Here is a 230686-nt window from a genome sequence, read left to right on the forward strand (position 1 = left end):
CACTGCCATCATCTATTAATATAAGTTCTATATTTTCTTTAAATCCAATCGATTGGTTAATGACACTCTCTATTGAGTCCCTTAAATAATTCTCAGAATTATATATCGGCATTATGATAGAAAACATGTTATTACCTCTTTATTTAGAAGTTACAAGATCGTTTCAATTACTCTTTTAGAAGCCTTGCCATCTTCTAAATTGCAAAATTCTTTATAAAAATGCTCATAATTATCATCAATATGAGGATTATGTAGCAATTCCTTTACCGTCTTTATAAGTTCATCACTTGTTTGTACCAAGTTCCCTGGCGTTTTTTGCTGAAAGTTAAAGTAAAATCCTCTAATGGAGTCTCGATAAGCCGGGAGATCATATACAAAAAAGACAATGGGTTTTTTTAAATTCATATAATCAAAAAAGACAGAGGAATAATCCGTAATTAATAAATCACTAATTAAATATAGATCACGAATATCTTTATATAAAGAAACGTCTTTAACGAATTCTTTATATTTCCCTAAATTAAATTTTTCTGATACTAGATAATGCATTCTAAGAAGGATGACCGCAGAATCCCCTAGTTCTTTCTTCATTTCCTCTAAATCAAATTGAAGTTTAAATTTATATTGGCCAACTTTCTTAAATTCATTGTCCCTCCAAGTTGGTGCATATAAAATTATTTTTTTATCTTCACTAATTCCTAACTCTTGTTTTACCCTATTAATTAATGATTCTTTATTTGGTGAATATAGAATGTCATTTCGCGGATAACCTGTTTCTAAAATTTGTTTATTAAATTGAAACGCCCGTTTAAAGATTTCAGTTGAATAAGCATTAGGTGAAATCAAATAATCCCATTTGCTAGCTTCCTGCAGAAAATTCTGTTTATACTTTTCAGTTGTGGTTCCTGGCATGTGCACTTCATCCATGTCATTGGCAAGCTTTTTTAATGGAGTGCCGTGCCACGTCTGTACATACAATGTGTTTTTAGGTTTTGGAATCCATAAAGGCAGCCGGCTGTTTGTAATCCAATATTTCGCTGTAGCCATGTACCAAATCCACTTAAGAGAAAATCTTTTTATATATGCAGCATCAACACCATCTAATGCCGACAAATATCGTTTATCAATGCTCCATATCATCTTATAATCATATTGATCTTTATTTTCCTGTAAGTATTCATAGATTGCTCGTGGATTGCAGCTAAACTGTTTTCCTGAGTAGCTTTCAAATAAAATTAATTTATTGTTTCTTGGCAGAAGAGCAAAAATCTTAAAAAGAAGTGAATAGGACCTAACTAATAAACTTCTGCATTTTTGTAAAATAAAAGATTTCATCATGAACTCCTTAAAGAGTAAAAAATTTATATTTGCGCAAACAAGAAAAAAAGAAGCAACTGAATTACTTCAAGCCTCTTTAAGTTGGTGCTTCTATAAACTAGCCATGTCTTTTTTGATTTGGGTAGTTGAAATGCCTTCTGTTCTTGGAAGGTAAATGACCTCACAATATTCCTTTAAGAAGTCAAATTCTCCTTTCCAATCATCGCCGATGACAAATGTATCTATATCATACTTTTGAATATCTGAGATTTTTTGTTCCCAGTTTTTTTCAGGGATCACTTCATTCACAAAATCAATTGTTTCCAGAATGAATTTTCGATGTTCATAGGAATGATGCGATTTTTTTTGTTTTTGAAGATTAAATTCATCTGTTGATAATCCTACGATTAAGTAATCACCCAGATTCTTCGCTCTTTCCAGCAGCTTCATGTGTCCATAATGAAATAAATCAAATGTTCCGTACGTTATCACTTTCTTCATCAGATAACATCACCTTCCAACCGTTTTCAACTGAGAGTACCAGAAAAAAACCAAAAACCTTAACAGACTGTTTATAATTTCGACACATTTTTTACGTACCATTAATATTGAACAATAATAGCATAAGTTCCTATAAAAGTTAAGGCTCTTTAAAAATGTCAATCACCAGCATTTTTTGGTATCATCGTTGTATTGATGTATATTTTTTACAGGTCTAATGCCTCATTCTTACCCATTATAACAAGTTTTCTTTTTCGAAAAAATCGAATCTTTTGTCGTGTTTTTAAGTGAAACGATTTTCTTTCTGCTGCGTCATTTATTCTGTACGCCCTCCTCATATTAATTCATCGTCAAAACGTGAAGGAATTGTAATGTGAATGTTAAAAGTTCCTAAAGATTTTTGTGGTAAGATAGAGTAAAATGTTTTCAGGCAAAGAGTCTTTAATCAAACTATACGAATGACACGTGTTTTTTATAGACATATAGATGAAAAGGAGGGTTGATACGATGCAAACGAAACCCATTAATCAATTAGATTTTGTAGACAGTGAACTGACTTCATTTGTATCACATTTAGAAACGTCATATTTGGATCAGAACAAAGGTGCGTTCATCGTAACAGCGAATCCTGAAATCGGATTTGAAGCGATGCAGAATCCGCGTTATGAAGCGGTTCTTTCGTCTGCTGATTTTATTTTGCCGGATGGCATTGGTGTTGTATTGGTTTCCAAAATGATTGGAAAACCTCTTCAATCCAGAATCGCCGGTTATGATTTGTTTACGTCTCTGCTTGAGAAAGCCGATCAAAAGAAAAAACGGGTTTTCTTTTACGGTGCGGCTAAGCATGTGATTGCGGAAACAATTGAGCGAGTTAAACGTGATTTTCCCGGGATTGAAATTGCCGGATACTCTGACGGCTATGTGAAAGATCAGCGTGAGGTGGCAGACAAGATTGCGGCTGCAAATCCTGATATTGTATTTGTCGCGTTAGGTTATCCTAATCAGGAGTTCTTTATCCATAAATACCGACATTTATTCCCTCAGGCTGTTGCTGTGGGGCTTGGCGGAAGCTTTGATGTGTTCAGCGGCAATGTGAAAAGAGCGCCCTCATTTTTTATCCGTTTTCACCTTGAGTGGATGTACAGGCTGATCACAAACCCTTCACGCTGGAGAAGAATGCTGAGCATTCCTAAGTATGTTACAGCCGTGCTGAAACATGAACGAGCTTCAGCAAAGCCGCAATATACAGGACAGGTCAAGGATCAATCACGCCATCTGTAATCGGCCTTAAAGGAGCTATGGTATGTAATGAAATGTATGAATCTTTCGCTACGCCTACGGACAATCTGTGACAGCCATTTTGAGCTGATGACAGAATGAAATCCTGGTTTGCATTTTTTTATTATGTGTTCGTTAAAGTCATTGGCACATTGCTGTTTTGGGTCAAACCGGGAAGCCAAGTGACCCTTCTCGTTTCCTTTCCTGATAATGCCCGTTCAATATTAAAGGAATATCAGAAGGGACACTATTCCTTTCCCATTCATGTGCTGCTTACCCAGCATGCCAAATCGCTGGAAAAGGAATTTCCTTCGCTTACTGTTTCAGTTATTAACGAAAAACACCCGCTTCATATATGTAAAGCGGTCTTTTCTATGCTGAGCAGTAAATCGGTGATTGTTGATAATTATTTTGTTTTGACGACCGTTCTTACCAGCAGGTCTGATATCGAGTGTATCCAAGTGTGGCATGCGAACGGAGCGTTTAAGCGATTTGGGTTAAAGGATATCAACACACAGAACCGGTCACGGGCTGACGTAAGACGCTTTCGAAAAGTGTATGCTTCATTTGATCGGATTGTCGTCGGTTCTGAACATATGGCTGACATATTCAAGGAATTTTTCGACATAAAAGGTGATAAATTTCTTAGGTTTGGTGTGCCTTTAACCGATGCTTACTATGAGGCGCGGGAAAACAGCAATGACCTTAAAAGCAAATATCATCTGCCGGCAGATAAAAAAATCATTTTGTACGCGCCGACCTTTAGGGACGACCGGTTCGAAAGCTTTTCGCTGCCGTTTTCAGAAAAACACTTGCAGCAAGATTTAAAAGGAGAATATTTACTTGCAGTAAAACTGCATCCTGTTATGAAGCAATCTGCTGAATTACCTGAGGATAGTGCGTGGATAAAAGATGTTTCAGATCTCCCTCTTGCAGACCTTTTAAAAATGAGCGATCTGTTAATATCAGATTATTCTTCTGTCCCTTTTGAATTTGCGCTGCTGGACAAACCCATTTTGTTTTATACGTATGATATGGAGGCTTACAACAGAACCCGCGGTTTAATTCAGCATTATACTGAGGTGATACCCGGGGTGCCTTGCCATGATTCAGGAATGCTCTTGGACCAGCTGAAAGATATGGACAAGCTCCAATCTGAAGTGGAGCGCTTTTCACGCGAGTGGAATCTGTACTCGAGAGGGAATGCCAGTAAGCAGCTTTTAAGCTATGTACATGAGAAATCAAGCTGATCTTTATATATAATAGAGATCGGTATTGCAAATAATATGAAAACCCTTTATAAAACATTATGAGTTGTAGTAAGGAAGGAGTCATTTTATGATTTATGCTGAGATTTTAGCCGGTGGAAAAGGTTCCCGCATGGGGAACGTCAATATGCCAAAACAGTTTTTGCCGTTAAATAAACGCCCAATTATCATTCATACGGTTGAAAAGTTTTTATTAAATGACCGTTTCGATAAGATTTTAATCGTTTCACCTAAAGAGTGGATTAACCATACAAAAGACATTTTAAAGAAATTCATCGGGCAGGATGATCGCCTGATTGTCGTTGAAGGCGGCAGCGACCGTAATGAATCCATTATGAGCGGCATCCGCTATATTGAAAAAGAATTCGGCATACAAGAAGATGACGTGATCATCACTCACGACTCTGTGCGTCCGTTTCTGACTCATCGCATTATCGACGAAAACATTGATGCTGTTCTTCAATACGGCGCGGTCGATACTGTTATCTCAGCCATTGATACAATTATTGCTTCAGAAGACCAGGAATTTATTTCTGATATTCCTGTCCGAGATAACATGTATCAGGGGCAAACACCGCAAAGCTTCCGGATCAGCAAATTGGTCGAGCTTTATAATAAACTGTCCGATGAACAAAAAGCTGTCCTGACTGACGCTTGCAAGATCTGTTCGTTAGCAGGTGAAAAAGTGAAGCTGGTCCGCGGTGAAGTCTTTAATATTAAAGTAACGACACCATATGACTTAAAAGTGGCTAATGCCATTTTACAGGAGCGAATTTCACAATGATTAATCAAACGTATCGTTTAGTTTCTGCCCGACAATTTGAAGTGACGTATAAAGATAAAGTTGTCCATTCAGATAAGGTCGTCGTCCGTCCTACCCATTTATCGATCTGTGCTGCCGACCAGCGGTATTATACTGGCTCACGGGGCAAAGAAGCAATGGATAAAAAACTGCCGATGGCTCTGATTCATGAAGGAATCGGGAAAGTCATGTTTGATCCGACAGGCACATTTAAAGTCGGAACACGGGTTGTTATGGTTCCGAATACACCAGTTGAAGAGCATGAAGTCATTGCGGAGAATTACCTGCGTTCCAGCAGATTCCGTTCAAGCGGCTATGATGGATTTATGCAGGATTACATGTTCATGGCCCCGGATCGGCTCGTTGAACTTCCGGACAGCATTAATCCGCATGTCGCAGCCTTTACTGAGCTTATTACGATTGCAGTTCACGCGCTTTCCCGCTTTGAGCGAATGGCACACAAGAAGCGCGACACATTCGGTGTCTGGGGAGACGGGAATCTCGGATTTATCATGACGCTTCTCCTGAAGAAGAAATATCCGGACAGCAAAGTGTTTATCTTCGGAAAAACACCTTACAAGCTTGATCATTTTTCTTTTGTTGATGCAGCTTATCAAATTAACGACATTCCTGAGGATGTCAGAATCGATCATGCCTTTGAATGTGTGGGCGGTCGCGGCAGTGAAAGCGCAATTGAACAGATCATTGCCCATGTCCATCCTGAAGCGTGTGTAGCGCTCCTAGGCGTGTCTGAATACCCTGTTGAAATAGAAACAAGAATGGTGCTTGAAAAAGGGATTACGCTGATCGGCAGCAGCCGCAGCGGACGCGAGGATTTTGCCCGTACTGTAGACTTTTTAGCTCAATACCCTGAAGTCGTTGATTATTTAGAAACATTAGTTGGCGGACGCTTCCCGGTACGCAGTATTGAGGAAATTACAAACGCGTTTGAAGCAGATTTGACTTCATCTTGGGGAAAAACTGTTATTGAATGGGAAATTTAAACAGTGAAAACATTCCTTACGCGAATTGTAAAAGGAGTATTCGGCACTGCTTATAAACTATTGAGCGCTTTATTACCAGTACAGCACAACAAAATTGTCATAGCTTCCTATCGTGAGGATCATTTAAGTGATAATTTTAAAGGTGTCTATGAAAAGCTGAAGCAAGATCCGTCTCTTCGCATCACCCTGCTGTTCCGGAAGATGGATAAGGGGCTGATCGGACGAGCTTCATATTTGCTTCATCTTTTCAGCTCGTTATATCACCTTGCAACATGCCGCGTGCTTTTGTTGGATGATTATTATTTTCCTTTGTATGTAGTGCCAAAACGAAAGGAAACTGTTTCCATCCAGCTTTGGCATGCTTGCGGCGCGTTTAAAAAATTCGGCTACAGTATTGTGAACAAGCCGTTCGGCCCTTCTTCTGATTATTTGAAGATTGTTCCTGTGCATTCTAACTATGATTATGCCATTGTCAGTGCACCCGCTGCCGTGCCGCATTTTGCCGAAGCCTTTCAAATGGAGCAAAAGCAGATTTTGCCGCTCGGCATTCCAAGGACGGATTATTTTTATCATAAGGAACATATTCACACTGTACTGGATAAGTTTCATCAGGCTTATCCGGAATTTAAGCATAAAAAAAAGCTTTTGTATGCTCCTACTTTTCGAGGCAGCGGACATCATCAAGAGGGTGACGCTATACCGCTTGATCTGCTACAATTAAAATCGGCGCTAAACCATAAAGATTATGTCGTGATCCTCCATCTTCATCCGTATATGCGCAAGCATGCGCACACGGAAGAGGATGATTTTGTGCTGGATTTAACTGATTCGTACTCTTTGTACGATTTAATGGCAATCTCTGATGGGCTGATAACGGATTATTCTTCAGTTATTTTCGAATACAGCCTGCTGAAACGTCCGATGTATTTTTACTGCCCGGATTTAGAAGACTACTTGGAAGAACGTGATTTCTACTATCCATTTGAATCATTTGTACCCGGGCCGATCTCGAAAGACGTTCCATCGCTTGTACATGATATCGAGAGTGATCATGAGGCTGATACGAAACGAATTGAAGATTTTTCACAGACATTTATCACCCATCAGGACGGCAAATCTTCAGAGCGGGTGGCCGATTTTATTTCATCATTTTTAACATCTGGTGCCGATTAGGAGAAAGTGAGGTACAAAGTGAAGCTGGCAAGAAAGATTAAGAACAGACTTTTCAGATCAAAAAAGAAAACGCAAAAAGAAAATGCAGCTGTCATTGTCCATCCAGCTGATAATAGGGTTTTTTCTCTTTTTGATAAAACGAAGCGAATTGAAGAAAACCAGCAAGTCCCTGTCCGAAAGATTTCTGAGTTTTCTTGGAATGGGTCAATTCTAAAAATTGCGGGTTATATGTATATCAAGGGCCTGCCGCTTCAAAAAGAGGATCAGGTTCGAAAACGTTTATTATTGGTAAGTAACGGTGTTTTATTTACAGCTGTTTCACTGCGGGATGTTCCGGTAGATAAGCTGTCAATTGATACTTCAAATGTGCCTGGAGCCTATAAGTGGGCAGGATTTTCACAGCAGATTAACTTTTCTAAGCTGATGAATGACAAGCCTCTTCCGCAGGGCGAGTATAAGCTGTTTCTCGAAATTGAAGCTGTAGATGACCAAAATGTAAAACATCAGGAAGTGCATACAGTTGGAAACGTCAGCAATTTCCTTTCTAATGATGTGTATGCTACAAAAATGGAATTTCATTCTGCTAAAAAGCTGATGAAGTTCAATTTGATCGTTAATTATGATGAGGGCGAAAAGACGATTAATTTGTCTTGCAACAAACTGCAGGAAATTGATCCGAGCCTTTTGGAGCTGGATACTGGAAAAGAGGCAAACCGATTTTTGCGCAAGCTGAATACAAGCTTGTTCCATTTTGCATACGATGTGTTCCGACTGCTCCCAATTAAGTCTAATAAAATTGTCTTTGCTTCTGACAGCCGGCTTGATATGACAGGAAACTTCGAATTTGTTTATGAAGAACTGCTGAAACGTGAAGAAAACTTTGATTTCAAATTTTTCTTAAAGAGCAGCATCCGAGATAGAAAAAGCCTGTCTGAACTGATGTCTATGGCTTATCATTTTGCGACAAGCAAAATCATTTTTATAGACGATTTTTATCCGATTATTTATCCGTTAAAAATCCGTAAAAATGCAGACCTTGTCCAGCTGTGGCATGCTGTCGGCGCCTTTAAGACATTCGGCTACAGCCGAATCGGGCTGCCAGGAGGACCGTCGCCGCATTCGAAAAACCATAGAAACTACACGAAGGTTATTGTCAGTTCTGAAAATATACGGAAGCACTACGCAGAGGGCTTTGGCGTAGACATTGAGAACGTAATTGCTACGGGCGTACCGCGAACAGACTTTTTCTTTGATGAAGCGAAGAAGGCGTTTGTAAAAGAACGTCTTTATACGGAATATCCGTTTCTTAAGGACAAAAAGGTCATTCTTTTTGCACCTACCTTCCGCGGAAATGGTCAGCAATCAGCCCATTATCCTTTTGAAGTGCTTGATTTTGACCGTCTGTATCGTGAGTTAAAGGATGAATATATCTTCTTGTTCAAAATTCATCCATTCGTACGGAACGATGCCAATATTCCTTATCAGTACAGCGATTTCTTTTATGATTTTTCTTCGTTTAGGGAAATTAACGAGCTATTGCTCGTAACAGATGTTCTGATAACGGATTACTCTTCTGTTTGCTTTGAGTATGCTTTATTAAATAAACCAATGATCTTCTTTAGCTATGATGTAGATGATTATATTCGCAAACGTGATTTCTATTACGATTACTTTGACTTTATTCCCGGTCCGCTTGCGAAAACCTCTGAGCAAATGATTTCGATCATTAAAGAAGAGAAGTATAACTTTGAACAAATTGATTCATTTGTTCATTATTTCTTCGATGATCTTGATGGAAAAGCAAGTGAGCGTGTCGTTGATCAAATTGTTTTCCCTCAGGAAGAAGAGCCATCAGACAATAAAGTCATTAAGAGATAAACCAAAAACACCTTTTGCAGCCGCAAAAGGTGTTTTTTTTTATTGATATTCCGGAACATCAAAGTAAAGTGTGTAACCGTCCAGCAATGAATACAGGCTGTACATGCGGTTTACTTGTTTGTATGCCCAGCCGATGTCTGTTGCGTATTGGTGTGCCGCTGTAGCTGACCATCTCATTTTGTACAGTGTGTCCTGATTGTAGGCTGTGTTGTGAATATACGATGAGCCTATGAATTTGGCTCCGCCGATAATGGCCGCTTCTGGTGTGAACCAGCCTTGCTCGTACGCGTATTTAGCGCCGTAGTAATTCGGGTTGCTGTCGTACGCGCCAATTCCGTACATGTTATATACGGTTTTTCCGTTATAGGTTAAGCCATTGGCTAAATCAGATGTTCCGTTCCCTGTTTCAAGGAGAGCGTGTGAGATTAAATACAGCTCGTTGATGCCGTATTTATTAGCGGCATCGATAAATGCCTTTGCTTGTCCTGTCAGGATGCCTTTGCCTATAAGCACTTTCTGATTGACTTCAGTAGCGTTTAGCCCGGCTGTCTGTGACAGCTTGAGAAATTGGAAGTAGTATTTGCTGTCTCTAGAAAAGTTATTCGGGTCCACGTATTGAACCACTTCATCACTGCTTGCGTTTCGCCAGCCTAAATTAATTTTGGCCCAGCCGTTTGTTTGCCCGATGATTTTTACCTTATCGCCTTTTTTAAATTGGCCGATCACGTTCGTCGGGCTGACTTCCGGCGTTGACCTGATATTTAGTGCATCAGCCGTAACGGTTGATGTTGCTGTATTAATGTACGTGAGCGAGACGTAAGCCGCTCCGTCTGTTTGCGGACTTACTGTCATTTGTTTTTGGACCATATCACGAAGCGAGAGATTGTAATTTGTTTTCATGATTTGCGGGCCGTTTTTGACTTTCACGATAGATGATGCCCATCCGTATAATTGTTTTAGCTTCGATGATGCCGCAGCAGCTGTATCATTGCCTGTGAACTGTTCGTTTACGCTGATTTTATAAAGCGTATTGCTTTTCGTTGTGTAGCTCGGAGTTAAACCTTTTGATTTAAGATAGGTTAACCCATTGTTCAATGCAGTTTTGCTGCTGAGCTGGGCTGTCACGATTTTGTATTGTGTATATGCCGTTTCACTTGTTTTTGCTGTTGTGCCGGCGGTATTGTTTTGTTTAAAAAATGCTAAAACGCGGTCAATGTCTTCTTGACTGATGATGGCTTCAGTTGTGATTTGATAGCTGCTTGCTGCCGACTGGCCGGTTTTCTGGCTTGCTGCTGATATATGATTCGATTTAAAAAACGTGAGTGCCTGATTGACTTTTGTTTGATCAAGCAGAGATTCAGTTGTGATTTTGAATGTGTCAGCTATTTGTTTTTTGACGGATTTCGCAGAAGCACTCAGCTGGTTTTGCTTTAATAGGTTCAATCCCTTTGTGACTTTTGATTGATCTGATGTTTCTTCTGAGATGAGCTGATATTGATTTTCTGCTGTTGTTCCAGCTGCTGTTTTTGTGGCTTTTACTTTTTTCTGAGCAAAGAAGGCTGCTGCTTTGTTTGCTTGCTGCTCGCCTAACATCTTTGCCGTCGTGATTTGGTAAGCCGCAGAAGTTGTTGTTTTTTTGGCGCTGGATGACGTATAATGCCATTTTTTCTTTTTAAAGAAAGTATCTACTTTTTGGAGCTGCTGTTTTGTTATCCCCTTCATATTCACGGTATATGATGTGCTTTTTCCAACCTGTTGGTAACTGCCGGATACGCCGGTGTTTTTCTTGATCTGGCTGATGGCATCCTTTACTGTATTCAGGCCTTTGAAATAAGCTGATTGGACATTGTATGACTCAACGGTTGTTTTTTGATTGATTGACTTGTAGCTGCCTGTGATGCCAGTGCTCTGTTTCAGCTGCTGTAATAGCGTCTTGGCATTCGCTTCACCTGAAATGGCGGCAGTTGTGAACGTATAATAGGCTTGTCCTTTCACCGTTTCCTTTAATGATGCCTGCAGCCCCGATTCCTTTTGAAAGGCGCTTTTGATCTGCGCTGCTCTGCTGTCTCCCACGATTGTGCCTGACTGGATGGTTGTGACAGACACAGAGTGTGTGATGGGCTGATACGAGCTTTTAATCCCCGTTTGCTTAGCCAGGCTCTGGATAAGCGCCTTGACTTTTGTCTCATCAGCAATGTCTGATGTCATGACATTCATATAGGGCTGAGCTGCTCCGTACGCTTTTACAGCGCCAGCCACTCCCGTCTCCTGCTTCAGCTTTGCTAGGATTGTGTTGGCCTGTTTTTCTCCGGAAATGGCACCTGACGAGATGGTGACATATGGCTGTTTGCTTCCGACAGGACTTGACGTTCCGGTAATCGATGTCTGTTTGGTGAGTCCGCTCAGTATTGATTTCGCTTCTGATTCGCTATGAATGCCTGAAGCGGAAATTTGGTAGGCCGTTGTTGTGCCTGAAGCCTGATAGGATGCATCCCAGCCAGTATCTTTTTTCAGTTTGGCGACAGCTTGTGAGGCTTGGCTTTCTGTACTGAACGTATTCGACGGCTCTACCTTATATATGGAGTAGTCGGTATACGCGGCGGCCTGGGCGGAACCAGACATGGCAAAAAAGGCAAGAGACGCGGCGGATAGAAGCATAGGTGCGATTAATCTCTTTTTCATTCCTTCTCCTCTTTCTTCTTCTATGAGTATATAAAACTAGTTTATTTATCGGCACGCGCATGCTTCATTTATAGGTGAATCACTTCCATTTTCTAATAAAAAAACTTAATCTCGAAGTGAGATTAAGTTTAAATATGAGATACGATAAGTGTACAAGTTCCTTTCATAGTAAAATCGGGCATTTGAGCCGGCAAAATAAAGTGATCGCCTTTTTTGAGCGGACATGTTTCGCCCTCATACATCAGCAAACCGCTTCCTTCTGTCACGCTGCAAATCAGAAAGGATTCATCCTGAGCCATTTCCGCTTCGCCATTGATGTCCCATTTATATACCGAAAAATATTCCCCTTGAACAAACGTTTTAATGGTTATTCCTTTACTTGATTCGGTCGATTCATCTATATACCCATCCACATGGGGAACTGTGGCGGCATTAACCGCTTTGGCAAAATGAAGCTCTCTAGGATTCCCGTTGCTATCAAGACGGTCGTAATCGTACACCCGGTATGTGGCATCTGAATTTTGCTGAGTCTCTAAAACAAGTGCCCCCTTGCACAATGCGTGCAGCGTTCCGCTTGGCACATAATAGAAATCACCCGGTTTAATTTTGATTCTTCGCAGCAGGCCCTCCCAGTCACCGCTGTTGATCATTGTGACAAGTTCGGTTTTTGAGCGGGCCGTATGACCGTAAATGATTTCCGCGTTTTCCTTACAGTCGATAATGTACCAGCATTCCGTCTTGCCGAGTTCACCCTCCTCGTATTCTCCGGCATAGTAATCATCAGGGTGAACTTTAATTGACGTATCTTCCTTCACATCCAGCAGCTTTGTCAGAAGCGGAAACCGATCCCCCTCTACTCCGCCGAATAGTTCACGGTGCTCTTCCCAAAGCTCGATCAATGTCTTTCCTTTATACGGGCCATTCGCAACAGTGCTCGGTCCTTTTGGATGAGCGGAAATGGCCCAGCATTCTCCCGTTGATTCTGAAGGAATACCGTATCCAAATCTATCTCGTAAAGCGGTTCCGCCCCAGACTTTTTCTTTAAACACAGGCGTTAGAAAAATTGGTGATTGCGTCATGATCCGTACCCCTCCCCTGTAAATAACCTGATCATCTTTTTCCCGGTGCGCTCCCCTTACAAACGCCCATATGCCTGTCTGCTTTTCGATGACAACATATGTACAAAGCATTATGTATCAATGACCCCTTTTGAGAAAACGCTTCCTTTTTATTATATCACTTTCAAAAGAAGGTTTGTTTCAGCCTTTTCCTTATGAAGAATAATTCTCCTCTTTTGATACAAATTAAGAAAAACCGTCAATATGTTTTATAAAGGGGAGAGAAATTATGCAAATCGACTCTGATCTCCAGCACAATATAGAAACATTGAAAAAAAAGTTGGGGCAAAATGACGATATCATATTTTATACGTTTTCTTTCGGAGACAGCAGACAGAAGGCGTGCCTGCTGTATATTGACGGTTTGACAGAAAACAAACTTCTGGCGCAATACGTCATTTCTCCATTACAAAAAGAAGCGCCAGCCAAAAAAGAAGGCCTGATTGAAGATTTATCCGCTTTTTTTTTCGGCTATCGCCACAGTGTTGTTTCCTCGATAAACGAAATTCAGCAGCTCGTTTTTTCGGGCCAAGCGATTTTGCTCGCAGACGGTTACGACGGAGGGTTGGCATTTGATACAAAAACGATAATGACGCGCAACCTTGAAGAGCCTACATCTGAAGTCTTGGAACGCGGCCCAAAGGTTGGTTTTATTGAAAAACTGCGGACAAACACGGCGCTTTTGCGGGAGCGGTCTAGTGATCCTAATCTAGTCATTAAAGAAATGACCATCGGCAAAAGGACGAAAAAAAAGGTAGCTGTCGTTTATATTCAGGATATTGCTCCTGATTATGTCGTAAAAGAAGTGTTTAATCGGCTAAAATCTGTCATGACAGATGATGTGCCAGAATCAGGCTCACTTGAACAGCTGATTGAGGATGAACCTTTTTCGGTTTTTCCCACAATATTAAGCACAGAACGTCCTGATCGTGTAGAAAGCTCGTTGTTAGAAGGACGGGTTTCGATTTTAGTAGATGGTACGCCATTTGCATTGATTGTACCAGCAACGGTTGATGAATTTATTCATTCACCGGATGATTACAACCAGCGCTGGATTCCAATGTCTCTTATTCGTTTGATTCGCTATACGAGCATTCTGATTACCATCTATTTGCCTGGCCTGTATATTTCTCTGGTTTCTTTTCACACCGGGCTTTTGCCGACGAGAATGGCCATTTCGATTGCAGGCAGCAGGCTGAATGTACCTTTCCCGCCTTTTGTTGAAGCCTTTAATATGATATTCACGATAGAACTGATCAGGGAAGCCGGGTTAAGGCTCCCAAAGCCGATCGGACAGACGATTGGGTTTGTCGGAGGGGTTGTTATCGGACAAGTAGCCGTACAAGGCCAAATCGTCAGCGCACTAATGGTCATTGTTGTATCCATTACCGCATTGGCATCCTTTACCGTTCCATCATACGCTTATAACTTCCCGCTGCGGATTATTCGTATCGCGGCAATGATAAGTGCATCAGTGTTGGGCATGTATGGCGTCATCATGGTCTTTCTGTTAGTAATTGGCCATTTAATGCGTTTGAAAAGCTTTGGCCAGGATTACATTATTCCGATAATGGCACAGCCCGGACAAGACTTGAAAGACACAATTATTCGCGTTCCCACCCTATTTTTAAAAAGAAGACCTACCCGCAAAGGCACAAAAGATAAAATCAGACAAAGGTGATGGCTATGAGGCAATCAGAGGACAAGCTTACATTTATGCAGACACTTATTATGGTAAGCAGTACAATGATCGGTTCCGGTGTCTTAACCCTTCCCCGCTCAGCCGCTGAAACCGATAGTCCGATTGGATGGATCATGATCCTACTGCAGGGCGTTATTTTTATTATTTTTGCCCTGCTTTTTTTGCCTTTTCTTCAACGAAACAGTGAGAAAACGATTTTTGAGCTCAACAGCATTGCAGCGGGAAAATTGATCGGTTTCTTATTGAATTTATTTATTACCCTTTATTTTATCGGTATCGTATGCTATCAGACGCGGGTTTTGGGCGAGGTTGTCGGATTTTTTCTTTTGAAAAACACACCGATGGCGGTTGTTGTGATTACTTTTCTGGGGGTTGCCATTTATCATGTGGCTGGGGGCGTATACCCCATTGCGAAGGTATATGCATATATCTTTCCTATCACCATTATTATTTTTCTCATGCTTTTGATGTTTAGCTTTCGTTTGTTTCAATTAGATTTTATCCGGCCCGTTTTTGAGGGCGGCTTTCAAAGTTTTTTTCTTTATTTCCTAAAACTCTTTTATATTTTTCAGGATTTGAAGTCATATTTTATCTCGTACCCTTTATGAAGGATCCGAAGCAAGTAAAAAAAGCTGTCGCCTTTGGCATTACAACTTCGGCTGTTTTCTATAGTATTACTTTGTTTATGGTCATTGGCTGTATGAGTGTGGCTGAGGCAAAAACAGTGACGTGGCCGACCATTTCACTCATTCACGCATTAGAAATTCCAGGGATTTTTATTGAACGATTTGACCTGTTTTTACAGTTAACTTGGACAGCGCAGCAATTTACATGTATGCTTGGCTCCTTTAAAGGGGCGCATATTGGATTAACAGATATCCTTCACTTAAAAAATAAAAACAATCCATGGCTGCTTATTGCATTGCTGGCTGTTACATTTTTTCTTTCAATGTTTCCTGAAGATCTTAATGACGTGTTTTATTACGGTACACTTCTCGGTTATGTATTTCTAGTTGTGATTGCAATACCCTTTTTCATCTGGTTCTTAAGCTGGATACAGAAAAAACTGGGGAGGGGTCAGCTGCAATGAAGACAATGATGAAGCTTGCAGCAATGGTTCTGATGCTGCAGATGCTCTGCGGATGCTGGGATGTCAAAGATATTGAAAAACTGTCTTTTGCCAGAGGACTTGCGATCGATGAAACGGATGACCATCAGTATAAATTAACGTATCAAAACCTTCTTCCCCAAAGTGAAGACAGCCAATCAGCCGGAAAACCTGAATTTGTCAATGTGACGTCCTACGGGAAAACCATTTTAGAAGCAGTCAGTGATGTATCCATCAAGGACCCTCCTATCTATAGCGATCATTTAAAAGTCATTCTTTTGGGAGAAAAGCTAATGAGGAATCAAAACATTGATCAGGTCTTCAACCATTTCATACGGGATGATGAGCTGCGGCGCAGCAGCTATTTGATGGCTGCCAGAGGGAAAGCCGGAGATGTTTTTACGAAAGGAAGTCCGGAGCAGCAGCAGCCGATGCCTTCCGAAAAGCTGATTGAACTGACCAATAACAGCGGGTATAACGGGAAGATTATGATGCCGCTTCGTATCGGCAGAGCCTCCATCTATTGCCAAAATGGCTACAGTTTTCTCATCCAAGCCGTTAAAAACCAAAAGGGAAAAGCGAAGTATGATGGGGCAGGCATTATCAAGCGGCAGCAATAAACTTGTCGGATTTCTTTCAGCTGATGAACTTCAGACACTGACATGGGTTATGGGGACGATACGAGGCGGTGTTATGCCGACAACAGATAAAGGACATCCGATTACGTTTGAGATTAGAAAGTCGAAATCTAAAATTAAGGCGGCCATTGAAAATGGAAAGCCTGTCTTTCAGGTGTCTGTCAACACAAGGGGGATCCTGACAGAAGACCAAAATCCGAACGAAAATTCCTTTCATAAAAACTATTTGCACAGGCTTGAGAACATTTTTGAGAAAAAGCTTGAACGCGATGTAAAGCAGGTAATGGATAAACTGCAGCATGAGTATAAAATCGATCCAATCTTTTTATCTGATTACATCCGGATTCGCTACCCTGAATACTGGAATAACGTGAAAGGACATTGGGATGAAATATTTTCTGAGGCAGATTTCAAATATGATATTTCTTTCAAAATCATTAACTTCGGCACAGTCGGGAAGTAAACACTGAAAAAGGGTGCGATGATTACCACCCTTTTTTTATGTTCCGACAGTCTGCTGTTTTCCAGCAGACCCTCCCTGTCCGTTTTTATCCCGTAAATCCTGTTCAATTTCTTCAAGGCTTTTTCCCTTTGTCTCTGTCACTTTAAATCGGACAAATAAGAAGGCCATGATACCGATTGCGGCATAAATCAGGAATAAATAACTAATTCCGATCGCCTCCATTAACATTGGATAGGTTAGTGAAACAATAAGTGTCCCAACGTGCAGCATTAAGGTCGAAACACCAGTCCCGATTCCTCTGACGTGAAGCGGGAACAATTCAGGAAGCATCACCCAGACAACCGGGCCCCAGCTGACCGCAAAGACAACGATAAACACACCTAAACAAATGACGGTCGTCCATGAGGCAGCCGGAGTGTTATCGAAAAAGAGATTTACTAAAGCGAGAACGATCAAGCTGATTACCATCCCCGCATTCCCGAATAGCAATAACGGCTTTCTTCCGATCTTGTCGATGATTTTAATCGCTACTAATGTCATGAGAACATTGACTGTGCCGATTCCGACCGTTCCTAAAATTGAAGCGGAGTTTCCGAATCCGACGTTTGTAAAGGTTTTTGGCGCATAGTAAATGATCGTATTCGTTCCGATAAATTGCTGCAAAAATGCCAATCCCAAACCGGCAATCAGGGCTGGGCGCACCCATGGATCGAACAGCTCCTTCAGGCCGCCTTCATCCTGCTTTTCCGCTTCTTTTATATCATGTATTTCCTGGTCAATATCTGTTGTGCCACGCAACTTTTCAAGAATTTTCTTCGCTTTGTTTTCTTCGCCATTCGTGAACAGCCACCGCGGGCTCTCCGGCATAAACAAAATGCCAATGAGCAGGAGCAATGACGGCACAGCAGCCAATCCAAGCATCCAGCGCCACGCTTCAGCATCGGCAAATATGTAATTGACAATATAAGAAAGAAGGATGCCGACCGTGATCATCAGCTGATTCAGTGATGACAGCGCCCCACGCTTATGCTTTGGCGCCAGTTCAGATAAATAAAGCGGCACGATTGTTGTCGATGTTCCGACTGCGAGTCCCAAAATGATGCGAAACAGCACCATGACTCCCGTATTTGGGGCCAGTGCCACACCAAGACCGCCTATACAAAACAACAGCGCGGCCGCCATAATTGCTTTTTTTCTTCCGAAACGGTCAGTCAGCTTGCCGGCCGCTCCGGAGCCTAATATCGCTCCAACCAGTAAGGAGCTGACAACAAGACCTTCTGTAAACGCATTCAATCCTAGCTCCTTTTTCATAAATAAAATAGCTCCGGAAATCACTCCGGTATCATAGCCATATAACGCGCCTCCAAGAGCTCCGAAAAAATAAAGCCATATATTTGACTGCTTTTTCATAAAAATGACTCCCTTTCTCCATCAGCTGCAATGACATTGTCTGTGGGATTTTTTTAGAAATCTTTTAGCCTCTTTTTCCGGTCATTAAACCTTTTAATTTTGTTGATCATAAGTTTTCCAATCATTTACTTGTATTTTTTTCAATGTCACCGAAACATTTTGCCTGTTGCAGCGTCCAATATAAGGTGATTCAGCACATCATCGTTATCAATTTTCAAAAACAAGAAATTATAAATATAGGAATATTTATCGAAAAATGTCTTTCGAGGAGTTGCCCCATGGCAAAATGAATGGTACGCTTCAAATATTAAAGAAACGTGAGGTATTGATATATGGAAGAACGATCACAGCGCAGAAAGAAAAAGAGAAAACTGAGAAAATGGGTGAAAGTCGTTGCCGGTTTAATGGCTTTCTTAGTCATTGCGGCAGGCTCTGTCGGCGCCTATGCTTTTGTAAAGCTGAACAATGCTTCTAAAGAAGCGCACGTCAGCCTGGCACGCGGAGAACAATCAGTAAAACGGATTAAAGAATTTGATCCTGGAAAGGATTCTTTTTCTGTATTGCTCTTAGGGATTGATGCCAGAGAGAAAAACGGCGAGACCGTCGACCAGGCAAGAAGTGACGCGAATGTGCTGGTTACATTTAATCGGAAAGAAAAAACAGCTAAAATGCTGAGCATTCCGCGTGACGCCTATGTAAACATCCCAGGCCACGGGTATGATAAATTCACACATGCTCACGCCTACGGCGGCGTTGACCTGACTGTGAAAACAGTTGAAGAAATGCTGGATATTCCTGTGGATTATGTCGTAGAAAGCAATTTCACGGCTTTTGAAGACGTCGTAAACGAATTAAATGGCGTCAAAGTAACAGTAAAAAGCGATAAGGTCATTCAGCAAATCAAAAAAGATACAAAAGGTAAAGTCGTTCTTCAAAAAGGAACACATACGCTTGATGGGGAAGAAGCGCTCGCTTACGTAAGAACACGTAAAGCAGACAGTGACCTTTTACGCGGGCAAAGACAAATGGAAGTGCTGAGCGCTATTATAGATAAATCAAAATCATTGAGCTCAATTCCGGCATACGATGATATTGTGGATACGATGGGGCAAAATTTAAAAATGAACTTATCTCTTAAAGATGCCATCGGCCTGTTCCCGTTCATCACTTCATTGAAATCAGTTGAATCTATTCAGCTGACAGGTTATGATTATGAACCTGCTGGGGTCTATTATTTAAAATTGAATCAGCAAAAGCTGCAGGAAGTTAAAAAAGAGCTGCAAAATGATTTAGGTGTATAATGAATGGGATGGCGATTATGCCATCCCGTTTTACATATTTCCTTGTTGAAAATTTTCAAAGTAACGTTTAGCCTTGGTTTATATGGATTATGTTTCGCAGACAAGCTGAACATACTACACGAAGCAGCTTCATTTTTAAGGAGGTTCCCCCTACATATGAAATGTATTGCGATTGATTTAGACGGAACATTATTGAATAAAGAAAGCGTCATTTCTGCGGAAAACAGAGCGGCGATCAAGCGGGCCGTTGATGCCGGCATCCTCGTCACCATTTGCACGGGAAGAGCAACATTTGATGTAAAAGCGCTGCTGGATGACTTGGACATCCCTATCATTGCGGCTAATGGCGGCACGATACACGACACGGGTTACCGTTTGATCAGCCGGACATTAATGGATCAGGAAGCCGGCAAAGCGATTGCTGATTACTTACTGTCAAAAAACATTTACTTTGAGGTATATACAGATGACCATCTGCTTTCTCCTTTTGACGGCGAAGCTAAGCTGCACGCGGAGCTAGACATTCTAAAGAGCGCAAATCCAAACGAGCAGACAGATGAATTGTGGCAAGGAGCCATGACTCAATTCAAGCAGTTTGGCATTAAACCAATCCCTCATATCGAATCTGTTTTTGAGGGCGGTGAAAACATTTATAAGCTTCTTTGCTTCTCCTTTGATATGGATAAGCTGAAACAAGCGAAGGAAGAGCTGAAGCATCATAAAAAACTGGCGCAAACCTCTTCCGGAAAACATATTATCGAAATCCTGCCGGCCTCTTCAGGAAAAGGACGCGCGTTAACAAAGCTGGCTGACATATACGGAATTGAAACACAGGATATCTATGCGATCGGCGACAGTCCGAACGATTTGTCCATGTTTGAAGTCGCCGGACACCGTATCGCCATGGAAAATGCGATTGATGAATTAAAAGAAAAAAGCACCTTTGTCACAAAAAGCAATGACGAAAATGGTGTGGCCTACTTTATAGACCAGCTGCTTTCCGGCCAATATGCATAAAGAAAAGACTCCAGAGATTCTGGAGTCTTTGTCTTTTATTGCACCCGTATACTTCCTGCATATTTATCCTTCCAATACGTGCTCGTGTTCATATTGGTGATGGTCACGCCGTTTGATAATGTGACATGAACAACTTGTCCGTTTCCGATATAGATGGCGGGATTTAAGCTTGCTGATTGGAAGAACACAATGTCTCCCGGCTTCAGGTCCGCCTTCTCAATCTTAGTGCCTGCTGTGTACTGGCTTGGTGCGTATCGAGGCAGGGAAATACCGGCTGCTTTCTGGTATACATATTGGACAAATCCAGCTGTATCAAATCCTGTCTCTGGAGACACTCCGCCCTGTTTGTAAGGCACTTCTCCGACATAAAGCGTAGCTTCGGATACAATCGGATTTTCTTTCGGGATTGTCAGATTGTCAAATCGGCGAATGCCCGTCATCTTCGATTTCCAGTAATCCTCTGATAAATAGGAAATGGTTACTTTTTCTGATCGGCTTGCCTGGATAAACCTGCCCGCACCTGCATAAATGCCTGCATGTGAAATTCCTGTTTTATACGTATTGCTGAAATAGACGACATCACCTGGCTTTATGTTCTGAGGGGCTACCTTCTCGCCCACTGCCCACTGCTGTTCGGCTGATCGCGGCAGATAAATGCCAAGTGCCTGTTGAAACACATATTGCACAAGCCCCGAGCAATCAAAGCCCTCTGACGGCGTGCTACCGCCAAACACATATGGAACACCGATATATTTTTCGGCCTCCTGAACGACAGGAACATCAGCCGTTGCCGGATCGGCAGCGATTCGTCTCGCCCCGATATAAGACCCGCTCCAATAGCTGCTTTTTTGGTAATTGGTGATGATAACCCCTTTTGACTGTGTACTGTGAATCATTTGGCCGTCTCCGATATAGAGAGCGTCGTGTGTCGGAATAGTGCCGTCGCTTCCCTCTTTCTTGAAAAACAAAATATCGCCCGGCTTCAGGTCTTCCGGTTTTACAGCTGTTCCGATTTTATACTGGTCGTTTACAGATCTCGGCAGATGAATATCAGCCTTACTGAAAATATATTGTATCAATCCTGAAGGGTCGAAACCCTCTTTCGGCGATTCACCGCCGTATTTATACTGATAACCAAGCAGGCTTTTTGCTTCGCTGATGATCAATTCAGATGATGTATCAGCCTCCGCAATCTCCGCTTTTGTCATAATGGGAACCAAAAAACAAATGATAACCGCCACAAGCAAAAACTTCTTCCAGTTTGCTAGTGAGTTCACTTTTAGTATCTCCTCCTCTTTTTGCAGTTTTAACATCGGTATTTTTTTGAATATGTTAAGTAACATTTTGAAATTTTTACAGAATGAATATGCTGGGCAAATAAAAAGAGAGTGTCTCATCAGACACTCTCTTTTTTGACTTATTTATTGGCGTTTGCCGTTTCTTCCTGCTGTTGGATTTTATGCATCTCCGTATCAATCTTCTGTTTTTCCTGATCTGTCAGCTGATCATTAAATTTAAAAGCTGACATAAACATGAACACGATGGCTACGGCAACAAACGGCCAGATGGCTTTGACAAATTTCATCTTTATCACTCCGATTATTTAGATTTTAGTTTGTCACTATGATCAATATCAAACGTCAGTTTTCCGTCTTCTACTTTCCAAGCGAAATTAGAGTCTTTCGTCAGTTCGCGAATAATTGTTTTCTGTTTAAGGCTGTCTTTTTTCACAGGTGCAGGTGTCGCTTCATGGATGTCGATCGGTGTCACTTCAAAGCGGCCTGTTCCATTTTTCTTCAGGTGATACTGAACAAGTGCACTGTCTCTCGTTCTCGTCCAACCCTGGTCAAAGACAAAGTTTCCGAGGCTGTAGAAAATGACGGTTCCGTTATATACTTCAATCGGTTCTAAGACGTGCGGGTGATGGCCGACAATGATGTCAGCTCCCGCATCGGACATGGCTCTTGCAAGCTGGCGCTGGCGGTCGTTTGGATCATTATCATACTCTTGGCCCCAGTGTGACTGCACAACGACGATGTCCGCATATTTTTTTGCTTCTGAAATCATAGGGATGAAGATTTCAGGATCTGCGGGCAGCACGCCAGGTGTATTCTTTTTAGCTGCGAAGCCTTTCCCGGAAACATCGGTAAAGCCAAGCGTCGCAATCGTTACTCCATTGACTTTCTGGTACGAAATTTTCTTTTTCGCATCACTTAAGCTGTACCCAGCTCCAACGATATCAAGGTTTTGCTTCGCAAATTCTCCAAGGGTATCTTTCATGCCCTGAACGCCGTAATCCATGGCGTGGTTGTTTGCGCTGTTAAGAACCGTGAAATTCATATCCTTCAATACTTTCACCGATTCTTTATTCGTCTGCAGATGAATCTCTTTATCTGCTTGTTTATAATTCTTTTGATAGGTTACCGGGTTTTCAAAGTTTCCAGTTACATAATCCGAGGATTTAAAGATCGGTTCAACATATTGAAAAATACTGTCTGCCCCTTTTTGCTCCGTTACTTTTTCAACATAGCGGCCCATCATAATATCACCGACAAATGAGGCGGAGAGTACGTCGTCGGAATACGTTTTGACCTTCGGTGTTTCTGCTTGTCCCGCCCACATGAAAGCGAACATGAGGACAAAAACGATCGGAATGGCAATAAATACGTGCTTATTGGTTTTCTTTTTTTGCTGTTTTGTCAGCTTTAGCAGCTTTTCATGAAAGCTCAGTTCTTTTTTCATCGTTTGACACACCTTACATTAAATTAAGTAGTAAACAAACATGATAGCAAAGGTCGCTCCGCTCAATAGCAGCGTGCTTCCGAACGTAATGGTTAAACCTTGTTTCTGAATGGTATTGGCAATTAAACCGGGCACGATGATGCCGATTCCTCGAAATTCTGCGATTTCAAATGGTACAATCGGGTATAGAAAATCAAATGCGATTTTCAGTACGATCCCTGTTATCAGCATGGCAGCGAATTTTCTGCGTCCGTACAAAATCATAAATTTGGATAAACCGTATTTCACAATGACATACGTGAGCAAGCTCACTAGCAAAACAAGTAAAATAAAGACCGGCTGATTAAACACAAGTCCTAAATATCCCGGTACAACCAGTCCTGCCGGCACGATCCCTGTTTTTTCCGCGAAAATTAAACTGAGTAGTACACCTAAAATTAGTGCGATGTATAAATCTGATCCGAACATGTCTGCATTTCCCCCTAGCTTACGAGCTGCTTAACCTTGTATTCGTGGATTTTTTCAATTAAAGGCTCTGCGGCACCATGAATATTGCCGACGCCATATATGACACGATTGTGCATTCTTTTCTTTAACAATTCCATAATTTCATCTGTTGACTTATACTCTAGATCATGCAGTTTGTCTGCAGGAATTTTGCCTTCTTCATAGGCTTTTACGATCGGTTCTGTTGTTTCACCGATTAAGATCAGTTCACTTGCTTCAATATAAGGCAATACGTCATTTGCGAATTGCTGTGTCCGATCGACACGGTCTGCGCGGCAGTTCATGATGATGATCGGATCATCGGTCGGGTAACCGATTTCTTTTACACGTTTCCATATATTCAAAGTAGAAGAAGCGTCGTTTGCGGCAAACCCATTAACAAAGTGCCCAGGCTCGCTCGGACTGATCAACGGAAGAATTCTCATTGCTCCCGGATCTGGCGGCGCATTCAGCATTCCCTTAAATGCTGTTTCTTCGTCAATGCCGAGTGCTTGAGCCACGCCCAGCGCCAGAGAAGCGTTATCAGGGAATACCATGTATTCAAATTTACGTAAATATTCATCTGTAATTTTTGAGTTATCAGCAATGATGACTTTCGTGTTTCGTTCTTTTGCTTTTTGTTTAAAGAACTCGGTATATTCACTATCTGTAATGACAAGATGGCCATTATAAGGAATAGTAGCGGTAAACGCTTCTGCAATTTCATCAAGCGTCGGCCCCATGACATCCATATGATCCTCTAAAACGTTAACAATGACGCCGATATTAGCCTGCAGAAGTTCTTCCTGAAAGATGATTTGATAATCCGGGTTAACAGCCATGCACTCACTGACAATCGCGTTAGCCCCTCTTTCTACGGTTTCTCTCATGACCTCTTTTTGCTCTCCGATATTCGGCCCCTGAGGTTTCCGTTTAATCGGCTTTTCCTCCGGTGTGTCCCAGTAAATCATTCTTGCATCTGTTCCTGTTGTTTTTCCAACAGTCTTGTAACCGGCTTCTATTAATATTCCGGTTGTCAGCCTTGTCACAGTCGATTTTCCTCGGATGCCGTTAATATTCACCCGAACAGGGAGGGCATCAATGTTTTTCTGATGTCGTCGTTTTTCTAATATTCCGATGACCAGTATGACAGCACAGGCTATAATGAGTAACCACATTGCTTTTCGACATCTCCTTCTATATTGTTGTAAATTCATTCATCAGTATATAGAATCACTATGAATTCTCAATCGGCATTATGTAACATAATCTCCCCTAATCGACTAAGCCAAAATTCTCTTTTGAAAGAGATTTTATACCTACAAACTGTTTTCTATTTTTGGAAAACAGCAGGACTTACACCTTATCTCTTTTTTAAAAAATCAAAAGGAATGCGCTTTCATTTTTCTTCTGATATCCTTCTGGACGTATAGTCACACCCTGCTGTTTATATTTAATATGCATTTCAAATCAATCTTTTTTTCAGCCTGTGTTATCAAACTTCTCCTGCTCTCATGCGTGTTTCCGGTTCTTATGAACACAAAATGGTTTGATCCTGTTTCTTAAGGACAAGGTCATAATGTCATCCTTTCTGCATGGAATAAGCAATATGAGGCCCATTCCAAAATGACTAAGGAGGCCCGAGATGAAAACGCTAAATATACGAGTCCGAATTCTCTAACATAATTAAACATTTTCTGGGCTGATAGTCTTTCCTGTTTCTTTTCATTTACAGGTCTAAACGCATGACTTTGAAACAATTTTAATAAAACTTAATATTTGTTCAAGAAATCTTCATCCATATTTGTGAAGACTTTGTCAAAAAAAGAGTGAAAACCTTAAATTTCTCAATTATATATACAATTTACAATTAGATTTCTTTTGATATTTTTATTGCTAACTTCGGATTGTTCATGATAATCTATCTATGTAAACGGTTACATAAACAAGGAGGAGCTGTTTTGGCTACAATTAAAGATGTCGCCGGAGCGGCGGGCGTTTCAGTTGCGACGGTTTCCCGCGTCCTGAATGATAACGGCTATGTACACGAAGAAACACGAACGCGTGTCATAGCGGCGATGGAGAAGCTGAACTATTCCCCGAATGAAGTCGCCAGATCTCTATATAAAAGAGAATCCCGGCTGATCGGACTTTTGCTCCCGGATATCACAAACCCTTTCTTCCCCCAGCTTGCCCGCGGTGCGGAGGATGAATTGAACCAGGAGGGCTATCGCCTTATTTTCGGCAACAGTGACGAGGAATTGAAAAAAGAACTTGAGTACCTTCAAACATTTAAGCAGAACCATGTTGCAGGCATTATTGCCGCAACGAATTACCCGGATCTTGAGGAATACAGCGGCATGAATTATCCGGTCGTTTTTCTGGACAGAACACTCGATGGGGCCCCTTCCGTGTCCAGTGATGGCTATACAGGAGGAAAGTTAGCAGCCGAAGCTATCATTCACGGAAAAAGCCGACGCATTACGCTCTTGAGAGGCCCCGCTCACCTGCCGACAGCTCAAGACCGCTTTAACGGCGCTTTGGAAATCTTACAGCAGGCTGAAGTTGATTTTCAGGTCATTGAGACGGCTTCATTTTCTATTAAAGATGCACAATCGATGGCGAAGGAGCTGTTTGCCGCTTATCCAGCGACAGACGGTGTGATCGCGAGTAACGATATTCAAGCCGCTGCAGTTTTACATGAAGCATTGCGGCGCGGAAAAAATGTGCCGGAGGACATTCAAATTATCGGCTATGATGACATTCCGCAAAGCGAGCTGCTGTTCCCGCCACTGTCTACAATTAAACAGCCATCATATGATATGGGGAAAGAAGCAGCCAGACTGCTTTTGCGTATCATCAAAAAACAGCCGCTGGCAGAAACGGCAATTCAAATGCCGGTCACCTATATAGGAAGAAAGACGACAAGAAAGGAAGATGATGATGCGTAATATTTGTGTAATTGGAAGTTGTTCTATGGATTTAGTGGTCACCTCGGACAAACGCCCAAAAGCCGGTGAAACGGTTCTTGGCACGTCGTTTCAAACTGTGCCGGGCGGCAAAGGAGCAAATCAGGCGGTTGCCGCAGCCAGACTTGGGGCTCAAGTGTTTATGGTCGGGAAGGTTGGAGACGATCATTATGGAACAGCTATTTTGAATAACTTAAAAGCAAACGGTGTTCGCATTGACTATATGGAACCGGTTACACACAAAGAAAGCGGAACCGCCCACATTGTGCTTGCTGAAGGTGATAACAGCATTGTCGTTGTCAAAGGCGCGAACGATGACATCACCCCAGCGTATGCGATACACGCGCTCGAACAGATTGAAAAGGTTGATATGGTCCTGATTCAGCAGGAAATTCCAGAGGAAACGGTTGATGAGGTGTGCAAATACTGCCATTTCCACGATATCCCGATCATGCTAAACCCGGCACCGGCCCGCCCGCTGAAGCAGGAAACAATTGATCACGCCACCTATCTCACGCCAAATGAACACGAGGCTTCGATCTTATTCCCTGAGCTTGCCATTTCTGAAGCTCTGGCGCTTTATCCGGCAAAGCTCTTTATTACGGAAGGAAAACAAGGCGTCCGCTATTCAGCTGGCAGCAAAGAGGTGCTCATTCCGTCCTTCCCTGTTGAGCCCGTTGATACAACCGGAGCCGGTGATACGTTTAACGCAGCGTTTGCCGTGGCTCTGGCTGAAGGAAAAGACATTGAAGCTGCATTGCGGTTTGCCAATCGAGCGGCTTCCCTTTCTGTCTGTTCCTTCGGTGCCCAAGGCGGAATGCCGACAAGAAATGAAGTAGAGGAGCTGCTGTCATGAAAAAACACGGTATACTGAACAGCCATCTTGCCAAGCTTTTAGCTGACCTTGGCCACACTGATAAAATTGTCATCGCGGATGCAGGACTGCCGGTTCCTAACGGCGTTTTGAAAATTGATCTTTCATTAAAGCCGGGTCTCCCGGCTTTCCAAGATACAGCGGCAGTGATCGCTGACGAGATGGTCGTCGAAAAAGTCATTGCCGCAGCTGAAATAAAAACATCTAATCAGGAGAATGCGAGATTTTTAGAAAATCTTTTCTCTAAACAAAAGATTGAATACCTTTCTCACGAGGAGTTTAAGCTGCTGACAAAAGAAGCAAAAGCCATCATTAGAACGGGTGAATTCACACCATATGCCAACTGCATCCTGCAGGCGGGTGTGCTTTTCTAGAAAGGAGGAGAAAACATGCAGATTGAAATGAAAGACATTCATAAAGCATTCGGAAAAAACCAGGTGCTATCAGGCGTTTCCTTTCAGCTCTTACCTGGCGAGGTTCACGCGTTAATGGGAGAAAACGGCGCCGGCAAGTCCACGCTTATGAACATTCTGACAGGCCTGCACAAATCGGATCAAGGTCAAATCAGCATAAACGGAAACGAAACGTATTTTTCCAATCCAAAAGAAGCGGAACAGCATGGAATAGCCTTTATTCATCAGGAATTGAATATCTGGCCGGAAATGACTGTTCTGGAGAATCTATTTATCGGTAAGGAGATATCCTCCAAGCTGGGTGTTTTACAAACAAGAAAAATGAAAGCGCTAGCAAAAGAACAATTTGACAAACTCTCTGTCTCTCTTTCTCTCGATCAAGAAGCCGGCGAATGTTCTGTCGGACAGCAGCAAATGATTGAAATCGCAAAAGCGCTTATGACAAATGCCGAAGTGATCATTATGGATGAGCCGACCGCTGCTTTGACCGAACGAGAAATCAGCAAGCTCTTTGAGGTCATTACAGCATTAAAAAAGAACGGCGCCTCCATTGTCTATATTTCTCATCGCATGGAAGAAATTTTTGCGATTTGCGACAGAATTACCATCATGCGTGACGGAAAAACAGTGGATACAACAAACATCTCAGAAACTGATTTTGATGACGTCGTCAAAAAAATGGTCGGACGGGAGCTGACTGAACGATATCCAAAACGCACTCCTTCTCTCGGTGACAAAGTATTCGAGGTGAAAAATGCTTCCATAAAAGGGAGTTTTGAAGACGTCAGCTTTTATGTTCGTTCCGGTGAGATCGTCGGTGTTTCAGGATTAATGGGAGCCGGCCGGACAGAAATGATGAGAGCGCTGTTCGGCGTTGACAGGCTGGACACGGGTGAGATATGGATCGCTGGGAAAAAGACAGCGATTAAGAACCCGCAGGAAGCGGTGAAAAAAGGGCTCGGTTTTATTACAGAGAACCGCAAGGATGAAGGGCTCCTGCTCGACACCTCGATTCGCGAGAATATTGCCCTGCCCAATCTGTCCAGCTTTTCACCAAAGGGTCTCATTGATCACAAGCGGGAGGCTGAATTTGTCGATCTGTTAATCAAACGCCTGACTATCAAAACAGCATCACCGGAAACGCACGCACGCCATTTGTCAGGTGGAAACCAGCAAAAAGTGGTGATAGCCAAGTGGATCGGCATCGGACCGAAAGTGCTTATCTTGGATGAGCCAACCAGAGGTGTGGATGTTGGAGCCAAACGAGAGATTTATACGCTGATGAATGAGCTGACCGAACGCGGCGTCGCTATCATCATGGTGTCATCAGAGCTGCCGGAAATTCTCGGAATGAGCGATCGGATTATCGTTATCCATGAAGGCAGAATCAGCGGAGAAATCGATGCGCAAGAAGCAACACAAGAACGAATTATGACACTTGCCACGGGAGGGCGGTAATATGAAAACGGAACAACTGCAAACAGAACAAAAACGGATTCACTTCGACGGAGTCATGCAAAAACTCGGCCCGTTTCTAGGTTTATTTATTCTCGTTATCATTGTATCTATTTTAAATCCCAGCTTTCTTGAACCGCTGAATATTTTAAACCTGCTTCGCCAGGTCGCCATTAACGGATTAATCGCGTTCGGCATGACGTTTGTGATTTTGACAGGCGGCATTGATCTTTCTGTCGGCGCTATTCTTGCCCTGTCCAGTGCTTTAGTTGCGGGGATGATTGTGTCCGGTGTCGATCCGGTTCTCGCGATCATCCTTGGCTGTATCATTGGTGCCGTACTCGGCATGATCAACGGATTATTGATCACAAAAGGAAAAATGGCGCCCTTTATCGCCACACTTGCGACTATGACTGTGTTTCGCGGACTGACGCTTGTGTATACTGACGGAAATCCGATTACCGGACTTGGCACAAACTACGCTTTTCAGATGTTCGGACGCGGTTACTTTTTAGGCATTCCTGTACCGGCAATTACGATGGTTCTTGCCTTTGTCATCCTTTGGGTGCTTCTTCATAAAACACCATTTGGACGCCGAACATACGCTATCGGCGGTAATGAAAAAGCCGCGCTCATTTCAGGCATCAAAGTGACACGCGTGAAAGTGATGATCTATTCTTTAGCTGGACTTTTATCCGCTCTTGCAGGTGCCATATTGACTTCCCGCCTGCATTCGGCCCAGCCGACTGCGGGGGAATCGTACGAACTTGATGCTATCGCGGCAGTCGTCTTAGGCGGGACAAGTCTTTCCGGCGGCCGCGGACGCATTGTCGGCACGTTAATCGGGGTGCTGATCATCGGCACACTTAATAACGGGCTTAATCTGCTTGGCGTTTCATCATTTTATCAGCTGGTTGTCAAAGGGATTGTTATCTTAATTGCGGTATTATTAGACCGCAAGAAGTCAGCATAGGAGGGTTTTCACATGAAAAAGGCTGTATCCGTCATTTTAACGTTATCATTATTTTTGTTAACCGCCTGTTCGCTTGAGCCTCCCCAATGGGCAAAGCCATCAAACTCAGGGAACAAAAAGGAATTCACCATCGGCTTGTCCGTCTCAACGCTTAATAATCCTTTTTTTGTCTCATTAAAAAAGGGTATCGAAAAAGAAGCTGAAAAACGGGGAATGAAAGTCATCATTGTTGATGCACAAAATGATTCATCGAAACAGACGAGTGACGTGGAAGATTTAATTCAGCAAGGCGTTGATGCATTATTAATCAACCCGACTGATTCTTCGGCGATCTCAACGGCAGTAGAATCTGCAAACGCAGTCGGTGTGCCCGTCGTAACAATCGATCGATCTGCCGAACAAGGAAAAGTTGAAACTCTCGTTGCTTCCGATAATATAAAAGGCGGTGAAATGGCCGCGGCGTTTATTGCCGACAAACTTGGAAAAGGAGCAAAGGTAGCAGAGCTTGAAGGCGTGCCTGGCGCATCTGCCACACGGGAACGCGGCTCAGGCTTCCATAACATCGCAGACAAAAAGCTCAATGTCGTCACAAAACAATCAGCTGACTTTGACCGCACCAAAGGTCTGACAGTCATGGAAAATCTGCTGCAGGGGCATCCTGATATCCAAGCTGTTTTTGCTCACAATGATGAAATGGCGCTCGGTGCTCTCGAGGCAATTAACAGTTCGGGGAAAGACATATTGGTGATCGGTTTTGACGGCAATAAAGATGCGCTCGCTTCCATTAAAGACGGAAAGCTATCAGCCACCGTTGCTCAGCAGCCTGAATTAATCGGTAAATTGGCTACAGAAGCAGCAGATGATATTTTGCACGGAAAAAAAGTGAAAAAATCAATATCCGCGCCTCTCAAACTAGAAACACAAAAATAATAGTCAAGGATCAGATTTTTATCTGATCCTTTTTCATGTTTAGAAACCTGCGATAACGTGAATATGGATATAGAATGAATTATTTCTCTTACGTGAGGAGAGGAACGACATGAACAAACCAATAAAAATATTTTCGACTTTAGCACTTGCGGCTGGAATGACTGCAGCTACTGCAGGCGGCGCTAACACGATCCATGCTCAACAGCCAGAAACAACTGTAAGCATTGACGATTTATACAGTTATCCGATTGATTCTTATTTGGTGTCAGCAGAGGCTCTAAATGTCAGAACGAAGGCTTCCGCATCAAGCCAGAAAGCCGATACACTGCACTTAGGCGATAGCTTAAATCTGATTTCCTTCTCAAATGCTGACTGGGCAAAGGTTCATTATAAAAACGGAAAAACAGGCTTTGTCTCCACTCATTACATTGTAAAAGCAGCAACAACAGTAAAAACCAAAACAAAAACGAAAGTATACACATCTGCTGACGGAAAGGGCATCAAGACTCTCCCAGCAAACACAAGCGTTTCTTTTTTAGGCTGGAGTAAAACGAATAAAGGCGGTTTTGATTTTGATTGGGTATTCGTTGATTACGGCGGTGCGACAGGTTATTTGAAAACAAAGGATTTACACATGACAAAATAACTGAGAGGGATTCCGTATTTGTGCGGAATCTCTTTTATTATGAATTGATTTGTCACATTCCCTAGATATTTCTCAGGAAATATTGTCGTATGCTGTGTCGAAACCTTACATGATCAACGACATTTTTGTTCACGCTAAAAAGCGGAGGTGTAAATATGGATCAATTTGAAGCAGCATATGAATCGTATAAAACCCGGCAAACAACTGCCGATCAGGAAAATGTTCCATCTGGAAAAGAAGAAATTATTGCGGTTAGAAGAAATGAGGAAGACAATATTATCGCAGTGAAAACCAATACAGGAAGAGAGCTCGATTACCCTACAGCGCTGTCAGAAGCAAAAGCAGGAAAACTCGCTCATGTTGATGTCTTTCATAAATACGGACGTGACATTTTGCGAAGTGAACCGGACGGCACGAAGGAAAATAACCTGTCTGAACTGCCTGATTTTTAAACAAGTACAGCCCTGCCGTATGTTGGGCAGGGCTTTCTTTTAAACAAAAGGCTGCTGGATGTATTCGGCTAATCGTTTTGCACTGAGAGAAATATCCTCTGCAGTTGCATAATTCACGCCATAGAACACATATGGAGGCAGATACTTCATACCGATCAGATTACTCGTGGCCTGAAATGGTTTCAATAGCTCACTGATCGAGTAATGGTTTGCTCCGCCGGCTTGATATTTTTCCGCTTCGCTTCCTGTTGATACAGCCAGCATCAGCTCCTTGCCATGCAAAGCATTTCCTTCTGAACCAAAAGCCCAGCCGTAAGTCAGCACAAGATCCTGCCATTTTTTCAAGAGCGGCGGAGAGCTGTACCAATATAGCGGGAATTGAAAGACAATCCGATCGTATTGCTCGCACAGCTGCTGTTCCTTCGCAACATCTATCGCTTCGTCCGGGTATTCCTTATAAAGATCCCGCACCGTGATATTATCATGTTTGCTCAATTCCTCAGCCCACGCCTTATTAACAACTGAGGTCTCCATATGAGGATGAACTGCCAAAACCAATATTTTCATCAGACCACACCTTTACTGTTTTGATGTTATTTTATCTAAAATCAGGAAAAGAGCCAAATAAAAAGAAAGCCCTGCAAAAAGGGGCTTTCTTTTTTTCTATTATTCAGGGCTTCCTTCAGTTGTTTCGATATCTTTCGCAAAATCAGGGTTATCCAGATTCGCATTAAAGAAATCCGCTGTGTTCGGAAGTCTGAGATTCATGTTCATTTTTTGAGAAATCGTAACTTTGCAATCCTCTAGCACATAGTCAAAAACGTGTCCGCCTGAATTGCGTCCTTCGTCAATGAAGTGCAGGTGATAGCCAGAAACAGCGATTCCGTTTGCATAAGCTGGTGTCAAGAAACCTACGATCGTTCCTCTCACGTTGTCAAAGTTGAAAATCGGTTGTGTTTTGACCGCTTCAACCATTGGCACGTAAGGTTTTTCTTGCAATTCTACCGTCCTTGTCTGCACCTTTTTAAACAGTCCGTCAATACGGATTGCATAAAATAAGTTTCTGCTTGGCAGCATGCTGTTGATCTCTTTTTCAAAGTCTTCACGTGTCATTTTCGCATCAATTTTGTGCGTCATGTCCGGTGTAAAGAACGTAAATGAACAGAACGGTGAACGGTCCCCTTTTTGGACCGGTGTCGCGGTTCCGTCTGAGCGGAGACGGTAAAATTCGCCGTCAAACCCAATCAGCTCTCCGTCAAGCTTGTTAAAGGTTCCGATACCGAAGTCCCCATATTTCGGAATCTCTGACAGTTCAAAATCCCCGTCATATACTCCGTCTAATAGAGAAGTCATTGTTGATACTTGATAAATCTGGCTCACAGGCTGTTCTTTTTGGCCGCGGCTGAGCACTTGAATGTTGCTTTCGCGTTTCATATTTCCCCTCACTCCTTTTAATTAGTGCTGTTCATAAAACAGTGTCGTGATGCGCAGAGTGCTAGAGAGCTTTCGTTTTCATGAGTTCCCCGAATTCTTTCGGAAGCTTGTCACTTGCTAAATTAATGTTATCACTGTAGTCAACCGGGACATCAATGATGACAGGACCTTCAGCGTTCATGCCTTGACGCAGAACATCTGCCAGCTGGCCTGGTGATTCTACGCGCAAGCCAGTTGCTCCGAAGCTTTCCGCATACTTCACGATATCGATATTTCCGAAATCGACCGCAGATGTACGGTTATATTTTTTCAATTGCTGGAATGCAACCATGTCATATGTGCTGTCGTTCCATACAATGTGTACAATTGGTGCTTTTAGTCGAACTGCTGTCTCTAACTCCATTGCTGAGAATAAGAAACCGCCGTCACCAGAGACAGAAACCACTTTTTCTCCCGGTTTCACCAATGAAGCGCCGATTGCCCAAGGAAGCGCAACGCCGAGTGTTTGCATACCGTTACTGATCATTAATGTTAACGGCTCATAGCTGCGGAAATAACGTGACATCCAAATCGCGTGTGAACCGATGTCACAGGTCACTGTAACATGATCATCGACTGCATTACGCAATTCTTTAACGATTTCAAGAGGATGCACTCTGTCTGATTTCCAATCTGCAGGCACCTGCTCACCCTCATGCATATATTGTTTTAAATCAGAAAGGATTCTCTGCTCACGTTCTGCAAAGTCCACTTTTACAGCATCATGTTCGATATGATTGATCGTGGATGGAATGTCACCAATCAATTCAAGTTCCGGCTGATAAGCATGGTCAATGTCAGCAATAATCTCGTCTAAATGGATGATTGTCCGGTCTCCATTGACATTCCAGAATTTCGGATCATATTCAATTGGGTCATAGCCGATAGTCAGAACGACATCCGCCTGCTCAAGCAACAAATCGCCAGGCTGGTTGCGGAATAAACCGATCCGGCCGAAGTACTGATCCTCTAAATCTCTTGAAAGGGTACCGGCAGCCTGATATGTTTCAACAAATGGAAGCTGAACCTTTTTCAAAAGCTTGCGAACCGCTTTAATCGCTTCCGGTCTTCCGCCTTTCATGCCGACTAAAACGACAGGAAATTTTGCTGTTTGTATTTTTGCAATGGCCGCACTGATTGCATCATCTGCTGCAGGACCGAGTTTTGGCGCTGCAACAGCACGCACGTTTTTCGTATTTGTGACTTCATTCACAACATCTTGCGGAAAGCTGACAAAAGCGGCCCCAGCCTGCCCTGCTGACGCTATTCTAAAAGCATTTGTAACAGCTTCCGGTATATTTTTTACATCTTGAACCTCTACACTGTATTTTGTAATCGGCTGAAATAACGCCGCATTATCTAAAGATTGATGTGTCCGTTTTAAACGATCTGAACGGATCACGTTTCCAGCAAGCGCAACGACAGGGTCTCCTTCAGTGTTCGCTGTCAGCAAACCTGTTGCCAAGTTAGATGCACCCGGCCCTGATGTGACTAACACGACTCCCGGTTTTCCAGTTAAACGGCCGACTGCTTGCGCCATAAATGCTGCATTTTGTTCGTGCCGGGCAACGATAATTTCAGGTCCTCTATCTTGTAAAGCGTCGAATACCGCATCAATTTTTGCACCCGGAATGCCAAATACATGTGTGACACCTTGCTCCACTAAGCAATCAACAACAAGCTCCGCCCCTCTGTTTTTCACAAGGGATTTTTGTTCTTTTGTTGCTTTTGTCAACACCCTCACTCCTTATTATGCATTTTAACGTAAAATTTTAAATGTCTTGTGATACGTTTCACTATACACTCTTTGGAAATTGACCTCCAATATCGATTCGCCTTATGATTAATATGTAATACGAATTATTAACCTATGAAGGGAATGCATATTGAATGGAGCTTCGCCATCTTCAATACTTTATCGCGGTAGCTGAAGAGCTTCATTTCGGAAAGGCTGCCCGACGGCTGAACATGACGCAGCCTCCTCTCAGCCAGCAGATCAAACAGCTGGAGGAAGAAGTCGGGGTTACGCTTCTGAAAAGGACAAAACGATTTGTCGAGCTTACCGCAGCAGGAGAAATCTTTTTAAATCATTGCCGCATGGCCTTGATGCAAATCGGTCAAGGAATTGAACTGGCACAGCGGACGGCCCGAGGCGAGCACGGCCATCTCGTAATCGGTTTTGTCGGATCAGCTACATATGAATTTCTGCCGCCGATTGTCCGGGAATATCGCAAAAAATTCCCATCTGTAAAAATAGAGTTACGTGAAATATCCTCTTCTAGGCAGCAGGAGGAGCTACTAAAGGGCAATATTGATATTGGTATACTTCATCCTCCCTTACAGCATACAGCTTTGCATATCGAAACCGCCCAAAGCAGCCCTTGTGTTTTAGCTTTGCCTAAGCAACACCCATTGACTTCTAAGGAATCAATTACGATTGAGGATTTAAGAGATGAACCGATTATTACTGTAGCTAAAGAAGCATGGCCTACTCTATACATGGATTTTATTCAGTTCTGTGAGCAAGCGGGCTTCCACCCAAACATCGTCCAGGAAGCTACAGAATATCAAATGGTGATTGGTTTAGTCAGTGCTGGAATCGGTATTACATTTGTTCCTTCCTCAGCCAAAAAATTATTTAATTTGGATGTTACTTATCGAAATATGGACCAAATACAGCTTAATGCAGAATGGGTTATCGCTTACCGCAAAGACAATCATAATCCGCTTTTAAAGCACTTTATCCATATTTCAAATTGTCAACAGACAAGAACTAAAGAGAGTGATGCAGGTGCATGAACGATACTTGCAATCTCTTTTTTCTTTTGGGATTCTTATGGAATTTTTATCAATTTAATATAATCGCTTAGTACAACTTCATATCAGTATACGTATACATACAGTACAAATAGTTGGCAAGGACATTAGTAAGCGTATGACAATCGTTTGTTTAAAAATGAAAGATAGAGAGGTGAAGTAAATTATTGAGTTCACCAGCATATTAACATTGCTCGCTTTTTTTGTAACACTGATTTTTATTTACTGGAGGCCAAAAGGACTAAATGAAGCTATCCCCGCAACATTAGGCGCTTTAATGGTTTTATTGTGCGGAAGTGTTTCATTGGCAGACTTGGGGGAAATAGGAACAAAAGTCACGGGTGCATCGGTTACAATCCTTGCCACTATGATTATGGCCATTGCACTGGAAAGCTTTGGTTTCTTTTATTGGGTGGCTGCAAAACTGCTTCAGCAATCCAGGGGTTCTGGCATCAAGCTTTTTTGGCTAACCAATTTGCTCTGCTTTCTCATGACCATTTTCCTAAATAATGATGGGAGCGTATTGATCACAACCCCAATCCTTTTGCTTGTACTAAAATATTTAGGTTTAAAAAAACATCAAAAAACCCCATATTTATTAAGCGGTGTTTTAATAGCCACAGCCTCTAGCGCACCGATTGGCGTAAGTAATATTGTGAATTTAATTTCTCTCAAAATCATTGGAATGGATCTGTATCTTCACACCGCCATGATGTTTGTCCCTAGTATGATGGGACTCATTTTTATGACTTGTCTACTGTTTATGTTCTTTTATAAACGTCTTCCCAAAAGCCTGCCAGATATACCGGGACATTTTCAGTCTCTGCAGCATAGAAGGTACCATCCCCTTCATTCACCATCAGCTCCTTTACGAGAACGAAATCAAACAAAAATAATGTTGTTTGTGCTTGCATTTGTTTTTCTCGTCAGAATGAGTCTATTTGCAGCATCATATACCGGTATTTCTGTTCCTCTTGTCGCTGTCATCGGATCTTTTATTCTTTTGGGCTGGAGATGGATTTATTTCAAAACCTCCCCAAAAGACTTGTTATACAAATCTCCTTGGCACATTTTTATATTCGCTTTTACTATGTATGTCTTAATTTATGGTCTGCATAATATCGGGTTCACTGAGTTACTTGTGAGTTATTTTGAACCTGTGGTTTCTGGAAGCCTCGCCCATGCAACTTTCGCATCGGGTATCTCTACTTCAGTTTTTTCTAATCTATTTAACAACCATCCAGCTTTAATGATCAGTACTTTTACCTTAACTGAAATGCCACTGAATCCTTCAACAACAAAAATCATCTACTTGGCAAATATTATCGGCAGTGATATCGGTTCATTATTATTACCTATAGGAACCTTAGCAACGCTTATTTGGATGCATATATTAAAACAGCATGATGAAAGTATTTCATGGGGCGAATATATCAAAACGACCATTATCATCATTCCGCTGACTGTTCTTTTTACGTTGGCATGTTTATATTTTTGGATCAGTTGGCTATTTCTTTAGAACAGGATGAAACAAAAAACTGCCTTCCGCTATTCAAGAGGGCAGTTTTTATACACTAGGGAAGATGCATTGTCTTTAGATGATTTAACTTCCAAATGACCGGCTCTCCACTTGCGTTGATTAGCTCAATTATATTATTGGAAACATCCTTTAATAGACCGACTTTTTCTGGCACCTCTCCCATATCAAATATGACCAATTCACCAATATATTTTTTGATCTGCTCCTCAAAATTACGGACAAGAGGAACATTGGAAGGCACGACAGGCAATTGTGAGTTATCAAGAGTATACGGTGTTTGTTCAGTTGAATAGGGGGTAAACCATTTTAAATGATGCATAGATATAAAAAGTATTTTAAATACGGGTGAAAAAAATACAATATAATCATTTAAAACATTTGTAACATATCCATGTATCGATCGACCCCCAGTTACATAAACTTCAATAAACTGGCCTTTGACCTTGTTTAATGTATTTCTATATGAAAAAGCTTGAGTTTCTGCCTCTGTCATTGGATCTTCCGGATTTATCAAAATTGATTTCTCAGTGCTGGTCATTATTTTCGCCTTGTTCATTTGATGAAGATGCAACAATGGAATATAAAGATAATTGCAACCATCAAAAATAACAAAAATGTCCTGTCCGATATCTATGAGGGTGCCAACAAACCTTGTATCTCCTGAAATGACAACCTCAACATCTGTGTCAAGTAATTGATTCAAACGTTTCACCATTCTCCTCCTTTAACTGAAAAAGGGCATCACTTAATCTGATGCTCCTCGTTATCAATTAAAATTTACGTTTCCAGTGATAGTCTATCGTTCTGACAATCGTTTCATAGCTATAATCTTCTTTTTGTTTTCCTGAACTTTTTAAGGAACTTGAATAACCTGGTGATCTTGATGATTGATGATCTGAAGATTTTGATGATCGTTTAGATGATTTTGATGAACTCCTTGAACCTGATGAGCTGTAAGATTTTGAAGATTGATAATCTGAAGATTTTGATGACCGTTTAGATGATTTTGATGAACTTTTTGAACGTGACGAACGACCAGATTTGGATGATTGATAATCCGAAGATTTTAGTGATCGTTTAGATGACTTTGACGAACTTTTTGAACGTGACGAACGACCAGATTTGGATGATTGATAATCTGAAGATTTTAGTGATCGTTTAGATGATTTTGACGAACTTTTTGAACGTGACGAACGACCAGATTTGGATGATTGATAATCTGAAGATTTTAGTGATCGTTTAGATGATTTTGAAGAAATGAACGAACTGCTGTCTTTATCATTATTGTCTTCTTGGTTTTGCTCATTCTTTTGATCCTCTTTTTTGTGCGACCCTTTTGGACCTAAGCTGATGCTTTTTATGTGAAAAGGATAGATGCGAAGCACCTCTTGATTTTTTACTAAAGTATAATGACCGTCGGCATTATCTACAAGGATACCCTCAATGGCTTCCGGACCTCCACGATTAATGGAAACCCATTTATGAGTTAGGCTCTTAAAAACCTCGCTTAAATCATCAGCTTCCAGGACACCTGCTGGCGTCTGTTCTTCTGTTTTCAAATCGGGATCATGTTTACTTATACTTTTGATGTGATGAATATTAAAATACACTACCCCATCCTCACTTGTGTTTAACGCAGCGTAATCATCTCCCAGCCAGACCAATCTTCCTTTTTTAGATTCCGGACCCCCTTGATTAAATTGAACTGATTGGTTCATTAATTGTCCGATTAAGCTATGAAAATCATCAGCATCGGGCATTTCCTCGGTCTCAATTGTTGTGGCGCTATTATTGGTATCCTCAGTAATACTTTTCACATGATCCAACTGATAATAAATTATTTTTTTTTCAGCTTGTAAAGCAATATAATCTGATTTTACAGCAGCTAATTTTCCTTTTTTAGATTCCGGACCTCCACGATATACAGTAACAATTTTATCTTTCATTGAATGCAAAAAGTTATAATAAGATATTTCATCATTTGAATGATACTTCTTTCTCCTCTTGCTCATTCAAGTTCCTCCTAGTCACTTATACATAGATGATAAACATACTGCATATATACGTGTCACATTTATTTGTTGAACTAATTCAATAGCCTAATTGTCGCTTTTTCAGCAAGCAGAATACCTATTTTCATGCATTCATAAAATACTTAAATTATTTTTGAGGTATTGTGAACGGTTTTTAATATATTCACAAATCACATCCGGCTCACGGTCAAAACGCTCAACATCATTCTTTTTATATGGGTCCATCAGGATAAAAGGCCTAATCCGCTCATACATCGCCATGATTTTCGGTTCCATATATTCTATCGTAAAAAGAGATTGGAGCGTTTTTTCTAACAGGCGCTTGTAAGACCTGCGAAAATCGGGTTCATCCAATATCCGGGCGGTTAGTGTATTAAATCCTTGAATCCTTACATAATCGGCAGCCATCCGCTCTCCATGGATATCCCTGCCCCAGGTCGCATCATAATCCCAAGGAATTACCTCAAATAGTCCGGTTTCCCCGCTTCTGTATAATGCGTAGTTGTGGACAAACCCGTCATAGTTTGAGGTGAATACAATACCGGCAAGCCAGCGCAAATACTTATCGACATCCACGTGCTTTGTCACTTCTGACTTAAACTGGGCTTTAGGGACAGTATTAATTTTAAAAATCATATCCTGTAAATAAAAATCATCTTCCACAGTCCCTGTCTTCTTTTCATATCCAAGCTCCAGCGACGTCTTCGTCTCCTTTTCCAAATCGCTCATCAGAGAAAAGTTAGCATCATCATCCACCGCGTAAAAAATCGCACCATCCGCCAGCTTCCTTTTAGCTAAGTAATATTCATCAACGGATTCTAGTTCAAGATAAACCCCTTCATTCTTCCCATTCATCTTTACAAACACAAACTCTGCCTTTGGAGACAGCGTCCCTAGCTCTGAGAAAAAATCCAGAGACAATTTGTTTCTCATCAAGGAAGGATCTTTATACTCCGCATTTAGGTGAATCTCTCGTGCGCCGCGGAATAATTTAGGCTGATAAAAGGAAATATGGTATGACTTCTTTTTGAAGTCTCTGATATGTGATCCCCGATAAGCGATATCAATATCCAGCCTTTTTTGATTAACCTTCATCACAGCCGGCACCGGATCATCGTCCCATATATCCTTTTTTAATTCACGCAAATCTTTTGGATGAACAAACAGCTGATAAAGCGGTAAATTGGATTGATTCTTCATCCATAATCCCCCTTACAAATTTTAGGCTTTTATTTTTATAAGATCTCAGCGGAACACTTATACACTTTTTAAAACCGCGCGTACTATGAGGGTAGTAAGGATCTTCATCCTTAACATATTTATAAAAAGGAGGATTTCAAATTGGGCCACTATTCCCATTCTGACATCAAAGAAGCGGTGAAATCCGCAAAAAAAGAAGGTTTAAAGGATTATTTATATCAAGAGCCTCATGGAAAAAAACGCAGTCATAAAAAGTCGCACCGCACTCACAAAAAATCACGCAGCCACAAAAGATCATTCTGTTCTCACAAAAGATCTCGCAGCCATAAGAAATCATTCTGCTCTCACAAGAAATCTCGCAGCCACAAAAAATATTACTGTTCTCACAAAAAATCTCGCAGCTACAAAAAATCATACCGTTCTCACAGAAAATCTCGCAGCCACAAAAAATCTCGCAGCTTCAAAAGATCGTTCTGTTCTCACAAAAGATCTCGCAGCTTTAAAAAGTCATGCCGCACTCACAAAAGATCTCGCAGCTTTAAAAAGTCATGTCGCACACACAAAAGATCTCGCAGCTTTAAAAAATCATGCCGCACACACAAAAAATCATATCGTTCCCATAAGAAACACTGCAAAAAACACGATGATTATGACAGCAAAAAAGAATACTGGAAAGACGGCAATTGCTGGGTAGTCAAAAAGAAATACAAATAATCTAAGTTTCCATTGTTTCAATAGGCTGCCGGCGAAAGTACGGAAGCCTATTTTTTCATTTCCCCTGTATTAGATATATGTCATGACATAACATATGCAACCCGCATCATTTGGTTTCCTTGAAACCATTTCGTTATAATCAAGATATCCTAACAATAAAGGCGGTTGTTGCCATGTACATATTTCAAGCTGACCAGCTTAGTGCCAAAGACACATACAAGCTATTGTCAGGTACCGTTATTCCCCGCCCCATTGCATTTGTGACAACACTTTCTTCAGGAGGAACGGTAAATGCCGCGCCTTTCAGCTTTTATAACGTCGTCAGCTCAGATCCTCCGCTCCTCAGTATTTCTGTGAACAGGGCGGGTGGACGCCAAAAAGATACAGCCCGAAACGCAGTGGAAAACGGAGAGTTTGTCATTCATGTCAGTGATGAAGCCATCATTGAAGATATCAATGAAACGGCTGCAAACTTAGGGCCGGATGAAAGCGAGCTTACGCGCACCTCGCTTCACCCTGTTGAAAGCAAAGCTGTTTCGGTTCCCGGCATTCAGGAAGCACGTGTTCGCTTTGAGTGCACATTAGAGCGGCATATCACCTTTGACAATGATCAAGGAGTCACTACAGCAGATCTGCTCATTGGAAGAGTCGTCTGCTTCCACCTAGACGAAAAGGTGTATGATGCAGAAAAGGGATATATTTTAACAGATGAATTAAAGCCAGCCTCACGATTGGCGGGAAACCACTATGCCAAGCTCGGGGAAGAATTCACACTGATTCGTCCCAGCTGAACAGAAGGACTATTTAAATAGAAGAAACTAGTCAAAAAGACCTTGTGATTACAAAATGTTACCTATAAAAAAAGAACACCCAGAGAAAGCTTCGGGTGTTCTTTTATGAAACAATTTTCCTTTTTCTTCGTATAAAAGATAAAGAGGGGGGATTAGAATGGAAGGCACTCATTTTTTGATTGTGATACTGGTCATGTTATTTACCAATATTGCTTTTTATACCTATGCCCGAAAAAAACTTGGAATCCCTAAACCACCTCGGTGGTATAAACCTGTAAATAGCACACAAGGATTGCTGGACATCATCTTGCTCATTTTATTAAGTTTTTCTTTGTTTCACTTTCCTCCCGAGAAAATGCTTATTTTATTTCTACTCTTGTCGAATTGTTTACGTACATTTATGGAATGGAAATATAGGCAGGAAGAAAAACAATATGTACACTATTTATTTAGTGTCGCCCTACTTCTAGTTGTTCTTATTTATATTTGTATTTTCTTCTAATCTCAAATCCCCACAGCCGCTCCGTCTCCCCGAGGATCGGCTCCGCCTTGGAGAAACCCTTCTTCATCAACTTTGATTGCTGCCGCATGTCCCATCAGCGGATCATAGTCACCGACAACCTCCACGAGATGCCCGCTGTCTTTCAGTTTTTGGATTGTTTTTTCTGTGAATCTGCCCTCGACTCTGAGACCTTCGTATTCCTCTCCCCACGTTCTGCCCCATACCCAGCGTGGTTCGCTGATTGCCTGCTGTGGATTCATTCCGTAGTCCAACATTCGGGTAATGATGGCCGTCTGGGTCTGCGGCTGGCCTTCGCCGCCTTGTGTGCCGTACAGAATTTTTGGCTTTCCGCCTTTACAGACCATAGCCGGCATCAGTGTATGGAAGGTGCGCTTTCTCGGTTCAAGCGTGTTGATATGATTTTCATCCAGTGAGAAAAATGATCCGCGGTTTTGCAGTAATATGCCTGTATCACCGGCAGTGACTGCCGAGCCAAATTCAAAGTACAGGCTTTGAATGAATGACACTGCGTTGCCATCCGCATCGATTACGGCTGCATATGCCGTATCACTTCCCACCGGCCTGCTTTCTGCCGATACTGCAAGATAGCCGATTTCTTCTGCCAATTGTTTTGCATAACGTTTGTCCAAAAGCCTTTCAAGCGGAATGTCTGCAAACGCCGGATCAGTCAGGACGGCATCCCGATCTAGAAAACTCTTTTTCAATGCCTCCACAAGCACATGATAATACTCAAATGAACCGTGTTCGATTTGGGTGAAATCATAGTTTTCCAAAATGTTCAGTGTTAATAAACCGGTAAATCCCTGAGAATTCGGCGGCGCCTGATACACACTGTATCCTCGATAATCACTTGAGACAGGCTCCGTCCACTCGCCCCGGTGCGCTTTAAAATCATTGATTGTCATATAACTGCCGTTATTTTGTAAATACGAGACAATCCGCTGAGCGATATCTCCTTCATAAAATGCGCTTCTTCCTTTTTCAGCAATCACGTTCAGACTGTCTGCAAGCTCTTTTTGCACAAACCGCTCTCCCGGGACAGGTGCTTTGCCCTTTCTCGTGAAGATGCCAGCCGTGTAAGGCGTGGAGGCCAGCAGTTCAATATTCTTTTCTGTGTGACGGCACTGATCAGCTGATACAGGAAACCCCTTTTGGGCATAATCGCGTGCGGGCTCCAATACATCTGCAAGAGACAGACGCCCGTACTCCTTCAGGACCGCATCCCAGCTATCAACCATTCCCGGCACGGTAATGGCACTGTCAATTCCCCGAAGCGGAATCACGCTTTTTCCCTTATATACATCTCTCGTTACGTTTTTTCCTGAACGGCCGCTGCCATTGTAGACTTTTACTGACTTTGTGTCCTGGTGAAAGGTCAGCCAAAAGGCATCCCCGCCAAGTCCGGTCATATGCGGATACACAACCGCCAGGCAAGCACTCACCGCAACCGCGGCGTCAAATGCGTTACCTCCCTTGTCCAGTATCCGGTTTCCGGCCTGAGAAGCAAGATAATGCGGACTAACGATCATTTGCTTTGTACCGATGACAGATTTGTTCATCACAAGTCCCCTTTTTAAAAGATTTTCTTCAGTATAGGGAGCCTTATTTTTCACATCTACTGATCCGGCAGAAAAGCTGACGAACTTTCTTCTTTTCGAAAACAATAAGATATTTATTCATTCATTTCGAAAACAAATAAAAAATTTCTCGTTCGAAACGTAACTTTTTATGATAAAATGATGGCTAAAAGGCTACGAAAGCAGGTGGAGCAATTGAGTCATGAATATCAAATCCCCAACCTTGTACTTGATGAGACTGATAAACAAATTCTCACGATTTTGCATGAAGAAGGCAGAATTTCTTATACGGATCTTGGCAAAAGAGTCGATTTGTCCCGGGTCGCCGTCCAGGCTCGTATCAACCAATTAATTGAAGCAGGCGTTATTGAAAAATTCACCGCGGTCATCAATCCCGCTAAAATCGGCATCCATGTATCCGTGTTTTTCAATGTCGAGGTCGAACCGCAATTTTTAGAAGAAGTCGCTCTTAAGCTTGAGGAAGAGCCTGCGGTCACCAGTCTTTATCACATGACAGGTCCGAGCAAGCTGCATATGCATGGGATCTTTGCCAACGATCAGGAAATGGAAGAGTTTTTAACAAAACGGCTGTATCCATTGCGAGGCGTCGTCAGTGTTGATTGCCAGATGCTGATCAAACGATACAAAAGCCGTATGGGAATGAAGCTGTAAAGGAGAGAAACAAATGAAAAACCATCCTTATCGGGATATGACGGCCGCAATGGTACGCACCGGCATATTAGGATTCGGCGGCGGACCTTCCGTGATTCCGCTGATCCGCCATGAAGCGGTCAATAAATATAAATGGATTGACGATGATGAATTCGGAGAAATATTAGCAATCGCTAATGCGCTTCCCGGGCCGATTGCCACAAAAATGGCTGCGTATCTGGGCTTTAAGCTTAAAGGCACATTAGGTGCCATTGTGGCGACCCTCGCCCACATTCTGCCTACATGTCTTGCGATGGTGGGCTTGTTTGCGGCAGTAAATGTGTTAAGCCATTCAGCAATTGTTGCCGGCATGATAGGCGCCGTCACGCCGGTGATTGCAGTAATGCTCGGAATTATGGCGTACGAGTTTGGCCAAAAAGCCCTTAAAGGTTTCGGCTGGGTCACCGGCATTCTGTTTTTTATCATCGCTTTTATCGGCCTGCAAACGTTACAGATCAATCCCGGCCTTGTCATTATCATTTTCTTAGCGTACGGGGCGTTTCACTTTAAACTGAAAGACAAAGTCACAAATAAACATGATAAAGGAATGTCGGCCTCATGATATCTATCTATTTATTTATGGCGTTTTTTATCGCAAACCTACTGGGATATGGCGGCGGACCTGCGTCTATCCCGCTAATGTTTGAAGAAGTCGTAAACAGATACAACTGGCTTTCAAACGATCAATTCTCAAATATGCTCGCACTTGCGAATGCATTGCCGGGCCCCATCGCAACCAAAATCGCCGCATATGTCGGCTACAGTGCAGGCGGGTGGCCCGGCTTCCTGATTGCCCTGATCGCAACCGTTGTACCGTCGGCGCTCGCATTGATCGTCCTGCTGCGCATCATCCAGCGCTTCCGTCAATCCCCTGTTATCAAAGGCATGACACTGTCCGTTCAGCCTGTCATCGCGGTCATGATGCTCATTCTTACCTGGCAAATCGGCGCAGACGGCATCAAAGCGATCGGCTGGATTCAATCACTAGTGATTGCGGGGATCTCCCTCCTTGCCATGACAAAATTCAAAATGCATCCGGCATTTTTGATTATCGCGGCGTTTTTATATGGGGGCCTTGTGATCCCTCATTTATAGAAAAAAGCACCTGGACAGGTGCTTTTTTATTTTGGCCCAGAAATCCTGTTTGGTATATGGTTCCTCTCATTCTCACAGATTGCCCTGTATATAGGAGTCAATGAAAAAACTTGCAGATCCCGGCCTGCAAGTTTTACACGTGATTTTTCTGATAAAACGTTCGCAAAACATGTGTTTCAATGTCAACCAGGCGGACAGGGATCGGCAATCTGCTTTCTTGATTAAGCAGGCTCAACGTAATTTGATAACTGCTTTCTAAATCAATGTTATTTCCGCAAGACAAGAAAATAGGCTTCACATCCCGCCGCGTTCGCAGCGCCCGGCCATATACCTCGCCGTCAATGAGAATATCGGTGTATGCACCGACTTCATTTTCAGGCATCACGAAATCATAGCCTTTGATTTTGAGATAGGTTTTCGCAATCCCAATCGTCGGCTTACCCAGAAAAAAAGCCGCATGGGTGGCAACGCCCATATGGTTGTAATGCAGATATCCGTTGCCATCAAACAAGAAGACATCCGGATCCGTCTCCAGCTTTTTCGCCGCCTCGATGATCAAAGGCAGCTCACGAAACGCAAGAAAACCGGAAACATACGGCACGCTGATTCTCCCCATGCTGTGCACTTTTTCAATGACTTCTTTTGTATCAACGTCAATCACGAGAATACTGCACACTCCGTATGGTTCTCCGTTCTGCTCCCAATAGGCCAGGTCGACGCCTGCGCAGGTGTTGATGGAGTCTGGATGGATCGTGGGGGATAGGTTGATACGATTTTTAAGGGATTGTTGTGTTTGAACAAAATCCGATTCATCTTTTAGATGAAAATCGTGAATTTGATGTACTTTCATTTCACTAGTTTTCCTCTCTTTACTTCTTAAAAAAGACCGATTTCAGGATATTCATTAATAAATCTGATTCCATGTTCCATAAATAGTAACCATTCCATCCTTTAATCAAGAATCATTAAACCTACTTCCACCAAGTAGTTGTTACTTGATTTAAATGATATTCAATATATAAAATCACTTTTTTATAGTCATCTGATGAAAATTCTTTAATAGGATCTTCCCAATCATTATTTTGGGTATTAAAACCAGATAATTACCTTCAGGAGAAATGTCAGGAACCCAGCCTAAATCAAGTGTTATTGAAGATTGTTCATGATAAAGCTGCAACAAACTGTCTGTGAACAAAAACCAGGAATCATCATTCGGTTCTAAAGTTCTTGGGTCTATTTCAACAAAATGATTATAATTCACTTTCCATCCTTGTGTTATTCGTAGAGGGTGTATATTAGCTTTTGGAACATCTAACCTAACATGTTTTCTCACAATGATAACCTCTATAGTAACTAGTTAACTTCTATCTGATGGTATTAGCGAAGGCTCCTGTATCAATAATAATAGATGCCTCTTTGAAAAAAGCAGGTAATACAACCTGCTTTTTTATTAGTATTCATTTTTAATTTCTTTCATAAAAATATTATCCAATTGTTTAATTAATTCTTTAAGCTCAGTGCACACAATATCTTCTACCGGATTTTCCCAATCTTCGTTTTTTATAAGTTCAATACCGTAACTTCCAGTTGGATCCCCTTCTGGGTACCACCCTACGTCAAGCAACAAGTTTTTTGTCTTGTGAGAAATCTGTAGGAGATCTTGGTTAAAGTCAAATAACCAAGTATCATCATTTGCCTCTAGGTTCTTAGGATCAGTATCTTTTAATGTAATATAATCAACAGTCCAACCAGCCGGTATCTTTAGCCTTAAGAAATTTGGAATCTGTTGGCTTAGTGGCTGCAAACCCTCTAAAACCCCACTTCCCACACTCCAGATTTGATATTCTAACTCTTCTAATAATTGTTCTATCTCATTAAAAGACTCATCTTCATAAATCTTATCTGTTTTTAAGCCAGCTACTTTGATATGGTATTGATTATTTTCATAACTTACCTTAATAAAGGCCTTACGTTTTTCATTTTGTAGTATTAGTAATTCACATTTTTCTTGCATTCTTTTTTCTGAACATAAATTGTTCAGTACTACAGACCAGCCATTACAGATTTTTAATGGCTGCAGTTGAGAAATATGGTCTCTTTCCATCCCGCTTCTCCTTGTCCTTCATTGGCCAATCTTTAAAAAGCCTCATGATTGTAAAAAAACTTGCCGATAACAACACGGCAAGTTATAACTACAGCAATTCTAATACATCAGTAAACAAGGCATCTCCTAATGTTAATCTCCTGTTGAAAGGCTGTATATGCGGCAATTCACTCCACTCATACACAGTATCGTAGTAATCATATAAATAACTGAGTTCAATAAACCCTTTCTCTTGCATTATTTTATTAATATAGTTCGTTCCCTGAATGAATTCTAAAGATTCAGCGGTTCCTATAATGTCATAAGCGCCATCGATTAAATCGTGTCTTAGGGAATAACTATAATCTAATACATAAACAGGAACCAATTTAGATACTTTCATATTGATTTGCTGTTCTAAATGAAAACCATTTTCCCCAGAAAGATCTTGCAAATGGATATCAATTTCTCCTGAAGGATTGTTTAAATCTCTAACTTCAATTTTTTTCAAACCTTTTATTTGATTAAATTCATCAGGTACTTTTATTTTCTCTGCGCATTTGTTCTTGTACCATTCGTCTAATTCCCTATTCACAAATAGGCGATGAAGCAACTCACCAATTTCAGGATATTCATTAATAAATCTGATTCCATGTTCCATATTTTTTAACCATCCCATCTTCTTGAAGGCTCGCCTTTTTTCGTCTGCTTACCAGTTACAGGATCAAACTCTCCTAAATGCTCTGTTCTTCTGCGGTTCCACTTTTCTAATTTGCCATGCTGGGAATCCCATTGCCAATTAAATCCATCTCTATCTGTCCAAGACTTTCTTTTTAACCTCTCTTTTATTTGTACCATGCCTCTATCTTCCATCCACTTAGTTGGTTCCTTTAAACGATATCCATTGGAATTGTCTCCAACTATCTTCTCTCTGTCAGCTATCGCAGCATTGTATTCTTCAGTCCGTTTCTTCTTACTGTAGTTAGTACCATTATGAGCAACGTAATCATTTTGAGTCATCCCCTCAGGTTTTTCCAACCATTTAGGTTTTTTTGACTGGCTACTAACCATCTTCACAATCCCAAGATCCTTAACAGCCGTCTTTTCCACATCGACACGTACTGTCGGGATTCCGAATGTGAAGCCCTCCGGAGTTACTGGGCGTTCTGCGTACACGCGGACGTTTGTTGGGACTTTGAATTGTTTTACTTTCTCTAGTGTTTTGTTTGCTTTTTGGACTTTTGAATGGGTTGCAAGCGGTATGCCTTTGTCTATATGTTTCGCCAATGCACCGGCTCCGACCAAACTCAATGCCGCTTCCAGCACTCCTTGCTTCCGCTTCTCCTCAGACACTTTATTTCCAAACATATCCCGTCCCGTGACAGCTTCTGAGAATCCATTAGAAGCAACAAGGCCGTATGCGCCCATTTCAGATATTTTGAGAATATCTAAGGATTTGCCTGTTTTGTAGGCATCTAAAGCGTGTTCGGCCGCAATAGCCGCTTTTCCGGTTTTGTAGATGGCTTTTCCGCCTTTGAAGGCGCGGCCTGCCCAGCCGACGACCGGTATGAAGCCAGCTGCTGCCATAGCTCCTGCTGTCACACGTTCTGCGGTGGAGAGTTTTTCTCCGGTAACCGGATCAACACCTTCGGTTGCTCTTTTATAATCATAATAGCCAGTGACTTCTCCAGTAAAGTTGCAAACTCCATCCCATGTTTTCTCGTACCATGGTTTATTTGCTTCTTCTTCAGCCTTTTCCTGAAGCCGTCTTGCTTCTGCTTGCTGTTTTTTTGCATCGATATATGTTGTTCCCTGTTTTTCTACTTCAATGACGCTTTTGTAGACTTCATTGCTGTGGAATGCTTTTTTGTCATAGTACATAGGGGATGCGCTTTTCCCGTTACTGGTGGCCTGCATGAGAACGGAATATTTGCTGAGCACTGCGCTGTCCAGAGATTCTAAATTTTGATATTCAGTGGTCAGAGACTCGTCAAGCTTATCGACTGCTGTGATCGTGTCACGTCTGATTTTTTGAGCATCGCCCATCTTATCGGCATAGTCGTCAAGCGTGTACATGTCGAGATCAATAATATCGCTGATTCCTGACAAAATGGAATCGATTTCCTCTTTATGAGCGGAGACAATCCCTGAGGCTTTCAAATCTCCATTGGGCAGCTCATGATCCAAAAAAGAAGTTTCCACATATGAATCATTCAGTTCTTGATCTTTAATGTCTCCTGAAATGCCATTTAAAAACGCAATTTGAGCAGAAACAAGCGTCAGCCAGCTTTCGACGATTTCTGCCTGTCCCTGAAAGAAATCTTTAATATTGTCCGCGCCTTTTCCTTTAAAATTGTCGCCTAAATCCGCCACTTCCTGAAATGCTTTTTTCAGCGTATTCAGCTGCTCCTCAAGCGTCTCATATTGCTTTTTTCTGCTCTTCGCTTCTTCGATTAAAGATTTAGATTCAAATACTTTGCTCATCGCACTGCCCTTTCTTTTCTATTTTACAGCTATCGCCTCGTCCTGCTCTTTGAGTGAATCTACGTTGTCCTTTGTATCCTCGATATTTTTCTGCACCGCTTTTTTATAGTCTCCGAGCATGGTTTTGATGTTCTCCTCACGCTCATGATATTTTTTCGTGTAATCGAGGCTGTTTTTTCCATTTGATCCTGCTGCGCCGATTGATACGTCAGCCAGCGCGTCTTTGACAGAATCCAATGTTTTGATGACTGTGTCGTACTTCAGCTTAATTTCTGACATAAAAAAAGATCACCACCATTTTAGTTTGCTAATTTGTCTTCCCGCTTCTTCCACGAACTCTTCTCCTTTAGCAAGAAGGTCGCCTGCGGCATTCGCTGCGCTTTTTGTCAAATTCAGCTCGAATTTCTCTGTTTCAAGCCAAAATATTTTGCTTTGAATCGAAGCCATATACTCGTTATATTTATCATTCACAATCTTGGATGCCTCCGATTTTGCGTTTTCTCTGCCCTTGTCGAAATCATCCGCTTTTGTTCCCGTCCAGTGCTTGCCTAATTCCGGTTTCACAATGTCTTTGATTTCAGTAATTGCCTCTTCTTGCAGTGTGTCTATGTCCTTTTTTGCTTTTTTCAGCTTTTCGATCTTGTCTTCTACGTCGGAAATTTTTCCGTTGAGCGAACTTTTGATATCCGCTAACATACTTTCATAACCCATCTGATTCACCTCTTAATACTCAAAAAGTCGTATGGAGGGGCTGATGAAGATAGACTTTTCCATACTTTATTTCCATATATTATATTTTAAAATAGCCAGAAGGCGGCTTAAATAGGGTAAACGGCTTAATTTCGACGTATAATGCTCGCAATGTGTAGGTCTATAATCTTGTTTTTGTTCGTTATACAGCCAACGAAAGCGTTTTATAAGATGAAAACACCTAAAGTCGTAGTTATAAAGACACTTGAAAGAGACAGATGTTGATGATCTGTCTCTTGTCGTAAGAGCATATTTTGTTTTTTCACTTTAAACCGTAGTAGAAAAGAAAAAAACTGGCTTCCAGCCAGTTTTCTCTTTTCCATCTATTGAATTGCACCTGACGGCACAACCGCCTTTCGTCCGACAGAATAATACTCCACTCCTGCAGCCAAAGCTTCATCCAATGTGTAGCAGTTTCTGCCGTCAAATATGAGCGGCGTTTCCATCAAATCCTGATAAGCCTTTAACGGGAATTGTTTAATGTCAGCCCAGTCGGTTAAAATCATGACGGCATCGGACCCTTTAACAGCTTCCTCGATCGTCTCTTTATATTCAATAGCTTGCGGGAGAACATGCTTTGCATGGCTAACTGCAATGGGATCGTAAGCTCTAATACGGGCGTCGAGCGCAGCGAGACGGTCTGCAATGACAATTGACGGCGCTTCCCTCATATCGTCCGTATTTGGTTTAAATGACAGGCCTAAAAGGGCAATCGTTTTTCCCGTCACCCCACCGAGCCTGTTCAGCGCTTTATCAACCAGCATCGCCTGCTGATTGTTGTTGACTTTGATAACCGATTTCAGCAGTTCAAAATCATGCTCGACATTGCCGGCAATTTGCACGAGGGCGTTTGTGTCCTTTGGAAAACAAGAACCGCCGTAGCCAATGCCCGCTTTTAAAAACTGGCTGCCGATCCGCTTATCCTGTCCCATCCCGTAGGCGACCGCTTCGATATCGGCGCCGACCTTTTCACATATATTCGAAATTTCGTTTATAAAACTGATCTTAGTGGCCAGAAAAGCATTTGAGGCATATTTGATCATCTCGGCGCTTCTGATATCCGTTTTGTAAATCGGGATTTGAAACGGACGGAAGAGCTCCTCAAGCGTATCTGCTGTTTTCTTATCGGCTGTTCCGATCACGATCCTGTCTCCATGAAACGTGTCAAAGATCGCCGACCCCTCACGCAAAAATTCCGGATTGGATGCGACAGATATGCTAACAGGCTCCGCAAGATGTTTAGAGATCAGCCCCTCAATCAAATCGTTTGTCCCGACGGGCACTGTGCTTTTCGTTACCACGATGGCATCCCGTTTGATATGCCTGGCGATGCGTTTGGCCGCATCTGTAATATGCTCCAGGTTGGCGTGCCCATCGCTTTTCTGCGGTGTGCCGACCGCTATAAAAATAATGTCTGCCTGTGCCAAGCCTGTCTCATAGCTCGTTTCAAAGTTCAGCCGTCCATCAGCTGTATTTTTTCTCATCAGCTCTTCAAGACCAGGTTCAAATATGGGGGAAATGCCCTTTCTCATTTCATCAATCTTGTGAGCGTCAATATCAATGCAGGTTACATGATGTCCAATCTCAGAAAGAGAAACACCTGTCACAAGACCGACATAGCCTGTTCCGATGACTGTAATATTCATTGTTTCCCTCCAACAGTTAAATTGCTGCTTTGCAGCTTCCGTAATATCGTATGAGAACATCCTATCATGAATGCGAATGATCTCCCGCATAGCCTGTCGGGTACAGCCTGTACAGATTTCTGAAATGTGATTCAATCATACAAACACTATTATATCGCTCTCAAAAAGAAAGTGGTGAAATGAGAATCGGCTGTTAAAAGAGACCAAACAATTTTCTTCTTTTGACCGGCTGCGGAGGCTGTCTGAAGATGGTCTGATTCCGCAGGAGAAGCTCCGCATTTTCCGTCAGCATGTAAGGAAGGTCCGGGCCGAATTCTTTCTGTAAAACATAAAGGGCCTCTTGAGTGTGAAAATTTCTCGTTTTCACATTATGGGCATCTGAGGCTACGAAATGTATCAAATTGGCTTCAGCCAGCCGGAGAGAAAATGCTTTCACCTGCTTGCCGAAGGTCCCCGCAAGACTTCCTGACGTCATCTGAGATGCTGCTCCTTTTTCCACAAGATGATACAGCAAGGAGGGGTTTTCGCGAATTTCCCTGTTGCGTTCAGGATGGGCGATAACCGGAATATATCCTTTCAGCTGCAAATCATAAAAAAGCTGCTCCGCATATCGGGGAACCTGATCAAACGGAAACTCAATCAAGATGTATTTTGTGTCATTCAGCGAAAGAAGCTGCCGTTTCGCAAGGTCTCGTTCCACATCGCCGTAGATTCTGATCTCCTGTCCCGGAAGCACATGTAAAGGGATGTCTTCTTTGATTAAACGTTTGTTTAACAGATCTGCTGCTTCTCTGACTGCGGCTGGCTCGTTTTCATACACACCGTTTTTATGATGAGGTGTCGCAATGATCGTCCGGATTCCCTGACGAACAGCGGCCTTTGCCATTTCTATGCTGTCAGCTGAATCGCCTGCCCCGTCATCCATTGCCGAAAGAATGTGACAGTGAATATCGATCATGTCCTAGCCCCCTTTTTCACAAAAATAAATAACGGGCACGATGCACGTTATTTATTTTGCATGAAATTGTCTTTGTTTCCGTAATATCCGTATTCAGAGTGCTTTGAAAGCTTTTTGCCGTTCATAATCGCCCCAAGGAGCTTGCTATTGCACGATTCAAGCGCTTCTTTCGCTTTTGCGGCTTGTTCTTTTTCTGTTTTCCCGCTTGAAATAACCAGAACAGAACCGTCTGCCACGTTGCCTAAAATCTGTGCATCTGCTACGGCGAGAATAGGCGGCGTATCAAAAATCACCATATCATATGCCGCACTCGCTTCGTCAACAAGCTCCTTCATCCACTTCGAGGAGAGAAGCTCGGCCGGGTTTGGCGGGATCGGGCCGCTCGTCAGCACGTCAAGATGTTTTGCATTCGAGGCTTGCACAGCTTGCTCCAATGAGCGTTTCTTTAATAAAACAGATGTTAAGCCAACCGTGTTCTCAAGAAAAAAGGCCGTATGTACTGTTGGTTTCCGCAAATCAGCATCAATCAGGAGCACTTTTTTTCCCTGTTGGGCAAATACGACAGCCAAATTGGCGGCCGTTGTTGATTTCCCTTCCCCCGGACAAGCCGATGTTATCATGACTGATTTCATTTGCCGGTCCACTGAAGCAAATTCTATATTCGTGCGAATCGTCCGATATTGTTCAGAGTTCAAGGATTTCGGTTCTGTCATTGCAATGACATTCCTGCGCATCCAAGAGCCTCTGCTTTTTCTAAGCGCCAAAATGTCCACTCCCCGTTTTTTCAGATTGGAAACCCTGTATGGCCTTAGCTGTTTTCTGCTCATTCGCAATGGTGGAAACCGTCCCTAACACAGGTATGTCCAGCAGGGATTCGAGCTGCTCTTCCGATTTGATCGTATTATCCAAATGCTCAAGCAGGAAGGCCAGTCCGATGCTTCCCGCCAATCCGGCCGCAAACGCGATGGCGATGTTTAGAAGCGGCTTTGGCGATACTGGCGACGGCTGTTCTGAAACCTCGGCTTTTGACAAAATGCTGACATTATCAACATTCATAATGGATGTGATTTTGTCTTGAAAGACAGACGCGATGGTATTGGCAATATGAGCCGCTGTTTCCGCGTTTTCATCCCTGACCGATATGTTGACCACTTGGGAGTCCTGTTCGCTGGATACGGTAATTTTGTCATTCAGTTCTTGGGATGTCATCGACAGGCCCATTTCTTTAATGACTTCATCTAAGATGGCAGGACTCTTAATGATGACATTGTACGTATTGATTAACTGAAGATTGGTTTGAACATCGTTAAATTGGACTTCTTTTCGGTCGTTTTTCGATTGATTGACCAGAATCTGAGTTGAATTTTCATAGATGGGTGTAAGTGCGAAGAAACTAATGAGTCCGCCTGCAGCAGTGGCAGCTGCGGTTACAATCATAATCAAAAGTATGCGTTTTGTTAACGTTGATAATATCTCTTTTAAGCTAGTAGATTCTCCCATGATACCTCCAAATCTCTTATAACATCCTTTTCCATCTACGATTATACAACGTTGAAACCGCATTTCTCCAGCTTTTCACGTGACATAATTCGACATTTTTTTACAAAACGTTATGTTCCTTCTTTTTACGTAAGCGCTTTATTAACTGTCTTGACAATGCTGCCTCTTTTTCTCTTATTCGGGCAGTCATGTAATCTCGCATAAAAAAATCCCGCAAAAGGCGTGCGGGATTTTTATGTTGCATATCCATTTTTAATATGAGAAATCAAATTTTCAAGCATTTCCTTCGTCGTCATTTCAGATGACTGCTCACCAATTTCATGTGCATGCATCAAAATTTTCAGAAATTCTTCTTGATTCAATTTCTTTTCACTCATCTTTTTTTTCCTTTCAGCTTCCATAAGTTGAAAACACGATTATTATATGATGCCGGTTATCAATTTGCAATCTCTAATACATCATTCGACACATCCCATTTTTTATGTCCTTTTTTAGGAAAAACTTTTTAAGGCCGATGTGTTGCGATATAATAGAGAAATTGGATCTTTTTATTACGTGACTCGGTTAGGAGCGATAATCATGCTTCAGAATATGATTTCCAAAGACGATGTGCTGGCATCTGCTGAACAGTTAAAAGAACTTCTTCCTTACAATGAGGAAAATGTTCAGCTGATCAAAAAAGCCCTTATTTTATATCGGCAGGATTCAGTCTATCGTTTACAAGCAGTGAGTCCGACGGAAATTACGGCTTACGTGCAGGATGTTGTGCCTGTGCGGGTCACATTGAACTTGTTTGTCATAGTCAAAAGCGGCTGTTCATGTCCGTCCGGAAGAATCTGCCGCCATATGCTGGCTGTGTTTTTATATGTATATGCAATGTTCGAGCGAGTGGGTACTTTTACAGAGTATTGGCTGGAGAGGGAAAAGCTTGAGGAAAGCAAGGAGCTCGTTCGCCGCCAGTTTCAGGAAAAGGTGCTGCCTAATGAAGAATCGCTTTCAAGCTGGCTCACTTTTTTTGATTCAGAGTTTTCTCTCTGGCAGGCACGCACGCCCGAAGGCAGCCAAAACATGCAGGGCCTCTATTACGGCTACCTGTCCGCATTAAAAAAACATGCGCCGAACAAACCGGAGCTGAAAAGCCTGTATCAGATTCATTCCGCGATTGCGGTTTGGCTTCGCATGTTCACATTGATCGAAGCAGGCAAGCTGAACCCCGAACAAGATTTTTATTCCCTCAATCCGTACGTTGAACAGCTGATGGATACAATCTACAGCTCTATTGATAAATTAAAGACGTACGCACTGTCTTTTGCGCTCGATCCATTTTTGGATAAAACACCGGATGTTATCCGGCATTTGCTGTTGAAAGAAGAAATTTTCCAATATGAACGCATCCGAGTCTTTGGTGAAATTTGGAGTGCGCTGCTTTCGCGTCCAAAATGGGTGACACGCGAACTGGAGATGTTGAAAAAAGAAGCAGGAAGGCGTTTTTCTCCTGAATTGCAATTCGGGCGCCTGCATTTGGAATTCCTGCAAAAGAATGATGACGTTATTTTTGCGGAAGTTGATCAATTCCCGCCGGAAGCGCTCCCTTATACATTCCAATGGCTGAGTGAAATGACTGCCAAGAAGGACTGGAAGCGGCTTAAAACATGGTACCAGCAAATTGAACCGATTGCGATGGGTTATACGAAGCTGGATAAGCCGTTTAAAGAGATTCGCGATGTAATCGGCGAGCTGTTCCTTCTGCTGAATGCCTATGTGAAGCAAACCAATGATCAAGCGCTGTTTGAACGCTATGCCGCGGGCTGTCTGCCGTATACGTTCACAGAATACAGCCATCATTTATATGAGAAAAAACGCTATGCCGAGTGGATTGAAATTCACAGCCTTGTCGGCTTTTCCATCAATGAAATGGATAAAATGATGCTGAAGGAAATTGCAGCGAGCGACCCTGAGGCGCTTATACCCGCTTACCATAGAGAAGTGTCCTTTTTCATTGATCAGAAGAATCGCAGCTCGTACAAGGAAGCTGCCCGGTATTTGAAAAAACTGCGCACCCTGTACAAAAAAGCGAAGAAGCTGAAGGTGTGGGAGCGGTATATTCAGCAGCTGAGCTCACATTACAAGCGCCTGCGCGCGCTTCAAGAAGAACTGCAGAAAGGAAAGTTGATTGATGGCGAGTCTTAAAGAAATTCTCATCCACGTCGAACAAATGGAAGATGGATCATTTACGCTCTCGGCCTTTGATGGGAATGAGCAGCCTCTTCCCTACAGCCATATGAAAAAGCATTTGTTCCAATGGCATGAATCCTCATTTTACGGAACCTTTCTTGAGGATGTCAGCTTCATCGGGACGACTGCTGTTCTGCTATCTCCATGGATGACTGTAGAGCTTCTCGGCAAAAACTCGTTCAACTCATTCAGCTCCGTGCAGCTTACAAAAGAAACGGAGCCGCTGATCGAGGCGGCATCGACCATCTATGAATTTATCGCAGACGGCGATTTTATGCCTGACTATGAAGCATGGACAAACGGTGTTTTTCGATGGAAGGACCGCGACAATATATTGGAAGGCTTTACTGCGGAATGGTTTTCCGCTGCTGTTCAGGATTACATCCAATATGACGATGACTTGCGGGAGAAATGGGAACACATCAAGGAGAAATCGCCTGCGGTTACGACATTCCGCGGCCATTTTCTTGATGAAGAGGATTTTTTGGAGGGTATTGGCTGGATTGACGATCAATCTCCATTTACAGTCGGCTTGCGCTTAAATGAACCGGACTTTGACGGAGACGATTGGAAAATCGAAATGTTTTTACGTGATAAAAAGAGCGGTGCTGTAGAATTTTTTGACGGGCTGAAGAGCCTCAAAAAATCGTGGCAGGCGTACAGCGATAAAATTGCGCGTGAGCAGGACCGCTTTCACAGAACGGTTCCGTGGCTGTCATTTGATTCCGGTACGACCCTGATCTCTGAGGAAGAAGCCTGGATCTTCCTATCAGAAGCAAGTGAGACGCTTGTCGATATGGGCGTTGAAATTTTGCTCCCATCCTGGTGGCAGATCGTCAGAGACAGCAACATGATGCTGAAGGCAAAAGTGTCGTCCGCCCCGCGCGGCGAGTCATTTGTCGGCATGAATGCGCTGCTTGATTTCAACTGGCGGTTTGCGACAAATGGAATTGAGCTGACCGAGGCTGAATTTAATGAGCTCGTCGCCAGCAACAGGCGCCTCGTTAATATACGCGGGCAATGGGTAAAAATCGATCCGCAGTTTATCAAACAGATGAAACGCCTGATGGAAAAAGCGGAATCGGAAGGACTCCACATGTCTGATATTCTGGCGCGCGAACTAATGGATCAGGGGGAAGGCGGGCTTGAGGATTCAGATCTGATTGATACATCCGCTTTTGCCGGTATTCAATTTGATCTGTCCAAACAGCTCAGGTCACTGATTCGAAAGCTCACTGCCGCAGAAAACCTGCCGGAGCACGAAGTCAGCCCTTCTTTCCAAGGGACACTCCGCCCTTATCAGAAATACGGCATGAACTGGCTGCTGTTTCTGCGGGAAAGCGGTTTTGGCGCCTGTCTGGCTGACGATATGGGGCTCGGAAAAACGATTCAAATGATCGCCTATTTCCTGCACGTGAAGGAAAGCGGCCGGCAAAAAACGCCTCATTTGATTATCGCGCCGACATCCGTACTCGGCAACTGGCAGCGGGAGCTTCAAACCTTTGCCCCTGATCTGTCTGTCGCGCTCCATTATGGGCCGCGCCGTCCAAAGGGTGATGATTTCGCCGCGCATTACGAAAACGCAGACGTGGTGCTCACTTCATACGGGCTGTCACATGCCGATGCTGAAGAGCTTTCTTCTGTGACTTGGAACACGATTTGCCTTGATGAAGCGCAAAATATTAAAAACGCGCATACAAAGCAATCACGTGCAATCAGAAAGCTGAAGGGGCTTCATCATATCGCGCTGAGCGGCACGCCGATGGAAAACCGTCTGACTGAGCTGTGGTCCATTTTTGACTTCATGAATAAAGGCTACCTCGGCAGTTTGACAGGCTTCCATAAACGCTATGTGCTGCCGATTGAAAAAGACCGGGACGAAAAGAGAATCGGACAGCTTCAGCAGTTAATCCGGCCATTCCTTCTCCGACGGACGAAACGTGATGAAGAAGTCGCGCTTAATCTTCCTGAGAAGCTGGAAGAAAAAGAATTTATCCCGCTGTCAGCCGAACAGGCATCACTTTATGAGCAGCTTGTCAAAGACACTTTTGACCATATGACATCACTGACCGGCATGCAGCGAAAAGCGCTGATCCTCAGCATGCTCGGACGGCTTAAGCAAATATGCGATCATCCCGCGCTCTATTTAAAGGAAGAGCAAACCGAGCTGCTGGCTGGCAGATCAGTCAAGCTCGAAAAATTGCTGGAACTGATGACAGCGATCCGCGCCCAAAACGAAAGCTGCCTGATTTTCACGCAATACATTCAGATGGGGAACATGATGAAGCGGCTGCTTGAAAAAACGTTCGGGGAACCTGTGCAATTTTTAAACGGGAGTCTCTCCAAGCAAGAGCGGGATACACTCGTTGAGAAATTCCAGAGGAAAGAATATCCTACACTGATACTTTCACTCAAAGCTGGAGGCACGGGTCTTAATTTGACCGCCGCCAATCACGTCATCCATTATGACAGATGGTGGAATCCCGCGGTTGAAAATCAAGCGACTGACCGTGCATACCGCATAGGCCAAGAGCGCTTTGTCCACGTTCATAAAATGATCACGACTGGAACAATTGAAGAAAAAATTGATGCCATGCTCGAATCGAAGCAAACCCTGAACGATCAAATTATCCAAAGTGAAAACTGGATTACCGAGCTTTCCACACAGGAGCTCGAGGAACTGTTTACATTAAGCGCAACAGCGCAATGATCATGACAAAAAAAGCTGGCTCTGATAGAGCCAGCTTTTTTCCCGTTCATAGCCGTCACGCCGAATTTCCAAAGAATCCGTTACGCCGGTTATCAACAGGATGCACTTTTGGTGCAGCACATATACCTACAGCAAATGCTTAATCATATGTGCAACACCATGTTCGTCATTGGTCAAGGTGACAGCGTCGGCTATCGCTTTAATATCTTTCCGGGCATTGCCCATCGCTACCCCTTTTCCCGCAGCCTCAAGCATCGATTTGTCATTTAAACTGTCACCAACAGCCGCGGTTTCCTCGAGCGGAATGCTCAGCCGTTCCGCAAGCCTCTTCAGCGCCTGCCCCTTGGAAGCTTTGCGGGAAGAAAGCTCAAAGTTGTGCTCAGCCGAACTGACAAGCGTCAGATCTTCAGCGTGCTCATATCTTTTCCAGCCTGCCTCAAGCTTTTCTTTAAAGAAAGAAAAGCCGAGAATATTATAAAAATCGATTGGCTGATCCGCTTCAAACAGCTCTTGAAAGGAATTAATGTAAGCAAAGCCCGATTGGCTGTATTGCACCTCGGCCGCCTGCATAAGGACAGAAAGATCCGCTTCCGGATTTGCGCTTCTGAATCGGTCCAGTTCAATTTCTAAAAGTTCTCTGCCGTTTTGCGGTGTATAAATGGCTGAACCTGAGAATACCTCGTAATAATAGTTTTCTGATTCAAGCCATGAGAGAATGTCATACGCCCTTTGCTTATCAATGGTTTCGTGATGATAAAGCCTGCCGTCGGGATCGTGAATGACGGCGCCGTTTGCGCTGATGACCCACGTTTTGATCTCCAGCGGTTCAAAAATTGACCTGACATCAAAATGAGCGCGTCCAGTTGACACCACCACTTCAATGCCGTCCCGCTGCGCCTGCCGCAGTGCGTTTTCATTTTCCAAGCTCACCTGATGCCTGCTGTTGAGTAAGGTTCCATCTAAGTCAATCGCAATTAATTTCATGTTTGTCAGCCCTTTCCTTCATCCTGCTCTGTCACGAGAAGCTCCACGCCGTTGCGGTCAAGCAAGTCACAAAATGCCTGATTCGGCAGCCTGTCTGTGATCAAGAGGTCGATTTCATTCAGCTCCGCATACTGATAAAAACTGGTGCTGCCCAGCTTCGAATGGTCTGCAAGCGCGATTACCTGCTTTGCCTGCTGAATCATTTTCCGCTTCACCATGCCATCTTCTTCATGCGCAATTGTAATGCCATGGTCGGAAATACCGACCACACCGATCACCGCTTTATCGACGTGGTAGCTTGAGAGCTTTTCAATCACAGAGGCGCCGTACAAAAAGCGGTGCTCCTTTTCCAGCTTTCCTCCCAGCAGATAAATTTCAATTCCTTCTTTATCGGACAGCACATCCGCAAGATTAATTGAGTTGGTGATTACGGTACAATCAACCGCATTCAAATGCTTTGCACATGCCTGAACGGTTGTCGAAGCATCTAAAATCACCCGGTCACCATCATGAATAAGCGATGCTGCAAGCCTGCCGATCTTGTTTTTTTCCTCAGACACTGTTTTCAAGCGGCCGGAATAGCTTTGAATTTTCTGATGAACAGTCGGCAAAATGGCGCCGCCTCTAGTGCGGATGATGGCATTCTGTTCCTCCAGCTTTACTAGATCGCGTCTCGCTGTATCCCTTGACACTTTCAGGAGCGTACAGATTTGCTCTGTTGTAATTCGGTTATGCTGTTTTAAAAAATCCAAAATCGCTACTAATCTTTCTTCTTGGTACACGCCCTCATTCCTTTTCTTAGCAATCATCTTTAAGTAATTATAAGTTTTTGATTAATTTTATTCAATACAATTAAGTGCTTTTAAGCAAAAATGCATCATAGGAACCAATTTTTCCTAAGTAAACAAAAAGAAAGAACCAGTCTGGTCGACTGGTCATTTTTGAGGGGATGATGCGGAGATCCGAATGAGTGAATGGATAGAAAATGGGAGGAGCGGGGGATTGTCAATCAGCAGCTTTTTCCCGGGGTTTAGGGTCCATAAAACGAACAGTGTCAGCCAACACTTCTGTTACATACACGTTAACCCCTTCTGCGTTTTCATAGCTTCTTGTCTGAATCCGGCCGCTTACGCCGACGAGAGAACCTTTTTGGCAATACAACGCGGTGTTTTCAGCTGTCTTTCTCCAAAGTGTGCAATTGACGTAATCAGCTTCGATTTCACCTGAAGCATTTTTGAAGCTGCGGTTCACCGCGAGCGTAACATGTGCCACTGCCGCACCGGCGGAAGTGTAGCGAAGCTCGGGATCTTTTGTAAGACGTCCGACAAGCATGACCTGATTGAACATGCGATTCCTCCTCTCCTTGCGGTTGTATGTATTGTAAATGATGCAACAAGAAAAGAAAAACGCTTAAAAATGGCTTTCAGCCTCTGTTTTTATCTTTCGTTTTCATTTTCCCTTCAGCTAAAAACATCTTTTGCTTTTTCCCTTTAAAGAAATATGTACTTTTTAAAAATCGGAAAAAGATTTGCTTTGTCAGCCAATTTTGCGTATTCATGCGCACATAGGAAGAACCATCCCACGCAAACCACTGAAAGCTCAATTTTTTTTCCGGCATTGACAGCTTGATTTTATACTGCTCCATACCATCTTGTGTTTCGTATAAAAAACTTATCCTTCCTTTTTTGTTCAGATGGACCTCAAATACTTCCTTACGGCTTAACATATATGTTACTTCCTTTTGAATCAAATGGTTTTCAGAAGGAGCGCCGTCAATATAAATTTCCTTTAAACGAAATTGATTCATACCACATCTCTCCGTATTCCATAGTCAGTTACAGTATAATGAAAAAATAGAAATTATTAAATGTTTCGCTAATACTAAATTCTGTGGGACCATCATTACAGCATTTTTTCCTCGAAAACGTTTATGTTATAATGGAAGGCAAGAAATCTTTGGAAGTAATCGGGGTGAGAAGAAATGAAAACCTTTAAACTGGTTGACCTGAATGTGGAACGAGTGGACAAGGAAGAACAATCAATTGAACAGTTTCCTCTTATTGACGGACTGATTATCAATAAAGAAGACGGTGAAAATCACTGGCTGATTGAAGCGCTTGTACAGAAAGAACATCTGACTTTTTTTGAACAGCTTCAAAACAGCCAATCTGAAGCCAAAGTATTTGTAACGATTACGAAAAAAAGCAATCGCCCCGCCCAGCTGACAGCAGCAGTGAAAAATATCGTCAAGCTGGAAGAAAGCATACAGGTTTTACTCTACGGACAAATGGTCACAAGAAAACAGCAGGGCACTGAGACCATACTCGAATCCCTTGTAAAAGAGGGCTATACAGGAACAAAACTTATTGAGGCATTTAAGCAAAAAATATAAAAATGAGGGACCATGTCCCCTGAAACCGGAAAGAAGCGAAAAAGCTGCCGTTTGAGAACGGCAGCTTTTTTTCGTGCTTTCACTCTTGCATAATTAATTTGTATGGCCAAAAGAATCAACCAATTCCCCTTTCACAACGAGGCGCCCTTCGGTTTTGACCGCCTTGTCACATGTGATTAACGTAATCTCCTTTTTGTTTGCCTCCTCAATTATATCTGCATCCATTTCCGATACGATGTCTTTAGATGTCACAGAATAGATATAATCCTTTTTAAAATCCGTGATGACAATTTGGGCACCTGTTTTTACGTTTTCCAGAGGTCCGAACAGAAGACTCTTTTGCTTCAAATGATGGCCCGCCAACGGATAATTCCCCTCGCCCATTTTTTGATCCGGGCGCATTGTTGCCGCCCCTATCAATAGATTTTCGTTGGTTGTTCCTTTTACGATCGGAAGCTCCAGATCGACACTTTTAATTGTTATCCGCCCAATAACCGCTTTTTGATCGTGATCAAAGCCGGCCTTTACGGCATCCATCAACTCAGGCGGTTCGATTGAATCAAATTCAAATTCTGCTTCTCTCTCATTATTTTTTTTCAACTGCTCCACAGTTAAGGCCGATTCACTTTGGCTTTTGCTAAGATAGGCTATGATTCCTCCTTTGATATAGGGAGAAGAGATCAGCAGCAGTCCTAAAAGAATGAACACCGTAATGATCATTTTTTTGTACATGCAAAAAACCCTTTCTTATGCTTCCTTCTAAAAATGCGCCTTGTCAGTTTCACTTTTAAAAAAGCACCTGATCGGTTCTTCAATGATCAGGTGCCTTCCTATTTATCCTTTTCTTTGTTTCTTTCTTGAGGCAACAGCTAAGCCTCCGCCTGCCATAAGCAGCAGAATGCCAATCATGGCCGTCAGCATGCTGTCTGTATCTCCGGTTTTCGGAAGGGTTTTGTCTGTGTTCGTCTGACCATCCGAGCTGCCATCTGTACCATTGGTATTCGGATGATCTCCATCATCTTTTCCATTTCCGCCCGGTGTAGGTTTATCAGGATGATCATGCTTATCAGGCGTTGGTGTTTTCACTTTTTGATTAGAAACAACGATCTCAACAGCTTTAGACTGTCCTTTTTCAATTGTGAATTCAATCGGTGTTTCGTCAAGTTTATAACCTTCGGGAGCCTTCGTTTCAATCAACTGGTAGCTTCCCGGCGCAAGGCCTTTTACAGTGAACTGCCCATTTTGATCTGTTTTCCAGAGTTCAGAAAGCTCTTTTCCATACCCGTCAGTTTTTACAGGCTTGCCGCTTTCGTCCAATAACTTGAATTCAGCGCCCTCCAAAACGGTATTTTTATCGTCTTGATCCACTTTTTTCACATTTACGTCACCTGGTGCCAATATGTTTTCCGCGGTGATTTCGACTGGTTTCGTGTCTGTATTTGTGATCTTGAACGATATAGGAGTTTGGTCCAACTCATAATTCTTAGGCGCTTTTGTTTCGACAAACTGATATTCGCCAGCTTTAAGGCCGTGCACCGTGATCTGTCCTTGGTCATCCGTAACCAAACCGGACTTCAGCACTTTGCCGTTGGCGTCTGTCAAATTGAACTCTGCGCCTTGCAGAACTTTATGTTGATCATGCTGATCCACTTTTGTAAGGACAACCCGGTTCTTCGTATTAACCGCTGTCACTTCAATTTGTTTAGGTTTACCGCCGTTTTCTGCCTTAATGGTGAATGGCACAGGGGTGGCGGATAATAGATACCCGTCTGGCGCCTGTTTTTCGATAAATTGATAGCTTCCCGGCGCTAACCCGTCAACTTCAATTTTGCCGCCTTCTTTTGAGACTAAATCGTCTCTCACTGTTTTCCCATTGCTGTCAGTGATTTTGAATACCGCGCCTGCTAAGCCTTTTCCATCTTGGTCTTCCTTCGTCAGCTGAACCGATCCTTGATAGTTTACGATGATCCCGGCATCTGCGGCTTCAGGCTTTCCTGCTGCTGATTCAGAAATGATAAACTCTTTTTTCTCCGTGTTTAGCACATAACCGTCTGGCGCTTTCGTTTCAACAAAGGCGTAGCGTCCCGGCGCAAGGCCCGACGCCTTTACTTTTCCATCTTTATCGGAAGTCAGCTCTTCTTGAACCGTATTTCCTTTTTCGTCGACAATGTTGAAAACTGCACCTACAAGCTTCTTGCCTTCAGCATTTTCCTTCGTCAACTCAACGGAGCCTTTATGGTTAATGGCGATCCCGGCATCTATAGCTTCAGGCTTTCCTTCAGAGGAATCAGAGATCTCAAACTCAATTTTCTCTGTGTTCAGCACATAGCCGGCTGGCGCTTTCGTTTCAACAAAAGCGTATTGTCCCGGTGCAAGGCCTGAAGCTGCGACTTTCCCGTTTTTATCTGAGGTCAGTCCTTCTTGAACCGTATTTCCTTCCTTGTCGATAATCTTAAAGACGGCTCCTTCAAGCTTCTGGCCATCTGCATCTTCCTTCGTCAGCTCAACAGAGCCTTTATCGTTAACGGCGATCCCGGCATCTGCGGCTTCAGGCTTTCCTGCTGCTGATTTTGAGATGGTAAATTCTTTTTTCTTTGTATTCAGCACATAGCCGGCTGGCGCTTTTGTTTCCACAAAAGCGTAATGGCCCGGTGCAAGGCCCGAAGCCTCAATTTTTCCGTCTTTATCTGAAGTCAGCTTCTCTTGAACGACCTTTCCATCTTGATCGACAATGTTGAATACTGCGCCTTCAAGTTTCTGGCCTTCAGCATTTTCCTTCGTCAGTGAGACTTTCCCTTGATAGTTGGTCATTTTTCCTAAATTAACGTCAGACACTTGATTCTTTTCATTCTTTGCGATTGAGAAGTGAATCGCTTTTGTATTTACGATAAAGCCTGCAGGAGCTTGTGTTTCTGTCAAGCGATAGTAGCCCGCCGGCAAACCGTTCATTTCTACTTTTCCGTTTTTATCAGATTTTATATCTGTTCGTATAAGAGTATAGGTGCCGTCATTTGACTTTTTCTCCAGCTTGAAAACAGCACCCGCCAAAGGATTGTTTTGTTCGTCTTGTTTGATAAGCGTCACCTTGTTCTGTAGATTTACGACTTTGTACAGCGCTCCTGTCTTGGAGGAGTTGCTGTCTATCTTCACAGAGACTCCTTTTGCATAAGCATCACTGATGGTATATCCGTCAGGCGCTTTTACTTCTTTTAATACATAGGAACCGTAGCGAATATTTCCGAATGTAAGCTTCCCGCCGGCATCCGTCGTGCCAGTGCGGAGGAGCTGTTTGGAGTCCTCAGACCATAACTGGAATTCTGCTCCTTCAAGAGCTTTATCGTCCTCTCCAGTCTTAAAAATCGTCAGGCTTCCTTTTTCTCCAGATCCGGAACCGTCGCCGCTTGAAATGGCAACAAAGATCGAGCTGCTGTTTTCTTGAGTCTGCTCCTTCACATTTGTTCCTGAAATGGACACCTTATTTTTAACATGGCCGCTCGTGCCGGATATGTTAATCAGAGACCGGTATTTGATCACATAGGCGCGGTCGATTTGCTTATAGCTGCCTATGAATGTCAGGACAAACGATTGTTCACCTGTTGTATTGTCCGTTTTGATGTCTAACGTGTAGTCTTTATCTTTTTGAAGCTCGACATCTCCCGCGGTCAGATTTCCGCTGCTGTCTTTGACCACTCCGTTTTCATCGTATTTTGCTTGATATACTTTAAAAGAATCCGCATCTAAAATTTGATTTTCATCCGGCGTGTCAGTGACTTTTACATCATCCAGCGTTGATTGGCTGGCGTTGACATTGATGTTCCAATCGATGTAGTTTCCATTTTGTTTGCCGCCTTTGAAAACCAGGCTTCCTCCGTTCGTAACTGAAACAGAGCCCGTCAGCGTGCGGTCTGCATAGCCGTCATTATAGTAGGTTGCCTTGTTTGTGTATTGATTCTGATCAATGACCTGTCCTTTGAGTGATGTCTTAAACTCAATCAGATATGGTACAGAATCGCCTGTTTTAAGATGTACCGTCAGAGTGCGTTCATTATTCGCAGAAGGCTCTTCGACATCATACTTAGAAGGATCAAGCGCGTCTCCTTCTGTGATCGAGCCGTTTTTATTGATCGTATAGCTCTTAACGACAACGGAACCCGGCACAAATTGCTGAGGATCTGTTATGGCATCTTTGATATAAGGATTTTTCGTCGGCTCGCCGTTATAGTTGACGCCGATTTTCCACGTGATTTCCTTTGAAACCGCGTTGTATGAGCCGTTTTTGAAACCATTATTTGAAGTCTGATGATTCGGCGTAAAACCGCTTGATACTTTATTCGTGCGCTCATTGCCGTTTTGATCAGTCCATGTCGACTGAGCTGTATTCTTAACGCTTTCGTTAGAATAATCGGCATTGAATGTTGTCGTATAAGTGATCTTAAATTGACTGTCTGTTTTTGCATAATCCCCGATCAATGCCAAAGTATAGCCTTTATGATCCGGTTTTTTTGTAAACGTGTAGTCTTTGTCTTTCTGCAATGTTTTGTTGTTCGTTATGTCTTGAAGCTTGAACGATTCATCAAGCAGAACCATTCCGCCGCTTTCAAATTGATCATCCAAAGTCCAATTGTTCATCAAGTATTTATTTTTATTAACTGTAATCGTCCAATCAACCGTCTTCTTCTCATAATCTACGTTTGAATATCCTTTGATGAGATTCTGCTGAATGGCTATTCCGGAAGCTTCTTTTGAATCCCCTGTTCCGGTCACCACGCTATTGGTGTATGTTGTAGATTTATCAATGATCACTCCGCTGTTGACCTTTGTTTGATATGTGATTTTGTAAGCGCTGGTAATGGTTTTATTAAATTTGATTTCAAATCCGCTTCCATTATCGATCAGCGTGTAGTCTTCGCCTTCCTTTAAAGGCGTTCCCGCTTGCTCGCTGCCATTCTGTCCAAAGGTAATAGGAACAACCTTCAAGGAATCTTTTACAAGATGCAAATCGCCAGTTCCAAAAGAATCTTTAATGCTGGCCTTGGATTGGTCGATCTGTTTCTCACCGTAGTTGTATGCAAGAGCCCAGCTGAATGTTTGAGATTCTCCATCATAGCCTGTTGATGATTTCGCGATCATTTTTCCATATTTGGCTGCAACAGTGGCTTCTGCAGAAATGGGTTCCAGATGATCTCCGCTGAATGCTGCCTTGTTCGTCAGCGTTATATTTCCGCCTTCACTCGGCTTCGCACTATTGTCAATGTCGGTTTCATATACAAGGCGGTAGGCTGAATCAATTGTCCCGTCAAATGTGACATTTCCTTTTGAATCAACACTGTAGCCGGAAGAAATTTCATTTCCTCTGCTGACAGAACCATCAATGTTCACATTGAGTTCATACACTTTAACTGAACGGTAGTTTACGCCATCTGGAAGGCTTTCCGTGAGTTTGGCATTCTTGACTTGATCCAACTTTTTATTGACATCGACCGTCCATGTTACTTTACCAGGGTTGATGCCTTTATCCAGCACACCTGATTTATCAATGGTTTTACTCACATTGGGTTTAAAATAAACTGTTGTTTCAGGAGTATCGGCATTCACAGGGAATGGAATCTTTTGTGTTGTCGAACCCGTTATTTTTTTCTCGTTGAACTGCGTATTGATAACCAAAGTCCCTTTGACATTAGAACTTTCTTTTATCTCGCCGTTAAATGTCATCACCACATGTCCGTTCGTATCAATAGAAAATGTCCCGTAGGTGGTGTCTCCGGCGCTTAAAGGCAGGTTCACAAGGTCATTATGCATAATAAATTCTTTAGGCAAATCAAATTCGTATTTATCGCCGGCATTGATTGTTTTTCCTAAATCGTCGGGAATGGCCCAATCAATTGAAATTTTCACCGGAGAATTCGTATTGGCGCGATTGCCCTTGTCATATGGCTCTCCGTTTGCGTCGGTCAATGTCACGCCGGTTAAAATATTTTGCGTGATTTGTTTTTCTTCAGTTTGCAAGCTTTTGAAAGCTGATTGACTTGAGGATGACACTTTTTTTGAATCATCACTCTTAGAGGATTCGCCGCTCTTAGAGTCATCTGATGGCTGCTGTTCTTCCTCTTTTTGATCCTTGCTGACTGGAGGTGCAGATTTGTCATCTGTCTCTTCCTGATCACCCGCAGTATCAGAAGAGTCATTTTTTGGCTCTTCCGCCTCGGCATCTGGTGTCTCCTCTTTTTTAACTGGGATGATCACCTGCTGGGTTTTGCCTCCCCCTAGCTGAAAAAGGGCTGCTGCTGTATGTTCGTCGTCTTTTACATCTGCAGTAAACTTAGCTGGCAGTGTAATGGTACCCTTGGCATCAAGAGAATCCCCGGATGCAGTTGTTAATTTTACCGTCATGGTGCTGCTCCCCGCCGGCACTTGATAGCTGCCGATGACCTGATCAGCAGATTTGATCTCACCTTCTGCACCTTTATCAAATGTAAAGCTTTTAGGTATCTCCACATTGATATCCTGTTCGCTATCTGCTTTTTTGTCTTTTTTCAATGACCATTCATATGTCAGTGTCACTTCGTCCCCCGGTGTTAGTGCCGGTTCGTTTCCTTTTGATCCGTCAACAATCTGGCCCTTGGCGTCCTTAACTGTTACCGAATCGAAGAATTGACTGTCACTTGGCGTTACGCCTACAGCCTGTGCTGTAAGAGTATAGCTGGCGATCTGGCTGAAGAAGAAAAAGATGGCAAGGCTTATGATCATGACGATCCGCCCGCTTTTTTTCAGCCCTAAGGGAAAACTCCTCGTTCTCAACTTTTCATTCCTCCCTCTCATATCTATTTTTCACTTGCCGATTGATCCGCGAGACCATAAAATCATGTCTCATCCCCCAAAATGAACTGCTAATACCGAATGTGCTCCAAAACTAAGATTTGCCATCCGAACCAAACTACATTGTATGAAATGGAACTATACAATTTCTGTACAACTCAAAAATCATGTATGATTGAAGTGAATTGGAGAGTTGAAGATTCAACCAGGAGACATATGGCGAGGGTCTTCCCTTTAGCTGACATGTACAAAAAAAACCAGTGTGTATCGAAAGGCAATCGACACATACTGGTTTGGACTTCTTTAATTAATTTGATCCTTCATTTGTTTGTAACGCTGATATTCATTTATCGCCTCTTCTACCTTTCCGTTTTTGTTGAATAGCTGCAGCTTGTATTGCATAATTTTATGATCGCAAGGCTCAATTTTCTCCGCTTGCAGGCAAATGTCCATCGCTTGATGATCGTTCATTTCCTGAATATGATAATCGATCAGTTCATAGGCCTTTCCAAGCCAAAGCTGGGAAAGACGCGTCTTTTCCGGTTCTGCCCAGAGATAACCGTGCTCCATTAGGTAATGATTTTGATAGGACATGAAAATATCCATGTGCAGATGTAATGTAGCCGTATTGAGCGGCGGAGCCCCTTTTAGTGATTTTTCCCATTCCACAACATCGATTTTTGCGCCTGAAAGCTGAAGAATATATCCTGTATCAGTCTTCTCGATAGTTTGGCTGAAAGGGATCTGGCTGAATAATTTTCGTATTTGATAAATGGCGGAGTAAAGTTGGGTGCTTGCTTTTGAAACATCATAATGAGGCCAAAAAAGATCGATTAGCATGTCTTTACTGACCACACGGCCGTGATTGTGAAGTAAAAATAAGTATATTTCACGTGCTTTCGACGTTCTCCACTTGACTGGAATGTTTGTTTTGACACCCTTTAAGATTTGATGAAACTGCAGGCTTCCAAAGCATTGGATCGAAAAATGCGCCTCGATATTTTCTGCATTTTGTCTAAGCATATTATTCGTTTTGATTCGTTCAACAGTAGTCTCAAGCCGCTTGTATATGACAGGCTTCAGCAAATAATCAATGGCATTCAGCTCAAACGCTTTGATAGCAAACTCATTATAAGCCGTGATGAAAACGACTTGGATGTTTTCATTCATCGATTGAATGGCCTCAGCAAGCTCAATGCCATTTACCCCCGGCATTTCAATATCAAGAAACACCGCATCTACAGCAGGAGTCTCAGGATGCTCCAAGGCTTCAACCGGATCTTGATACGCCATAATAGATTGAAAGGCGTTTGTTCGTTCAAGCATTTTCTTAAAATGAAGCAATGCCAAGTGCTCATCATCAACAATTAACGCTTTCACAAAACATCCCACCCTATATGTAAAATCGAGATTTCAGTAAATAACTTCTATTATATCATGACAAATAACCCCTTTATCTGGATTCTTTTTCTTTCTATTGTAGTTTTTAAAATTTTGCACTTACAATATTTATAAAAAATAGGAATTTAGAATGATCCTATTTGAATAAAGGAGCCATGATATGAAAGAGAAATTCATCTTTACTTCGATTATTTTCGGTTACGCTGCATTCTTTATGGTTTTCATTGCCATTGACCATTTTTCCGGGTCAACGCATCCCGCGGCAAGGCATGGGGTCATGAACTTAGAGAATTGGGATTTTCAGAAGGATGGGAATGTACAGCTGAACGGAAAATGGGCATTGTATCCAAATCAGATTCTGTCACCAAAAGAGATCGCTTCAGCCAAAGGAAAAGATCCTCTCTTCGTTGATGTCCCCAGCAATGTAAAGCTGTCCAAACAAGATATTAATGTGGATTACGGAACATATAAGCTGACTATCAGATCAAAGCAAGACCATCAGGTATTTGGGATCAGCACGTCGTTTATTTACAGCGCCAATCGCATCTATTTTAATGGACAACGCATTGGCCAAAGCGGAAGCCCTTCAGATAATCCTGATTTTGCGGCACAAAACCGCCCCTATACGAGCTTTTTTACGCTTCACAAGGGTGACAATGAACTTGTTGTACAATTTTCGAACTTCGGAAAAACGCCGGGATGGGGAATCGCAAAGCCAATTACTTTTGGCACTCAGGACCAAATAGTGCGGGAAAACAAAATTTCCTTTCTTAATGATACGATCATGATTACAGCTTTTTTCATTACTGGATTATATTTTCTGGGCTTTTTCCTACAAAGAAAAAAAGATAAACATTTGTTGTTTTTTTCTGTTATGTGTCTTCTGTTTTCGTTCATTATTCTGATGATCGGAAAAGAGCGGATTATATTTCTCCTTTATCCGTCAATTTCATTTTCGTTGCTAAATTCATTGAGGGCGATCTCTACAGTGCTTGTCAGCATTGCGGTTTTTCTCTATCTCTATTTTGCTTACAGAGAGATTGTTTCAAAGCGTTTTATTCGCATAGCCACCGTTTCTTCCGGACTGGTCTTAGTCACAGATTTTTTAACCGTCGGTTTTATCGGCCATACCTCGTACATCTTACATTCTGTGCTAGCCGTCTCGACTCTGGTTTATATTACATATATTTTTACGATTGCTGCGATCCGCAAAATGGAAGGAAGTCTGTATCTGACCATCGCCTCTATATCAATGAGTGCTTTTGTCATTTTAACCACCATTTCAGCTTACAGCGGCAAAACAGCCTTTTCCTTTAATTCGATTTATTCATTGCCAACAGTTATCGCTTTGCTGGCGATCGTTCTGCTAATGGCACAGCAATTTGCCGGAGCATTCCGTGAAAATGAAGTGCTCTCGTGGAAATTGCTCAGAAGTGACCGTTTAAAAGATGAATTTATCGCCAAAACATCACATGAATTCAAAACACCGCTGAACAGCATCATTAATATATGCCAGACCCTGCTGGCCGGCAAAAGAAAAAGAACGATAGAAGAAGAGAAAGATAACATGCAGCTCGTCATCCGCATGGGCTACAGGCTGTCCAATCTGGTAAATGACATCCTGGATTTAGAAAAAATAAAGCAAGGCATGCTTCAAATCCACCCGGTTCCTGTTGATATTTATACTTTAGTTTGTTCGGAAATGAATTTCTACAACCTTTTATCGAGACATAAAAACTTAAATATCATGAACCATATCCCAGACGATCTTCCTTTGGTGCTCACAGATGAAAACCGCTTCCGCCAAATATTAACCAATTTAGTAGACAATGCAATCAAATATACAACAGAGGGCCAAATCACACTATCTGCTTCAAGACTGAACGACAACATGATCAAAGTGACAGTAACGGATACGGGAAGCGGCATTTCAAAAGCTGATCGCCAAACCATCTTTGAGTCTTTTCAGCAAGCCGAAACGAATAAAGACGATGGTGCCGGCCTTGGCCTCAGCATTGTCAAACAGCTGGTTCAGCTCCAAAACGGAGACATTTGGGTCGAATCGGATGAGGGAAAAGGTTCGGCATTCCATTTCACATTGCCAATCGCCCAAAATGAAGCTGTATCTGAAACAAAGAAACGTCTTCCCGAATTACAATCCGGGATAGATCTGTCGGATATCTCATTTAGCACGCCTTATTACTCTGAGCGTATTGATGCTCCAACTATTCTGATTGTCGATGATAACATTGACAGTTTAAAAATTTTGAGCGATATGCTTGAAGGTGTGCCCTACAATGTGATTGCTGCGAAGAACGGAAAGGAAGCATTAGAAATCATCTCTTGCACGAAGCTTGATTTGGTTATTTTGGACTTGATGATGCCGGATATGACTGGTTTTGAAGTCTGTATGAAAATTCGCGAACGATTCAGCATGGTTGATCTTCCGGTTCTGATCATTACAGCTGCCATTATCGGCCATGACAAATACAAGGCTTTTCATGCCGGAGCGAATGACATTTTGCAAAAACCTTATCATTACTCTGAGTTTATGGCGCGTATTCAAAACCTGATAATGATGAAACATACAGCAAATCAAGCCACAAGAATGGAAATGGCATTTCTCCAATCGCAAATCAAGCCTCATTTTCTATATAATGTCTTAAACACGATTATTTCTCTCACTCATTTGGATATTGAAAAGGCCCGGGAGGTAACAGAGGAATTTACCAACTATTTGAGAATGAGTTTTGACTTTCAAAATACATCAGCCATCAGTTCATTCAGACATGAGCTTTCGATTATCAATTCCTATCTTTCTATAGAAAAAACGCGATTCGGCAATCGGCTTGAGGTTCTTTTCGATATAGACGAAGACATTGACTTTATCCTTCCGCCTTTAATGATTCAGCCCTTGGTGGAAAATGCCGTTCTTCACGGTGTCAGCAAGAAAAGAGGCGGAGGATGGATCAAACTGACAGCTAAAAAACAAAGCAAAAATGAGTATTACATTAAAGTAGAGGACAACGGTGCAGGAATGACTCCAGAAAAACGAAAAGATCTCTTATCTGCGGATTTCGATCGAAGCGTTGGATTAAAGAATATCAATCAGCGGCTGAAACATTTTTGCGGAAGCGAGTTGATAATCAGCAGCATCCCGGATGCAGGCACCTCTGTTTCAATGCTCATTCATCTCGCTGAAACAACGGAAAGCCCCGCGGGACTGAAGGATATAGAACGAACCTAAACGAAAATTGAGATAAAAAAAGACGCCGTTTCTAACGGCATCTTTTTTATTCCGGCGACTTTGCTTGCTGCTTCAGCAGGTCTCTGATTTCTTTCAGCAGCTCCTCCTGCGCATCCACCGCTTCCTCTGCAGCCTCTTCTTCTGCTGCTTCTTTTTTGCGCCTTAACCCATTCAAAGTCCGAATGACGATAAAAATGGAGAACGATATAATTAAGAAGTTCACAATCGTCTGTATAAAGCTTCCATACTTCACTACAGCATCGCCAAATGTAAAAGACAGGCCTGAAAAGTCAAGCCCTCCCAGCAGCAAACCGACCAAAGGCATAATGATATCATTTACTAGAGATGTGACGATCTTGCCGAAAGCGCCGCCTATCACAACACCAATCGCAAGGTCTACGATATTTCCCCGCATGGCAAAGGCTTTAAATTCATTCCACATACAATCACCTGCTTTTCTATTTTTGTAAAGAAAAAAAGACAAATGTGCCGCTGGCCATCTGCCTTTTTTCATTTATTCTCCGAGGGCAAAAGTCAGTTCAACTTCGCAAACGACCTCGCCATCAACTGTGGCAACGCCTTTTCCGCGCCCGATTGTGCCGCGGGCACGAATGATTTCAACCTCAAGGTGAAGCTGGTCACCAGGCTTGACTTGTTTTTTAAAGCGGCAGTTATCAATGCCTGCAAAAAAAGCCAGTCTGCCGCGGTTTTCTTCTTTAATCAGCATCGCAACAGCTCCGACTTGAGCGAGCGCTTCTACGATTAATACGCCGGGCATAACCGGATACTGAGGAAAATGTCCGTTAAAGAACTCCTCATTTGCGGTTACATTTTTATAGCCTTTCGCCCGTTTGCCCTCTTCAACTTCCGTAATCCGATCCACAAGCAAAAACGGATAACGGTGAGGAATAATTTCTTTAATTTGCTGAGTATCAAGCATTGTCTTGACATCTCCTTCATCTGCATTAGTATGTATAGCTATCATCAAAGATCCAATCTGTACATTTGAAAAGTATATTATGAATTAATCTCAATTTCAACCGCGCTAAAATGTAACCAACTGTCAATGAGAGCCGTCAAAAGTTATGATATGATAATTATAGATTTTACCAATAGCAAAGAGGTAGGAAAATGATTTCGAAGTTTATTGAAAAAAGAATGCTAAACATGTTAGACGAGTGGTATTCCGCAATGAGCAAACGCAAAATGAATCACGTTTGCACACTGAAAGAGAAAATTGACCAGCACCTTCCGAAGATCAAAAAGAACACAAAACTTTGGATGCGTTATCAATTGTTTCAGGCCCGCCATCAGCTGCTTTTTGAAAACCAAAACGGACTCGATTCATTGTTCGATGACCTATATGGCCTGGAAGACAAAATGGATGATGAATTGAAGTATTATCTGTATTTTTTCTCTGGATTATATGAGATGGTAAAAACAGCTCCGAAACATGCAGTACATCATTTTAAAAAAGCTGAACAGTACCTGGCCGCCATTCAAAATACGTTTGAAGCCGCTGATTTATATTATCAAACCGCAGGCGCCTATTACTTGATGAAATCACCGCCGCTTTCCATCCAATACGTCAAAAAAGCATTACACATCTATTTGCACCAATTCGGCTATATCAAAAAGGTAATCACCTGTAAACTTTTGCTCGCCGTAAATTATATTGATCAAGAACGCTATGAAAAAGCTGAACAGCTTTTCAAAGAAATCATTAAGAAAACCCAGCAACTGCATGACGAAAACCTGCTATGCCACGCTTATTATAACCTTGGCTTTTTAAAAGCGACCGAGAAAAAAGACCAGGAAGCGCTTCTTCACTTTAGAAAAGTATTAAAGAATCAAGAATTTGAAATGAATTCACCAGTCTCATATCTTCATTGTGTGTACGAGTCTGTCAGAGCGCTTTTTAAAACTGGAAACATCACAGAAGCTAAAGCCGTCCTTCAAAAAGGAAAAGAATTATCTAAAAAGGTAGACATTCAAACCATTTATTTAAAATTAAAAACGCTTGAAGCCCTCTACACCTCAGTGGAAGATCCTTATGAGCAGCTGCTCGAATATGTGATTGAATTAGAAAAAATCGAGGCGTGGGTGGATTTAGAAGTCCTGTTAGAAGATATTACGGAATACTACAAAAAAAAGGACGATTTCGAAAAAGCCGCTTTTTTTATCATGCGCGGCTGATTGAAAACGCCCATTTTCTTATTATCTGACTGAATTGATTAAACCGAGCATTTGATCTCCCATTGTGATCGTTCTGCTGTTCAGCTGATATGAGCGCTGGGACGTGATCAAATCTGTCATTTGTTCTGAAATATCGACATTGGACATTTCAAGTGAGCCCTGCTGAATGCCGATGTTTTGTCTATTTGCGCCATTCAGCTCTTCAAAAGCTGCCGCATTATCAATAGAGAAAAGGTTATTCCCTTCCGATTTCAGCTCTTGAGGGTTATTCACTTGGACAACTCCAAGGTTAAACCGCTGAACCTCATTTCCATTAGAGGCGGTTAAGGTGCCGTTCTTATTGATGGTGATATTCTTCATTGAACTGTCGATGTTCACTGAATTGCCGTTTTCATCAAGAACCGGATACCCATTTCCAGTAACGAGCTGAAGCTGGTTGGCATTATTGGCTGAAGGCGTTAAATATAATGCTCCGTCCCTCGTATACTGGCGGTTTCCACTTACATTCACCTGAAGATATTGGTATGGAGACGTAAATGCGATATCCAGATCGCGATCCGTCTTCTGAATGCTCCCTTGATCAGAGACAAGGCGTGAATTCATCATCGCTCCGACGCCAAGGCGCAAGCCGGGCGGCGTTTTTCGGGCTTTTGCCACTTCCTCATTTTTTTCATCAACCTGATCGAATTGCTGTCTGACAAGCTCAGAAAAATTCGTATCTTTTGCCTTATAGCCGGTTGTGTTGCTGTTTGAAAGGTTGCTGCTGATTGTGTCAATCTGCTGCTGCAGCTGGTTTAAGGTTGTTGATGCCGTTAGCATTGACCTGAGCATAGTTGATGTCCCCCGTTTATTCTTCCATTATCTTAAATTTTTCCGATTTCATTCGCTGCTTTATCCATACTTTTATCGTAAGCCTGAATAACCTTCTGATTAGCCTCAAACGATCTGTACGCTTCAGTCATTTCTGTATAGGCGCTTGTCACATCCACGTTTGAAAGCTCTGAGATGCCTTGTTTTAATGAATAGGATACTTGATTATTTCCAGCTGCGCTTGGCAGATCATTGCCGTCCGCCGTGCTGTACAAATCGTTTCCGTCCCGTTTAAGATTGCGGACATCTTCCGCCATTCTGACATCAATCTGGCCGGCTGTCCGTCCGTTTGTTGTCACAGTACCATTTTCAGACACAGTGAAATTCTCATTATCAACAGTAATTGGCTGGCCATCCGTCGATAAAACAGGGCGTCCGTTGATTGTCAGCTGATTATTCTCATTTAGTGAAAATGTGCTGCTTTTTGAATAACGGATTCCATCCGCTGTTTGAACCGGATAAAAAAGAGCCGCGTTTTCATTGGTTTCTGCATTTATCGGAACTTGATTTTCGACCAATGCAATGTCTGTAGGCTGTTCTGTAGACTTCAGGCTCCCCTGTGTAAAGAGTGGCTTAAGCTCCTGCATGTACACTCCCGTATTCACGGAACCGATTTCCGTCCTCGATGTTCCGGCCGGAGATTTTGATTCAATTCTGCTGAGCATCATCTCAGGGAACGCTCGCATCGAGCCTTGATCAGCTTTATATCCTGATGTATTTGCGTTTGCAATGTTATTTGAAAGCATTTCCGTTCTTCTTTGCTGGGCAATCATTGCGGATGTTGCTGTATATAATCCTTTTAACAAATTTCCCACCTCTAAAAATGGCATTTTTTCCAGTTGTCATATAGGAACGTTTGTTCTATAATGGAAATCAGTATTTTATCCTATTATCGTCATTTAATATCTTTTCGTGAAGGCTTTTCATAAAAAAACCTCATTCTTTTTCAGAATGAGGTTTGTGAAATCAGCTTAGTTTGCGTTTAGGAAGCTTGTCCATATTATCAAGCATGACACCTGTGCCGATGGCTACGCAATCCATAGGATTTTCAGCAACGAGGACCGGTACCTTCAGCTCTTCGGCAAGCAGCTGGTCAAGCCCGTTTAAGAGCGCGCCTCCGCCGGTAATAATAACGCCGCGGTCGATAATATCAGCAGAAAGTTCAGGCGGTGTTCTTTCAAGCACTTGTTTCGCAGCCTGAACAATAACAGCGACAGATTCACGAAGGGCTTCTTCAACTTCTTTACTGTTTACTGTAATTGTTCTTGGAAGACCGGAAACCATGTCCCGTCCGCGAATGGAAATTTCCTCGTGACGTGCGTCTGGGAAAACCGTTGCGACTTTAATCTTAATATCCTCCGCAGTACGTTCGCCGATCAGCAGCTTGTACTCGCGTTTGATATAATTTAAGATTTCCATGTCAAACTTATCCCCAGCCATTTTAATAGAAGAGGAGGTGACAATATCGCCCATTGAAATAACCGCGATATCCGTCGTACCGCCTCCGATGTCTACAACCATGTTACCGCTTGGCTGGAATATTTCCATACCCGCGCCGATAGCGGCAACTTTAGGTTCTTCTTCAAGGTATACATGTTTCCCGCCGCTTTTTTCTGCAGCTTCTTTGATTGCTTTTTGCTCAACAGATGTAATATTCGTCGGGCAGCAAATGAGCATGCGCGGCTTTGAAAACAGGCCTTTTACATTTAGCTTGTTAATAAAATGTTTCAGCATTGCTTCTGTTACTTCAAAGTCAGCAATAACTCCGTCTTTCAGCGGGCGAATCGCAACAATATTCCCAGGTGTACGTCCAACCATTCGTCTTGCCTCTTCGCCAACCGCCAGCACTTTGCCGCTGTTTTTATCAAGTGCAACTACGGAAGGTTCATTCAGAACAATTCCTTTACCTTTAACATGGATCAGTACATTTGCAGTACCGAGGTCAATACCAATATCCCTTGCAAACATCTATTTATATCCTCCTTGAAAATCTGTTTCACAGTAAATATCCACATTGTGCCCTAATTATATATATTATCATAAAATATAGAAAAAAAGTTGGAAGCACATTAAGTTCTTTACAAATTTTTGCGGATGTTTTATGAACGATTTCAAGAAGACAACGCCAGGCGATTACGATTGCTGAACAGGCTCTCCCTCGAGTATTTCATCTTTTTTATATTTGAGTTTTGTCGCTTCTCCTCCTCTTAAATGCCTGATGGATTTATGATAATCGAGTATTTCTTTCACTTCGTTTGCCAAGTCGGGGTTAATTTCAGGCAGACGCTCTGTTAAATCCTTGTGTACTGTACTTTTGGAAACACCAAATTCCTTCGCAATGACACGAACGGTTTTCTTTGTCTCCACGATGTACTTCCCTATCTTGATTGTTCGCTCTTTGATGTAATCGTGCACACCACTCGACCTCCCTAAAATGGATGTGAGAAGTGTGAAATGAGATCCGTATTCTGTAAAGAGTCGTTCATTATGCCGCTTCTTCGTTGTATGGTTTTAAAAGTAAGTTTGTGAAATATGCCCACGATCCCTCACCTCAAACACTCTCTTTGTTAGGTTTGTAACAGTGTATTAGCATTCTTTTGGGAATATGCTAAAAACTCAATAAGGACAAGGGGTGAAACGAACTTTTTCAGCGTCAGCAAACTATTTCGCGTCACTAAATTTTCATCTTTACATCTATTCACCGCTCCTGTAAAATGAAATAAGCAATTAGTTACTTAGGTAAGTTTTTTAGAAGGAGACAGACATGACCTACGTCAACAGACACCTCATTCATCAAATCAACCAAAGCGCCCGCCTGATTGCCAAGAAAGCCAATGAACAGTTGGAGCCATTCGGCCTTTATTCATCTCAATGGTCAGTTTTATATTGTTTGCGTACGATCGGACCAATGACTCAAAAAGAGATTTGGTCCTATTTAAATGTGGAAGCGCCGACTGTCACACGGACGATCAAACGCCTTGAGGAGAACGGCTGGGTCCAGAGACAGCAAGGTGAAGACAAACGGGAAAAACTTGTTGTCCTCACCAAAGAAGCCGAGAAAAAATACGAAGAAATCAATATGAAAATGCTGAAATTCGAGGAAGAGCTGCTTGCAGATTTCCGGGATGAAGATAAAGAAGCCTTTACTCATTTATTCCGCATGTTTTTACAACAATGAAAATAAGGAAGTGACATACATTTGAAAAAAGCGGATGCGATATGGACCAAGGATTTTATTATGGTCCTGCTTGTCAATTTATTTGTGTTTGTGTTCTTTTATACATTTTTAACTGTATTGCCGATCTATACGCTGCAAGAGCTTGGCGGCACAGAATCACAAGGCGGGCTTTTAATCAGCCTGTTCCTTCTGTCAGCGATCATTACACGGCCATTCTCCGGAGCCATTATTGAGCGTTTCGGGAAGAAAAGAATGGCGATTGTATCAATGGCGCTCTTCGCCCTATCATCTTTTCTGTATATGCCGATTCATAACTTTTCCCTGCTGCTCGGATTGCGGTTCTTCCAAGGGATTTGGTTCAGCATTTTAACGACTGTCACAGGTGCAATCGCCGCTGATATTATTCCAGCCAAACGGCGCGGTGAAGGGCTTGGATACTTTGCCATGTCTATGAACCTCGCTATGGCGATCGGGCCTTTCCTTGGCCTGAATTTGATGAGAGTGGTAAGCTTTCCTGTATTCTTTACATCCTTTGCGCTGTTTATGGTTGCGGGCTTACTTGTTTCGTTCTTAATAAAAGTGCCGCAAAGTAAAGACAGCGGCACGACTGTATTCCGTTTTGCGTTCTCGGATATGTTTGAAAAAGGCGCACTCAAAATTGCGACGGTCGGTTTGTTTATTTCTTTCTGTTATTCAACAGTTACATCATATCTGTCTGTATTCGCCAAATCAGTTGATCTTTCGGATATCAGCGGATATTTCTTTGTTTGTTTTGCGGTGACAATGATGATTGCACGTCCGTTCACAGGGAAATTGTTCGACAAAGTCGGACCTGGCATTGTCATTTACCCATCAATCCTGATTTTCTCTGTGGGACTCTGCATGCTGTCCTTCACACATAGCGGCTTGATGCTTTTGCTTTCAGGAGCGGTTATCGGGCTTGGATACGGATCAATCGTTCCATGTATGCAAACATTGGCGATCCAGAAATCTCCGGCTCACCGCTCAGGTTTTGCAACAGCAACGTTCTTCACCTTCTTTGACAGCGGAATTGCTGTAGGATCGTATGTATTCGGATTGTTTGTAGCATCTGCCGGCTTCTCTGCCATTTATCTATCAGCGGGTCTGTTCGTTTTAATTGCTCTGCTTCTCTACACGTGGAGCCAGAGAAAACCTGCTGAGGCTGAAGGAAAAGTGTCTATCGCAGAATAAATTTCAGACTGCCGGGATTTGCCGGCAGTCTTTTTTTCGCTTAAAAAACGGCGCTCTCTTTGAGAACGCCGCTTATGGGGCATATTATTCAATGACTTTCCGCGCAGGTGAATCAGGATCTAGCGTAAAGTCATACGACTCTTCATCACGATACATCGGATCGGCATAAATGGATTGCGAATCGTTATTTGTTGCTTTTCGATACGATGCAAATGAATCGTATTCATTCTTTTTCCACATCCATATGCCGTCTTGATCCGCTTCCTTGTGGTACACGTTATGATTGACCGTATTGCCTTCATTTTCTGTAAAATCGTTTCCGATAAATAATCTGGAATCACCGGCCGTCAAGATATTCTTTTCAATTGTGTTGTTTTTCGTATCGTACTGCAGCAGCAGCTGTCCGCCATACAGTCCCTTTGTGTCATTCCGGTACATAATATTGCGGGCAATCAGAGAATTGCTGGTGCCGCCCCGCTTTTTGTCATATCCTCCGATTGAAATACCGGTGTACGCATTGTTGTACACTTTGTTATCTGTGATCTGAATGGCATTTGCATACTTTCCTTTGTGTTCAGACGTTGCTTCAATCCCAATATCGTTATCGTAAACTGTGTTGTTCTTAATCTCGATACCGTGTCCGCCATCGACATAAATCCCGCCCGCTGAGTAGTCGTCTCCATAGGCAGGATTGCCGTAAGTTGAGTTTTGATAAACCGTATTGTTTTCTACGACACCGTTTCGCACGTAATCGTTTTTATCCGCGGTTCCCTCATAGCCGATAAGATCAATCCCGATGTTGTTATTGTTGCGGACCACATTGCCTGCAACAGTGAAGCCATCGATATTACCGTTCAGCACAACTGCTTCACTCGCTCCAAGCGTCAGATTCTCAACTGTATTGTCCTCGATTCGGATGTCCTTCATACTGCCAGTCCCATAAACTGCGATTCCGTGGGCATTTCCTTCATCCGCTGTTGTCTTAATACCCTGGATATGATTATCCTTGATGACGATATGACTGCTGGACCCTGATACATAAATCCCCATAGCCGTTGCTTCCTCAGATGAAACAGAAAGATCTTGAATCGTTAAACCGCTAATGGCAATATCATGTTTATCGTGAATATGAATGAGCGGTGTCTCATATTTTGCGTTCGCGACTGATTCTCCGCTAATCACGACTTTTTCATTTTCATAGTTTCGGAACGTGACAGGCTTTCCGTCCGTACCGCTGTGCTTCACATCAAGGATTTCATGATACGTACCCTCCCGAATCATGATGGTTGTGCCGGGAGCAGCCTTCTCAGATACGTGTGCCAATGTACGAAACGGTTTTTCTTTTGTTCCTTCATTTTGATCACTGCCATTTGGCGAAACATATAGGCAGTCTTTATCTCTTTCCTCATTCGCTTTTGTCTCATCAAAAACGAAAGCGAAGATGCCCAACGCTAAAACACCTGCCAAAAGAATAAAAGACCATTTTCTCATTTTCGATTCCCATTTCGTTTTAGAATAGATTTCTAAAACCATTATAAAGGCTCTATTTATGGAAAACCATTTCAAAAATATGAAAATATACCGTTTATATAGATCTTATTCAGCCTGGCGGACCTGTGCAGGTTCAACTGTTTCAATCGCCGACGATGCAGGCGGGTGAACACGCATCAGAACAATGTAGAAAAGAAAGGAGACCAGCACACCTACAAACCAAGAAATATCGTATAAGCTCTTCAATGCAGGAACATACATGCCAATCAACGAAATCAACGCGCCTAACATTGTGGCTGCAAACGCACGGTAATTGTATCCCTTCCAATACACATACCGTCCTGTTTCGGAATACAAGTCATCTACCGAGAGCTCACGCTTGCGAATAATAAAATAATCGGCCATCATCACGCCTGCCACCGGACCAAGCATGCCGCCTATTAAGCCGAGAAACGCATACACGCTTGTCGCACTCTCCATCAGCTTCCATGGAACCGTAAATAAAGCGAGAAACGCTGTGATAAAGCTGCCGCGTTTGAAATTAATATATTTCGGCAGGGCATTCGCTATATCATAAGCGGGCGATACGATGTTCGCCGCGACGTTTACAGAGATCGTGGCGATGCAGAGCGTGATGACGGACAAGATGATAACATAAGGGTTATCAAACCGCGCCAAAATATCGACAACATCCCAAATCGGTTCGCCGAACGCAACCTGCGAGCCGGAGGTCACCGTAATACTGGCGAACGCGAACAGCGCAAATGTTCCCGGCAAACCGTAAAATTGCCCTTTGATTTGCTCCTTTTGTGTTTCAGCAAACCGTGTAAAATCAGGTATATTTAAAATTAATGTCGCCCATATGCCGATGATGCCGGTCACTCCGGCAGCAAACGGCCAGAATGTTTCTGAAAACGTATGGAACTTTCCTGGCTGAGAATATATCGGCCCCAACCCTCCGGCAATATCGACGGCCCACCATACCATGCCGCCAAATACCAGATACACTAAAGGCCCTGCCCATACCTCAAAACGTTTAATTGACTCCATGCCGTGATGCAATACGAGTAAATGAATGGCCCAAAAGAATACAAAAGAAAGCAAACCAGACAAGTGAATGCCGAAAATGTTCCACTCGCCGCCAATTTCTCCCCAGCCCGGCCATATATTCAACAGCAAAATGTTCAGTGCCGTGCTGCCCGCAAAGGTCTGGATGCCAAGCCACATGATGGCTGTAAACGCCCTCAGAAGCGCGGGGATATTCGCGCCGTATATCCCGTAAGAAGCCCGGATGATCACTGGAAACGGCAGCCCGTATTTTGTCCCCGCATGGCCGTTTAAGGCAAGAGCGCCAAATAAGATAAGTGATGCCGTAATAATGATCGCCAGCACCTGCCAAGGCGAAAGGCCGATCGCGATTAATCCTCCCACCGTCGCGTATGTCGGTATATTATGTATACATCCCATCCAAATGGAGGCAAAGTTCATTGCCCTCCATGTCCGTTTTTCCTGCCCCAAAGGCACCAGATCTTCATTGCTCAGCCTGTTGGATTGCTGCTGACTCTCTTTTAATTTCATAGCCGGCTCCCCTTTTCGATATTGTCTGCTTTCCATTTCATGTTTCGTTTTCTGACATCCGATGTCACTTAATATAACTTAATAGTCAGACAATAACATTGGCTATGATGTACAATTTTCTTATTTGTATTTGAACAGCCTAAACAAGAAAAAAAGACAGACCTCATGGCCCGTCTCTTTCTCAAGATGCAGTTTTCATTAATGCAGCAAATCTCACAGCCATTAACAGGCTTGCTCCTCCCGTGATGATCATAATGATTCCCATCATATCAAAATGGGCGGCCGTGATTTCTTTGCCAAAAAGAATACCAAGGATCACCGAAGACAAAATCGACCCTAGGTAACGGCAGGTTTGAAACAGTCCGGAAGTCGTTCCTACCATGTTGGAAGGACTCGTTTTCAGCATTGCTGCCTGAAGCGCGACATTTCCCAGTCCGTAGCCTATACCCAAGAGCGATAGAATGAGGCCTTTCCCGATGGTCTCGACATTGATAAAAAAGATGGTTAAGAGCACAGCTCCAGCCGTCATCAAAAGCGCTCCAGCAAAGATCGGCTTGACAACACCTGATCGGTCGATCCATTTGCCCGTAACAGGTGACACAACAATGCTCATACCAGACATAAACAGCATAAACAGGCCGCTCGTTTGAACAGAAAGATGCATTTCATCCTGAAAATAACTTGGCAGACCAAAAAATAAACAATAGAAGAAAACATTCAGCAAAATAAACTGAACATATACAGCTGACAGGTTTCGCTGTGTTTTAAACAGACGGACATCAATGAACGGCTTATCCGTTTTCAGCTCGCGCCAGACAAATGCACAGAGCAGAAGCACGCCAAGCACACCTTCAACCGCATGCGGCGACGTGCTGAATGACAGCAGGAAGGATAGAAGGAAAATGATTCCCCCGGCAAATAAAACAATTCCAAGAATGTCGAGCTGCCGAATAATCGTTTTGATTCCTGTCCCTTTTTTCTGATCTTTCGGGAACATATACAGGCCCAAAAAGAAGCTGAGGATAATAAACGGCAAATTAACGATAAAGATCGCCGGCCAGCCGCCCCACACAATCAAAAAACCGCCGACTGTCGGCCCCAGCGCGGTCATGGCGGACGCAAAGATAGAAAGTACAGCCAAGGCTGAAGCTTGGCGCTCATGAATATGATTCCGAATCAATCCGACACCTGACGGATAAATCGCACTGCTCCCCACCGATTGAAACAGCCGCATGATCAATAATGTCATAAATGTTGGCGCAAACGGCGCTCCGATGGCTGAAATCGCTACAAGTATAAGTCCGAATAAAAACAAGCGTTTCCGCCCAATTAAATCACCGAGCTTTCCCGTTACAGGCTGCGCTACTGCACTTGCCAGGTAAAACGAGGAAATCAGCCAAGAAACCGTTGTAAACGAGAGGTGAAACTCATGCTGGATACTATGGAGCGCGAGAGAAATCATAGACGAGTTCAGAGGATTCAGCATTGTTCCCGAAGCCACCGCTGTTAAAAATACAGCCCGGCTTTTTTTCGATAACATCATTTCACTTGTTCCAGAAATTCTTCCGTTGTCCGCGATTTACCGATTCTCGGGAAAATAAAGCGCAGTGTAGCTTCATGCTCTTCATCGTTAAACGTGGACATGGCATCTGTAATAAAAATCTGCTGATAGCCAAGCTGAAAGGCCTCGCGCGCTGTACTTTCCACCCCGATGTTCGTTGCAATGCCGCACAATACAATCGTATCAATGCCGCGGCGTCTCAGCTGCAAGTCTAAATCTGTGCCAAAAAACGCACCCCACTGCCGTTTTGTCACCGTGTAATCGCCATCCTGAACACCGATTTCCGGAACAAATTCGGCCCAGTCCGCCGGCATCTCCCCTGAACCTCCCTGCGCAGGCTCATCCGTTTGCGGCTTCAGAGCGTCGGCTCCATCGTGAAAGGCTACATTTACAAAGCTGATGAACCCGTTCTGTTTCCGAAATTCATCTACAAGCTTTTTCGCATTCGAGACAACCTGGCCGCTTTGATCAATCGGCACAATTCCCTTTTGTAAATCAATGATCACCAATGCTGTTTTTTGAAAATCAATGTTGAGTGTATTCATCATACGTCTCCTCCTGATACTGTTAGTGTTTCTCACATTGCATATTTTACTCTTCACACTGCCTAAGTTCTTTTTTGATGCTTGTGAAATTCTCAGAAGGAGCTTTTTCATATGGAATAGGAACATCATAAGGGATGTCACCTTGTCTTCACCTGTCTATCGACTCCTGTCTGAAATGTCCATAAATGCGCGGCAGCCCACCTAAAGGGAAGCCATTCATATCGTGCTAAAATCCTGCACCCCAATATCAAAAGGTAATCACGACGATGTTCACAATAATCGGCATAAAAACAACTGCCAGGATTTCAACAAAACGTGTAAACAGTTCGCAGACATAAGAATAACCGAAAAGTGCCACGCCACTTCCCGGCAGCCGCCTCGATTTCAGACGCCACATCTCAAACCGCACACGAAAAACTTAGAGTCTAAAAACATCGCTGGAATCTATTTGCACCGCTCTTTATTCATCATAAATGTATCATTCGGAATTCTAATCATTGTCCGCTCGCCTCTTTTATAGATATAAAGTCTTATATCACAGTTCTCCTTTCTTTCCATCCCTCGATAACATTCCCCAAAAAACCATGTTAGGAAATCTTACATGAAAATGTTTTATCATTCTTTTTTCTCTATAATGAAGAAATATAATAATTGCTTTTTATTCTGAAAGATACGGAGGAATGAGACATGCAAATGGGCGATACAGTTTTTATGTTCTTTTGCGCTTTACTCGTGTGGCTGATGACCCCGGGGTTAGCGTTATTTTATGGAGGGATGGTAAAAAGCAAAAATGTGCTGAGCACTGCCATGCACAGTTTCTCTTCCATTGCCATCGTTTCCATCGTTTGGGTGCTGTTCGGATATACACTTGCCTTTGCACCAGGCAATTCCATCATCGGCGGACTGGACTGGGCAGGCCTCAAAGGGGTCGGATTTGATCCGGGAGATTACAGCGATACCATTCCCCACTCGTTATTCATGATGTTCCAAATGACGTTCGCTGTACTGACTACAGCGATTATTTCAGGGGCTTTCGCAGAGCGGATGAGGTTCGGCGCTTTTCTTTTATTCTCGGTTTTATGGGCCTCTTTGGTTTACACACCCGTAGCGCATTGGGTATGGGGCGGCGGCTGGATCGGCCAGCTTGGGGCGCTCGATTTCGCCGGCGGCAATGTTGTTCATATTTCCTCCGGTGTGGCAGGACTTGTTCTCGCTATTGTGCTGGGCAAACGGAAAGACGGCACAGCGTCTTCTCCGCATAACCTCATTTACACCTTCTTAGGAGGAGCCTTGATTTGGTTCGGCTGGTTCGGTTTTAACGTCGGCAGCGCTTTAACCTTAGATGGTGTGGCCATGTACGCCTTCATCAACACAAACACAGCGGCAGCAGCCGGGATTGCCGGCTGGATCTTCGTCGAGTGGATCATTAACAAAAAACCGACCATGCTCGGAGCAGTATCCGGAGCGATTGCCGGGCTTGTCGCCATTACACCGGCAGCCGGATTTGTCACACCGTTTTCTTCCATTATTATTGGCATCATCGGCGGGGCAGTCTGTTTCTGGGGTGTATTCTCGCTGAAAAAGAAATTCGGATACGATGACGCACTTGACGCCTTTGGCCTGCACGGGATCGGCGGGACATGGGGCGGAATCGCGACAGGATTATTCGCAACAACCTCTGTTAACTCAGCGGGAGCAAATGGGTTATTCTACGGTGACGCAAGCTTAATCTGGAAACAAATTCTCGCGATAGCCGCCACTTATGTTTTTGTATTTATTGTCACTTTCGTTATTATTAAATTTGTAAGCCTCTTCCTTCCCCTTCGTGCAACCGAAGAAGAAGAATCACTTGGGCTTGACTTAACGATGCACGGGGAAAAAGCATATCAAGATTCTATGTGAGGAGTGACGTTATGAGCGGTCAAATGTTCAAGGTAGAAATTGTAACGCGTCCGGCAAATTTTGAAAAGCTGAAGCAGGAACTCGGAAAAATCGGTGTCACCTCTCTGACCTTCTCCAATGTTCACGGCTGCGGCCTTCAAAAAGCACATACGGAGCTCTATCGAGGGGTAAAAATAGAAAGCAATGTATATGAGCGACTAAAAATTGAAATCGTGGTCAGCAAGGTGCCTGTTGATCAAGTGACTGAAATCGCTAAAAGGGTGCTGAAAACAGGATCACCGGGTGACGGTAAAATATTTGTCTATGAAATCAGCAATACGATCAACATCCGCACAGGCGAAGAAGGACCTGAAGCACTTTAATGGTTTAGAAGAGATCCGAAATTCCGGGTCTCTTTTTTTGCCCCCCATAAACACCGCGCCCTCTCCGAATTCTCTTCAAGCGTCATACTTTCTGACAAACTCTTTTTTGATTTGAAACTTTTTATGAGTATAATGAGTCTATTATTAAAAATGTAAAAGGTGATTATTTGAACTACGAAATTTTTAAAGCCATCCATGGACTATCTCATCACAATTCCGTTCTCGATTCCATTATGGTCTTCATCACGGAATATGCCATTGTCGCCTATGCCCTTATCCTATTGGCGATCTGGCTGTTCGGGAACACACAAAGCAGAAAAAATGTACTTTACGCAGGCATCACAGGAATTGCAGGCCTTGTGATCAACTATTTGATTACACTTGTTTATTTCGAACCGCGCCCGTTCGTAGCGCATACTGTGCATACATTGATACCGCATGCTGCGGATGCTTCATTTCCAAGTGACCACACGACAGGTGCATTAGCGATTTCTATTGCGATGCTTTTCAGAAACCGTAAAATCGGCTGGCCACTTGTCATTTTCGGGCTTTTGACAGGCTTTTCGAGAATTTGGGTGGGACATCACTATCCGGTAGATGTATTAGGCAGCCTCGTTGTCGCCATCATTATCGGGTTCCTATTCTTTAGATTTTCAGAACTGCTTCGCCCGTTCGTCGATATGATCGTGAGGATCTATGAAGCCATGATCAATAAACTGACGAAAAAAACAACCGATCAAAATTTCTAAAAAAGACAAAAGCCGGCGTCTGAAACCAAGACAGCCGGCTTTAATATTTTTCATACATCTCATGTTTTCTCCGCTTCGCCAACACATATAAACCATAAAACAATCCAATTCCAACAGCATCGATGAGCACATCCCGAATGCATCCGTTCCTGCTGAAGAAGAGCTGAAGAACTTCTGTGAAAAAAGCAAACGCGAATGAGCCGGCTGCTGCTGATCTTATGCTGCCCCGCTGTTTCCACAGCAAATATGTCAGCACAAAGAAGGAAAACGCGTGCCCGATTTTTTGAATAAACGCTTCTGGTACAGTAAGCTCAGTAAAATCCATAACGAAAAATTGAGTCAGATCAGGGTGCGGCTGAAAATGAAAAGCCACCGTTTGCGATACGATCATGCCGCTGAAGCTTTCCGTACAGACAGAAAGCAGGATAAAAAAGGTCCAGCCTGCAAGCAATAGGCGGTTCATGACATAACCTCCTTTATAGCATACGTGCCTATGTGTAACTACATAGACGGTAAAATAAAGCAGAAAGTAACAGAAAAAAACGCCCATCACACGGATAGACGTTTTCCTGATTAAGACTGTTCAGTGTCTTCTGTTGTGCTGCTTTCTTTAGAACCAGATTTGTCAGTTGAATCATCCTTTTTCTCACCGGACTTTTCTTCTGTTCCTTTTTCAGTTGATCCGCCCTTTTTCTCGGATGATTGCTGAATGGATTCTTCTGTTTCTTGTGTGGCAGCTTTTTCTTCTGCAGCTGCTGCTTTTTCAATAGAAGAAACCGGCTTGTCCATAAAGTTTAACGGATTCATTGCAACTCCGTCTTTACGGATTTCAAAGTGCACGTGGTTTCCGCTGTCTTCACTGTAAAGGTTCTTGCCAGATTTTCCGATCACTTGGTTTTGTTTTACTTTGTCACCTTGCTCAACACTTACTTCAGAAAGAGATTGATACACAGTCGATAAACCGTCGGCATGTTCAACTTCCACAACATATCCCAGCACTGGATCTTTTTCAGCTTTGACAACCGTACCGCTCAGAGAAGCAGAAACATCGAAATCTTTTCCGTCTTTCTCAGCTAAGTCAATTCCTTTGCTTAGGCTGTACGTGTTATTATAGGTAACGAGTGCTGCTTCTTTCTCTTCTTTTGCGGCATCGGTTTCATAGAACTTTTTCACAACAGAAACGTTTTCAGAATCAACAACCGGCATTGCGACATTTTCCATTGACTTTCCTACTTCAACTGCATCGTCGTTGTTGTCATATGCAGAGTTTCCGCCGTTATCAGCTAACTGATCCTTTACCTCATCATTTGATACTGATTGATACCAAAGGACAGCTGTTAAAATGACGGCCGCACTGACTAAGTAAATTGCAGGGAACACCCAGCGTTTACGAAAAAACTGCTGAAGTTTTTTGACTTGAGAAGTTTTCTTTTCTTCCTCTCTCATTGTTTCATCACCTCAGCAACATTCTGAACACTTTTCTGAAAATATATACACCTATCCAAAAAAACTTTTTTTAGATGTAGTTTGCGCAGACTAATACGAAAATATGTCATTTTTTTTGAGAGGAGTGCCAAATACGCATGAACATGACTTTGCGTCTTGCTGAGCATAAAGATCTGGAGGCTGTTGTTGCGATTTATAATTCAACGATTGCTTCTCGAATGGTAACAGCCGATACCGAACCGGTAACTCCTGAAGATCGGATGGAATGGTTTTTGGGACATACAGAGTCACGTCCGCTCTATGTTGCCGAGGACGAAAACGGAAACGTAGCTGCCTGGATCAGTTTTGAAACATTTTATGGAAGGCCGGCCTATAATAAAACAGCGGAGGTCAGCATATACATTGACGAAGCATGCCGCGGCAAAGGTGTTGGATCATATTTGCTTCAGGAAGCGCTCCGCATTGCGCCGGATCTTGGCATCCGCTCACTTATGGCCTTCATTTTCGGACATAATAAACCAAGCCTGAAGCTGTTTGAAAAGCACGGGTTTGCAGAATGGGGACTATTCCCCGGCATCGCCGAAATGGACGGGAAAAGATATGATTTAAAAATTTTGGGGAGAGAACTGTCATGATTAGTTTGGATAAAGATGAAAACGAAATAGAAAATGATAATGAAGAAAACAGCCCCGTTGAGCAGGAGACTGCGCCTGCGAAAAATGAGAGCCGCCAGCTGAGCGCCTCTGCTGTCAAGTCGCTATCCGCCATTGCCAAGTGGGGCAAAATTTCCGGCATCTTGTTCATTATTATGGGATCGCTTGTTACCCTGTCTGCTTTAATGACAGTGATTGGAGCCATTCCGGGCGTACTGCTTATTATTTCAGGCGTATTTTTAATGCGCTCAGCAAAAGCAGCCGCTGAAGCCGAAGGAAATCTAGCCGGAAGCGCTGGCGAAAGCATGCTTGAAAATTACGGGACATTTATTAAAATGCAGCTGTTTTACGCAGCATCCAGTATCGTCACCGGCCTGATCGGAATCATTGTAGCCATTTTCGTGCTGGTGATAATCGGCATTGCTGCTTTTGAAAATACCCCTTCGTATGATGATCCGGATTCTTACTATTATGAGGATGATCCGGTGTTTGAATAATGATGAAACAGGACAGGGCATGAGTTCCGGATCAAACGGAACCATGCCTTTTTTATTTGTCTATTTTCCGTAAAATTGTCAATCAAAGCAGGCTGGCGTAAACACCAAGTCTTGAAGCAAGCATACAATCTATTAAAATGACTCGGTCTTTCAACTCGAAAGCGCATCAGCAGGTTTGTCTCAATAAACATAAAGGAGTGGGACATTTGGGAAATAACAACCCTTCGGAAAAAGTAAAAGTGATAGCTGAAATCGCAAACGCCCATCAAGGAAAAGAGGAGAACCTCAGAGCACTCATCAAGGCTGCCGCAGAAAGCGGAGCAGATGGTGTGAAATTTCAGTGGTTCAAATATGACTGTATTGCAACACCTTGTTTTTTTGCTTATGAGTCGTATATCGAGCTGTTTTTGAATGAAGACGTATGGAAAAATTGTGTCGCATATGGAAAAAGCCTTGGATTAGAAATATGGGTGGATATTTTCGATTCATGGGGAGCAGAGCTTTTTTCGCACCTGCAGCGTGACATTGACGGCATTAAGCTTCCAACAACCATCCTTCAATCCACGGAGATCATGAAAACGATAGGTATGACTGAGAAGCCTGTGCTCATCGGAGTTGGGGGATGGTATGAAGAAGAGATTGATCAGTTGATGCCGCTTGTAAAACAACATATGGACAATCAGCTCATTCTTATGCACGGATTCCAAGGATATCCGACAACATTAGAGGATATTAATCTAAAACGGGTTCAATACCTAAAAGAAAGATACCAGGTTCAAATTGGATTTGCGGATCACATTGACGCAGATCATCCGCTTGCAGCCGACCTTCCTGTCTATGCGTTTTTCTCAGGGGCCTCTGTTATTGAAAAACATATAACCCTAAACCGGGCAGCTAAAGGGTTTGATTATTATTCTTCACTAGAGCCAAACGAATTCAAACTAATGACGGAAAAGCTCAAGCAGGCCCAAATTGCAGCGGGGTCAACTGCAGTAAATGAATCCGAAAGAAAGTATTTGCATGATTCCTCATTACGTGTGACTGCCAATCGGGATATAAAAAAAGGAGAAATTATCACACTGGAAAAAACGAGTTACAAAAGATGCGGAAATGAGAATGCACTGATGCCTTTACAAGCCGAAGACACTTTTCCTCAAGTCGCAACTGCTGATTTATCGTTAAACCAGCCAATTACACCCAACGATATTAAAAATCCAAAAATTACGATTGCGGTAATATGCCGGCTAAAATCGACCCGTTTGCCAAAAAAAGCGCTGCTCCCGATTTATGGAATTCCATCTGTGGAGCGCTGTTTAATCAATTGTCTGGCTGTCCCTTCTGTTGACGAAGTTGTGTTAGCAACGTCAAATCTTCCTGATGACGATCCGCTTGAAGCTTTCACTCTAAATGGAAAGGTCAGAATCGTAAGAGGCTCCCCCGAAAATGTGGCAGAAAGAATGCTTGAAGCCGCGGCGTTAACAAAAGCCGATATCATTATCCGGGTGACCGGCGATTGTCCAGCGGTTTCACCTGAAGTGCTTCAATATTTAATTGAACAGCACTTGCAAAAAGGAGCAGATTATACTCAGGAACTTTCAGGTTCAGCAGGAATTTCCGGGAATATTATTACTGTTGAAGCTCTTCAGCGGCTTGTGCAGCAGCCAAAACCGTTAACCCATACAGAATATCTTTCTTTTTATTTTGTAAACAATCCTTCCCTATTCACCATCAATCAAGTCAGCCTGCCGAAAGAACTCCATTATCCATCTTGGCGTTTAACCCTAGATGAACCTAAAGACTTAGAATTGTTTGAACAAATATATCAAAACCTGGATGTCAAAAACGAACCGCTCTATTTCAGCCGGATAAGAGATTATTTAACAGAAAACCGGCACATTTCAAAGATAAATCAAGATGTGTCGACCAAATGGATCGATCAGGCATCACTAGTAGAGGAAATCAACAAAGCAACGCTGTTACCCAAAAATAAATAACAAACTCGTGTCCGTATGCCAAGTCATACAAAAAACACCCGATTGTAAAATCCCAACAATCCGGGTGCAGCTTTTATTCATACATTTTCTTGCGTCTGTCTTCCTCAGTCAAAAATTCAACAAAACTCCGCATCGCAAACGGTTCTTCCTTTATCTGTCGTGCGTAGGAGTTTTTCCGTTCTTCTGAAAGGATGTCGCTCTTTTTGATCCTGTTCAGCATATAGATGTGAACCGTTTTTTGGATTTGTTTGTGCTGATAGCCTGCCTCTTTAAAAAACGCCAGCCCGAGTGCCGCCAAAAGAGCGAATATGCCTGCACTGATCAGGGACTCCCTGTCAGCTGAAGCGTGAAATAGAAAAGCAGCTAAATTAAAGAGAGAGAATGCAGCAAGCGGAATAGCAAGAAAACGGTAAATGACGGTTTTTTTCATGAAAGGCTGTACGGCCTTTTGAATTTTTTGCATTTCTGTTTTGATGAACCCCGGCATTTGTTCGACTCTGTAAAAGTTCATGTTATCCTCCCCCTTTATTTGATGTTGCAAGGCTTCACGAACGTTATCATATGTGTTTATTTTAACGCAGGTGCAAGCCGGTTTTAAAGAAATCTGCCCGTATTTTTCACGAAGAATCTGGATCGCCGCTCTTTATTCTTTTAAAATGTGAGTGTTATAATTTGTAATGGGAATCAGATCACTGTTATTCATGGAATACTAATGGCAATCTTCTTGATAAATATGAATGAGCGGGGTTACAAAGTGAGTATTTCTTCCATCCTTTTATCACTTTTTTTCATTTTAAATATTCTTTTGGCGATCATTGTCATCTTCAAAGAACGGCGCGATGCCAGCGCATCTTGGGCGTGGCTGCTTGTTCTTTTCTTTATTCCCGTTTTAGGCTTTATTTTATACCTATTATTCGGCCATAATCTTAGACGCAAGCATTTGTTTCAATGGGAAGACCGAAAAAAGATTGGAATCGAAAGGCTGCTGAAGCATCAGCTTGAAGATTTAGAAACCAAGCAATTCCAGTTCAACAACCGGGCAACCTTTGATAACAAAGATTTAATTTATATGCTGATCATGAATAACCATGCTGTGTTTACAGAGGATAATTCAGTTGACGTCATTACAGATGGACGGGATAAATTTCAGCGGCTGCTGAATGACATTTCAAAGGCTAAGGATCATATCCACTTACAGTATTATATTTATAAAGGTGATGAATTAGGCAAAAAATTGCGGGACGCTCTCATCCAAAAAGCGAAAGAAGGTGTTCAGGTCAGAGTGCTTTATGATGAACTCGGGTCCAGAACGCTGAGAAAGAAGTTTTTTAAAGAGCTTCGCGAGGCTGGCGGGCATGTGGAGGTCTTTTTTCCTTCAAAGCTTAGACCGATTAACCTGCGGCTGAATTACCGGAACCATCGAAAGCTTGTTATTATAGACGGCATGACCGGTTATGTCGGGGGTTTTAATGTCGGAGATGAGTATCTAGGGCTTAATCCGAAATTCGGTTATTGGCGGGATACGCATATCAGGCTGCAAGGAACGGCCGTGCACGCGATCCAAACTCGGTTCATCCTTGACTGGAACCAAGCTTCACATCACCATACGCTGACATATATTCCGAATCACTTTCCTGATTACGGCCCAAAAGGCAACGTCGGGATGCAGATTGTCACAAGCGGCCCTGATTCGGAATGGGAACAAATTAAAAATGGCTACATTAAAATGATATCGAACGCCAAGCGTTCCATTTTGATTCAAACGCCTTATTTTATCCCGGATGCAAGCCTTCTGGATGCATTAAGGATCGCTTGCCTTTCGGGCATTGACGTCAACATTATGATTCCGAACAAGCCTGATCACGCCTTCGTATACTGGGCCACGCTTTCATACATCGGCGATCTGCTGAAAGCCGGAGCGACTGTCTATATTTATGATAACGGCTTTATTCACGCGAAAACCATCGTGGTGGATGACGAAATCGCTTCAGTCGGCACAGCGAACATTGATGTCCGAAGCTTCAGGCTGAATTTTGAGGTTAATGCATTTATTTACGATATCACCATTGCTAAAAAACTGGTTTCAACTTTTAAAGAAGATTTGCTAGTATCCAGAAAATTCACCTATGAGGAATACCTGCAGCGCCCGTTGTGGATTCGAATAAAAGAATCCGTCTCGCGGCTGTTGTCGCCGATCTTATAAGATGCGCCAAAAAACCCGGCCTTTACGGCCGGGTTTTGTCTTGATGGTCACAGTAAATAATGATCGCCTCCCGCAAAAAAGCGGCAAGACCCTCTCCATATTGATTGATTGAATCGGTAAATCGTTCGTCAGTGATATACACTTCCCCAAGTCCTCTGAAAATGTCGAGTGTGCAATCGTAATGATATTGGCAAATATGATCACGAAATGCCCCCACCGCGGCCTGTACCTCTGCATCATCGGGCCCATGTTTCATTCGTGCCGCAATTCGTCTGTAAATCGAATCGAATTCAGCCATGATCGTGCGCCAATCATCTGCCGAGTAAGAAGACGTCCTTTTCTCTGTGTCTTCTGCAATTTTCTTTCCATACAGCTTTCTGACTTCATCAGCGTATGTCTGCTGGTGCTCTTCAATGTCTTTCATGCTTAATCCGGCAAATAAATCCCGCTTATTCATCGTTACCCCTCCATCAACGGACAAAAGCGTCCTGTCAATTGTTTGAATCATTTCTTCCATTCTTTGTTTTTTCTTCATCAATATTTCCTTTTGCGACTGAAGCGCCGCTTTCCGGTCAAAATTCGGATGATCCAGCATCTCTTTAATTTCATCCAGACGAAACCCAATTTCCTTGAAAAACAAAATCTGCTGCAGTCTTTCCAGGTCTGCGTCACTGTACAAACGATACCCAGCATCAGTAAGCGCTGAAGGATTCAGAAGCTCAATATTGTCATAGTGATGAAGCGTCCGAATGCTGACGCCCGATATCTCAGCCACTTGTTTGACTTGATATTTCATACTTAACACCTCCTCTTTTTTATCGTAAACAATCACGCAGCGTTAGGGTCAATCCCAAAAATGTTGTTTTCTATATACAAAACTTCTCACAAATAGTGTATAAAAGAAAAGTGAGTATTTTTTTGTAAAGGGGAGTCAGTATACATGAATCCTGAAACAATGAACAAAACCCTCATCAGCATTTCAAAATGGGGAAAAGCTACAGGCATTTTATTTATTATTATGGGCGCAATTACCGCGCTTTCAGGCGCGTTCTTTTTTCTAATCGGTGCCGTGCCGGGCGTGCTTCAAATTATTTCCGGTATCTTTTTGATGCGGTCAGCTAGGGAAGCAGGCCAAATGGCTGAACACAATAGCGGACAGTCTGAAGACTTAATGCTGGAGAATTACGCGAAATTCGTAAAGATGCAAGGGATTTATTTGATCGTAAGCATCGCTGTATCCATTCTTGCGATTATCGCTTTCTTCATCTTTTTGATGCTTGGGATTGCTGACGGCTTATTCAGCGATACGTACAGCACTTATTAATGAGAAAAACCCGGAGCTGGCTCCGGGTTTTTTATTATTCTGCTTCGCTTACCACTGTGAAGCGTTCATTTTTGTGTTCGGGATGTTCAAGCTCATCCAATACGGCAATGGCATAATCTGCATAGCTGATATAGCTGTCGCCTTTGGCATTTACGATGACATTGTCTTTTCCTTTTTGGTAAGAGCCAGTCCGTTTTCCTGCCGGATCAAAAAATGCCGCAGGACTGAGGAATGTCCAAGAAATAGAGTCTGTCTGCTGCAAGTCTTTCAGGTTCTCGCCTTGATTCGATGCGGTTGGCAAATACTCTTTCGGAAATTCCGGCGTATCCATTAAACGGGTTGTTTTGGCTTCATCAACAAACAGGCTTCCCGCTCCGCCAACGACAAGCAATCTTGTGTGCTTCGCGTCTTTTAAGATGCTGATGAGCGCTCTGCCTGCTTCAACATGAAGATGTTCCTGGCCCGGCGCTGCCCCAAAAGCATTTACGACCGCGTCGAAAGGCTTGATGTCTTCTGCAGTCAGTTCAAACACATCTTTCTCCAAAACCGCTACGTCCTGTTCCTGCACTTTTGAAGCGTTTCGGACGATGGCAGTCACTTCATGGCCTCTTGTTTTCGCTTCTTTCAAAATCTCGTTTCCTGCTTTTCCGCTTGCCCCGATAATTCCAATTTTCATTTTTCATTTCCTCCTTATTTGTAACAGATTTAGTTACATGTTAGCGGTGAGAAGTCATCCCTTTTGATTAAAAGAGATGATTCATAACATCTTTTAATGACTTGCTTGCCAGTTCATTTTCCATCGCTCTTTGGACACTTTCAAACGTTTCATCCAGAGCGTTCTGAATTCTTTTCCCTACCGGACATTTCGGGTTTGGGTTTTCATGAACCGCAAAGAGTTCTTCTTGCTTTTGGACAGCCCGATACACTTCTAAAAGAGAAATATCAGCCGGGTCTTTTCTGAGGCTTGCACCAGGCACACCTGCGCGTGAGGTGAGAATATCAGCTTTTTTCAGCAGGCTGATCATTCTTCGGACCACTACCGGATTCGTGTTGACACTGTCAGCAATGATTTCTGAAGATGTTTTTTCATCCATCGAGATGAGGGATAAAATATGAATGGCAACAGCAAGACGGCTGTTAATCATGTTTTTTCACCACCGTTGTAACTATAATAGTTACATTTAGTTCGTTTGTCAACATCTAATATACACTAAATACATGGGTTTTGTGCACCGTTTTTAGTCAATATAACGGCCGGATGCACTCCGGCCGCGTCTTATCAGAATAAGAAATATCTTTGTCCAAGCGGCACATAATCGACAGGCTGGCAAGACAATTCCTCCCCATCAGCGAAGACCTGATAGGTTTTTGGATCAACCTCGATCTTCGGCAAAGCTGAGTTCAATTTCATATCCAGCTTGCTAAGCTTTCTGATATTTTTGACAGGAGAAATCCTTTTTTGCAACCCTAAGCTTTCCGCCACACCCCGCTCTATGCTTGCCTGGGACATGAATGTAATCGAGGTTGAGTTGTTGGCTTTTCCGTAAGACGCATACATTTGGCGCATGAAAACCGGTTCAGGAGTCGGGATGGAAGCGTTCGGATCTCCCATTTGCGCACGTGCAATCATGCCGCCCTTTAAGACCAGTTCGGGTTTCACACCGAAAAATACTGGATCCCACAGAACGAGATCAGCAAGCTTCCCTTTTTCCACCGAGCCGACTTCATGGCTGAGCCCGTGCGTAATTGCCGGATTTATTGTGTATTTGGCAATGTACCGTTTTGCGCGCACATTGTCATTTCCGTTTTCGCCGGCAAGAGCGCCTCGCTGCTTTTTCATTTTATCGGCTACCTGCCACGTTCGGATGATCACTTCACCGACCCGTCCCATCGCCTGGGAATCCGATGATGTCATGCTGATCGCACCGATATCATGGAGAATATCCTCCGCGGCAATCGTTGCAGCCCTGATTCTGGAATGGCTGAACGCCACATCTTCAGGCACTTTCGCATCTAAATGGTGACAGACCATCATCATATCAAGATGCTCATCCATCGTATTAACGGTATAAGGAATGGTTGGCGTTGTAGATGACGGCAGAATGTTCGCGTAAGAGGCAAGCTTCATAATATCCGGGGCGTGGCCGCCGCCTGCACCTTCAATGTGATAGGTATGAATGACCCGATCCCCAATCGCGTCGAGCGTGTTTTCCAAAAACCCCGCTTCGTTAATCGTATCTGTATGGATGGCAACTTGAATATCAGCCTCATCCACGACTTCCATACACGTTTTAATGGCGCTTGGCGTCGTGCCCCAGTCTTCATGAAGCTTAAGGCCGATGGCGCCTGCTTCCACCTGCTCGATCAGCGGCGCTTTATCAGATGCATTCCCTTTCCCTAAGAAGCCGACATTGATTGGAAACGCTTCGGCCGCTTCCAGCATTCTCGCCATATACCACGCGCCGGATGTACAAGTGGTCGCTTTGCTGCCTGTTGCGGGTCCTGTTCCGCCTCCCAAAAGGGTCGTCACACCTGAAGAAAGCGCAACTTCCATCTGCTGCGGACAAATAAAATGAATGTGTGTGTCCACTCCCCCGGCTGTTAAAATTTTGCCTTCACCGGAAATCACCTCTGTACCCGCTCCGATGACCATATGCGGATCGACACCATCCATGATATCAGGATTTCCGCTTTTTCCGACACCGACAATCCGGCCATCCTTCACACCGACATCCGCTTTGACAATGCCAGTGTAATCCAATAGCACGACGTTGGTGATAACCAAATCCAAAGCGCCATCCTTCCCTGTAATTCTGCCGTTTTGGCCCATGCCGTCGCGGATCGTTTTTCCGCCGCCAAAGATCATTTCTTCACCGTATACTGTGAAATCCTTTTCGACTTCGATCCATAAATCCGTGTCGCCCAATCTGATTTTATCGCCCGTGGTCGGGCCAAACAGCTCCGCATATTCCTCCCGTGACATTTTCATCGGATTACACCCTCCATCCAGCCGGCTTGTTTTAAGTTGGCCAATGTTTTTTCTTTGCCGCGTTCATCGATAAACGTGTCGGCCATTCCGTTCAGGCCTTTAATTGTCTTTCGTCCTCCAATTTCCACAAGCGTGACCGTTTTCTGCTCTCCAGGCTCAAAACGGACCGACGTGCCTGATGGAACATCAAGGCGCATGCCGATCGCCAGCTCACGGTCAAATAATAAAGACCCGTTTGCTTCCGCAAAGTGAAAATGCGAGCCGACTTGAATGGAGCGTGTCCCGGTGTTTTTTACCGTAATCGCCCGTGTCTCACGGCCTTCATTAATCGTAATGGTTCCCTCAGCAATTTGAAATGCCCCTGGCTTCATGACTTCACCTCCGCAGAAATTGGCTGATGTACCGTAACAAGCTTTACTCCATCCGGAAATGTGGCCTCCACCTGAATGCTGTCCAGCATCTCAGGCACACCCTCCATCACATCTTTTTCCGTTAACACATGGCGGCCGGCTTCCATCAGTTCTGCTACTCCCTTCCCATCACGCGCGCCTTCCATAATAAAGCAGGTGATATAAGCAGCAGCCTCAGGATAGTTCAGCAGAACGCCCCGCGCCTTTCGCTGTTTGGCTAATTCCCCCGCTGCAAAAATGAGCAATTTTTCTTGTTCAACCGGTGTCAGTTTCATCTGTAATCCTCCTTCTTTTGTCTTATAAAGCGGATGCGGTTACTACGAATTTGTGGGGCATGCAGGCGGGACATCACCTCCCTTTCTTCGAGAATGGGGGTTATACGGTGAGATGCCTTTCAAAGCGGCGTGCCGTTTCTTCATCGGCCTTTCCATGATCAACAACCGTTCCCCTGTCGATTACATAAAGATAGTCGGCGCAGGTTAAAACGCGTTTTCCAAACTGTGCTCGACTAAGATCACGGAAATCTCTTTTTTTGGAAATTTCTGCGATAACTTGTCTGATTAGTTCGACAATTGACGGCTGAATTCCTTCCATTGGTTCATCAAGTAAAATAATTTTTGGATGTCCCATCAACGCTCTGGCAATTGCAAGCTGCTGCTGGCCTCCGCTTAAATCGCCGCCTTTTCGGTCGAGCATCTCCTTTAAAACGGGAAACCACGGAAAAATTTCTCCCTTGACCTGTCCCGCCCGCTTCTTCCAGTTAAGGAGGAACCCTGCGGAACATACGCAATCCCCGCTCCTGCCCGTGTTTCCGCCTTTTCGTTTTGAACAAACGTTTGATGAAAACAAATAGCCCCCTGATTAGGTGGAAGCAGCCGTATCATTGTTTTCAGCAAAGTTGATTTACCCACTCCATACTGCGACAATCTATCCCGGGCGAACCTCCATGCTGAGGCTATGGAAGTATCATCGATTGATTGTAACCAGTCGTTACTTTCCTGTCCGCAACCAGAACAGCTTACAGATGGGCATCCTCCGAAAACATCAGCTTCTTTATCCTGCTGAAGAAGTTTTCTCATTTTTTGCGCATATCAATCTAGGGCGCCGTCTTCCACGATGAGTTCAAGCTTTTTGTTGAGAACTCTGCCTTTTTGATTTCGCTAACTGACGTTATAAAAGTTTACAACTTATGTCATCATTATATAGAAGAGGTTCATCAATTCATATAATATTTGAAAAATTTAGATACCTTGACCAAATCAGCTGTTTTTTTTGTTATATTTATTCACATCAGAAAAAGTGAACAAAAAAAGACAAGAAACATATCGTTTCCTGCCTCTTCCGTATGATTAATCTTTATCTGAGAATTTATCCTTCGCTTCCCCGATATCCTTTTGGATTTCGCCTTTCGCCTTATCTTTTTTGCCTTCAGCCTTCATGTCCGTTCTGTCAGTCATATCTCCGGCTTTATCCTTCGCTTCTCCTTTGGCTTTATTAAAGCCGCCTTTCATTTTGTCTTTTACACTATCGTTACCCATGTTGATTCTCTCCCCTCATTTATGTGTGTACTTGTTACCTTCCCGATCTGAGAAGCAATAAACATTCGAATGTTATTTATCGATTTCGTAGCGCTCTCCGTAACGGAGCACTTTGTATATCGCCAGCCCGTCTGATGACTTCTTCTCTGAATACCGAACCGGCAGCAGGGCAAAAAACACGTAATACGTAGAAAAATAGACAAACTGATAGAAAAACACATTCGGCTTTAATACACTGTGTATAATCAGCAGATTGACTGCAAAAATCGTGATCAGATTAAACAGGCATCCCCCGGCATACACGAGTGCATTTGAGAATCGATTGTCAATCTTCAAATCCCCGTATCGGCAAAAAGAATCGATAAAATAAATCGTTCTGAACCGTATTGGCCCAATCTTAAGCAGTGTTTTTCCCATTCCAATATCCAATGAGCCTTTTCCGCCAAAAATAAAAGCCATAAAGCTGTGCCCTGAAACATGTATGATCTGTACAAGCGGCAGAACAATGAGGAAAGACCATAGAAACTTCACCATATCATTGAAACCAAACATCGAATTCCCCCTCAATCAATCATGTATATCTGCATCCCAAAACGGCTTTTGTTCAAAAAACAGTGCTGTAGCGATTTTTCCTGTTCTCCCCGGAAATAAACGTTTCGATGCTCCCCTTTTTTTGCATATAAAAAAACCATCTGCCGGCAGATGGTTTTGTCTCATACTTTATATAAACAATCGTTCCTTTGAATCATCTCTCTCATGCTGACCGCTTTTTCATAAAAATACACCGCTTCTTTATATTGTTCGCGATGACTGAAATAGGAGGCAGCATCTAAAGCAAATTCTTCAATATATACGTACAGGCCTTTTTCTTCCATATAATCAAATACTTCTTGAATCATATCCAAATTGACAGATTCCACATATAAGGCCTGCAGAAATTTATATTTTGCAAGGCTGAAGAAGTCGTTACGTTTTTTGGCAATGGCAATCCCTTTTTCATAGTACCGCATCGCGGCTTCGCTATCTTGTTTTTTGAAAAGAACGCGGGTCAGGCTGAAGAGCGCTTTTGGAAGCTGTTCCAGCTGATAATCCTCGAAGACAGGAAGCGCTTTTTCAAAGTATTCGGCGGCTTGATCCAGCTCTCCCTTGTCATCATAGCAATTTCCGATATTATAAAGGGCTGATCCGATCAAACGGGGTTGTCCTTCCAATAAAGCAAGACGATATGCGTCATCCAAATGCTCAAGCGCTTTTTCATAATTTCTGTAGTCTATGTAGTTTCCTGATATGACGAAATGGCATTGAATTCTTCTGACTCTGTAAAAATCATTAGCCTTATACGTCTCCAGCGCCTGTACGGCGTGGTTCATGGAAAAGTGCGTCTGCTTCATAATATAAAAGACTTCCGCCACTTTAAAATGAAATTCCGCTCTTTCAATTTCATCTTCTACAAACGCAAGCATCTTCTCAGCTTTCCGATAAAAGGATATAGCCGAGATGTAATTGTTCTGTTCAAATTCGTACATTCCTCTAAACAAGTGAAAATAATACTCAGATAATCCGGAGATGCTGTCCTGGTTGCTTTCCAGTGTTTTGATCAATTCACGATATTGAAGCTGAGATTCCTCGTGCAGGTCTGGCTTTACATAATCCAGCATAATCTGGTGCCGGTAGCTGATCAGCTGATAATACAAGAGAAGCAGCTGATCCTCTTCCATCTGTTCTATGTCTTGATCAATTTCTTCCTTCAGCTTTACGGCATCAGCCACTTGAAATGCTAAAATGTGCTTATACCACTTATTGATTTTCACTCCTACTTGAGATGACGGGATCTCGTACGCGGCCATGCCCCTCCAACCCTTTCTATTTTCTAATTGGTTATATTTTATCATAATGTATGGCTTTGGAATTAAATTTTCTTACAATGATTCCTTCTTTATGCCTATCCTTATATATTTCGGTTTTTATACGTATTTTTTGCACTCTGATATTGATAAAAAAAGCTTACCGGACAGCGCCGATAAGCTTTTGACTTCATATTAACCGCCAATATAAGACATTTCCACTTTCTTTTTGCCTGATGCTTTTGATAGCGTGCGATCGACTGAATACTGATCGATCCGATTTTTCCATACTGTGCCGATCATTTCTGACAGTTCGTCATCACTTAAGTCCTGCCGAACCGGAGCTCTGAGGTCAAATCCGCTTGAAGCAAATAAGCAGGTAAACAGCTCTCCCCTCGCAGAAAGACGGGCCCTGTTACAAGATCCGCAGAACGCATCAGATACAGATGAGATGACGCCGATTTCTCCGGAGCCGTCCAAGTAGCGGAATCTGGAAGCCACTTCGCCTGTATAATTAGGCGCTATCGGCTCAACCGGCATGTGTTCATTGATCAAATCTATGATTTCCGCCTTTGTCATAACGTCTTTCTTTTCCCATTGGTTGGTATTGCCTACGTCCATAAATTCAATAAATCTCAGGATATGGCCTTTTTCTTTAAAATAACGGGCCATCGGCAGTATATCTTTTTCATTGACGCCCTTTTGGACGACCATATTGATTTTAACACCGAGTCCCGCTTGCTTCGCCGCTTCAATGCCTTCCAGCACCTTGCTGACAGAAACGCCGCGCCCGTTTATCTTTTTAAAACGTTCATCCTCTAAAGAATCAAGGCTGATCGTAACCCGTTTCAGCCCGGCTTCCTTGAGCCTCTCCGCATAAACAGGCAGCAGTGAACCGTTTGTCGTCATCGCAATATCACGGACACCCGGAATGCGGGCCAGTTTTTTGATTAGTTCCGGCATATCCTTTCTCATGAGGGGCTCTCCGCCGGTCAAGCGGATTTTTTCAACGCCAAATCTTGTGACAAAAAGTGTCGCAAGCCGTTCCAGCTCCTCAAATGAAAGCAGCTCCTCTTTCTTTAAAAAAGGATAGTCCGGACCGAATAATTCGGCGGGCATACAGTACGTGCATCGGAAGTTGCAGCGGTCTGTAACAGAAATGCGAAGGTCTCTCAGCGGTCTGTTTCTCTTATCCAACATCTGACGCGACTCTGTAATCATAGCTACAGCCCCTTCCTATCCCCCGATTCTCTCAGGGTGTGTATATACATTAAATGATTCGTTTCTGACAAATCCGATCGCTGTGATATTCAATTCTTCCGCCATTTGAATCGCAAGCTCCGTCGGGGCCGATTTGGAAATGACAATCGACACGCCGATTTTTGCCGCCTTTAACAGAACTTCTGATGAGATTCTGCCGCTGAACACAATCAGTTTGTCACGGACGGACATCCCATTTAGAAGGCAATGTCCGTATAATTTATCAAGTGCGTTGTGCCGGCCGATATCTGTGCGCATCAACAGCAGTTTCTCTGTGTCGCATAGTGCCGCATTATGGACGCCTCCCGTCTCCTGAAACGTCCCGCTCCTTTGCTGCATGTCTTTCATAAGCGCCAGACATGCTTCAGGCGATATCTTGATTTGGCTGACAGCCGTCTTGGCTGTTTTGACATCCTGCTGAAAATAAAAATGACGGCCCTTTCCGCAGCATGAGCCGATTACCCGTTTCGTATAATCCTTTTGATCCAATGTCTCAGGATGAACGAGGTCGACATAAACAAAACCGAGACTTTCATCTATTGTAAACCTTTTAATCTCTTTTTGAAATCGTATAACACCCTCTGATGCGAGAAATCCGATGACAAGCTCTTTGATATGCTCAGGCGTGCAAACGAGCGTCACAAATTCACTGCCATTCAGTATCACTGTCAAAGGGTATTCCGTCACCATCCGGTCTTTTATTTTGCTTATTTCCCCTTGTTCATAGCGCCATACATCCCTGACCGCAGTTGCTTTATCGTTCAATGTCTCTTCCCCTCCGCAATGTTCCTGCCTTTATATTTTTTCACACTCCTCGGATTTTGTCGAATTCTGAGACATAAAAAAGAGCCCTCTGTACAAAGACAAAGGACTCTATGTTTGCCTATGCTGATTCTTTCTCAGGACCGTAAACAGCACGATAGCTGCGATCAAGGTGAGAATGCTGACAAAAAAGAAGGCTGCCAGTTTTAGAAGAACACCAATCAATATGAATGCCACGGTGGCTATAAGAAAAATCATTCCTAATAATTTCATATGTTCAACCCCTTTTAAGGGTATCATTCCCGCCCAAACTGTTTTTAAACCATAAAAAAAGGCGCCTGGGGGAGCGCCTAATCATTAGGTTCCTTACTCAGTAAATTTTTGTGCTTCTTTTTCCCAAGCCTGTTCAAACTCATCCGCACTGTTCGCTGAAATGTATTCTCCGCCTCCAGCTACAGCCGCTTGTTTCATCTCTTCATTACCTTTAACATCAAAGTTGAATCCAATAATGTTTACGATCGTGTCCACATTCGATGCACGAAGCTTTTCGATTTCCGCCGCAGGGTCTCCGCCGCATGTTTCTTCACCGTCAGTGATTAAGTACACCACATTTTTTCCGTCCGCGCCAAAAGCTTCAAATTCTTTTCTTGTATCTGAAAGTGCTTTGGCAATCGGTGTCCAGCCAGTCGGCTTGATCTCACTCAATGAATTGTCAAACAGCGATCCTTCATATGGATGAAGGCCGTAAATGGTTTCCGTCGTGCTGCATGAAAGAGCTTTGCCGGACAATTTATTGTTTCCAGCATGTCCGAAAACGCGAAGCATGAGATTTGTATCCTTCGGAAGCAGCTCGGCAAAAGACTTTACTGATTTTTTGGCAATGTCTATTTTGCGCTCTCCCCCTGTTTTTTGAATCATGCTTCCGCTTCCATCAAACAAAACAGCTACATTTGTGTCAGTCTGTTTCTCAGCGGCAAAAGACGGGGAGGCAAAGGAGACAGTCAGCAATCCAATGATACCGGCAGCCAGCAGTTTTTTCATGTTTTCCTTCCTTTCTTTATCATATTTTCCAACTATAGTTGGATTCTTCTTTATGCTAGAATATGAAAATGCAAAATGATATAGGGCAAGCTGCCTTTTGTGCTGCTTTCACTTTCTGTTCAAAATCGCTTGAAATGCCGATGATATGTAGCCTTTTTCGCCCAAAAAGCATATACAGATTGTGACATGATTCATTCTTTTTTCGCCTTGATCATCACAGAAAAACGGAAATCTGCTACTATGCTACAGGCTGATACCTGATTACTTTTGAACATTATGTTACATACAAAAAAGAGGCTGACCGCTATCAGCCTCTTTTTTCTTATTTAGATAACATCAATGATTGCTGAGTGAAGATTTTCTCAACATCTTTTTGGGTATAAGCAGGGAAGTATTCACCGCCGCCTACTTTCGCAATCGCGTTCAGCTGGCCTTTGTATCCCTCTTTATAATCAAAACCGATCACATTAACAGTGATATTGTCTTTTTGCAGTTCCTTTGCTGTTTTAATCGGATTTCCTCCGCACGTTTCCTCACCGTCTGTCAACAAATACACCACTTTTTCCCCTTTTGCGTCAAGCTGGTCAAAAGAAGATTTCGCCTCATTCAGCGCTTTGGCAATTGGCGTCCAGCCAGTCGGTCCAATGGCATTAAGAGAATTAAGGAAGCTTTGCTCGTTAAAGCTTTGGAAGCCGTATACGTTGCGAATGGCTTCACATGATTGAACTTTTCCGGAATTTTTATTGTTTCCTTCAGAGCCAAACACACTCATTTTCACCTGAGTTCCTTCTGGCAGTGAGCTTGCAAACTTTGAAATTTCTTTTTTGGCTGAATTAAATTTAGAGACACCGTCTATTCTTTTCGCCATACTTCCGCTGGCATCAAGCAAGACTGCCACGTTCGCAGGAGCTTTAGCCTCCGTTTCTGTCTTTTCAGCTGCAAAAGCAGGTGAAGTTAATCCAAATAACAATCCCGTCATCATGATCAGTGAAAATCTTTTCTTCATGTTCGTACCCCTTTACCAATTTGTTTCTGCGTGCAGATGTTCAACGCTGAACATAACCTATCGTAATCGACAAAAACCGAGAAATAAATAGGGCGGGCTTCCCCATTGCTGTTGTTTACTTTTGCATAGAAACCTATGTTTTTATTAGTGATTTCCACCTAACGTTCCTATGAAAAAAGAAGATTGTCCGCCTTTCGGCTTTCGTTATATGAGTCTGTCGAAGTCTGTCGACAAATGTGGATGACTTTACCACAATCTTAAAACCTGCAATCAGGAAAAAAGGACTGATCCTTAAAGACTGTCAGAAGCTTCTCTAAACCGTTTCAACCGCCCTTAGATAAAAGATATTCAGGAATAGAAAAAGACGCTCAATGAGCGTCTTTTTTTACTTTTTCGCCATATATTTATTCAAAAACGAATCGGCCTCAGAAATTTGTGTGCCCTGATAATAGTACTTCACGATGTCATCAACCGTTTTTCCTTCTTTCGCCATAAAATTCGCTCCATATTGGCTCATTCCTACACCGTGGCCAAATCCTCTCGTCGTGACTGTAATTGTGTCTCCATTTCGCTTCCAATCAAAATCGGCGGAGTTGAGGCCCAGCTTTTCACGTATGTCTCTTCCTTTCAGCGTCTTGCCGTTAATAACGGCTGTTGCGACCTGGTGGCCCGGTGTCTCTCCGGTAATCCTTCCTACTGCGCTAGACCCATCCAGCTTGACGCCGAGCTTTTGCTCAAACTCTGCCGCTGTAAAAGTTTTTGTTGACTTATATTTCGGAGACTTTTTATCCCATGGGCTTTTGACGCTTTTTAAATAAGGGATAGCACTTGTCCAATAAGCTTCTGCATTCTCTGTATAGCCATTGCTTGTGGAGAAAAAGGAGGCTTCAATAGGCTGGTTGTTGTACGTTAAGATTTTGCCTTGCGTACTGGCTACCGCATCTGTGATTTTCTTCAGTTTTTCTTCATAGCTTGTGCCCCACTGTTTTTTCAGCTCCGCTTTGCTTTTATACACCTGGAACATTTGTGTATCATCCACCAGTGAGCCTTTAGGAGCCTCTACCGCTGAATTTGATACCATCAGTCTGACAATAAACGTTCTGGCGGCGAGAGCCTGGGCTTTCAGCGCTTCAGGTTTAAAGGTTGCCGGCATTTCGGAGGCGACGACTCCAATTACATACTCTTCAAGCGGAATGTCTTCTACGGATTGATTTGCGGTTCGATAGACGGGAATAGAAACAGGTGATGTCTTCAATGTTTCTGCTCCTTTCGATGCTGGTTTCGTGCTGACTGCTGTCTTTTCTGATTCTACACTGGCCCCCGTTTCCTTATTATGCTGGAACGGTATAACCAAAAGGGTGGGAACCAAGAGAATCAATGCACATAGTACGGATAGTGTGATTGCGAATTGTTTCATATTCAGCTGCCTCCTGCTCGGGATTCGACTCTAGTCTAGTCTATGGGCAGGGACAAGCTAATATGACTCTCGTTTTGGACAGAAACTTTATTTGTCATTTACGTATTCTTTTTTGCTATTTTGCGCATAATGATGATAATACACAAAAAATAAAAAACCAGTATGCCAGAGTGACATACTGATTTTCAAGTAAGTTTATGCATTTAAGTCAGAAACGACTTCTTTATTCTCTTGCTCAGAAGCAGACTCATCATTTACACGTTCGATGTCTGCGCCCAGAGCGGCAAGCTTCTTATGGAAATCAACGTAACCGCGGTCTAAGTGCTTCAGTTCAGTAACACGTGTGTGACCTTCAGCCACTAACCCCGCAAGAATCAGCGCTGCACCTGCACGCAAATCAGTCGCTGCAACTTCAGCTCCCTGAAGCTGTACAGGACCGTTAATGATGACAGAACGTCCTTCAATCTTGATATCACCATTCATACGGCGGAATTCTTCTGCATGCATAAAACGGTTTTCAAAAACGGTTTCTGTAATCATGCTTGTGCCGCTTGCACGAAGCAGAAGCGCCATCATTTGTGACTGCATATCAGTCGGGAAGCCCGGATGAGGCATTGTTTTGATGTCAATCGGTTTAAGTTCTTTCGGGCCGATGACACGCAGGCCTTCACCTTCATCCTTAATTGTTACACCCATCTCTTCCATTTTTGCAATTAAAGAGGTGAGGTGCTCAGGAACCGCTCCTTTTACTAATACGTTTCCTTCAGTGATTGCAGCAGCAACCATAAATGTGCCCGCTTCGATGCGGTCAGGAATAATATGGTGTTTTACGCCGTGAAGCTTTTCGACTCCTTCAATTTTGATGGTGCCGGTGCCAGCTCCGCGGATTTTTCCGCCCATGCCGTTGATATAGTTTGCTAAATCAACGATTTCGGGTTCTTTTGCCACGTTTTCCAGCGTTGTTGTTCCTTCAGCTAAAGCGGCTGCCATAATCAGGTTCTCTGTAGCTCCTACACTTGGGAAGTCCAGATAAATTTTTGCGCCTTGCAGTCGGCCTTTTACTTCAGCTTCAATGAAGCCATTACCGACTTTGATTTCTGCGCCCATTGCTTCAAAACCTTTTAAATGCTGATCAATCGGTCTGGAACCAATTGCGCATCCGCCCGGAAGCGCAACTCTTGCATGACCTGTACGCGCAAGAAGCGGCCCCATGACAAGCACAGACGCACGCATTTTACGAACATATTCAAAAGGTGCTTCAGTTTGCAAAGCGTATGAAGCATTCACAGTCACTTCATTATTCTCAAAATGCACATCTGCTCCTAAATGACGCAACACTTCGTTAATTGTATATACATCGGAGAGCGTAGGTACATCACAAATTACGCTTTTTTCTTCACTTGCTAATAAAGATGCAGCGATAACAGGTAAAACGGCATTTTTAGCGCCTTCAACTTTGACTGTGCCGTTTAACTTCTGACCGCCGCGGACGATGATTTTTTCCAAGGTATTCCCCTCCGCGTCCCTAAATTCTCTATATTAATATTCAGTCGTAACGATTGGTGTGCCAACCGTAACGGTATGTTTTCCGCCCATTCCTGCACTTCTAAGTGCAATTTGCAAATTCATCTTATGTTTCGAGGTCATAATGTACTCTTCCCACTCATTTGTAAACGCAGAAATAGAAACGAAATTTGGCTCAACTACATGTTCTACTGATCTTGCTTGAAATTCATTTAATAACTGATTTGCTTTTTTTTGCAAAACAATATTCATATTATCATCTAAATGACCATTTAGACAAGTAAAAATAACTACTTTTTCTTGGAATATCCCAAGTGTCTCCCGTTCAAACTGTTCATATGTATCATTCCAGCTATCCGGTGTCTCAAGACTCATTTGCTCATATAATAAATACGAAGTTGGATTGTGTTTTTTGAGGGTTGTGACAAGCTGCAGTCTAAAAGAAGTGCGATTTTTTTTGTCAGTATATGTGCCAATTGCCTTTACGACTTTATCTTCCTGCGCAATCGTCCAATTATATTGACGATACTCTGATTTTAAACGTTGCACTTTTTGATAAAATTCTTTTTCGGTCAGTGACATGTTTTGTTTTGCATGCAATGTCCACTTATCTATTGACACATCTTGCCGTTCCATCCCCTCTGCTATTTGTGCCAACGGCGTTAATTCACTCGCATGAATGGTATGGAAAACAGCAATGACGAAGCTTAGCATGACAGAAATCATAATGGCGTGGCTTACTTGTTTTTTCTTCATGTTCCATCTCTCCCCCTTATCCCCAGTTTTACCGGAGGCAAGAGGCGCCATACGTAAAAATCTTCGTCAAAACTCGAGCTATTGCTTCAACCCGCTTCCTGCAACCATTCCCATGATGACGATGGTCAAAACCTATTAAAATAGATAGGGAAGCTGCTGTGAATAATTGAGGTAATCTAAAAAGAAATTCGCAACCGCCGTTCCAATTGCGATTGTCAGCAAAATCATCAGGAGTCTTGCCTGAACGACTTTGCCTTTTTTGATTAATGGATCTATATTGACGGCTTGCAGCGCCCACCAAGTCACTGCTATAAAAATCAGGTGAACGACAATGCCGATTGCAGCCTGCTGTCCCAATACACTCATCTATTACACTCCTTTCTCTGCGCTCATACCCTTTCTTATTATATAAGAAGCACAGATAAAGATGATACATTTTATACAGAACGGAATAATCAGCCAAAACTAGGGCTAATCCCCGCTTAAAGTGTGATTCTTTTACATGATATACTTTATTGGAAAGGAGCTGGCAAATGTGAATCATTCTTTTTTTCAGCCTGAAAAGCAATATGGTGAGGACCTGCCAATTTTCAAACAGGAATGGGAAGCAATTGCATTCTATTATGATTATAGACAGTCACAGATTGAAGAACTGAATGAATTGTGTCAGTTTTTTAACATTTCTCTTACCTATACGAGAGAAAGCCTTGAAGAGCTTGAAAACCTCTATTTTCAAAGTATACAAGAGCTTTTGCTTGCTGATTGGAATCTTCCTATTGAAGAATTCGAGAAAATGATCAGTGTTTATCTTATAGATTGCGTGATTGCCCACCATGAAGATGCTGAATGGGTTGTAAAACCTTATCCGTATACAGACGGCGCTTATACATTGGGCTTTAGAAGACATCGCAAATCGTGGCATACAATGAATACCTGTGATGGTTTATACTTGCGCCAAAAAGAGGATCGCCCGCTGCTGTCGCTGTTTGATTCTCTTGTGCGTTCATAAAAAAAATCCTTCTCTTAAAGAGAAGGATCTTTTCTTATTTCCCTGCTACATCCAATCTGTTCAAAGCCCGCTGTAACGCAAGCTCAGCCCGACGAATGTCAGTATCATCTGATTGAGAATTCAAACGCTCCTGCGCCCGCTGACGTGCAGCTTCAGCGCGCTCTTTGTCGATGCCTTCCGCTGTCTCGGCAGCCTGGGCAAGGATGGTGACCTGATCAGGACGGACTTCTACAAATCCGCCGCTGACGGCAACCATTTCAGTATGTCCGTCTTTTTTCAGACGGACAGCGCCGATTTTAAGAGGAGCCACGGTTGGAATATGACCTGGCAAAATACCGAGATCGCCGCTTTCGGCTCTCACACTCACCATTTCGATATCCGCATCGTATACTGGGCCGTCGGGAGTAACGATATTGACTTTAACGGTCTTCATGCTTTTACCCTCCTAGGACCAGATTAAACTTCTACACCCATTTCTTTAGCTTTCTCAACAACTTCTTCGATACGGCCTACAAGACGGAACGCATCTTCTGGAAGATGGTCGTATTTGCCGGCTAAGATTTCTTTGAAGCCTTTAACCGTTTCTTTTACAGGCACGTAAGAACCTTTTTGTCCAGTGAACTGTTCAGCCACGTGGAAGTTCTGAGAAAGGAAGAACTGGATACGGCGTGCGCGGTGAACGACAAGCTTGTCTTCCTCGCCTAATTCATCCATACCGAGAATCGCAATGATATCTTGAAGCTCTTTGTAACGCTGAAGCGTTGACTGTACTTCACGTGCAACAGCATAATGCTCTTCTCCGACAATTTCAGGAGCAAGGGCGCGTGATGTAGACGCCAACGGATCAACCGCAGGGTAAATACCCATTTCAGTTAACTTACGCTCAAGGTTTGTTGTCGCGTCCAAGTGAGCGAACGTTGTTGCCGGCGCCGGGTCAGTGTAGTCATCGGCAGGCACGTAGATCGCCTGGATAGATGTAACTGATCCAACGTTCGTAGACGTGATACGCTCTTGGAGCTGACCCATTTCAGTTGCAAGCGTCGGCTGATAACCAACCGCTGAAGGCATACGACCAAGAAGGGCTGAAACCTCGGAACCCGCTTGTGTGAAACGGAAAATGTTATCGATGAAGAACAGTACGTCCTGTCCTTGTACATCACGGAAGTGCTCAGCCATTGTAAGGCCTGTCAAAGCAACACGCATACGTGCGCCCGGCGGCTCGTTCATTTGTCCGAATACCATGGCTGTTTTGTTGATTACGCCAGAGTCACTCATTTCATAGAAAAGGTCGTTCCCTTCACGAGTACGCTCTCCTACGCCGGCGAATACAGAGATACCGCCGTGCTCTTGCGCGATGTTGTTGATTAATTCCTGGATTAATACGGTTTTACCTACACCGGCACCGCCGAACAATCCGATTTTACCGCCCTTGATGTAAGGAGCAAGCAAGTCAACAACTTTAATGCCTGTTTCAAGAATTTCAACTTCTGTTGAAAGCTGATCGAATGAAGGCGCCTGTCTGTGAATCGGATCCTTTTTCGCATCCGCAGGAACCGGCTCATTCAAATCAATATTTTCTCCGAGAACGTTAAATACACGTCCGAGTGTTACATCACCAACCGGTACTGAGATTGGCGCTCCTGTATCTACAGCTTCCATACCGCGCTGAACACCATCCGTAGATGCCATTGCGATCGTACGGACTGTATCATCGCCTAAATGAAGAGCGACCTCAAGCGTTAAATCAATACCTACTTCGTTTTCACTTGCAGCTGGCTGTGAAATTTTAATCGCATTATAAATTTCAGGCAAGTGACCGTCTTCAAAACGCACGTCGACGACTGGTCCTAATACCTGGCTAACGCGTCCTTTCTTCATCGCTATCCCTCCTGACAAAATCTTTCTATTCTAAAGCGGCTGCTCCGCCGACAATTTCCGTAATTTCTTGTGTGATGGCTGCTTGGCGAGCGCGGTTGTATGAAAGCGAAAGTGAATCGATAAGTTCCTTCGCGTTGTCTGTCGCATTTTTCATCGCCGTCATTCTTGCAGCGTGCTCACTTGCTTTACTGTCAAGAAGCGCACCGAAGATTAAGCTTTCTGCATATTGAGGAAGCAAAACCTCCAGAACCTCCTCTTCAGACGGTTCAAATTCATAAGACGCCGTTCTTTTTCCGCCGCTGCTGCCCAAATCAGATAACGGCAGAAGTTTTTTCTCCGTTACTTCTTGAGAAATGGCGCTGACAAAATGGTTATAGACAAGGTGCAGTTCATCAAACGCACCGTCTATAAACATTTGGATCGTTTGACGGGCAAGATCCTTAATTTCTGTAAACGTTACTTCATCTCCAAGTCCTGTTAACTCGGAAATGATCGGAATCTCACGTTTCTTAAAGAAATCACGGCCCACTCTTCCGATGGCAATCACCGCATACTCATCCTTAGACTGATGACGTTCCTGCATGGCCTGATAAGCACTTCGTAAAACCGAACTGTTAAAAGCGCCGGCAAGACCGCGGTCAGACGTAATGACAAGGTATGCCGTTTTTTTCACTTCTCTGCTGAGAAGCATCGGATGCTTCACGTTGCCGGAAACTCTCCCGACGTTTGACACAACCTCTTGGATTTTATCCATATATGGCACAAATGATTTTGCATTGTTTTCAGCACGATTCAGCTTAGCCGCAGATACCATCTGCATGGCTTTTGTAATCTGACTCGTTTTTTTCGTTGACGTGATCCTTGACTTAATATCGCGTAATGAGGCCAAAGATTTCACCACCTTTTCTCTTCATCTGCGTAAAAAGAGAGAAAAAGAGAACCTTTTTCTCTCATCAGCATTCGAGTTAGTTGCTTGGTGCAAATGTGCGTTTGAAGCCTTCGATTGCAGCTTTGAAGTCTTCATCAGCAGGAAGGTTTCCTGTTTTCGCAATTCCGTCAAGCAGGTCTCTATGGTTTTGGTCAAGGTACATGTAGTACTCTTCTTCAAAACGTCTGATATCCGCCACAGGAATATCATCAAGATATCCTTTTGTCAGCGCATAAAGAATGGCTACTTGCTTTTCAACCGGAAGCGGCTTGTTCAGATCCTGCTTCAGCACTTCAACTGTACGCGCACCGCGGTTCAGTTTTGCCTGAGTCGCTTGGTCGAGGTCAGAACCGAATTGAGCAAAGGCTTCCAGCTCACGGTATGACGCAAGGTCAAGACGCAAAGTACCTGATACTTTTTTCATCGCTTTGATTTGCGCTGAGCCGCCGACACGGGATACAGACAATCCGGCGTTGATTGCTGGACGTACGCCTGAGAAGAACAAATCAGATTGCAGGAAGATCTGTCCGTCGGTGATGGAAATGACGTTCGTCGGAATATAAGCAGAGATATCTCCGGCTTGTGTTTCTACGAACGGCAGAGCTGTAATTGATCCTGCGCCTTTCGCGTCGCTAAGCTTTGCTGCACGCTCAAGCAGACGGGAATGAAGATAGAATACATCCCCAGGGAACGCTTCACGGCCCGGCGGACGGCGAAGAAGCAAGGACAGCTCACGGTAAGCAGCTGCTTGTTTAGAAAGATCATCATATACAACAAGAACGTGCTTGCCGCTGTACATAAATTCTTCTGCCATTGTAACCCCAGCATACGGTGCCAGGTACAGAAGGGGTGCCGGCTGTGACGCAGACGCCGTTACAACAATTGTATAATCAAGCGCGCCGTGTTTACGCAATGTTTCTACTACGCCGCGAACTGTTGATTCTTTTTGACCGATCGCAACATATACGCAGATCATGTCTTGGTCTTTTTGGTTCAGGATCGCATCGATCGCAACAGATGTTTTACCTGTTTGACGGTCACCGATGATCAGCTCACGCTGGCCGCGGCCGATTGGAATCAGTGCATCGATCGCTTTGATACCGGTTTGAAGCGGTTCATGAACGGATTTACGGTCCATAACGCCTGGTGCAGGGCTTTCGATCGGACGAGTTTTGCTTGTCAGGATCGGGCCAAGTCCGTCTACCGGCTGGCCTAGCGGATTTACGATACGGCCGATTAACTCTTCACCAACAGGGACCTCCATGATGCGGCCTGTTCTTTTTACTTCGTCTCCCTCACGGATCTCACTGAAAGGTCCTAAGATGACGATACCTACGTTTGATTCTTCAAGGTTTTGAGCCATACCCAATACACCGTTTGAAAATTCGACAAGTTCACCGGCCATACAGTTGTCAAGGCCGTGCACACGAGCAATACCGTCACCGACTTGGATGACTGTACCTACGTCTTGAACTTCAATATCAGATTGATAATTTTGTATTTGCTGTTTTATCAGCGTGCTAATCTCTTCAGCTTTGATGCTCACTTAGGTTTCACCCCTTCTATCGATTTTCCCCGGCTAATTGACGTTCAATGCGCTGAAGCTTCCCGCTTACGCTGCCGTCATAAATCCGGTTTCCAATGCGGACTTTAATGCCGCCTATTAAATCCGTCTGCACTTCATTTCTGATTCTCAGTGAAGCGACTCCGGCTTTTTTTGCAAACACTTGTGATAATGGTAACATTTCTGCATCCGTCAGCGGTTTCACTGAATATACGATTGCGTCTTCTGTTTGACGGGCCACATTTGCGAGTTTGATAAACTCATCTGTGAGCTCAGGGACAATCGCGGCACGATGGCGGTCAATCAAAAGAAAAATCGTATTGAGTACGGACTGTGACAAAGAGCCAAATGCATTTTGAATCAGCTCTTTTTTCTTCGCAGCCGGCACCTTCGGATGGTTTAACACATCATTAAGCGCTTTTTCATTTTGAAATACTTGTTTTACAACAATTAGCTCTTCTTCTACTTGATTCAGCTGAGCGGACTCATTGGCTATATCAAAAAGAGCTGATGCATATCGTTTAGAGACAGCTGATCCACTCATCGGCTTTCTCCTACCTCTTTAAGATAGTCCTGGATCAATTTCTCTTGAGCTTGTTCATCCAGTTCTTTTTCGATCACTTTCGACGCAATCATGACAGAAAGAGACGCTACTTGCTCACGGAGAGCAGAAACCGCCTGTTCTTTTTCCTTCACGATTTCAGTTCTTGCTGCTTCTTTCAGACGTTCAGATTCTGCACGTGCAGCCTGAATAATCTCTTCTTTTTGCTTCTCTCCCAGTTTCTTTGCGTTTTCGATAAGAGTTTGGGATTCCTGTCTTGCTTCTTTTAAAAGAACGCGCTGCTCTTCAATCAGCTGCTGCGCTTCTTTATTTTTTTCTTCAGCAGACGTAATTTCTCCAGCGATGTGGTCTTCACGCTGTTTCATTATGTTTAATAGCGGCCCTAAAGCGTATTTCTTCAGAAGCGCTAATAAGATTAACATAGCTAACAGTTGGAACAGGATATCTCCGCCGTTAAACGACAATCCTAGTTCAAGTGGTAATTGAGACATCTACTACGGCAACTCCCTTCTGCAGGTTTTTCTTTGCTGATCCAGCAGCCGCACTTGTCTCTTTTCAGCCGGCAAGGCGGGATGCTTATCAGACATAAAGCAATGGCGAAGGTTCTCTTGGAATGATCTTCGCCATTTTTAGTTCATATAAGGCTTTTATGCTTAGCCAAAGAACGCTAAGAATGCGATAACGACAGCGATAATAGGAAGGGCTTCAACTAGTGCGATACCCATGAACATAAGAGTTCTTAGTTCTTTACCTGCTTCCGGTTGACGGGCAATCCCCTCTACCGTACGTGAAACAATCAAACCGTTACCAATACCTGCACCAAGTGCGCCTAAACCAATTGCGATCGCAGCTGCTATTAAATTCATGAAAAAGTTCCTCCTTTAAAATGTTATCCATTTGGATATAATGTTTTAATGATCATGACTGATTTTATGAGACATGTACACCATCGTCAGCATTGTAAAGATAAATGCCTGGATGGCACCAATAAATAAACTGAATGCTTGCCATGCCAGCATCGGCAGAATGGCGCCGATTGTACCGACAAGACCGAGAGCCACGCTTTGCGAATAGTGGCTTGTCGCTAATCCTGCAAGCAGGCCGAGAAGAATCTCTCCGGCGAAGATGTTACCATAAAGCCGCAAACCGAGAGTCAGCGTATTCGCAAACTCTTCGATGATTTTCATCGGGAGCATGAATGGCACAGGTCTCAAATAGTCTTTGGAATATTCCTTGAGCCCTTTCATCTTCACACCATAGTAATGGGTTAAAGCAACAACCATCACGGCTAGCGTTAATGTAATGGCAGGATCCGCTGTCGGAGACTTCCACCAGAGCTCATGTCCGATTGTAATAGAGAACGGCAGCCCCAGCATATTCGACACAAATATGTACATCAGCAATGTGACACCAAGTGCCAAGAAGTTAGCCCCTGTTTTTAAATCCATTGTACTGCCAATAATATTGCGGACGAAATCAACAATCCATTCCATAAAGTTCTGGGCTTTTCCAGGACGGATCGAAAGCGTTCTTGTCGTTAATATAGCAATCAATAAAACAATCACACTCGCCACAGTAATCATCAGAATGTTTGTCAGATTAAAAGTAAGACCTAGAAATTCTATAGTTCTGTAACCATGATTCAAAGGGTTTTCACCTCTCTTCCATTGATGAACGTTTAAGCTGGATAAAGGAATCTATCATAATGACAGGGTATATTGTCATTAATCCAATAACTGTACTTGCCATATGAAAATATTCGGGATTTTTATAGGCAACAGCCACAGCAAGAATCGCATTGCACCACCGCGCTGCGCTCCCGAGAGATCGTATGGACTTTCCTTTCTCAACAGCTCTGTCAAAAGCATTCATTCTCCTGACGAGCAGTAAAAAATTAAACAAACTGAAAACAGTTCCCAGAATAAGGCCTAAAAAAACGGTTTTATACGCTGTTAAACCATAACCCAGTACATACACTGCCAAAATGAACAATAAATATTTGCGTTGTCTGCTAAATGTAAGCTTGGGATCGTCCATCAATTATCTGTCTCCTGATGAAAAAATAATGTATAGCTTGGATACGGCAAAAATCAGCGGTTAACCCTTAGTAGAAGACCTTTTTTGACCGGCAAAAAACGGGCCTGTTCGAAAAAATCATTCATCCGCAAGCCTTGCAGGGATGCTGTTTCATTCGCTTGAATAAATCCTCATAATACGGGTTTGCTGAGAGGATTTACATTGGGGATGAGGACTATAATGAAAGCTATGAAAACCTTCTCATAATACCCTCGTTTAGCATACAATAGCCCCTAACATGTGTCAATCTGTTTAAAGTTAAAAAACTTTTTATACTTTACGTCTCCACAGAATGTTCACATTTTCACCTATAATTGTATACAAATTGACCGAATATCAAAAAACTGGATAAAAAAAGAACCCCCTTTTCTGGGGGTTTTCTTTTTTTATTTTGTTCCAAACATGCGGTCTCCCGCGTCTCCGAGACCTGGAACAATATAGCCTTTTTCGTTTAATTTTTCATCAAGCGCCGCGATGTAAATATCAACGTCCGAATGATGCTTCTGCAATTCTTCCACACCCTCCGGCGCTGCTACAAGACACATGAAACGGATATTTTTCGCACCGCGTTTTTTGAGGCTATGAATGGCTTCAACTGCGGAACCGCCTGTAGCGAGCATCGGGTCAACCACAATGAATTCACGCTCTTCCACATCAGAAGGAAGCTTGACATAGTATTCCACGGGTTTTAAGGTTTCAGGATCACGGTAAAGGCCGACATGCCCCACTTTTGCCGCAGGAATCAGCTTTAAAATGCCGTCAACCATTCCCAATCCTGCTCTTAGGATCGGAACCACTCCGAGTTTTTTCCCTGAGATGACTTTCGATTTCGCAGCCTGAACCGGTGTATTGATGTCCACTTCTTCCAAAGGAAGATCGCGGGTAATTTCAAATGCCATAAGTGTGGCTACTTCATCTACTAACTCTCTAAAATCCTTCGTACCTGTATTTTCATTCCGTATATATGTCAGCTTGTGCTGAATTAAAGGATGATCAAATACATAAACCTTTCCCATACTGTGTTTCAGCTCCTTTTTTATTGTCCCATCAACAATTACACACTTCTATTGATTCTACAAAAAAAGACATTGAGTTTCAAGAACATCGTCAAAAAACCCGCCGGGCATAAGCCCAAGCGGGTTTTTTTGGATCTTAATAATCTAATTCTTTATATAAAGGAAATTTATCAGTCAGAGCAGCTACACGCTGTCTTGCTTCTTCAAGCTTTCCTTCATCTTCGTGGTTTTTCAATGCAAGCGCAATGATAGCACCGACTTCTTCCAATGCGTCTCCGTCAAAACCTCGGCTGGTTACAGCAGCTGTACCAAGACGGATGCCGCTTGTAACGAAAGGTTTTTCAGGATCGTATGGAATTGCGTTTTTGTTAGATGTAATACCGATCTCATCAAGTACGTGCTCCGCAACCTTACCAGTCAGTCCGAGAGAACGAAGGTCAACAAGGATAAGGTGGTTGTCAGTTCCGCCTGAAACGAGCTGGATGCCCTCTTTCGTTAACGCTTCAGCCAAACGTTTCGCGTTTGAAATGACGTTTTTTGCATATGTTTTGAAATCGTCCTGCAATACTTCGCCGAATGAAACAGCTTTTGCGGCAATAACGTGCATCAGCGGGCCGCCTTGAATGCCAGGGAAGATTGATTTATCAATTTTCTTGCCAAACTCTTCACGGCAAAGGATCATACCGCCGCGAGGACCGCGAAGTGTTTTATGTGTTGTTGTTGTAACGAAATCAGCATAAGGAACCGGGTTTGGATGAAGACCTGCCGCAACAAGTCCTGCGATATGCGCCATATCCACCATGAAGTAAGCGCCGACTTCATCAGCAATTTCACGGAATTTCTTAAAGTCGATTGTACGAGGATACGCACTTGCTCCTGCTACAATAAGCTTCGGTTTATGAGCGAGGGCTTTTTCACGCACGTCATCGTAATCAATATGTTGAGTTTCTTTATCTACGCCGTACTCAACAAAGTTATATTGAACACCGCTGAAGTTGACTGGGCTTCCGTGTGTTAAATGGCCGCCGTGGGAGAGGTTCATCCCAAGTACAGTATCGCCTTGCTCCAAAATCGTGAAGTACACTGCCATGTTTGCTTGTGCGCCTGAATGCGGCTGAACGTTTACATGCTCCGCTCCAAAGATTTCCTTCGCGCGATCACGAGCGATATCTTCAACGACATCGACGTGCTCGCATCCGCCGTAGTAGCGTTTGCCCGGATATCCTTCTGCGTATTTATTTGTCAAAACAGATCCTTGTGCTTCCATAACCGCTTCGCTTACAAAGTTCTCAGAAGCAATCAATTCGATCTTAGTCTGTTGGCGTTCACGCTCATTTTTAATGGCGTTAAACACTTGTTCGTCTTGCGCAGGTAAATGTTTCATCAGCGAGATCCTCTCCTATCCGTATCCTGTTCTTTGTTTTTACCATCACTATTGTACATGGTTTTTAAGGCCGATGTAAAAGATTATTTTTAAAAAATCTAAATTTTTATTGGTAAAAACGAATAATGATAACTTAAATTTAATTTAAAGTTCGGAATTTATATTACTGACTTAAAATAAAAGAAAAGACTGGCCATGCAGTCCTTTCATTCGCACTCATAAACCGCCCGCACTCCGCCGATTAGTTTCGGCCGTGTACGCGCTAATGTCACATGAGCTGAACCGAGGCTGTTTTGAGAGACACGCACAGGGACAGCCACCGGCTTCAGATGCATGCCGATAAACGTATCGCCTATATCAATTCCGGCGTCAGCCTGAATGGTTTCAACAAGAACAGGAGACTTCATCTGCTTAAACGCATAAGACGCCATCGCGCCTCCCGCTTTTGGAACGGGCACGGCAGAAACGGTTGGAAGCCTGAACAGCCGGGCCGTTTCTGCTTCGACAACAAGCGCCCTGTTCAAATGCTCGCAGCATTGAAACGCCAGATGGATTCCCGTTTTTTCCCGAAGCTCGGCAAGTCCGCTGTAGATGCTTTCAGCAATATCTACACTGCCTGATGTGCCAATCCGGCTGCCGGCCACTTCGCTCGTGCTGCATCCAAGGACGAAGAGCTGATCTTGTTTCAATTCAGCCTGTTCCTGAAACTCAGACAGCATCGCCTTCCACGTTTGTTTCATCTCATTCATTAAACAGCACCCCTACAGGTTTTTCTCTTCATAATCTGAGATTTTTCCAATACGCGTTTGGTGTCTTCCCCCGGTAAACTCAGTGGTCAGCCAGATTTTTGCGATTTCCCGAGCCAAACCAGGGCCGATCACCCGTTCACCCATCGCAAGGATGTTTGTGTCATTATGCTCCCTCGTCGCCTTCGCGCTGAAGGTATCGTGCGCCAGCGCGCAGCGAATCCCTTTTACTTTATTTGCGGAAATGCTCATGCCGATGCCTGTCCCGCAAATTAAAATCCCTCTGTCAACTTCGCCGCTAACCACTTTTTCGGCCACCGGAAAAGCATAATCCGGATAATCGACAGAGCCGCTGCCGCAGTCACAGCCCATATCAATATATTCAATTTGCAATTCGTCCATTAAATCTTTGATTTCATTTCGAATGTGAACGCCGCCATGATCCGATGCAATGGCTACTTTCATCTGCTTTTCCTCCCAGCGTGTGTGATGCGGCCCGCCCGCTTTATTGACCGCGCAGCCTGTCCGCTCTTTGATTCACACCATATGATGTGCTTTTCACTATATTCTACTCCTTCACGCAGGATTTGCAAATGACCTGTTTGCAGATATTCTAACAACTTACCTGCCTTCATTTTTCAGCTGTTTTGCCAGCTGCCGAAGAAGCTCTTCAAGCTCATCTCGCGTTTGTTTATAGATGTCAATTGAGCCGCCGAACGGATCGATAACATCTCCATGGCTGCCTGTGACATATTCTTTTAATGTAAACACTTTATCACGATAACGTCCAAATTGGCTGGCAATGATCTGTTTGTGCTGATGGGTCATAGCCAGAACCAAATCTGCCGATTCCATATGTTCTTCAGTTAATGGAGAAGACACATGATTAAGGGCAATGTGTTTTTCAAACAGCGCTTCGACTGCATGAGGCGTCGCTCTCCCATTAGGCGAAGCAAACACGCCTGCCGAGCGGACACTGACATTCAGCCCTTCCGTTTCTGCAATTGATTTAAAAAGCGCCTCAGCCATTGGGCTGCGGCACGTATTTCCAGTACAGACAAAAATAATATCCAAGTCAGTCACCCCTTATTTTTCTCTATTATATATGAAGAAAAAAGAAACGGCGACTTCGTTTCTTTTATTGGTATATTAAATTGGCAATAGCAGCTTTAGGCCGAATACGATTAATATGATGCCCCCGAGCGCTTCGCTGTATGTGCCAAGCCATGACTGCACTTGTTTTCCGACCAAAAGGCCAAGCCATGTCAACATCATGCTGAACAGCCCAAACAGGGTAATTGTGAGGAGCGGATGCGAGCCGTATATCCCTAAGCTCAAGCCGACGGAAAAGCTGTCAAGGCTGACGCCGATGGCAAACAGCAATAAGCCCGGACCTGCCGGCGACATGAATCGTTCTTCTGACTGTTTAAAAGAAGCCATAAGCATTTGAACCCCAAGTACAAAAAGCAGCGCCCCTCCGATATAAACCGCTAACACACCGAGAAGCCCTGACAGCATGTTACCGGCCGCCATCCCTGCGAGAGGCATGATAACGTGAAAAAGGCCGATGATAAAGCCGATATAGAATATCTGCTTCTTTCTAAGTTTGACCATGCCCATTCCAAGGCCGACAGAAAAAGCATCCATCCCTAAAGCAAACGCCATGATGCTTAATGTCATCAGTTCGCCTATAAACAAATCCGACATACATAAATAACCCCCTTGGACACGCCCCGCTTTTTTAGCCTATGCGTGTCCAAAAAGGGTTAGAACATCTGACTGCTTTCAGCGAATCACTCTTCCTCCGGCGGCTTTCATCAGCCTGTTCATAATAGCAAGACCGACACCTGTGTCCGGAAAGGATTCCGAGATAATAAAATCTACCTTATTCTCATCAAAGCTGCGTAAAGCATCATACAGCCCTGCCGCAACAGTCTCAAGCTGAACCCTTCTTCCGCAGCTCTTCACAAAATCAGCGGAATAAATGCCCGCGTTTTCTTCTGTCGTCAGGACACCGACACGTCTTCCGCCCTGTTGATATTCTTGAATGAGATGCTGAATGCGCTCTGGGCCGCCTTCGCAAATAGCAAGCGGCGCTGTCGGCGCATAATGTGTATATTTCATCCCTGGAGAAATCGGCTTCTCATTTTGATCGCTGAGTCCTTTATCCACAAGGATCGGCCCGATCTCCGCTTCAATTTGTTCTTTTGTAATGCCACCCGGGCGCAGGAGAACAGGGATGTCGCCCGCACATGAAAGCACGGTTGATTCGACTCCGATTCCGGTAGGGCCTCCATCCAAAATACCGGCTATGCGGCCATCCAAGTCGTGAGCCACATGCTCCGCTTTTGTGGGACTGGGCTTGCCTGATAGATTGGCGCTCGGTGCTGCAATCGGCAGTCCCGATTCACGAATCAATGCAAGGGCAAGCGGATGATCCGGCATTCTAATAGCAACCGTTTCAAGACCTGCCGTTACACGAGGTGAAAGCGCACCGGGTTTGCAAGGCAGAATGAGCGTAAGTGCTCCCGGCCAAAACCGCTTCATCAATGTTTTCGCCTTTTCCGGCGCTGGGCCCGTTAAATCCTCAAGCTGGCTGATATCTGCAATGTGGACAATCAAGGGATTATCGCTCGGCCGCCCTTTTGCCTCATATATTTTTTTGACGGCATCCGTATTTTTCGCGTTTGCGCCTAGGCCATATACCGTTTCTGTCGGAAAGGCAACGACCTCATTTTCTCGGAGCAAAGCGGCTGCTTGTGCAATTTGTGGATCATTTGTGGATAACTCGTCAGTTACATCCACAAACCATCTTTTCGTTTTCATTTCTGACCAAACTCCTTATTCACAACAATAAAACGATTGTTTTACGCGTGTAATCCTTTTGAAAGTATAAAAGATGTCCTGTAATAAAACAAGCGTTATCCACAAATTGTGGACAACGCTAATAAAGAAGTGGATAAGTATGTGTATAAACTTCATTTATCCAGACGCTTTTTTCATCAAAACGGCCCCTTCTGTTTGCCGCGATTCACAGAAATGATCAGAAGAAAACAGTTCTTCCGGTACACTTTCAGCTCTTTCAAATCCCATGGCCGTCAGAAAGTCCGCAGAGGAATGCTGATTCGCTACTAGATATACGGTTTTGATCTGATGCTTTTCGCATAGCACCTCCATGCTTTGAAAAAGCGTGACAATATGGCCTTGATGAAGCTTGTCCGATATGACCAGTGACCGCAGCAGCCCTTGGTCACAGCTTATTTTTTCAATACCGAGGCAGCCGGCAATGTTTTTCTCATTGTCCTCCAGCATAAGAAATTGAGTGAAGCCTTCTTTCACGCCTTCATAGCTGGTTTTCGCCTGTTTTAAAAATTCCTCAAGAACATCTCCATCTTTTTCCCTTGCCACCCGCAGTTGATAAAACATCCGTTCACCCCGTTTTTGCGTTCTTTCTTCAAATCTATGAGGCAAATCTATTTTTAGACCAGATGATTAGGAAAAAAGGTCGGAAATCCATTCGACTAAGAAGAATTTCACTTCCGTGCCGTCTTCCTTCTCTTCTTTTTTTGCTTTTTCTGCTTTAGCGGTTACGTCCTCAAGGACTTTTTCTGTCTGCTTTTTTGAGGCTTCTTTATCTTCTTGTTCTTTGACGGCTTCCCCGTTAGAAAAATCGAGAAAGCAGAGGGGCGGGAACAGCACACACCACCAGTTGGCGCCGTCGCCGTTTCCAAGCGTGATCAAAATCGCTTCATACTCACCGGCTGGATAAACCATGTTGCCGTAAAGCTTTGTCGGAAACGAGATTTTGTCAAAATCAACGGATATCGACTGATTCGCTCCTTCTTTCTCCATCGTTTCCTTTGCAATCGCTTTGATTTCAGGCAGCTTTGAACGAATTACACGACGCGCTTCTTCAATAGAAGTAATATCCTTTACCCAAGTTGTGATTTCTTTATTCACCGCGTCTCTTATATGACGTTTTAATTGCTGGTCTTGATCACTATCACTGTTTGCCAATATTCTCAAACGAATCGCCTGATCCGGTATGACCACCGGCTGATTTTCTGATTGCTGTGCCGTCTCTTCTTTCGCCAGCCCTACGAGCGCTCCGGATAATAAAAGAAAGATATATATACAAATGATTACTGTTTTTTTCATCGGTCCCCACCGTTCCTCTCCGTGCTTTATTTCTAGCCCTATTATGGACAAGGAGAGCCTGGGGTAAACGTGCAGGGTGAAAAAAATCTAGCAAGCTGTTAATCTTATTTATGGTACGATAGTGTTTTAGGAGGTTTAAGATGAAATACAATTATACAGTGCTCTTATCAGCATTCACGATGTCGGTTCTTTATTCGGTTATTTATATTCATTCATTTATTATTGCCGCTCTCATCACAATGGCATTTTATTTTCTGTTTCCTTATTTGATCTTCGCACTGCCGCTTCAAATCATGATGAATAAAAAGCCGAAACGGTTCAGCCCTTTGTACCTGCTGTATTACCTTGCCGCTGCTTTTACTGCCAACGCGATCATTTTCGGCGTGCTTCAGCCTTCGGGACAATCTCTGTTTCAAAATACAGCCTTCTATCTTTTCGCTGTATTAACAGCTCTTGTCTATTGGATATGGGACTCTGTTTTACTGCAAAAAAAGGAAGCCTAAGAGGCTTCCTTTTTTATTAAAACAAAACCGTCAGCAAATAACATAGAATGGAAGGTATCGCCGCAACAAAGAAAGCGGCCGCCATTTTCATGCGGGATATACGGCCTTCTTTGGTTTCTGAATGGTAGTTTGCCCGCAGATCGCTTCCGCTTACAGCCAAACCCGATGTGATGATCGCGAGTCCAACTAAAACGAGAGACGCAGCGCCAAAAATCGCTTCATATGAAGGAGCCTGCGGAAAAATGGTGCCAATCATGCTCTCAATCGCGATGAGCAGGATTCCTGCTGTCAGGGCCTTTTTCATGTTTACATCCCCTTTGCTGGTGTTCAACAGCCTGATCCATTCACTCGCCGGCAAGCTGCTTATTTATTTCTATGAATCAGAGCGCATATGGTTCTGTCTTTTCCATTAATATCTTTCAGCACTTCCACTTCCGCTTCCTTAAACGCCTTGAGGATCAGGTCTTTGACCGCCGCCCCCTGTTTCCAGCCGATTTCAAAAACGACAAATACTTTCTCCTTCATGGCAAGCGGGATGTCTTCCATAAACCGCTTATAAAATTTCAGCCCGTCTCCGCCGTCAGTGAGCGCGTGCAGCGGCTCATGAAAACGGACAATTTCTGATAGCTCAGCCATTTCTTCCTCTGAAATATATGGCGGGTTCGAGACAATGATATCTGCTTTTTTTCCCGCCTTAATAAAAGGCTCAAGCAGATCGCCCTGGTAAAAGCCCACATTCGCTCCAAGTTTTTCTGCATTGGCAGAGGCGACTTGCAGCGCCTCTTTCGAAATATCGACTGCTGACACAGAAAAGTTTTGGTTTTCAAGCGCAAGCGTGACGGCTATCGCGCCGCTCCCTGTACCAACGTCAACGACTTCGAGCCGGTCATCTTCAGAAAAGACATTACGATATTTTTCAAGCAAGTGAAGGACAACCTCTTCTGTTTCCGGCCGCGGGATCAGCACATCATCATTCACCATAAATTCCCGCCCGTAAAAAAACTCTTTTCCGATAATGTATTGAACCGGCACGCCCTCTTTATGCATCTCAACGTGACGCGTAAAGCGATACAGTTCGTCTTCGCCAATCGGTTCCTGTAAGCTTGCGAGCAGTTTGCTTCTCTCCATTCCAGTATCATAAAGCAATAGCAGCTCGGCAGCATTTTCTTCTCTTCCCGCTTCGGTTAAATAAGAAGAAGCCCATTTCAGGGCTTCGAATATCGTCTTCATCTTAACCTTCCGACTGCTGAAGCTTGCTTGCCTGATCTTCAACAATCAGCGCTTCAACCACTTCGTCAAGTTTTCCTTCAAGAATCTGATCAAGCTTTTGAATCGTCAAACCGATTCTGTGATCCGTCACACGGTTTTGCGGGAAGTTGTATGTGCGGATACGTTCAGAGCGGTCACCAGATCCGACTGCTGATTTCCGTGTTTGATCATATTCAGCCTGGGCTTCCTGCTGAAATTTATCATAGATTCTGGCACGGAGAACCTTCATTGCTTTTTCTTTGTTCTTAATTTGAGATTTTTCATCCTGGCATGATACAACAACACCTGTCGGCAAGTGAGTCAGACGAACCGCAGACATTGTTGTGTTAACGCTTTGTCCGCCCGGTCCGCTTGAAGCAAACGTATCGACACGAATATCCTTCTCATGGATGTCAACCTCTACCTCTTCTGCCTCAGGAAGACATGCTACTGTTGCAGTGGATGTATGGATGCGTCCGCCTGATTCTGTTTCCGGAACACGCTGTACGCGGTGGGCGCCGTTTTCATATTTGAGTTTAGAATATGCGCCGCTTCCCGTAATCATAAAGATGATCTCTTTGTAGCCGCCTGTTCCGGTTACATTCGCTTCCATGACCTCTGTCTTCCAGCCCTGAAGCTCGGCATAACGGGAATACATTCTGTACAGGTTGCCAGCGAATAAAGCGGCTTCTTCTCCTCCCGCGGCTCCGCGGATCTCCATAATAACGTTTTTATCATCATTAGGATCTTTCGGGATCAAGAGCACTTTCAGCCGTTCTGACAGTGTTTCCGTTTCCTTCTGAAGTTCAGAAATCTCTTCCTTCACCATATCGCGCATCTCAGCGTCCAGCTTCTCTTCAAGCATCGCTTTTGCATCAGCCAGCTGTTCTGACGCATCTCTGTATTGTCTATATACGTCAACTGTTTCTTGTATATCAGATTGCTCTTTTGAATATTCTCTCAGCTTTTTCGGATCGTTGACTACTTCTGGATCGCTTAAAAGCTCATTTAATTTTTCGTATCGTTCTTCGATTGATTTTAAACGGTCTAACACGGTCTTCACCTCTGTTTTCCTGTGCGTAACATTCTCATTATAGTATAGTGATTAACCCCAGTCAAAAGCATTTCAATCCCAGCTTTAAAAGCCTCCTCTGCTATACTGGGAATCGAGGAGGGATATTGTTGCTGAAATCCATACATCATATTGCAATCATATGTTCAGATTACGAAAAATCGAAAGCTTTCTACGTACATAAGCTTGGTTTTCAGGTGATTCAAGAAACGTACCGCGAAGAGCGCGGCTCCTATAAGCTTGATTTGTCGCTTAACGGCTCGTATGCCATTGAGCTGTTCTCGTTTCCCGATCCGCCCAAACGTCAAACCCGGCCTGAAGCGGCAGGCCTGCGCCACCTCGCCTTTACAGTCAGCAGCTTGGATGAGGCGGTTCAGGCGCTTCATGAAAAAGGGATCGAAACAGAGCCAATCAGAACAGATCCGCTGACCGGCAAGCGTTTCACCTTCTTTTTTGATCCTGACCAGCTTCCATTAGAACTGTATGAACAATAATATTTTTTGAAGAAAAAAAGGAGATACCCACTTTCTTTGCCGAATCTTTTCTTGTTTTGTCTAACGGGAAGGGAACCGCACTCTATGGTCGAATACCTAGCTAAAAAGGAGGTATGGGATCATGAATACAAATATGGTAGCAAGTGAGCTCGGCGTCTCCGCAAAAACGGTGCAGCGGTGGGTGAAGCAGCTGAATCTCCCGGCCGAACGCAATGAGCTCGGACATTATTCGTTCACGGCAGAAGACGTGAAGGTTCTCAAATCTGTACAAAAACAAATCTCTGAAGGCACGGCGATTCAGGATATTCATCTGCCGAAAAGCGCTAAAAAGCGCACAGGCTTCCTTGTCCAAAAAACAAATGGCGACACAGAACGAAGAATCGAGCAGCTTGAGCAAAAGCTGGACACCCTTTTACAGCAAAGGCAGGACGAAAACGAACTGATAGCAAGGATTTCGGAGCTGGAACGCCAGCTGAAACAAAAAGCCGATGAAGGAGTATCTTACCAGCTGCTTCAGCACCGCAGAGAAATCGATGATATTCTTGCAGACCTGCAATCAATGGCCTCACAAATGAAAGAATTCACCGCTCAGCCGATCCCCGAGACTGCTGCTGCTTCTGAAAAAACCAAAACAAGAAAAAAACCGTTGCTGTCACTTTTCAAATTTCAAACCTAAAGCAAAAAGCTCCCCGTAAAGGGAGCTTTTTGTTGTTACGCAGTAAGCGCGATAATGATTGGAAGTGAAATCAAAGACAGAATCGCACTGACCACAAACGCAGTCGCAGTTTCTTCTTCTTGTTTCTCGAAACGAGTCGCAATCATGGCTGCAACGGCAGAACCAGGGAATGCAACAAGAAGGATCGCTTTTGTCATTTGGTCAGCTGGAAGTCCGACTGCAAGAGCAATCAGGAACATTAACGCAGGCTGAACCGCAACTTTTAGTAACGCAATACCGATAGCCGGCATACTGAGTTTAATTTTACGAATACCAACGGTAACACCGACAGCAAAGAGAGCAACACCAGATGTTGTGCTTCCAAGCTGATCGAGCATTTTAACACCCAGCTCAGGAAGAGTGAAGTTGAACACCAACACTAAGATCATACTGATTAACGGAGCAGCTGCAAGCGGCTCACAAAGACCATGCAGGATTGATTTTCCTGTCATCTTCCAGAAGCTGTCGCCGCCCTCTTCGTTTTTCTTAGAAGTCTCACCGACAGTAGCGATAATGATCGCGAGCGGATCAAGAATCGCGTTTACCACGATACCTGTGACCGCGATCGGAATCGCAACTTCATTCGCTCCGAATAAGCTTCCCAATACTGGAATACCCATAAATGCGAATGTCGGTTGTGCAGAGTTCAAAGAAAATACAGATGAGTTCGTTAAATCATACTTGAAAATAAATCTGCAAACCAAAAGAATGATGATATAGAAACCAACAATCCCAAGAATTAAGGAAATCATTAATGGAACTTGTGATAAAAATTCACTTCTGGAAGTTGTCAAAATACCAGCGATAAAGTGAGCTGGAAGTGCGTATTTCGTTACTAACGTACTTACCCCTTTTGCCGACTTGGCATCATAACTTCCAAAATGTCCTGCAAACCAACCCAGCACGATAACAAAGAAGATCGGCGCCAGGAGGATTAAGATATCTAAGATGCTCAAAATATTCTCCTCCAAATCCTATGTCCGTATACTTTAGCTTTACAAAAAGCTTTCCCTCGGACGAAAAATTTACTCGCTAATTATTTCGCGATGATTTTTTTGTATTCCGGTGTCCACATTGCATCAAGTACCGCTTGTTTCACATCTTCAGGCTGACGATTTGCCACGCCGTCTTTAATTGCTGCTTCAGCAACGGCAATCGCAACTTGAATAGAAACCTCTTGAAGCTTATCAATGCTTGGAAGCAGCCCTGCTCCAGGTGTTTCGAGATCAACCATTTCAGCAATCGCATCAGCAGTTGCAGCAAACATAGCAGGTGTAATGATACGCGCTTCAGCTACAATTGAACCAAGTCCAAGACCAGGGAACGCGAATGCGTTGTTAGATTGTCCGATTTCATAAGAAACACCGTTGTATTCTACATTGTCAAATGGGCTTCCTGTTGCAATAAGCACTTTTCCGTCAGTCCATTTGAACAGATCTTCAGGAACTGCTTCAGCAAGGTGAGTCGGGTTAGACATCGGCATGATAACCGGACGGTCTACGTGAGATGCCATTTCTTTTACAATTTCCTCTGTGAACGCACCTGAAACCCCTGAAGTACCAATCAAGATCGTTGGTTTCGCTTGGCGAACCACTTCATCGAATGGAATTTGACCTTTTTCATCGCGCTTCCAGTCTTTCACTTCATCCGCATTGCGAAGGTAAGGTTTTTGGAAATCAAGGATGCCTTCGATGTCTTCAGTCAGCAAGCCTCTGTAATCAAGTGTGTAGAAACGTTTGTTAGCTTCTTCTTCAGACAATCCGGCAAGCACCATTGTGTCACGGATTTGGTCAGCAATACCGATACCAGCAGAACCAGCACCGAAAATAACAACACGCTGATCTTTAATAGAAGCGCCTGTTTTCTTCATAGCGGCAAGCACACCAGCAAGTGTAATCGCGCCGGTACCTTGAATATCATCATTAAATGTCAGGATTTCATGATTGTATTTCTTCATGATGTTGCGTGCATTTTTGTTGCCAAGGTCTTCCCAGTGAAGAAGCGCTTTAGGGAAGAATTTCAATGCAGCTTTTACATAGGCCTCAATGAAAGCTTCATAGCGTTCACCTTGAACACGTTCATGCTTGTTACCAATATATAAAGGATCGTTTAGAAGCTTTTCGTTGTTCGTACCGACATCAAGCACAACCGGGATAACACGGCTAGGGTCAATACCAGCTGCAGCAGTGTAAACAGCTAATTTACCGATTGCGATGTTAATACCGCCTACACCCCAGTCACCGATACCGAGAATGCTTTCAGAGTCAGTAGCAACGATAAGATCAATATCGCCTGCTGTCGCGTGAAGGTTTTCAAACGCTTTTTCAATACCGTCAATGTTGTCGATTGACAAGTAGATTCCTTGAGGTCTTCTATATTCATGGCTGTACTCCTGAATCGCTTCACCAACTGTTGGTGTGTACACAACAGGAAGCATTTCGCGAAGATGGTTTTTCAGCAATTTATAGAAAAGAACTTCATTGCGGTTTGCAAGATCACTTAAGTAAACATTTTGACGAAGGCGGTCAGGCTGCGCTTGGAACTGCTCGTACGCGCGTTGTGCTTGTTGATCAAGAGAAAGTACAGTTGGCGGGAGAAGCCCTTCTAAGCCAAGTTCTTGTCTTTCTTCTAGTGAAAAAGCAACGCCTTTATTTAAAGTAGGAATAGATAAAACTTCTTTTCCTCTAAGAGTTGTTTCTAAGTGGCCTTCTTTGGTTTTTTTTATGTTATTCAAGCAAATCTCCTTCTTTCTTGAAATAGTTAACCAAGTTAAGTAATAACCCATCTAAAATATGACCGATCATGATCTTTATGCGACTTTGTGACAATTATTCGAACAATGTCTCAAAACTATTTACATTACGTAAGCTATTGTATGCCTGTCAAAATCAAAATTCAAGGGAAGAAAATTACTTAATTTTTTAATATACTTAATTAAATTTTTTAATTGAATATTATCAGAATATAAAAAAAACACCGGTTTTTTCAGCCGGTGCTTACTATCTTTATACCCATGTTTTGGACTATTTTTTAGACTTTCCTGGGACTTCGTGATGATGTCTGCATCTGGCTTCATACGATTCAGATGCACCTACCAAAATGACCGGATCATCGTAAGAAGCTGGTTTGCCGTCAATGAGGCGCTGTGTTCTGCTCGCCGGTGATCCGCAGACAGAACAAACGGCTTGCAGCTTTGTCACACTTTCTGCAATCGCCATGATATTCGGGACGACGCCGAACGGCTCTCCCCTAAAATCCATATCGAGGCCCGCTGCTATCACACGGTAGCCTTTATCGGCAAGAGATGATAAAACCTCAACAATTTCCTGATCAAAAAACTGCACTTCATCTACCGCAATCACATCTGTACTTTCACTGATGTGATCCCAAATGTCAGCAGCAGACGAAATGGCGTAGCTCGTCATTGATGTTCCATTATGGGAGACAACAGCAGCTTCGCTGTATCGATTATCAATCACAGGCTTAAATACCCTGACTTCCTGCTTGGCGTAAGTCGCTCTCTTCACTCTTCTGATCAGCTCTTCAGATTTCCCCGAGAACATGCTGCCGCAAATCAGCTCAAGCCACCCGCTTTGTTTCATTATGTACATAGGCTTCGCTCCCCTCTCTCTGCCAGCTGTGCTTTAGACAATATAAAAAACAGGCAAGATTGCTTCTTGCCTGTTGAGAAATCTATTATTACTTAAGACCGTATTTTTTGTTAAAGCGATCAACACGACCATCAGCAGAAGCGAATTTTTGACGGCCAGTGTAGAATGGGTGGCATTCAGAGCAAATCTCAACGCGTACCTCTTCTTTTACTGAGCCTGTTTCAAATTCATTTCCGCAAGCGCATTTAACTGTTGCTTTTTTGAAATTAGGATGAATTCCTGCTTTCATTGTATCCATCTCCTTCCGCCCTGAATCCCGTGTGGAAACAGAGTTATTATTTCGGAGCGTTGTCCGAAACGCATATGAGAAAATTATATCAGTGATTTACTCCTTTTGCAAATACAATTTACCTTCTTGCAGATGATAGATTTGCTTGTTTCCATTCTTGATTGAGAATATCGAAAAATTCCTGGTTTGTTTTGGTTTTTTTCATTTTTCTCATGAACTTTTCTGCGAAATCAGGTGAATCAGACATCGTTTTGCGGATCGACCATAGACGATCAAGATGCTCTTTAGGCACAAGCAGCTCTTCTTTGCGCGTTCCTGAACGGCGGATATCGATGGCAGGGAAGATGCGGCGCTCGGCCAGAGAGCGGTCAAGGTGAAGCTCCATGTTTCCCGTTCCCTTGAATTCTTCATAAATGACATCATCCATACGTGAACCTGTATCGACCAGAGCCGTAGCAAGGATGGTTAAGCTGCCGCCCTCTTCGATATTTCTCGCAGCCCCGAAAAAGCGTTTCGGGCGGTGGAACGCAGCTGGGTCAATCCCCCCGGAGAGCGTTCTTCCGCTCGGCGGAATCACTAAGTTGTAGGCGCGGGCAAGCCGAGTGATACTATCCATCAGGATAATGACGTCTTTTTTGTGTTCCACGAGACGCATCGCGCGTTCAAGCACAAGCTCGGCCACTTTGATATGGTTTTCCGGCACTTCATCAAACGTTGAGCTGACGACATCCCCAGCTACAGAACGCTCGATATCGGTTACTTCCTCAGGTCTTTCGTCAATTAAAAGCACGATCAGCTCTGCTTCAGGCTGGTTCGCTGTAATGCTGTTGGCAATTTCCTTCAGCAGCATCGTTTTTCCGGCTTTCGGCGGCGCAACAATCAATCCACGCTGTCCAAATCCGACCGGCGCCATCATGTCCATAATTCTTGTAGACAAGAAGTTCGGCTTTGTTTCAAGCACCATTTGGCGATCTGGATAAAGTGGCGTAAGAGCAGGGAAATGCACACGCTCTTTTGCTGATTCGGGATCATCCCCGTTCACTGCTTCAACGTGCAAAAGTCCATAATAACGCTCATTTTCTTTTGGCGGGCGAACTTTGCCGGATACTTTGTCTCCGTTCCGCAAATCGAAACGGCGGATTTGTGAAGCTGAGATGTAAATATCTTCTGAGCTTGGAGAGTAGTTGATCGGTCTCAGGAAGCCGAAACCTTCAGACTGGATGATCTCAAGAACGCCTTCCATAAACAGCAGATCTTCCTGTTCTGCATTCGCTTTCAGAATGGCGAAAATGAGTTCTTTTTTTGTCAGTTTACTGTAATAGGAGATTTTATAATGTCTTGCAAGTTCATAAAGCTCTTTCAATTTCATATTTTCCAAAGAGGAAATAGATACGTCTTTCATAAAAACACCACGCTTTTCATAGTCAATATCTTACTCTGAACATGTCATCTGCTGCTTTTGCACAACATCCGCCAAAGCACATTCTTTTTTTAACATAAAGGAACTTCTATCGGTAACACTTCCACCCATGATCGGCGCTTTTGTTAAAAGGATTGTCTTAATGAGTTTTGAAGGAAGCGAGGACAAAAACATGAGAAGATCAATACTTATATCGTCTGTATGCGGTAGAAATTGAAACTTTCCTAGTGCTTAAAAGAAGGTATTACGCAGTAAAATTCGCAGCACTCTTTATTTTTACCTTATTTCAAAAAATTATTCAACTGAAACAAGGTTTTGACACGGAATTGATAGAGTTGACGCTTTTCTGCAAAAGAAAAGCGGGCTTACACCCGCTTTTTCTGTTTATTATGGACGGATTACAAGATTTGGTTTCTTTTTCAAGCTGTGTCTGCCGTCAACGAAACGGACAGTGCCTGATTTTGCACGGATAACTAAGCTTTCAGTTGTACCGACAGAGCCTTTAAATTGAACTCCTTTTAACAGCTCGCCGTCAGTAACCCCTGTAGCTGCAAAAATCGCGTCATCACCCTTCACAAGGTCTTCCATGCGAAGGACTTTGCTTAAATCAAGGCCCATTTTGTGACAGCGTGTGATTTCTTCTTCGTTTTGCGGAAGAAGTTTACCAATAATTTCTCCGCCGAGCGCTTTTAACGCGACAGCGGATAGCACACCCTCAGGAGCGCCGCCTGATCCGAACAGGATGTCAACGCCCGTGTGGTCGAAAGCCGTGTTGATGGCGCCTGCGACATCGCCGTCATTGATCAATTTGATTCTGGCGCCGGCCTCACGAAGCTCGGAAATGATTTTTGCGTGTCTTTCACGGTTTAAAATGGTGGCAACGACGTCCTCAACGTCCTTGTTTTTCGCTTTTGCCACCGCTTTAAGGTTGTCAATGACAGGTGCTTCGATGTCAATGCAGCCCACCGCCTCCGGACCGACTGCAATTTTTTGCATATACATGTCAGGGGCATTCAAAAGCGTGCCATGGTCTGCGACCGCGATAACCGTCAGCGCGTTCCAGCCGCCGCTTGCTAAGATGTTTGTGCCTTCAAGAGGGTCAACTGCGACATCAACGCGCGGGCCGTACCCATTTCCGAGTTTTTCCCCGATATACAGCATTGGCGCTTCGTCCATTTCTCCCTCACCGATTACAACGGTCCCTTTCATCGGCACTGTATCAAAAACGTCTCTCATTGCACTTGTTGCCGCTTCATCAGCCTCGTCCTTTTTTCCCCGGCCCATCCATCTCGCAGATGCTAATGCGGCAGCTTCGGTTACACGTACCAATTCCATTGATAAACTTCTTTCCATTTCAACACGATCTCCTCTCACAAGAAACCATTATGAATTTTGAAGCTGTTCTATTTCTTCGTCTGTCATTCTTTCACGCCAAATTGTCGCTCCAAGCCCCTCAAGCTTCTTCTCAAGGCTGCTGTAGCCGCGGTCAATATGCTCCAGTCCCGTAATTTCCGTAACGCCGTCAGCCATCAGTCCGGCTACCACCAAGCAGGCTCCGGCACGAAGATCGCTCGCCTTCACTTTTGCGCCTTGAAGCTCGACAGGACCTGTGATGATGGCGGATCTGCCTTCCACTTTCATATTGGCACCCATCCGTCTCAGCTCATCAATGTGCTTGAATCTTGCCGAGTAGATGGTGTCTGTAACGACGCTTGTCCCTTTTGCCCTTGTCAGAAGCGCCGTCATCGGCTGCTGTAAATCAGTCGGAAACCCTGGATATACGAGGGTTTTGACGTCAACCGGCTTTAAGTTCTTCTGCCCGCCGACAATAAGAAGCTGGTCGTCGCTTGTTTCGATATGATAGCCCATTTCTCTCAGCTTTGCCGTTAACGACTCAAGATGAGTGGGAATGACGTTATCGATAATGACTTCCTTGCCCATTGCAGCACCCGCAATCATAAATGTCCCGGCCTCAATTCTGTCCGGTATAATCGTATGCTTGCAGCCGTGCAGTTCCTGAACGCCGTCGATTCGGATCACATTGGTGCCCGCACCTTTGATTTTGGCGCCCATGCTGGTAAGCAATGTCGCGACGTCAATGATCTCAGGCTCTTTGGCAGCGTTTTCGATGATCGTTTTCCCTTCTGCCAAAACAGCGGCGAGCATAATGTTAATCGTTGCTCCTACGCTTACGACATCTAAATAAATCCGTGCGCCTCTCAGCCTTTCAGCTCGCAAATAAATGGCGCCTTGTTCATTGGTTACTTCAGCTCCGAGCGCCTCAAAGCCTTTGATATGCTGATCAATCGGGCGGGGCCCTAAGTGACAGCCGCCAGGCAATCCAATGACTGCCTGCTTGAAGCGGCCCAGCATCGCCCCCATTAAATAATACGACGCGCGAAGCTTTTTTACTTTCCCGTTAGGAAGCGGCATGCTGATCATCGACGTAGGGTCAACAACCATTTCCCCATTCTCAAAATGCACGTTGCCGCCGATTTCCTTCAACAGGTCACGCAGCGTTTCAATATCTGAAATCTCTGGAAGCCCTTCAATTGTCACCTCGGAATTTGCCAAAATGGTTGCAGGTATTAACGCAACAGCGCTGTTTTTAGCGCCACTGATATGTACTGTACCGTTTAACGAGTCACCGCCGGCAATATTCAACTTTTCCATGATAGTCTCCTTCCATAAGAAGATAGCTGCGGAGCTAAATAAAATGTCATTTTATTCTGTCTCTGCAAATAAAGCTCATGTCCAAAATCTAGCCAATTCGAAGAGAAAGAATACAACACATTGTAAAATATCAGGAAGAAAATAGCGAAGCTTTGCGGGGCACAGGTTTCAAAAGTTGCACAGAGACCCGCCGGCTCAAGAGACATCGTCTTCATCCGGCAAAAGCAGTACGCAAACCCTTCATTCCGATATCAGCTTCTGCAGCCCAATGATTCCTTCTCTGTAAAGCGGCGTCAGCATCTGAAGGTCCGCTGTATCAGGTCGGTGAAAAATAAAGGCCGCGGCAAACAGGCATAAAGCTGTTTGCCGCCCCTTTCATTATTTGTTCCAGTCTGCCAGGAATTGTTCGATTCCTTTGTCTGTTAACGGGTGTTTAGTGAGCGCATGAATGACTTTCAGCGGCATTGTGCCGATGTGAGCCCCTCTTAAAGCGGCTTCTGTCACGTGCTGCGGATGGCGGATAGACGCTGCAATGATTTGCGTGTCAAGTCCGTGAATGTCAAAAATCTGTTTAACATCTGAAATCAGGTCAAGCCCGTTGTGGCCGATGTCATCTAAACGTCCCAGGAATGGAGATACATACGTTGCCCCCGCTCTGGCAGCAAGAAGCGCCTGGTTGGCATTGAAGATCAATGTAACGTTTGTTTTGATGCCTAAGTCAGTAAGTGCTCTTACGGCTTTTAAACCGTCAGACGTCATTGGAATTTTGACCGTAATGTTCGGAGCGATTTTCGCCAGTTCTTTTCCTTCCTCGATCATTTCCTCAGCTTTCAAAGAAATAACCTCTGCGCTTACAGACCCTTTCACGACGTCTGTGATCTCGCGAAGACGGTCGTGGAATGATACGTTAGCTTCCTTCGCTACTAAACTAGGGTTCGTCGTTACACCTGCGAGAATTCCTAATTCATTCGCTTCTTTAATTTCATCGATATTGGCTGTATCAACAAAGAATAACATTTTCAAAAAGCCTCCCTAATTAAGAAATTTTCTGAACTGTGAAATATGATTGCGCTTTCTATAGATAGACGGAAAACCGCCTGTCAAGCTGTCAGGCGGCTATAAAAAGTTCCAATTGAATTAAGCTTGGTTTGAAGAACCAAATTCACGCATTTTACCGATAACTGTTTCTTTGATTGCTTCACGAGCTGGTCCAAGGTATTTACGTGGATCGTACTCGTCAGGCTTAGCTGCCAATGTTTCGCGAACAGCTTTTGCAGAAGAAATTTGGTTTTCAGTATTCACGTTGATTTTAGCTGTACCAAGTGAAATTGCTTTTTTGATGTCAGCAGTCGGAATTCCAGTACCGCCGTGAAGAACTAATGGAAGGCCAGTTGTTTTGCCGATCTCTTCCATTTCTTTGAAACCAAGGTTTGGTTCGCCTTTGTAAGGACCGTGAACAGAACCTAATGCAGGTGCAAGGCAGTCGATGCCAGTGCGCTCAACAAGCTCTTGGCACTCTTTAGGGTCAGCGTAGATTACGCCTTCAGCGATAACGTCATCTTCTTGTCCGCCGACTGTTCCAAGCTCAGCTTCTACAGATACTCCGTGGAAATGAGCAAGCTCAACAACTTTAGAAGTTGTTTCAACGTTTTCTTCAAATGGATGGTGAGAAGCGTCGATCATTACAGATGTGAAACCTGCATGAATCGCTTTCGCACAAGATTCAAAGCTTGAACCGTGGTCTAAGTGAATCGCAACAGGAACTGTCACTTTGTACTCTTCCATAAGTGCTTTTACCATAGCAACGACTGTTTTGAAGCCGCCCATGTAGCGTCCCGCACCTTCGGAAACACCAAGGATCACTGGAGATTTTTCTTCTTCAGCTGCTTGTAAAATCGCTTGAGTAAACTCAAGGTTGTTTAAGTTAAATTGTCCTACAGCGTACCCTTTTTCTTTAGCTGTATTCAACATTTCCGTCATAGAAACTAAAGGCATGTCGAATGTCCTCCTTATGTAGCCTGATTGTCTTCTAGCGAAAAAAGCTTTCCACCCTAGCATGACCCATATATTGCTGTCATATGTAAATACTCAGATCGCTTTTTCTCCATAACTAGGATACCAACTTTTCGACAAATCGGCAACACAATGACATCATTCATTTGTTTCTTCTTTTTGTCAGTTAGACTTCAGGGGCAGATATTTTTTGACGGCGTCTCTGATTTCGTCGATGTCAAACGGCTTTGCAAAGTGCGTCAGAGCGCCCAATTCCTTTGATTCCTGGATCATGTCGAGCTCTCCGTATGCCGTCATGATAATGACCCGGATGTTTTCGTCAATGACCTTCATCCGTTTTAGGATTTCGATTCCGTCCATGCCGGGAATTTTCATGTCTAAAAGCACAAGGTCAGGCCGTTCTTTTGTCACAATGTCAAGCGCCTGCAGGCCGTTCGCAGCCTGAAACGTCTGGTAGCCTTCTTTATTGAACACTTCATTAAGCAAAATACGAATGCCGTATTGATCATCAACGATTAAAATTTTTTCATTCATCATTTTACACCCCAATATTATGATTTTCGTCAAAAGTAAGCAGTAGTGTATGTATTCTGTTTGATTTTCCTATTTCCTTTAATTATAATAGTCTACTTTACGACATTTTCTGAGCATTTTCTCTTTTGTTGTATACTGATATTGTACGTTATAAAGGAGGATTCACTTATGTTGAAAATATTCACGACGCAGTTAACAGGTATTTTTTCCCGCATTCAGGATAAGGAATCTGACGCGATTGAAGATGGGGCGCGGCTGCTTGCTCAAGCGGTGATCAGCGGGCATTCCATTTATTTATACGGAGCGAACGAGCTTCAGGGCGTCTTTTTTGAGGCCACTGAAAGCAAAGAACCCTTTCCATCTGTCAAAGCCTTTCCAGAAAGCGCTGAGGAAGTGACAGAAAGCGACAGGGTGCTGATGTTTTGCTCAGGGACGGGAACAACCGAAGAACAGGCGCTCGCAAAAGAGCTGTATGAAAAAGGCGCGGGAATCGTATGCGTATCGCCCTCAGCCAAAGATAGCGCAGGAATAGAACAGTATTGTGATGTGCATATTGATTCTAAATTAAAAATGCCGCTTGTTCCCGATGAAGACGGCACCCGTTATGGATTTCCCTCTTTAATGACAGCACTGTATGTCTATCACGCTTTATCGTTTACACTAAAAGAAATTCTGCAAGAATATGCATAATATCTTATTGTACATGCTGGATCTTGCCGGAAACAAATAAAAAAGACTTGCCCGCTTTTGACAAACGGCAAGTCTTTTTTTGTTACTTCTGATTTGCAGCTTCGACAGACGCTCCGATAAAGCCTTTGAATAGAGGCTGAGGTCTTGTCGGTCTTGACTTGAACTCTGGGTGGAACTGAGAAGCCACGAACCAAGGGTGGTCTTTCAGCTCGATGATTTCAACAAGGCGGCCGTCAGGGCTTGTGCCTGAGAATACGAAGCCTTGCTCTTCCATTTGCTGTCTGAATTCATTGTTAAACTCATAGCGATGGCGGTGGCGCTCGTACACCACTTCATCCTGATACACTTCAAAGGCTTTCGTGCCTTCTTCAAGCTTACAAGGGTAAAGGCCGAGACGAAGCGTTCCTCCTAGATCCTCAACATCCTTCTGTTCAGGAAGAAGGTCAATGATCGGGTATTGAGTTGACGGATCAATTTCCGCTGAGTGAGCGCCTTTTAAGCCCAATACGTTTCGTGCGTATTCAATAGACGCCACCTGCATGCCCAAGCAAATGCCCAAGAACGGAATCTTGTTTTCACGCGCGTATTTTGTTGCAACGATTTTGCCTTCAACACCGCGGTCTCCAAATCCGCCCGGCACAATAATGCCGTCTGTTCCGCTTGTGAGTTCTGCGATATTGTTTTCTGTCACTTCTTCCGCGTTGATCCATTTCACTTTTACATCTGTGTCAAACGCATAGCCCGCATGACGGAGGGACTCGACAACAGAAATGTATGCGTCAGGAAGCTCAACATATTTGCCGACAAGGCCGATTGTAATCGTTTGAGACAGGTTGCTGACTTTGTTAACAAGCTCTTTCCACTCGGACATTTCCGCTTCTTTGCATGCCAATTTCATGTGCTCGCAAACAAGCTTATCAAGCCCTTGTTTTTGAAGCTCAAGCGGAATGGAGTAGAGGTTGTCCGCATCTTCACATTCAATAACCGCTTTTGTATCGATGTCGCAGAATAGCGCGATTTTATCTTTCATATCTTGAGAAATCGGCATTTCTGTACGAACGACGATGATGTTTGGCTGAATGCCCAAGCTGCGCAATTCTTTTACGCTGTGCTGTGTCGGTTTTGTTTTTAATTCCCCAGCAGCTTTAATGTAAGGTACAAGCGTACAGTGGATGTACATTACATTTTCACGGCCGATGTCGCTCTTCATTTGGCGGATTGCTTCAAGGAATGGCAGTGATTCAATGTCTCCGACAGTACCGCCGATTTCTGTAATAACGACATCTGCGTTTGTCTCTTTCCCTGCGCGGTAAACACGGTCTTTCAATTCGTTTGTGATGTGCGGGATGACCTGTACGGTTCCGCCAAGGTAATCTCCGCGGCGTTCTTTTTTAAGAACTGTTGAATAGATTTTACCTGTTGTCACGTTGCTGAATTTATTCAGGTTAATGTCGATAAAACGCTCATAGTGACCAAGGTCCAAGTCTGTTTCAGCGCCGTCATCCGTTACGAATACTTCACCGTGCTGGTACGGGCTCATTGTTCCCGGGTCAACGTTGATGTATGGATCGAATTTTTGAATCGTCACGTTCAGTCCGCGGTTTTTCAGCAAACGTCCTAATGAAGCTGCTACAATACCCTTTCCAAGTGAGGATACAACTCCCCCGGTTACAAAAATATATTTCGTCATTTCGTTTGCTCCTCTCTTCGCTCTTAGCTACATTTTTAAAATGTACTATTTTATAAAAAATCATTTAGCCTTTTAAATGATTTATAAGAAAAATGAGGGGTGAAAATAAGAAAGCTCCCTTTCAATTTCTTGAAAGGGAGCATAACGTACTATGTTCTCTCTTCGTTTTTGAAGAGCCCAAAATACATACTACCTAGTTCGACTATGAAAGTCAAGATCGTTTTGAAGATGAAATCTTATACTATTTAATTTCCTCTTCTTCATCATCATAGTCTTCATCATCTTCATCAATAATATCTTCTTCGATCTCAAGATCATCGTCGTCTTCATCAAGATCTTCATCGTCAAAATCGTCGGCTTCAAGATCGAGTTCTTCCTCAACTTCATCCAAATCAAGGTCGTCTTCGTCGATCTCTTCAAACTCGTCAAGATCAAGATCTTCTTCGACTGCTTTCTTCGCTTTTTTCTTTTTCGCCTTGACTGTCGGCTGAGTTTCTTCATCAAGCTGATCATACGGATACCAGCTGCGAAGCCCCCACGTCTGGTCAGAAAGCGCCAGGAAGCGGCCGTCAATGTTTAAATCTGTATAAAATTGAGCGATGCGGTCTCCAAGCTCTTCTTTTTTCACGCCGAGCAAAGATGCAATTTCATTTAAAAGCTCCTGAAAAGGAACTGGTTTTTTATGTTCTTCAAATAATTCATGAGCGATTTCAACTAAAGCCATTTCCTTTAGCTCTTCCTGTGAATATTGTTTGATACCCAAGGTCGGACACTCCCTTTCTATTACTTATATGTATCTGTTTTATCAATAATGAAAGCGATTTTGTATCGTTCTTATACAAACCATACCTCTCATTATAAACAAAATAAAACAGAATATGCTACCCTTAACAGCGTTAATTTAAATAATTTTACAAGAGTGATCCGACTGATAGATGTTTTGCGTTAATCCGCGAGCATTCTGGAGATGACAAGTCTTTGAATTTCTTGAGTGCCTTCATAGATTTGCGTGATTTTCGCATCACGCATATAGCGTTCTACTGGGTAATCTTTTGTATAGCCGTAGCCGCCGAAAATCTGCACGGCTTCGGTCGTCACCTTCATCGCCGTATCCCCAGCCATCAGTTTGGACATGGCGGAAGCTTTTCCATATGGAAGGCCTGATGATTCTAACCATGCAGCCTGATAGGTCAGTAGCCTTGAAGCTTCTATCATTGTAGCCATATCCGCGAGTTTAAAAGCGATACCCTGCTGCTCAGCGATCGATTTTCCGAATTGCTTTCGCTCTTTTGCATATTGAAGCGCCGCATCAAGCGCCCCTTGAGCGATGCCCACGGCTTGTGCGGCGATGCCGTTTCTGCCTCCGTCAAGCGTCTTCATCGCGATTTTGAAGCCTTCTCCTTCTTCTCCGAGACGGTTTGATGCAGGCACTACACAATCTTCGAACATGATTTCCGTTGTCGGTGAAGAACGGATGCCCAGCTTCTTTTCTTTCTTGCCTGTAAAAAATCCTTCAAAATCCTTTTCTACTATAAAAGCGGTAATCCCTTTTTTCTTTTTCTCGGGATCGGTGACTGCAAAAACAATGTAAATATCAGCAACACCGCCGTTTGTGATAAACACCTTTGAACCATTTAACACGTAGTCATCGCCGATTCGTTCAGCAGTTGTTTTCATGCCGCCGGCGTCAGAGCCAGACCCTGCTTCGGTCAAAGCGAATGCGCCGATTTTCTCTCCGAGGGCCAGCTGTGTTAAGTACTCTGTCTTCTGTTCCTCCGTCCCAAAGGCAAACAGCGGCCAGCTGCAAAGAGAGATATGGGCGGAAAGCGTCACACCGGTGGAGGCGCACACTTTTGAAAGCTCCTCCACTGCGATGACATAGGCCAAATAGTCACTTCCGATTCCACCGTAATCTTCAGGCCACGGAATTCCCGTCAGCCCCAGATTTGCCATTTCCCGAAACAGCTCGCGATCGAAGCGTTCTTGTTCGTCTCGTTCTGCCGCTGTCGGGGCCACCTCATGTTTCGCAAAATCGCGCACCAATTTTCGTATCATCTCATGTTCTTCTGATAATGAAAAGTTCATTGCTTATCCCCCATTTTCAGATCAGCGCCTAAAACGGATTGAGCCAGAAGTTCGACGACGTCGTACGTTTTGACTTGGTCTTCAGCTTCCTTCGCCTTTGTGCCGTCCCCAATCATCGTGAGACAGTACGGACAGCCGGAACTGATCACCGATGGGTTGACCGCGAGCGCTTGCTCAGTCCTGGCGACGTTAATCCTGTTGCCCGTTTCCTCCTCCATCCACATTAATCCCCCGCCGGCTCCGCAGCACATGCCGGTTTCCCGGTTTCTCTCCATTTCAATCAGCTGCACGCCCGGAATGGCTTTCAAAATCTCTCTCGGCGGATCATAGACTTCATTGTACCGGCCCAAATAGCACGAATCATGGAAGGTAATCGTCTCATGAAGCGGGTGCTGCGGCTTTAATTTTCCGTTTTTCACAAGCTCGGCCAGCACCTCTGTATGATGATAAACCTCGCCTTCAAATCCGAAATCCGGATATTCGTTTTTAAATAAATTGTATGCATGGGGGTCGATTGTAACGATTTTTTTGACATCATTTTTTTCAAATTCAGAAATATTCTTCTCAGCCAGCTCTTGGAACAAAAATTCATTTCCGAGGCGGCGCGGTGTATCTCCTGAATTTTTTTCTTTATTGCCGAGGATCGCGAAGGACACGCCTGCGTGATTGAGCAGCTTGGCAAAGGAAATCGCGATTTTCTGGCTTCTGTTGTCGTAGGACCCCATGGAACCAACCCAGAAAAGGTACTCAAATTCTTTTCCTTCTTTTTTCATTTCTTTTACGGTCGGAATCTCAGCATCCGGCGCCGCGTCACGCCAGTTTTCGCGTTCTTTGCGGTTGAGTCCCCACGGATTTCCCTGCCGCTCGATACTAGTCATCGCGCGCTGGGCGTCACTGTCCATTTTTCCTTCAGTCAGTACGAGGTAGCGGCGGAGGTCGACGATTTTATCCACGTGCTCATTCATGACCGGGCATTGATCCTCACAGTTTCGGCAAGTGGTGCACGCCCAAATTTCTTCCTCTGTGATGACGTCGCCGATCAAGCTTGGATTGTAATCCAGCGCTGCTGCGGCTTCCTGCGATCCGCTGCCCGCTGACGCTGCGGCCAGCTGATTGCCTCTCGTATGCTGGAACGCTGCCGCGGGCACCCATGGCGAGCGCGAGGTGACGGCGGCGCCTTTTTCCGTGAGATGGTCTCTGAGACGCAAAATCAGGTCCATCGGAGACAGCATTTTTCCGGTGCCTGTTGCCGGGCACATATTGGTGCAGCGGCCGCACTCGACACATGCGTACAAATCAAGCAGCTGGGACTGCCTGAAATCTTCAATTTTACCCGCTCCGTAGCTTTCTTTCGTTTCGTCGGTAAAATCTATTTTTTCAAGTTTTCCGGCAGATTCCATTCGATTGAAAAAGACATTTGCCGGGCCGGCGATTAAATGGGCATGCTTCGACTGAGGCACGTACACTATAAAGCTAAGCAAGAACAGGAGATGGATCCACCATGCGATATAGAAAATCACCGCCGCACCTGTTTTCCCGACTCCGCTAAGCAAAAACGCAATACCTGAAGCAATTGGCTCGCTCCAAGAAAGCCCATGATCATGCCAAATCAGATTCATCCCGTTTCCAAGCAGAACGGTCAGCATTAACCCTCCGATGAAAATCAGAACGAGCCCGGCTTTAAAACCGCGTTTCAGCCTCACGAGCTTTTCGATATAACGTCTGTAGAATGCCCATCCCACAGCAATTAAAATGAGAAACGTAACGATTTCCTGAAAAAAAGTGAAAGCGGGATAGACCGGGCCAAGCGGCAGATTCCGGCCGGGAGCCAGTCCTTTGATGATAAAGTCAATCGCTCCGAACTGAACCAATATAAATCCGTAGAAAAACATGACGTGAATGATTCCGCTTTTCTTGTCCTTGAGCAGTTTTTTCTGTCCGAATACATTCACCCATATGGCGCGAAGCCGTTCCTTGAACCGTTGATCAAATTGTTCTTTCTGGCCGAGCTTGATGTAGGCCAGTCTCGTTTTGACCAAGTACACAAACAAATAGACAGCGTAAGCGGTTACAATCAGAAATAATAACGCATTTGCGATGAGAAAGCCGCTCATTCCAATTCCCCCTTTTTACTGGATAAAGACCGCGATCCCCTACCCCCGAATCTGTATAAGATTATCTTTATGATAAATAATGAATGAGTGTTCAGTCAATAATTAAATTCCCGCTGTTCGGGCACACTACCTTTACTACGGAAAGGAGTGCCGGTATGAAGGTATTTATCGTGATTATGATCATTGTCGTTATTTTTTTTGCTTTGATTCTGCTTGATATCTTCATGGGCCGTGCCGGATACAGAAAGAAGGCGTACGAGCCTGTTTTTTCAAAAAAGAAGAGTGACATCGAATTGATCCACTGCGGCGCTGATCTCGTTGAGCGGATGATGAAGGATATTCGCCAGGCCGCCTCTTCTGTTCACATGATGTTTTTTATTATGAAAAATGATGAGGTCAGCCACAATATGTATACCCTGCTGAAAACAAAAGCCCAGGCTGGCGTCTCCGTTTATTTGCTTCTGGATTGGGCGGGCTGCCGAGCAATTAAAAAAACGGCGCTTCAGACGATGAAAAATGCCGGCGTACATGTCCATGTGATGAATCGTCCCCGTTTTCCTTTTTTCTTTTTTCACATGCAAAAACGGAATCACCGGAAGATTACAGTTATAGACGGAAAAATCGGTTATATCGGCGGGTTTAACATCGCCGAAGAATATCTTGGAAAGAAAGCGAAGTTCGGCAATTGGGAGGATTATCATCTGCGCATGATGGGAGAAGGCGTACATGATCTTCAAACGCTTTTTGCTTCTGACCTAAAACGAAATACCGGAATCGAACTGGGTTCGGATGTTTGGCCAAAGCTTCAGCAAGGGACTATTTCTCACAAGATCTATGCGACCGACGGTTATTCCCTTGAAAACATATACTTGGCCAATATTGCCCAAGCGAAGAATCGCCTTACGGTTTGCACGCCTTATTACATTCCATCAAAGCCGCTTCAAGAGGCCCTCATCAACGCAAGAAAAAACGGCGTATCTGTGAGAATCATTGTACCGATGAAATCAGACCATCCGCTGGTGAGAGAAGCGGCTTTTACGTATTATTCGGAGCTCTTGGATGCCGGCTGTCTTATTTATCGTTATTATCAAGGGTTTTATCATGTAAAAGCCGTCATCATAGACGACCATCTCAGCATTATCGGAACAGCCAACTTCGATAAACGAAGCCTGTTTTTAAATGAAGAGGTGAATGTTGAAATTGATGACGAAGCGTTTACAAGTGAAGTCTATGCCACAATTGAGGAGGATATGAAAAAGTCGGAGCTGCTGACGATGGAGGATTTCAGCAAGCGCACATTCAGGCAGCGCCCGGCGGAATGGCTCGGCAAGGCGTTATCTTATTTCTTATAAAGGAGAGTTCCTATGATTTTCAGATTCGGGTTCGTTTCAAATGCAATGAGCCTTTGGGATGCATCTCCCGCTAAAACATTGACATTCGCGCGTTATTCAAAGCTTTCAAAGACTGAAAGAAAAGAAGCGCTTCTGACTGTGACAAAAGCCAATTTACGCAATACGATGAGAACCCTTCACTATATCATCGGACACGGCATTCCTTTGTACCGTTTTTCCAGTTCGATTGTGCCGCTGGCTACGCATCCCGAAGTGATGTGGGATTTTGTAACACCGTTTCAAAAAGAGTTTCGGGAGATTGGAGAGCTTGTTAAAACACATCAACTGAGAACAAGCTTTCATCCAAATCAATTCACTCTGTTTACGAGCACGAAGGAATCCGTCACAAAAAATGCGGTAACCGATATGGCGTATCACTACCGCATGCTTGAAGCCATGGGCATTGCTGATCGCTCCGTTATCAACATTCATATTGGCGGCGCTTACGGAAATAAAGACACCGCCACTGCACAATTTCATCAAAATATACAACAGCTTCCGCAGGAGATCAAAGAGCGGATGACACTTGAAAATGATGATAAAACATATACGACGGAAGAAACGCTTCAGGTCTGTGAGCAGGAGGATGTTCCGTTCGTCTTTGACTTTCATCATTTTTACGCCAATCCAGACGATCACGCCGACCTGAATGAAACACTGCCCCGCATGATCAAAACGTGGGAGCGGATCGGCCTTCAGCCAAAGGTTCACTTGTCTTCCCCAAAATCGGAGCAAGCGATACGCAGCCATGCCGATTATGTTGACGCCAACTTTTTGCTGCCGCTGTTGGAACGCTTTAGGCAATGGGAAACTAATATTGATTTCATGATTGAAGCAAAGCAGAAAGACAAGGCGCTTCTCCGCTTGATGGATGAATTAAGCTCCATCCGCGGTGTCAAACGCATCGGGGGCGGTGCGCTGCAATGGAAGTCATAAATGTGCAAAAACAGGTTTACGGCTTGTCCGCTTTGGGAACTTAGACTATATAAGACAACAATCGATGGAGGAGAAAGATCATGAAAAATATCAAGTCTCTGAAAGTAGCCGCACAGGCCTTTACTTTAAGAAATTTGATTCATCTTTATAAAATGTGCCATTCCGGAAGCCACGAGGTTTATATTTACTCAAAGAAAACGATGTGCAAAATCAAAAGCTTAATTGAGCTTGAAACATTCCGCATGGCTCATAATGAAAAGGAATATCTGATCGTAGTGGAAGGAACAAAAGCATCACAGCTCATTGAAAAATTCCAAAATCTCATCGAGCCTGCTGAGAGAGAAGCGCTCTAACTTACATACAAAAAAGGATAGACATCTGTCTATCCTTTTTCTTATGCTCTTACATAATGGAGCTGAACCGCCTGCCCGAATTGTTTTGTCCCTTTTAACCGCAGTTTTGTTTCATTTGTTAGTTCGTGAAACAGCGGGATGCCGCTTCCTAAAACGACGGGAATAATAGTGATGATGAATTCGTCGATGGCATCGTCTCTCATAAAGGCATTCACCAGCTCTGCCCCGCCAGCTATCCAGATGTTTAAGCCCTTTTCCTGTTTCAAACGGCCAGTGAAGACTCTGGCTCCCTCATTGATAAACGTCACATGTTCATCCTCATAACTGTCGGGCGATCCAGTAAAAACATAGCAGGTTTTATCCTGATATGGGAAAACGGGGGTTAGCACTTTAATGTGCTCATATGTGCTTCGCCCTAAAATGACTGTATCAACAGTCTGATAAAAATCACTGTAGCCGTTGTCGCCTTCACCTTCAAATTCATCCAGCCAATCGATGCTTCCATCTTCTCTTGCGACCATCCCGTCCAATGAAACAGCAATGTACAGCACAGTTTTTCTTTCCATGTTCTCCTCCTATCGCTGCACCATTTGCCCAAATTGTGCTTGATGCAGCCTGCTGTATAGGCCTCCGGCTTCAATCAGGTCTTGATGACGGCCTTGTTCTTCAATCCCGTTGTTTGTAACAACCACAATTCTGTCCGCGTCTTTGATTGTTGCCAGCCTGTGGGCGATGACAAGCGTCGTGCGCCCCTCGGACAACTCTTGAAGCGCCTTTTGGATCGCCGCTTCCGTTTCCGTATCAAGGGCTGAGGTGGCTTCATCGAGAATCAGGATCGACGGATTTTTCAAGAACATCCGCGCAATTGACAAACGCTGTTTTTGCCCGCCGGAAAGCTTCACGCCGCGTTCGCCAATAATAGTATCCAACCCATCGGGCATGTTATGGACGAGCTCTTCCAGATGCGCCTGCTTCACAGCCTGCCAAATGTCTTCTTCTGATGCGCCTAATCGGCCGTAGGCGATATTTTCTCTAAGCGTGCCCGCGAACAAGAAAACGTCCTGCTGTACGACGCCAATTTGCCCGCGCAGTGAAGAAAGCGTCATGTCTTTTATGCTGATGCCGTCAATCGTAATGTCGCCCTCCGATGCTTCATAAAAGCGCGGCAGCAGACTGCAAAGCGTTGATTTCCCCGCACCTGACGGACCGACGAACGCCACCGTTTCCCCCGCTTGAATGGATAGGTTAATGTCATTGAGGACGTTGTGATGGTCATCATAGCCAAACGAAACATGTTCATAGCGGATATTGCCCTTCAGGCCAGTAACATCTCTCGCATCAGGTAAGTCCTGAATATCCGGCTCTGTCTCCATGAGTTCCATATAGCTTTTGAAACCGGCGATCCCCCTCGGATACATTTCAATAATGGCATTAATTTTGTCAATAGGCCTGAACAGCACATTCGTCAGGAGCACAAACGCCACAAATTCCCCGTACGATAAGGAGCCGCGAATGACAAACCACGTCCCGCACAAAAGGACAAACAGTGTGACAAATCGGGTCAGCATATAGCTGATTGAACCGTTTTTCGCCATGATTTTGTAGGAAGAAAGCTTAGTGACCCGAAAACGCTGGTTGTTGACGGCGAAGCGTTCTTTTTCAAACGCTTCATTGCCGAACGCCTGCACCAGCCGGATGCCGCCGATATTATTTTCTACCCGCGCGCTGAAGTCCCCGATATCCTTGTTCAGCGTTGTAAATGCTTTGGTCATTTTTTTGTTGAAATAAAGCGCCAGCCAAATGACGATCGGCATAATGATAAACGTTAATAATGCCAGCTGCCAGTTAATAAACAGCATCACTCCGAACGCACCGAGAATGGTCATGACAGCAATGAATAAGTCTTCCGGACCGTGATGGGCAACTTCACCGATATACATTAAATCGTTCGTCAGCTTCGACATCAGTGTTCCCGTCTTGTTGTTATCGTAAAATTTAAACGAAAGCTTTTGCAAATGGTCAAAAAGCGACTTTCTCATATCCGTCTCGATATTAATTCCGAGCATGTGTCCCCAGTAGGTCACAATATACTGAAGAGCCGAGCTAAGCGCGTACACCGCAAATAAGCCGATTGAGGTCGCGAAGATCAGCCCCCAGTCCCTGCCCGGCAGCAAGGTATCAATAAAATAATTGACGATCAAAGGAAAGCTAAGCTCCATTAAACCTCCCGCGATCGCTGAGAAAAAGTCGAGAAAGAACAACGTTTTATATGGTTTATAATATGAAAAAAATTGCCGCAGCACCCTATCTTCCCCCAATGTATAAATAACTGATAATATTTCTCAATTATACTATACACAGGCTGTTTTGAAAGATCAGATTTCTTTTTTCTTACAGAACCCCTGAAAACAAACGGGCAAATGACTCTTTTGTCCGATCAGCCACGCCTCTTTTATAAAAACCGACAGGACTGAGCTTTTCACTTTCCTGCATATCCTCTTCAAAATGGGCTTCGAGGGTGCGGATCGCTTCGGCATCCGTAAAGAACACATTCACTTCAAAGTTGAGCTGAAAGCTGCGCATATCCATATTCGCCGTGCCGACGGAGGCCAGATCGCCATCAATGATCATGACTTTTTGATGCATGAAGCCTTTTTGGTAGGAATACACTTCAATACCCTCAAGAAGCAGCTCCGGGAAATAGGACCTCGACGCGTATTGGGTCAAAAAGCTGTCGTTCCTCTCCGGCACCATAACCCTTACCTCGACGCCTTTTGTCGCTGCTGCTTTCAGCGCTGTGCGAATGGATTCATTGGGGACAAAATAGGGCGTGGCGATCCAGATTGACTTCTGTGCTGAAGAAATCATTTCATAGTATAGGTCGCTCATGCTTTCCTTCATGTCAGGGCCTGTCGCGACAATTTGATAAATGCCCCCTCCCTCCACGGGCACAGGGGTATTGTACTCTTCTTGATCAATTAACACTTCATTGGAGACGTATTCCCAATCCAGCATAAAGATAGCATGAAGCGTTTGCACAATCTCTCCTTCCAGCCGAAGGTGAGTGTCTCTCCAAAACCCGATGTGCGGATCCCGGCTGATATATTCCTTCCCGACATTTAATCCGCCCACAAAGCCGGTTTTTCCATCGATGATCACAATTTTCCGGTGATTTCTGAAATTCAGCTTCTGGTTGAAGAACCCGTATTTCAGCGGAGAGAACGGAACGATATTCACTCCCGCTTGTTTCATTCTCATAATGTCTCTTTTTGCCAGCTTCATGCTCCCTGCCGCATCGTATAAAAACCTCACCTCGACACCTTGGCGCGCTTTCTCCATCATAATGTCCATCATGCCGCGCCCGAGCATGTCTGATTTAAACATGTAGTATTCAATATGTATGTAAGACGCCGCTTTCCTCATCGCTTTGAAAAGTTCCGGAAAGGTTTCTTCGCCGTTTTTCAGCACTTTGATCTTGCTTTTCGTATTGATATTCATATGGGCAGCCCTGATGGAATATGTAAAGAACCTCTCTTGATTGTCCTTCAGCCCTGTCACTTCGGGCGTTTCCTCCTTGTCAAACAGCTTCCTGAGCTTCTCCCTGTTGTACATTCGTTTTGTCTTAAACAGCTTTCCCTTAACATAAAGCTGTCCGGAAAACAGATAAAACACGTAGCCGGCGATTGGAAAAAAGACAAGAATGTGGATCCATAACAGCGTGTGCTGCGAGGTGCGGTTTTCAAGAATTAATGAATAGATGCTGAACAAAATAATGCTTATATAGCAAAGCAATCCTCCGTAAAACTCAAGTCTGGAAACCGGAAAAAACCATATGACATATGCCCCGATGAGCATCATATATAAAAAGAAAAATTCCAGTCTCCTTTTCAGCATCCCGATTCTCTCCTATCTGATTCGATTACCTCTGTATTACCTCTTTTTTCTAGTATGTAAACCTTCTATGCAAAAAGCCTCACCGCAAAAAGCGGAAAGGCTTATGATGAGGCTTCCTGAGATTGGCCGGGTGTCATGTTCTTGAGCAAAACCGGCTTGAGGGAGTAACTGCTTTTGATTTTATTTTTGAAGAAGCCGACGATCAGGCCCGTGACCGCGATGGACACTAAGGAGCAGAGCCCTTTCAGCAAGCCGACTGAGAAAATGCCGGCCAGCACTACGGCAAAATCGAAGAGAAAATTAACTGTCCCGGGGTTCCATCCGTATCGTTTTTGCAGAAATAAAGCAAGAATATTGGCACCGCCGAGTGAAGCATTATGATAAAACATGAGCGACAGGCCGCACCCGATCAGCGCCCCGCCGCAAATCGCCCCGGCAAGCGGTGAAAAAGAGGGAGATGGCAGCCAGTGATCCGCGCTTGTGAACAGAGTCAGCGCTGTGACTGCAAATGCGGTAGATAGAGTGAATTTGATGCCCATTCTGATGAAAGAAAACACATAAAACGGGATATTGATCAAAAAGAAGGTGATGGCAAACGAGGAATGAAAAAAGTATGTCAGGCTTAGTGACAGTCCAGCCGTGCCGCCGGTTAATACATGAGAATGTCTGAGTGTCAGGACCCCGGCGCTTGTCATAAGACAAGCCATTAAAATGAGTAAAATCCGCTTCATTCTTCACTCTCCTTTTCAGATGATGCAATACAAACATAACAAGACTGCCGGCCGCCCAGCCATTACCTTGGCAGAAAATATCTTATGTTTTCATCAAGATAAAAAATCCCCCTCTTGCAGGGGGGGATTTTTACGAGCGTTTCCGATACACGACATAGCTTCGAGTCAGATACTTGAGCGGCAGACTGAACACATGTACCAATCTTGTAAACGGCCACAGGATAAAAACGATGTATCCTATCACAATATGAAACTTAAACCATAGCGGGACACTCTCCATCAACGATGGGTCAGGCCGGAACAAAACGATCTCCCTGAACCACGGTCCGACTGTTGTCCGGTAATCAAAACCTTTCGAATCAATGTTGAGAAACGTGGCCGCAACACCCGACAGCATCATGAAAAGCAGCAGGATGAGCGTAAGGATATCCGATGGCGAGCTGGTTTTACGGATTCTTTTGTCAAACAGCCGTCTGTACGTCAGGATGACAAGTCCAGTACATGCCACAATCCCCGCCGGCAGGCCTGCACCAATCGCCATTTTGTGATACATGTGCTCTGAAATGCCAATTGCACCATACACGCCTTCCGGGATCAGAATTCCCATGACATGCCCGCCGACAACGCACAGCAGTCCCCAGTGAAAAAGAGTGCTGCCCGCCGCAAGTTTTTTCTTTTCTAGCATTTCGCTTGATTTCGCAGTCCACCCAAATTGGTCATGCTGGTAGCGGTAAATATGGCCGCCGATAAAGATCGTCAATACAATGTATGGCATCACGCCCCAGAGGATCTGTCCGTTCATGCCTGGACAGTCCCTTCAATGCTTTCACGTACGCCGAGGTTTTCCAGGGCGGCCAGCAGCACGTGCAGCAGCTCAGCGTATATGCTGTCATTTTTTTCGAGGCGGGATGCCAGCTCCCTTACATTTGACAGATACTTCTCAAACACACTTCTAGCTGCTTCAATTTCCGCAACGGCGGCAAATTCCAGCATCAGCGGAAGATAATCAGGCAGCTCCTTCTCTGTCGGCAGGAAACCGGATTGCTGGTATGTGTTTTTTAAATGCAGCAATTCAATGCCGCGTTCCCTTTGCTCGCCCGAGTTAAAGTAGGTGACATACATATTTGTTTTTTTCCCAAAGTCGAATGTATAGACATAGTGTTCAATCAGCGCTTCCGGAGAAAAGCTGGCTGACGCCTCGAAAAAGTGCAGCAGCTTCTCCCGAATTCGCCGGTTGCCGATTTCATGGATAAGAGCCTTCCAATCGGGAAGCTCAGCTCTCCACTCTTCATCCGGATAAGAAAGAAGACAAGAAAGAGCGGAGAACGTAATTTGCCGGTCTGTGGTGTTCATCTTGTTACACCTCATTTATCAAAAGTTAGAAACAGGAGCCGGGGCCGCCTGAAAATGATAAGCCGCAGCTTCCTTGTTCAGCGTATAAATCTGATACTTCTTCTCGATGACTGCTCGGGATCACAAAGCGGTCATCATATTTGGCAATCGCAAGCAGCCGATACATGTCTTCAATTTGCTGTTCTGTTAAGCCGACACTGGAGATCAGTTCCGGATCGATTGATTTATTCGTCTGGATCGCTCTCATATACTGGCGCATGACAGACATTTTCTTTAACGTTGACCGAATATGATCCGTATCACCGGCTGTTAACAGCTGTGCCAAATAATCTATCGGGATTCTCATTTGGTCGATAGCCGGAAAAATATCTTCCGCCGTTTGCCGGCTTCCTTTTCCTTCAAAGAGATTCATAATCGGGCTGAGCGGCGGAATGTACCACACCATTGGCAGCGTGCGGTACTCAGGATGAAGCGGCAGCGCTATCTTCCAGTCAATGATCATTTTATAGATCGGCGATTGCTGCGCGGCCTCTATCCATTCAGCCGGAATGCCTTGTTTTTTTGCCAGTTTGGCAACCTCAGGATCATTCGGATCAAGAAAAACGTCCAATTGGGAATGGTAGAGATCCTTTTCATTTTCAACAGAGGCCGCTTCCTCCACTTTGTCCGCGTCATACAGCATGACGCCGAGGTAGCGGATTCTGCCAACACACGTCTCGGAGCAGATGGTCGGCAGTCCCGCCTCCAAACGCGGAAAGCAGAGTGTGCATTTTTCCGCTTTGTTCGTTTGCCAGTTAAAATAGACTTTTTTATAAGGACACGATGAGACGCAATATCTCCATGAACGGCATGCGTTTTGATCCACAAGCACAATGCCGTCCTCCTCGCGTTTGTACATGGCTCCGGACGGACAGGATGAAACGCACGCCGGGTTGATGCAGTGCTCGCAAATACGGGGCAGATACATCATAAAGACCTCATCGAATTCTGTTTTGATCGATTCCTCCATCTTTTGCACGTTTGGATCTTCAAGTCCCGTAATGTGGCCGCCTGCGAGATCGTCCTCCCAATTCGGTCCCCATTCGATATTCATGAAATCCCCTGTCAAGGACGATTTCGGGCGTGCCACTGGCTGGTGTTTTTTCTGCGGGCTGTTCGTTAATGTTTCATAATCATAGTTCCAAGGTTCATAGTAATCATCAATTGACGGCTGATTCGGATTATAGAAAAGGCCCGCAAGCCGGTTTGTTTTCGAGCCTGATTTCAGCTCGAGCTTTCCTTTTTTCAATGTCCAGCCGCCTTTATATTTGTCCTGATCCTCCCATTGCTTCGGGTAGCCGATGCCCGGCTTTGTTTCTACATTATTGAAGTACATATATTCCGCACCGGTACGGTTTGTCCATGTGTTTTTACAGGTGACGCTGCACGTGTGGCAGCCGATGCATTTATCCAAGTTCATGACCATACCGATTTGCGCTTTAATCTTCAAGCCAATCGACCTCCTTCAGCTTGCGGATGACGACATTCAGATCGCGCTGATTCCCCGTTGGACCGTAATAGTTAAAGCCGTAGCTGAGCTGGGCGTAGCCCCCGATCATCTGTGTCGGCTTGACGTGGATTCTTGTCGGGCTGTTATGGGTGCCTCCGCGGTTATTCGTCAGCTTTGTTCCGGGCACATTGATGTGGCGGTCCTGGGCATGGTGCATAAACGCCATTCCTTTAGGAATCCGATGAGACAAAACCGCTCTTGCGACGACAACGCCGTTTCGGTTGAAGCATTCAATCCAATCGTTGTCTTTGATATCCGTATCCTCTGCGTCATCTTTATTCATCCATACGGTCGGCCCGCCGCGGAAAAGCGTCAGCATCGGAAGGGAATCAAAATACATGCTGTGAACGGACCATTTATTATGCGGCGTCAAATAATTAAGAACGATTTCTTTTCCCTCTTGATCAGGCCGCTTGCTTAGAAACGGGCGGTGCTGGAGGATCGGTTTAAATGTCGCCATCGTTTCACCGAATTCCATCATCAGTTCATGATCGACATAATAGGATTGTCTGCCTGTCAGCGTCCGCCACGGGATTAATTTTTCAACATTCGTCGTAAACGGCGAATACCTGCGCCCTCCTTTTTCAGAGCCGGTAAATGCCGGAGACGTGATGACTGTTTTCGGCTGGGCTGTAATTTGTTCGAACGTAAAGCATTCTTCCTCGCGCTCTTCCGCCAGGTCTTTCAGCTTCAGGTTTGTGATGTTTTCAAGTGATTCCCATGCTTTTACGGCGACCTTTCCATTCGAAGTGGATGATAGGGTTAAAATCGCTTCTGCCGCCTGCTTTGCTTCCCTTATATTTGGACATCCCTTTGCCACGCTGTCCGAGGTGATTTCTCCCAGTCTCTTTTTGAGTGATTCATATTCATCCGCTATTGACCAGCTCATCCCTTTTGTTCCGCTCGGCTTTAAAGCAGCATTAGGACCGAGTGCGGTCATTTTATGAAAAATGTGTTTGTAATCCCGTTCAACGACTTGGATGTTCGGCATTGTTTTTCCCGGGATGGCTTCACATTCGCCCTTGCTCCAGTCATTGATTTTGCCGAATGGCTGGGCCAATTCCTGCATGGTGTCATGGAGGAGCGGCGTCGCAACCACTTCCTTCACCGGCTCCATATCGACTTCTTCTGCCAGATCGGAAACGGCTTTTGACAGCGCCTTGAAAATATCCCAGTCTGACTTCGATTCCCACGGAGCCGAGATCGCCGGAGCAAATGGATGAATGAACGGATGCATATCCGTGCTGCTGAGATCGTGTTTTTCATACCATGTCGCCGCCGGCAGTACGATATCGGAATACAGCGCCGTACCCGCCATTCGAAAATCAAGATTGATTAATAAGTCGAGCTTTCCTTCCGGCGCCTGCTCCCGCCATTTGATTTCTTCAGGGCGGATGCTGTCGCTGTCGTCATTCATTAAACCATTCGTCGTCCCCAGCAAATGCTTGAGAAAATATTCATGCCCTTTTCCTGAGCTTGAGATCAGATTTGCCCGCCATACGAAGAGATTTCTTGGGAAATTCACTTCATTGTCAGGATCTTCAATCGCGAATTTCAGTTTTTTCTCTTGGAGCTGTGAGGCCACGTACGCACCTACGTCTTCAGGTGTTGCTGCCCCTGCTTTTTCAGCTTCTTTATACAGATCGATGCCATTTTGATTGAAAGTCGGGTAAGACGGAAGCCACCCCAGCCGCGCCGCCAGCACATTGTAATCAGCGTGGTGCTTGTAGCGGGATGACCCAGCAATCGGTGATGCCAAATCACTGATCGGCTGGTCCTCATAACGCCACTGATCTGTCGCAAAGTAGAAAAATGAAGTGCCGTTTTGCAGCTTGGGCACGCCCTCCCAGTCCTTTGCAGTTGCTATCGTCTGCCACCCTTCAGCAGGTCGGAGCTTTTCCTGCCCGACGTAATGGGCCCAGCCTCCGCCGTTTACGCCTTGGGCACCTACAAGCAAAACAAGATTTAACACCGCTCGGTAGATCGTGTCGGAGTTGAACCAGTGGTTAATGCCGGCTCCTACGATAATCATGGACCGGCCGTCTGTATCGATCGCATTTTGAGCAAACTCTCTGGCAATCTTAACGACAGCTTCTTTTTTGATTCCTGTCATCTGTTCCTGCCAGGCAGGCGTAAACGGCTCAGGATCATCATAGGAGACAGCTTGTTGTTCACCGATGCCCCGATTTACGCCGTAGTTAGCCAGTATCAAGTCAAACACGGTCGTGACGTACGTCTCTTCACCGTTCAGGTTCATTTTTTTAATAGGAAGATCCCGCTCGAGCACTTTGTTTCCGTCATTTGAAAAATAAGGGATGCGCACCGTGCCGATTTCATCCTCTATTCCGAGCACAGAGAGACGGGGTTCAATCGCTTCCCCTGTATCTTCATCGATCATATGCAGATTCCATTTCTGCTGCCCGTCCCAGCGGGAGCCCATTGTCCCCTGCGGTATGGCAAATGCGCCTTTCTGTTCATTCCAGACCGCGGGCTTCCACTGATCATGCTTTGTCTGCCGCCCGATGTCCTTCGCATGCAGAAACCGCCCCGCTGTGTATACGCCATTTTCTTTTGATAAGGTGACGAGAAATGGAAAATCAGTGTATTGCTTCGCGTACTCAATAAAACGTTCAGTTTCTTGGTTCACGTAAAATTCCTGCAGAATGACGTGACCCATGGCCATCGCAAGCGCCCCGTCAGTCCCTTGGCGGATACTCAGCCAGTCATCCGCGAACTTTGAGGATTCCGCAAAATCCGGACTGATCGAAATGACCTTAGCGCCTTTATAGCGGGCCTCCGCCAAAAAGTGTGCGTCAGGGGTTCTCGTTAACGGAATGTTGGAGCCCCATGTGATGATATAGCCTGAATTGTACCAATCACTGCTTTCCGGAACGTCCGTCTGGTCACCCCAAATTTGCGGGGACGCCGGCGGAAGATCCGCATACCAGTCATAAAAACTGAGCATAGGGCCGCCGATTAACGACATAAACCGGGAGCCTGACGCGTGGCTGATCATGGACATGGCCGGAATCGGAGAAAAGCCGACGTTCCGGTCAGGCCCGTATTTCATCACTGTATACAGCAGAGAGGCTGAAATCAGCTTTAGCACCTCCGGCCATTCAGCACGAACAAAACCTCCTTTCCCTCTCGCCTGTTTATAGGACTTCGCTTTTTCAGGGTTTTCGACAATCGATTTCCAGGCTTCCAGCGGATTTTGATGTGTCTGCAATGCTTCCCGCCACAAATTGATCAGCACACCGCGCACGTATGGATATTTCACACGGAGCGGGCTGTAGATATACCATGAAAAACTGGCCCCCCGCGGACAGCCTCTCGGTTCGAAATCAGGCATATCCGGGCCTGTTGATGGATAATTCAAATTTTGTCCTTCCCACGTGACAATTCCGTTTTTCACATAAATATTCCAGCTGCAAGACCCCGTGCAGTTAACGCCGTGGGTGGAGCGAACGACTTTGTCGTACTGCCATCTGTTTCTGTATACATTTTCCCAATCGCGATCTTCGCGGGTGGTTTGGCTATGTTTATTTGAATGGTGTTCAATAGGAGAGAAATAATTCAATCTCCTAAACAACGGACTCATTTTCTTTTTCTTCATGAGAGTTCACTCCTTCCGAGTCAGGTGATGCTAAGTTCACTATAAACAGAGACAGCGTGTTTCCTTGTGAACTATGTCACACACTTTGCTTTTTTCACAAAATGTTCACACAAAGGAGAAGGAAGGATTTTCACGGGATGTGAGGAAGGCCGCGTTTGCAGGATGCCTGATCATTAGCCGTCTTTCAATCAAAAATCAAAAAACCCGGCTCTGTTTAAGAACCGGGCTCAGCATTTTCGTCTTGTGATGTATGCAAATACCGCAAAAATAATTGATAGGAACAAAAAACATTTTGCTGAAGCATGGCCAAAAAGTTCATTTGCAGCTGCGGATTGTAAGACATCATTTTTTTAAATATGTAATAAGGGATATTGAGAATCAGAATGTCTGAAGTGGCATTGACTGAGATAAAAGGCGATAAATAAAGCCCGCCTTTTTCATCAATCGGAAACACATCGCCTTTTTCCCACAGCGCAACGGTTTTCGACCCTTCAGGGAGCCTGCTGTCCATAAAACGGACACTGCCTTTTAATACAATATAAACAGATTGTGAATGAAGAAAGGATGGAGTTTGATCACATGAGCCGCTGATAAACGTGCCGTTTTTCAGCAAGGTTTCGACAATGGAAAGAGGCACTTCATTAAACATAGGAAGTTGTTTCAGAAATAATAAATAGTCACACTGATTCATAAGAAAGCCTCCTGTGCTAAGGATAGCTTTAGTGTAGCTCGACTGAGCCTGTACAGCAGTGATGTATTTCACAGCCTGTATGATGAATGTCACTTATCAGGAGAGTGACTGCAATTATAATGAAAGAAAAAAGGAGGATTTCGATGAAGGCGCTGATTCCGAAGCAGCACGGCGCATGGGCGATGCTGCTGATCCCATTTTTACTAGGCATGGTCAAGGGAGGCCCCGTTATCTGGCATATCCCGCTCTTCCTTGGCTGGCTTTTCCTATACTTAGCGGTTTATCCCGTTACGCTTGCCTTAAAAAAGAAACAAATCAAACCATATCAAAAGTGGATGAGTTATTACGGTTTTTCCGCCTGCTGCTTTTTGATGATCTCGGTCTTTCATAAGCCGCCTCTCATCTGGGTTGGCGTTTCTTTACTGCCGCTGTTTTTCATACATATGTATTTTGCCTGCCGAAAAAACGAACGAGCCTTATTGAATGATGTTGCAGGTGTCTTGTTCTTTTGTTCGGGCGGGCTTGTGAGCTGCTGGCTGGGGAGGGGAACCCTTGACGGCTGGGCTTGGTTTATTTTCTTGCAGTCGGCTTTATTTTTTATCGGGAGTTCTTTTTATGTAAAATTGGTGATCCGCGAGAGAAAAAACATGGCATTTGCATACTGGTCATGGGGATATCACCTGCTGCTCCCCTTTTTATCCGCTCTTTTCGGAGCAGGATGGGCGTTTCTCGCTTTTATCCCAAGCAGCTTGCGGGCATGGTTTTTTCATGGCAGGGATTGGCCCGCGAAAACGATTGGCATTCTGGAAATCGTGAATGCCTGTTTCTTTTTTGCCTTCATGTGCTTCTTTATGACAAGGTAAAAAAACAAGGACACCGCTGTCCTTGTTTTTTCAGTCAATATTGCAAATCTCCAGCGGACAATTTTCACACTCAATTTCACATCGCAAATAGTCCCGCTTGTGCAAAATAATTTTTCCGGAATCGTCTATCGAAATAACCCCTTGTTTGCGGAGATCTCCAAGCATACGATTGACGCTTTCCCTTGCAGCCGCGCAAAACTTTGCCAAATCCTGATTTGTCAGGACAATGTTAATCAGAATGCCGTCGCTTCGTTCCACTCCGTAGCTGTTTGATAAGCGGATAAGGGTGGAATAGAGCGCCCCCTTTTTGCCGTGAAGAAGCAGATCCCTGATTTTGGACTGTATTTTCCGGAGATGGGTGCTCATCCATTTCATGAACTCAAATGTCAAAGCGCCATTTTGGATTAATTCTTTTTCCAGCTTATTTTTATTAATGACGAGCACCTCGCCATCCTCTAGCACTTTTGCACTGAGCATATACCTCGGTTCTTCAGTGAAAAGTGTTAATTCACCGACGATATCATGCTTTTGGCAGATTCTAAGCGTCAGGTCTTTTCCGTCAGATGTCAGCTTGCCGATTTCAATGAGTCCTGATTGAATCAGATAAAGCTCTTCTGCATCCATTCCTTCTCGAAACAAATACGTGTGTTTTTCCATTTTTCTTTTCGTGCTGATCGATTCCAGCAATTCATGGAGATCGCTGGATATAAGATCACTATCAGATGGTCGAACAGAGAGAAAATTCATGAGCTCACCTCGAAGAAAGTCACGTTGTGTGTTTATTGTAACGTGAATTGATTTGTACCCATCGAGAAAAAACTAACAATCTTGTGAATGCCCCAGTGTTAGTTGATGCTCTGGCTGTTTCTCTCCGTGTGTGTTTTCATTCTTTCCTGCCAATACATCCATATGACAAGGACAAAACTGGCTAACGCCACCTCTGAAAGCGCCATAAACCCGATCGCGTACTGGCCTGTTGCCTGAAATACACTCGCCAATATGAGCGGAGGAAAAAAACCGCCTAGTCCGCCCATGGCAGACACGATACCATTTGCAATCCCCGCTTGCTTCGAAAAATAGAAAGGCACCAGTTTAAAAACCGTCCCGTTTCCTATGCCTGAACAGACGGCCACGGTTAATGATCCAAACGTATAAAGGCCGATTGTCGGCGAGAACGATAGGATAATGCCTGATAATGTAAGCCCCGCAAAAACAAACATCAAAATGCGAAGCGGACTCATTTTATCAGCCAGGAATCCGCCCGCAGGCCTGAGCAGCGTGGAGACGGCAATAAAGCCAGCCGTCCGCAAGCCGGCATCTGCAGGATTCAGCCCAAAGTGCTCCACCAGAAAGTTCGGCAAATAGATGGTGAAGGCGACAAAGGCACCAAACGTAATAAAATAAAACAGGCTCAGAAACCACAGGACATGATTTCGGTAAACGGCTTTAATTTGAGTCTTTACAGAAACTTTGACCTTCTTCTCATGCCTGTCGCCGAACAAAACATGCAGTAATGCAAAGACAGCCAGCAAAACCAGATACATCTGCACGGTTGCTTTCCACCCGACGGCTTGAGAGATGACCGGCGCTGCAAATGTCGTAACGGCTGTCCCGATATTTCCTGCACCGTAAATCCCATTGACGACACCGTGCTTTTCTTTCGGATAATATTTCGGGAGGGAGGTCACCCCAATGGAGAATACCGCTCCCCCGATCCCTAAGAAAAAGCCTCCGGCGATTAAATCAAACAAAGAATCCGCAATACTGATCCAAAATACAGGAAATAAAAGCAGGATGAAGCTGATCATAAACATCAGCCGCGCGCCAAACCTGTTCGTTAAATAACCTAAAGGAATGCGGAGAAGCGACCCGAGGATCACTGGAATCGCCGTCACCAAAGAAATTTCGCCCTTGCTTAAATGAATATCTAATGTGATTTGGGAAATGAGTGATGAAATCAGCACCCAAACCATAAACCCTGCCACCAAGCTTAATGACTGTAACGATAATTGAATGTGTTGACGGTTGATCATTTGGCTTGCCCCTTTCAATGATTCAATAATCAGTCTTATCATACAAAAACTCGGCAAACAGGATTGTGAATTACATCACACGTTTTCCTCATAAAAAAAGGACAAAGCCCGAAGACTTTGTCCTTTGATCATCATTACATTTTTTCCGGAGCCGATACGCCAATCAGCTGAAGCGCGTTGTTCAGCGTAATTTGCGTTGCCTTCATTAAAGCCAGGCGCGCACGGCTTTTCTCTTCATTTTCAGGGTCGATGACTTTCTCTGCGTTGTAGAAGCTGTGCAGAGCGGAAGCCAGGTCATAAATATAGTTTGTGACACGGTGCGGAATTCGTTTTTCCGCTGCTTCCGCCACTGCCTCTGGGAAGCCGCCGATCGTTTTCAGCAGATCATATTCTTTTTCCGATTGGATATGGCTGAAATCAAGATCTGCCGCAGGTGTAAGTCCCTGCTCCTCCCCTTGGCGAAGCATGCTGCAAATACGGGCATGCGCATATTGTGCATAATACACAGGGTTTTCGTTAGATGTTGATACAGCAAGATCTAAGTCAAAATCCATATGTGTGTCCGCACTGCGCATCGCAAAGAAGTAACGCACGGCATCCAAGCCGACTTCTTCAATCAAGTCACGCATCGTTACGGCTTTACCGGTCCGCTTGCTCATTTTCATTTTCTCGCCGTTTTTGTAAAGGTGAACGAGCTGAATGATTTCTACTTCAAGCGTTCCTTTTTCATAGCCCAGCGCTTCGATTGCCGCTTTCATGCGCGGGATGTAGCCGTGGTGATCGGCGCCCCAAACGTTGACCAGCTTATCAAAGCCGCGGTCAAGCTTGTCCTTATGGTACGCGATATCAGGAAGCAGGTACGTGTACGTTCCATCCTTCTTGATCAATACGCGATCTTTATCATCGCCGAACGTTGTGGAACGGAACCAAGTCGCGCCGTCTTCTTCATAGACATGGCCTTTTTCACGGAGCGCTTCAAGCGCCTTGTCGATTTTTCCGTTTTGGTACAGTGACGTTTCTGAATACCACACATCAAATGGCACACGGAAGTTTTCCAAGTCCTTGCGCAGCTTTTCCAGCTCGTATTTCAGTCCGTATTCACGGAAAAACGCGAGGCGTTCACTTTCCTCTTCATTAACGAAACGATCGCCGTATTCCTCAGCGAGACGCTTTCCGATCGCAATGATATCCTCGCCGCGGTAGCCGTCCTCCGGCATCGTTTTTTCCAAGCCGAGCGCTTCAAAGTAACGGACTTCAACAGAAAGCGCCAGATTGTTGATTTGGTTTCCCGCATCGTTAATGTAGTATTCGCGGCTTACATCGTAACCCGCTTTTGAAAGCACGTTACACAAGGAGTCACCGACAGCCGCACCGCGTGCATGTCCGAGGTGAAGGTCTCCCGTCGGATTCGCTGATACAAATTCTACCTGAACTCGCTCACCGTTTCCGATGTTCGTTTCCCCGTATGCTTCCCCTGCTTCCAGTACAGACGGAATCAGCTTTGTTAAATATTGATTGTTCATATAGAAATTGATAAAACCCGGGCCGGCGATATCCAGTTTTTCAATCGAAGCCTTTCCTTTATCAAAATGAGCGACAATCTCTTCAGCGATTTGGCGCGGCGCTTTTTTTGCGACTCTCGCCAGCTGCATCGCCATATTTGTTGAGTAATCGCCGTGTGTTTTATCTTTCGGTGTTTCTAAAACGACATTAGGAAGCTGGCTTTCTTCAGCCAGTCCCGCTTTCAGAACGGCCGCTTTGATTTCTTCTTTCAGCACGTCCTTCATTTGTTCCGCAATGTTCATGCGTGAGTTCCTCCCTCATACGTGATCGTCATATTATGTAAATGCTCCTGCTCTTCTCCGACATGCATGTCATATGCGATGCTGATACGGCCTTTTTCTTCACCGAGATCAGATTGAATCGATTTTGTGCTTGTTTTCAGCTCAAGCTCACCAAATGACATTTTATATTTAGCAATTGTGGAAGCTCCCGTTACGAAACGCTGATTCATTTTGACAGCTCCTGACCTCATGACCAGAACTTCGCCTTCGCTTACTTTCACAATCGTTTTGACTTTGCCTAAGTCGTGTTCTTCATAATAAGATAGATACACTTTATTTTGTTTTACATAGTAAAATCCGGTGGTGCGGAATTCGATGACCTCTTGGTTTCCGTCATCCTCGATCACAGACTTCACATGGAGTGTTATCGGTGTCTCTTGCTTCATTCTGACACGTCCTTTTCATCATTCCACTTTGACTTGAATAGTATAATCATTCGGTTTGTAAACTTCAACTGCTTCTATCTTACCATCATTGCTCATCAGATTTGAAGATAAACCTCATAAAAAGCATTTCTTTAATAGAAGAGAAAATCATATCACTAATTACCTTTAGGGAATGTTACATTTTTCCGAAATCTATCATTTTCATTTCACATTTTTTTCAAAATATATGTATTGAATTAGTAATTTGATAGTTTTAAGATAAAAGTACAACATAGATCTGCTAGAAAAACAAAAAAAGGGAGGACTCAATTATGAAAAAAGCTGTCATTGTAGAAAACAAAGGTTGTGCAACATGCTCGATCGGAGCCGCTTGTTTAGTGGACGGCCCTATCCCTGATTTTGAAATTGCCGGTGCAACAGGTCTATTCGGTCTATGGGGATAAGGTTCTCCAAAAAGGGCATAGTCTTTCTACTATGCCCTTTTTAAGTAAATTACAATTTTTAACTAAAATCTACCTCTTGGATATACATACACAATCGTTTTTCATTTGAATCATATGTATAGGGGATGGTATTTTGTTTATAGAGCAGATGTTTCCATTTATTAATGAAAGTGTAAGAGTTCACCAGCTTCCTGAAGGCGGCGTGTTAGAAATCGACTACTTGCGCGATAATGTCTCCATTTCTGACTTTGAGTATTTGGATCTCAACAAAACGGCTTACGAGCTTTGCATGCGCATGGACGGCCAAAAAACAGCTGAGCAGATTTTAGCTGAGCAATGTGCAGTGTATGATGAATCACCGGAAGACCATAAAGATTGGTATTACGACATGCTCAACATGCTCCAGAACAAGCAGGTTATCCAGCTTGGAAACCGGGCCAGCCACCATACAATCACCACGAGCGGAAGCAATGAATTTCCGATGCCGCTCCACGCCACCTTTGAGCTGACGCACCGCTGTAATTTGAAATGCGCCCACTGTTATTTGGAAAGCTCACCTGAAGCGCTCGGCACCGTGTCGATTGAGCAATTCAAAAAAACGGCTGATATGCTGTTTGATAACGGTGTATTGACATGCGAAATCACGGGCGGGGAAATTTTTGTCCATCCAAACGCCAATGAGATTCTTGACTATGTGTGTAAAAAGTTCAAAAAAGTCGCTGTCTTAACGAACGGAACACTCATGCGGAAAGAGAGCCTGGAGCTTTTGAAGACTTACAAGCAAAAAATCATCGTCGGCATTTCTCTTGATAGTGTCAATTCCGAGGTCCATGACTCCTTTAGAGGGAGAAAAGGCTCTTTTGCCCAAACTTGTAAAACGATAAAATTGTTGAGTGACCACGGTATATTTGTCAGAGTCGCCATGTCCGTCTTCGAAAAAAACATGTGGGAAATCCACGATATGGCCCAAAAGGTTCGGGATCTTGGAGCGAAGGCGTTCTCTTACAATTGGGTTGATGATTTCGGAAGAGGCAGGGATATTGTCCATCCAACGAAAGACGCCGAGCAGCACCGCAAGTTTATGGAATACGAGCAAAATGTGATTGATGAGTTTAAAGATCTGATTCCGATTATTCCCTATGAGAGAAAACGCGCGGCCAATTGCGGCGCTGGCTGGAAGTCCATTGTGATCAGCCCGTTCGGCGAAGTACGTCCGTGCGCCCTCTTTCCAAAGGAATTTTCATTGGGAAATATTTTTCATGATTCTTATGAAAGCATCTTTAACTCCCCTCTCGTCCATAAACTGTGGCAAGCGCAGGCGCCGCGGTTCAGCGAGCATTGCATGAAAGACAAATGCCCGTTCAGCGGCTATTGCGGAGGTTGTTACTTAAAAGGGCTGAACTCTAACAAATATCACCGGAAAAACATTTGCTCTTGGGCGAAAAACGAACAATTAGAAGACGTGGTCCAGCTTATTTAGGAGGGAAACGATTTGTCACCAGCACAAAGAAGAATTTTACTGTATATCCTTTCATTTATCTTTGTCATCGGCGCAGTCGTCTATTTTGTCAAAAGCGATTATCTGTTTACGCTGATTTTCATTGCCATTGCCATTCTGTTCGGGATGCGCGCGCGGAAGGCTGACTCGCGATGAGCATTTTGGATATACACGATGTATCCGTTTGGTATGAACGGGACAACGTCATCTTAGAACAAGTGGATTTACATTTAGAAAAAGGCGCCGTTTACGGGCTGCTTGGGGTAAACGGCGCCGGAAAAACGACACTGATTAATACACTGACAGGCGTGAACCGCAATTTCAGCGGGCGCTTTACGCTGTGCGGAATTGAAGCGGAGGCCGGCATGCCCCAGAAAACATCAGATCAGCTGAAGATTCACCGTTACTTCGCCGCCGATTATCCGCTGCTGTTTACAGAAATTACGGCGAAGGACTATGTGTCTTTCGTCCATTCGCTTTACCAAAAGGATTTTTCAGAGCAGCAGTTTGCCAGTTTGGCCGAGGCCTTTCATTTTTCAAAATACATCAACAGGAGAATTTCAGAGCTGTCCTTGGGGAACAGGCAAAAGGTTGTGTTGATGACAGGCTTATTGCTGCGCGCTCCCCTGTTTATTTTGGATGAGCCGCTCGTCGGTTTGGATGTGGAATCGATAGAGGTCTTTTATCAGAAAATGCGCGAGTACTGCGAGGCAGGCGGAACCATTTTGTTTTCTTCTCATCTGCTCGATGTCGTGCAAAGATTTTGTGATTATGCGGCCATTCTTCACAACAAACAGATCCAAAAGGTCATTCCAATTGGAGAGGAGACCGATCTGCGGCGGGAATTTTTCGAGGTGATCGGCCATGAATAACATAATCCCTATCATGTCTTTGCTGTTCAAACAGCTTTACAGCCGGCAAGGGAAAAAGGACGCCATACGCATTGCCGCAGGCCTTGTCATTCTGGCCGTGTTTGAAATCGGGCTGATCCGCCAGGCCGGCATTGATGAATCGGTGTTGCGCAAAACGTATATCATACTCGCGCTTCTTTTAATGAACGCATATATGGTGTTTCTTTCTGTGACATCTCAATGGAAGGAATCTTATATGAAACTGAGCTGCCTGCTGCCGATTTCTTCACGGAGCTTTTGGCTTGCTCAGAGTGTCGTTTTGTTTGTCGATACCTGTTTGAGAAGAACTTTATTCTTTTTTATTTTACCGCTGTTCTTATTTGGAAACGGAACGCTGTCAGGGGCGCAAACATTGTTTTGGCTCGGCAGGTTTTCGTTTTTTACCGTTTACTCCATTATTTTCGGAGTTGTGCTAAGCAACCACTTCGTCAAAAAGAAGAACTGGATGTTTCTGCTGCATGCGGTGATATTCGCCTGTGTATGTCTCAGCGCTGCTTTGATGCCGGCCGCCACGCTTCCGCTTTGCGCGGTTCATATGCTGTGGGCGGTGATCATTGACTTTCCTGTCTTTCTGCAGGCGCCTCCGCAGCAGAGCAAGATGCATTCATTTATGCGGCGATCTGAATTTTCGTTTTACAAAAGAGAATGGAACCGATTTATCTCTTCTAAAGCGATGCTGTTAAATTACGCGGTGATGGCGGCGTTCAGCGGATTCTTTTCGTTCCAGATGATGAACACCGGCATCTTCAATCAGCAAGTGATTTATATCGTGATTTCCGCGCTTTTGCTCATCTGCTCGCCGATCGCCCTTTTGTACTCGATTGAAAAAAACGACCGGATGCTGCTTATCACGCTTCCGATCAAGCGGAAAACGATGTTTTGGGCGAAATATCGTTTTTATGCCGGCCTATTGGCAGGCGGATTTCTCCTTGTCGCTATCATTGTGGGTTTCATCAGCGGCCGTCCGATTTCAGCTCTCACTTTTATGCAGTGTATGGAATTGCTGCTGGCGGGAGCGTTTATCAGGTTAACCGCGGATGAAAAAAGGCCGTCCTTCAGCTGGCAGACGGAGCAGCAGCTATGGAGCGGTTTCTCAAAATATCGGTCTTATCTGTTTTGTCTCCCCCTATTCTTAGCCACATTAGCCGGCACCGCTGTCTCCTTGGCAGTCGTTCCGATAGCCGGTCTGATCATAGTCTATTACCTGCAAAAACAGGATGGTGGTTTCTTTGATACAAGCAAGAGAGAACGGCTTGGAAGTTAACCTGCTGAAGACTCATCAATTTTCAACTATATCAATCGCCGCGAGCTTTCTGAAACCGATCGAAGGCGCGGCGGAACCGGAGGAAGAAACAATTTATTTTTACGGCGCCGCTGCATACCTGAAGGAGCAAATCATTGACGCTTTCGGTTATGCTGCCGGCAGCCGTTTCATGTACTCGGCGAATCTCTTTTTTGATCAGCAGCTGAAAACCTGCGGAACCCGTTTGATTCACCCAATGTATAACGGGAATCTTCATGTTGACGCCCTAATGAAAACTTTTGCAGACATGTCTTTCCCTTCTTCCCTTTCACCCGAAGCCGTTGAAAAAGCACGGAATGAGCTGCTGCTGAAAATCGAAAAGAAATTCGCTGATCCCTTCTCCTACTCGGCAGCACGCTTGGCTGAGGAGGTCTTCGGAAACCCGATGTACGGCACAGGCATGTTTGGCCGGAAAGACAGGATAAAGGCGATTCATCCTAAACGGTTTCTTGACGCAACGGACTTTATCGTTGATTTAGTATCCCAGCAAAAACAGCTGAACATATTGGGACAAGTACAAGCATGTGATGTTCTTGGACATGCCCCGCGAACCTCCGCCGTGACGGCCGGAAGAATACCCGTGAACCGGCATGTTTTTGAAACAGAGACACGCAGCGCTGCAGGTTCTTCCGTCTTGACACTCGGATTTGATTGCGAAGAAATGAAAGATGCCAGCGATTATATCAAAATCCAGCTGATAGACGGATTACTTGGAAAGTACGGCCATTCCGCTTTATTCAAGCACTTCCGAGAGAAGGATCTGGCAGTCTATCACGCCATCACCCGTTACGATGTCATGAACAATTTGCTGCTTGTTTCAATATGTACGGATCAGCTTCATGAGAAGGACATTCCTCCGCGCGTTTTGGAAGCTGTTTCAGCTTTTCAAACGAATGAGCGGGAACTGGAACAGGCAAAACAATTTTTACGGAATGAAATGCTGCTGCAATTCGATTCTCCAGAAGGTCTATTGGCCTATATGGGGATCCTGCGCCGCTTCTCCTGCACGAAAGAAGCCTTGCTGGGTGGCATCTCAGCGGTTACATGCCGCGATGTATTGCAATTCATAGCGACTATCAATTATATCGGAGCTCATGTAGTAAGGGGATGAAGAGATGGAAAAGAAAGCCTTTTTTCAACAGCTGGATGAACAAATCGATATCAGATACACAGACAGCGGACTGAAAATATTCAGATTGAAATTCCCCCGCGCCCACCTGCGGCTGTGCAATGTGAAAATCGATTTTGGAAGCCGGGATGTATGTATACGGGCAGAATCCGATGATACACTGCTTCCGTATGGCACAGCGCATTTTTTAGAGCATCTTCTCTTCTGGCATAACGGCCGCAATCTGTACAGTGATTTTTTTGCGCATGGCGCGCTTTTAAACGCATTCACTACCTACACCGATACCAATTTCATGTTTACCTCATTACCGGATCGGCTCAGACAAACGATCCCCATCCTGCTTGATGCTTTATGGAACCACTCATTTGACAAAAAGATTGTCGCTCAGGAAAAAGCTGTGATTACAAGCGAAATTCAAACAGCACACCTTAACCACCAGCTCTCATATCATTATCAGCTGATCAGCATGCTTTCTCCCACCTCACCTGCTGCCGTTTTCCCCGCAGGCAGAATCGAGGATATTGAGGCGCTGGACATCGGTGATTTACAAAAAGCCTATAAGGCTGCCTACCAAGCACAACGGATGACGCTGTTTTTGATTGGGGGTTCAGAAGATACGGAAATGCTTTTACCTTCTCACCTTCAGCTGCAAAAGCGTCCGCATTATCAAGCTGAAAAGAAAATCATCCCGGCATGCCCTCCACCCCTTTCACAAAAAATGGTGCTGGGTGATGAGGAGCGGATGGAAGATACATGGACCGGACTGCAGATCGGCGCACTTCCCGGGCAAAACGATCTGTTGACGGTAAAGCTTTATTGGGATATCGCGTCTCGTATTCTATTTCAATTAGATTCACCGTTTTTTCAAGAGATTCAGCAAACGTACCGCCTGGAAATTGATCGCTTGTCAGCCGAGACACATATATATGAGGATGGCGGTTTCTTGATCCTTCACAGTCAAGGGACCCATTCTTCAGCTTATATTGATGTCGCATCATACTATGTCACGCAGCAGAAAGAACAGGTTGCGTCCTGGCTTCAATACGGCAAGGACTCTTTGACGGACGCGATCATTTATGACAGTGATTATGTGCGTAAATGCTTCGAATGGGCTGCCGAGTGTGACAGGAGCGATTGCTCGTTTCTTGACATGTACCACATCATTCAAGATATGGATACGCAGATTTTCTTGTCTCTCATTGATGCATTGGCATCTTCTAACAAAGCGATCATTCATGTTTCCCAGAAAGAGGCGATCAAACAATGAGAAAAAGCACTGTCTTTACCTTGTTATTGCTGCTTATCGGTATGGCGGCTTATTCCTTTGGCTGGGTTCAGGCCGCCGCCGAATCCGCCGCCCAATATGTACAGATGATCAACAGTGATGCCGTGCGGCTCGGACTGCTGGCTTGTGCCGCCGCCATCCTGATGCTGCCTGCTTTTCTCTATCTTCACTATGTCACCCAATCCGTGAAAAACATGACAGCAGCCTTTCAGAAACTCACACAGTCTCATCAAAGCTGCTGTGACTTTCAGCAACACAACTTGTGCAGCCGCTATGCAGATGACGTCAAATCGCTGCGTGACAGCTATAAAAACGTCCGTCAAACATACGTAATGGCTGCCGTGTTGTGCCAAGTCGTCATATTCGGCTGCATGTTCGAAATCGTTAAAGCCGTTCCTTTCCGCCTGGACACGCCCCCTGCCGTTTCAATGGGACTTGCGCTGTTACTGATCTTGTATTTATTGTTTTGCATGCGAACGTATTTGCGGCAGCTTTTGCAGCACGGCAGCCTGTTCAGAAAAGTGCTTGCGGGAGCGCTGGCAGCAGCCGGGATATGGTGGATGCTCAGTTTCACTATAAGTGAACTGCTGTTTCTGATTATCCTGGCTGCCATCCAGCAAATCGGATCATTTATTTATAAACGATTCTCTTATCGCAGCACCGCTTCTCTTGATCTATAAAATCGCTACATCGCAATCGCAGACGGACCCGCGCCAACCGGAATCACCGTCACAGCTGTATAATCACTTGTGCGGTACACGGTCACGGCATTGTCGTTGGGCTGTGCCGCATAGATATACTGTTTGTCCGGCGTTACGGCAAGGTCAAAGGCGCCGGGCAGAGACACGTTTGCAATTATCCTCTGTCTAGCCGTATTAACTACGTATAAGTTATTAACGAGAAACGGTTCACTATATGGCTCTAGAAAATAAGCTCTATTGCTATCGAGAGAAAATACAATCGTCCTCAGAGTTTCAAATAAACGGTTGAAGTCCCCTCCCCTGCTTAATGGTGACAAACTGATCTCCGTTACACCTTTCGGCCACAGCTCACCATTCAACACGTACGCAAAGTTTCCAGCGTAAGGAGTTGCAATTAAACTGGGAAATTCAAATGTATCTATGATACTTTCTACCAACTGCCCAGTATTTACATCATATTTATCAACCGACCAACTGCTTCCATTAGCGGTATAGACATACTGTCCATTCGGATCAAGAGCAAAGTCTAAAGCGCCGGGTGTCGCGATTACGTCAATTACTGATTGATTGGCCGTGTTAATCATATATATAGATCCGGCTGCCATCACGTACGCGAACTCATCTGTTTGATCAAATTCGATCTTTCTCGGCCCTCCCCCAACAGTAATGGTATTTATGATACTCAATGTTTTATTATCAATCACTGAGACAAGGTTGGTATTCCCATGGAGGACATATGTGAATGCTTTATCGAAAGTAACGCCTAGATTAGTCGGCACGTCAGAAAAAGGGATTGTTTTTACAACCGTGTTTAAATCTGCATCAATAACCGAAACCGTGCTGTCTCCAGTATTGGCAGTAAATACATACGATTGAGGGTCTGGTGATGGCGGTAAAACAAGTGTCCCGGTCACCGTAAGCGGACTGCCGTAGAAAGGCGGTACAATGAGAAGGTCTTCCACTGTTATTTGACTGAAATCAGGACAGCGGCCAGACTGTGCTGCATAATAAACAACTTGATCAATCTCTTCAGTATGAATCACAGAAACCGCCCCATTGCCTTGTCCATATTGATTTCGCACAGGCGACACACTGACAAGAAGCGTAATGGTCCCTTGTACTCTCACAGCATATCGAACACCGATATCTTCTGTTTCCGGCCCAGTCTTGATTAAGCAAGGCTCACTGACACAGGACAAATTGTCTGTACTCCATGTAACAGCCGCTGACGCTTCGGCCGAATCAACCTTAAAGCCCTCAGGGATATCTATAGGCACTTGAAACGGCGCTTCCCGACCGATTTCCTCATCACAAAAACAGAAACAATTTTCCTGTAAAGCAGAAAGATCATTCTTTTTCATGAATTCACGTCCTTTTAAAAATGCACAACATGCAGCGGTTAAATCGTAATAGGCCCCGGTGAAACCCCAAGAGATATCACAGTTTCCACAGAATAGCCATCCGTGTTGTAAACAGTGATGTTCTGCTCTAAAAAATGAGTTGCATACAGAAATTCGCCATTCGGGGTAAACGCAAAGTCTCTTGCCGATTGCGGAAGATTTCCTATAACGCCTGCACCATTCGGACTGACAGAATATAAATTGCCGGTAAAGTCGTCATATAAATACACACCTGTTCCGCTCGTAAACATTCTATATTGGCCGTCAGGCTCCAGTTCTTGGGTATTGCTGATCGTAAACGTATTTAAGTCAATAACCGTCAAATAATTGAATAAGAATTCTTGTTCTAAGACATACGCATACCGCTCCGGAGAATCTGTTTCTATGGATGATACGATAAGCTCTCGTTCAATCGTTCCTGTGACTTCACCGGTGGATAGGTCCACTTTTTGAACTAAACCAAAATTAAGAACATAGGCGAATAACCCATTGGGATCAATTGCAAAATCAAACCCTTCCACAGGAATCGACCTATCCACAGTTAACGCATCAATTCCAATCACATAAATCGCAGTATCGCCGAGAACATAAGCAAACTCATGATTAGGGATAAATTTGATCGCTTGTGGCGGCTGATCCAGCAGTATGGATGCTGTCACCGTTAATGTGTCATAATCAATGACAGAAATCACATTATTGTTAAAATGCAAGACAAACACAGCGCTTTTATCCGGGGTTATTTCAATACCTGTCGGCCGGTACGGTAGAGCAATCGTAGTCACAACAGTATGAGTGTTTGTATCAATCACAGAAACTGATTGATCATTTGGATTCCCTGTAAACGCATAAACAGGCTCCGGCTCAGGAACAAGCACAATCGTCCCCGTCACCGACAAAGGACTGCCGTAAAAGGGCGGAACAACAACAAGGTTTTCGATCGTGATGTCACTGATATCCGGGCAATCTTCCGGTTCATCGGAATAATAGACGACTTGATCGATCTCTGCATTGTGAATGACGGAAACAGCCCCATCCCCTTGTCCATATTGATTTCGCACAGGTGAGACACTGACAAGAAGCGTAACGGTTCCCTGCAGGCGCACTGCAAATTGAACACCGACCTCATCAGGCTCAGGCCCCGTTTGAATTAAGCATCGTTCACTGACACAGGAAAGGCTGTCTGCATTCCACGTGACACTTGCAACAGCTTCAGCCGGATCAACGACAAACCCTTCAGGTAATTCAATCGGTGCTTGAAACATGGCCTCGCGGCTTGCTTCTTCCTCACAAAAACATAAGCACGGTTCTTGTGCTGCTCCTGCTTTTTCTTTAAAGGAAAGCTTGTTTTTTCTCATTCCTTCACTCCCTTTTCAGACATACACTGCTCACGCAGATACAACAGAATATGGAAGTGTAGCATGTTTGCTTGTACACATTACCGGGGATAAAAGCTTCTTTTTGAAAATATCTCCAAACATGCGGGGTAACGAAAGAAAAAATTGCGGTTTTTTTGCGCTTCTCACAAGAATGTTGATGATAAAATATGACATATATAGAATTATGAAGGGAGGGATTTACAAACGTGACAGGTGTCATATCTTCTTCTTCCATCGGAGAAAAGATTAACGAATGGTATATGTACATACGCCGATTCAGCATACCCGATGCAGAATATTTGCGACGAGAAATCAAGCAAGAGCTGGATCAAATGGAAGAAGACCAAGACCTTCATTTGTACTACTCACTGATGGAGTTTCGGCACAACCTGATGCTTGAGTACCTTGAACCGTTAGAAAAAATGAGGATTGAGGAACAGCCGAGACTGTCTGATCTGCTGCTTGAGATTGATAAAAAACAGGCTCGTTTAACTGGAGTCCTTGATTATTACTTTAATTTCTTCAGGGGCATGTATGAACTGGACCAGCGGGAATATCTGTCGGCTATTAAATTTTTCAAGAAGGCCGAAAGCAAGCTGATATTTGTTAAGGATCGGATAGAGAAAGCTGAGTTTTTCTTTAAGATGTCTGAAGTTTACTATTACATGAAACAAACTTATGTATCAATGGATTACGCTAGACAAGCGTATGAAATTTACACAGCGCAGGCTTCATATGACATAAGGCTTACTCAGTGCCACTCCTTGTTCGGGGCAAATTTCTTAGATTTAAAACAATATGATCAAGCAATATCTCATTTCAAAAAAGCCTTTTCGATGGCTGAGGCTGAACAACAGCCTCAATTAATGGGAAGAACTTTATATAATGTTGCACTTTGTCATAATAACCAAAAAGACTTTCAAAATGCCGTAGATCACTTGGTAAGAGCTATAACTGTATTTGAGAATGCAGAAATCATAAATTCCCTTCCTCAGCCATACTTCTTGATTACACAAATATATTTTAATTTAGGTAATCTGGAAAAAGCAGAAGAATATTATAATAAGGGATTAACCCATTCTCTGAAAGCTGAGGATACTGTTTATCTCCACAAGTTTGAATTTTTAAAATCTTTACACTTATCTGGGCCAAATGATGAACAAATTAATAAATGTTTTCTTTTCCTTGAAAGTAAATTGATGTACGCTGATATGGAGGATTTAGCCCTTGATGCAGCTAAATACTACTATAGGTTAGAGGATTTTAAAAAAGCCTCAGCTTATTTTTTGAAGGTTGAAGATATCAGACAGCACATTCAAGGGGGAGTGAATTTGTATGAAATTGAAGTATAAGTTACTAATCGCTTGTTTGACAATAAGTGCTGCAACATTGTTTTTGAATGAGGTAACATACATCTTTATAAACGATATTGAAATTGCTGAACGAGCCATGATATAAAATAAAAAAACCGCCGTCCATCGGCGGTTTTTTTGTCCCCTCTTTACCCATGCCTCCCAATCCATCCCTATGATTCTTTCAATAATCTTGAAGAGGGTGGCCATGCAGCATGTCTCTGGAAAGTGTGAGAACCCACTTTAAACAGTGGAATCGACAAAATGATGTGATGGAGTTTGAAACGTCGAGTGCGACAGTTGAACAGCAGCTGAGACGATTGGCGTGAGCCCGGGTAGAATCGCCAAGACCCTGTCCTTCAGAGGGGAAGGAGATCAGGCGATTCTGATTGTGGCAGCCGGCGATGCCAAGATCGACAACAAAACGTTCAGGCAAACATTTGGCTTTAAAGCAAAAATGCTCTCTCCTAATGAGGTACTGGAGCAGACAGGCCATGAAATTGGAGGAGTTTGCCCGTTTGGATTGGCTCATGATCTTGAGGTTTATCTTGATGTATCGCTGAAACGGTTTGAGACTGTTTTCCCCGCATGCGGCAGCAGAAACTCCGCTATTGAATTAACACCGGAAGAATTATCCGAATTTTCTTTCCCAAAAGCGTGGATTGATGTTTGCAAAGACTGGGAATAAAAAACATCCAGACATCGTCTGGATGTTTACTTATTTCACAAACCCAAGCAGCATCTCACGGATGATTTTGCTGGCTGTGTTTGCCGTTTGCTCTGAGTGGTCATACACCGGTGCGACTTCCACTAAATCAGCACCCTTTACGTTTACCTCTGAACGCGCGATTTCATGGACGGATGCAAGCAGTTCTTTAGACGTGATGCCGCCGGCGTCAACCGTTCCTGTTCCTGGTGCGTGGGCAGGGTCCAATACGTCAATGTCGATTGTGACATAAACCGGACGGCCCGCTAGCTTCGGAAGCACTTCTTTTAACGGTTCAAGCACTTCAAATTTTGAGATGTGCATGCCGTTTTCCTTCGCCCATTCAAACTCTTCCTTCATGCCGGAACGAATTCCGAATGAATATACATTTTGTGGTCCGATTAATTCTGCCGCTTTGCGGATCGGCGTAGAGTGAGAAAGCGGTTCTCCCTCATAATCAACGCGAAGATCTGTATGCGCGTCAAAATGGATAATCGCAAGGTCTGGATATTTCTTGTGCATCGCTTTAATGACGGGCCATGACACGAGATGCTCCCCGCCCATGCCCATTGGGAATTTCCCTTTTTCCAGGATGCTGTCCACGTATTCCTCAATCATATCAAGGCTTCTCTGCGGATTTCCGAACGGCAGCGGAATGTCGCCGGCGTCAAAGAAGTTCAGGTCGGCCAGGTCACGGTCTAAATACGGGCTGTATTCTTCAAGGCCGATTGACACCTCGCGAATTCTGTTCGGGCCAAAGCGTGAGCCCGGGCGATAGCTGACCGTCCAGTCCATCGGCATGCCGTAAAGGATGGCGTCCGCCCCTTCCCACTCTGGACGGCTCGCGATAAATACTTTTCCTGAATAAGCTTCATCAAATCTCATCTATAATACCCTCGCTTTCCTGTAAAAAAGCGCAAGATTCGCTCCTGCGCCATACCTTCATTATTTAATCAGGTCACTCACAAATTTCGGCAGAACAAATGCCGCTTTATGAATATCTTTTGTGTAATATTTCGTCTCAATATCGAAGAAACGGCTGTCTTCCACTGCAAGCGGATCATATTTTTTCGAGCCAATTGTAAATGTCCACAAACCGCTTGGATATGTCGGAATGTTCGCCGTATACAGCTTCGTAATCGGGAAAATTTCCTTCACGTCGCGCTGTACATTTGTGATTAATTCCGGTGTAAACCATGGGTTGTCCGTCTGTGCGACAAAAATGCCGTCTTCTTTCAGCGCTTTAGCGATTCCTGCGTAGAATCCTTTTGTAAACAGGTTTACAGCCGGTCCGACTGGTTCAGTTGAATCTACCATGATGACGTCGTATTGATTTTCAGATTTTGCAATGTGCATAAATCCGTCATCTACCTGCACGTCAACGCGCGGATCATCCAGTTTGCCTGCGATAGAAGGAAGGAACTTTTTAGAGTATTCGATCACCTTGCCATCAATATCTACAAGTGTCGCTTTTTTCACGCTTGGGTGCTTCAGGATTTCTCTGATAACGCCGCCGTCACCGCCGCCGACTACAAGAACGTGCTCCGGATTTGGGTGCGTAAATAATGGCACATGCGCCACCATTTCGTGATAAACGAATTCGTCTTTTTCAGATGTCATCACCATGCCGTCCAAAAACAGCATGTTGCCGAACTCTTCTGTTTCCACCATTTCTAAATGCTGAAACTCCGTTTGTTCTGTATGTAACGTTTTGTTAACCTTCATCGTAATGCCAAAGTTTTTCGTCTGCTTCTCTGTGTACCAAAGTTCGCTCAATTGTCATCTCCCTTTCGAGGCTGTATTCATTTATTGTAAGCGTCTAATCAGCTTTTATTCTCGGTTGAAATCTCATTTTCACCTAAGGAAAAAGTATAGAGGATGGCGGGGAAAAAGTAAAGATGCGTCCTGTTCTGCGATGTTTAAAAACGATCTTTTTTTCTCATAATAGTAGAAACATAAAAAAAGGGGGGAACCCGTTGTGGATGCAATGACAAATAAACGGCTGAGACTGACGCTCAAAACCGTTCGCGCCTTTATCTTTTTAGGGGCTTTTGCGGCCTTGGCGGCAGCTGCCGTGTTTATGACTGTCATTTTAATAGCCAAATACCAGGGCGCTCCCTCGGTGCAAGTGCCGCAATCCACGATTTTGTATGCGAGTGACGGCTCAAAGCTCGGGGAAACGAACTACGGCGAAAAGCGCTATTGGGTCCCCTTAAAGGACATGAATCCGACGATCGTAAAAGCGACAGTGGCGATTGAAGACCAGAATTTCTACGATCATCACGGCTTTGATTATAAACGCATGGCAGGCGCGGCGCTTGCTGATCTGAAAGCATTTGCCAAGGTTCAGGGTGCAAGCACCATCACCCAGCAATACGCGAGAAACTTATACCTTGAACACGACAAAACGTGGAAACGGAAATGGAATGAGGCGTTCTACACGATCCGTCTGGAACAAAACTATTCTAAGGACGAGATATTAGAAGGCTATTTAAATACGATTTACTACGGCCACGGCGCCTACGGCATTGAAGCCGCTTCCCGCCTGTATTTCGGCAAACATGCTAAAAACCTGACGGATGCTGAAGCGGCGCTTTTGGCAGGAATCCCGAAAGGCCCTTCCGGCTATTCACCGTATGTCAATGAGACGAAAGCCAAGGAACGCCAGAAAACGATTGTGCGGATGATGGAAAAGCAGCAGATGATCAGCCAAAAGAAAGCGGATGAACTGATCAAGGAACCTCTTTCCTATCAGCCTTTGAACAAACAAGTTTCCAAGAGAAAGGCCCCTTATTTCTATGACAATGCGATGAGAGAGCTGGAGAAAAAGCTCGGCATGACACGGGAGCAAATTGAAACAAGCGGGTTAAACGTCTATACAACGGTGGATAAACGGATGCAGCGCATCGCCGAGGAGACCATTACTAAAACGGTTAACGCGGGCTCTGACATTCAAGTCGGGTTTTCAGCCATTGATCCCCGCACCGGAAACGTTCTCGCCCTTGTCGGCGGCAGGGATTATCAAAAAAGCCCGTTTGACAGAACGACACAGGCAAAGCGCCAGCCGGCTTCGACGATCAAGCCATTGCTGTACTATAAAGCGATTCAAAGCGGATTTACGCCAGTCACTTTGATGAAAAGCGAAGAAACCGAGTTTCAAATTGATGCAAAGGGAGAAACCTATTCTCCAAGCAACTATAACGGATACTACGCAAACAAGCCGATTACGCTTCTGCAGGCGCTGGCGCTTTCAGACAATATTTACGCTGTGAAAACGCATCTTTTTCTCGGCACGAACAAACTCGTAAAGGCCGCAAAGGAATTCGGCATTACCGCCCATCTTCAAGCACTGCCGTCCCTGGCACTCGGCACCGAACCCGTGCGCCCGATTGAGATGGTCAACGCCTATGCCATGCTCGCAAACGGCGGAAAGAAAATCGAACCGACTTTTATTTCAAGGGTAACGGACGCAGCCGGCCACGTGCTGTACGAAAACCCGAGTAAGCATAAACAAGTGCTTGATGAAAAAGCCGCTTTTGTCACAGCGAGTATGATGACAGGCATGTTTGATACCGATTTAAATGGATATACGTCGGTTACAGGACGAACGATAGCCAACCGCCTGACAAGAACGTATGCCGGAAAATCAGGAACCACCAGCGCAGACAGCTGGATGATCGGCTTCAATCCGAAGCTGGCCGCGGGTGTTTGGACCGGCTATGACAAAAACAGCACCATCGACTCGGTCGAAGAAAAAAGCTATGCTAAAACCATTTGGGCGGACTTCATGGAGGACGCGCTCAAAGGCGAACCGGAAACCGCGTTCAAGCCGCCAAAAGGCGTAACCGGTGTGTACATTGATCCGGAAACAGGCTACTCATCCGGTCCCGGCTGCGCCGCTAAGCATTACACATATTTTGTGAAAGGCACAGAACCATCAAACGTGTGTTACGGGGCAGAACCCGCTAAACAAACAAAAGACCGGCTTCCAGCCAAAGAAAAGCCCGCTTCCGAGAAAAAATGGTGGGACAAATGGCTGGGGCGACATCATTGAAAATAACCCGGCTTCTCGGAGGCCGGGTTATTCGTATGGTTCCTTCATAATCGATGGAAGAATGTTAGATAATCGAGCTGAACAATCAGTTTTGGGATAAAGTGGTGAATTTCTCATTTCTCCGACGCCGCTTTATCTCCCAGCCGCCGACTCGAATGGTTTCGTACATTATATCCCCCTAAAAATGAAAAACCCCGAGTCTTGTTTCGGCTCGGGATTTTCCATGTCCTATTTCTGTATCACCAGTTTACTCAATGTTTACGAAAAATATCTCAAATATTCTAAAAGTTCACAGAAAATTCACAAATTAATTGTCTTCCGGAAGCAGGCTCGTTTTTAACTCATCTGAGGAACGGTCCCATAGGCCCTGATCATGCTTTTTCAGAAATTCGCCTAGTACACGCTTCGAGCTGTCGTCCATTTTATCAACGATGATTTTCCGTTTCATGGATTTATCCATCAAATTCACATGCTCCGGCAGCGACTTGTAGCCTCTTCTAATGCTTCTGTCGACCGTCATTTCACAGGCTGTCACACCAGCGTAATAAGGCCCCTCTTCTTTTCTGTCAATCGTTACCCACACAAGCCAGTATGGTTTTCCATTTGGAACTTCTTCTTTATTCGGGAGAAATTTAATTCCTTTTTCGACGGTGCTGCGGGCATGCATGGCGCCGATGTCTACGAACGCTTCTTTTTCCTCTACATCAACGAATACGGGAGAAATGTTATCAAGGCTGAGTGCCCCTACGCCAAAACCGCCGTGTCCGTCTGTCGGATCACTTTTGATAATATTAAACCCGATTGATTTTTTCTTTTTTTCTTCCATGAAGTTCTACCTCCTACAAAAGCGGTTGAAATATCGCTGAAAACAGCTTTAAAATCGAATCTCTTCCTGCATTGAGCATCGGCCACAGCACGTAAGATCCGAGCGGTGTCACAAACAGCACCAAAAACACGATAAAGCCGTAGCTCTCCGCTTGCGTCATTTTGGCACGCACGCCCGGCGGAACGAGATCTTCTATAATTCGATAGCCATCGAGCGGAGGAAGCGGCAGCAGATTAAATAAAAACAAGACAAGATTCAGCTGTATCCAAATAGAAAAAAACTGATCCAATCCCGTGCTGAATGCCGCAAGCATTTCCATTCCGTACGCATGCATCAACACTAACAAAAAGAAACCGATAAAGGCAAGAATCAGGTTGCTGACAGGCCCGGCTATAGATACGAGCACACCGGCAAGCCGGGGTTTCTTAAAGAAGCGGCGATTAACAGGAATGGGACGCGCCCATCCAAAGCCGGCCACCAAAATCAAAATGGTACCGAACGGATCAAGGTGCTTAATAGGATTCAGCGTCAGTCTTCCTTGTTTTTTTGCCGTATCGTCACCAAATTTGTATGCGACATAAGCATGGGCAAGCTCATGCATCGTAAACGACACAATTAGCGTGATGACGAGGTATGGCATTAAAGATAACGGATAATATAAAAAACGGTCCAAGTGAGATATCCCTCTTTCTCAAAATGCAAGAATTTACTTTATTCAGTATACTATAAGAAGCCTCTTTTTCTAAAGAGAGGAAACGAGATAAAGGAGGATTCAGCACCCATGCCATACGTAACTGTCAAAATGCTCGAAGGCCGTACAGACGAGCAAAAACGCAATCTTGTCGAGAAAGTAACAGAAGCCGTGAAGGAAACAACCGGCGCTTCTGAAGAAAAAATTGTTGTCTTTATAGAAGAAATGAGAAAAGACCATTATGCCGTTGCAGGCAAACGCCTGAGCGATATGGAATAATCTCTATAAAGCCGGCGCTTCGCGCACCGGCTTTTTCTACCTCTATTGAGCCAGCTTCGCAATAATCGCCAAGAACGTCTTCTTCTCTTCGGCTGTTAAACGTTCAAACATCCCGTCAATCAGCTGCTGGCGGTTTTCGATCATTTGTTCAGCCGCTCCCCGGCCCGATTCAGAAAGTGTAATCCATACAGTGCGGCGGTCATTGTTATTTCTGGATCTCTCAATAAACCCTTCCTGCTCTAAATGATTCAGAGCTGTGGTCGTGGCAGAGGGAGACAGTGTGACCTCCTTCAAAATATCCTTTATGGTGCAGCTCCCATGTCTGTATATGATCCGCAGAATAAATCCTCTTACATTATTCACGTGTTTCGGAACGGTGGCTTCATCTAATTGCTTCGTGCTTTTCAAATATTTTGTCAGTGCGTGATCCAGCAAATTTGCTTCCAGTTTGTCATGGTCCATGTCAATTTCCCCATTTCGAGATGCATTCATAACATACGAACGATATGATTTACTTATTATTTTACTGATTCCGAATAGGGAAAGTCAAAAAAGCAAAATGTGAATTCAAAGCTTTTATCCTACATGCCTCGATTTTCCACCTGTTTCACAAGCTTATCTTTGAATGTCTGAAAAGAAACGTGTTCATTCTGCTGATGTCCGAATCGGCGGACGTTTACCGCATCCTCCTGCTCCTCATGATCTCCAAGCACCAGCACGTACGGGATTTTCTGCACCTGCGATTCTCTGATTTTATAGCCCAGCTTCTCATTGCGTTCATCAATGCCGGCTCTTATCCCCACCTGCTTCAGCTCTGCCTGTACCTTTCTGCAATAGTCTAAGCGAACGTGCGAAACCGGTATGATTTGAACCTGGAGCGGTGCGAGCCAAACTGGAAAAGCACCGCCGTAATGCTCGATCAAAATGCCGAAGAAGCGGTCTATCGAGCCGAAAACCGCTCTGTGGATGACAACGGGACGAACCTTTTCATTGAGTTCGTTGATATATGTTAAATCAAATTTTTCCGGCATTTGAAAATCAAGCTGAATTGTCGCGCATTGGTGGCTCCGTTTCAGGGCATCTTTTATGTGGAAATCAATTTTCGGCCCGTAAAACGCCCCATCGCCTTCATTGATCTCATAAGAGAGGCCAAGCTCCTCAAGGACGCGTGCTAAGGCACGTTCCGACGCTTCCCAAAGGCTGTCATTGCCTAATGAATCCTCCGGGCGTGTCGAAAGCTCAACTGAATACTCGAAACCAAATGTCCGATATACCTCATCAATCAGCCGAATCGCTTCTTTGATCTCACTCTCAATCTGATCCTCCCGAACGAAAATATGGGCGTCATCCTGACAGAACGTCCGAACGCGAAGCATCCCGTTTAAAGCGCCGCTGTATTCATGGCGATGCACCTGTCCGAATTCCGCCATGCGAATCGGCAGATCCCGGTAAGAATACAAGCTGTTTTTAAAGATGAGCATGTGGCCGGGACAATTCATCGGCTTCATTGCGAACCTTGTATCATCCACTTCTGAGAAGTACATATTGTCGCGATAATGATCCCAATGGCCTGACTGCTCCCATAACCGCTGATTCATCATAAACGGCGTACGCACCTCATCGTAGCCGGCTTTTGTTTGCAGCTCACGCGAGAAGCGTTCCAGCTCATTGCGGACAATCTGCCCTTTCGGCAAATAAAATGGCATCCCCGGCGCTTCTTCAGAAAACATAAACAGCCCTAATTGTTTGCCAAGCTTGCGATGGTCTCGTTTTGCCGCTTCTTCCAGCATATGCAGGTGCGCATCCAAATCTTTTTTCTTTTGAAACGCAACCCCGTACACCCGCTGCAGGACTTCATTTTTGCTGTCTCCGCGCCAATAAGCGCCTGATACTCTTGTCAGTTTGAACGCCTTGATCATTCCTGTAGAAGGAAGATGCGGCCCGCGGCACAGGTCAACGAATTCTCCTTGCTGGTACAGCGTGATATCCTCCCCGCGCGGAATATCCTTTAAAATCTCAAGCTTAAGCCGCTCGTCTTTTTGTGCAAACAGCTCTTCAGCTTCTTTGTAAGAAACCTCTATACGTTTGATTTCTAGGTTCTCATTTATAATGTGTTTCATTTCTTTTTCGATGGCCTCTAAGTCTCCTGATGCCAAGCTTTTCTCCAGCTTCATGTCATAGTAGAAGCCGTCTTCAATCACAGGCCCTACCCCCAATGACACTTCGCCGTACAGCCGTTTCACTGCTTGGGCCAGCACGTGCGCTGATGTGTGGCGAAGCACCTGCAAGCCTTCTTTTGAATCGAGTGTGACAATCGAAAGCTCAGCATCCTCCTCCAGCTTGAAACTGAGATCAACAAGCTTGCCGTTGACCTGACCTGCAGCCGCCTTCTTTTGCAGACTGGAACTGATCGAACCAGCTGCTTCCTTGATTGTGATGCCTTTCGGATATTCCTTGATCTGTCCGTCCGCAAGCTGAATGTGTACATGTTTACTCATTTTAAAACACTCCTTATTCATTGTTGTATATAAAAAAACACACCCGTCCCGCAGATAGGGACGAGTGTGTAATTAACCCGTGGTTCCACCCAAGTTCCCGACAAACGCGATGTTGTCGGCTCGGTGCTGTAACGCAGCATAGACGGCATTGGATACTTCAGTTCCCCAATGCTGCTCCAAGGCGGTAAATGATATTCCTAAGCTGGGAAGCTCTCACCTTTTCTTCCCTCTCTGAAAACCGTAACTATCATTCATGTCCTTTTCATCGCATATATTCAATTCATAAAAAAACACACCCGTCCCGCAGATAGGGACGAGTGTGTGATTAACCCGTGGTTCCACCCAAGTTCCCGACGAACACGATGCTGTCGGCTCGGTGCTGTAACGCAGCATAGACGGCATTGGATACTTCAGTTCCCCAATGCTGCTCCAAGGCGGTAAATGATACTCCTAAGCTGGGAAGCTCTCACCTTTCCTTCCCTCTCTGAAAACCGTAACTATCATTCATGTCCTTTTCATTGCATGTATTCAATTCATATAAAAAAACACACCCATCCCTCTAAAAGGGACGAATGTGTTGATCATCCGTGGTTCCACCCAAATTCCCGATCAATTACACATGGTGATCGGCTTGAAGATGCTGTAACGCAGCATGACGGTATCAGATACTTGTTTTCCCCGATACGGCTCAAAGGCGGTAAGCTGCTTTCCCTGCGTTAGGAAGATTTCAGCTGTCCTTCCCTCTCTGGAAACCGTAAAAAGCATCTCGTGTCCTTGTCAGTGCCTGTTGGTTCAATAATTTTTTATATCTTACTATATATTCCCACAAAGTGCAATCAGTGATTTACATTTTTTTCTGACGCGGCAGTCCCGTTATGGGCAGCAAGAAACAGCCATACAAGCAATGCTGCGAGGCTGTATGCCGCTCCCATCATCAAAAACGTAAACCCGGCACCGGCATACCAAGTGGCGGACAGATGAATGATCACCCCGGTTATCGCTACGCCGACCAAAGCTCCGATTTGCCGGTTTGCATTTAACGCCGCACCGGCAATATTCGCATTCCTTTGCCCGGCAGCCTGCATGATCACAGTTGTCATGGCAGGAACTGTAATACCGGTACAGAGGTTCATGACAGACATCAAAACCGCCAGCTGCCAATAAGGAAAATCCGGAGAAATCAGCACAAACAACAGCAATGCAATGATACAGCTCACCGCCATTGAGACAAACATAAGCTGTCCGGCTTCAAATCGATTCGCCAGACGGGCAAACAGCAGATTGCCGATCACGAAGACCGCCATCATCGGCAGCAGCTCAACTCCGGCCATGAAGGAGTTTGCGCCTCCTGCTTCCTGCAAAAAAAGACTCAGCATAAACATGCCGCCAAAAAGAGCAAAGTTCAGCAAAAACCCGATAAATTGGGCCGCTGAGAAACGGCCGTTTTTATATAAGGACGCCGGCAGGATGGGTGTTTTCGCAGAAACTTCCCGCAACAAAAACAGCACAAATGCCAAAATCGCTGCAGTAAATGCTAGAAGAATCACAGGCGAGCGCCAGCCCGCTGAAGGGCCCTGTATCAATGCATAGGAAAAAAAGCCGAGAGCCATCATGCCAAGCAGATGCCCGGTGATGTTCATGCGGCCGGTTTTTCCCGGGACGCGGCTGAGAATTCGGTAAGCTGAAATGAGCGCAGCAGCCCCCAACGGCAAATTGATCAGAAAAATACTCTGCCAGCCCGCCAACTGTACCAGCACACCCCCGATAAAAGGCCCAAGGGCTGAAGCGGCGGAAACAAGCGCGGCCCACAGTCCAAACATTCTCGCCCGCACCCGATCATCAGGGTAAGAGGCAGCCAAAAGGCTGAGTGAGCTTGGCATAAACAAAGCTGCGCCAATTCCCTGTATAAGGCGTCCGGCAATCAGCATCTGCCCATTAAAGGATGCAGCGCATAGACAAGAGGCGAGAACAAAAACAGCTAAACCCAAGATATAGATCGTCTTCGATCCGAAACGGTCGGCCAAGGCTCCGCCCGCCAGCAGAAGCGACGCAAAAGTAAGAATGTACCCGTCCACAACCCACGTTACACCTGAAAGTGACATTGAAAGAGCGTTTTTCATATCCACCATCGCCACATTCACAACGGTTACATCAAGAGTAGCCATGAGAAAACCAAGAGCGAGCACGATCAGTACAGATATTCCTGTTGATGAATCTGTTTTGTGTAAAGATCCGCTGCTTTTCATTGCAATTGCCCTTTCATTTGCTCGTTTATCCAATCATCTATTTTTTCAAGATCATACAATTCCCCGACTCTGTCCATGACATGCTGCAAGGACTCTTCTCTCATGAGATTAGCCCATTTATCCTCGATTTCCGCCATGACTGTCTCCAGCACACAGTGACTTTCACCCTCGAATACAGATTGCAGCAGACCTTTTCCCTGATACATCGAACCTCTGCCTTCGACCGCTTGATAAATATCATAAAGCGTAATGTCCGCCAAAGGCTTTGTCAGGGTAAAACCGCCCTTCGTCCCTGGTAAGGATTCTGCCAAACCAGCTTGAACCAATGTTCTCATCAGCTTCTTCAAATAAGACGGAGACACGCGCAATCGCTGGCTTATTGTCTCTGACGTCAAAGAAGCCTGTACAGGCAGCCGTGACAGTAAAAGCAACACAGAAACCGCCTGCTCCATTCCAGATTTCATTTTCATCATACACACTCCTGATTCATTATGGATAACTATTATCCACAATAGATCCCTTAGCGGCTTTTGTCAATAAAAAAAGCAAAAGAAACGATTCATTTCTTTTGCTTGGTATGGTTAACAAATCTGCTTCAGTTCCTCTATGTATTGAAGCGCTTCGTCATATTCTTCATTTGTATATTTTTGCTTGCTTTTGATTGTAAAGACTTTTTCTTTCTTTTCCTCATCCTCAAGCCCGTCAAAGTAAAGGATCGTGGAAACCAGCTCTAAAAACCGTGATGAACGGCTGTTTACACTGTCGATATAGCCTTTCATATCCGGCATGTCCAGATCAGCATGGTCTAAAAATGCGGAGCCTGTCTCAGTAAGCGAATACCGGTATTGAAAGTAGCCGCCCTTTTTTTCCTTCACCTCATGCAGAAATCCAAGGTTGCACAGCTCTTCAATCTGGAGCGTCAGTTCCTCTGAATATGGTCCGTAAAAGTGAAAATCATATTTCTCATAGAAAGGAAACTGCATTTTCTTGGCGATATAAATCATTTTCTGCAGCTTCTTTCGCCCGATGATTTCTCCAGAATCCGAGAACACCTTCATCAGTTTTGCATGTTCTTTCAACAAATTCCCGACATCTCCTTTTTCCTTCTTTCCAATTTCTATGTCAGTCCCAGCAGCTGCCGGATTTTCATTTTCGCTTCCGGATGTTCAGAGCCGTCACAAATCAAGTCCTTTGGATAGTACAGCTTGTGGTCCGTCCGCCGTTTACCTGAGATGGATTCCACAATAGCCGACTGTCTGGACAGCTCTTTAATTTGGCCGTTTTGCGTCAAGAGATGGATCGGCAGACGCTCCTCTTCCTCTCCCGGCCGGTAAAAATCGTATGGCAGATCTGAAGAAGAATCAACGACCAAATAATAGCTCGGATCGATCCCCGCCTCTTTGAACAATGAAGTCAGCTCAAAATAAGCCGACATTTCTTCATTCGGATTGAATTCAACGTATTGGAACAGCTGGCGGTTAATGAATCTGCGGCACAAGTCGGATAAAATCGTGTCTTCTTCATCCTCCCAGGCTTGGAAGTAATACAAAATAATAGATTCATCCAGCTTTACATAATCCTCCAGTGTCAATTTCCCTTCAAAAATAGAATAGAAATGAACCGGAGCGTGAGTGAAGACATAGCCTTCATCGTGCAGCTGCTTCGCCCTGTGAAGAATCTTCGTTAAAATGACCTCTGCACTTCTGGTCACAGGATGGAAGTAGACCTGCCAGTACATTTGGTAACGGCTCATGATATAGTCTTCGACAGCGTGCATTCCGCTTTCTTTAATGACGATCTGATCCTCACGCGGCCGCATCACCCGAAGAATCCGCTCCATATCAAAATGGCCGTAGCTGACGCCCGTATAATATGCGTCACGCTGCAGGTAATCCATGCGGTCTGCGTCAATTTGACTCGAAATCAGGCTGACCACTTGCTTGTTTTTATATGTTTTGGCAATGACTTCAGCAACATCCTGAGGGAAACCCGGGCTCACCTTTCTGAGCACCTGATTAACCTCCGTGTCTCCCAAAATGATACCTCTTGTAAAATCCTCGTGGTCAAGGTGAAAGACCTTTTCAAATGAATGCGAGAACGGCCCGTGCCCGAGGTCATGAAGCAGCGCCGCGGCCAAACAGAGTTCGCGCTCACTGTCATCCCATTCAGGGCGGCCTTTAAAGACGTCATCAACCATTCTCCTGACAATTTCATAGACACCGAGAGAATGGTTGAACCGGCTGTGCTCAGCCCCATGGAACGTCAAATAGGTCGTGCCGAGCTGCTTAATTCTGCGGAGACGCTGAAATTCACGGGTTCCGATTAAATCCCATATCAGCTTGTCCCGAACATGAACATAGCGGTGCACCGGATCTTTAAACACTTTTTCTTCTGATAATTTTCCATTTGGATACGCCATCGTCATTCCCTCTTTTTTTTAGCCGTGTTTCTATTATATCGACTCTATTCTTTGAAAACATCCTTGAATTTGCCCGGCGATTTGTTCCATCTCCATGAAAAACACATCTTGTGAAGCAAAAAAGCCTGACCTGAGGGCCGAGGCTAAGAAAAAATATGTTTTTACTTTTTTATTTTCTTTTTTACTTTGTCAATTAGCTCATCCTCTGTCGGAGCTGACAGCGGGCGATTGTTCACAAAAGCAAATGATTTTTTCCGTCCGGGCCCGCAATAAGATTGGCATCCTACCTCAACCTTTGCGTCCGGGTCCACTTCTTTTAAACGCGGCAGCAATGTTTTGATATTAGTGGCTTGGCAATCATCACACACTCGAAATTCATTAGCCATGACGTACGCTTCCCTTCATTTCTATGTTCATCTATGTGAATAACCTAAAATCACGTTTCAAAAAAAAATCACATCACTCTTCATTTTACAAGGATTCGACTGTTCCTGCAAGCCGCTCCATCCTTCGTATCTCCTATTCTTTCAGCCAATTTGTATAAATATTTTCCAACCTGGACATTCTAATACCATGAAAAGAAAAATGGGAGTTGAGATAAATGACAAAACAACGACAAGACGCTTGGTCAGAAGAAAACGATCTGCTTTTAGCCGAAACAGTGCTTCGGCATGTGAGAGAGGGCAGCACTCAATTGAATGCCTTTGAAGAAGTCGGCGATAAATTAAACCGGACATCCGCAGCCTGCGGATTCAGATGGAACGCGGTGGTCCGCCATCAATATGAAAAAGCGCTTCAGCTTGCGAAGAAACAGCGAAAACAGCGGATGAGAGCGCTCGGAAACGGGCAGCCTGCGAAAAAAAGATTATTATATCAGCCTCCTGCCGTTGATCCTGAAATCATTCAAGAAACCGCTGCAGAGGAACCGGTCAAAACGGATGCTCCATCTGTCGAAAATGAGCAGCAGCCTTTAATGTCTGGCGAACATATGCCTTTTGTTGATGAAAGCTTTAAGGAAGAGTTAGCTAGTCTATCACACTTATTGTCTCCTCAAACGCCTGCAGCTGCGCCTGAGATGACGATGAATGATGTGATCCGCTTCCTGCAGAATTACGAAGGCAATAACGAGCAATCATCAGCATTAAAAATGGAAAACGAGCGTTTAAAGAAAGAAAATCAGGAATTGCAAAACAAAACAGAGCAGCTTGAGGCAGAAGTTCAAAAGCTTGAAAAAGACCAAAAAACGATCCAAGAAGATTATGAAACCTTAGTGAAAATTATGAACAGAGCCAGAAAGCTAGTTTTATTTGAAGAAGATGAACATGCCTCTCCGTCCTTCAAAATGGACCGGAACGGCAATTTAGAAAAATTAGCGGAATGACATAGAGAAATCCCAAAACGGGCAGCTGTTTTGGGATTTTCGCCATGTGCAAAATCCCCTTTTCTATTGAGAAAAGAGAATTTCCTCATTTTGCAGTTGGATCAGCTATTCTTGTAAAATGAGGCCAAGCTTATGTGAATCTATTAAGACATGTGGGCTACCTCGGCCGTTTTTTGTTTCCGAGGCGCAGCAGAAATGACCAAAAGCCCCAGCATCATAAGCGCAATGCCCAGCCACGAGGAAGGCGAAAGCATTTCCCCTATGAAAAACACGCCAAGCAATGAAGCCGTCAGCGGTTCAGCTAAAGACAGCGTGACCGCCGCCGAGGCCGGAACCCCGGTAAGCCCTTTCGCAAACAAAAAATATGCGGCACATGTTGCAATTAACCCGATGTAAAGGCTCGTTCCCAGTCCTCTAGGGGTCAATATCCACGAGATATCTGACTGCCATAGTAGCGGCGTCAGCAAGATGGCGCTGATCATAAAAACAACGGCGGAGGTCGCTCGCGGAGGCTGGGTTTTCATCATCGCTTTACTGATGAGCGTATAGCCCGCAAAAGAAGCGCCCGCTCCAAGCGCCATAAGAACACCAGCCACATCAATCCGAACATTGGAACTGTCGGAAAACAGAAGCCAGCAACCCGCTAAAGCCAGCACGGTCGCAATCCACCAGGAGTTTCGCGGGCGTTTCTTCAATACGGCCCACTCAAGGCTCCCGGCAATGATAGGCGCACTGCCGATAGCAATCACAGTTCCCACCGCAATTCCCGTTTCTTTAACAGCTGTGAAAAACAGCGGCTGGTAACACGCCATACAAACAGCAGCCGATAATACGAGCGGCCATGACCAATTTCTCACGTGAAGCTCCCGGCTGATCCAAACCGCAAGCAGCATGGCGCTTCCTCCTATTAATAACCTGAACGCTCCAAATGCCAGCGGTGTGGCGCTTTCTGGAGCCAACGCCTGAACGGTTCCCGTGGTCCCCCAGAAAAAAGCCGCAATCAATACAAAAAGGCTGTAAATATTCCCTTTCATCTGCCTCTCCCCTTTAATATGGATGCTGATGTCATTTTATCGTTTTTCTTTTTGTCACGGTTATCTGTATGTAAGAAGGATTTATCTGAAAATAAGATTATTGGGGTAAAATGCCGTTTGAGATAAAAAATGCATGCCGGCATATACAGCCGGCATGCGAAGAACGTTCACCCAAATACCTTTGCATTCCGTTCAGCCATCCGGACGAGGTTTTTCTCAAATTCCATTTCCTCATCAATGGACAGTCCCGCTGAGTATAGATGGGTGCTTAACGCTTTTAGTTCTGTCAGTAAAGCGAACATTAAGTCTTGTACGGAGATGTCTGTTTGCAGAAGCTCACTTAAGGACGCCATCGTTTCCGGACGTATATCCGGATAGACGCCTTTTTTATCATTTTGTTTGTCTTTCAGCGCCGCTAGGTAGAATCGTCTGATCAAGTCGGCCCTTTCACTGCCGCTTTTATCCGCACAGAGATAAATTTGAACAGCGACTCCGCCGCGAACGCGTCTCTGGGAGATGCCGGCGAACTTTTTGCCATTTATGCTGAGGTCATAGCTGCCGGGACAATAAGACCCTTCAATTTCATAGGCTTCGATCTTTGCGTTGTACGGTCTCAGCATTCGTCTCATCAGCTCGACCATCGCTTCATATCCTTTGTCTATATCGATGCCTTTCTTTTCGTCCTCGAATATGAGAGAGATATTTAAAACACCTTCATCCAATACGACAGCAAGACCGCCAGAATTGCGTACGATCACACGGTATCCTTCGCTCTCCAGCAAGGAAATGCCATCCTGCAAAAACGGGAGGCGTGTATCCTGTATCCCAAGGACAATCGTATCGTGGTGCACCCATGAGCGCGCTGTCGCCGGCGACACGCCTTTTCCGACAGACATGCACAGCGTATCATCCATTGCGAAGGATTGCTTCGCATCAAATAAAGGGCCGAGACTGGATTGGTCAATGACTCTCCATTTCGGCTGCATCAGTAAATCAATCGGTTGGTTTGCCATCTATGTAAAACCCTTTCATGTTAGGCTTATGAACAAAAACTATTATATCATTTCAGTCGCTGCGATTGATAATTGCTTTTCAGCATCGTAATAAAAATTTCTTTATTTTTGGTATTCTCCATGAGAGGAGAATGGATGTAAGACAGTTTGCGCTTTAACGAGAAATCTTTAATATGCAGAATTGAAATGTCGCGGTGGATCAAATCCTTATGGAGCACGCTTCTGGATAGAACCGAGAGTCCCATGCCGCTGATCACCGCTTCCTTTACACCTTGGTTGCTGCTGATGGTGAACATTGATTTCGGCCGAAGTCCATTTGAACTGAGCACATGATCGAGATATTCTCTCGTCCCGGAGCCTTTCTCTCTTGTCACCCACGCTTCGTTTTGCAAGTCGCTGATCGAAATATCTCTCCGTCCGGCCAGCGGGTGCTGATTTGGAGCGGCAATGCACATTTCATCCTCCATGAACGGCTCAATTTCCAGCTCATTCTCGTTTGTATGTCCTTCGATCAGCCCGATATCAGCCTGAAGCATCCGCACACGCTCGCTGACCTCCTCTGTATTGCCAATCATGACATCGAGATTCAGCTCTGGATACAGCTTTTGCAGCTGGGCCAATAGCGGCGGAAGAATATACTCTCCGATTGTAAAGCTTGCAGCGATTTTCAATTCACCCTTCACATAGTGATGATGCGCATAGATTTCAGCCTTGGCTTGTTCGTAGAGAAACACCATTTGCTTTGCTCTTTGATATAAAATGTCTCCTGTAGGCGTTGTCGTAAAGTGTTTTGGCGACCTGTTCAGAAGAGCCGTTTGAAATTCTTTCTCAAGATTTTTGATATGCAGACTGACGCTGGGCTGGGAGATCATCAGCTTTTCCGCCGCTTTTGTGAAGTTTTTTTCTTCTACCACCGCTATAAACGTTTTCAGCACGTCGTAATACAAAAACCCCACCCCTGTCATTAATGAAATATATGGTTATGATTAGTTTTCTTTATTGTACTCATATCATCCGTCTTGGTAAAGAAGGCTATACGGAAGCACAAAAAAGGCAGCCCTCAGTCGAGAGCTGCCATCGTCTTCATTTTTATTACAGTGCTTGCGCCGCTGTAATTAATGCGAGATTGTAAACATCTTCAGCGTTACATCCTCTTGAAAGGTCGTTTACAGGCATATTTAAGCCTTGCAGGATTGGTCCTACAGCTTCAAAGTTGCCCAAACGCTGAGCGATTTTATAGCCGATGTTTCCTGCTTCAAGGCTTGGGAAAACGAATACGTTAGCGTCCCCTTTGATTTCGGAATCCGGCGCTTTTTTCTCAGCTACAGATGGAACAAATGCAGCATCAAATTGGAATTCGCCGTCAAGTGTCAGTTCAGGCGCTTTTTCTTTCGCGATTTTCACTGCATCCGCTACTTTTTCGGTTTCATCAGATTTTGCTGAGCCTTTTGTAGAGAAGCTGAGCATTGCCACGCGAGGCTCAATGTCGAACATTTTTGCCGTATTGGCACTTTCGATCGCAATCTCGGCAAGATCTTGGCTGTCAGGCGCAATGTTGATCGCGCAATCTGCGAATACGTATTGCTCTTCTCCGCGAGCCATGATGAACACGCCGGAAGTCTTTTTCACGCCTTCTTTTGTTTTGATGATTTGAAGAGCCGGGCGGACAGTGTCAGCAGTTGAGTGAGCCGCTCCGCTTACGAGTCCGTCTGCAAGGCCTTTATACACCAGCATTGTACCGAAGTAGTTCTCGTCTAATAACGCTTTGCGAGCCTGTTCTTCTGTCGCTTTGCCTTTGCGGCGTTCTACAAATGCTTGTACAAGGTCTTCCATGCCTTCATATGTATGAGGATCATAAATCTTAACGCCGTCCAGCGTAAGGTTCAATTCTTTTGCTTTTGCTTGGATCTCATTTTCATTGCCGATCACAATCGGATTCAGCACTTTGTTTCCTGCAAGCTTGCTGACCGCTTCTAAAATACGCTCGTCTAAGCCTTCAGGAAATACAATTTTAACGTCTTTTCCAGCTACTTTTTCTTGCACTGTTGAAAATAAATCTGCCACAATAAAACCTCCTCAAAAAGTTACAAAAACGCTTTCTTTTACTAGCATACTCTTCTTCCAATCAAATTCAAACAGCCAACTTTCATTATAGCGCTTTCATAAAAAAATCTTATTTTTCTAACTAATTTAAGTGACTCAATCTTCCCTTATAGGTTCTTCTATTTTGATGGAGTTATACGGAAGGGATGTTCAAGGTTTCTACACAGTAGAATCGGATAAACTATGGTATAGTGAAGGCAATCATGAAAAGATAATGGGAGTGAAGATAAATGAGTGAACAGCAAATGACGAATGAAGCTGCAAAAACGCTTGACGGCTGGTATGCGCTTCATGATTTCCGCACAATGGATTGGACTTCTTGGAAGCTTCTGTCCAGTGATGAGCGCCAATCTATCATACATGAATTCACCGGGTTGCTTGAAAAATGGGGCGTAGCCCAAAAAGAAGGAAAAGGATCCCAAACTCTTTACAGCATCGTCGGCCAAAAAGCTGATTTTATGCTGATGATCCTTCGTCCTACAATGGAAGAATTAAATCAAATTGAGCTCGAATTCAACAAATCAAGACTTGCTGAGTTCACCATGCCGGCATACTCCTACGTATCAGTGGTAGAGCTGAGCAACTACTTGGCAAGCGGTGACGGCGATCCTTACGAAAATCCGCATGTGCGCGCACGCCTTTACCCTGAACTGCCGGAATCTAAATATGTATGCTTCTATCCAATGGATAAAAGAAGATCCGGCAACGACAACTGGTATATGCTTTCAATGGAAGAACGCAGAAACTTGATGAGAAGCCACGGTTTAATCGGCCGCAGCTATGCGGGCAAAGTCAAACAGATCATCACCGGCTCTGTCGGCTTTGACGATTACGAGTGGGGCGTTACATTATTCAGCGATGATGTCCTTCAATTCAAGAAGCTTGTGTATGAAATGCGTTTTGACGAAGTCAGCGCTCGCTATGGCGAATTTGGTTCGTTCTTTGTCGGCAATCACCTTTCGCTTGATACACTTCCTCAATTCCTATATGTATAATATCCCCTCCCGCCCTATCCGGCGGGAGTTTTTCAATCCACCTTTATCAGAATTTAAATAAAATTTGCTATTTTCTTCGTTTTTTCTTACGATGTAGATAATAATCCAATTTTTTCAAAGGGGTGCAGTGATTTGTCAAAACGAACCGCATTTGTTATGGGAGCCAGTCAAGGGATCGGGAAAGCAATCGCTCTGAAATTAGCAGACCAGCATTTTTCCCTCGTCATTAATTCGCGAAATTTGGATAATATTGAATCTGTCAAAGAAGACATTTTAGCCAAGCATCCTGAGGCGAGCGTCATTGTCCTTGCGGGGGATATGTCTGACCAGCATACGAGAGCGGGCATTTTTCAGGCAATCGAATCTCAATGCGGACGGCTTGATGTTCTGATTAATAATATCCCGGGCGGCGCGCCTGACACATTTGATAACTGCAATATAGACGATATGACGGCCACGTTCACTCAAAAGACCGTTGCCTATATTGACGCAATCAAGCGCGCTTCCTCACTGATGAAACAAAACGAGTTTGGCAGAATCATCAACATTGTCGGAAATCTGTGGAAAGAACCCGGCGCCAACATGTTCACAAACAGTATGATGAATGCCGCTTTAATTAACGCCAGTAAAAATATTTCCATCCAGCTTGCTCCTCACAACATTACTGTCAACTGTCTGAATCCTGGTTTTATCGCTACGGACCGTTATCATCAATTTGTGGAAAATGTGATGAAAAAAAACAGCATATCCAAACAGGAAGCAGAGGAACAGATCGCTTCCGGGATTCCGATGAAACGGGTCGGATCAGCCGAAGAAACCGCAGCGCTCGCCGCGTTTCTTGCTTCTGAGGAAGCCTCCTACATCACAGGACAGCAAATTTCTGCTGATGGCGGCAGCATGAAAAGCATATAAAAAACATCCCGCTTTTTAGCGGGATGTTTCTTGTAATGACCCGAACGGCAGGTTCAGCTTTTGAATCCGCATGACAAATTCCCTCAGATCCTCCTGCTTCGACACCATTGATATTCTGACATGTCTTTTTCCGTTGCTTCCGAAAATTTCGCCCGGTGTGACTACGACATGGGCATGCTCCAGCAAGTAATCGGAAAATTGGTGAGATGTCTCAAACGTATTCGGAATTTCTGCCCATACGTAAAAGGTTCCTTTTGGCTTTTCCATCTTCCAGCCCAATTCCTTTTCGCAAAGCGCCGTAAAAAAGTCAATTCGTTCCTTATAAATTCGTTTCAACGATTCCGTTTGCTCCGGATCTCCGGAAAGCGCCGCACTCGCCGCCTGCTGCAGCCCGCCGAACATGCCGACAAATACATGATCCTGAAATTCATTGACGGCTTGAATGATCTTTTCATTCCCAACCGCAAACGCCATTCTCCAGCCGGCCATATTAAATGTTTTTGAAAATGAATAAAGCTCTGCTCCGACAGCCTTGGCATCCTCTGCCTCTAGAAAGCTTGCCGGTTTTTGATCGAATTCAAACGCCCCGTATGCAAAATCATGAATCAAATGGATATGATGCTCTTTCGCAAAAGCAGCCGCTTTTGCATAAAAAGCCGCATCGGCCACAGCTCCAGTGGGGTTATTTGGATAGTTTAAAAACATGAGCTTCGCTTTTTCCAGCACGGCAGGATCAATCTTTTCAAAATCCGGCAGATAGCCATTTTCCTCATACAGCGGCATTTCGTGAAGCTCAGCCCGCGCCATCGTAATCCCTGATAAGTATTCAGGGTAGCCCGGATTCGGAACCAAGGCGATGTCTCCCGGATTGAGCAGGCATTGTGTCAGCACATACAAGCCGGCTTTCCCGCCCCCGAAAAGCGCAACTTCTGTTTCAGGATTGACTGACACCCCATATTCTCTTTTATAGAAAGCAGCGATGGCTTCCTTCAAAAAAGGATAACCTCTGAATGGGCCGTATCCGTGAAACGAAGGGTTTAGAGACGCCTCCCGCAAAGCCTCCACAATATGCGGCGGAGTGGGAAGGTCAGGGTTCCCCTGTCCGAGATTAATGATATGGGCCCCCGTTTTTTCCAATTCCTTTACCTTTTGAAAAACGAGAGAAAACTCCTGCCTTGGAAGTGTCTTGATGACATCGGACGGTGTTATTTCCATCTAAAAGACTCCTTTTTGCTCCGTTTTGTTATCCCGTTCCAAAAACGATTTGTTGACGAGCTTCGTATGCAGAAACAATCCGCATACAATCACAACAATCAGCCCCATAATGACCGGAGCGCTTAAGACGTTGATGAACATTGAACCAACAGAAATGCATAATCCGATAGACGCTTCAGCCACCGAAAAAATGCGCCCTTGAATCTGGTTTGCCGCATTTTCCTGAACCTTCACTTTTGCAAGCACTTCCCCGTATTCCATCGCGATGAAAAAGAGGATCGCCGCGATGATAGAAACAGCGAATATCGGCGTGAATAAAAACAGCGCCAGCGAAACAATCGATAAAACGGTAAAGTACGTCAGGCCTCTATTGTTGTTAAAGCCCCATTTGCTGACAAGCGCCGCTCCGATAAAGCCGCCGAAGCCGATGCAGAATGTGAGGATAAAGTTGCCGATCTCCCCATCACCAAGAAAGCGGCTGACAATCGGAAAATAGCTGTACACAATTCCCCACAGCACAGCCATTGTAATCATCGTAAACATGGCGTTTAATACGAATGCATTGCTTTTGATTTCCTTGAGTCCTTCCTTAAAAGACTGAAAGGCCTCTTTTATGTTTTCAGATTGAATCGGCACAAATTGCAGCTTGATACGGCTGATAAAAAATGCCGAAACCAGGTATGTCACACCGTTAAAGGCAACAGCCAGCTCCACAGATCCGCCTAAAAGAAAGAGCCCTCCGGCAGCCGCCCCGACGATAATGGAAATGGTTGTCGCTTTTGCAAATAACGTGTTGATGCTTTTAATATCTGATTCCAAGGACGACATGACAGCGAGACGGGCGGGATTAAAAAACACGCCGCTCCCATAAGAAATAAACAGCAAGGCCAGAAAAATCAGCGGATACTCGCCTTTTGGAAGAAATGTGAGCCCCAAAAAGATGATGCCTCTGATGATATCCGTCCACAGCATGATCTTAATTCTGTCTAACCGGTCAACCAGAACCCCCAAAAACGGCTGAAACACCATTGGAATGCTTCTGACCACGATGACCCCGGACGTCACCCAATAATCGTGATAATATGTAGACAAAATAAGCAGGGCAGGGAGAACACAATAGTCTCCCATGAACGATAGCGCCTGCCCGTAAAGCAAGTATTTAGAGTTGGGTTTCAGCTGTTTCATACTGGCAGCACATACTTTGCCGTCAGCTTTGCATGCTGCTGAATTTGCCTGATTGATTCAGCCACATCCTGTGAATTGCTGCCTTTCAGTTCAAATGCAGCGATGGAGTTGAAAGCTTCGAACAGTGTCAAATCAACTGAAGTTCCTGGCGCTGCGGCCGAAAAAGCAACGATTTCAGTATCCCCTTTTAAAAGCCCGTCCGGAATATCGATCGCTTCAATGACCAAATCCTCAGCAGTTTCAGGAATTTGGCCGTTTTGTTTAAAATGCTGCGGGTACAAATGGCAGTCGGCAACATAGTAAGGCTCTTGATCCAATAATCCGTCCGGCAGATCGGCGTCTTTTCCGAAGCAGAGGACATCTAATAATAATTGCGCCATATCAAGGCCGAAGACCTTTTTAATATTAGGGATCATATTCCAGCCTGCGAATCTGGCTGCCGACTCTATTAAACCCGGTTCTCTGTTTTTCATTAGCTTGATCTCTGTATGTGTTGCGCAATTTTGCAGGCCAAGCCCTTCATTTGCCTTTTTGGCGGCTTCGACAATTTTCTTTTTCGCCTCTTCATCCAGAATGGACGGCGTAATGTGGGATGTTTCTGTAAATCCGATTTGCGGCGTTTTGTCATGAATGGCAATCGGGAAATACTCACCGTCAGCCATGATGCCTTCGATGCTGATATAGTCGGAGTACCCTTCTGTTTGATACCAATCTCCATACTCACCCTGTAAAAATTCTTCAGCGATAAACGGCGCTTCAAACGTGACCGCCTTTGGCACGTTAATCGACTTCAGGTAGTCATTGACTCTGTTAAATTCATCTTCTGCCGTCTCAGTGTCCGTAATCAGCGTGACGCCGATTGAACTCGCTAAGTATGTAGGCTTTAAAATAAGAGGTGTGCCGATCTCTTCAAGTGCGGCACGGAAATCCTCAAGAGTTGTGACACGTTTGTTTTTGATTGATTTGACTCCAGCCTTATTAAAAGCGTCTCTCATTTTATTTTTATCTCTGGCATTTTCGGCTGCCTGCACGCCGGCACCTCTCAGGCCCAGACGTTCACAGGCTTTCGCCATCGGGGCAATGAATAATTCATTGTTTGTTGTGATGGCATCCACCCCGAACATTTCGGCAACCTTGACGATTTGCTCGACAACCTCTTCTTCTGGCTTGTCATGATCCTCATGCGCCCAGTAAATGGAATCAGGATGCTCAAAATCAGCTAAACTCTTAAAATAGTCTTTATCTTTTATGACCGCGACCGAGTATTTTTCAATCAATGCTGCATGAGAGGCTGTAATTGCAAAAGGCCTTGGAATAAAGCTGACCAGGTTATATTTTTCAGCAGCGCTTTTATAAAACATGTGCGGCGGGCAGCCTCCAAGATCAGCAATGACCAATACTGTTTTTCTCTCCATATGTAAAACACTCCTTCTCTATTGTGCGGTGTATCCTCCGTCTGCGGTGATGGCGCTTCCGGTCATATAGCTTGATAAATCCGAGGCTAAAAACAGCATCACATTTGCGATTTCTTCAGGTTTTCCAAGCCTCAGCAGCGGATTTACCTTCGCCTTTTCTTTTTTGATCTCTTCAAGTGTGCCTTCATTATTTTCAAGGAATGATTTTTCATTCAGCGGTGTGTCGATAATCCCTGGGCATACGCAGTTGACGCGAATTTGATGCTTCGCATAATCAACGGCCATTGATTTAGTCAGCTGCAAAACGCCGCCTTTGCTGGCATTATAGGCAGGAATATCAGGCCATGCCACGAGTCCGCCGACTGAGCATGTATTAATGATGTTGCCCTTGCCGGCAGCCAGCATATGCTTGAGTGCGTGTTTGCTCATTAAAAACGTGCCGGTCAAATTGACTTGCAGCACCTTGTTCCAATCGCTGAGCTCCATCTCGTGAATGGGCGCCACGATTTCGATGCCTGCATTATTAATCAATACATCCAGCCCGCCAAATGTATCGACCGCCGATTCAACAGCGTGTTGACAGGCAGCTTCGTCTGTAATGTCCGTTTGCACAAAGTGCAGCCTGTCATTATTTTCTTTCCGTACCATTGCTTCTCCCTGCTTCTCGTCAATATCAGCCACAACCACATTGGCCTGCTGGTTCAAAAAAGCCTGAACCGCAGCATAACCGATCCCTGATGCGCCTCCTGTTATGAGGACGGTTTTATCGGTGAGGTTCATGATCATTCATCCGCCTTCATTTTTTTTGCTTTTGCCCTGTTATAGCGCGGCGGGAAGAAGATATTAATCGATTTTGATTCTTTTTCTGAACGGTTGATGGCACCATGATCTTCGCGAGGCTCACAGAAATAGGCTGTGCCGAATTTCATCTCGACTGTGCAGCCTTCGACCGTCATGTCATAGCCGCCGCCGATGCAGATGCCGATTTGTTCATTCCGATGTTTATGGAAAGGCATTTCCCCGCCGTTTCCAGGGATTTTGGCAAGCATAATTTCTACCCAATCCTCAACAAAAAACGTGACTTCCATGCCCGGCAGCAGGTCTCTTGTTTTGAAAATATCCAAAAAGTAGTCCTCAGGACTTGTATATGTTTCATCAGCTTTCAGCCGCTTGATATCAATAGCAATCACTTCTTGGTCTGTGTCGTTTCTTGCCCCGTGAGGCACATGCGGCGGCGCGATATAGGCAGATTCCAAGGCTGTCATTTTTCTTGTCACATCTCCGACAGTCATCATCAGCTCGCCGGAAACGACCATGCCGATTTGGACCTCCTTATGCTGATGGGGTTCAACATTGGTATGCGGCGGGACGTAAGACATTAATACTTCAGTATCCCCTCGTACGGTTGAATACTGTCTCACTCCGTTTTCCCATTCAATTAATTTCGGAGTCGGGAAATAAAGCTCCTGCATATCTTCTTTAGTTTTCATCATCAACGTCTCCTTTTCCAAATAATGACCAGCTCATTGGAATGCTTTTGAATGTTTTCACAAAGGTTAGCCCGTACTTTTGCCGTGCAAGCTCATTGGTTAAGGCAATATCATACAAGCCTTCTTTTACTTTTCTTGCAGCTTGGCTGGTCGAATTGACCAGTTTGAAACGTACATCTTTGCGGGTAAAATATTTGATTAAATTAATAGGTGATGGATGTGAAACAACAACAGATGTATCAAGCATATCGTCTCTGAATTCAAAGTCAGGACGAACAGCCAGGCCGTACATCGGTGTATCGCACCTGAAGATCTGCAATAGCTGCAAATCCGGCCTCATGTAGAAATGCTTAATGCCGTCGTAAGCGTGTGGGACGATGGTATATTCCAGCGGGCTTTGGAGTGTCCTTTCAATGCATGATTCAAAAGTATCATGCAAGGACAATTTACTGTTCAGCCCTTGTAGAAGAGTAAAATTGGAAATGAAATGCTTTGCTGCGTACTCACTGCTTGTCCCCTCAGGGCCGAGCGTGTTGACTGTAATGAGTTTGGATAGTGAATCAGTTCTTTTTTTTGTCTGAATGCTATTATCCAATATAATCATGAGCACCAACCAATCTTTTAAAATTTTAAGTAAATTTTATCCAGCGGCAATTGAACTGTCAATGTTTTTTGAAAATATTGATAATTATTCCCATACAAACAAAAAAACCCTTAACAAAGGGTTTTTAATTATAGGAAATTAGAAACTTTGTTTATTGAGATAAGGACTGATCGGCCTTCTGCTCATGCTTGCCGTATTTTTTATATGCGAATACACTGAGCACACAACCGAGCACTGTGATGGCGGCGCAAATCAATCCGACGGCTGCATAGCCATATGCCACATATACAGGTCCCATCAAAGCAGATCCTAATGTCACGGCCAGATTAGAGGCGAGACTGTAAAACGCCATGATTTTTCCGCGATGACGCTCTGAGCAGTCACTCAAAATGGTGCTGAGCAGCGTCACCGTCAAGCTTTGCATTAATCCCCATATAAATAGGCTGGCAATTAACAGAAACATTGACGCCGGCGCATATGGTAAACATGCCAGCAAAACGCTGATGACCCCCAGCGCAATCAATAGGGAGCGCATTTTTCCGATGCGGTCGGCTATCTTTCCTGTAATTACACTCATGGAAAATCCAATTCCGTAAATCATGATAAATAAGCCCGCAGCTGTGTTTCCTCCGGTAAAAACGTCCTGAAGATAGGTGCCTAAAAAGGAATACATACCGTAAAATCCAATCATATTACAAAAGGTAATCGTGATATAAACAGGTACACGCGGGACTTTCAGCGCATCCCGGAATGTTCCTGCCGGCTCTTCTTTTTCTGCCTTGCCGCTTATTTGATGCTGGGCATGACGGCGCATTTCAAGAAGAATCAGCAGGACGACGAAAGCGCCCATCAAGGCGAAAATCCAAAATGTCCATCTCCAATGCAGGACGCCGCCGATAAATGATCCGAGCGGCACTCCAAAAATCAGCGCCAGTGACCAGCTTGAAACGATCAGCCCCATCACCTTGCCCCGGTATGTATAAGGAACACGATCACCGACAACGGCGTAAGCGGTCGGCACAAACGCTCCCGCAGCCAATCCCGAAAGCGCCCGGCCTAAAAAGAAGAAAAAGATATTTTGACTCAAAGCGCATATCACTGTTCCTATGATAAAGATCATAAGCCCGGCCAATAAACTCAGTTCTCTGGAGTATTTATCGCCTAATGGAACCAAAAGCGGCGCACCGATAAAAATCATAATGCCATAAATACTGATAGATAATGCAAGGACACTGACATCTGAGCTGAAGGCTTTTGCTAAATCCGGCAGCAGCGGGGAGATCACAAGCTCTTCAGATCCGGCCGCAAATACCCCCATCGTTAATGCCAGTGCTAACAATAGCGGAAAATGATGTTTTGTTTTGATGTCATTGTTTTGATTGCTGTTCATTCTTTGTCAAACACCTCTTCCATAATCTTCTTATCATAAAGTTGTATTATAGTTTAGCATTGTTTTTTCATTATTTACAATTCGAACGATATCTTTATATCTTTTATTATTTTCATTTAAATCCCATTATACATTTATATATTTCATTCTAAAAATACACGGGGGGTGTAACGCGTAAAAAAGCTCTCCGGTCTCCCCGGAGAGCTTTTTCTATTGCGCCTCTGCCTGCTCTTTTTCTGCCGGTTCATGATTGATGCGCTTTTTGATGCTCAGATGATAGTACGCATAGCAGAAAATAATGATCGGCACACCGCAGTACAAGCCGATTCTTTGATCCGGAATAAAAATAAGGCTGATCAACACGCAGCCATATAAACAAAATCCGAGAATCGGGACTAGCGGATAAAGCGGCGTTCTGAACTCCAGATCATTCACATTTCCGCCTTCAGCGAGGAAACGTCTGCGAAAGAAAAATTGCGACGCACAAATAGACATCCACGCGACAACTGTCACCATGCCCGAGATTGAGATACACCATAAATACACTGTTTCTGCGGCCATGACACTTGTCAGCAGCGAGCAGCCGGAAATGCCGAGCGTAATCAGCAGGGCATTCATCGGCACGCCTTTTTTTGTCAGTCTGGTGAGAAAGGAGGGACCCATTTGATTTGATGAAAGTGACCACATCATGCGCGACGCCGCATACAAACCCGAATTGGCAACAGATAAAATCGCCGTTAAGATGACAAAGTTCATAATATCTGCCGAAAATGGGATGCCGATTTGATCGAGCACCGCTACAAACGGGCTTTCAATGACTCCCGCCGTTTTGTACGGAAGGATGGCAACCAAGACGAACATTGCCAGCACAAAGAAAAACAGCGTGCGCCAAATGACATTCCGAATGGACTTTGGCAGTGTTTTTTCCGGACTTTCACTTTCCCCTGCCGCAATGCCGACAAGCTCCGTCCCCTGAAAGGAGAAATTCACCATGACCAGCGTAAACATAACTGCCAGCACCCCATTAGGGAAAAGTCCCCTGTCAGTCATAAAGTTAGACAAAAAGGGTGTTTCGTGTCCGCCTTTAAAGTCAATCAGGCCAAACACAGCGGCTCCGCCAATCACGATAAATAATATGATCGCCGTCACTTTAATGCTTGAGAACCAAAATTCCATTTCTGCAAAGCTTCTGACAGACAGTGCATTAATCAAAAAGATGACGATGCCAAACACGAGACACCATATCCAAATCGGAACGGAGGGCAGCCACCTTTGCATCAAAATGCCTGCTGACGTCAGCTCCAAACCTACTGTATTCGCCCAGCTGAACCAATACAGCCAGCCGATCATAAAGCCTGTCGACGGTCCCAGAAATTTAGTGGCGTAGGCCTGAAACGATCCGGCCACCGGCATGGCAACAGCCAATTCTCCTAAACAAAGCATAACGAGATACATTAAAAATCCGCCGATGATATACGCGGCAATGGCGCCGAGCGGTCCCGCCTGGCTAATGGTAAAGCCGGAGCCTAGAAACAGCCCTGTGCCAATCACCCCTCCCAAAGCAATCATAAACAAATGCCTGCTTTTCATACTGCGCTGCAATTCATTTTTATGATTCTGCATCATCCTTCCCCCTTTGATTCTTTTGCCGTGATGGTCATCCGGTAGCTTTGCAAAAGATGGACGGTGGTTTGCTGTATGAGGAGAGGCAATACATGAAATGTGTACGGTTTATAGACTCGTTCCGTCCATTTATGGCCGTCTTTTCCATACACGCCCATATTGATGGATGGAATATTCAGCTTGCGTATGTCTTTGAACGGAATGGTCCCAATCATATTCCACCCAGGGAAGTTTCTGATAAAAGAATCAATTTCGCCATCGGTTTCGTGCAGCGATAAGAAACTGCCGTCTGCCAAGTAGGGGAAAAACTTTTTGAAGACAAATGTTTCGCCTGTCGATTCAGCGGTTTTGTCAGCCGCTTCTTTAATCACATGCTGCAAAAGCTGATCTCTTGCGCTATCTTCTTTCAAATAGTTATGCGGCAGGTAAGGAGGTGCGTAAAATAGAATGACTTTTGCGCCTTGATCGGGGTCAAGCTTTTGAAGCTCTTCGATTGCCTGAAAGCATCTCATACGAAGTTCAAGGTGCTCGTTGGCTTTGAATGTCTGCTCAATACACTGTTCGGGATCTATTCCCCGGTTTCTCAGCTTTTCTAAGTATTGCTCCAGACTATACACTTGGATGCCCCATGATAAATGTTTCTTTGGCAGGTTGGCTCTTTTTGCATATTCTTCGTAATAGTCTGATAATTTTTGTTCTGTTTCCCGGCATGCTTCCTCAGTGACTTCAATAAGCAAATCCATCATTTCTTTTGCTGTTCTTTCATAAATAAAACAATTGAAATACAAGCTTGTGCTGACAGCCGTTTGCACATTATAGGATTCCTTGTTATCACGCTGATACAAACAGGATGGGGGCAGAACCAACTCCCCTTCAACCTTTTCCGCCAGATGAATATTATTGTGGAGACGGCTTGTGATTTCAGCTGAAATTAAATTCGGGTCAATCCCTGCCAGTGTATCGCCAACATGGACTTCACGACCGTAAATGTAAAAGCACGGCAGCAGTTTTCCCGCGGCTCCTGTATAGATATATCTTGTCTGATCACCATCGTAAAGCGGGGTAATAAAATCTGTATTAATGGCAGCCAGATAGTGAAGCTGTTTTTCTTTTTTTAGCCGGTTCAGCTCTGAAATGCTGGCGAGAATGCCCGAATGCTGGCTCTCCTCATCGGGATTGGCCATAAACAATACATTTCCCGGCAATGTCTCAAGGTTCTCCGAAAAATGCAGGAGATTGGCTAAATGCACGGCGATGCCGCTTTGCATATCGACAGATCCTCTTCCGAACATCCAATCGCCTGATTTGGCATCCCGCTGAACATCCTGATCGAACTCATAGCGGCTGAAATACTCGGCCAATTTCTCACAATCAAAAGCGATATCCTTTAAAGGGCCGAAATCTTCAATTCCGACTGTATCCAGATGGGCATGGTAAATGACTGTATTTCGGCTTTCTCCACGTCCTTCAATAAACGCAAAAATATTTTTGCGATTGTATGGGTCATTGGGAATGGCCTGTTCCCACACATGACTGGGGTGTTCCTGAAAATAAGGATAGCTTGTGATCACTTCTTTGATGAAATCCGCTTTTGTCCCTTCTCCAACGGTGCCGTTCACACTGCTGAGGCTGACCAGAGATGCTGTAAGCGCCTCCACTCTTTCAGCCGGATTCATGTGACTGATTTTTGTATACTGCATAAATTGCCCTCCTGATCAAACAGTTGAAATCGTGCGATTCGTTCAAGAATCGCACGATTTGATTTCTCTCAAATCAAAAAGCTTCGGACGTTGTTTTGGCTTGCATATGAAGAATTAAGTAATCGGGACCGCCTGCTTTTGAGTCTGTTCCAGACATATTAAAACCGCCGAACGGCTGATAGCCGACAATCGCTCCGGTGCAGCCTCTGTTGAAGTATAGGTTTCCGACATGGAAATCCTCGCGCGCCCGTTCAATGTGCGCACGGTTTTTCGTCAGAAGCGCGCCTGTTAATCCGTATTCCGTGTTGTTGGCAATCTCCAGCATATGATCGAAATCACGCGCTTTGCAAATCGCAACAACCGGGCCGAAAATTTCTTCCTGCATTAAGCGCGCGTTTTCATCAACATCTGCAAAGATCGTCGGCTGAATAAAGTAGCCTTTTGAATCATCGCCCTCTCCGCCGGCCAATAGCTTGCCTTCAGATTTGCCGATTTCAATGTATTTCATCACTTTGTTGTAGGATGCTTCATGAATCACGGGACCCATATACGTATCAGGATCTTCTGGATTGCCGACAGTCAGCGTTTTTGTCAGCGCTACAGCTTTTTTCACCACTTCATCATAAACATCCTGATGGATAACCGCGCGGGAGCCCGCAGAACACTTCTGTCCTGAATATCCAAATGCTGAGTACACGATAGAGGATGCAGCAAGGTCAAGATCGGCGTCCTTGTCGACAAGCACTGTGTCTTTTCCGCCCATCTCAGCAATTACCCGTTTGAGCCATTTTTGGCCCGGCTGCACTTTGGCGGCTCGCTCATAAATCCGGCAGCCGACTGCACGGGAACCTGTAAATGAGACAAACCGTGTCTTCGGATGCTCAACTAAGAAATCACCGATCTCCGCTCCATCTCCCGGAATGTAATTCAGAACGCCGTTTGGCAGGCCCGCTTCCTCCATGACCTCGACAAATTTTGCTGCCACTACCGGTGCTGCGTCAGCCGGTTTTAAGAGAATCGTATTTCCTGTCACAATCGCTGCCGCCGCTGTTCCCGCCATAATCGCAAGCGGGAAGTTAAATGGAGAAATGACGATGCCGACGCCAAGCGCTTCGTAATGATATTGATTGAACTCGCCAGCACGGCTCTTCACCGGAGCCCCTTCCTTGAGCTTTAACATTTGGCGCGCGTAGAACTCTAAAAAGTCTATCGCTTCAGCCGTGTCCGCATCTGCTTCCTTCCACGGTTTTCCCGCTTCCTTCACAAGATAGCTTGAAAATTCATGCTTTCTTCTGCGCAAAATAGCCGCTGCCTTAAAGAGAATATTCGCGCGGTGCTCCGGTCTTTGTTTTTTCCAGGAATCAAATGCCTGCAATGCGGCTTGCATCGCTTTTTCAGCAAGCTCTTGATCCGCTGTAGACGCGTACCCAATCACCTCTTCTTTGTTAGCCGGGTTAATAGAGATGATTTTGCGGTCCGTTTCAATTTTTTCTCCGTTTATAACAAGCGGATAATGCTTTCCAAGCTGAGTGTTTACAAAGGCCAATGACTCCCCAAATGCTGTTTTATTCATTGCTTCCGTAAAATCAGTAAATGGTTCGTGTGCGTATGTGACTGTCATATGTAGTCCCCCTCGTGTTATGAAATATATCTTCGCATATGAATAAAAATGCAAGAATCATGCCATTTTCTTGTCTTTTGCTGAAAAAACTTGTTGAATCGAACAGAAATTTGTCTAACAGGTGATTATCTTTCTCTTTTTTCGATCTTAAACGCAAATTATTTTTGCGGTTTTCGCCCTTTCCAAAAAGAAAAACGCAAAATTATTCTGCGGTGTCTTCCCCTCCGAAATTACACCCAACCGCGGAATCGCGATGCTTCTGCCGATTTTCTGATGCCTGTCATGTAAGCCGCCAAACGCATATCCACTTTATGTGTTGCCGCTGTCTGATAAATCGTTTCGAACGAGCTCACCATGACGCTTCTCAATTTTTCTGCAACCTCTTCTTCCGACCAATAATATCCTTGGTTATTCTGCACCCATTCAAAATAAGAAACCGTGACGCCGCCGGCACTCGCCAGGATATCCGGCACAAGCAGCACGCCTCTTTCATTCAGGATCTTAGTGGCGTCAATGGTTGTCGGTCCATTCGCCGCTTCAACGACGATTGACGCCTGAATGTTATGTGCGTTTTTGGCTGTGATTTGATTGGAGATCGCGGCAGGCACTAAAATATCGCATTCCTTTTCAAGCAGCTCCTCATTTGTGATGACGTCAGTAAATAAGTTGGTGACCATGCCGAAGCTGTCACGTTTATCGAGCAAATAAGGGATATCAAGGCCGTCCGGGTTGTAGAGCCCGCCATGGGCATCAGAAATCCCGATCACCTTCGCGCCCGCATCGTGCATGAATTTGGCCAGGAAGCTACCCGCGTTTCCAAAGCCCTGTATGATGATGCGCGCGTTTTGCAGCTTGATCCCTTTTTTCTTTACCGCCTCTTCAATACAAATCGTGACGCCCTGTGCCGTCGCCGTTTCCCGTCCTTGCGATCCGCCTAAAACAAGCGGCTTGCCTGTAATAAAGCCCGGAGAATCGAATTCCCGCAGCCGGCTGTACTCATCCATCATCCACGCCATAATCTGCGAATTTGTGTATACATCTGGAGCTGGAATATCCTTTGTCGGACCGACGATCTGGCTAATGGCACGGACATACCCCCTGCTCAGCCTTTCCAGTTCTCCAAATGACATTGTCCGCGGATCACAAATAATACCGCCCTTCCCGCCGCCGTAAGGAAGATTGGCAATCCCGCATTTGAGCGTCATCCAAATGGATAATGCCTTTACTTCCTCTTCATTGACTTCTGGATGGAAGCGAACGCCCCCTTTTGTCGGACCGACAGCATCATTGTGCTGTGACCGGTAGCCTGTGAACACTTTGACACTCCCATTGTCCATTTTGACCGGAATGCGGACAGTGAGCATTCTCTGCGGCTCTTTCATGAGTTCATACATATCGCCCGGATACCCCAGCTTCCGAATGGCTTCCTTAATGATCGTTTGGGTAGACAGAAATAAGTTAAGGGCTTCTTTTTCTTCATCTTTCGAGACTTGCTTTGCTGACATCTTTTTCACCTCATTGTTTTTTTGGCCGGCTGTAATGTAAGCGCTTTAAAAATTCAGCCCGCCAATTCCTTTCTTCATTGGATTCACCCTTATGATCATGCAAGATCCGTACCAGCTTTTGAATCCACAAAAAAAGAGACTGAAAACATCTCAGTCTCTGACTACAAATCTATCGATTAACGGGGGTCAATCACCAGCTGCGTTTCAGCATAAAAACTGCCGATTCCCAAACCGTTTACTACATCGCCTTTAATCGTGTAAGTGCCTGCGCGCGGAAGAGTTTTGCGCACCATGACGAGGTCAAATTCGGATGCGCCTAACAAATCAAGCGTAAGCGGGAGTCTGACTGTTTTTCCATCGTTTAAAATCTGTGTTTCTTTCAGTGTTCTTCCATTCACTGAATCTCTAGTCGTAGCATGAAACCCGTCAGGAAATTGAAATTCTATCGCTCCAAGAGAAAGAACCGCATTTGGTTTATATGTCACTTCAATATCAGAAGTGGTCCACTCTTTTGTGCTGTTGATCGTTTTTGCCTCGATTGATGCAGACTGTGCATGAGCTTGGCCTGAAGGAAGCAAGATTGATAGTAAGACAGCTGAACTGATCAATAATGAAGATACGAATGAAGTTCTTTTTAACATGACATTTCCTCCTCAAATCACTGTTGAATTTGGCCAGAGCGTCCTCTGCAGAAAAAGCGTTTTTTTGTAATTCGCGAATTACCAGTTCTTTTTCTTAAAAATTAATCTATCATCATTTTCCATGGAAGTAAATGCTTTTTTAGGAATATTAACACTTGGAATTACTTGAGAATTCCTTCCTGTTTATACAAGGTTCAAATGGAGGATTTCTCACTCTTTTTCTAGTAACTTCTACCTTTCGATTTCTATCTTTTATCCTATTTTAAAAAAGGACAAAAAAAGTCGAAGATGCCTCTGCTCTTCGATGATCACATTCCTATTTTTATCTGAATTCAGTGTTCCAGTTAAAACCGATCGTCTCATCATTCCACGGAATTCTTTTTTCATCAGGCTGATCCGGATTGTACGACATGGTGGTAAAGTAGATAATTGTCAGCGGCGTTTCTCCCAGCACTCTGTATCCGTGGGCCACCCCTTTTGGGATTAATAACAGCATCGGGTTGTCTTCACCCATATAATAGACGTCCGTTTCTCCTTTTGTCTTTGAGTCCTCTCGAAGATCGTATAGGACAACCTGAGCGTGACCGGTTGGGAAGAACCAGAGATCATCCTGCTTCTCATGATAATGAAATGCCTTAATCACACCCGGATAGCTTTTCGACCAAGAGGCCTGCCCGAAGTGCTCAAGAAGATTCTCATCATCCCGGACCAGCTCAGCAAAAAAGCCTCTGTCATCGCTATGCTTCGTCAATTTTTTCACCTTGACTCCATCAATCATGCTCACTGCTCCTTTCCTGCAAATACTCCCGTAACGCTTCCCGCCAATGGCGAGGGTGGATGCCGGCTTCTTCAATGGCCCGATGGCTCAGCACAGAGTATGCCGGGCGGGGCGTTTTGTTCCCGTATTCCTCTGTCGTTACAGGCAAAATGACTGTGGCCAGCCCGCTTTCTTCCATAATCGCCTTCGCAAACTCATACCAGCTGCATATGCCTGAATTACTGACATGATAGATGCCCGGCGGATGGCTGAACAGCTTGATGACCGCTTCTGCTAAATCCTTCGTATAAGTCGGCGAACCTATTTGATCGCTGACAACCCGCAGCTCTTGTTTCGTCTCAGCAAGGTTCAACATGGTTTCAACGAAATTGCTGCCGCCATGTCCGTACACCCAGGATGTTCTGATGATCGTGCTGTCTTTTGTTGCCAAACGAATCAGTTCTTCTCCGAGCTTTTTGCTTTTCCCATAGATGGTGTTTGGATCAAGGGGATCGTTTTCCTTGTAAGGCTGGGTTCCTTTCCCGTCGAATACATAGTCCGTGCTGATATGAACATATTGAGCGCCGATGCGGGTTGCCTCAAGCGCAGTATAATAAGCGCCAATTCCGTTGATCAAGTACGCTTTATCAAGCTCTTTCTCACATTGATCAACCGACGTAAACGCAGCGCTATTGACCACAATATCCGGCTTATAATGGCCAAACGAATGCCGTACTGAGCGCTGGTCAGCAATGTTCATCATCTTCTTTGTTAACGCAATGACCTCGTATCCGGCTTGCTTCAGCTGGCGGCACAGTTCCAGTCCAAGCTGTCCTCCCGCCCCAGTCACCAATACCTTTGTCAATCAGATCACCTTCTCATCGGTCATTGTCTGTATACCACTGAATCGTACGCGCAATGCCTTCTTCAAACGGCACTTCCTGCCGCCAGCCCAGTTCGTTTTTCAGTTTTGATGCATTGATTGCATAGCGCCGGTCATGCCCTTTTCGGTCTTCCACGTGGGCGAACAATTCCACACAGCCCAGGTGCTTCAAAATGGCACTCGCCAGCTCTTTATTCGTGCGTTCATTTCCGCCGCCGATGTTATACACCTCGCCGTCGGTTCCTTTTTCTAAAATCAGCTTGATCGCGCGGCAATGATCCTCCGCAAATAGCCAGTCTCGGATCTGGAGTCCATCGCCATAGAGCGGAACAGGCAGGCCCTGCTTCGCATGACGGATAATTGTCGGAATCATTTTTTCGCTGTGCTGATAAGGGCCGTAATTGTTGCTGCATCGTGTAATGATCGCCGGAAGCTTGTGGGTTTTCACATAAGACAATACGAGCAAATCAGAGCTTGCTTTGCTGGCTGAGTAAGGGTTATTAGGAGAAAGCGGCGTCGTTTCTGTAAACGCTGGATCATCCGCTTCTAAATCCCCGTACACCTCATCAGTTGAAATATGAATCAGCTTCTTGGCTTTGCCTTGCAAGACCGCTTCCGCCAATCGGTATGTCCCCATGACATTTGTGGTGATAAACGGCTCCGCTTGAGAAATGCTTCTGTCCACATGCGATTCTGCAGCGAAGTGAATGACCCCGTCATAGGTCTCGTCAAACGCGCGGTCGATATCCTCCTGAACGCTGATGTCCCCTTTTATAAAGCGAAATCGGCTATTTTGCTTTAATTTTTCCATTTCTTCCGGGTGGCTGGCGTACGTCAGTTTATCTAAAACGGTAATGCGCGCATCCGTTTCCCTCAGCATGAGCTTTGTAAACGTGAGCCCGATGAAGCCGGCCCCGCCCGTAATTAAATATGATTTTGCCATCACTTTTCGTCCTGTCCTTTCTGTAAAGCCTTGTGTACAAGCTGGGAAGCGAGATAAAGCGATTCGTGAGTTCCGGCATCTACCCACCAGCCTGATAACACATCATACGTAAGCTGGCTGTTTTCGATGTATAGATTATTCACATCGGTGATTTCCAGCTCGCCTCGCTTTGATGGTGATATTTGTTCAATATACGAAAATACCTCTGCATCATACATATAAATGCCGGTAACGCAAAGGTTGGTCGGCGGCTGTTCGGGCTTCTCGATGATGGAACGAATCCGTGTGTTTTCTTCATCAATCTCAGCGATTCCGAAGCGTTCCGGGTCATCAACTTCTTTCAGCAGCACCTTTGCCCCTTTCCCCTGCTGTTCAAAGCGTTCTGTATAAGGCTTCAATGAATCTTCAAATATATTATCACCTAATAATAAAATGAAAGACTCTTTTTTCGTAAAGCGCTTTGCATAAGACAGTCCATCCGAAATGCCCGATGCTGCAGGCTGTACCTGATAAGTGATTGTAACGCCAAGCTCTTCACCGTTCCCAAGCAGTTTATAAAATTGCGGCATATGCTCTTTTTGGCTGATGAGTAAAATGTCTTTTATTCCGGCTTCCTCCAGCTTCATAATCGACCAGTATATCATCGGATACGGGCCTACAGGAAGCAAATGCTTGTTGACGGCTTTCGTTAAGGGCATAAGGCGTGAGCCGTTTCCTCCGGCTAAAATAACACCTTTCACATTAACACTTCCTTACATGCATTTTTATACCTTTTGTTCATGTAATTCTTGAAGAATAGCTGTTACCCGCTTGATGCCTTTTCCATCCACGAACGGCCTTCCTCCCTTGTGCAAAGAAAGGCGAAGAGGATAGCTGCTGATGATTCGTGTCATCTGATAGATAAGCGTCTCATCCGTCACTAGCTCTCCCAGACCAAGATCAAGAACGGCGCCTTGTTCAGCAAATGTTCTGGCTGTTGCCGTTTGGTGCTCAACCTGAGATAGAACAAGGCACGGCACGCCGATGCAAATGGCTTCAAACAGTGAGATGCCGCCGGCGACAATGGCTGCGTCCGCTTGTTTCATCAAACCCGCCATATCATTTGTCTGTTCGATCACCTTGTACTGCGGCTTCTTTTCGATGCGCCTTCGGACTGCCGCTTGATGCGGTGAAGCGCTCCCCATCACAAACATCATGTTTTTGTCTTTTATGGCAGGGACTTGATCAGCGGCAGCCAGCACTTTAAAAATAAGCTGCTTCGGATCACTTCCTCCTAATGCAACAAGGATAGTGCGGCAGTCTTTCTTAAGTGTGTAATCCTCTCTTGCGGCCTGAAAGGCGGGGTGAAGAATAAGATAGTCCGGGCCTTCATAGACGCTTGTGTTTCCCTGAACGTACACCCCGCTTCTGATGTCACCGTAAATGCCGTTAATGACCGCGTCACTATATTGAATCGATTTACCATTTTTCTCTTCAAAAAGAACAATTTTCGCATCTGTTTCCGTCTTTATTTTCTTTAACAGCTCTGCAGGCGCACCTAGAATATCAAATAAAAGCAAATCAAGCTTTTTGCTTTTTATTTCCCGGAGAATAAATTCGTGCTGCTGCAGCTCCGGTTTTACGATGACACGCCAATGCTCTTCATGAAGAAACGCTTCAGATTCCTGATTCGTGTAAAACGTAATCAAGCAGCTCTGTTTGAGTTCTTCCGCAAGTCTCTTCATCCGGACAACATGGCCCATTCCCTTTTCATAGCCCCCGTCTGCGAAGATCCCAACATGCATGGCTATTCAGCCTCTCGTTCGATCGCCGCATCGGGGTTCCGGTTCAAAAGGGTGATAAGCTCTGAAGCGGATACATCGGGGCGCTCGCCTGCTTTTTGATAGAGGGCCTTTATCGATTCATAGTCTTCCTTTGTATCAATGGTGAGCCGATATCGAGGGGCGCGAAATCGTTCCGGCGCCTCTAAAAATTGAACACGATAAAGAGCTGGATGATTCCTTATATATAACGTGACATGCTCATGATATTGATCCTCCAAAGCCTGTATACGGCTGATGTCAATTAACAGGTTGGCGTTGACCACTTCGCCGCAAATCCCTAATGGGGCATTCAGGATATACGTATAATCCGCGCCTTGATCAAAATGTGCCTTAATCATTACATCGAGCAGCTCTGGATCAACAAACGGATTATCACCCGTTAACCGGATGATGACTGACGGTTTGACAGCCTCTATGACTTTTACAAACCTATCGAGAACACGTTCTTCGCTCCCGCGGAAAACGCGATAGCCATGTCTGATGCAGTGCGCCTCTAATATGTCGTCAGTTTCTTTGTCAGACGTGGCAATGACAAGATTATCTCCATCCTTTTGGTAAAACGCGCTTTTCCGGACGCGGTGAACGAGAATATCAAGTAAACGATTCGATCCGAGCGGCCGAAGCACTTTTCCCGGCAGCCTTGTTGAACCCATTCTCGCTTGAATGATAAAGAGAATGTCATTCATGAAACGGGCTGTCCTTCATTAAAATGTCATCCCAGACAATGCCTGTGTCGGCCGGAATGTCTCTTACAGCCCGAACACCGCCGGTCAGCAGTTCAAAAAATCTCGGGTGCAGTCCCTGCGGCTTTTGTCCGGGCCGAAGCACTGCGATATTGTCTTCGCTAAAGGCTTCACCTTTTTGAATCGGAGCTGTTGTAAAAATGCCTCTGTATGCAAAATTTCTGATTTCACCTTCGATGGCGGTTGTTGTTTTGTATGAACTGCCAAGCAGTTTTGCAGAGACTGGCTTTTTGATCCCCTGTTTCAGCTCAGCTTCCGTTTTCCTGATGCCATCGACCATTTCTTTCAATTCATCCGGATTTAATGCAAACGAGTGGTCGGCACCCGGCAGATTTTTATCGATCGTAAAATGCTTTTCTATCAGTTTTGCCCCGAGCCGAACCGCGGCGCACGGCGCTTCTGTCGGATGCTCGCTATGATCGGAGAAGCCGATTACCGCCTCAGGAAAAGCGGCGGCAAGCATCGGAATGACGCTAAGGTTGCTGTACTCCGGCGGTGCAGGGTATTTCGCCACACAATGCATTATGGCAATTTGATTGTTTCCCTCTGCTCTGATGGTGCGCCAAGCTTCGTGAACGTCAGAGATTTCAGCTCCGGCTGTCGAGAAAATCATCGGCCTGTTCAGCCGGGCGACATATTTGAGCAGCGGGAGATGGTTAATTTCATAGGATGCGATTTTAAAAGCGCTCGGCGAGGTAGACTGAAGCAGATCAGCTGACCCCTCGTCACATACCGTACTTAAAAAGATCACCTGCTTTTCGCGGCAGTAATCCAATAACGGTGAAATCCACTCAGCGGGCATTTCCATAGATTGAACCAAAGAAAAAATAGAGACGTCCTTGCCCGCTGCTGTTTTGTACAAACCAGGATCTTTCTGGTACATCCTATCAGCCTGGAACATTTGAAATTTCACGGCATCCGCTCCCGCTTCCGCCGCGGCGTCTATCAGCGCAAAAGCCTGATCAAGCTTCCCGTCATGATTAATCCCCGCCTCGGCGATAATAAATACAGGAGCGTCATGCCCTACAGTTTTATTCACGATCTGAAACTTTGCCATTATTTCGCCTCCTTGCCCGGCCAAATATGATAATAGTAATACGATTGTTCAGCAGTGAAGCCCATACGTTCATAAAGACGGATCGCCCTTACATTGTGAAGCTGCGTCCCCGCTGTTACCGTTCTATGCTTCTGGGTCTCCGGTTGTTCTATGAGATTCGCCAATAAATGAAAGGCAATACGTTTTCCTTCAAATCCCGGCTTTACAGCCATCAAATCGAGAATGCACTCATCATCTCTTGATAAGCCCTGAAGATATCCAATGACCTCTTCATTGTGTTTAGCGACAATATTGACCGCCGCTCTTCCATTCAGATTGTTTCGTGTCCACTCCTGAAAAATGTTGTTTGCTGCATCGCGGCTGAGATGAGGATCCTGAAAATATCTGCTTTTTGTAAACGAGTCTCGGGCCAGCTCACATATCGCTTCTGTGTCTCCGGGCTCAGGCGGGCCCAGTTCAAAAAATGGCGGGGTTTTGTCATAAAAAGACGGAGGCATCGCCAGCTTCAGCAAGCTGCCGACAAAGTAAGAGGACGGCTGCTGCTGTATCACATGCGCGGCTCCAATATCTTCAGCCGGAACACGGACAAAGATAAAATCCGTTTCATCCATTTGGCGTACAGAATAAAAAGCTTCAAACAGCCTCTTCAGCTGCCCGGTGCTGTTTGCTGCAAGAAGTTTGACATTCATGACTTTCTTCTGAAGCACCTTGCTTTCCCACAAAGAATCTTCGTAAAGCAATACGCCTTGGAGCCTGCTGTTTTCAAAAAGGCCGAGGGAAAATTGATAAGGAACATCCAGTGTAAGCTGTCGGCTTTGGAGAAATTCCTCAATCGCATGTTTGGAGACATGTTCTTTTACCGTATACACTTAACCAGCCCCTTTTACGATATCCCGCACAGCTTCAATGACATCATGTACATCGTCGTCAGACATTGATGGATAAAGCGGGAGAGAAAGGGTTCGTTTATAGTAATTCATAGCATTCGGGAAGTCCGATTCCTTAAATCCAAATTGCTTTTGATAATACGGATGAATGTGTACTGGAATAAAATGAACGCTCGTGCCGATATTGTATTTATCCTTTAAAGCCGTAATCATTTCGCCTCGCGTGACCCCGGCCTTTTTTTCATCAACTTGCAGAACATATAAATGCCAGGCGTGCCTGCCGTCATCATGAACAAACGGCGTGATCAGCCCTGGAATCTGCTGAAAAGCGGCTTGATAGCGGCCGGCAATCTCTTCTCTCCGTTTCTGCATATTATCCAGCCGTTTCAGCTGATGAAGTCCGAGAGCCGCCTGCAAATCAAACATATTCATCTTATAGCCGGGCGATTCGACTTCATAGTACCAGCTGCCATTTGAAGAATAACGGTTCCATGCGGCTTTACTCATGCCATGAAGGCTTAGCACCCGGATCTTATCGGCAAGCTCCTCATCATCAGTCGTCAGCATGCCGCCTTCCCCTGTCGCGAGGTTTTTGGTGGCGTAAAAGCTGAATGCCGTTGCATCCCCGATAGAACCGATCATTCTTTGCTTATAAGTCGTATATACCGCATGTGCCGCATCCTCCAGCACGAATAAACCATGATTTTGGGCAATTGCCAATATCGCATCCATATCGCAGGACTGCCCGCCAAAGTGGACAGGTACAACTGCTTTCGTTCTCGGCGTGACGGCCGCCTCAAGCTTTACCGGGTCAATATTGAGCGTGTTTTCGTCAATATCCGCAAACACAGGCGTCGCTCCCGTATGAATAATCGTATTGGCGGTCGAGCTGAACGTAAGCGGAGAGGTAATAACCTCGTCCCCAGGCCCGATCCCTTTTGCTTTCAAAGCCAAAAATAAAGCTGCTGTACATGAATTCACCGCCACGGCGTGCTTCGCCCCGACAAACGCGGCAAACTCTTTTTCAAACTGCTGAACCTTCGGGCCTTTGGAGAGCCATCCCGATTCAAGCGTTTCTGTAACCTCCTGAATTTCTTCTTTACCGATTAACGGCAATGAGTAAGGGAGAAAATGATTTCTCTTTTGCACCATTTCTTTGCGCTCCTATCATTTTATTCAGTATCTTCCCGCCTATAATCAACCCCTGTTTTGGCTTTCAGTTCCGTAAATAAAGCGTTTGTTGATTCTGCCACCGGATAATTAGCCGCTATGAATGCCAGACGCGCCTCTTCCGCTTTTTGATGCATGCCGGGGCTTCGAAGAACCTCAACCAAGGTGTGCGCCAGTTCATCCGGCTGGCCAAAAATAAAATCGCCAAGAGATTCATAGTACGGATACGAACGATTTCCGGATGATTTTCCGATCAGCACAGGTTTTTGAAACAGCATGGCTTCAAGACCGACTGTTGAGGTTTGCGTCACTGCGGCATCAGCATACGGCAGCAAATCATAAAGGTCCAGCTCCTTTTTGATGACTCTGCATGCTTGATGTTTTTTCGCCGCAGCGTGATACAGATCAAGCTTGTTTTTTCCGATTTCCCACGGGTGGGGTTTGATGATGATTTGCAGCTGCTTCTGATCAGAAAGCCCTTCCAGCACACCGGAATAAAAATCTTCCGAAAACGGCTGAGTGGCAATGAGCACAATTTTTTTAGACGGATGAAAAGCAAGTTTTCGATAGAATATGGACATATCTATAGGGGTTCTGTTAAAAATCTGATCGAAGCGGGGATGTCCCGTTACAAGAATCTGCTCGGGTTTACAGCCTTTTCGTATGAACCACTCTGCTTCATACGCACCGAAAACTGCTTGATAGGTTGTAAAAACAGGAATGAAGGCTTCATCTCCCATCAACGCGCCATGCTGAAGACAAATGCTGACGGCCCCTTTCCTTTGACACATGAGAGCGAGCACCCTGCTGTAAATATCTTCTGCCGTACCGACAATAACAGCTGAAATCTTTTCCTGTTTAAACAGCGCATCAACTGTATCAATGGCCTCTATAAATAAAGGAATGTCTTTGAAAAGCCGGTCGCGAAACGCTTGATCACCAAATGCCGGGTGATCATCATAAGGGGCGAGAATCGAACAGGCTGTTTCGAGAAAAGGCTTCGAATCGCCTTTTTGGCATGATTCCGCAATCGCCCGCTTGCTAATCACAGGCAGATCACAATAATGCGGCAAGCTCCACCTAGCCAGAACAGCGGTTTTTTCAGGATCAAATTGATAGTAATTTTCGTTTGAAAAACGCAGGTAATCAAAGTGCAAAATGACTTTCCCTTTAACAGGTTCGTCATTTGTTTTAACGATGTTTTGGATTCTTTCTTCAAAAAACGGCTGAATCTGTCCCTCATCAATATGCTGATCCACCGGTCCGAATAACTCTGGTTCTTCTTCCATCATCACCCTCAGCTCAGGGCTGATGTATTGATAAAAGTTACTGATAAGCCCAAGCGGAATCCCTTTGTAGCGAAGTTTGTCAAAAAGCTCGACATACTTCCGGTACAGCACCCAATAATTGCTTAAATAGGCCGACAAGCTCTCACCCCATTCCAAGCTTTTTTAATGATTCACGCAGCTCTCGGCAATTTCGCTGCGGAGGCAGGTTCCTGACAAATTCATTTTTTTCTGATTCAAACAGCTGAAAGTGAATTGATTGGTCGGTAATATAATTCAGATCCAGCTCCTCATCCAGCGGGAAAAACGGATAAAAATGATTGACTCTCCAAAAGAACCGGGCATCTCCTATACGGTAAAACGCCGGGCTTTCATCCCAATAGGAGCCAAACTTCTCCTTTACCTTCTCGAGCACCGAATATCTGTGCATCACCGAGCAATGATCGATTGCGCACGGCGCGTTCCATGTCACTTGAGCGGCAGGCCTGACCGTTTCTTTTACAATGTCGCGATGCTCGTTTAAATGATAGGTTTTGGAGGCTGAGTAAATCACAGCCTTTTCAGGATGGGCATCGAGCTCCTGCACCATTTTCAGGAGCCGATCCGGCATATAGATGTTGTCATCCGTCGCATAGGTGATATATTCACCCTCCGCCATCTCAATTGCCTGATTGATCAGTGCCGCGTACCTCGTTTTTTCTGTTCTTTCCTTTACTCCAGATACATCACTTTGATAAAAACGCACTCGGTTATCATTCAAAAAAGGACGGATTACATTCAGCGTCTCTTCATTAGAGTTGTCATCCATAATAAACAATTCAAAATCTGAAAACGTTTGTGAGAGTATGCTAGAAATGGACTTTGCCACATAATCGCTTTTGTTATAACTCGTCATAATGACTGATACTTTCGGCAAATCCTACACCTCCTTCTTGGAACTTCACACCTGAAACTATCGTTATCTTATGTTGCTTATGCTCAAGTTGCGCTAGGGATACAAACCAATATGCGAAAAGTTTGTGTATGTCTATGAAAAACAGCGGCTGCCAGAGTGAAATCTGATCCGTCCGCTGTTCTTTTTCAGCATATTCCAAGCATCAGCCTCATAAGGTGAAAGAGATAAAAATCGCACCAGCGACTAAGATCGTTTTCCATCGGAGGTGAGTCATCGCGGAGCGTTCACCTATACATCCAGAACATTTTGAATGGCTTTCATAAAAAGGAGGAACGATATGAAACCGAAAAAAAATCAATACCAGCAAATGCAGGGATTTGATAATATGCAGGGGTACCAGCCTCAGTTCGGCGCCAATCCTTACCCGCAGCAAGGCCAAGGGTCACAAATGCAGACGATGGGGATGCAGCCAATGATGCCAATGCAGCAGGGACAGCAAGGACAGCAGGGGTTTGGATTCCCGAGCCAGCAGCAGGGCGGCGGGTTTCAAATTCCTTCAGGGCCTACACCATCAGCACCGGGCCAAAGCGTTCCCGGCATGCTGCCTGTTGAGGAATCTTACATCGAGAATATTTTGCGCCTGAACCGGGGAAAAACGGCCACCATTTATATGACATTTGAAAACAGCAAGGAATGGGGCTCGAAGATCTTTCGCGGCGTCATCGAAGCAGCAGGCCGGGATCACATCATTATCAGTGACCCGAAATCAGGAACACGCTATCTGCTCCTGACAATCTACCTCGATTACATTACATTTGATGAAGAAATTGCTTATACGTATCCATATTCCATGGCGTCCTATTCACCAAGATAAGAAAAAAGCCAATCACTCATATGATGAGGATTGGCTTTTTTGTTTAGAGATATTTGACGGCTGCGACAACAATCATAATCCAAGAAATAATAAACGCCACACCGCCGAGCGGGGTGATCGCTCCAAGAATGGAGATTTGCGTCACACTTAGAATATATAGGCTTCCGGAGAACAGCACTATTCCCGCAAACATCAGCCATCCGGCTGTCGTGACACTGCCTATGCCGGATAATTTATCTGCCAGAAACGCGACAACGAAAAGCCCCAGGGCGTGATACATATGGTACTGCACGCCTGTGTGCCAAACCTGAAGATATTTATCAGGTATTTTCCCTTCTAATCCGTGAGCGCCAAATGCGCCGAGCCCCACGGCAAGCAGGGCGTTAATGGCCCCTAATATGATAAAAACTTTCATCTATCTCTCCCGCCTTTTCGTTAAACTCATATCATTTATCTTATCGCACCTGCACCAAAATTCAATGTTTGTTCTCTGTTGACACGAGATTGTCGGATTTTCTCCTGCGCCAAAGCTGGAACTGGTCAGCTGCTATTGCAGCAAGCGTCCCTAATACGAGCCCGTTGCTTAACAAAGAAATAAAAACCGGATGCAATCCCTTTAACGCAGTTTCCGGAACAAACATGATACCGACCCCTGTCAGCAGCGAGACGCCGATGACAGACCGCACCCTTTTTAATTCTTCTTTCTCATATGAATCAAATTCGGCAAAGGCCAGACCGCCCATTGCGGAGAACACAACAAAATTCACCGCGAATCCGACAGGTGACGGCAGACTCGCAAACGTGTTCATAAAAAACGGGATCACGCTGATCACGATAACCAGAATACTGCCGAGCATAAACGGTTTTTTAGAAGGCATTTTGGTCGTTTCAATAAAACCTGCGGCTCCCGAAATCGGAACCGGCGCAATGGCTCCCGTCAAACCGCTAAGCAGATGGCTGAATGAAGCGGCAAAACCGGCATGGCGTTCATGATGCTTTCCATCAGGCTGTTTGCTGAATTTTTTCACGGCGATGTCCACGACCTTCATGCTCGCCAGCATATTCACGATCAGCAAGATGGTAATAAAAATAGATGTGATGATCAGGCCGCTGTTAAATAACGGGGTCCCAAAAGGAAACAGGGAAGGCAGCTGAAACAGCCGGTCCGGCATCTCAATCGGCTTTGCCGCCCCGGCAGCTGCAAACAGCACCCATCCTCCAAACAAGGCTAATAAGATAGAATATTGCTTGAAAAACATGATATTCGAATTTGTCATCATAAAGGCGGCAGCGATCACAACAAGCGCCAAGGCAAATACAAGACCGTCCACTCCGTCCTTTCGATAGCCGATCCCGAGAATTCCTTTTATAATGGGCTGACTCAGCTGCATCACAAGAAGCAATAAATAGACGCCCGTGACAACCGGAGTAAACAATTTTGCAAGCCGGTCAATGACCTTGAAAACACTTAACAAAAAGAAACATACAGCGCTTACAAGAAGAGCTCCCTGCAACCCCCGCAGTGTGTCTCCATATGTTGCAAACACAGTTCCCGTCAGCCCTGCGTAGATCGTATACACTCCCCACCACAAACCGGCGGGGCTTTCATTGATCGGCAGTCTGTGGCCTTTCAAACACTGAATGACGGCGGCAATTCCCAGTACAAAAAAAGTGCTTTGAATCAATCTCGCAGAATCTGAGTGATCCAGATGAAATGACTGGGC

Annotated in this window: 228 protein-coding genes, 5 pseudogenes and 3 other annotated features (1 of these 236 cut by a window edge); of the genes and pseudogenes, 69 read left to right on the forward strand and 164 right to left on the reverse strand. The window is 44.3% G+C overall.

Annotated elements, in window-relative coordinates; translation table 11 throughout:
• The 3 genes from BLL41_RS08965 to tagD form a co-directional block, all read right to left on the reverse strand.
• Nucleotides 1–127, reverse strand: a 127-nt coding sequence (locus BLL41_RS08965) for a glycosyltransferase (protein WP_141770196.1), incomplete at its 3' end; no start/stop codon positions are given.
• Between the two features lie 23 nt (nucleotides 128–150).
• Entirely contained in the window at nucleotides 151–1335 is a 1185-nt protein-coding gene (locus BLL41_RS08970; protein WP_071577580.1) for a CDP-glycerol glycerophosphotransferase family protein, read from the reverse strand.
• Nucleotides 1336–1428: 93 nt separating this feature from the next.
• Nucleotides 1429–1818 (reverse strand): glycerol-3-phosphate cytidylyltransferase, encoded by a 390-nt coding sequence (gene tagD, locus BLL41_RS08975; protein ID WP_014665589.1) that lies wholly within the window; start codon nucleotides 1816–1818, stop codon nucleotides 1429–1431.
• 507 nt (nucleotides 1819–2325) lie between these two features.
• Between tagD and BLL41_RS08980 the strand changes: the two genes are divergently transcribed.
• The 6 genes from BLL41_RS08980 (at nucleotide 2326) to BLL41_RS09005 (ending at nucleotide 9221) form a co-directional block, all read left to right on the forward strand.
• Nucleotides 2326–3099 carry a WecB/TagA/CpsF family glycosyltransferase gene (locus tag BLL41_RS08980; RefSeq protein WP_071577581.1) on the forward strand — a complete coding sequence of 258 codons (774 nt, stop codon included), beginning with the start codon at nucleotides 2326–2328 and terminating at the stop codon, nucleotides 3097–3099.
• Between the two features lie 95 nt (nucleotides 3100–3194).
• Entirely contained in the window at nucleotides 3195–4346 is a 1152-nt protein-coding gene (locus BLL41_RS08985) for a CDP-glycerol glycerophosphotransferase family protein (protein WP_071577582.1), read from the forward strand.
• A gap of 88 nt (nucleotides 4347–4434) precedes the next feature.
• Nucleotides 4435–5148 (forward strand): IspD/TarI family cytidylyltransferase, encoded by a 714-nt coding sequence (locus BLL41_RS08990; protein ID WP_071577583.1) that lies wholly within the window; start codon nucleotides 4435–4437, stop codon nucleotides 5146–5148.
• A complete protein-coding gene (locus tag BLL41_RS08995; RefSeq protein ID WP_003235523.1) occupies nucleotides 5145–6170 on the forward strand; it encodes a ribitol-5-phosphate dehydrogenase in 1026 nt (341 codons plus the stop codon). Before BLL41_RS08990 ends, BLL41_RS08995 begins: the two co-directional genes overlap by 4 nt.
• Before the next feature lie 3 nt (nucleotides 6171–6173).
• The gene (locus tag BLL41_RS09000) at nucleotides 6174–7343 is read left to right on the forward strand and encodes a CDP-glycerol glycerophosphotransferase family protein (protein ID WP_071577584.1); all 1170 of its coding nucleotides are present in this window, start codon (nucleotides 6174–6176) and stop codon (nucleotides 7341–7343) included.
• A gap of 18 nt (nucleotides 7344–7361) precedes the next feature.
• Nucleotides 7362–9221 carry a CDP-glycerol glycerophosphotransferase family protein gene (locus BLL41_RS09005; RefSeq protein ID WP_071577585.1) on the forward strand — a complete coding sequence of 620 codons (1860 nt, stop codon included), beginning with the start codon at nucleotides 7362–7364 and terminating at the stop codon, nucleotides 9219–9221.
• Nucleotides 9222–9260: 39 nt separating this feature from the next.
• Here the strand turns inward: BLL41_RS09005 and lytD are convergent, their stop codons facing one another.
• A complete protein-coding gene (lytD, locus tag BLL41_RS09010; RefSeq protein WP_071577586.1) occupies nucleotides 9261–11903 on the reverse strand; it encodes a beta-N-acetylglucosaminidase LytD in 2643 nt (880 codons plus the stop codon).
• Between the two features lie 128 nt (nucleotides 11904–12031).
• Nucleotides 12032–12982: a mannose-6-phosphate isomerase, class I gene (manA, locus tag BLL41_RS09015; protein ID WP_071577587.1), complete on the reverse strand. Its 951-nt coding sequence runs from the start codon at nucleotides 12980–12982 to the stop codon at nucleotides 12032–12034.
• 268 nt (nucleotides 12983–13250) lie between these two features.
• On the opposite strand from manA, the gene gerBA reads away from it, so the two are divergent.
• The 3 genes and pseudogenes from gerBA to BLL41_RS09035 all read left to right on the forward strand — a co-directional run bounded on the left by gerBA (nucleotide 13251) and on the right by BLL41_RS09035 (nucleotide 16932).
• Nucleotides 13251–14702, forward strand: a complete 1452-nt coding sequence (gene gerBA, locus BLL41_RS09025) for a spore germination protein GerBA (protein WP_071577588.1) — start codon at nucleotides 13251–13253, stop codon at nucleotides 14700–14702.
• Between the two features lie 5 nt (nucleotides 14703–14707).
• A pseudogene (gene gerBB, locus BLL41_RS09030) lies at nucleotides 14708–15813 on the forward strand (spore germination protein GerBB).
• Nucleotides 15810–16932, forward strand: a pseudogene (locus BLL41_RS09035) (Ger(x)C family spore germination protein). Before gerBB ends, BLL41_RS09035 begins: the two co-directional pseudogenes overlap by 4 nt.
• 36 nt (nucleotides 16933–16968) lie before the next feature.
• Here BLL41_RS09035 and BLL41_RS09040 read toward each other — a convergent pair.
• Entirely contained in the window at nucleotides 16969–18342 is a 1374-nt protein-coding gene (locus BLL41_RS09040; RefSeq protein WP_071577589.1) for a sugar porter family MFS transporter, read from the reverse strand.
• A gap of 332 nt (nucleotides 18343–18674) precedes the next feature.
• Between BLL41_RS09040 and tagT the strand changes: the two genes are divergently transcribed.
• Nucleotides 18675–19643 carry a polyisoprenyl-teichoic acid--peptidoglycan teichoic acid transferase TagT gene (gene tagT / locus BLL41_RS09045; protein WP_071577590.1) on the forward strand — a complete coding sequence of 323 codons (969 nt, stop codon included), beginning with the start codon at nucleotides 18675–18677 and terminating at the stop codon, nucleotides 19641–19643.
• Between the two features lie 156 nt (nucleotides 19644–19799).
• Nucleotides 19800–20660, forward strand: coding sequence for a 5-amino-6-(5-phospho-D-ribitylamino)uracil phosphatase YwtE (gene ywtE / locus BLL41_RS09050; RefSeq protein WP_014665605.1), 861 nt, complete (start codon nucleotides 19800–19802; stop codon nucleotides 20658–20660).
• Nucleotides 20661–20695: 35 nt separating this feature from the next.
• Here ywtE and pgdS read toward each other — a convergent pair whose 3' ends face one another.
• From pgdS to pgsB, 5 genes are all read right to left on the reverse strand, one after another.
• Nucleotides 20696–21937 carry a gamma-DL-glutamyl hydrolase gene (pgdS, locus tag BLL41_RS09055; protein ID WP_083427976.1) on the reverse strand — a complete coding sequence of 414 codons (1242 nt, stop codon included), beginning with the start codon at nucleotides 21935–21937 and terminating at the stop codon, nucleotides 20696–20698.
• Nucleotides 21938–22077: 140 nt separating this feature from the next.
• Nucleotides 22078–22245, reverse strand: coding sequence for an extrachromosomal elements maintenance protein EdmS (gene edmS / locus BLL41_RS09060; RefSeq protein WP_071577591.1), 168 nt, complete (start codon nucleotides 22243–22245; stop codon nucleotides 22078–22080).
• A 14-nt stretch (nucleotides 22246–22259) separates the two neighbouring features.
• Nucleotides 22260–23402: a capsular polyglutamate synthetase PgsA gene (gene pgsA / locus BLL41_RS09065; protein WP_071577592.1), complete on the reverse strand. Its 1143-nt coding sequence runs from the start codon at nucleotides 23400–23402 to the stop codon at nucleotides 22260–22262.
• 18 nt (nucleotides 23403–23420) lie between these two features.
• Nucleotides 23421–23870, reverse strand: a complete 450-nt coding sequence (gene pgsC / locus BLL41_RS09070) for a poly-gamma-glutamate biosynthesis protein PgsC (protein WP_003227889.1) — start codon at nucleotides 23868–23870, stop codon at nucleotides 23421–23423.
• Nucleotides 23871–23884: 14 nt separating this feature from the next.
• Entirely contained in the window at nucleotides 23885–25066 is a 1182-nt protein-coding gene (gene pgsB, locus BLL41_RS09075; RefSeq protein WP_003227883.1) for a poly-gamma-glutamate synthase PgsB, read from the reverse strand.
• A gap of 783 nt (nucleotides 25067–25849) precedes the next feature.
• Between pgsB and BLL41_RS09080 the strand changes: the two genes are divergently transcribed.
• The 8 genes from BLL41_RS09080 to BLL41_RS09115 all read left to right on the forward strand — a co-directional run bounded on the left by BLL41_RS09080 (nucleotide 25850) and on the right by BLL41_RS09115 (nucleotide 32600).
• Nucleotides 25850–26839: a LacI family DNA-binding transcriptional regulator gene (locus BLL41_RS09080; RefSeq protein WP_071577593.1), complete on the forward strand. Its 990-nt coding sequence runs from the start codon at nucleotides 25850–25852 to the stop codon at nucleotides 26837–26839.
• Nucleotides 26832–27713 (forward strand): ribokinase, encoded by an 882-nt coding sequence (gene rbsK, locus BLL41_RS09085; RefSeq protein ID WP_071577594.1) that lies wholly within the window; start codon nucleotides 26832–26834, stop codon nucleotides 27711–27713. The genes BLL41_RS09080 and rbsK overlap by 8 nt, the downstream gene beginning before the upstream one ends.
• On the forward strand, nucleotides 27710–28105 hold the full coding sequence (gene rbsD / locus BLL41_RS09090) for a D-ribose pyranase (protein ID WP_071577595.1): 396 nt from the start codon (nucleotides 27710–27712) through the stop codon (nucleotides 28103–28105). Before rbsK ends, rbsD begins: the two co-directional genes overlap by 4 nt.
• A 15-nt stretch (nucleotides 28106–28120) precedes the next feature.
• Nucleotides 28121–29602: a ribose ABC transporter ATP-binding protein RbsA gene (gene rbsA, locus BLL41_RS09095; protein WP_071577596.1), complete on the forward strand. Its 1482-nt coding sequence runs from the start codon at nucleotides 28121–28123 to the stop codon at nucleotides 29600–29602.
• 1 nt (nucleotide 29603) lies between these two features.
• Nucleotides 29604–30572 (forward strand): ribose ABC transporter permease RbsC, encoded by a 969-nt coding sequence (gene rbsC, locus BLL41_RS09100; protein WP_003227873.1) that lies wholly within the window; start codon nucleotides 29604–29606, stop codon nucleotides 30570–30572.
• A gap of 12 nt (nucleotides 30573–30584) precedes the next feature.
• A complete protein-coding gene (gene rbsB / locus BLL41_RS09105) occupies nucleotides 30585–31502 on the forward strand; it encodes a ribose ABC transporter substrate-binding protein RbsB (RefSeq protein WP_071577597.1) in 918 nt (305 codons plus the stop codon).
• Nucleotides 31503–31611: 109 nt separating this feature from the next.
• The gene (locus tag BLL41_RS09110) at nucleotides 31612–32148 is read left to right on the forward strand and encodes an SH3 domain-containing protein (protein WP_071577598.1); all 537 of its coding nucleotides are present in this window, start codon (nucleotides 31612–31614) and stop codon (nucleotides 32146–32148) included.
• Nucleotides 32149–32303: 155 nt separating this feature from the next.
• Nucleotides 32304–32600 carry a DUF3892 domain-containing protein gene (locus tag BLL41_RS09115; protein ID WP_071577599.1) on the forward strand — a complete coding sequence of 99 codons (297 nt, stop codon included), beginning with the start codon at nucleotides 32304–32306 and terminating at the stop codon, nucleotides 32598–32600.
• 39 nt (nucleotides 32601–32639) lie between these two features.
• Here BLL41_RS09115 and BLL41_RS09120 read toward each other — a convergent pair whose 3' ends face one another.
• The 3 genes from BLL41_RS09120 to alsS form a co-directional block, all read right to left on the reverse strand.
• Nucleotides 32640–33167 carry an NAD(P)H-dependent oxidoreductase gene (locus BLL41_RS09120; RefSeq protein WP_069838579.1) on the reverse strand — a complete coding sequence of 176 codons (528 nt, stop codon included), beginning with the start codon at nucleotides 33165–33167 and terminating at the stop codon, nucleotides 32640–32642.
• 99 nt (nucleotides 33168–33266) lie between these two features.
• Nucleotides 33267–34034 carry an acetolactate decarboxylase gene (budA, locus tag BLL41_RS09125; protein WP_071577600.1) on the reverse strand — a complete coding sequence of 256 codons (768 nt, stop codon included), beginning with the start codon at nucleotides 34032–34034 and terminating at the stop codon, nucleotides 33267–33269.
• 61 nt (nucleotides 34035–34095) lie between these two features.
• Entirely contained in the window at nucleotides 34096–35808 is a 1713-nt protein-coding gene (gene alsS, locus BLL41_RS09130; RefSeq protein ID WP_071577601.1) for an acetolactate synthase AlsS, read from the reverse strand.
• 155 nt (nucleotides 35809–35963) lie between these two features.
• On the opposite strand from alsS, the gene alsR reads away from it, so the two are divergent.
• Both alsR and BLL41_RS09140 read left to right on the forward strand, forming a co-directional pair.
• The gene (alsR, locus tag BLL41_RS09135; RefSeq protein WP_071577602.1) at nucleotides 35964–36872 is read left to right on the forward strand and encodes an acetoin biosynthesis transcriptional regulator AlsR; all 909 of its coding nucleotides are present in this window, start codon (nucleotides 35964–35966) and stop codon (nucleotides 36870–36872) included.
• Between the two features lie 208 nt (nucleotides 36873–37080).
• Nucleotides 37081–38409: an arsenic transporter gene (locus tag BLL41_RS09140; RefSeq protein ID WP_071577603.1), complete on the forward strand. Its 1329-nt coding sequence runs from the start codon at nucleotides 37081–37083 to the stop codon at nucleotides 38407–38409.
• A gap of 55 nt (nucleotides 38410–38464) precedes the next feature.
• On the opposite strand, the gene BLL41_RS09145 is transcribed toward BLL41_RS09140, so the two are convergent.
• From BLL41_RS09145 to cotH, 3 genes are all read right to left on the reverse strand, one after another.
• Nucleotides 38465–39142, reverse strand: a complete 678-nt coding sequence (locus tag BLL41_RS09145; protein ID WP_083427977.1) for a DUF2642 domain-containing protein — start codon at nucleotides 39140–39142, stop codon at nucleotides 38465–38467.
• Nucleotides 39143–39200: 58 nt separating this feature from the next.
• Entirely contained in the window at nucleotides 39201–40442 is a 1242-nt protein-coding gene (locus tag BLL41_RS09150; protein WP_071577605.1) for a spore coat protein CotH, read from the reverse strand.
• 132 nt (nucleotides 40443–40574) lie between these two features.
• The gene (gene cotH, locus BLL41_RS09155; RefSeq protein WP_071577606.1) at nucleotides 40575–41663 is read right to left on the reverse strand and encodes a spore coat protein CotH; all 1089 of its coding nucleotides are present in this window, start codon (nucleotides 41661–41663) and stop codon (nucleotides 40575–40577) included.
• Between the two features lie 141 nt (nucleotides 41664–41804).
• Here cotH and BLL41_RS09160 point away from each other — a divergent pair, with 141 nt between their 5' ends.
• The 3 genes from BLL41_RS09160 to BLL41_RS09170 all read left to right on the forward strand — a co-directional run bounded on the left by BLL41_RS09160 (nucleotide 41805) and on the right by BLL41_RS09170 (nucleotide 43670).
• Nucleotides 41805–42377 carry a CotG/ExsB N-terminal domain-containing protein gene (locus BLL41_RS09160; RefSeq protein ID WP_071577607.1) on the forward strand — a complete coding sequence of 191 codons (573 nt, stop codon included), beginning with the start codon at nucleotides 41805–41807 and terminating at the stop codon, nucleotides 42375–42377.
• A 173-nt stretch (nucleotides 42378–42550) separates the two neighbouring features.
• On the forward strand, nucleotides 42551–43168 hold the full coding sequence (locus BLL41_RS09165) for a flavin reductase family protein (RefSeq protein ID WP_071577608.1): 618 nt from the start codon (nucleotides 42551–42553) through the stop codon (nucleotides 43166–43168).
• A gap of 157 nt (nucleotides 43169–43325) precedes the next feature.
• Entirely contained in the window at nucleotides 43326–43670 is a 345-nt protein-coding gene (locus tag BLL41_RS09170; RefSeq protein ID WP_071577609.1) for a DUF4181 domain-containing protein, read from the forward strand.
• A 2-nt stretch (nucleotides 43671–43672) separates the two neighbouring features.
• Here BLL41_RS09170 and ggt read toward each other — a convergent pair whose 3' ends face one another.
• Nucleotides 43673–45250 (reverse strand): gamma-glutamyltransferase, encoded by a 1578-nt coding sequence (gene ggt, locus BLL41_RS09175; RefSeq protein WP_071577841.1) that lies wholly within the window; start codon nucleotides 45248–45250, stop codon nucleotides 43673–43675.
• A 213-nt stretch (nucleotides 45251–45463) separates the two neighbouring features.
• Here ggt and chrS point away from each other — a divergent pair, with 213 nt between their 5' ends.
• Genes chrS through chrA form a run of 3 tightly spaced genes read left to right on the forward strand, consistent with a single transcriptional unit; the run spans nucleotide 45464 to nucleotide 47074 of the window.
• Nucleotides 45464–45940, forward strand: coding sequence for a chromate efflux transcriptional regulator ChrS (gene chrS, locus BLL41_RS09180; protein ID WP_014478181.1), 477 nt, complete (start codon nucleotides 45464–45466; stop codon nucleotides 45938–45940).
• Nucleotides 45941–45953: 13 nt separating this feature from the next.
• Nucleotides 45954–46541, forward strand: a complete 588-nt coding sequence (gene chrB, locus BLL41_RS09185) for a chromate efflux transporter subunit ChrB (RefSeq protein WP_071577610.1) — start codon at nucleotides 45954–45956, stop codon at nucleotides 46539–46541.
• On the forward strand, nucleotides 46538–47074 hold the full coding sequence (gene chrA, locus BLL41_RS09190) for a chromate resistance efflux protein ChrA (RefSeq protein WP_071577611.1): 537 nt from the start codon (nucleotides 46538–46540) through the stop codon (nucleotides 47072–47074). Before chrB ends, chrA begins: the two co-directional genes overlap by 4 nt.
• A gap of 133 nt (nucleotides 47075–47207) precedes the next feature.
• Here the strand turns inward: chrA and BLL41_RS09195 are convergent, their stop codons facing one another.
• The 12 genes from BLL41_RS09195 to BLL41_RS09250 all read right to left on the reverse strand — a co-directional run bounded on the left by BLL41_RS09195 (nucleotide 47208) and on the right by BLL41_RS09250 (nucleotide 56872).
• On the reverse strand, nucleotides 47208–47924 hold the full coding sequence (locus tag BLL41_RS09195) for an endonuclease V (protein ID WP_071577612.1): 717 nt from the start codon (nucleotides 47922–47924) through the stop codon (nucleotides 47208–47210).
• Nucleotides 47925–48098: 174 nt separating this feature from the next.
• Nucleotides 48099–48407 (reverse strand): hypothetical protein, encoded by a 309-nt coding sequence (locus BLL41_RS09200; protein ID WP_240508157.1) that lies wholly within the window; start codon nucleotides 48405–48407, stop codon nucleotides 48099–48101.
• A gap of 117 nt (nucleotides 48408–48524) precedes the next feature.
• On the reverse strand, nucleotides 48525–49178 hold the full coding sequence (locus tag BLL41_RS09205; RefSeq protein WP_071577613.1) for a hypothetical protein: 654 nt from the start codon (nucleotides 49176–49178) through the stop codon (nucleotides 48525–48527).
• Nucleotides 49179–49266: 88 nt separating this feature from the next.
• A complete protein-coding gene (locus tag BLL41_RS09210; protein ID WP_071577842.1) occupies nucleotides 49267–49818 on the reverse strand; it encodes a hypothetical protein in 552 nt (183 codons plus the stop codon).
• A gap of 5 nt (nucleotides 49819–49823) precedes the next feature.
• Nucleotides 49824–51641, reverse strand: a complete 1818-nt coding sequence (locus BLL41_RS09215; protein WP_071577614.1) for a T7SS effector LXG polymorphic toxin — start codon at nucleotides 51639–51641, stop codon at nucleotides 49824–49826.
• Between the two features lie 18 nt (nucleotides 51642–51659).
• Nucleotides 51660–51920 (reverse strand): YwqI/YxiC family protein, encoded by a 261-nt coding sequence (locus BLL41_RS09220; RefSeq protein WP_003221757.1) that lies wholly within the window; start codon nucleotides 51918–51920, stop codon nucleotides 51660–51662.
• 9 nt (nucleotides 51921–51929) lie between these two features.
• The gene (locus tag BLL41_RS09225; protein WP_014115436.1) at nucleotides 51930–52352 is read right to left on the reverse strand and encodes a YwqH-like family protein; all 423 of its coding nucleotides are present in this window, start codon (nucleotides 52350–52352) and stop codon (nucleotides 51930–51932) included.
• Nucleotides 52353–52714: 362 nt separating this feature from the next.
• Nucleotides 52715–54037 (reverse strand): UDP-glucose 6-dehydrogenase UglF, encoded by a 1323-nt coding sequence (gene uglF / locus BLL41_RS09230; protein WP_071577615.1) that lies wholly within the window; start codon nucleotides 54035–54037, stop codon nucleotides 52715–52717.
• 193 nt (nucleotides 54038–54230) lie between these two features.
• Nucleotides 54231–54995 carry a tyrosine-protein phosphatase gene (locus tag BLL41_RS09235; RefSeq protein ID WP_071577616.1) on the reverse strand — a complete coding sequence of 255 codons (765 nt, stop codon included), beginning with the start codon at nucleotides 54993–54995 and terminating at the stop codon, nucleotides 54231–54233.
• Between the two features lie 47 nt (nucleotides 54996–55042).
• Complete coding sequence (ptkA, locus tag BLL41_RS09240) at nucleotides 55043–55759, reverse strand: tyrosine-protein kinase PtkA (protein ID WP_071577617.1); 717 nt, start codon at nucleotides 55757–55759, stop codon at nucleotides 55043–55045.
• Nucleotides 55749–56495 (reverse strand): protein-tyrosine kinase activator TkmA, encoded by a 747-nt coding sequence (gene tkmA / locus BLL41_RS09245; RefSeq protein ID WP_071577618.1) that lies wholly within the window; start codon nucleotides 56493–56495, stop codon nucleotides 55749–55751. The genes ptkA and tkmA overlap by 11 nt, the downstream gene beginning before the upstream one ends.
• A gap of 233 nt (nucleotides 56496–56728) precedes the next feature.
• The gene (locus BLL41_RS09250) at nucleotides 56729–56872 is read right to left on the reverse strand and encodes a YwzD family small protein (RefSeq protein ID WP_003242876.1); all 144 of its coding nucleotides are present in this window, start codon (nucleotides 56870–56872) and stop codon (nucleotides 56729–56731) included.
• A gap of 202 nt (nucleotides 56873–57074) precedes the next feature.
• Between BLL41_RS09250 and BLL41_RS09255 the strand changes: the two genes are divergently transcribed.
• Nucleotides 57075–58685, forward strand: coding sequence for an SWIM zinc finger family protein (locus tag BLL41_RS09255; protein ID WP_071577619.1), 1611 nt, complete (start codon nucleotides 57075–57077; stop codon nucleotides 58683–58685).
• On the forward strand, nucleotides 58672–61440 hold the full coding sequence (locus BLL41_RS09260; RefSeq protein WP_071577620.1) for a DEAD/DEAH box helicase: 2769 nt from the start codon (nucleotides 58672–58674) through the stop codon (nucleotides 61438–61440). Before BLL41_RS09255 ends, BLL41_RS09260 begins: the two co-directional genes overlap by 14 nt.
• A gap of 126 nt (nucleotides 61441–61566) precedes the next feature.
• Here the strand turns inward: BLL41_RS09260 and ywpJ are convergent, their stop codons facing one another.
• The 4 genes from ywpJ to ywpG all read right to left on the reverse strand — a co-directional run bounded on the left by ywpJ (nucleotide 61567) and on the right by ywpG (nucleotide 64231).
• Complete coding sequence (gene ywpJ / locus BLL41_RS09265) at nucleotides 61567–62424, reverse strand: phosphatase YwpJ (protein WP_071577621.1); 858 nt, start codon at nucleotides 62422–62424, stop codon at nucleotides 61567–61569.
• A gap of 5 nt (nucleotides 62425–62429) precedes the next feature.
• Complete coding sequence (glcR, locus tag BLL41_RS09270; RefSeq protein ID WP_071577622.1) at nucleotides 62430–63206, reverse strand: transcriptional regulator GlcR; 777 nt, start codon at nucleotides 63204–63206, stop codon at nucleotides 62430–62432.
• Between the two features lie 223 nt (nucleotides 63207–63429).
• Nucleotides 63430–63771: a single-stranded DNA-binding protein SsbB gene (gene ssbB / locus BLL41_RS09275; protein ID WP_014665657.1), complete on the reverse strand. Its 342-nt coding sequence runs from the start codon at nucleotides 63769–63771 to the stop codon at nucleotides 63430–63432.
• A gap of 76 nt (nucleotides 63772–63847) precedes the next feature.
• Complete coding sequence (ywpG, locus tag BLL41_RS09280; protein WP_014665658.1) at nucleotides 63848–64231, reverse strand: DynA interaction protein YwpG; 384 nt, start codon at nucleotides 64229–64231, stop codon at nucleotides 63848–63850.
• Between the two features lie 174 nt (nucleotides 64232–64405).
• Here ywpG and BLL41_RS09285 point away from each other — a divergent pair, with 174 nt between their 5' ends.
• Entirely contained in the window at nucleotides 64406–64816 is a 411-nt protein-coding gene (locus BLL41_RS09285) for a YwpF-like family protein (RefSeq protein ID WP_071577623.1), read from the forward strand.
• Nucleotides 64817–64909: 93 nt separating this feature from the next.
• On the opposite strand, the gene BLL41_RS09290 is transcribed toward BLL41_RS09285, so the two are convergent.
• From BLL41_RS09290 to BLL41_RS09300, 3 genes are all read right to left on the reverse strand, one after another.
• On the reverse strand, nucleotides 64910–65548 hold the full coding sequence (locus BLL41_RS09290; RefSeq protein ID WP_071577624.1) for a class A sortase: 639 nt from the start codon (nucleotides 65546–65548) through the stop codon (nucleotides 64910–64912).
• A gap of 102 nt (nucleotides 65549–65650) precedes the next feature.
• Entirely contained in the window at nucleotides 65651–71614 is a 5964-nt protein-coding gene (locus BLL41_RS09295; protein WP_071577625.1) for a SpaA isopeptide-forming pilin-related protein, read from the reverse strand.
• Nucleotides 71615–71935: 321 nt separating this feature from the next.
• Nucleotides 71936–73012: a response regulator gene (locus tag BLL41_RS09300; protein WP_071577626.1), complete on the reverse strand. Its 1077-nt coding sequence runs from the start codon at nucleotides 73010–73012 to the stop codon at nucleotides 71936–71938.
• An 805-nt stretch (nucleotides 73013–73817) separates the two neighbouring features.
• Between BLL41_RS09300 and BLL41_RS23025 the strand changes: the two are divergent.
• Both BLL41_RS23025 and BLL41_RS23030 read left to right on the forward strand, forming a co-directional pair.
• Nucleotides 73818–75131 (forward strand): annotated as a pseudogene (locus BLL41_RS23025) (sensor histidine kinase); the annotation flags it as partial.
• A 177-nt stretch (nucleotides 75132–75308) separates the two neighbouring features.
• Nucleotides 75309–76280 (forward strand): histidine kinase, encoded by a 972-nt coding sequence (locus tag BLL41_RS23030; protein WP_256252429.1) that lies wholly within the window; start codon nucleotides 75309–75311, stop codon nucleotides 76278–76280.
• A gap of 46 nt (nucleotides 76281–76326) precedes the next feature.
• On the opposite strand, the gene mscL is transcribed toward BLL41_RS23030, so the two are convergent.
• Together mscL and fabZ are read right to left on the reverse strand one after the other, a co-directional pair.
• The gene (mscL, locus tag BLL41_RS09310; protein ID WP_021445844.1) at nucleotides 76327–76722 is read right to left on the reverse strand and encodes a large conductance mechanosensitive channel protein MscL; all 396 of its coding nucleotides are present in this window, start codon (nucleotides 76720–76722) and stop codon (nucleotides 76327–76329) included.
• Between the two features lie 72 nt (nucleotides 76723–76794).
• A complete protein-coding gene (gene fabZ, locus BLL41_RS09315; RefSeq protein WP_003221796.1) occupies nucleotides 76795–77220 on the reverse strand; it encodes a 3-hydroxyacyl-ACP dehydratase FabZ in 426 nt (141 codons plus the stop codon).
• A 191-nt stretch (nucleotides 77221–77411) separates the two neighbouring features.
• Here fabZ and rapD point away from each other — a divergent pair, with 191 nt between their 5' ends.
• Nucleotides 77412–78476 carry an aspartate phosphatase RapD gene (gene rapD, locus BLL41_RS09320; protein ID WP_071577629.1) on the forward strand — a complete coding sequence of 355 codons (1065 nt, stop codon included), beginning with the start codon at nucleotides 77412–77414 and terminating at the stop codon, nucleotides 78474–78476.
• Nucleotides 78477–78497: 21 nt separating this feature from the next.
• Here rapD and flhP read toward each other — a convergent pair whose 3' ends face one another.
• The 5 genes from flhP to BLL41_RS09345 form a co-directional block, all read right to left on the reverse strand.
• The gene (flhP, locus tag BLL41_RS09325) at nucleotides 78498–79307 is read right to left on the reverse strand and encodes a flagellar hook-basal body complex protein FlhP (RefSeq protein ID WP_071577630.1); all 810 of its coding nucleotides are present in this window, start codon (nucleotides 79305–79307) and stop codon (nucleotides 78498–78500) included.
• A 32-nt stretch (nucleotides 79308–79339) separates the two neighbouring features.
• Entirely contained in the window at nucleotides 79340–80152 is an 813-nt protein-coding gene (gene flhO, locus BLL41_RS09330) for a flagellar hook-basal body complex protein FlhO (RefSeq protein ID WP_071577631.1), read from the reverse strand.
• A gap of 160 nt (nucleotides 80153–80312) precedes the next feature.
• A complete protein-coding gene (gene mbl, locus BLL41_RS09335) occupies nucleotides 80313–81314 on the reverse strand; it encodes a cell shape-determining protein Mbl (RefSeq protein WP_003227776.1) in 1002 nt (333 codons plus the stop codon).
• Nucleotides 81315–81479: 165 nt separating this feature from the next.
• Nucleotides 81480–81761, reverse strand: a complete 282-nt coding sequence (gene spoIIID / locus BLL41_RS09340) for a sporulation transcriptional regulator SpoIIID (RefSeq protein ID WP_003221804.1) — start codon at nucleotides 81759–81761, stop codon at nucleotides 81480–81482.
• A 14-nt stretch (nucleotides 81762–81775) separates the two neighbouring features.
• Complete coding sequence (locus BLL41_RS09345) at nucleotides 81776–81886, reverse strand: protein usd (RefSeq protein WP_010886628.1); 111 nt, start codon at nucleotides 81884–81886, stop codon at nucleotides 81776–81778.
• A gap of 224 nt (nucleotides 81887–82110) precedes the next feature.
• Here BLL41_RS09345 and BLL41_RS09350 point away from each other — a divergent pair, with 224 nt between their 5' ends.
• Nucleotides 82111–82524: a MarR family winged helix-turn-helix transcriptional regulator gene (locus BLL41_RS09350; RefSeq protein WP_071577632.1), complete on the forward strand. Its 414-nt coding sequence runs from the start codon at nucleotides 82111–82113 to the stop codon at nucleotides 82522–82524.
• A gap of 21 nt (nucleotides 82525–82545) precedes the next feature.
• Nucleotides 82546–83736 (forward strand): MFS transporter, encoded by a 1191-nt coding sequence (locus BLL41_RS09355; RefSeq protein ID WP_071577633.1) that lies wholly within the window; start codon nucleotides 82546–82548, stop codon nucleotides 83734–83736.
• 84 nt (nucleotides 83737–83820) lie between these two features.
• Here the strand turns inward: BLL41_RS09355 and BLL41_RS09360 are convergent, their stop codons facing one another.
• The 5 genes and pseudogenes from BLL41_RS09360 to BLL41_RS22785 all read right to left on the reverse strand — a co-directional run.
• A complete protein-coding gene (locus BLL41_RS09360; protein WP_071577843.1) occupies nucleotides 83821–85227 on the reverse strand; it encodes a right-handed parallel beta-helix repeat-containing protein in 1407 nt (468 codons plus the stop codon).
• Between the two features lie 105 nt (nucleotides 85228–85332).
• Entirely contained in the window at nucleotides 85333–86805 is a 1473-nt protein-coding gene (pucI, locus tag BLL41_RS09365; protein WP_071577634.1) for an allantoin permease, read from the reverse strand.
• A gap of 181 nt (nucleotides 86806–86986) precedes the next feature.
• On the reverse strand, nucleotides 86987–88345 hold the full coding sequence (locus BLL41_RS09370; protein WP_071577844.1) for an MFS transporter: 1359 nt from the start codon (nucleotides 88343–88345) through the stop codon (nucleotides 86987–86989).
• The gene (locus BLL41_RS09375) at nucleotides 88345–88914 is read right to left on the reverse strand and encodes a hydrolase (protein ID WP_071577635.1); all 570 of its coding nucleotides are present in this window, start codon (nucleotides 88912–88914) and stop codon (nucleotides 88345–88347) included. Before BLL41_RS09375 ends, BLL41_RS09370 begins: the two co-directional genes overlap by 1 nt.
• Before the next feature lie 216 nt (nucleotides 88915–89130).
• Nucleotides 89131–89309: pseudogene (locus BLL41_RS22785) on the reverse strand (hypothetical protein); the annotation flags it as partial.
• 289 nt (nucleotides 89310–89598) lie between these two features.
• Between BLL41_RS22785 and amtB the strand changes: the two are divergent.
• The 3 genes from amtB (at nucleotide 89599) to bcrC (ending at nucleotide 91924) form a co-directional block, all read left to right on the forward strand.
• Entirely contained in the window at nucleotides 89599–90813 is a 1215-nt protein-coding gene (gene amtB / locus BLL41_RS09380; protein ID WP_071577636.1) for an ammonium transporter AmtB, read from the forward strand.
• Between the two features lie 11 nt (nucleotides 90814–90824).
• On the forward strand, nucleotides 90825–91175 hold the full coding sequence (locus BLL41_RS09385) for a P-II family nitrogen regulator (RefSeq protein WP_014665678.1): 351 nt from the start codon (nucleotides 90825–90827) through the stop codon (nucleotides 91173–91175).
• 167 nt (nucleotides 91176–91342) lie between these two features.
• Nucleotides 91343–91924: an undecaprenyl-diphosphate phosphatase BcrC gene (gene bcrC / locus BLL41_RS09395; protein ID WP_071577638.1), complete on the forward strand. Its 582-nt coding sequence runs from the start codon at nucleotides 91343–91345 to the stop codon at nucleotides 91922–91924.
• 40 nt (nucleotides 91925–91964) lie between these two features.
• Here bcrC and BLL41_RS09400 read toward each other — a convergent pair whose 3' ends face one another.
• Together BLL41_RS09400 and spoIIQ are read right to left on the reverse strand one after the other, a co-directional pair.
• Nucleotides 91965–92387, reverse strand: a complete 423-nt coding sequence (locus tag BLL41_RS09400; protein WP_071577639.1) for a VanZ family protein — start codon at nucleotides 92385–92387, stop codon at nucleotides 91965–91967.
• A 110-nt stretch (nucleotides 92388–92497) separates the two neighbouring features.
• Complete coding sequence (gene spoIIQ, locus BLL41_RS09405; RefSeq protein WP_071577640.1) at nucleotides 92498–93370, reverse strand: stage II sporulation protein SpoIIQ; 873 nt, start codon at nucleotides 93368–93370, stop codon at nucleotides 92498–92500.
• Between the two features lie 143 nt (nucleotides 93371–93513).
• Between spoIIQ and BLL41_RS09410 the strand changes: the two genes are divergently transcribed.
• From BLL41_RS09410 to BLL41_RS09420, 3 genes are all read left to right on the forward strand, one after another.
• The gene (locus BLL41_RS09410; RefSeq protein WP_080009905.1) at nucleotides 93514–94005 is read left to right on the forward strand and encodes a GNAT family N-acetyltransferase; all 492 of its coding nucleotides are present in this window, start codon (nucleotides 93514–93516) and stop codon (nucleotides 94003–94005) included.
• A complete protein-coding gene (locus tag BLL41_RS09415) occupies nucleotides 94002–94520 on the forward strand; it encodes a DUF5362 family protein (RefSeq protein ID WP_071577641.1) in 519 nt (172 codons plus the stop codon). The genes BLL41_RS09410 and BLL41_RS09415 overlap by 4 nt, the downstream gene beginning before the upstream one ends.
• A gap of 206 nt (nucleotides 94521–94726) precedes the next feature.
• Nucleotides 94727–96514, forward strand: coding sequence for an N-acetylneuraminate synthase family protein (locus tag BLL41_RS09420; protein WP_071577642.1), 1788 nt, complete (start codon nucleotides 94727–94729; stop codon nucleotides 96512–96514).
• Nucleotides 96515–96587: 73 nt separating this feature from the next.
• Here BLL41_RS09420 and BLL41_RS09425 read toward each other — a convergent pair whose 3' ends face one another.
• Entirely contained in the window at nucleotides 96588–97025 is a 438-nt protein-coding gene (locus BLL41_RS09425) for a YwnF family protein (protein ID WP_071577643.1), read from the reverse strand.
• Nucleotides 97026–97268: 243 nt separating this feature from the next.
• On the opposite strand from BLL41_RS09425, the gene cls (BLL41_RS09430) reads away from it, so the two are divergent.
• Nucleotides 97269–98717 carry a cardiolipin synthase gene (gene cls / locus BLL41_RS09430; RefSeq protein WP_042975513.1) on the forward strand — a complete coding sequence of 483 codons (1449 nt, stop codon included), beginning with the start codon at nucleotides 97269–97271 and terminating at the stop codon, nucleotides 98715–98717.
• Nucleotides 98718–98739: 22 nt separating this feature from the next.
• On the opposite strand, the gene mta is transcribed toward cls (BLL41_RS09430), so the two are convergent.
• The gene (gene mta / locus BLL41_RS09435; RefSeq protein ID WP_071577644.1) at nucleotides 98740–99513 is read right to left on the reverse strand and encodes a transcriptional activator Mta; all 774 of its coding nucleotides are present in this window, start codon (nucleotides 99511–99513) and stop codon (nucleotides 98740–98742) included.
• Between the two features lie 144 nt (nucleotides 99514–99657).
• On the opposite strand from mta, the gene BLL41_RS09440 reads away from it, so the two are divergent.
• A complete protein-coding gene (locus BLL41_RS09440) occupies nucleotides 99658–100041 on the forward strand; it encodes a DUF5362 family protein (protein ID WP_003227738.1) in 384 nt (127 codons plus the stop codon).
• Nucleotides 100042–100075: 34 nt separating this feature from the next.
• Here BLL41_RS09440 and BLL41_RS09445 read toward each other — a convergent pair whose 3' ends face one another.
• The 19 genes from BLL41_RS09445 to BLL41_RS09530 all read right to left on the reverse strand — a co-directional run bounded on the left by BLL41_RS09445 (nucleotide 100076) and on the right by BLL41_RS09530 (nucleotide 114954).
• Complete coding sequence (locus BLL41_RS09445; protein WP_015714860.1) at nucleotides 100076–100717, reverse strand: NAD(P)-dependent oxidoreductase; 642 nt, start codon at nucleotides 100715–100717, stop codon at nucleotides 100076–100078.
• A 67-nt stretch (nucleotides 100718–100784) separates the two neighbouring features.
• Nucleotides 100785–101186: an Rrf2 family transcriptional regulator gene (locus tag BLL41_RS09450; protein ID WP_014478233.1), complete on the reverse strand. Its 402-nt coding sequence runs from the start codon at nucleotides 101184–101186 to the stop codon at nucleotides 100785–100787.
• 134 nt (nucleotides 101187–101320) lie between these two features.
• Nucleotides 101321–103030, reverse strand: a complete 1710-nt coding sequence (gene ureC, locus BLL41_RS09455; RefSeq protein WP_071577645.1) for an urease subunit alpha — start codon at nucleotides 103028–103030, stop codon at nucleotides 101321–101323.
• The gene (gene ureB / locus BLL41_RS09460) at nucleotides 103027–103401 is read right to left on the reverse strand and encodes an urease subunit beta (RefSeq protein WP_071577646.1); all 375 of its coding nucleotides are present in this window, start codon (nucleotides 103399–103401) and stop codon (nucleotides 103027–103029) included. Before ureB ends, ureC begins: the two co-directional genes overlap by 4 nt.
• Complete coding sequence (gene ureA / locus BLL41_RS09465; RefSeq protein ID WP_003227724.1) at nucleotides 103398–103715, reverse strand: urease subunit gamma; 318 nt, start codon at nucleotides 103713–103715, stop codon at nucleotides 103398–103400. Before ureA ends, ureB begins: the two co-directional genes overlap by 4 nt.
• Before the next feature lie 100 nt (nucleotides 103716–103815).
• On the reverse strand, nucleotides 103816–104136 hold the full coding sequence (locus BLL41_RS23035; RefSeq protein WP_256252415.1) for an ATP-binding cassette domain-containing protein: 321 nt from the start codon (nucleotides 104134–104136) through the stop codon (nucleotides 103816–103818).
• Nucleotides 104137–104141: 5 nt separating this feature from the next.
• Entirely contained in the window at nucleotides 104142–104519 is a 378-nt protein-coding gene (locus BLL41_RS23285) for an ATP-binding cassette domain-containing protein (RefSeq protein WP_371261913.1), read from the reverse strand.
• Nucleotides 104520–104789: 270 nt separating this feature from the next.
• Nucleotides 104790–104978, reverse strand: a complete 189-nt coding sequence (locus BLL41_RS09475) for a stress response protein CsbD (RefSeq protein ID WP_071577647.1) — start codon at nucleotides 104976–104978, stop codon at nucleotides 104790–104792.
• A gap of 72 nt (nucleotides 104979–105050) precedes the next feature.
• Nucleotides 105051–105530, reverse strand: a complete 480-nt coding sequence (locus BLL41_RS09480; protein ID WP_014665701.1) for a hypothetical protein — start codon at nucleotides 105528–105530, stop codon at nucleotides 105051–105053.
• A gap of 161 nt (nucleotides 105531–105691) precedes the next feature.
• The gene (gene rapB / locus BLL41_RS09485; RefSeq protein ID WP_071577648.1) at nucleotides 105692–106825 is read right to left on the reverse strand and encodes a response regulator aspartate phosphatase RapB; all 1134 of its coding nucleotides are present in this window, start codon (nucleotides 106823–106825) and stop codon (nucleotides 105692–105694) included.
• Between the two features lie 192 nt (nucleotides 106826–107017).
• Nucleotides 107018–108043, reverse strand: coding sequence for a GTP 3',8-cyclase MoaA (moaA, locus tag BLL41_RS09490; RefSeq protein ID WP_071577649.1), 1026 nt, complete (start codon nucleotides 108041–108043; stop codon nucleotides 107018–107020).
• Between the two features lie 15 nt (nucleotides 108044–108058).
• Nucleotides 108059–108847, reverse strand: coding sequence for a formate dehydrogenase accessory sulfurtransferase FdhD (gene fdhD, locus BLL41_RS09495; RefSeq protein WP_071577650.1), 789 nt, complete (start codon nucleotides 108845–108847; stop codon nucleotides 108059–108061).
• 108 nt (nucleotides 108848–108955) lie between these two features.
• Nucleotides 108956–109117, reverse strand: a complete 162-nt coding sequence (locus BLL41_RS09500) for a hypothetical protein (RefSeq protein ID WP_071577651.1) — start codon at nucleotides 109115–109117, stop codon at nucleotides 108956–108958.
• 93 nt (nucleotides 109118–109210) lie between these two features.
• Nucleotides 109211–109885: a vWA domain-containing protein gene (locus BLL41_RS09505; protein WP_071577652.1), complete on the reverse strand. Its 675-nt coding sequence runs from the start codon at nucleotides 109883–109885 to the stop codon at nucleotides 109211–109213.
• 322 nt (nucleotides 109886–110207) lie between these two features.
• Nucleotides 110208–110891 carry a vWA domain-containing protein gene (locus BLL41_RS09510; RefSeq protein WP_071577653.1) on the reverse strand — a complete coding sequence of 228 codons (684 nt, stop codon included), beginning with the start codon at nucleotides 110889–110891 and terminating at the stop codon, nucleotides 110208–110210.
• A 385-nt stretch (nucleotides 110892–111276) separates the two neighbouring features.
• Nucleotides 111277–112308, reverse strand: a complete 1032-nt coding sequence (gene spoIID, locus BLL41_RS09515; protein ID WP_071577654.1) for a stage II sporulation protein D — start codon at nucleotides 112306–112308, stop codon at nucleotides 111277–111279.
• Nucleotides 112309–112503: 195 nt separating this feature from the next.
• Complete coding sequence (gene murA / locus BLL41_RS09520; protein WP_014478251.1) at nucleotides 112504–113814, reverse strand: UDP-N-acetylglucosamine 1-carboxyvinyltransferase; 1311 nt, start codon at nucleotides 113812–113814, stop codon at nucleotides 112504–112506.
• 33 nt (nucleotides 113815–113847) lie between these two features.
• The gene (locus BLL41_RS09525) at nucleotides 113848–114588 is read right to left on the reverse strand and encodes a YwmB family TATA-box binding protein (protein ID WP_071577655.1); all 741 of its coding nucleotides are present in this window, start codon (nucleotides 114586–114588) and stop codon (nucleotides 113848–113850) included.
• Between the two features lie 135 nt (nucleotides 114589–114723).
• Nucleotides 114724–114954 carry a DUF1146 family protein gene (locus tag BLL41_RS09530; protein WP_003227691.1) on the reverse strand — a complete coding sequence of 77 codons (231 nt, stop codon included), beginning with the start codon at nucleotides 114952–114954 and terminating at the stop codon, nucleotides 114724–114726.
• 169 nt (nucleotides 114955–115123) lie between these two features.
• Here BLL41_RS09530 and BLL41_RS09535 point away from each other — a divergent pair, with 169 nt between their 5' ends.
• Complete coding sequence (locus BLL41_RS09535; RefSeq protein ID WP_083427978.1) at nucleotides 115124–115597, forward strand: hypothetical protein; 474 nt, start codon at nucleotides 115124–115126, stop codon at nucleotides 115595–115597.
• Between the two features lie 34 nt (nucleotides 115598–115631).
• Here BLL41_RS09535 and BLL41_RS09540 read toward each other — a convergent pair whose 3' ends face one another.
• The 18 genes from BLL41_RS09540 to spoIIR form a co-directional block, all read right to left on the reverse strand.
• Nucleotides 115632–116030, reverse strand: coding sequence for a F0F1 ATP synthase subunit epsilon (locus tag BLL41_RS09540; RefSeq protein WP_071577657.1), 399 nt, complete (start codon nucleotides 116028–116030; stop codon nucleotides 115632–115634).
• 23 nt (nucleotides 116031–116053) lie between these two features.
• Nucleotides 116054–117475, reverse strand: a complete 1422-nt coding sequence (gene atpD, locus BLL41_RS09545; RefSeq protein ID WP_071577658.1) for a F0F1 ATP synthase subunit beta — start codon at nucleotides 117473–117475, stop codon at nucleotides 116054–116056.
• Nucleotides 117476–117500: 25 nt separating this feature from the next.
• Entirely contained in the window at nucleotides 117501–118364 is an 864-nt protein-coding gene (atpG, locus tag BLL41_RS09550) for an ATP synthase F1 subunit gamma (RefSeq protein WP_071577659.1), read from the reverse strand.
• 76 nt (nucleotides 118365–118440) lie between these two features.
• Nucleotides 118441–119949 carry a F0F1 ATP synthase subunit alpha gene (atpA, locus tag BLL41_RS09555; protein ID WP_071577660.1) on the reverse strand — a complete coding sequence of 503 codons (1509 nt, stop codon included), beginning with the start codon at nucleotides 119947–119949 and terminating at the stop codon, nucleotides 118441–118443.
• Between the two features lie 16 nt (nucleotides 119950–119965).
• Complete coding sequence (locus tag BLL41_RS09560) at nucleotides 119966–120511, reverse strand: F0F1 ATP synthase subunit delta (protein ID WP_003243176.1); 546 nt, start codon at nucleotides 120509–120511, stop codon at nucleotides 119966–119968.
• On the reverse strand, nucleotides 120508–121020 hold the full coding sequence (gene atpF, locus BLL41_RS09565) for a F0F1 ATP synthase subunit B (protein ID WP_003244051.1): 513 nt from the start codon (nucleotides 121018–121020) through the stop codon (nucleotides 120508–120510). Before atpF ends, BLL41_RS09560 begins: the two co-directional genes overlap by 4 nt.
• A gap of 162 nt (nucleotides 121021–121182) precedes the next feature.
• Complete coding sequence (atpE, locus tag BLL41_RS09575) at nucleotides 121183–121395, reverse strand: F0F1 ATP synthase subunit C (protein WP_003151167.1); 213 nt, start codon at nucleotides 121393–121395, stop codon at nucleotides 121183–121185.
• A gap of 45 nt (nucleotides 121396–121440) precedes the next feature.
• Entirely contained in the window at nucleotides 121441–122175 is a 735-nt protein-coding gene (gene atpB, locus BLL41_RS09580) for a F0F1 ATP synthase subunit A (protein ID WP_003242621.1), read from the reverse strand.
• A 7-nt stretch (nucleotides 122176–122182) separates the two neighbouring features.
• Nucleotides 122183–122566 carry an ATP synthase subunit I gene (gene atpI, locus BLL41_RS09585; RefSeq protein ID WP_003243159.1) on the reverse strand — a complete coding sequence of 128 codons (384 nt, stop codon included), beginning with the start codon at nucleotides 122564–122566 and terminating at the stop codon, nucleotides 122183–122185.
• A gap of 425 nt (nucleotides 122567–122991) precedes the next feature.
• The gene (gene upp, locus BLL41_RS09590; protein ID WP_003227670.1) at nucleotides 122992–123621 is read right to left on the reverse strand and encodes a uracil phosphoribosyltransferase; all 630 of its coding nucleotides are present in this window, start codon (nucleotides 123619–123621) and stop codon (nucleotides 122992–122994) included.
• A 136-nt stretch (nucleotides 123622–123757) separates the two neighbouring features.
• On the reverse strand, nucleotides 123758–125005 hold the full coding sequence (gene glyA / locus BLL41_RS09595; protein ID WP_071577661.1) for a serine hydroxymethyltransferase: 1248 nt from the start codon (nucleotides 125003–125005) through the stop codon (nucleotides 123758–123760).
• Between the two features lie 206 nt (nucleotides 125006–125211).
• Nucleotides 125212–125754 carry a TIGR01440 family protein gene (locus BLL41_RS09600; protein ID WP_071577662.1) on the reverse strand — a complete coding sequence of 181 codons (543 nt, stop codon included), beginning with the start codon at nucleotides 125752–125754 and terminating at the stop codon, nucleotides 125212–125214.
• Nucleotides 125755–125766: 12 nt separating this feature from the next.
• On the reverse strand, nucleotides 125767–126216 hold the full coding sequence (gene rpiB, locus BLL41_RS09605) for a ribose 5-phosphate isomerase B (protein ID WP_014665723.1): 450 nt from the start codon (nucleotides 126214–126216) through the stop codon (nucleotides 125767–125769).
• Nucleotides 126217–126372: 156 nt separating this feature from the next.
• Nucleotides 126373–126825 carry a protein arginine phosphatase PrpB gene (gene prpB / locus BLL41_RS09610; RefSeq protein WP_071577663.1) on the reverse strand — a complete coding sequence of 151 codons (453 nt, stop codon included), beginning with the start codon at nucleotides 126823–126825 and terminating at the stop codon, nucleotides 126373–126375.
• Between the two features lie 75 nt (nucleotides 126826–126900).
• Nucleotides 126901–127458 (reverse strand): manganese efflux pump MntP, encoded by a 558-nt coding sequence (locus tag BLL41_RS09615; RefSeq protein WP_071577664.1) that lies wholly within the window; start codon nucleotides 127456–127458, stop codon nucleotides 126901–126903.
• Between the two features lie 78 nt (nucleotides 127459–127536).
• Nucleotides 127537–128577, reverse strand: coding sequence for an L-threonylcarbamoyladenylate synthase (locus tag BLL41_RS09620; protein ID WP_071577665.1), 1041 nt, complete (start codon nucleotides 128575–128577; stop codon nucleotides 127537–127539).
• A gap of 156 nt (nucleotides 128578–128733) precedes the next feature.
• The gene (locus tag BLL41_RS09625) at nucleotides 128734–129177 is read right to left on the reverse strand and encodes a GNAT family N-acetyltransferase (RefSeq protein WP_071577666.1); all 444 of its coding nucleotides are present in this window, start codon (nucleotides 129175–129177) and stop codon (nucleotides 128734–128736) included.
• 66 nt (nucleotides 129178–129243) lie between these two features.
• Nucleotides 129244–129909 (reverse strand): stage II sporulation protein R, encoded by a 666-nt coding sequence (gene spoIIR / locus BLL41_RS09630; protein WP_071577667.1) that lies wholly within the window; start codon nucleotides 129907–129909, stop codon nucleotides 129244–129246.
• Nucleotides 129910–130049: 140 nt separating this feature from the next.
• Here spoIIR and BLL41_RS09635 point away from each other — a divergent pair, with 140 nt between their 5' ends.
• Nucleotides 130050–130412 carry a UPF0715 family protein gene (locus BLL41_RS09635; protein ID WP_071577668.1) on the forward strand — a complete coding sequence of 121 codons (363 nt, stop codon included), beginning with the start codon at nucleotides 130050–130052 and terminating at the stop codon, nucleotides 130410–130412.
• A gap of 16 nt (nucleotides 130413–130428) precedes the next feature.
• On the opposite strand, the gene BLL41_RS09640 is transcribed toward BLL41_RS09635, so the two are convergent.
• Genes BLL41_RS09640 through prfA form a run of 3 tightly spaced genes read right to left on the reverse strand, consistent with a single transcriptional unit; the run spans nucleotide 130429 to nucleotide 132714 of the window.
• On the reverse strand, nucleotides 130429–130716 hold the full coding sequence (locus BLL41_RS09640) for a DUF5316 family protein (protein ID WP_071577669.1): 288 nt from the start codon (nucleotides 130714–130716) through the stop codon (nucleotides 130429–130431).
• 59 nt (nucleotides 130717–130775) lie between these two features.
• On the reverse strand, nucleotides 130776–131642 hold the full coding sequence (prmC, locus tag BLL41_RS09645) for a peptide chain release factor N(5)-glutamine methyltransferase (protein ID WP_071577670.1): 867 nt from the start codon (nucleotides 131640–131642) through the stop codon (nucleotides 130776–130778).
• 1 nt (nucleotide 131643) lies between these two features.
• Nucleotides 131644–132714: a peptide chain release factor 1 gene (gene prfA / locus BLL41_RS09650; protein ID WP_003227645.1), complete on the reverse strand. Its 1071-nt coding sequence runs from the start codon at nucleotides 132712–132714 to the stop codon at nucleotides 131644–131646.
• A 125-nt stretch (nucleotides 132715–132839) separates the two neighbouring features.
• On the opposite strand from prfA, the gene gloA2 reads away from it, so the two are divergent.
• Together gloA2 and racA are read left to right on the forward strand one after the other, a co-directional pair.
• A complete protein-coding gene (gloA2, locus tag BLL41_RS09655) occupies nucleotides 132840–133226 on the forward strand; it encodes an SMU1112c/YaeR family gloxylase I-like metalloprotein (RefSeq protein WP_083427979.1) in 387 nt (128 codons plus the stop codon).
• Between the two features lie 121 nt (nucleotides 133227–133347).
• On the forward strand, nucleotides 133348–133902 hold the full coding sequence (gene racA / locus BLL41_RS09660) for a chromosome-anchoring protein RacA (RefSeq protein WP_071577672.1): 555 nt from the start codon (nucleotides 133348–133350) through the stop codon (nucleotides 133900–133902).
• 35 nt (nucleotides 133903–133937) lie between these two features.
• Here the strand turns inward: racA and BLL41_RS09665 are convergent, their stop codons facing one another.
• The 11 genes from BLL41_RS09665 to spo0F form a co-directional block, all read right to left on the reverse strand.
• Nucleotides 133938–134897: an AEC family transporter gene (locus BLL41_RS09665; RefSeq protein ID WP_071577673.1), complete on the reverse strand. Its 960-nt coding sequence runs from the start codon at nucleotides 134895–134897 to the stop codon at nucleotides 133938–133940.
• Nucleotides 134898–134977: 80 nt separating this feature from the next.
• Nucleotides 134978–136675 (reverse strand): oxaloacetate-decarboxylating malate dehydrogenase, encoded by a 1698-nt coding sequence (gene malS / locus BLL41_RS09670; RefSeq protein ID WP_071577674.1) that lies wholly within the window; start codon nucleotides 136673–136675, stop codon nucleotides 134978–134980.
• A gap of 289 nt (nucleotides 136676–136964) precedes the next feature.
• On the reverse strand, nucleotides 136965–137552 hold the full coding sequence (locus BLL41_RS09675) for a thymidine kinase (protein WP_014478269.1): 588 nt from the start codon (nucleotides 137550–137552) through the stop codon (nucleotides 136965–136967).
• Between the two features lie 88 nt (nucleotides 137553–137640).
• Nucleotides 137641–137841 carry a 50S ribosomal protein L31 gene (rpmE, locus tag BLL41_RS09680; RefSeq protein ID WP_003151132.1) on the reverse strand — a complete coding sequence of 67 codons (201 nt, stop codon included), beginning with the start codon at nucleotides 137839–137841 and terminating at the stop codon, nucleotides 137641–137643.
• Nucleotides 137842–137959: 118 nt separating this feature from the next.
• Nucleotides 137960–139243, reverse strand: coding sequence for a transcription termination factor Rho (gene rho, locus BLL41_RS09685; RefSeq protein WP_003221939.1), 1284 nt, complete (start codon nucleotides 139241–139243; stop codon nucleotides 137960–137962).
• Between the two features lie 30 nt (nucleotides 139244–139273).
• Nucleotides 139274–139435, reverse strand: a complete 162-nt coding sequence (locus tag BLL41_RS22585; protein WP_003227632.1) for a hypothetical protein — start codon at nucleotides 139433–139435, stop codon at nucleotides 139274–139276.
• A 213-nt stretch (nucleotides 139436–139648) separates the two neighbouring features.
• Nucleotides 139649–140614: a class II fructose-bisphosphatase gene (gene glpX / locus BLL41_RS09695; protein ID WP_071577675.1), complete on the reverse strand. Its 966-nt coding sequence runs from the start codon at nucleotides 140612–140614 to the stop codon at nucleotides 139649–139651.
• A 30-nt stretch (nucleotides 140615–140644) separates the two neighbouring features.
• On the reverse strand, nucleotides 140645–141934 hold the full coding sequence (locus BLL41_RS09700) for a UDP-N-acetylglucosamine 1-carboxyvinyltransferase (protein WP_014665738.1): 1290 nt from the start codon (nucleotides 141932–141934) through the stop codon (nucleotides 140645–140647).
• Nucleotides 141935–142312: 378 nt separating this feature from the next.
• Nucleotides 142313–142951, reverse strand: coding sequence for a fructose-6-phosphate aldolase (gene fsa, locus BLL41_RS09705; RefSeq protein WP_071577676.1), 639 nt, complete (start codon nucleotides 142949–142951; stop codon nucleotides 142313–142315).
• Between the two features lie 120 nt (nucleotides 142952–143071).
• Complete coding sequence (locus BLL41_RS09710; protein WP_071577677.1) at nucleotides 143072–143929, reverse strand: class II fructose-bisphosphate aldolase; 858 nt, start codon at nucleotides 143927–143929, stop codon at nucleotides 143072–143074.
• A gap of 180 nt (nucleotides 143930–144109) precedes the next feature.
• Nucleotides 144110–144484 (reverse strand): sporulation initiation phosphotransferase Spo0F, encoded by a 375-nt coding sequence (spo0F, locus tag BLL41_RS09715; RefSeq protein WP_003227621.1) that lies wholly within the window; start codon nucleotides 144482–144484, stop codon nucleotides 144110–144112.
• A 165-nt stretch (nucleotides 144485–144649) separates the two neighbouring features.
• Between spo0F and BLL41_RS09720 the strand changes: the two genes are divergently transcribed.
• Entirely contained in the window at nucleotides 144650–145171 is a 522-nt protein-coding gene (locus BLL41_RS09720; protein WP_071577678.1) for a DUF2529 domain-containing protein, read from the forward strand.
• 82 nt (nucleotides 145172–145253) lie between these two features.
• Here the strand turns inward: BLL41_RS09720 and pyrG are convergent, their stop codons facing one another.
• The 4 genes from pyrG to BLL41_RS09740 form a co-directional block, all read right to left on the reverse strand.
• Nucleotides 145254–146861 (reverse strand): glutamine hydrolyzing CTP synthase, encoded by a 1608-nt coding sequence (gene pyrG / locus BLL41_RS09725; protein WP_071577679.1) that lies wholly within the window; start codon nucleotides 146859–146861, stop codon nucleotides 145254–145256.
• Between the two features lie 241 nt (nucleotides 146862–147102).
• On the reverse strand, nucleotides 147103–147624 hold the full coding sequence (gene rpoE / locus BLL41_RS09730; protein WP_003227609.1) for a DNA-directed RNA polymerase subunit delta: 522 nt from the start codon (nucleotides 147622–147624) through the stop codon (nucleotides 147103–147105).
• Between the two features lie 182 nt (nucleotides 147625–147806).
• Nucleotides 147807–148946: an acyl-CoA dehydrogenase AcdA gene (acdA, locus tag BLL41_RS09735; RefSeq protein WP_071577680.1), complete on the reverse strand. Its 1140-nt coding sequence runs from the start codon at nucleotides 148944–148946 to the stop codon at nucleotides 147807–147809.
• The gene (locus BLL41_RS09740) at nucleotides 148943–151060 is read right to left on the reverse strand and encodes a heterodisulfide reductase-related iron-sulfur binding cluster (protein ID WP_071577681.1); all 2118 of its coding nucleotides are present in this window, start codon (nucleotides 151058–151060) and stop codon (nucleotides 148943–148945) included. Before BLL41_RS09740 ends, acdA begins: the two co-directional genes overlap by 4 nt.
• 155 nt (nucleotides 151061–151215) lie before the next feature.
• Between BLL41_RS09740 and cls (BLL41_RS09745) the strand changes: the two genes are divergently transcribed.
• The 3 genes from cls (BLL41_RS09745) (at nucleotide 151216) to BLL41_RS09755 (ending at nucleotide 153740) form a co-directional block, all read left to right on the forward strand.
• On the forward strand, nucleotides 151216–152412 hold the full coding sequence (gene cls / locus BLL41_RS09745; RefSeq protein ID WP_071577682.1) for a cardiolipin synthase: 1197 nt from the start codon (nucleotides 151216–151218) through the stop codon (nucleotides 152410–152412).
• Nucleotides 152413–152424: 12 nt separating this feature from the next.
• Nucleotides 152425–153387 carry a UV DNA damage repair endonuclease UvsE gene (gene uvsE, locus BLL41_RS09750; protein WP_071577683.1) on the forward strand — a complete coding sequence of 321 codons (963 nt, stop codon included), beginning with the start codon at nucleotides 152425–152427 and terminating at the stop codon, nucleotides 153385–153387.
• Between the two features lie 80 nt (nucleotides 153388–153467).
• Entirely contained in the window at nucleotides 153468–153740 is a 273-nt protein-coding gene (locus BLL41_RS09755; RefSeq protein ID WP_003227597.1) for a hypothetical protein, read from the forward strand.
• Between the two features lie 41 nt (nucleotides 153741–153781).
• Here the strand turns inward: BLL41_RS09755 and BLL41_RS09760 are convergent, their stop codons facing one another.
• The 9 genes from BLL41_RS09760 to arfM form a co-directional block, all read right to left on the reverse strand.
• On the reverse strand, nucleotides 153782–154306 hold the full coding sequence (locus tag BLL41_RS09760) for a dihydrofolate reductase family protein (protein WP_071577684.1): 525 nt from the start codon (nucleotides 154304–154306) through the stop codon (nucleotides 153782–153784).
• Between the two features lie 9 nt (nucleotides 154307–154315).
• Nucleotides 154316–156043, reverse strand: coding sequence for an ABC transporter ATP-binding protein (locus BLL41_RS09765; protein WP_071577685.1), 1728 nt, complete (start codon nucleotides 156041–156043; stop codon nucleotides 154316–154318).
• Nucleotides 156044–156131: 88 nt separating this feature from the next.
• Nucleotides 156132–157634: a cardiolipin synthase gene (cls, locus tag BLL41_RS09770; protein WP_071577686.1), complete on the reverse strand. Its 1503-nt coding sequence runs from the start codon at nucleotides 157632–157634 to the stop codon at nucleotides 156132–156134.
• A gap of 101 nt (nucleotides 157635–157735) precedes the next feature.
• The gene (locus tag BLL41_RS09775) at nucleotides 157736–158365 is read right to left on the reverse strand and encodes a YitT family protein (protein ID WP_071577687.1); all 630 of its coding nucleotides are present in this window, start codon (nucleotides 158363–158365) and stop codon (nucleotides 157736–157738) included.
• A gap of 130 nt (nucleotides 158366–158495) precedes the next feature.
• On the reverse strand, nucleotides 158496–159167 hold the full coding sequence (narI, locus tag BLL41_RS09780) for a respiratory nitrate reductase subunit gamma (RefSeq protein WP_071577688.1): 672 nt from the start codon (nucleotides 159165–159167) through the stop codon (nucleotides 158496–158498).
• Nucleotides 159164–159718 (reverse strand): nitrate reductase molybdenum cofactor assembly chaperone, encoded by a 555-nt coding sequence (gene narJ, locus BLL41_RS09785; protein WP_071577689.1) that lies wholly within the window; start codon nucleotides 159716–159718, stop codon nucleotides 159164–159166. Before narJ ends, narI begins: the two co-directional genes overlap by 4 nt.
• Before the next feature lie 25 nt (nucleotides 159719–159743).
• Complete coding sequence (gene narH / locus BLL41_RS09790; RefSeq protein ID WP_071577690.1) at nucleotides 159744–161207, reverse strand: nitrate reductase subunit beta; 1464 nt, start codon at nucleotides 161205–161207, stop codon at nucleotides 159744–159746.
• On the reverse strand, nucleotides 161197–164883 hold the full coding sequence (locus BLL41_RS09795) for a nitrate reductase subunit alpha (protein WP_071577691.1): 3687 nt from the start codon (nucleotides 164881–164883) through the stop codon (nucleotides 161197–161199). The genes narH and BLL41_RS09795 overlap by 11 nt, the downstream gene beginning before the upstream one ends.
• 214 nt (nucleotides 164884–165097) lie before the next feature.
• Nucleotides 165098–165574 (reverse strand): Crp/Fnr family transcriptional regulator ArfM, encoded by a 477-nt coding sequence (gene arfM, locus BLL41_RS09800; RefSeq protein WP_071577692.1) that lies wholly within the window; start codon nucleotides 165572–165574, stop codon nucleotides 165098–165100.
• Nucleotides 165575–165717: 143 nt separating this feature from the next.
• Here arfM and BLL41_RS09805 point away from each other — a divergent pair, with 143 nt between their 5' ends.
• Nucleotides 165718–166437, forward strand: a complete 720-nt coding sequence (locus BLL41_RS09805) for a YwiC-like family protein (RefSeq protein WP_071577693.1) — start codon at nucleotides 165718–165720, stop codon at nucleotides 166435–166437.
• A gap of 30 nt (nucleotides 166438–166467) precedes the next feature.
• Here BLL41_RS09805 and fnr read toward each other — a convergent pair whose 3' ends face one another.
• The 4 genes from fnr to BLL41_RS09825 form a co-directional block, all read right to left on the reverse strand.
• Nucleotides 166468–167184 (reverse strand): fumarate/nitrate reduction transcriptional regulator Fnr, encoded by a 717-nt coding sequence (gene fnr, locus BLL41_RS09810; RefSeq protein ID WP_071577694.1) that lies wholly within the window; start codon nucleotides 167182–167184, stop codon nucleotides 166468–166470.
• A 98-nt stretch (nucleotides 167185–167282) separates the two neighbouring features.
• On the reverse strand, nucleotides 167283–168470 hold the full coding sequence (gene narK, locus BLL41_RS09815) for a nitrate transporter NarK (protein WP_071577695.1): 1188 nt from the start codon (nucleotides 168468–168470) through the stop codon (nucleotides 167283–167285).
• 134 nt (nucleotides 168471–168604) lie between these two features.
• Nucleotides 168605–170275 carry an arginine--tRNA ligase gene (gene argS / locus BLL41_RS09820; RefSeq protein ID WP_071577696.1) on the reverse strand — a complete coding sequence of 557 codons (1671 nt, stop codon included), beginning with the start codon at nucleotides 170273–170275 and terminating at the stop codon, nucleotides 168605–168607.
• The gene (locus tag BLL41_RS09825) at nucleotides 170272–170700 is read right to left on the reverse strand and encodes a YwiB family protein (RefSeq protein ID WP_071577697.1); all 429 of its coding nucleotides are present in this window, start codon (nucleotides 170698–170700) and stop codon (nucleotides 170272–170274) included. The genes argS and BLL41_RS09825 overlap by 4 nt, the downstream gene beginning before the upstream one ends.
• Nucleotides 170701–171011: 311 nt before the next feature.
• Here BLL41_RS09825 and sboA point away from each other — a divergent pair, with 311 nt between their 5' ends.
• The 9 genes from sboA to BLL41_RS09870 are packed head-to-tail and all read left to right on the forward strand — an operon-like array spanning nucleotide 171012 to nucleotide 177949.
• The gene (sboA, locus tag BLL41_RS09830) at nucleotides 171012–171143 is read left to right on the forward strand and encodes a subtilosin A (RefSeq protein ID WP_003222002.1); all 132 of its coding nucleotides are present in this window, start codon (nucleotides 171012–171014) and stop codon (nucleotides 171141–171143) included.
• On the forward strand, nucleotides 171100–171252 hold the full coding sequence (locus BLL41_RS09835; RefSeq protein ID WP_071577698.1) for a bacteriocin biosynthesis protein: 153 nt from the start codon (nucleotides 171100–171102) through the stop codon (nucleotides 171250–171252). Before sboA ends, BLL41_RS09835 begins: the two co-directional genes overlap by 44 nt.
• Nucleotides 171253–171276: 24 nt before the next feature.
• Complete coding sequence (gene albA, locus BLL41_RS09840) at nucleotides 171277–172623, forward strand: subtilosin maturase AlbA (protein WP_071577699.1); 1347 nt, start codon at nucleotides 171277–171279, stop codon at nucleotides 172621–172623.
• A gap of 12 nt (nucleotides 172624–172635) precedes the next feature.
• Entirely contained in the window at nucleotides 172636–172797 is a 162-nt protein-coding gene (gene albB / locus BLL41_RS09845) for an antilisterial bacteriocin subtilosin biosynthesis protein AlbB (protein ID WP_003222006.1), read from the forward strand.
• Nucleotides 172794–173513: an ATP-binding cassette domain-containing protein gene (locus BLL41_RS09850; RefSeq protein ID WP_015250992.1), complete on the forward strand. Its 720-nt coding sequence runs from the start codon at nucleotides 172794–172796 to the stop codon at nucleotides 173511–173513. The genes albB and BLL41_RS09850 overlap by 4 nt, the downstream gene beginning before the upstream one ends.
• The gene (gene albD / locus BLL41_RS09855; RefSeq protein WP_071577700.1) at nucleotides 173506–174816 is read left to right on the forward strand and encodes an antilisterial bacteriocin subtilosin biosynthesis protein AlbD; all 1311 of its coding nucleotides are present in this window, start codon (nucleotides 173506–173508) and stop codon (nucleotides 174814–174816) included. The genes BLL41_RS09850 and albD overlap by 8 nt, the downstream gene beginning before the upstream one ends.
• Nucleotides 174806–175966 carry an antilisterial bacteriocin subtilosin biosynthesis protein AlbE gene (albE, locus tag BLL41_RS09860; protein ID WP_083427981.1) on the forward strand — a complete coding sequence of 387 codons (1161 nt, stop codon included), beginning with the start codon at nucleotides 174806–174808 and terminating at the stop codon, nucleotides 175964–175966. Before albD ends, albE begins: the two co-directional genes overlap by 11 nt.
• Nucleotides 175967–175970: 4 nt before the next feature.
• Nucleotides 175971–177251, forward strand: coding sequence for a M16 family metallopeptidase (locus BLL41_RS09865; RefSeq protein ID WP_071577702.1), 1281 nt, complete (start codon nucleotides 175971–175973; stop codon nucleotides 177249–177251).
• A complete protein-coding gene (locus BLL41_RS09870) occupies nucleotides 177248–177949 on the forward strand; it encodes an antibiotic biosynthesis protein AlbG (RefSeq protein ID WP_071577703.1) in 702 nt (233 codons plus the stop codon). Before BLL41_RS09865 ends, BLL41_RS09870 begins: the two co-directional genes overlap by 4 nt.
• Nucleotides 177950–177954: 5 nt before the next feature.
• On the opposite strand, the gene BLL41_RS09875 is transcribed toward BLL41_RS09870, so the two are convergent.
• Both BLL41_RS09875 and BLL41_RS09880 read right to left on the reverse strand, forming a co-directional pair.
• Nucleotides 177955–179331 (reverse strand): YncE family protein, encoded by a 1377-nt coding sequence (locus BLL41_RS09875; protein ID WP_071577704.1) that lies wholly within the window; start codon nucleotides 179329–179331, stop codon nucleotides 177955–177957.
• Between the two features lie 38 nt (nucleotides 179332–179369).
• Nucleotides 179370–180725: a YncE family protein gene (locus tag BLL41_RS09880; protein ID WP_071577705.1), complete on the reverse strand. Its 1356-nt coding sequence runs from the start codon at nucleotides 180723–180725 to the stop codon at nucleotides 179370–179372.
• A gap of 227 nt (nucleotides 180726–180952) precedes the next feature.
• Between BLL41_RS09880 and BLL41_RS09890 the strand changes: the two genes are divergently transcribed.
• The gene (locus tag BLL41_RS09890; protein WP_083427982.1) at nucleotides 180953–182098 is read left to right on the forward strand and encodes a response regulator aspartate phosphatase; all 1146 of its coding nucleotides are present in this window, start codon (nucleotides 180953–180955) and stop codon (nucleotides 182096–182098) included.
• Nucleotides 182099–182313: 215 nt separating this feature from the next.
• Nucleotides 182314–182786, forward strand: a pseudogene (locus tag BLL41_RS09895) (YbaK/EbsC family protein).
• 30 nt (nucleotides 182787–182816) lie between these two features.
• Here the strand turns inward: BLL41_RS09895 and speB are convergent.
• Together speB and speE are read right to left on the reverse strand one after the other, a co-directional pair.
• Nucleotides 182817–183689, reverse strand: coding sequence for an agmatinase (gene speB / locus BLL41_RS09900; RefSeq protein ID WP_071577706.1), 873 nt, complete (start codon nucleotides 183687–183689; stop codon nucleotides 182817–182819).
• Nucleotides 183690–183749: 60 nt separating this feature from the next.
• Nucleotides 183750–184580, reverse strand: a complete 831-nt coding sequence (speE, locus tag BLL41_RS09905) for a spermidine synthase (protein WP_003227543.1) — start codon at nucleotides 184578–184580, stop codon at nucleotides 183750–183752.
• Between the two features lie 202 nt (nucleotides 184581–184782).
• Between speE and BLL41_RS09910 the strand changes: the two genes are divergently transcribed.
• The gene (locus tag BLL41_RS09910) at nucleotides 184783–186858 is read left to right on the forward strand and encodes a transglycosylase domain-containing protein (protein ID WP_071577707.1); all 2076 of its coding nucleotides are present in this window, start codon (nucleotides 184783–184785) and stop codon (nucleotides 186856–186858) included.
• 307 nt (nucleotides 186859–187165) lie between these two features.
• On the opposite strand, the gene BLL41_RS09915 is transcribed toward BLL41_RS09910, so the two are convergent.
• Entirely contained in the window at nucleotides 187166–187684 is a 519-nt protein-coding gene (locus tag BLL41_RS09915) for a YwhD family protein (RefSeq protein ID WP_015250981.1), read from the reverse strand.
• A gap of 13 nt (nucleotides 187685–187697) precedes the next feature.
• Nucleotides 187698–188357, reverse strand: a complete 660-nt coding sequence (locus BLL41_RS09920; RefSeq protein ID WP_003243167.1) for a site-2 protease family protein — start codon at nucleotides 188355–188357, stop codon at nucleotides 187698–187700.
• A 108-nt stretch (nucleotides 188358–188465) separates the two neighbouring features.
• Here BLL41_RS09920 and BLL41_RS09925 point away from each other — a divergent pair, with 108 nt between their 5' ends.
• Entirely contained in the window at nucleotides 188466–188654 is a 189-nt protein-coding gene (locus tag BLL41_RS09925) for a 2-hydroxymuconate tautomerase (RefSeq protein ID WP_003222038.1), read from the forward strand.
• Nucleotides 188655–188696: 42 nt separating this feature from the next.
• On the opposite strand, the gene BLL41_RS09930 is transcribed toward BLL41_RS09925, so the two are convergent.
• The 7 genes from BLL41_RS09930 to BLL41_RS09970 all read right to left on the reverse strand — a co-directional run bounded on the left by BLL41_RS09930 (nucleotide 188697) and on the right by BLL41_RS09970 (nucleotide 196203).
• On the reverse strand, nucleotides 188697–189116 hold the full coding sequence (locus BLL41_RS09930; RefSeq protein ID WP_003242889.1) for a MarR family transcriptional regulator: 420 nt from the start codon (nucleotides 189114–189116) through the stop codon (nucleotides 188697–188699).
• A 119-nt stretch (nucleotides 189117–189235) separates the two neighbouring features.
• The gene (gene thrS / locus BLL41_RS09935; RefSeq protein WP_071577708.1) at nucleotides 189236–191152 is read right to left on the reverse strand and encodes a threonine--tRNA ligase; all 1917 of its coding nucleotides are present in this window, start codon (nucleotides 191150–191152) and stop codon (nucleotides 189236–189238) included.
• Nucleotides 191153–191205: 53 nt separating this feature from the next.
• Nucleotides 191206–191427, reverse strand: a binding site (T-box leader).
• A 31-nt stretch (nucleotides 191428–191458) separates the two neighbouring features.
• Nucleotides 191459–191680: a binding site (T-box leader), on the reverse strand.
• A 33-nt stretch (nucleotides 191681–191713) separates the two neighbouring features.
• Nucleotides 191714–191942: a binding site (T-box leader), on the reverse strand.
• A 46-nt stretch (nucleotides 191943–191988) separates the two neighbouring features.
• Nucleotides 191989–193398, reverse strand: coding sequence for an MFS transporter (locus tag BLL41_RS09950; protein ID WP_071577710.1), 1410 nt, complete (start codon nucleotides 193396–193398; stop codon nucleotides 191989–191991).
• On the reverse strand, nucleotides 193395–193868 hold the full coding sequence (locus tag BLL41_RS09955; RefSeq protein ID WP_071577711.1) for an Rrf2 family transcriptional regulator: 474 nt from the start codon (nucleotides 193866–193868) through the stop codon (nucleotides 193395–193397). Before BLL41_RS09955 ends, BLL41_RS09950 begins: the two co-directional genes overlap by 4 nt.
• Nucleotides 193869–193979: 111 nt before the next feature.
• Nucleotides 193980–194480, reverse strand: a complete 501-nt coding sequence (locus BLL41_RS09960; protein ID WP_003227524.1) for a YwgA family protein — start codon at nucleotides 194478–194480, stop codon at nucleotides 193980–193982.
• Between the two features lie 35 nt (nucleotides 194481–194515).
• On the reverse strand, nucleotides 194516–195817 hold the full coding sequence (locus BLL41_RS09965; protein ID WP_071577712.1) for an HD domain-containing protein: 1302 nt from the start codon (nucleotides 195815–195817) through the stop codon (nucleotides 194516–194518).
• Nucleotides 195818–195978: 161 nt separating this feature from the next.
• Complete coding sequence (locus tag BLL41_RS09970; protein ID WP_003222050.1) at nucleotides 195979–196203, reverse strand: YuzB family protein; 225 nt, start codon at nucleotides 196201–196203, stop codon at nucleotides 195979–195981.
• 215 nt (nucleotides 196204–196418) lie between these two features.
• On the opposite strand from BLL41_RS09970, the gene rsfA reads away from it, so the two are divergent.
• Nucleotides 196419–197198 (forward strand): prespore-specific transcription regulator RsfA, encoded by a 780-nt coding sequence (gene rsfA, locus BLL41_RS09975; protein WP_071577713.1) that lies wholly within the window; start codon nucleotides 196419–196421, stop codon nucleotides 197196–197198.
• 143 nt (nucleotides 197199–197341) lie between these two features.
• Here the strand turns inward: rsfA and BLL41_RS09980 are convergent, their stop codons facing one another.
• From BLL41_RS09980 to pta, 4 genes are all read right to left on the reverse strand, one after another.
• Nucleotides 197342–198232 carry a carboxylate/amino acid/amine transporter gene (locus tag BLL41_RS09980; RefSeq protein WP_071577714.1) on the reverse strand — a complete coding sequence of 297 codons (891 nt, stop codon included), beginning with the start codon at nucleotides 198230–198232 and terminating at the stop codon, nucleotides 197342–197344.
• A gap of 167 nt (nucleotides 198233–198399) precedes the next feature.
• A complete protein-coding gene (ywfL, locus tag BLL41_RS09985) occupies nucleotides 198400–199245 on the reverse strand; it encodes an octanoyl-[GcvH]:protein N-octanoyltransferase (protein WP_071577715.1) in 846 nt (281 codons plus the stop codon).
• A gap of 47 nt (nucleotides 199246–199292) precedes the next feature.
• Nucleotides 199293–200192, reverse strand: coding sequence for a cysJI operon transcriptional regulator CysL (cysL, locus tag BLL41_RS09990; RefSeq protein WP_071577716.1), 900 nt, complete (start codon nucleotides 200190–200192; stop codon nucleotides 199293–199295).
• A 145-nt stretch (nucleotides 200193–200337) separates the two neighbouring features.
• A complete protein-coding gene (gene pta, locus BLL41_RS09995; RefSeq protein ID WP_003235941.1) occupies nucleotides 200338–201309 on the reverse strand; it encodes a phosphate acetyltransferase in 972 nt (323 codons plus the stop codon).
• A 269-nt stretch (nucleotides 201310–201578) separates the two neighbouring features.
• Here pta and hemQ point away from each other — a divergent pair, with 269 nt between their 5' ends.
• Both hemQ and bacG read left to right on the forward strand, forming a co-directional pair.
• Nucleotides 201579–202343, forward strand: a complete 765-nt coding sequence (gene hemQ / locus BLL41_RS10000) for a hydrogen peroxide-dependent heme synthase (protein WP_071577717.1) — start codon at nucleotides 201579–201581, stop codon at nucleotides 202341–202343.
• A gap of 132 nt (nucleotides 202344–202475) precedes the next feature.
• On the forward strand, nucleotides 202476–203255 hold the full coding sequence (gene bacG / locus BLL41_RS10005) for an NADPH-dependent reductase BacG (RefSeq protein ID WP_071577718.1): 780 nt from the start codon (nucleotides 202476–202478) through the stop codon (nucleotides 203253–203255).
• A 15-nt stretch (nucleotides 203256–203270) separates the two neighbouring features.
• On the opposite strand, the gene bacF is transcribed toward bacG, so the two are convergent.
• From bacF to BLL41_RS10125, 24 genes are all read right to left on the reverse strand, one after another.
• A complete protein-coding gene (gene bacF, locus BLL41_RS10010) occupies nucleotides 203271–204470 on the reverse strand; it encodes a transaminase BacF (protein WP_071577719.1) in 1200 nt (399 codons plus the stop codon).
• Entirely contained in the window at nucleotides 204471–205655 is a 1185-nt protein-coding gene (gene bacE / locus BLL41_RS10015) for a bacilysin exporter BacE (protein ID WP_071577720.1), read from the reverse strand.
• Nucleotides 205652–207070 (reverse strand): alanine--anticapsin ligase, encoded by a 1419-nt coding sequence (gene bacD, locus BLL41_RS10020; RefSeq protein WP_071577721.1) that lies wholly within the window; start codon nucleotides 207068–207070, stop codon nucleotides 205652–205654. Before bacD ends, bacE begins: the two co-directional genes overlap by 4 nt.
• Before the next feature lie 18 nt (nucleotides 207071–207088).
• Nucleotides 207089–207850, reverse strand: coding sequence for a dihydroanticapsin 7-dehydrogenase (bacC, locus tag BLL41_RS10025; RefSeq protein ID WP_069838483.1), 762 nt, complete (start codon nucleotides 207848–207850; stop codon nucleotides 207089–207091).
• 2 nt (nucleotides 207851–207852) lie between these two features.
• Entirely contained in the window at nucleotides 207853–208560 is a 708-nt protein-coding gene (bacB, locus tag BLL41_RS10030) for a 3-((4R)-4-hydroxycyclohexa-1,5-dien-1-yl)-2-oxopropanoate isomerase (protein WP_003244300.1), read from the reverse strand.
• Nucleotides 208550–209164 carry a prephenate decarboxylase gene (gene bacA / locus BLL41_RS10035; protein ID WP_040081502.1) on the reverse strand — a complete coding sequence of 205 codons (615 nt, stop codon included), beginning with the start codon at nucleotides 209162–209164 and terminating at the stop codon, nucleotides 208550–208552. Before bacA ends, bacB begins: the two co-directional genes overlap by 11 nt.
• A gap of 151 nt (nucleotides 209165–209315) precedes the next feature.
• Complete coding sequence (locus BLL41_RS10040; RefSeq protein ID WP_071577722.1) at nucleotides 209316–210554, reverse strand: MFS transporter; 1239 nt, start codon at nucleotides 210552–210554, stop codon at nucleotides 209316–209318.
• 210 nt (nucleotides 210555–210764) lie between these two features.
• Entirely contained in the window at nucleotides 210765–212177 is a 1413-nt protein-coding gene (locus tag BLL41_RS10045; RefSeq protein ID WP_071577723.1) for an amino acid permease, read from the reverse strand.
• Entirely contained in the window at nucleotides 212177–213877 is a 1701-nt protein-coding gene (locus BLL41_RS10050) for a M20 family metallopeptidase (RefSeq protein WP_071577724.1), read from the reverse strand. The genes BLL41_RS10045 and BLL41_RS10050 overlap by 1 nt, the downstream gene beginning before the upstream one ends.
• 73 nt (nucleotides 213878–213950) lie before the next feature.
• Nucleotides 213951–215498 (reverse strand): L-glutamate gamma-semialdehyde dehydrogenase, encoded by a 1548-nt coding sequence (pruA, locus tag BLL41_RS10055; protein ID WP_071577725.1) that lies wholly within the window; start codon nucleotides 215496–215498, stop codon nucleotides 213951–213953.
• Between the two features lie 230 nt (nucleotides 215499–215728).
• Nucleotides 215729–217003 carry a glutamate dehydrogenase gene (gene rocG / locus BLL41_RS10060; RefSeq protein WP_014665807.1) on the reverse strand — a complete coding sequence of 425 codons (1275 nt, stop codon included), beginning with the start codon at nucleotides 217001–217003 and terminating at the stop codon, nucleotides 215729–215731.
• Nucleotides 217004–217179: 176 nt separating this feature from the next.
• Complete coding sequence (gene bslB, locus BLL41_RS10065) at nucleotides 217180–217644, reverse strand: biofilm surface layer hydrophobin BslB (protein ID WP_071577726.1); 465 nt, start codon at nucleotides 217642–217644, stop codon at nucleotides 217180–217182.
• 322 nt (nucleotides 217645–217966) lie between these two features.
• Nucleotides 217967–218422 (reverse strand): dTDP-4-dehydrorhamnose 3,5-epimerase family protein, encoded by a 456-nt coding sequence (locus tag BLL41_RS10070; protein ID WP_003222100.1) that lies wholly within the window; start codon nucleotides 218420–218422, stop codon nucleotides 217967–217969.
• The gene (gene rfbD, locus BLL41_RS10075) at nucleotides 218415–219266 is read right to left on the reverse strand and encodes a dTDP-4-dehydrorhamnose reductase (RefSeq protein ID WP_071577727.1); all 852 of its coding nucleotides are present in this window, start codon (nucleotides 219264–219266) and stop codon (nucleotides 218415–218417) included. The genes BLL41_RS10070 and rfbD overlap by 8 nt, the downstream gene beginning before the upstream one ends.
• A 13-nt stretch (nucleotides 219267–219279) precedes the next feature.
• Nucleotides 219280–220227, reverse strand: a complete 948-nt coding sequence (rfbB, locus tag BLL41_RS10080) for a dTDP-glucose 4,6-dehydratase (protein ID WP_071577728.1) — start codon at nucleotides 220225–220227, stop codon at nucleotides 219280–219282.
• Nucleotides 220227–220967 carry a sugar phosphate nucleotidyltransferase gene (locus tag BLL41_RS10085; protein ID WP_071577729.1) on the reverse strand — a complete coding sequence of 247 codons (741 nt, stop codon included), beginning with the start codon at nucleotides 220965–220967 and terminating at the stop codon, nucleotides 220227–220229. The genes rfbB and BLL41_RS10085 overlap by 1 nt, the downstream gene beginning before the upstream one ends.
• Nucleotides 220968–220991: 24 nt before the next feature.
• On the reverse strand, nucleotides 220992–222011 hold the full coding sequence (locus BLL41_RS10090; RefSeq protein ID WP_071577730.1) for a PseG/SpsG family protein: 1020 nt from the start codon (nucleotides 222009–222011) through the stop codon (nucleotides 220992–220994).
• 2 nt (nucleotides 222012–222013) lie between these two features.
• On the reverse strand, nucleotides 222014–222736 hold the full coding sequence (locus tag BLL41_RS10095; RefSeq protein WP_071577731.1) for a glycosyltransferase family protein: 723 nt from the start codon (nucleotides 222734–222736) through the stop codon (nucleotides 222014–222016).
• Nucleotides 222729–223850, reverse strand: coding sequence for an N-acetylneuraminate synthase family protein (locus BLL41_RS10100; RefSeq protein ID WP_071577732.1), 1122 nt, complete (start codon nucleotides 223848–223850; stop codon nucleotides 222729–222731). Before BLL41_RS10100 ends, BLL41_RS10095 begins: the two co-directional genes overlap by 8 nt.
• Nucleotides 223850–224719 (reverse strand): GNAT family N-acetyltransferase, encoded by an 870-nt coding sequence (locus BLL41_RS10105; protein WP_071577733.1) that lies wholly within the window; start codon nucleotides 224717–224719, stop codon nucleotides 223850–223852. The genes BLL41_RS10100 and BLL41_RS10105 overlap by 1 nt, the downstream gene beginning before the upstream one ends.
• Complete coding sequence (locus BLL41_RS10110; protein WP_071577734.1) at nucleotides 224720–225889, reverse strand: DegT/DnrJ/EryC1/StrS family aminotransferase; 1170 nt, start codon at nucleotides 225887–225889, stop codon at nucleotides 224720–224722.
• Between the two features lie 20 nt (nucleotides 225890–225909).
• Nucleotides 225910–227334: a CDP-glycerol glycerophosphotransferase family protein gene (locus BLL41_RS10115; protein WP_071577735.1), complete on the reverse strand. Its 1425-nt coding sequence runs from the start codon at nucleotides 227332–227334 to the stop codon at nucleotides 225910–225912.
• 4 nt (nucleotides 227335–227338) lie between these two features.
• Complete coding sequence (spsA, locus tag BLL41_RS10120) at nucleotides 227339–228109, reverse strand: spore coat dTDP-glycosyltransferase SpsA (RefSeq protein ID WP_071577736.1); 771 nt, start codon at nucleotides 228107–228109, stop codon at nucleotides 227339–227341.
• The gene (locus BLL41_RS10125; protein WP_256252425.1) at nucleotides 228075–228287 is read right to left on the reverse strand and encodes a hypothetical protein; all 213 of its coding nucleotides are present in this window, start codon (nucleotides 228285–228287) and stop codon (nucleotides 228075–228077) included. Before BLL41_RS10125 ends, spsA begins: the two co-directional genes overlap by 35 nt.
• Before the next feature lie 138 nt (nucleotides 228288–228425).
• Between BLL41_RS10125 and gerQ the strand changes: the two genes are divergently transcribed.
• The gene (gerQ, locus tag BLL41_RS10130) at nucleotides 228426–228962 is read left to right on the forward strand and encodes a spore coat protein GerQ (RefSeq protein WP_071577737.1); all 537 of its coding nucleotides are present in this window, start codon (nucleotides 228426–228428) and stop codon (nucleotides 228960–228962) included.
• 43 nt (nucleotides 228963–229005) lie between these two features.
• Here gerQ and BLL41_RS10135 read toward each other — a convergent pair whose 3' ends face one another.
• Both BLL41_RS10135 and BLL41_RS10140 read right to left on the reverse strand, forming a co-directional pair.
• The gene (locus BLL41_RS10135; protein WP_003227446.1) at nucleotides 229006–229377 is read right to left on the reverse strand and encodes a DUF423 domain-containing protein; all 372 of its coding nucleotides are present in this window, start codon (nucleotides 229375–229377) and stop codon (nucleotides 229006–229008) included.
• Nucleotides 229378–229438: 61 nt separating this feature from the next.
• On the reverse strand, nucleotides 229439–230686 hold the 3' portion of the coding sequence (locus BLL41_RS10140; RefSeq protein WP_071577738.1) for a purine/pyrimidine permease. 75 nt of this gene lie beyond the right edge of the window; the window shows 1248 of its 1323 coding nt (coding positions 76–1323); its start codon lies off the right edge, out of view; the stop codon is at nucleotides 229439–229441.

It is taken from the genome of Bacillus sp. FMQ74 (assembly GCF_001875785.1).
GTDB classification, from domain to species: domain Bacteria; phylum Bacillota; class Bacilli; order Bacillales; family Bacillaceae; genus Bacillus; species Bacillus stercoris.

Excerpts from the sequence above, each read along its gene's own strand:
- BLL41_RS09250 (WP_003242876.1), bottom strand. The coding sequence starts at position 56,872 with ATGAGTGAAAAGAAATTGAATCAAGAAGAATTTCTGAAAATTTTGATG.
- manA (WP_071577587.1), bottom strand. The coding sequence starts at position 12,982 with ATGACGCAATCACCAATTTTTCTAACGCCTGTGTTTAAAGAAAAAGTC.
- spo0F (WP_003227621.1), bottom strand. The coding sequence starts at position 144,484 with ATGATGAATGAAAAAATTTTAATCGTTGATGATCAATACGGCATTCGT.
- speB (WP_071577706.1), bottom strand. The coding sequence starts at position 183,689 with ATGAGATTTGATGAAGCTTATTCAGGAAAAGTATTTATCGCGAGCCGT.
- rfbB (WP_071577728.1), bottom strand. The coding sequence starts at position 220,227 with ATGGCAAAATCATATTTAATTACGGGCGGGGCCGGCTTCATCGGGCTC.
- uglF (WP_071577615.1), bottom strand. The coding sequence starts at position 54,037 with ATGAATATTACAGTCATCGGAACAGGCTATGTCGGTCTTGTGACAGGT.
- BLL41_RS09955 (WP_071577711.1), bottom strand. The coding sequence starts at position 193,868 with ATGAAAATGAAATCTGGAATGGAGCAGGCGGTTTCTGTGTTGCTTTTA.
- spoIIQ (WP_071577640.1), bottom strand. The coding sequence starts at position 93,370 with ATGAGAGAGGAAGAAAAGAAAACTTCTCAAGTCAAAAAACTTCAGCAG.
- spoIID (WP_071577654.1), bottom strand. The coding sequence starts at position 112,308 with ATGAAACAATTCGCAATCACACTATCCGTACTATGTGCATTGATTCTC.
- BLL41_RS23035 (WP_256252415.1), bottom strand. The coding sequence starts at position 104,136 with ATGCTCGACCGAAAAGGCGGCGATTTAAGCGGAGGCCAGCAGCAGCTT.
- BLL41_RS09525 (WP_071577655.1), bottom strand. The coding sequence starts at position 114,588 with ATGAAGAAAAAACAAGTAAGCCACGCCATTATGATTTCTGTCATGCTA.
- BLL41_RS09965 (WP_071577712.1), bottom strand. The coding sequence starts at position 195,817 with ATGGCGTATCCAAATGGAAAATTATCAGAAGAAAAAGTGTTTAAAGAT.
- arfM (WP_071577692.1), bottom strand. The coding sequence starts at position 165,574 with ATGAATCAGTGTGACTATTTATTATTTCTGAAACAACTTCCTATGTTT.
- ywtE (WP_014665605.1), top strand. The coding sequence starts at position 19,800 with ATGAAATGTATTGCGATTGATTTAGACGGAACATTATTGAATAAAGAA.
- BLL41_RS09415 (WP_071577641.1), top strand. The coding sequence starts at position 94,002 with ATGATTAGTTTGGATAAAGATGAAAACGAAATAGAAAATGATAATGAA.
- BLL41_RS09760 (WP_071577684.1), bottom strand. The coding sequence starts at position 154,306 with ATGGAAAGAAAAACTGTGCTGTACATTGCTGTTTCATTGGACGGGATG.
- BLL41_RS09675 (WP_014478269.1), bottom strand. The coding sequence starts at position 137,552 with ATGTACATAATGAAACAAAGCGGGTGGCTTGAGCTGATTTGCGGCAGC.
- amtB (WP_071577636.1), top strand. The coding sequence starts at position 89,599 with ATGCAAATGGGCGATACAGTTTTTATGTTCTTTTGCGCTTTACTCGTG.
- BLL41_RS09505 (WP_071577652.1), bottom strand. The coding sequence starts at position 109,885 with ATGAAAAAACTGCTGGCTGCCGGTATCATTGGATTGCTGACTGTCTCC.
- BLL41_RS10050 (WP_071577724.1), bottom strand. The coding sequence starts at position 213,877 with ATGCAGTATACAAAAATCAGTCACATGAATCCGGCTGAAAGAGTGGAG.
- rbsK (WP_071577594.1), top strand. The coding sequence starts at position 26,832 with ATGCGTAATATTTGTGTAATTGGAAGTTGTTCTATGGATTTAGTGGTC.
- BLL41_RS09290 (WP_071577624.1), bottom strand. The coding sequence starts at position 65,548 with ATGTACAAAAAAATGATCATTACGGTGTTCATTCTTTTAGGACTGCTG.
- BLL41_RS09915 (WP_015250981.1), bottom strand. The coding sequence starts at position 187,684 with ATGGAAGAAAAAAAGAAAAAATCAATCGGGTTTAATATTATCAAAAGT.
- chrB (WP_071577610.1), top strand. The coding sequence starts at position 45,954 with ATGAAAAACCATCCTTATCGGGATATGACGGCCGCAATGGTACGCACC.
- BLL41_RS09220 (WP_003221757.1), bottom strand. The coding sequence starts at position 51,920 with ATGTCAGAAATTAAGCTGAAGTACGACACAGTCATCAAAACATTGGAT.
- BLL41_RS09150 (WP_071577605.1), bottom strand. The coding sequence starts at position 40,442 with ATGAGCAAGAGGAGAAAGAAGTATCATTCAAATGATGAAATATCTTAT.
- BLL41_RS10135 (WP_003227446.1), bottom strand. The coding sequence starts at position 229,377 with ATGAAAGTTTTTATCATATTAGGGGCCATTAACGCCCTGCTTGCCGTG.
- rocG (WP_014665807.1), bottom strand. The coding sequence starts at position 217,003 with ATGTCAGCAAAGCAAGTCTCGAAAGATGAAGAAAAAGAAGCCCTTAAC.
- ywfL (WP_071577715.1), bottom strand. The coding sequence starts at position 199,245 with ATGGCAAACCAACCGATTGATTTACTGATGCAGCCGAAATGGAGAGTC.
- atpE (WP_003151167.1), bottom strand. The coding sequence starts at position 121,395 with ATGAATTTAATAGCAGCTGCGATCGCAATTGGTTTAGGCGCACTTGGT.
- BLL41_RS08995 (WP_003235523.1), top strand. The coding sequence starts at position 5,145 with ATGATTAATCAAACGTATCGTTTAGTTTCTGCCCGACAATTTGAAGTG.
- fabZ (WP_003221796.1), bottom strand. The coding sequence starts at position 77,220 with ATGCTTGATACTCAGCAAATTAAAGAAATTATTCCTCACCGTTATCCG.
- rho (WP_003221939.1), bottom strand. The coding sequence starts at position 139,243 with ATGAAAGACGTATCTATTTCCTCTTTGGAAAATATGAAATTGAAAGAG.
- BLL41_RS09865 (WP_071577702.1), top strand. The coding sequence starts at position 175,971 with ATGGAAAAGAAAGCCTTTTTTCAACAGCTGGATGAACAAATCGATATC.
- BLL41_RS09775 (WP_071577687.1), bottom strand. The coding sequence starts at position 158,365 with ATGAAGCGGATTTTACTCATTTTAATGGCTTGTCTTATGACAAGCGCC.
- acdA (WP_071577680.1), bottom strand. The coding sequence starts at position 148,946 with ATGAACTTTTCATTATCAGAAGAACATGAGATGATACGAAAATTGGTG.
- BLL41_RS09475 (WP_071577647.1), bottom strand. The coding sequence starts at position 104,978 with ATGGGTAACGATAGTGTAAAAGACAAAATGAAAGGCGGCTTTAATAAA.
- BLL41_RS10095 (WP_071577731.1), bottom strand. The coding sequence starts at position 222,736 with ATGAATGACATTCTCTTTATCATTCAAGCGAGAATGGGTTCAACAAGG.
- pyrG (WP_071577679.1), bottom strand. The coding sequence starts at position 146,861 with ATGACGAAATATATTTTTGTAACCGGGGGAGTTGTATCCTCACTTGGA.
- hemQ (WP_071577717.1), top strand. The coding sequence starts at position 201,579 with ATGAGTGAACAGCAAATGACGAATGAAGCTGCAAAAACGCTTGACGGC.
- BLL41_RS09805 (WP_071577693.1), top strand. The coding sequence starts at position 165,718 with ATGAAGGCGCTGATTCCGAAGCAGCACGGCGCATGGGCGATGCTGCTG.
- ureB (WP_071577646.1), bottom strand. The coding sequence starts at position 103,401 with ATGAAGCCAGGGGCATTTCAAATTGCTGAGGGAACCATTACGATTAAT.
- moaA (WP_071577649.1), bottom strand. The coding sequence starts at position 108,043 with ATGATTACAGAGTCGCGTCAGATGTTGGATAAGAGAAACAGACCGCTG.
- uvsE (WP_071577683.1), top strand. The coding sequence starts at position 152,425 with ATGATTTTCAGATTCGGGTTCGTTTCAAATGCAATGAGCCTTTGGGAT.
- BLL41_RS08990 (WP_071577583.1), top strand. The coding sequence starts at position 4,435 with ATGATTTATGCTGAGATTTTAGCCGGTGGAAAAGGTTCCCGCATGGGG.
- BLL41_RS10100 (WP_071577732.1), bottom strand. The coding sequence starts at position 223,850 with ATGGCAAAGTTTCAGATCGTGAATAAAACTGTAGGGCATGACGCTCCT.
- ywpG (WP_014665658.1), bottom strand. The coding sequence starts at position 64,231 with ATGAATCAATTTCGTTTAAAGGAAATTTATATTGACGGCGCTCCTTCT.
- bacD (WP_071577721.1), bottom strand. The coding sequence starts at position 207,070 with ATGGAGAGAAAAACAGTATTGGTCATTGCTGATCTTGGAGGCTGCCCG.
- BLL41_RS09120 (WP_069838579.1), bottom strand. The coding sequence starts at position 33,167 with ATGAAAATATTGGTTTTGGCAGTTCATCCTCATATGGAGACCTCAGTT.
- glpX (WP_071577675.1), bottom strand. The coding sequence starts at position 140,614 with ATGGAAAGAAGTTTATCAATGGAATTGGTACGTGTAACCGAAGCTGCC.
- BLL41_RS09260 (WP_071577620.1), top strand. The coding sequence starts at position 58,672 with ATGGCGAGTCTTAAAGAAATTCTCATCCACGTCGAACAAATGGAAGAT.
- BLL41_RS10045 (WP_071577723.1), bottom strand. The coding sequence starts at position 212,177 with ATGCAGAATCATAAAAATGAATTGCAGCGCAGTATGAAAAGCAGGCAT.
- BLL41_RS09720 (WP_071577678.1), top strand. The coding sequence starts at position 144,650 with ATGTTGAAAATATTCACGACGCAGTTAACAGGTATTTTTTCCCGCATT.
- BLL41_RS09285 (WP_071577623.1), top strand. The coding sequence starts at position 64,406 with ATGAAAACCTTTAAACTGGTTGACCTGAATGTGGAACGAGTGGACAAG.
- lytD (WP_071577586.1), bottom strand. The coding sequence starts at position 11,903 with ATGAAAAAGAGATTAATCGCACCTATGCTTCTATCCGCCGCGTCTCTT.
- BLL41_RS09115 (WP_071577599.1), top strand. The coding sequence starts at position 32,304 with ATGGATCAATTTGAAGCAGCATATGAATCGTATAAAACCCGGCAAACA.
- BLL41_RS09870 (WP_071577703.1), top strand. The coding sequence starts at position 177,248 with ATGAGAAAAAGCACTGTCTTTACCTTGTTATTGCTGCTTATCGGTATG.
- bacB (WP_003244300.1), bottom strand. The coding sequence starts at position 208,560 with ATGAAAACTAAAGAAGATATGCAGGAGCTTTATTTCCCGACTCCGAAA.
- cls (WP_071577682.1), top strand. The coding sequence starts at position 151,216 with ATGAAGGTATTTATCGTGATTATGATCATTGTCGTTATTTTTTTTGCT.
- pgsB (WP_003227883.1), bottom strand. The coding sequence starts at position 25,066 with ATGTGGTTACTCATTATAGCCTGTGCTGTCATACTGGTCATCGGAATA.
- BLL41_RS09880 (WP_071577705.1), bottom strand. The coding sequence starts at position 180,725 with ATGAGAAAAAACAAGCTTTCCTTTAAAGAAAAAGCAGGAGCAGCACAA.
- BLL41_RS09615 (WP_071577664.1), bottom strand. The coding sequence starts at position 127,458 with ATGTCGGATTTGTTTATAGGCGAACTGATGACATTAAGCATCATGGCG.
- atpF (WP_003244051.1), bottom strand. The coding sequence starts at position 121,020 with ATGTCTCAATTACCACTTGAACTAGGATTGTCGTTTAACGGCGGAGAT.
- albD (WP_071577700.1), top strand. The coding sequence starts at position 173,506 with ATGAATAACATAATCCCTATCATGTCTTTGCTGTTCAAACAGCTTTAC.
- BLL41_RS09360 (WP_071577843.1), bottom strand. The coding sequence starts at position 85,227 with ATGAGAAAATGGTCTTTTATTCTTTTGGCAGGTGTTTTAGCGTTGGGC.
- BLL41_RS09850 (WP_015250992.1), top strand. The coding sequence starts at position 172,794 with ATGAGCATTTTGGATATACACGATGTATCCGTTTGGTATGAACGGGAC.
- rapD (WP_071577629.1), top strand. The coding sequence starts at position 77,412 with ATGATTTCGAAGTTTATTGAAAAAAGAATGCTAAACATGTTAGACGAG.
- alsR (WP_071577602.1), top strand. The coding sequence starts at position 35,964 with ATGGAGCTTCGCCATCTTCAATACTTTATCGCGGTAGCTGAAGAGCTT.
- prmC (WP_071577670.1), bottom strand. The coding sequence starts at position 131,642 with ATGAAGACGATATTCGAAGCCCTGAAATGGGCTTCTTCTTATTTAACC.
- BLL41_RS09425 (WP_071577643.1), bottom strand. The coding sequence starts at position 97,025 with ATGAACTTTTACAGAGTCGAACAAATGCCGGGGTTCATCAAAACAGAA.
- tagT (WP_071577590.1), top strand. The coding sequence starts at position 18,675 with ATGGAAGAACGATCACAGCGCAGAAAGAAAAAGAGAAAACTGAGAAAA.
- BLL41_RS08985 (WP_071577582.1), top strand. The coding sequence starts at position 3,195 with ATGAAATCCTGGTTTGCATTTTTTTATTATGTGTTCGTTAAAGTCATT.
- BLL41_RS09480 (WP_014665701.1), bottom strand. The coding sequence starts at position 105,530 with ATGTTTGGTTTCAATGATATGGTGAAGTTTCTATGGTCTTTCCTCATT.
- BLL41_RS09255 (WP_071577619.1), top strand. The coding sequence starts at position 57,075 with ATGCTTCAGAATATGATTTCCAAAGACGATGTGCTGGCATCTGCTGAA.
- BLL41_RS09370 (WP_071577844.1), bottom strand. The coding sequence starts at position 88,345 with ATGTTATCGAAAAAAAGCCGGGCTGTATTTTTAACAGCGGTGGCTTCG.
- BLL41_RS09875 (WP_071577704.1), bottom strand. The coding sequence starts at position 179,331 with ATGAAAAAGAATGATCTTTCTGCTTTACAGGAAAATTGTTTCTGTTTT.
- atpD (WP_071577658.1), bottom strand. The coding sequence starts at position 117,475 with ATGAAGAAAGGACGCGTTAGCCAGGTATTAGGACCAGTCGTCGACGTG.
- bacF (WP_071577719.1), bottom strand. The coding sequence starts at position 204,470 with ATGGAAATAACACCGTCCGATGTCATCAAGACACTTCCAAGGCAGGAG.
- BLL41_RS09445 (WP_015714860.1), bottom strand. The coding sequence starts at position 100,717 with ATGAAAATTGGAATTATCGGGGCAAGCGGAAAAGCAGGAAACGAGATT.
- mbl (WP_003227776.1), bottom strand. The coding sequence starts at position 81,314 with ATGTTTGCAAGGGATATTGGTATTGACCTCGGTACTGCAAATGTACTG.
- pgsA (WP_071577592.1), bottom strand. The coding sequence starts at position 23,402 with ATGAAAAAAGAACTGAGCTTTCATGAAAAGCTGCTAAAGCTGACAAAA.
- rpiB (WP_014665723.1), bottom strand. The coding sequence starts at position 126,216 with ATGAAAGTAGCCATTGCATCGGATCATGGCGGCGTTCACATTCGAAAT.
- BLL41_RS09205 (WP_071577613.1), bottom strand. The coding sequence starts at position 49,178 with ATGGAAAGAGACCATATTTCTCAACTGCAGCCATTAAAAATCTGTAAT.
- rpmE (WP_003151132.1), bottom strand. The coding sequence starts at position 137,841 with ATGAAAGCAGGAATTCATCCTAATTTCAAAAAAGCAACAGTTAAATGC.
- BLL41_RS09530 (WP_003227691.1), bottom strand. The coding sequence starts at position 114,954 with ATGAGTGTATTGGGACAGCAGGCTGCAATCGGCATTGTCGTTCACCTG.
- ssbB (WP_014665657.1), bottom strand. The coding sequence starts at position 63,771 with ATGTTCAATCAGGTCATGCTTGTCGGACGTCTTACAAAAGATCCCGAG.
- BLL41_RS09235 (WP_071577616.1), bottom strand. The coding sequence starts at position 54,995 with ATGATCGATATTCACTGTCACATTCTTTCGGCAATGGATGACGGGGCA.
- BLL41_RS10090 (WP_071577730.1), bottom strand. The coding sequence starts at position 222,011 with ATGCATGTTGGGATCTTCGCAGACGGGGGCTATGAAAAGGGAATGGGC.
- thrS (WP_071577708.1), bottom strand. The coding sequence starts at position 191,152 with ATGAGTAAACATGTACACATTCAGCTTGCGGACGGACAGATCAAGGAA.
- BLL41_RS09215 (WP_071577614.1), bottom strand. The coding sequence starts at position 51,641 with ATGAGCAAAGTATTTGAATCTAAATCTTTAATCGAAGAAGCGAAGAGC.
- BLL41_RS23030 (WP_256252429.1), top strand. The coding sequence starts at position 75,309 with ATGCTTGAAGGTGTGCCCTACAATGTGATTGCTGCGAAGAACGGAAAG.
- BLL41_RS09500 (WP_071577651.1), bottom strand. The coding sequence starts at position 109,117 with ATGAAATTATTAGGAATGATTTTTCTTATAGCCACCGTGGCATTCATA.
- upp (WP_003227670.1), bottom strand. The coding sequence starts at position 123,621 with ATGGGAAAGGTTTATGTATTTGATCATCCTTTAATTCAGCACAAGCTG.
- BLL41_RS09755 (WP_003227597.1), top strand. The coding sequence starts at position 153,468 with ATGAAAAATATCAAGTCTCTGAAAGTAGCCGCACAGGCCTTTACTTTA.
- gerBA (WP_071577588.1), top strand. The coding sequence starts at position 13,251 with ATGCAAATCGACTCTGATCTCCAGCACAATATAGAAACATTGAAAAAA.
- chrA (WP_071577611.1), top strand. The coding sequence starts at position 46,538 with ATGATATCTATCTATTTATTTATGGCGTTTTTTATCGCAAACCTACTG.
- rbsD (WP_071577595.1), top strand. The coding sequence starts at position 27,710 with ATGAAAAAACACGGTATACTGAACAGCCATCTTGCCAAGCTTTTAGCT.
- glyA (WP_071577661.1), bottom strand. The coding sequence starts at position 125,005 with ATGAAACATTTACCTGCGCAAGACGAACAAGTGTTTAACGCCATTAAA.
- BLL41_RS09620 (WP_071577665.1), bottom strand. The coding sequence starts at position 128,577 with ATGAAAACGAAAAGATGGTTTGTGGATGTAACTGACGAGTTATCCACA.
- flhP (WP_071577630.1), bottom strand. The coding sequence starts at position 79,307 with ATGCTCAGGTCAATGCTAACGGCATCAACAACCTTAAACCAGCTGCAG.
- BLL41_RS08970 (WP_071577580.1), bottom strand. The coding sequence starts at position 1,335 with ATGAAATCTTTTATTTTACAAAAATGCAGAAGTTTATTAGTTAGGTCC.
- BLL41_RS10070 (WP_003222100.1), bottom strand. The coding sequence starts at position 218,422 with ATGATTGATGGAGTCAAGGTGAAAAAATTGACGAAGCATAGCGATGAC.
- racA (WP_071577672.1), top strand. The coding sequence starts at position 133,348 with ATGAATACAAATATGGTAGCAAGTGAGCTCGGCGTCTCCGCAAAAACG.
- bacE (WP_071577720.1), bottom strand. The coding sequence starts at position 205,655 with ATGAAACAGCTGAAACCCAACTCTAAATACTTGCTTTACGGGCAGGCG.
- ureA (WP_003227724.1), bottom strand. The coding sequence starts at position 103,715 with ATGAAACTGACACCGGTTGAACAAGAAAAATTGCTCATTTTTGCAGCG.
- BLL41_RS09540 (WP_071577657.1), bottom strand. The coding sequence starts at position 116,030 with ATGAAGACCGTTAAAGTCAATATCGTTACTCCCGACGGCCCAGTATAC.
- BLL41_RS09635 (WP_071577668.1), top strand. The coding sequence starts at position 130,050 with ATGAAATACAATTATACAGTGCTCTTATCAGCATTCACGATGTCGGTT.
- rbsA (WP_071577596.1), top strand. The coding sequence starts at position 28,121 with ATGCAGATTGAAATGAAAGACATTCATAAAGCATTCGGAAAAAACCAG.
- BLL41_RS09625 (WP_071577666.1), bottom strand. The coding sequence starts at position 129,177 with ATGTTTTATCAACTGCGGGTGGCAAGGGAAAAAGATGGAGATGTTCTT.
- BLL41_RS09970 (WP_003222050.1), bottom strand. The coding sequence starts at position 196,203 with ATGGCTAATGAATTTCGAGTGTGTGATGATTGCCAAGCCACTAATATC.
- rbsC (WP_003227873.1), top strand. The coding sequence starts at position 29,604 with ATGAAAACGGAACAACTGCAAACAGAACAAAAACGGATTCACTTCGAC.
- BLL41_RS23285 (WP_371261913.1), bottom strand. The coding sequence starts at position 104,519 with ATGAGAAAACTTCTTCAGCAGGATAAAGAAGCTGATGTTTTCGGAGGA.
- narJ (WP_071577689.1), bottom strand. The coding sequence starts at position 159,718 with ATGAACACCACAGACCGGCAAATTACGTTCTCCGCTCTTTCTTGTCTT.
- bacA (WP_040081502.1), bottom strand. The coding sequence starts at position 209,164 with ATGATTATATTGGATAATAGCATTCAGACAAAAAAAAGAACTGATTCA.
- tagD (WP_014665589.1), bottom strand. The coding sequence starts at position 1,818 with ATGAAGAAAGTGATAACGTACGGAACATTTGATTTATTTCATTATGGA.
- BLL41_RS10110 (WP_071577734.1), bottom strand. The coding sequence starts at position 225,889 with ATGGTGCAAAAGAGAAATCATTTTCTCCCTTACTCATTGCCGTTAATC.
- mta (WP_071577644.1), bottom strand. The coding sequence starts at position 99,513 with ATGAAATATCAAGTCAAACAAGTGGCTGAGATATCGGGCGTCAGCATT.
- BLL41_RS09450 (WP_014478233.1), bottom strand. The coding sequence starts at position 101,186 with ATGATTAACAGCCGTCTTGCTGTTGCCATTCATATTTTATCCCTCATC.
- pucI (WP_071577634.1), bottom strand. The coding sequence starts at position 86,805 with ATGAAATTAAAAGAGAGTCAGCAGCAATCCAACAGGCTGAGCAATGAA.
- BLL41_RS09930 (WP_003242889.1), bottom strand. The coding sequence starts at position 189,116 with ATGGACCATGACAAACTGGAAGCAAATTTGCTGGATCACGCACTGACA.
- BLL41_RS09165 (WP_071577608.1), top strand. The coding sequence starts at position 42,551 with ATGTACATATTTCAAGCTGACCAGCTTAGTGCCAAAGACACATACAAG.
- BLL41_RS09700 (WP_014665738.1), bottom strand. The coding sequence starts at position 141,934 with ATGGAAAAGTTGAATATTGCCGGCGGTGACTCGTTAAACGGTACAGTA.
- BLL41_RS09410 (WP_080009905.1), top strand. The coding sequence starts at position 93,514 with ATGACTTTGCGTCTTGCTGAGCATAAAGATCTGGAGGCTGTTGTTGCG.
- BLL41_RS09210 (WP_071577842.1), bottom strand. The coding sequence starts at position 49,818 with ATGGAACATGGAATCAGATTTATTAATGAATATCCTGAAATTGGTGAG.
- BLL41_RS09560 (WP_003243176.1), bottom strand. The coding sequence starts at position 120,511 with ATGAGTGGATCAGCTGTCTCTAAACGATATGCATCAGCTCTTTTTGAT.
- BLL41_RS09400 (WP_071577639.1), bottom strand. The coding sequence starts at position 92,387 with ATGAACCGCCTATTGCTTGCAGGCTGGACCTTTTTTATCCTGCTTTCT.
- BLL41_RS09375 (WP_071577635.1), bottom strand. The coding sequence starts at position 88,914 with ATGATGAATACACTCAACATTGATTTTCAAAAAACAGCATTGGTGATC.
- rapB (WP_071577648.1), bottom strand. The coding sequence starts at position 106,825 with ATGGCCGCGTACGAGATCCCGTCATCTCAAGTAGGAGTGAAAATCAAT.
- rsfA (WP_071577713.1), top strand. The coding sequence starts at position 196,419 with ATGACAAAACAACGACAAGACGCTTGGTCAGAAGAAAACGATCTGCTT.
- sboA (WP_003222002.1), top strand. The coding sequence starts at position 171,012 with ATGAAAAAAGCTGTCATTGTAGAAAACAAAGGTTGTGCAACATGCTCG.
- cls (WP_071577686.1), bottom strand. The coding sequence starts at position 157,634 with ATGCTGAAAAGGAGACTGGAATTTTTCTTTTTATATATGATGCTCATC.
- ywpJ (WP_071577621.1), bottom strand. The coding sequence starts at position 62,424 with ATGAAATTAATTGCGATTGACTTAGATGGAACCTTACTCAACAGCAGG.
- pruA (WP_071577725.1), bottom strand. The coding sequence starts at position 215,498 with ATGACAGTCACATACGCACACGAACCATTTACTGATTTTACGGAAGCA.
- budA (WP_071577600.1), bottom strand. The coding sequence starts at position 34,034 with ATGAAACGCGAAAGCAACATTCAAGTGCTCAGCCGCGGCCAAAAAGAA.
- BLL41_RS09170 (WP_071577609.1), top strand. The coding sequence starts at position 43,326 with ATGGAAGGCACTCATTTTTTGATTGTGATACTGGTCATGTTATTTACC.
- cotH (WP_071577606.1), bottom strand. The coding sequence starts at position 41,663 with ATGAAGAATCAATCCAATTTACCGCTTTATCAGCTGTTTGTTCATCCA.
- bacC (WP_069838483.1), bottom strand. The coding sequence starts at position 207,850 with ATGAACCTCACCGATAAAACCGTCCTCATAACAGGAGGCGCATCAGGG.
- pgsC (WP_003227889.1), bottom strand. The coding sequence starts at position 23,870 with ATGTTCGGATCAGATTTATACATCGCACTAATTTTAGGTGTACTACTC.
- narI (WP_071577688.1), bottom strand. The coding sequence starts at position 159,167 with ATGAACGGACAGATCCTCTGGGGCGTGATGCCATACATTGTATTGACG.
- gerQ (WP_071577737.1), top strand. The coding sequence starts at position 228,426 with ATGAAACCGAAAAAAAATCAATACCAGCAAATGCAGGGATTTGATAAT.
- BLL41_RS09925 (WP_003222038.1), top strand. The coding sequence starts at position 188,466 with ATGCCATACGTAACTGTCAAAATGCTCGAAGGCCGTACAGACGAGCAA.
- BLL41_RS09950 (WP_071577710.1), bottom strand. The coding sequence starts at position 193,398 with ATGAAAAGCAGCGGATCTTTACACAAAACAGATTCATCAACAGGAATA.
- BLL41_RS09795 (WP_071577691.1), bottom strand. The coding sequence starts at position 164,883 with ATGAAGAAAAAGAAAATGAGTCCGTTGTTTAGGAGATTGAATTATTTC.
- BLL41_RS09385 (WP_014665678.1), top strand. The coding sequence starts at position 90,825 with ATGAGCGGTCAAATGTTCAAGGTAGAAATTGTAACGCGTCCGGCAAAT.
- BLL41_RS09225 (WP_014115436.1), bottom strand. The coding sequence starts at position 52,352 with ATGGGTTATGAAAGTATGTTAGCGGATATCAAAAGTTCGCTCAACGGA.
- bslB (WP_071577726.1), bottom strand. The coding sequence starts at position 217,644 with ATGTTAAAAAGAACTTCATTCGTATCTTCATTATTGATCAGTTCAGCT.
- BLL41_RS08980 (WP_071577581.1), top strand. The coding sequence starts at position 2,326 with ATGCAAACGAAACCCATTAATCAATTAGATTTTGTAGACAGTGAACTG.
- BLL41_RS09440 (WP_003227738.1), top strand. The coding sequence starts at position 99,658 with ATGAATCCTGAAACAATGAACAAAACCCTCATCAGCATTTCAAAATGG.
- BLL41_RS10040 (WP_071577722.1), bottom strand. The coding sequence starts at position 210,554 with ATGAACAGCAATCAAAACAATGACATCAAAACAAAACATCATTTTCCG.
- tkmA (WP_071577618.1), bottom strand. The coding sequence starts at position 56,495 with ATGGGAGAATCTACTAGCTTAAAAGAGATATTATCAACGTTAACAAAA.
- ureC (WP_071577645.1), bottom strand. The coding sequence starts at position 103,030 with ATGAAAATGTCACGGGAGGAATATGCGGAGCTGTTTGGCCCGACCACG.
- BLL41_RS09980 (WP_071577714.1), bottom strand. The coding sequence starts at position 198,232 with ATGAAAGGGAATATTTACAGCCTTTTTGTATTGATTGCGGCTTTTTTC.
- spoIIR (WP_071577667.1), bottom strand. The coding sequence starts at position 129,909 with ATGAAAAAAACAGTAATCATTTGTATATATATCTTTCTTTTATTATCC.
- BLL41_RS09195 (WP_071577612.1), bottom strand. The coding sequence starts at position 47,924 with ATGAAAGTACATCAAATTCACGATTTTCATCTAAAAGATGAATCGGAT.
- BLL41_RS09110 (WP_071577598.1), top strand. The coding sequence starts at position 31,612 with ATGAACAAACCAATAAAAATATTTTCGACTTTAGCACTTGCGGCTGGA.
- BLL41_RS09640 (WP_071577669.1), bottom strand. The coding sequence starts at position 130,716 with ATGAAAAAGGCCCTGACAGCAGGAATCCTGCTCATCGCGATTGAGAGC.
- BLL41_RS09040 (WP_071577589.1), bottom strand. The coding sequence starts at position 18,342 with ATGAAAAAGCAGTCAAATATATGGCTTTATTTTTTCGGAGCTCTTGGA.
- BLL41_RS09350 (WP_071577632.1), top strand. The coding sequence starts at position 82,111 with ATGACCTACGTCAACAGACACCTCATTCATCAAATCAACCAAAGCGCC.
- BLL41_RS09740 (WP_071577681.1), bottom strand. The coding sequence starts at position 151,060 with ATGAGCGGCTTTCTCATCGCAAATGCGTTATTATTTCTGATTGTAACC.
- argS (WP_071577696.1), bottom strand. The coding sequence starts at position 170,275 with ATGAACATTGCGGAACAAATGAAGGACGTGCTGAAAGAAGAAATCAAA.
- mscL (WP_021445844.1), bottom strand. The coding sequence starts at position 76,722 with ATGTGGAATGAATTTAAAGCCTTTGCCATGCGGGGAAATATCGTAGAC.
- BLL41_RS09710 (WP_071577677.1), bottom strand. The coding sequence starts at position 143,929 with ATGCCTTTAGTTTCTATGACGGAAATGTTGAATACAGCTAAAGAAAAA.
- edmS (WP_071577591.1), bottom strand. The coding sequence starts at position 22,245 with ATGAAATTTGTCAAAGCCATCTGGCCGTTTGTTGCCGTAGCCATCGTG.
- BLL41_RS09600 (WP_071577662.1), bottom strand. The coding sequence starts at position 125,754 with ATGAATGAGATGAAACAAACGTGGAAGGCGATGCTGTCTGAGTTTCAG.
- BLL41_RS09825 (WP_071577697.1), bottom strand. The coding sequence starts at position 170,700 with ATGAAGCAAGAGACACCGATAACACTCCATGTGAAGTCTGTGATCGAG.
- ggt (WP_071577841.1), bottom strand. The coding sequence starts at position 45,250 with ATGAACAAATCTGTCATCGGTACAAAGCAAATGATCGTTAGTCCGCAT.
- BLL41_RS09510 (WP_071577653.1), bottom strand. The coding sequence starts at position 110,891 with ATGAAGAAAAGATTTTCACTGATCATGATGACGGGATTGTTATTTGGA.
- rbsB (WP_071577597.1), top strand. The coding sequence starts at position 30,585 with ATGAAAAAGGCTGTATCCGTCATTTTAACGTTATCATTATTTTTGTTA.
- fsa (WP_071577676.1), bottom strand. The coding sequence starts at position 142,951 with ATGTTATTCTTTGTTGATACAGCCAATATCGATGAAATTAAAGAAGCG.
- narK (WP_071577695.1), bottom strand. The coding sequence starts at position 168,470 with ATGATCAACCGTCAACACATTCAATTATCGTTACAGTCATTAAGCTTG.
- BLL41_RS22585 (WP_003227632.1), bottom strand. The coding sequence starts at position 139,435 with ATGTTTTTGTCCTCGCTTCCTTCAAAACTCATTAAGACAATCCTTTTA.
- fnr (WP_071577694.1), bottom strand. The coding sequence starts at position 167,184 with ATGAATTTTCTCTCTGTTCGACCATCTGATAGTGATCTTATATCCAGC.
- atpI (WP_003243159.1), bottom strand. The coding sequence starts at position 122,566 with ATGGACGATCCCAAGCTTACATTTAGCAGACAACGCAAATATTTATTG.